Source organism: Helcococcus ovis (assembly GCF_004524775.2).
GTDB lineage: Bacteria > Bacillota > Clostridia > Tissierellales > Peptoniphilaceae > Helcococcus > Helcococcus ovis.
Map to the genome: position 1 here is coordinate 57,672 of NZ_CP119081.1, position 230,686 is coordinate 288,357.

Consider the following 230,686-nt stretch of genomic DNA (forward strand, 5'->3'; position numbering starts at 1 on the left):
AAAAGGTATTAGAAATTAATCCAAATCATATTTTATATAAAAAATTGATGGAATCTTTATCTGTGAATGATACTGAAAAAATTTCATTAATTACAAATGTTCTTTACAATCAGGCTAGATTAATATCTGGTTTAAAAGTTGATGATATAGTTAAATTTACTCAAGATGTAAATAGTTTAATTAAATAAAAAAATTGACGTTAACAATTAACCAAAAAGGTTATTTTGTTAACGTTTTTTTATTTGTAATTTACTTGTGATTATAATTATGCTATAATTCAACGAAGACAAAAATTATTAAAGCGCCAGATCCATTTATGGATGACGAGGGACGGAGTTATCGAATTTCGGCGGATGCTCCGAAGGTATCACAGCCTAAGTACTCTACAAATATTTAGAGTAATCTGAATGACAAATAGAGTAAAGTGAGTCTTAATATAATTTAATATTAGGAGGTGCACTATGTGCGGGATTGTAGGATACTGTGGAAATAAAAATGCTACAGAAGTTGTTTTAAGAGGATTGGAGAAACTGGAGTATAGAGGATATGATTCGGCGGGTATTTCAGTTATAGAAAATGCTACTCTTAAAACATTTAAAAAAGTTGGGAAGTTAAGCAATTTAGTAAATTATTTAAAAAATAATCCATTAGAGGGAAATGTAGGGATAGGTCATACAAGATGGGCTACTCATGGTATACCATCAGAAATCAATGCTCATCCTCATTTGAATAAAAATGGTACTATATCAGTTGTTCATAACGGTATAATTGAGAATTACGAAAAATTAAAGGAAAAATTAGTTTTAGAAGGTTATGAATTTAAATCTGAAACTGATACAGAAGTAATAGCTCATCTTGTGGATAAATATTATGAGGGGGATTTGGTTGAGGCAGTAGCTCAAACTGTAAAAATTTTAGAAGGAGCTTATGCTATTTGTGTAGTTTGTGAGGATAATAGTGATGAATTAGTTGCAGTGAGAAATAAATCGCCACTTCTTCTAGGCGTATCTGACAAGAATAATATGGTTGCTTCTGATGCTGCATCTATTGTTGAGTATACTCAAGATGTGATATATTTGGATGATAAAGAAATTGTTTATTTAAAAAATGAAGAAAAACCTGTCATTTATGATTTTGATTTAAATGAATTAAATAAAGAAATATCCAAAATAGATTGGAATTTGGAAGATGCCTCAAAAGAAGGATTTGATCATTATATGATGAAAGAAATTTCCGAACAGGAAAGTATTGTATCAAATACATTAAACAGGTTGGTTAAAGAATATAATATTAAACTTGGAGAACACACATTCACAAAAGAAGAATTTGAACAATTTGACAATATTTATATAACATCATGTGGTACTGCTTTACATGCAGGACAAGTCGGAAAATATTTGATAGAGAAATTTGTTGAAATACCTGTTAGAGATGAAATTGCATCAGAATTTGCCTATAGTAAACCATTTATAAATGATAAATCATTAGTTATAGTAGTTAGTCAATCTGGAGAAACAGCAGATACATTAAATGCTATAAGATTATCTAAAAAACTGGGTGCTAAAATTTATGCTATAACAAATGTTGTGGGCTCAACAATTGCTAGAGAAGCGGATAAAGTTTTATATTGCCATGCAGGACCGGAAATTTCAGTTGCATCAACAAAAGCATATATTTCTCAAGTTACAAATTTCTATTTATTTACTCTAGATTGGGCTTATAAAATTGGTAAAATATCAGAAAAACAAAAAAATGAAGTTTTAGATGAATTACTTAAAGCTTCAAAAGTAATAGAAAAATTATTAAGTAATAATGAATCATATAAAAATATCGCAAATAAGATTATAAATGATGAGTCGGTATATTTTATCGGAAGAGGTGTAGATTATATAACTTCAAAAGAAGCATCATTAAAACTTAAGGAAATATCATATATCCATTCAGAATCATTTCCTGCCGGAGAGTTAAAACATGGTACAATCGCATTAATTGAAAATGGAACTAAAGTTTTTGTTTTATCGACACAGGATAACTTAATTGATAAAATGATTTCTAATATACAGGAAATTTCTGCAAGAGGTGCTGAGGTATATACTATTGGGTTTGATAATAGTGAGTTAAAGAAAAATAGCAAGATATTTATTGAAATACCAAAAATATCAGATTTAGTAGCACCACTTGTAAGTGTTGTACCATTACAAATTATTGCATACTATACAGCTTTGTTAAAAGGAAACGATGTTGATAAGCCTCGTAATTTAGCTAAATCAGTTACAGTTGAATAAAAGTAAAATTGGCTGTTGCAAAATAAAATATAGCTTTTAAATTACAAAAATTTAATAAAAATATAAAATCAGCCATAGATCTCAATATCTAGGGCTGATTTTATAATTATTAAAATTTAATTTCTATAGTAAAAAAACTACTACCTATAATCTGGACACATAAAATGATATTTTGCAACAGTACCTTTTTATATTAATCTAATTTTTTTAATATCATCATAGTTCGACTTGGGGAATAAATTTTTAGTTGATAATCAAAATCAGAACCAAAAATTTCAAAACTCTCATATATATATTCTTTAGAAATTCTGTTCATTCCACCAAATTTTATATCATCACTACTAAATATAACTTTAAATCTACTTTTTTCTTCTATAGGAATTGTCAATCCTTCATAAGATCTGGTTGGATGAAAATTGTAAATAAAGTAGAGATTATTTCTCTTAAATATAACCAGCTTAAATTCATTTTCAATCATTATTAATCTTGGTCGATATGAAAGTAGATTATGAGTTTTAGAAAAGTTAATACTTTCTTTATTAAATTCGTTTAACCATTGATATTTTAAGTTTTTATCATCTACTAAATGCCATTGTCTTTTAGCGTATTTATATGACCAATTATTTCTTTCTGAAGGGAAATCTAACCATTCTGGATGACCGAATTCATTACCAATAAAGTTTAAATATCCGTCAGACGCAGTATTTAATGTTATACTTGTAATTAATTTATGAAGAGAAATAGCTCTGTGTATTAAAAAACTTTGATTATGCAAATTCATATTTTTATAAATTTCAGCATCTGCTAATTTAAACATTATAGTTTTATTTCCAACAATGGATTCGTCGTGACTTTCGGCATAAGATATTGATTTTTCTTCTGGTCTGGAAAATGTTAATTCATGCCACATTTTAAACATATTCCAGTTGTGATCATCTTGATATAGTGATTGTTTCCAAAAATTAGATACACCCATATTAAATCTATAATCAAAACCTAGTCCTCCATCTTTAATAGGAAGGCATAACCCAGGCATTCCACTTACATCTTCTGCTATAGTTATATAGGATGAATTCATTTCTTTAATAAGTTCATTAGCAAGAGTTAGATAAGTAGTTGCATCTAAATCTGTGTTTAATGAGAAATAATCATCGTAAGAATTGAAGTTTCTTCCTATACCATGATCAAGGTACATCATGGATGTAACACCATCAAATCTAAATCCGTCGAAATTATATTCTTCAAGATAATATTTCAAATTGGATAGTAAAAATTTTAATACATTAATTTTGCTGTAATCGAAAATTCTTGAGTCCCAAAGACTGTGTTCACCCCTTTTTCCTGAATAGAATAATTGATACTCAGTTGTATCATAATAATTTATACCTTCATTAATATTTTTAGAAGCATGACTATGAACTATATCCATTAAAACAGCAATTTCTAATTTGTGTGCTTCATCAATTAATAATTTCAAGTCCTCAATATCTCCAAACCAATGTGAAGCAGCAAAGAAATTAGTTACATGATATCCAAATGAACCATAATATGAATGGGAAGCAACAGCCATTATTTGAATTGTATTATACCCTAGATTTTTAATTCTAGGTAAAATATCAATAAATTCTTTATAGCTTCCTATACCATTTTTTTCTTGTGCTATGCCAATATGTACTTCATATATAAATGGTTTAAATTTTCTAGGAATAATAAATTCGTTTTTAAATTTATATTTTCTAGAAGGATTGTTCATAATGCCATAAAAATCTATATGATTATCTTCATATTTTTCTTGATTTACCTTAGTTATAAACATAGGCACTTTGTAGTTTAGTTTACCATTTTTAACAATAATAATTTTAATTCTGGAATTATGAGGAATGCTTCTAATACCCTTAACAAAAATTTCCCAAGTATCTTCATTTATTCTTTTTAGTGGATGAGAAGTAGGATTCCAATTATTAAAATCGCCGGTTAAATAAACTTCATCTGCTGCGGGTGCCCATTCTCTATAAAACCAACCTGTTTTAGACTTTTGGAAACCGAAATATTTATGAAAATTAGCTATTTTGGATAATTTTCTCTTTCCGTTTAATAATTTCTTCTTTTTATTTTTATATTTTTCTATCCTTAATATAATGTCATTTTTATATTTTCTTAAATTTGGATCAATATTAAATATTAATAAATTATCATCTTTTTTTGGCATTTTTTCCTCCTTTTATTCTATTATACAATAGATTAGCTTAGTAGCAAGGAATATTTATTTAAAAATTTGTTTTTCAAAAAATATTTGTTTCTAAATTATAGAAATTTATTTCAATAAGTTATATAATTAAAATAGTAAGGGGGCGAGATGAAAGGAAAATTTATTGTTTTTGAAGGTTCTGATGGTTCTGGGAAATCAACCATTTTAGAAAAAGTTAAAAAGTATCTTGATGATAATAAAGTTGATTATATTTTTACAAGAGAGCCGGGAGGGACTAAAATAGGAGAACAAATTAGAAATATTTTGTTAAATAATAATAATGAAGATATGGATGATAAAACAGAAGCTTTATTATTTGCAGCTCAAAGAGCTCAAAATGTTGAAGAAGTTATAAAAAAAGGAATATCTGAAGGTAAATTAGTTATTTCTGATAGATTTGTACTTTCATCTTTAGCTTATCAAGGATATGCACGTGATTTAGGAGTTGAAGGAGTAAAGTCTATAAATGATTTTGCAACTGGAGCATTAAAACCGGATTATACATTTTTCTTAGATGTAGATCCTATTACAGTTTTAAATCGAAAAAAGATTTCTGTAAAAGCGGATAGACTTGAGGAAGAAGGTAATTCATTTCACGAAAAAGTATATCAGGGATATAAAAAATTATTAGATAAAAATACTATAATAATTGATGCGTCTAAGAGTGTAGAAGAAGTAGAGAAAGAAACTTTAGAAAAATTAATAAAAATATTGGAGGCAAAATGAAACTTTTAATATCAATAGTTCAAGATAATGACGTAAATTTACTTATGGATGATTTAGTAGAAAAAGAATTTTCAGTTACGAAATTAGCGACTACAGGAGGATTCTTAAAAGAAGGAAATACTACATTATTGATGGGTGTGGAAGAAAATAGAGTACAAGATTGTTTAGATATTATAGAGGCAAATTGTAAAAAAAGAAAAACAACTACAAGTATAATAAATTCTAATTTACAAGGTCCAATGTTCCAATCATTTCCGGTTGAAATTGAAGTTGGTGGAGCAACAGTATTTATTTTAGATGTAGATAAATTTATTAAACTATAATGTTAAACGAAATTTTAGATAAGCAAATTAAAAATAATAGTATATTTAATGTTTATATAGTTGAAGGTTCTTTAGAGGATGCTAAAAAACAATGTTTGTTGTTTACACAAACTATTTTTAATAGAAAAGATGTTGAAAATTTAGTTAATATAGTAAAACCGGAAAACAATAATATTTCAATAGATAATATAAGAAATTTAAGCAAATTGGTTTATGAGAGTCCGATAAAATATGATTATAATATATTTATTATAGAAGATGCCGGATTGATGAAGGTTGAGGCACAAAATGCCTTGTTAAAAACATTGGAAGAATTGCCGGGATATTCTATAGTATTTATGACTATTGATAATAGGTATAAACTATTAAACACTATAATTTCAAGAAGTCAAATTATTAATATTTTTGATAAAAAAGATATAGATTTTGAATCTGAAACATTTAAAAATTTAATATATTTATTGAATAAGGCTTTTGAGGGAAATTATTATATAATAAATAAAGAAAAAAATTTAATTAAGGATTTATCTGAAAATAGGAATGAAGTTTTAAAAATTATGACTCAAATTTACAGTGATGCAATTTTTAAGGTAAATAACACTAAAAATTTAAGATATAATGCTATAATAAAAAAAATGTCAAAGATTTCAAATTTGTCATTGGAAGAGATGATTAGAAAAAATGAAGAGTTTAAATCTTTATTGAAGGTAAATATTAATTTTCAATTGATAGTAGAGAAAATTATTTTAGATTTAATAGAAAAATATAAAAAAGTTAGGTAATTATGAAATTTAGTAAAAGAATAATTTTTTTATCAGTGCTTTTTATGCTTTTTATAATTTTTCCAAAAAATATTGTAAATGCAAATGCCACATATAAAGTAAATGAAGAAATTTCATTTGGTAGAACTTATGAGTTTGAAGAACCGGTAAATGGTAGTATCATAATTTCAGGTGCGGCAGAAGATGTTATAAATATTGGAAATCAAGAAGATAAAGTATTTGAAAATAATATATCTATAGTATCTAAATTTACACCAGATAAAATAGGTATCTATAAATTAAATATAGAAGTTAATGTTGTATCAGCTAATGGAATAGATTTAAGTAAAAATGATACTGTATATTTTGTTGTTACAGATGATGGCAAAGAAATGACAAATGATGAGATGGATTCATTTATAAAAAACAATAATTTAACTGGTCAAGATTTAGCGAAAGAGTACATTAATACTCCATATTTAAAATCTATCAAATTAAAAAATGGTAAATTATTAGAACCTGTTACTAAAGATAGAACTGAATATAATATTGAAGTATTTGATAATGCACAAAGATTAGAGTTTGTATTAGAAACCGGAGATGATAATACAAAGGTTGATGGTAACTTAGTAGTTAATCCTAATAATCAAAGAATAAATATAATTGTTGTGTATAATAAAAATACTAATTTGTTATATACATTTAAATGGAAAAAACCTAAGGTTGATATATTTAAATTTAGAGATGAAAATGGTATAAATAGAGAATTGGTATATGACTTTGTAAATAGAAGGGAATATAAAAATCTTAAATCGAAAGAAATAGATTTAAAAGGTCAAAAATTTAAGGTTTTTGAAGATGAGATAGGAAATTTACTTATTCCATTAAGGGAAAAAAATTCATCCGGGCTTCCAGATTTATATAAATTTACTCAAGATGGTAAAATAGTACAAAAATTGAAAAATTTTTTTAGTATTAATTCTCAAACGTTTAGACAAGGAAATTTCAAGAGAATATTTAATGAAGATCAAGTATTATTTAATCTTGAAGAAGTAGAAATTAAAAATTTGAATTATGCAAAGGGATATAAAATAAATAGAACTGGATATGAAAACCAATATTTAGTAAATTTAACTGGACCAAATGGTAAATCAAGCTGGTACCAATATGATGATACACCAAGTATTAAACAATTAATAAAATTGGATTTTCCAGAAAATGTTTTTGAAGATACGTTAGCCAATTATTTTGGTATAAAATTAAATAATGACTATTCGAAATATAAGTACTCTTTATACGACGTTGGACTTATGATAGTAGCATTTGTTGCATTTATAATTTTAATAATTGGTAATATTGTTTTAAATAAGAAAAATAAAAAATAAAAGAGCGTAAAGCTCTTTTTTATTAGGAGATGAAATGATATATTTTATTCCTACGCCGATAGGAAATCTTGAAGATATAACACTTAGATCTCTTAGAATACTAAGAGAAGTAGAATATATAGCATGTGAAGATACAAGAACGACAAAAAAATTATTAGATTATTATGATATACATAAAAAACTAATATCTTATCACAAGTTTAATGAAAAAGAAAGGATAGACGAATTAATAAATTTAGCTATAGATAATGATATTGCCGTAGTTTCAGATGCTGGTATGCCGGGAATATCAGATCCGGGTAATATTTTAATAAATGCATTAATTGAAAAACAATTAAAATATACAGTTTTACCGGGAGCAAGTGCATTTACCACCGCTCTTGTAATGAGTGGGTTTAATAGCATAGATTTTGAATTTTTAGGATTTGTGCCTAGCAAAAAGTCTGAAAAAACAAAATTTATAAAAAATTTATTAGAAAAAAAACATACTTTGATTTTTTATGAAACACCACATAGGATAAATGATACAATAAAAGAATTATCTGAATTTATTCCTAATAGAAAGATTGCTATTGTAAGAGAAATTTCAAAAATATATGAGGAAGTTAAGATATTTTTAATTAAAGACTATGAAAATATTTCAATAACTGAAAAAGGTGAATTTGTGGTAATAATTGATACTGATGATACTATTGAAGAAATCAGTGATGAGTTTATACTTAAAAAGTTAAATGAGTTATATCAAAAAGGTAAAACAAAGAAATCGGCAGTAAATATAATCACTCAAAAATATAATTTAAATAAAAATAGAGTATATGAATTGTCTATTACTACATAATTCAAACATTTTGGTTTGTTATGTTATAATTAAAATAAATAAAGATTAGGAGAAGAGATATGAAATATTTTGGAACAGATGGATTTAGAGGAGAGGCTAATATAGACTTAAATGTGAATCACGCTTTTAAAATAGGTAGATTTTTAGGTGACTATTTTAAAAAACAAAATAAAGATTCTAAAATAGTTATCGGAAAGGATACAAGAAGATCAAGCTATATGTTTGAATCAGCACTTGCAGCAGGTATTACTTCAAGTGGAAGTGACGCATATTTACTTCATGTAACAACTACTCCAAGTGTTTCCTATATAACAAGAACAGAAGATTTTGATTGCGGGATTATGATATCGGCAAGTCATAATCCATATTATGATAATGGTATAAAGTTAATAGGAGGAGATGGATATAAATTAGAAGGAGATATTTTAGAAGAAATAGAAAAATATATAGATTCTGAAGAGGATACAATTCCCTTAGCTAAAGGTGAAAATATCGGAAGAACAGTAGACTATCTTGTTGGAAGAAATAGATATATTGCATATTTAGCAACAGTGGTTACTAAATCATTTAAGGGAATTAAGGTATTAGTTGACGCATCTAATGGAGCTGCATATCAAATATCAAAAAATGTTTTTGATATTTTAGGGGCTGATGTTGATATGATTAATGACAGACCTGATGGATACAATATTAATAAAGATGCAGGATCCACACATATCGAAAATTTAGCGGAAAAAGTTGTTGAAGGTAAATATGATTTAGGTATTGCATACGATGGTGATGCAGATAGATGTTTAGCTGTAGATGAAAATGGAAACATTATTTCCGGTGATCATATAATGTATATATTTGGTAAATATTTAAGAGATATTGGTGAATTAAATAAAAATATTGTTGTTACAACTGTTATGTCAAATTTAGGGTTATATAAAACTTTAGAATCACAAAATATAGAATATATTCAAACACCGGTAGGTGATAAATACGTTTCGGAAGAAATAAGACAAAACGGATATAGTGTCGGAGGAGAACAATCTGGACACATTATATTATCAAAATATGCTACAACGGGTGATGGTATATTAACATCATTGAAATTGATAGAAATTATGGTTAAATCAAAATCATCATTATCATTGTTGGCAAAAGAGTTAAAAATATATCCTCAACTTTTAGAAAATTTAAGAATCACAGATAAAAATATTGTTTTAAATGATGAAGATGTTCAAAAATCTATAAAAGAAGTAGAAGAAACATTAAAAGATTCTGGTAGAATTTTGGTTAGACCTTCAGGTACGGAACCACTTATAAGAGTTATGATTGAAGCTGAAACAGATGAAATTTGTAAAGAAAATGTAGAGAAAGTTGTTAAAGTTATAAAAGAAAAAGGTTACTTAAAATAAGATTATGGGAGGTTTGATGAAAAAATTAATAGTTTCTGATTATTGTGCAGAGATAAATGAAAAAATTGAAAAACAAGAAAACGTTAAAAGAGTTCCATTTTTTATAGATATAGAAGATAAAAGTATTGTTGCAGATGATAGTGCTGATATAGATGAACTTATTCAATTAATGAATAATTCTAAAGAAGTTGTTAAAACGGCAGCACCTACTCCAGAATATTTTTATGAAGCAGGAAAAGGATATGACGAAATATATTATGTAACTATTTCTTCAAAATTATCTGCAACATATAATAGTGCAATAATTGCAAAATCAATGTTGGAAGACGAAAATCCAAATGTTAAAATTCATGTATTTGATTCTAAATCTGCGGCATGTGGTGAAACTCAAGTTATTAGAGCTATACAAGAACAATTAGAGTTAAATAAAAAATTTGAAGAAGTTGTAGAAAATGTTACAGCGAAAATCGAAAAATTAAATACAATATTTGTATTAGAAAACTTAGATAATTTAATTAAAAATGGAAGAATGTCGAAAGTCGCCGGAATGATTGCTTCAGCTTTGAAGATTTATCCGGTATGTGTCGGGGTTGATGGGGCTATAGAAGTTAAATATAAGCCAAGAGGAATAAAATCAGCCTTAAATAAAATGATAAGTGCTATTGGTGAATTAACGAATATTTATAGTGATAAAATTTTGTATATTACACATATAAGGAATGAAGAAAGAGCTAAAAAAATTAAAGAAATGGCTGAAGAATTTTATGATTTTAAGTCAATAGAAATATTAGAAGGGACAGCATTATCTACTGTTTATGCAAATGAAAACGGAATAATTTTGGCGTTTTAACTATGAAAGATAAAAAGAAAATAGAAATAATATTACTTTTTATTATAGCTATTTTTTTCTTTATATTAATTATTCTTCCTAAGAAAAAAACTGAAGTTAAAATTGACAGTTACAAAAATTATATTGTAAATCCAAGAAAAAAATTAGATAAGGATGTCTTAAAAGTTGGAGTTCCGTTAAGAGAGAAACCGTTAAATGTTTTTGATGATGGTGATGGAACGGTGTCACTATTATCTAGATTAATTCATCCTTCGCTTTTATACAAGGACAAAAATGATAAAGCAAAACTTGAAATAGCTGAAGAATATTGGTATGAAGATTTAGGAAAAACTATTTCTGTTAAATTAAAAAAGGATTATAAGTTTTCAAATGGAGAATTATTAACTGCTAAAAATGTATACAATACATATTTAGTTTTAGCTGATCCTTCATATTCTGGAAAATATGTTAATTATGTTAATAATTTAAAGGGATATTTCGACTATAAATTAAAAGTAACAGACAAATTACATGGTATAGAGGTATTAGGCGATTATTTTATTAAATTTCATTTTAATGATGCAAGTTTTTCAAATATTTATTCTTTAATGTTTCCTATAGTTAATATAAAGAAAACAGATTTTAGATACAATGATTTATCTAAGGTTAAGTATGTTGATTTGTTAAACGGGGCGGGAAGATATAAGGTAGAAAATATTGTAGATGAAAATATAAAATTGATATTGAAAGATAATAAAAAAAACAAAGATATTAAAATAAAAAAAATAGAAATTTCTTTTTGGGATTATCGTGATGCAATGCATAAATTTCAATCTGGAGAATTAGATATTTTGTATAAATACCCAAAAGGAAAAAATTTCTATAGAGATTATAATGAAAGAACTAGACAATATTCCAATCATATAGATTTTCAGTCGGTCATTTTTAATTTTATTGGGTTTAATCAAAAAAGTAATATTTTTAAAAATGAAAATTATAGAAGGGCACTTAGAGATTCTATAGAAGTAAAAAAAATATTTGAAGAAAAATATGGAAAAGATGTTTATGATTTTCCGGAAATACCGGTATATAAAAATTCATGGTTTAATAGTGATAATTACAAATTAGATAGAAAAAATAATTTATCAGAGGAATTATCTAAAAAATATAAACGTCAAGGTAAATATTTTATTGATAAAAATGGTGAATATATAACAGTCAAATTAGCATATATGGAAGAAGATAGTTTCGCTAATGATATTAAAGAATATATTGTTAATGAAATTGAAAATGAGGGTATAAAGGTAAAGTTAAAATCATTGTCACCTCAAGAAATGTATAAACATTTAAATGATGAAGATGAAGATTACGATATTTATATTTCACAAGGAAGAATGACTGAGATACCTTCATATCAATATGATAATAAAAATAAAGAGAGTAAATACGAAAATATAAATACATTGTTAGATACTTCTTTTTATTATATTTTAGAAAAAATTAGAGAAGATGTTTATAGTGAAGAGTTAAATAAATTAACTTATCAATGGAAGAAAAATTTCGATAAAACAACACCATATATAGTTTTATCAACAGAAAATATTACGTCTATAATAAATAAAAGAGTAAAGGGTATCTACATAAATGAGTTTATTGGATTATCAGATATAGAAAATTTAAAAAATATAGAATTTACAGATTAATAATTTTTTATGCTATAATAATAAGGCTGAAAAATATTAATTTTTAGGAGGAATAAAATGAGTAAGTTAGTATCAAAAGAAAATAATAAGGCTGTTTTTGTAGAAACAGTAAAATTTGATGTTTTTAAAGAAAAATTACAAGAAGCATATCAAAAAAATAAATCTAGATTTAATATACCTGGGTTTAGAAAAGGAAAAGCACCAAGAAGAATTATTGAGATGAATTATGGTAAAGAAGTATTTTATAATGATGCATTGGATTTAATTTTACCTGATGCATATCAAAATGCAATTGAAGAATTAAAAATTACACCTGTTTCAAGACCACATGTAGACTTTGGCAAAATTGAAGAAGGTAAAGATATAGAATTAAAATTTGAAGTAGAAACATATCCTGAATTTGAATTAGCAGACTATACAAAATTAGAAGTTACAAAACAAGATACAGAAGTAAAAGAAGAATTAGTAGAAGCTAGAATTCAAGATGAAATTCAAAAAAATGGGGTTATAAAACCTGTTGAAAGAGAAATTCAAATAGGTGACGTGGTAAATATTGATTTTGAAGGCTTTAAGGATGGAGTAGCATTTGAAGGCGGTAAGGCTGAAGGATACGATTTAAAAATCGGCTCAAAATCATTCATCCCAGGATTTGAAGAAGGTTTAATTGGTAAAAAATTAGGCGAAGAAGTAGAATTGAATTTAACATTCCCGGAAGAATATCAAGCAGAAGATTTAAAAGGACAAGAAGTACTATTTAAGGTAAAAGTTAATGAAGTAAAAGAAGAAGTATTTCCGGAATTAGATGATGATTTTGTAATGGATGTTTCAGAATTTGATACAGTTGATGAATACAAAGAATCAATTAGAAAAGAATTAAAAGAAAATTTAGAAAAAAATAATGAAATTGAATTAGAAAATCAAGTAATCGAAGAAGTAATAAGACGTACAGAAATTAGCGTGCCTAATCAAATGATTGAAGATCAATTAGAACAAGAATATCATGAATATACTCATCAAATAAGCCATATGGGAATTGATATGAAGACATATTTCCAATTAACAGGATCAAGTGAAGAACAAATTAGAGAACAATTGAGAGAAAGAGCTGAAAATAAAGTGAAAATAGACTTGATTTTAGAAAAACTTGTAGAAGAAAAAGAATATGCTGTTTCTGACGATGAAGTAGAAAATGAATATAAAGATGTTGCAAAACAATATAAAAAAGAAGATGATGCTGAATTTATTGAAAAAATGAAACAACAAGTATCACCTGAAAGAATTAAAGTAATTTTACAAAGAAGAAAAGCTGTTGATGAATTCAAACAAAATGTAGTATTTGTTGACAAAAAAGAAGAAAAAGAAGAATCAGAAGAAAAATAATATTATATTCTGAAATAAAGGAGGAAATATATGCCATTAGTGCCAACAGTTATAGAAACGACCAATAGAGGTGAAAGAGCATACGATATATATTCTAGATTATTAAGAGAAAGAATAATTTTTGTATCAGGAGAAATAAATGATCAAATGGCAGATATTATAGTAGCACAATTATTGTTATTAGAATTTGAAGATCCTGATAAAGATATACAATTGTATATTAATTCTCCAGGGGGATCTGTAACAGCAGGATTAGCTATTTATGACACAATGAATTACATTAAACCTGATGTGTCGACTATTTGTATCGGACAAGCTGCAAGTATGGGAGCTGTATTGTTGACAAGTGGAGCAAAAGGTAAGAGATTTTCTTTACCAAACTCAAATATTTTAATACACCAACCGTTAGGTGGGGCACAAGGTCAAGCAACAGAAATTAGTATAGTTGCAGAACAAATATTAAAAATCAGAGAAAGATTAAATAAAATACTTTCAGATCAATCAGGTCAAAATATTGAACAAATTAAATTAGATACTGAAAGAGATAAATATATGACAGCTCAAGAAGCGTTAGAATATGGTCTAATAGACAAAGTGATTGAAAGTCATAAGGAGATTTAATGTCTGAATTTATGGAACATGAATCTTATTGCTCATTTTGCGGTAAATCATCAAGTGATGTTAGATTAATTTCCGGCCCAAATAATGTATTTATATGTAATGAATGTGTAGATTTGTGTAAGGAAATTTTAACTGAAGAAAAAGAAGTAGTTGATGATATGGATTTTTCAAATCTTCCCATACCACAAGAAATCAAGCAATATCTTGATGAATATGTTATAAAACAAGATAAAGCTAAAAAAACGTTGGCTGTTTCAGTTTATAATCACTATAAAAGAATTAAATATGCTAAGGAAACAGATACTGAGATTCAAAAATCAAATATTTGTCTTGTGGGACCAACGGGATCAGGTAAAACTTTATTAGCTCAAACATTGGCTAAAGTTTTGGATGTGCCATTTGCAATAGCTGATGCTACAAGTTTAACTGAAGCCGGATATGTTGGGGAAGATGTTGAAAATGTAATATTAAAATTAGTTCAAGCAGCAAATTACGATGTTGAAAAAGCACAAAAAGGTATAATTTATATAGATGAGATAGATAAAATTACTAGAAAATCTGAAAATGTTTCAATTACTAGAGATGTTAGTGGAGAAGGGGTACAACAAGCTTTATTGAAATTAATTGAAGGGACGATAGCAAATGTACCGCCAAAAGGGGGTAGAAAACACCCTAACCAAGAGTATATCCAAGTAGATACGAGTAATATTTTATTTATAGTTGGTGGAGCGTTTGAAGGTATTGAAAAGCTTATAGAAAATAGAACTGAAAAGAAATCAATAGGATTTGGAGCAGAATTAGGTGGTAAACATATAGAAAATTTAGGTGAAAAGCTAAAAAATATTTTACCTCAGGATTTAATGAAATACGGATTAATACCTGAATTTATAGGGCGTATTCCAATAATTGTTACACTTGAAGATTTAAACGAAGAAGCTCTAGTTAAAATACTTACGGAGCCTAAAAACGCTTTAATAAAACAATATCAAGAACTATTTAAGTTAGATGGAGTTGATTTAATTTTTGAAGATGGATCCATTGAAGAGATTGCAAAATTGGCTATAAAAAGAAATACAGGTGCAAGAGGACTAAGAGCCATACTAGAAGATAAATTGTTAGACATTATGTTTGATATACCAAGTAAAAAAGATATATCTAAGTGCATAGTTAGTGTTGAAACAATAAGGGATAATAAATCTCCACAACTAGTATAGGGGCTTCTTAGCCTTTTTTATTAAGGAGTATAAATGAATAGTATTTATAAAAAAACTAAATTAAAAATGCCTATGCTTCCACTTAGAGGTATATGGATATATCCATCAATGTCAATTAGTTTTGATGCCGGAAGAGATTTTTCTAAAAAAGCTATTGAAATTGCAGAACAAAAAGATGCTTACATATTTTTAACTGCACAGATTGATGCAGTGGCAGAAGAAGCTGATATAGATAATTTTTATACTTATGGGGTTATATCTAAAATCAGACAAAGTATAAAATTACCGGATGGTAATTATAGAGTTTTAGTGGATGGATTGTATAGAGCTAAAATTTTAAAATATATTGATAATCAAAGCGGATATTTTGAAGTTGAATTAGAAAAAGTAGAATATGAAGGAGAAAAAGATAGCATAAAATATGCTGCATCAAAAAAATTGTCTTTAGAATATTTGAAAAATTTTATGGAGTTTAAGAAAAATATTCCTCAAGAAGCTATATATAGTTTGGAAGAAATTGTAAATCCATCAAAATTTGTGGATACATTAATAACATATATAAATCCTAATATTGCTGAAGTTCAAAAATTTTTAGAAGAATATGATGTAACAACAAGACTTGAAAAAGTTATTCAGTATATGGCTAATGATATAGATGTACTAAGATATAAACAAATTATAGAAGATAAAGTAAAAGAACAAATCAATAAAGGCCAAAAAGAATACTTTTTAAGAGAACAGTTACAAATAATAAAGTCTGAATTAGAAGGTGATGGTAACTCATTAAATTTTGTTGAAGAATATGAAGAAAAAATAAATAGTTTACCTATTAGTGAAGAAAATAAAAATTATTTATTAAAAGAGTTATCTAGATTAGAATATATTCCAAATGCATCACCGGAAGTAAATGTTATTAGAGGATATTTGGATAATGTATTAGATATTCCATTTGGAAAATTTTCAGATGATGAGATTAACATTGAAAAATCAAGAAAAATATTAGATAAAGATCACCATAGCTTAAAAGATGTAAAAGAAAGAATACTTGAGTTTTTAGCAGTTAGAAAATTAAAAGAAGATGTTAAAGGTTCAATTTTATGTCTTGTAGGGCCTCCGGGAGTTGGTAAAACATCAATAGTTAAATCTGTAGCAGAAAGTATGAATAGAGAATATATCTCTATGAGACTTGGAGGTCTTACAGATGAAAGTGAAATTAGAGGTCACAGGAAAACTTATATTGGTGCAATGCCGGGGAGAATAATTACAAGTTTACAAAGAGCAAAAACATTAAATCCGGTATTTTTACTTGATGAAATAGATAAGGTTGCATCAAGCTATAAGGCAGATCCTGCATCGGCTTTACTTGAAGTTTTGGATCCAAATCAAAATAATGAATTTTTGGACAGATATATTGAAATACCGGTTGATTTATCAAGAGTTATGTTTGTAACAACAGCAAATACTACATCGACAATACCTAGAGCATTACTTGATCGTATGGAAATAATAGAATTATCGGGATATGCAGAATATGATAAGTTAATTATTGCAAAAAAATTCTTACTTCCAAAACAAACTAAAGAAAATGGCTTAAAATCATCTCAATTGCAAGTTTCAGACAGTGTTCTTGAATTAATTATAAAAAATTATACAAGAGAGTCAGGAGTTAGAAATTTAGAAAGACAAATTGCTAAATTAGCTAGAAAAGCAGCTATGAAAATTGTAGAAGGGGCTAAAGTAGTAAGAGTATCTGTTAAAAATTATAGAGAATTTTTAGGTAAAGAAAGAATTTTAGATGATGATATAGTAAGAACTCCGGAAGTTGGGATTGTTACAGGTCTTGCATGGACCCCGGTAGGTGGAGAATTACTTCAAATAGAAATAAACACCATGAAAGGAAAAGGTAAAATTCAACTGACTGGATCTTTGGGTGATGTTATGAAAGAATCAGCAATGGCTGCACTTTCATATATTCGTTCAAATCAAGAAAAACTTAATATTTCAGAAGAATCATTTGAAAAATTAGATATTCATTTACACGTTCCTGAAGGAGCAACACCAAAGGATGGACCATCAGCAGGTATTACAATTTCAACCGGGATAATTTCTGCACTTACAAATCGAAAAGTAAGACAAGATATTGCAATGACTGGAGAAGTAACCATTAGAGGTAGAGTTTTACCTATTGGTGGATTAAAAGAAAAATCTCTTGCAGCACGAAGATATGGAATAAACAATATAATAATTCCTAAACTAAATGAAAAAGATTTAGAGGATATCCCTGAAGAAATTAGAAAAGATATGAATTTCTATCCTGTAAGTTCAGTGGAAGAAGTAATAAAGTTAGCATTAGTAAATGAGGAAAAAAATGAAAATAATTAACCCTGAGCTTGAAAAAATAGCAGTTAAACCTGAACAATATCCATCAAATAATCTTCCGGAAATAGCATTAGCAGGTAGATCAAATGTTGGGAAATCATCTTTGATTAATTCTCTAGTAAATAGAAAAAACTTAGCAAGGACAAGCTCTAAACCTGGAAAAACAAGAACAGTAAATTTTTATAATATTGACGGAAAATTTAGATTAGTTGATTTGCCGGGTTATGGGTATGCTGCTGTATCAAAATCTGAAAAAGATAAATGGGCAGAAACAATTGAAACATATTTAAGTGTTAGGGAAAATCTTAGAGAAGTTATTTTACTTGTTGATATAAGACATGAACCTACAGAAAATGATGTGATGATGTATAATTGGATAATTGAAATGGGATTTTCAGGATATGTGATTGCCACAAAACTTGATAAAATAGGTAAATCTAGATTGCAACAACATATAAAAACTGTGGCTACTAAACTTGGTATAGATGATAGAAAGAAAATAATTTACTATTCTTCAGAAACTAAGGAAAATAGAGATTATATATATAAATTTATTGAAGAGATAATATAAAATTATTGATGATAAACATAAAATATGTTTAATATGATTATAAAATTATTTATATATGTTTTCTAATAAGGTAATAGATATACAAAATAATTTTTTTATGATATAATTACTTGTAATAGTGAAAGAAAATTTTATACTTTATAATAAAAACGGAGAAAGGAGTTAAAATGATTAAATTAGATAAGTTATTAATAAAAGAAAAAGAAATATTTGGTTTGAAAACGACTTTTGAAGTTTTAGATAAAGATTGGGGAACTATACTCACCTAATGTTAGGCTTATGAGATCAAGAGTTACTTAATTTATATAATCTTGAGGAAGCGAGCATATTTTATAATTTTAATTGATAATTATTTTAAATCAGAAAGATTTTTCTTTCTGATTTTTTTTATGTGAAGGAGAAAAAATGAATTTTTTATATTATTTAAGGAAAAAGTGGAAGTTAACCTCAGTTATAATATTATTAAATATATTAGAACAATTTTGTGTAGTATTTTGGGGATTTTCAACAGCTAAACTTATTACTAATATATCTGGGAAAAATATTAATGAGTTTAGGTTTTGGCTTATATTAATGATAGCAGACATAACAATTTGGATATTTGAGATATACTTAAAAAAAATATATTATCAAAAATGGGTCCAAGAAACTAATATAGAGATAAGGAAAGATATAACAAAAAAATTATTAAATACAGATTACAATGAATATGTAAAAAAAGACACAGGAGCATATATTTCATGGTTAACAAATGATATTTCAATGATAAATGATTATGGTTTTGATGTTTTGAATTATGTAATTGGACAAGTTATTTCAATTATTTTTAGCGTAATTGCAACAGTATACTTTAATTTTTCTATATTATTTACAATGATTATTTTAGCGATATTTGTTATAAATGCACCAAAGTTATTTAAGAAAAAAGTACAATCTGAAATGGAAAAAGTAAGTATTGAAAATGAGAATTTAACAAATGATTTAACCGATATTTTTAACGGATATGAAGATTTAAAATTTTTGAACTTAGAAGATTATATGATTAATAGAGTAGAAAGATCATCACGAAAATTAGCTAGACAAAGGTATATTTATGCAGATATATCAGGAAAAATGTCAAGTGTTGTAAATGGAACAAGTTTAGTAAGTCAAGTAATATTATTTTCTCAAACAGCATATTTGTTTTTTTTATGGATTATTACCAATAGGCGCAATAAGTGGTATTCAATATTTTTCAGCGCTTATATTTTCAGGTTTAACTGGATTATCTGCAAATTTACTGGAAATGAAAGCTGTAAATCCAATATTTAAGAAATTTGATAATATAATTGAAAGTAAAAGTATTGAATTATTAAAAATTAATTCATCATTAAATAATTCAATTGATTTTAAAAATATAAATTTTAGGTATGGTAATAATACAAAAATATTAAATAATTTCAGTTATAACTTTGAAAAAGGGAAAAAATATGTGATAATAGGAGATTCCGGTAAAGGTAAAACTACATTATTAAATATTTTAATAGGAAAATTGGAAAATTATGATGGAGATATAATGTGGGATAATAAAAATATTAAGGAAATAAACAAAGATTCAATAAGAAATAAAATTATATATTTGAATCAAAATCCTCACATATTTAATGCTAGTATAAAAGAAAATATTCTTTTATCAGAAAATATAAGTATAGATAGATTAAATAAAGTCATAAAAGATGTAGGTTTGGAACCTTGGATTAAAACTTTGCCAGATGGTATAAATACAATCATAAAAATGAATGGAAAAAACATTTCAGGAGGACAAAAGCAAAGAATAGTAATTGCAAGAGGATTATTGAGAAATAAAGATATTATTTTACTTGACGAATCTACATCATCACTCCATAATGAAGCAGCAGTTGAAATTGAAAAAATGATATTTTCAAATAATGATTTAACAGTAATTATGGTTACTCATTTATTAAGGGAAGAAATAAAAAATATGATAGATGATATTATAAAAATGTAGGAGAAAACAATGAGTATAAGCTATGGAGTAGAAGAATATATTAACAGAAATTTTTTATCCTTAAATCGGAATATCTATCGTATTATAAATAAAAGTAGGACTTATTTTAAGTTAGCTAAAAGTGATAAAGATATAATAGTTTTAATTTCTAAAAGTGATTTTGATGAAAATACTAAAAAAATTTTTGAAACGATTAAAGATGTTTATCCGAATATAGAAGTTATCTATTATTCAATATATAATAAAAATTCAATGATAAACGTAAAAATGTTTTTTAAGGAAAATAAAACAGCCATATTAGTAGGAGCATCAGGGGCTGGCAAATCAACCTTAACTAATTATTTGCTATCGATAGAAAATGCAGTAATACAAGATGTTAGAAGTGATGGAAAAGGAAAACACACAACCACATCAAGCTCTCTTTATTATTTGCCGGAAACTAATTCGTATTTGATAGATACACCAGGGTTTAAGACAATTTCCACAAGAAGAGAAGTAGATGAAGATATTTTATTTGAAGAGATAAGCAAATTGAGTAATTTTTGTAAATTTAATGATTGCAAACATGATACAGAACCTGGATGTGCTGTAAAAAAAGCAATTGAAAATGGAGATTTATCAAGAGAGTTATATGATAGATATCTTATAAATAAAGATAAGGAACTTCGATTTAAAAAGTTTGAAAAAAAGAAATTTGCAAAAAAAGAGAGAAAAAAGATATAATATTAAAAACTTATTAGATTTTATAAGTCTAGTATTATATGTGAAGCAATGGAATTCCTTTTAAGGTTTTTTAAAAAGAATTCCCAAAATATATGAAATTAGGGAATTCTTTTTTATTTTTATATTTTTATTTTCAACAAATTTAAAATATTAATCTATATAAAGCCTCATATCCATATTGCATAATATATAAAATAATTCCTATTGCCCAGAATTTTAAGAATGCTGTTATTATAAAAAATCTATGAAACTTAAAATCGGTCATACCACATATCATGCAAGAAATATCATCAGGCATAAATGGTACGATAAGCACTATTATAAACATTTTCTCTATTTTATTGCCTTTATTTAGCCAATCAATTTGTTTGTTTATAGCTTTTTCGGTAAATAGTAACCCGATGAATTTTTTACCATATTTTCTACCTAAATAAAAGTTTATAACTGAACCTATCATTATTGCAACATAATTCAGCATAAAGCCGATTAATGGACCATATGCTATAACAACTGATAAATTAGTTATACCCGATGGATTTACAGGAAAAACTGTGAAAAACGCTTGTAACACTATAAAAAATAATGGAGCAAAAATTCCAAATTTTGAAAGTAGATTTGCAAATTTTTCTCTATCAACAAAATAACCTTCTCTAAATGCTAATATAGTTAAAACGATAATAACTAGAGCAATTATTAATCCAAAAAATTTTAATATTTTTCTTTTTTTGTTAATTTTATTATCTAAATGTTCTTCTTTAATTTTTTCTAATTTTTGTTTGTAATTATCTTGAGTCATTCTTCCTCCAAAATAATAGTACATTTAAATCAATTTAAATTCAAATATATTACTATTTTTTAAATTAAAAAGAGGCAAGATTGCCTCTTATGTATAATCTATTTTATAATTCTTCAAATAAGCTTTTATCAACTCCACATATTGGACATGTCCAATCTTCAGGAATTTCATCAAAAGATGTACCCGGTTCTATACCACTATCTGGGTCACCCACCTCCGGATCATAGATATAACCACACGCTGTACATTCCCACTTTGTCATAAAACTTCCCCCTTAAATTGTATATTATATCTACAATTATATATTATATTATTAAAAATTTAAACTATTCATAAATATGATTAAAATTTACTTAGTTTGGGTAACATTATAGTGCAATGTATAAAGGAGGGCAGATGGAATATTTTTTTTATAAAGAATTTTGCGGTGGAATAAAGAATATAAATAAACTGGTTGATAAAATATTGAAAGATGTCACTCCTATTTTAAATGAAGATTTGCTTTTTGATATAAGGCTTATATTAAATGAGCTTTTAATAAATTGCCATGAACACGGAAATAAGTATGATGAAAAAAAATGTATAGAATTAGAATTTATGATTAATGATAAAACAATTTATTTTTCTGTTAGAGATGAAGGAAAGGGTATTACAGATAGAAAAACTTATGAAAATAGTGAATGCAAATGTCATGGTAGAGGATTGATATTAGTTGAATCTTTAGTTGATGATATTAAGTTTGAAAAAAATAAAGTAAAGTGTTTTATAAAATTATAGCTCCATTATCTTTTTGGATAAGATGGAGTTTTTTTATTTAATTATGTTCAATTTTGTGATAAAATCTATTTTGTGAAAAATACGAGTTAATTAAGAAGTGACCCAGGGAGGGTACAGATGAAAAAGATAAGAAATATAGCAATTATAGCACATGTTGATCATGGAAAGACGACTTTAGTTGATTCTATGTTAAAACAAAGTGGAATTTTTAGAGAAAATCAAGAAGTTTCAGAAAGGGTTATGGATAACAATGACCTGGAAAAAGAGAGAGGAATCACAATTCTTTCAAAAAATACAGCCATAAATTATAATGACTACAAAATTAATATTATTGATACGCCGGGACATGCTGATTTTGGTGGAGAAGTAGAACGTGTATTAAAGATGGCGGATGGAGTATTACTATTAGTAGATGCTTTTGAAGGAGTTATGCCTCAAACAAAATTTGTAATAAAGAAAGCAATCGAATTAAAGTTGCCAGCTTTAATTTGTTTGAATAAAATAGATAGAGATAAGGCAAGACCTGAAGAGGTAATTGATGAAATTTTAGATTTATTTATAAGCTTAGAAGCTCCAGAAGAATATTTAGAAGCACCAATTATTTATGCATCAGGTAAAAACGGGTGGGCTAGCTTAGAGGCAGGTGTCCAAAAAGATGATTTAACTGATTTATTAGATACTATTGTTGAACATATTCCTGAACCAAAAGGTGAATTGGATAGACCTTTTGAAGTTTTAATTTCTACTACAGACTACAGTGAATATTTAGGAAGAATTGGTATAGGTAAAGTTGAACAAGGTGAAATTAAAGTTGGAGATCCTGCATTTATATTGAATTATAATGATTCATCAAAAAAAATGAGAATTAAGATTACTACAATTTATGAATTTGAAGGATTAAATAGAGTTGAAGTACAAAGTGCCAAAGCTGGTTCAATCGTTGCTATTTCAGGGGTTGAAGGTATCCATATTGGGGATACATTATGTCAAAATGAAGATATGGATCCAATTGAATTTGTTAAAATTTCAGAGCCTACATTGGCTATGAGATTTTTAGTAAATAATTCTCCATTTGCCGGTTTAGAGGGAGATTTTGTAACATCAAGACATTTAAGGGCAAGACTTATGAAGGAAAAAGAAACAGATGTTAGCTTAAAAGTAGAGGATACAGAATCAACAGATGCTTTTAAGGTAAGTGGTAGAGGGGAATTACATTTATCCGTTTTAATTGAAAATATGAGAAGAGAAGGATATGAATTCCAGGTATCTAAACCGGAAGTTTTGTTCCATGAAGAAAATGGTAAAAAAATGGAGCCAATGGAAATTGTAACAATTGATGTTGAAGAACAATATGTTGGTACAATTATAAATAAACTAGGTGTTAGAAAAGCTGAAATGACAACCATGGAAAATACATCAGCAGGATATGTCAGACTTACATTTAAGATGCCTGCTAGAGGTATGATAGGATATAGACAGGAATTCATTTCTGATACAAAGGGTACAGGAATTATAAATACTGAATTTGATTCTTATGAACCATATAAAGGGGATATCCCTTCAAGACAATTTGGTTCATTGATTGCTTATGAAACTGGTAAAGCAACGGGTTATGCTCTTGATTCGGCTTGGAAGAGAGGAAATATATTTATCGAACCTGGAGATGAAGTATATGAAGGAATGGTTGTTGGAGAAAATCCAAAGGGATTAGATATTGAAGTTAACGTAGCTAAGAGGAAAGCAAAGACAAATATCAGATCGTCTGCATCAGATGATGCTCCAAACTTGCCACCATCAAAGAAATTAAGTTTAGAGGAAATGCTAGAATTTATTGAAAATGATGAATTGGTAGAAGTTACACCAAAGAGTTTGAGAATAAGAAAAAAAATATTAAATTCAGAAATGAGATATAAATCTAAGAAAAATAGTTAAATTTTTTATATTATGTTATAATTTTATTTAGGGTAACCTAATTTTAATGAGAAAGGCTTATAGTTAAAATGAATGTAGTAAAATCATATAAAAAAGTATTGGAAAAAAAATTATTTTTTATAATCTTTTTGATTTTATCTTTAGTTTTTTTATCTATAGTTTCTATAAATATTGGTTCTTCTGATATGACTATTATGGATAGTATTTTAACTTTGATGGGCAAAAGCTCAAATGAGTTTAATCATATTATCTTTAACATAAGACTTCCCAGAATTTTAGGCGGAATATTTATTGGTATGACAATTGCTTTATCAGGATTGATAATACAATCAGTATTAAACAATCCTTTGGCTTCACCATCAACATTAGGGATTTCAAATGCTTCAGTTTTGGGGGCAAATATATCTTTGATTTTGTTTGCAAAAATAGGGATTGAGAGCAGTATGTTTTTAACCGGATTATCATCTTTTATTGCTGCGGTTATCTGTACTTTTATAATTATAATGTTTTCATCCATGAAAAAATCAAGTAATGCTACTGTTTTATTAGCAGGTATTGCTTTGAACTTTTTATTTTCGGCATTGACTATTTTGATACAATTTTTTTCAACTGATGAAGAAATAGCTTCTGCTGTATCTTGGACTTTTGGAGATCTTGGTAGAATAAATATAAATGAAGTAAAGTTTGTAGCGATTGTATTAGTTGTATCTGCATTACTTATATATAAATTGAGATGGAAATATAATGCGATGGATATGGGAGAGAGTACAGCACATTCTTTAGGAATAAATATTAAAACTATGAGAAATTTATCTATAATTGTAGCTTCTCTTAACACCGGTATAGGAGTTGCTTATGTTGGAATGATTGGATTTGTGGGATTGTTGGCACCTCAAATTTCTAAAAGGATAATAGGAGAAGATAAAAGATTTTTAATTCCGGCAAGTATGCTTTTAGGTTCGATTATAGTTTTAGTGAGTGATTGTATAGGAAGAGTAGCCGTTAAACCACATATATTACCTATAGGAGCAATAACATCTTTGTTTGGTGCACCATTTTTTATTTATATATTATTCAAGGAGAATTAAATGGATTTATTAAAAATAGATAATTTATCTTTTAAATATTCTGATTATATTTTGAAAAATATATGCCTTGATATAAAAAAGGGAGATTTTATTTCACTATTAGGAATAAATGGTGCGGGAAAATCAACTATATTGAAAAATATAAATAAGCTATTGAAACCTCAAAAGGGCTGTATTTATCTAAATGGTAAAAACATTGATAAAATAAGGAATCAAGAATTGGCGAAGAATATTTCATATGTAAGTCAGTATAATAAACCAACTAAAAATACAGTTTTCGATACTATTTTAATTGGTAGAGTTCCTTACATAGACGGAAAAGCAAGGGATATTGATTATGAAAAAGTAGAAAATTTAATATCTAGGTTAAATTTGGAAAAGTATGCATTAAGGGATACAAATTCTCTCAGTGGTGGAGAATTTCAAAAAGTCGTCATTGCTAGGGCATTGGCTCAAGAACCTAAAATTATTTTATTGGATGAACCTACAAGCAATCTTGATATAAAAAATCAGGTTGAAGTTATGACTTTAATTAAAGAATATTGTCTTGAAAAGGGAATTTCTGTAATAATAAGTATTCATGATATAAATTTATCGCTTCAATTTTCTGATAAATACATAATGTTAAAAAATGGAGAAGTATTTATGTATGGAGGAAATAATATAATTTCAGCAGAAAATATTAAAAGTATATATGGACTAGATGTAGATATTATAGAATATAACAATAGAAAAGTAATAATAATTGATTAAGGAGGAAAAATGAAAAAATCACTATTGTTTTTATTATCATTTGTTTTTTTGTTAGTATCTTGTTCTCCTAATATTAAACACAAGGAACAAGGACAAAAAAAAGATAAATCTGTTTCTGAATCATATGTTATAAAGGATATTAAAGGTAGACAAGTAAAATTTGAAAAAGTACCAAAAAAGGTTATAACTCTTGGACATGGAACCTTAAAATATTACACTTATGTGGCTGGCCCTGATGAATTGGTAGGAATAGAAAAGGCTGATAAATCAGTACGTGCTGTTGAAGGACAATCTATTCATCATGCATATGAAAATATAAGAAATGTTGAAACGGTTGGAAATGGAGGACCTAAAATTTCTCCTAATTATGAAAAATTAGCTTATACTAAAGCCGACGTAATTTTTGCAGCATATGAAAGTTCTAAAGAAGATTTTGATAAATTGCAAGAAAAATCAAAAATACCTGTAGTTGCTATTAGTACAATAATGAGTGGAAATATTTTTACTGACGATGCTTATAAAACTTTTGAAATTATAGGTAAAACTATGAAAAAAGAGAAAAGGGCTGAAGAGATAATTAGTAAAATAAAAGAAGTTGAAAAAGATTTAAAATCAAGATCAAAAGATATAAATAAAGAGTTGAGTCCTGAAACTTATTTTGGTGCTACAAGCTTTAGGGGACCACAAGGGATTTTATCTACTAAAACAAATTTAGACTTATTAAATGTTATTAAGGTTAAAAATGTAATGGAAAAATATACTAAGAAAAGATCTATAATAATTGATAAAGAAAAATTATTAGAAATTAATCCGGATCAAATTATTTTAGATATGAGTGGTAAAAAGCCATTGTATGAAGATATAAAGAGAGATCCTAATTTTTATAATTCATTAAAAGCCTTTAAAAATAATAAGGTGTATGCTATAATGCCTTATTTTACATATGGTATGAACTTTGATACAGCTTTAGTTAATATGTATTACATAGGAAAGCTTATGTATCCTGAAAATTACAAAGATGTAAATTTGAAGGAAAAAGCCAATAGTATTTATAAGACATTTGTTGGAAAAGAAGTTTATGAAAGCATGATAAAGGTGCATCCGGAAAGTTTTAAGGAGTTTAAGATTAATGAATAGTTTGAGAGATTTATGTATAGAAAAATTAAGTACTCAAAGACAAGATATTGATACATCAAATATAATGTGGAATAAAAGAGCGGAAGAATTTTCAAAGAATGTTTTATCGGAAAAAGATGATTATATTGATTATTTTTTAAGTCATGCTGATATAAAAAATAAAACTGTAATAGATATTGGCTGTGGAAGTGGAAAGTACTTAAAGCTTTTACTTGATCAAGGAGCTATTGTAGAAGGATTAGAGCCATCCATAAATATGATAAAAAAATCAAAAGAATATCTAAATTCTTCAGGATATGATTCTGATAAAATAATAATTCATAATGTTGCTCTTCAGGATTTTGAAATAAAAAAACAGTATGATTATGTTTTTATATCAAACAGCCCTGTCATATCGTATTTTGAAAACTATGATAAGATTTTATCTTTAGCTAAAGAGGGAATATTCATAGGTTCTTGGCTTGAAAGTAGAGATTCATTGCTTGACTATGTTTCAAAAAAACTTAATATAAAGATAAAAGGTCATGGTGGAAACTCGAGTATTTATTTTTTCAATTTACTATTAGAGGATACAAGGAAAGTATGTTTTGAAACTCTTGATTCTGAACAAATTATTAAGATAAAAGAAAACTTATTTATTGAAAGATATGCTAATTGGATCTATGGTGTAAATTATACTGATAATGATATTTCTAAAATATTGGATATTATATCAAAATTAAAAGATGAAAACGGATTATATCAAATTAATAAATCTTCCAAAAGGTCTATGATTTTTGCCTATAAATAAAAAAGGTATATTAATGTTAGTCGGTATATTAAAAATAAAAGAGATAGTTATCAAATATGATTAAAATATGATTGACAAAAAAATGTTAAACAATATATAATAATAATATAAACAATAGGAGGATAAATAGATGAATAAAAACAAAATATCTCCTGCTGTTGTAAGACGTTTGCCAAAATATTTTAGATACTTAACAAATCTTGAAAAAGAAGGAGTCGAAAAAATTTCTTCAAGACAATTAAGTGAAATCACAGGATTTACAGCATCTCAAATAAGACAAGACTTAAATCATTTTGGTGGATTTGGACAGCAAGGTTACGGATACAGAGTTACAGATTTGAAAAATTCAATAATTAAGATTATTGGATTAAATCAAGAATATAATGTTGCGATAGTTGGATTTGGACATATAGGACAAGCTATATACAGATATAGAGGATTTGATACGAAGAAATTTAATGTATTGGGAGTCTTTGACTTAGAGGACTATGAAGCATTGGATGGAAAGGTTAAAGTTCAGTCCATAGATAAATTTGAAGATTTCCTTACAAAAAATCAAGTAGATATAGTTGTTTTAACAGTTCCTAAAGAAGAAGCTCAAAAGGTTTCAGATATGCTAGTTGGAAAAAATGTAAAAGGTGTTTGGAATTTTGCTCCAACAAATGTAAAAGTTGATGATAACATTCCGGTAGAAAATATCCACTTGAGTGAATCGCTATATACATTGATTTATTATATGGGTAATCCAGAACAATATATAGAAAAATAAGAAATAAAGTTCACTGACGGCAATGGTTCTCGCTTCTAAAGAAGCTGTGGATGTGCCTACGTGAACTTTATTTTTTATTGTTTATAATATTTAATATATTTTTTTTAGTATTTAGTTTATTTAATTTATCACATAATTCAAGAGAATTATTTAAATTTTCGTTTGCTTTTTCTTGTTCATTCAACTTTTCGTAAATTTGATATTTTAAAAAGTATAGATAAGGATAGTAGTTTGATAAATTAGATGTATCTATATTAAATAAATTATTTATCATTTTTAAGCATTCTTGATATTTAGCTTTTCTCATTTGTATTATTATATAATTTATTTTTATAGAAATATATGTACTGGATATTATTAAAATGTTTTTATTACAAAAATCAATTATTTCAGTATATTTAGCATACCCATCTGTATAATTTTTCAATATTGCTAATTCTTTTAGGCATCTAAATTCTAAAACATTGTATTTATATTTATCATAATTTTCTATATTATAATCCGGATTATTTATTTTTAATGATTTAATAAAAAATTTGTAAGCATTGTCAAAATCTCTAGGTATATTTCTTAAATAATATATACCTTTAATTAGATAAAAATATTGAGATATGTAGGGAGTTTTATCTAAATTTTTTTCTAAAATTTGTATTTCTTTATTTAAAGAGGTAAAGTTCATATCACTTAATTTATCTTCTATTGAATTTATAGCCTCTTCTACTTCTTCACTATAAAAAGTTAAATGTTTACTAAATATATTTATCAAGTTTAACTTATATACATTTGACAGTGCGACTAAATGATCTAAGAAAATTTTATTGTTACCATTTTCTATACGTCTCAGAGTCTTTATATTTATAAAAGCTCTTTCGGAAACCTCTTTTTGACTTAAAGAAAGATTTTTTCGTATATTTTTTAGTTTTTTTCCAAAATTATTGTACATATAATCTCCTTATATTATCTCACTATATACTCGTTTATTATAACATATTTTTAATAAAAACGAAATGGACAAATTTGTCCCTTATAAATATTTTTTTATTATTATATAATTATTAATAATAAAAAGAAAATGATTGCAAGAGGTATATATGATATTAAAAAGATTACATTTAAGGATTTATATGAAATATTTAAGGCAATAGGAGCATTATTTATAATTGATGGAAAAATGAGCATTGGAGATTTATTAGTATTTCAAAGTATAAGTCAATATTTTACAGAACCCATTCAAAATTTGGTAGGATTACAACTTACATTTCAAGAGTCTTCAATAGCTATTAATAGGTTAAATGAATTAATGGCTATACATAAAAATTATTTTAAAATGCTTAGAATTCAGAATTATAAAATCAATGAAACCCATAAAGAAATTATAGTTGAAAATGATTCTGAAATAATAACATACTTGTAAGAATGTCACAAATTTTATGATAAATATCATAAAGAACAATACTAACCAAGGAGGAGAATATGGAATTAGTATTACCACAAAATTATGTGGAGATTGAACAAGAAGAGATGATGTATTTGGATGGAGGACTTAGTGTTCCAACATGGTCAGTAACTGGTACTATAACAGCAGCTGTTTATGCATTTTTAGCCGCTAGTGGTGGGGCGGTTGCATCAGGAGGATTGAAAGTAGTTCTTGGATCTATGGGAATGAGAAATGCGCTGGCAGCAGGAATTGTTAAGGCGTTAGGAGTTGTGGGAATAAAAATTGGAAACTCACTAGCTGCTACTTGGTTAAAAACTATTGTGAGTGGTGGAGTTTCGGGACTGGCAAGTAATATAGCAACAGAATTAGATAAAAGGGATGGTAAACATGATGGATGGGTTAAGGTATTTTAACTTAATTATTGGCTTAATATCTTTAATAATTAGTTATATTATATTAAAACTATTTAAGAAGAATAAAATTATTATTAACGTGTCCGTTATTATTTTATTAATTGTTATTTCTCTACTAATAGATCTTAATGAAACAATGCAAGTGGTTTTTGGATCTATTTTTGGAGCTACACTTATAAGTACTTTCGATTTATTTAATAAATAATATTTTTATTAGTGAATTTAATAGTAATATAAAGTTACAGGTTAGATATTTCTAACTTGTAACTTTAATTTACAGATCCTTGTAACAGAGATTTCTAAATTTACTAATGAAATAAACTTATTAAAAATACAAATCTTATATATTTTTCTTTGTTTACATCGATATTATCTGTTTTTGCATCAAGTAAGATAAAGAAAAATTATATTGTCAAAGCCAATGGACAAATAGCAGATAAGAAAATATCATATATTTCTTTAAATGTTAATGGAACTATAAAAGAAATTATGGTTAATGAAAGAATACATGTAAAAAAAGGAGATGTAATTTTGCTTGTATCTAATGGAGAAGAAAATATCCAAAGAAAAGAATTCGGGAAAATCCTACAAGATAACAAGCCTAAGAAGGAATTACTTGAAAAATTTAGACTATCCTTAGATAAAAAAACGTAATTAGAATACAAGAGACAAATTTGTCCCTTGTAAATATATATTATTTTTATATAATTTACATTAAGAATAGCAATATGGATAGAGGAATATATGATATTAAAAAGATACCATTCAACTTTGCAACACGATCAATCTGATTGTGCTGCAGCCGTGGTTTCAACGATAATAAAAACTTACGGTCTTGAATTAAGCATAATGAAAATTAGAGAAATAATCGGTACTGATATGTATGGAACTACAGTAAAAGGTGTAGTTTATGGATTAGAAAAACTTAATTTTAGTGTTAAAGCAGTAAGATTTAAATTATCAGATTTAAATAAAAAAGTAACACTACCCGCTATTTTGCAAGTTAAAACATTAAGTGGAGAAAATCATTTTATTGTATTACATAAAATTTTAAGAAATAACAAATTTTTAATTGATGATCCAGCAATTGGACTAAAAAAAATAAACAACGAAGAATTAGAGAAAATATTTTTAGGAATTGCAATATTTATGATTCCAAAATCAGACTTTGAGGTAAAAAAAGACAAATCAGGCTCTATGTTTAATATATTTAAGCAACTTATATTACCTCAGAAAAAGCTTTTTATTACTATAATACTTACTTCACTACTTTTAAGTATATTTGGTATATTTTCCAGTATATTTTCAAAAATACTTATGGATGAAATAATACCATATAAATTAAAAAATACATTATTTATATTTTTATTTGTATTTGGATTAATTTCTATTTTGCAAACAATGTTATCAGCATTTAGAAAACATATATTACTATTTTTATCAAGAAAAGTAGATATACCAGTACTTATGGGATATTACAATCATATTATACATTTGCCATATACATTTTTTTCATCAAGAAAAACAGGAGATATAATTACCAGATTTCAAGATGCTATGACTATTAAGAATATTTTTACTTCTGTATCAATATCTTTAATTTTAGACATTGGTTTATCTTTGATAAGTACAATCGTACTTATTAATATAAATTTGAAGTTATTTTTAATTTTATTTGTGATGGTTTTAATTAATATAATATTAATTTATATTTTTAAAAAGCCATATAAAGAAATAAATAAAAAACAAATGGAAGCAGGAGCAGTATTAAATTCTCAATTAATAGAATCTTTACAAAATGTAAATACAGTAAAGGCATTAAATGATGAAGAAAATCAACTTGAAAAATTAGAATATAAATTTGTAAATACATTAAAGATAGCTTATGAAGAAGGAGTTTTATCAAATATACAAGGATCTATCTCATCACTTATAAATACATTAGGTGGGATAATATTTATGGCAGTAGGAGCATTATTTATAATTGATGGAAAAATGAGCATTGGAGATTTATTAGTATTTCAAAGTATAAGTCAATATTTTACAGAACCCATTCAAAATTTGGTAGGATTACAACTTACATTTCAAGAGTCTTCAATAGCTATTAATAGGTTAAATGAATTAATGGATTTAAAAAGAGAAGATGAAAATATAGAACATAAAATAAAAAATATAGATTTAAAGAAAGATATAAATTTTGACGATTTATCATTTGCATATGGTTCAAGACCAAATTTATTAAACAATTTTAATCTAAATATAAAACAAGGAGAAAAATTTGCATTTGTAGGAGATAGTGGAGCCGGTAAATCAACAATAGTTAAACTGTTATTAAAATTTATAGAGCCAAATGCAGGAAAAATATCAATTGGAGAATACGATTTATCAGATATAGATAGTTATTTTTTAAGAAATAAAATAGCATATATACCACAAGAAATAGAACTATTTTCAGGAACTATTATGGAAAATCTAAAAATAGGTAATCAAAATGCATCATATGAGGAAATTATTTCAGTTTGTAAGATGGTAGGGATACACAATACTATAGACAGATTGCAAAATAAATATATGTCATATATTGAAGAAAAAGGTGGAAATCTATCAGGAGGAGAAAAGCAAAGATTAGCAATAGCGAGAGCTCTTTTATCTGATTCAGATATTTATATATTTGATGAGGCAACATCTAATTTAGACTCATTTAGTGAAAAGATTATACAAGATTTAATTTTTAATAAGATAAAAAATAAGACAGTAATTATAATAGCACATAGAATATCAACAATAGTGAATTGTGATAGGATATGTTTAATAAAAAGTGGACAGATAAAAGAACTTGGTACACATGAAGAACTTTATTCTCAAGGAAGAGAATATCATGATATGGTTAAAATTCAAAATAATTTTATAGGAAAATTTGAAAATATGGGAAATTCAATAATAACTGAAGAAGATGAAATAACATATGAATAATAAATAAGGTGAGGTTCGACATATTATTTTATTAAATTTTAGGCAGATGTTACAAATTTTATGATAAATCATAAAAAATTGTAAGTTTCATAAAAAATAATAAAAATAGGAGGAAAATATGGAATTAGTATTACCACAAAATTATGTAGAGATAGAACAAGAAGAGATGGAATATTTGGATGGGGGGGGTATATGTTTCTCAAAAAACTGCTAGGGATGTATTAGCAGCAGTTGCTATTAGCCCAGGATCATACATTTTAGCGGCTACATCTTATACGGCTGCTATTGCAGCAGTTAAATGGGTATCCAAGAGATTCGGAGGTGTTTTTGGATGGATTGCGGGAACTGTATTGGGCATTTTAGGTTCACAAGTAATCGAATTTGGTAGAGCTCTAGCTTATACTGCTTTATATGGAGGTAGAGATATTTCATGGAGCTGGAATCCTTTAAATTTTGGCGTTCAGTTTTAGTTTATGAATGATTTTTTAAAGAAAATATTCTACAGTAATTTAGTTCAGAATTTTACAATATTAATAATAAGTGTAATATATTTTAATTTTTATTATATCAATGGTATTGAACAGGTTTCATATTTGTTAATAATATACTTAATATACTTTATCTTTTTATTATATGAATTTTATAATTATGAAAAAAATCAAATTCAGAATACAATTAAGGTATATAATTTATTATCTTTTATCGTAGTGTTACTGTATATGTTAGGTGGAATTGATTTTTTCAAAATAAATATTGCAATATTAGTAACATTAGCAGTTATTTTGCTAAATTTTTCAAGATATATAGTTTTGTTACTATACACAAAGAAAAAGGGTGTTAAATTTATTGATATAGATAAGGAATTTGATGGCGGATCAGTAAAGTTAAATGCATTTGAGATTACTATTTTGATTATAGGTTTTTTATTTTTGACTATCAATATATCTACAAGAATTCAAGTATTAATTAGCATAGCATTAATAACTCTTTATTTTATTATGTATCATAAAAGAATAAATAATTTTAAATTTATCTTCATCTTGATACAAACTTTGATTATATTAAAATATTATGGAATAAGTGGCATATTAAATTATTCTATTTATGGCTTAATTTTTATGCTTTTATTTAGAAAAACCAAGTAAGGATAATAATAAGTAATTAGGATAGATTATTTTAATATTTCTATCTTAATTACTTATTAAAATAATACAATTCAGGATGAAATATAGGTAAGAGAGATAGAACAAGAAGAGATGGAATATTTAGATGGGGGTGGGGTACCAAGATGGTTGGCAGCGGCAGGTTTTGATATTGCTTTACTTGCAATACCTGCATTAGCTCCACTTGCTGGGATAAAATTTTTAGGAAAACAAGCTGCACAAAGTTTAATAAAAAAATTTGCACCTAAAATTGCAGGAGCTGTAAAAACAGTAGCAACAAAAGTTTTGGGTTTTTCAATTTCATTTTCTGCAAATAGAATAGCAAATCTTATTGTTGATGGGGCTTCAAACTTTACAAGTATTGGAGGAGTAGCAGCATATGCACTTGATTATTTAGATGGAGATCTTAATGGTTGGATCTTTTAGGATGAAAATATGAAATTGTCTATAGAATATAAGGAAGATTTCCCAAATTTAGTAAGAATAAAATCGGATAAAAAAATTCTATTTTTTGAAAAGTTAAAATCAAAAAATAATTTTATAATCGAAAATCTAACTCACCTTTCTATTGAAATTTTGCCATATTATGAAGGGAGTATATTAAATAAAATTTTTTATTATTTTAATTTTTTACTAATTCTTTTAACAGGAATGAGTGATGAAAATTTATTTAATAATATAAAATCAACTTGCATAAATTTTGATAATTTGAAATTTGTAGATAAACTAAATATTGAAATTTTTAAAAATATAGAAGTAATACAAAATGTAGAATACAAATTTGAAGAATATGTAAATAAAAAACATTATATACCATTTTTTTTGATATTTTGTTTACCTATATTCATACTTTTAACATATTTATTTATTAATTTATTGTCAGTCCAAACAAATAGTATTTTAAAATATGTACTTTTGACATTTATTTTTATAATATTTAGTATATTATTTTATAAAAATTTCAAACTTATTAAGATGATTAGATAAAAAATAGGCAGATGTTACAAATTTTATGAGAAAGCATGAATAAAAGTAAGTTAATAAAAAATAATAAAAATAGGAGAAAATATGGAATTAGTATTATCACAAAATTATTTAGATATATAACAAGAAGAAAAGGAAGATCAGATGGATATATTTATTAATAATAAAATAACTTTACTCTTAATAGTAATTTTTATGATGTTAATATCAACATTATTATATTTATCAATAAAAGCAGTTAAAACTAAGAATTACAAAATTCTAGAAAAGTATTTAAGTCTTTACATTATGGGGGTATTTGTAACAGGAATTTTAGCTATAATTAATATTTTATTAAATAAATAACGTAGAATTATAAGATTATTTATAATATTTTTAATTATCATTCATATGAGGGGGCAAGATGGTAAAACTAAAAAAAATAAAAAAGGTATATATTATATACTTTGTACTTGTAGCAGTAGTATTTATCTTTTCATATATACTTTCAACAAAAATGGACAGTAAGAATATTATAGAAAATATGGATGAAAATAAAATAAAAGAATTTTTTCAATATGTTGAATATAAAAATCGAATAATTATGATGCTTTTAAGTATTTCGATAAGTAGTAGTGTTTTGCTGTTAAAAGAGTTATTAAAAAATAAATAAAAAGTTTCATTTGAAATAAATTAATTTTCAAATGCACTATATTTAACTTAAAGAAAAAATAATAAAAATAGGAGGAAAATATGGAATTAGTATTACCACAAAATTATGTAGAGATAGAACAAGAAGAGATGGAGTATTTGGATGGGGGAGGAGTTGGCTATAATTGGTGGAATAATGCAAAAAATGTAGGAACTGCTTTGGATGTAATCTTTTCAGCCGCAGGATTTGGTGTAGGGATTTATAATTCGTATGCATTAAAAAAATTTTTAAGACAAAATGCTAATAAAGCCGTTAAAATGGTTTATTCTAAAATAGTAGGTTATGCAGGTATGACTATAGGAGGATTTGTTGCAGGAATAGCAAATTTAGTAATGACAGCTATAGGAACATCTTTAGGACAAATAATGTCAAATGTATTAGACAGAATAGATGGAAGATATGATGGATATCTTTGGGCATAATAATTTGTTTCTATATGCAGCTATTTTAATTTCAATAATAGGATTATTAACTTATTTATATTTTTTATATACGGGATTTAAAAATAAAAATTTTAGTAAATTATTGAAAAATATTAATATTATTATCTTTATTATGATAATAGCTTTAATTTTAGGAATTATAGCTATTTTAATAAAATAATAATATTTTATTAAAATTAATATATTTATGAACAAAATATAATAATTATATTAAGGTTGAAAAATATAAAGGAGAATTATGTATGAAAAAATATAGTATTTTGATACGAACAATACTAGTATTTTTAGTTGTATTTATTCTTAATTTTTATTTATTTGATATGTATAAATTTTCTTACATTATAAAATCAATAATAACATTTATTAGTATTTTTATAGTTCTTTATTTTACAAAAGAAGATAATAAAAAATAAGAGGTATATTTATTTTTTCATTTTATAATAAAACAGTTTTTTAGTAAAAAATTTATAAAAATAATAAGTCTATCCTGAAACTTCAGGATAGATTTAAATTAAACATTAATATAGGAAGGTGAGGCTCGACATATTATTTTATTAAATTTTAGGCAGATATTACAAATTTTATGATAAATCATAAAGAACGGTAAGTTTCATAAAAAATAACAAAAATAGGAGGAAAATATGGAATTAGTATTACCACAAAATTATGTAGAGATAGAACAAGAAGAGATGGAATATTTGGATGGGGGATGGTCTCCTGAGCAAGTATTAAAAAATTTAACAGGTTTGGCTGCTGTTGCAGGTATGGCAACTGTTGCAAATCATATAAGAAATGTAATTAAAGATAATCCTGGGATTGGTTTTTGGGCTTTAGTAGCTAAAACAGGATCTACTGCTAAAGCGGCATTTGTTTTATTACCATTTTGGGCTAAAATTGGGACAATTGGTGTTGGAGCAGCAGTTATTTATGCTTTAGGAACATGGGATATTTTTTAAAATGTTAAAAAAAATATTAAGTGTATTATCAATATTAGCTATTATAATATTGATAATATATAGACTAGGAATATCAAAAATAAGTATTATAGAATACATTCTATTCTTTTTGATAATGTTACAGGATATAAAATCTCTAAAAGAAAAATGATAAATTAATATGAAAATTTAATTTATCTACTATTTTTTTGAGATTATTTCAGTAAAATTTAACAATTAATTTTAAAATAGAAATAAATAATAAGTCTATCCTGAAACTTCGGGATAGACTTAAATTAAACATTAATATAGGGAGGTATGATGCCGAAATTAGAAGTAAAAGAAAACAAAAAATTAAAATTACAAAAAGTTATTTGTAAAGAATTAAATAATATTGAAATAGAAAAATTTGATATTGAAATTAATAATTTTTTAAATTCTATAAAAGCATTAAAGGCTCAAGTTTTTGGACCTGTAGTAATTAGAAATAAAGGTACTGATATAAGCGAAAATGGGATTATAACATCAAGTTATGAAATATACATACAGGTACATGATTATTTACAATATAAAAATCAATTTATAGTAAAAGATGAGATTTCTGTAGAATATTGTATATATATTAGATATGAAGGAAAACCTGAATATTTACAATTAGCTTTTAACAAATTAGAAATTTATGAATACGAAGAAGAGATAATAACTAAGGGTGATATATACATGGTATCACTAGAAGAAAATGAGAAATGTATAAAAATGGATATATTTAAACCGGTAAAGATGATATGAAATTATATAATAAAGAAGATTTAAGAAATTCAAGAATATTTTTTGATAAAAAACCACCTAAATTTATGATTTTTTTGGTTTATTTTTTGATATTTTCAGTGATAATGTCTATATTAGGTGCTGGTAAAATTAATAAAAATTATATAGTAAAAGCACAAGGAAGTATTGCAGACAAAAATATAGTTTATCACTCATCTAATGTAAATGGAACTGTAATTAAATTAATTAAAAATGAGGGAGATTATGTCAAAGAAGATGAGAGTATATTAATAATTTCAAATGGAGAAGAAAATACACAAAGAAAAGAATATGAAAAAATTTTAAAAGAAAATAAAGAAAAGTTGGAATTATTAAATAAATATAGAAATTCACTAGATACAAAACAAAATTTATTGAAGGATATGGGAGCAGAGCAAGAGTATTATGGTAAGGTGGAATATTATCTTTCCGGATTAAAAGGAGATGGATTAAACAAATCCTTCTTAAATGAAGATATAGGAAAAAAGCAACATAAATTAGCATCAAAGATAAATGAAAAAAATGAGTTAGGAAATTCTATAAAAAATTTAGAAGAAAATAAAAAATATTATGATAAATTAGCTTCTGATTATGAAAAATTAAATTATGAAATATCTGATTTAGAAGCAGAAATTTTACAATTAAAAAGCAATGAAAAAGAAAATTCAAATTTAATTAAAATAAAAGAAAAAGAATTAAAAGTTAAGAAAGAAAAGTATAGAGAAAATTCAAAAATAGTTGAAAATAGAGCAAAATCAGAAAATGAATATCAAACAACAAAATCAAAAATAGAATCTTTAACATCAGAAATAGATGGGTTAAGTGAAGAAATAAAACAATTGAACAGACAGGAAGTTTCGCCGAAACAATCAAATCAAATATATTTTCAACTTATAAATGAAATCGGGGCAGAAATAAAAACAATAGAAAAAAATAATGCAGATATAAATCTAAATATATCAGTATTATCAAAAAGAGATAAAAATTATGAATTAAAAGCAAAAAAATCAGGGAAAATACATTTTCTAAATAATATAAAAGAGGGATTAAATGTACAAGCAAATCAGCCGTTATTAGAAATATCCACATTAGAAAAAGAAAATTATTATGTAGATGCATATGTAAATATTATTGACATATCTAAAATAAAAATAAATCAAGATGTTGATATTTCAATTATTGGAGTTAATACATATAAATATGGTACATTAAAAGGAAAAATTAAATATATAGAAAATGGGACAACTAGTATTCAAACACAAGAGGGAAATAAGAGCTTCTATAAAGTTAAAGTAGAATTGGAAATAAAAGAATTGGTAAGCAAAAAAGATAAAATAAAATTATTTTTATCAATGCCTGTAGAAGCAAGAATAATTTATGATAAAGAAACTTATTTAGATTATATTTTAGAAAAATTAAGTTTTAAGGAATAAAATAGGAGGAAAATATGGAATTAGTATTACCACAAAATTACGTAGAGATAGAACAAGAGGAAATGGAGTATTTGGATGGGGGAATATATGTTAATGATGAAACAGTTAAACAAATAGGATATGCATTAGGAGTAACAGGATCTACAAGTATAGCTGCAGTAGCTATATCTGTAAAATTGGGAGCGGCGGCAATAGTAGCAAAATTATCTGTCATTCCGGGAGGAAATATAATTGCCGCTGTAGGAGCTGCATATATAATAGCAAACGCAGGAAATATAGCTCCAGCATTTGTTAGTGCATTGGTAAGAGGTAAGGGAATGGATATAGGAACTAGCTGGTGGTACGCATTACCAGTTTTATCATTTTCAGCTAGATAAAATTATTTATGAAAAATTTATATAACTTTAAAAAAGATAATAATATATTTGTTCACTTTATTTACTATATTTTAGTACTTTTATTACTATATTATAAACTAAAAACAAAAAGTGTAATAATTTTTGTTTTATTTATTTTTATCTGTTTATCTTTAGTGTATAGTATGACCGTAAATAATTATAAAGTGATTCCTACTAAAACAATAGGAAAAGTATTATATTATTTTAGAATAATACTGAAAATTTCATTTTATTTAATTATGATAGGATTAAATGTAGAAAATTCTAATTATATTATCTATATATTTATTTTTTATTTACTGTTAGAAATTTTAATTACAAATATTTACATTAAATTCAAAAAAAATATTTTTTATTATTTTTCAGATGATAAAATAAGTAAAAAATATGAAAATATTATTAATAAGAAATAATAAAATAGGTAAAATAAAGTAGGGTTTTATTAAAAAATAATAAAAATAGGAGGAAAATATGGAATTAGTATTACCACAAAATTACGTAGAGATAGAACAAGAGGAAATGGAGTATTTGGATGGTGGGGAAATGCAGTATATGGAAGCACCGGGAAAATTATCAAAAGAGAAATGGATATATATGTATACTGCTCAGCCTTATGCTTTTTATAAAAATTCTAAAACAGGAGAAATAAAAATGGTACAGGTTACATCTATAAATCAACATCTTATTAATGTTGTTACAAAAAAATGGGCAGATTCTATAGCTAATGCTGGAAATTACTTTGGAGGTAGACCATAACAATGAACAAAAGGGAACAGAAAAAAGTTTTTTTAGATAAATTACATAATATTTATAACAATAAGCAGTTAAATTTATCTAAAAACACAAAAAGTGAAATATTGAAACAATATACAGAGTTAATGAATGGCAAAACTAATATAAATTATGCATCTTATCATCTTTATCCTTTTATTAAAAATGAATGTTATAATAATAAATCAGACGAATTAGATGAACTTTTAAAACTTGTTCTAAAATATAGATGGAGAAGTTATTTTGGAATGATTTTGTGTTCAGCTTTTGATGGATTTAGATAAAAAAGTTGATTATATTTAATTTACGGAACATAGTCAATCAATAAAAAAACACATAAATAATCAATACAAAAAATCCACGCAGGCACCTCCGCAGGACCTTCAGGTCCGAGGACCAGTGCCGTAAGTGGATTTTTTGTATTGATCTTTTATAAATGATATAATATTTTTTGAGGTGAATATGGCAGAAATTACAGTTAGTAAATTGGCTAAATCATTTGGAATTAAGAAAATTTTTTCAGATATAAGTTTTAATTTAAATATTGGTGATAAGGTAGGTATTGTTGGGCCTAATGGGGCTGGGAAGACTACTTTGTTTAACATTCTTACTGGAAAAGATAAAGAATTCGAGGGGAATGTTTATTTGAAAAATAATGTGAAAATAGGATACATGCATCAAAATATTAGTTTAAATAGTGAAAAAACTATTTATGAGGAGATGCTTGAAGTTTTTGATTACATTCATGATATTGAAAGAAGACTTAAAGAATTTGAAAAAAAATTAGAAAATCACGATGACTTAGATGAATTAGAGAAAAATACAATTAAATATACAGAGCTTATTGAACAATATTCTGAATTGGGTGGAGCATATTTTGAAAATAAAATTGAAGCTGTGCTTGTAGGGATGGGATTTGGAAGAGAAAGATTTAATGATGATATTGTTAATTTGAGTGGTGGAGAAAAATCAAGATTAGAACTTGCAAAATTATTAATTTCTGATGCTGATATACTATTTTTAGATGAACCTACAAACCATTTGGATATGCAAACTATTGAATTTGTAGAGAGCATAATTAAAGAAACTAAAAAATTAGTTGTGTTCATATCTCATGATAGATATTTTCTTGATAAAGTTGCAAATAGAATATTCTTACTTGAAAATGGAAAGTTAAATACATATAACACTAATTATACAAATTTTATTGAAAGAAGAAAAAAGGAAATTGAGGTTGCACAAAGGGCTTATGAAAATCAACAAAAAGAGGTTGAAAGACAAGAGGAGATAATTGAAAGATTTGCTAATCTTGGGGGTTCTATGAGAAAACGAGGTATTTCTCAGTCAAGATCTAGACAAAAATTGTTGGATAAAATGAAATTAATGGATAGGCCGGAAGTTTTTGATGAAAAGATGAGGTTAAAATTTACACCGGCAAGAGTAAGTGGGCAGGATGTGTTGAGTTTCTCAAATGTTTCAAAGTCGTTTGATGAAAAAATTCTTTATCAAGATATTTCATTTAATATTTATAGAGGTCAAAAAGTTGGGCTAATTGGAGGGAATGGCACCGGTAAGACAACTTTATTTAAGATGATACTTCATAAGTTGAAGCCGGATACAGGTGAGGTTAGATTGGGGGAAAGCGTATTTCCTGAGTACTTTGATCAAGAACAAAAAAATTTGGATTTAGATAAAACTATTATTGATGAAGTATGGGATAAATATCCTAGTTTAACGCATTATGATTTGAGATCATATTTAGCACGTTTTATGTTTATTGGAGATGATATTTTCAAGATTATTGGAGATTTAAGTGGTGGTGAAAGATCCAGAATTACTTTATTAGAACTTATGTTATCTGATTCTAATTTTTTGCTTATGGATGAGCCTACAAACCACCTTGATATTGATTCAAAAGAGGTTTTAGAAGATGCTTTAAATGATTATGAAGCGACAGCCTTTATGATTAGTCATGATAGATATTTTTTAAATAAGGTTTGTGATATTATTTTTGAAATTAAAGATGGAAAATTAAATATCTATGATGGAAATTATGATTATTACTTATCCAAGCAAGAACTTGATGTTGATTTTGAACCGAATGAAACTGTAAATAAAACACAGAGAAAAAAAGAGATGCGACGTGAAAAAGATTTTAATAAAAAGATTAAGCAAATCAAAATCGCTATAAAAAAATTAGAAAAAAGAATAGAAGAAATTGATAAAAATATAGAAGAAATTAACATTGAATTTACTAAAAAAGAGGTGTATGAAAACTTTGAAAAAATAAGTAAATTAAATGAAAAATTAAAAATGCTTAATGAAGAAAAATTAAAAATTGATGAAGATTGGTTTAAATTAAATCAACAACTAGAAGAAATGGAAAATTAATATGAGCAATAAAAAAGTAATTAAATTATTTATTATTTCAATATTTATAATTTTGATAACATCTTGTAAGAAAAATGGGGAAAATAATACAAACATTTCATTGGTATTATTAAATGAAAATATCGAAAATGAAGGAAGGGCAAAGCAAATTTACGATTCTATTAAAAATAATAAAAAAGACTCTAATTTTAATTATTATATTGAAAATAGTAATCAAGGTTTTAGTAATAGATTGAAAAATATTCTAAGTAATAAAAAGAATAATTTAATAGTGGTGGATAGTTTTTTAGTTAATAATGAATTAGAATTTGTTGCAGAGTCAAATCAAAATTCAAAATTTATAGCTCTAGATACTGTTATAGACCCTGTCAAAAAAAATATTAATTCAATAGCATTTAAAACAGAAGAATCTTCATATTTAGCGGGATATTTAGCAGGATTAGTTACAAAAACAAATAAAATAGGCTATGTTGGTCCAACAAAGGGACTGATAAACGATCCATATGAATATGGATTTAAGGCCGGAATATTACAAGCTTCAAAGGAGTTAAATAAGGCTATAGATTTTTATGTACAGAATATTGAAGATTTTAATAATGAAAAATTAGGTAGAGATATAGCTAATAAAATGTATGAAGACGGTGTTGATATAATCTATCAAACTGTTTGGAATACGGGATTAGGGATTATTGATAGTGCAAGTAAACATGGTAAGTACTATATCGGTTTTGACCAAGATCAATCAAGTATTGCACCTAATTATCATTTAATTTCAACATTAAAAAGATATGATAATGTAATCAAAACAGAATTAGAAACTTACTTAAAAACAAAGAAAATTGATGGTATAAAAAAAGTGTTAGGCCTTAAAGAAAATGCTGTAGGGGTTTCAGAATATAAGCAAAATGATTTTTATGATAAAAAAACTTATGATAAGATGTTTTCTTTGATTGAAAAAATTAAAAAAGGAGAAATAAAAGTTCCATTTGATTTTGGAAGCTATAATAAATATTAATTTATGAACGCATTTTCATATTTGGAATATAAAAAGTGAATATTTGTGAATACTTTTTCAAAAAGTACTAGCAAAATATTTTAAATGTGGTACAATAAATTTATACAATAAAGTATAAATATTATGGAGGAGAAAATGAAAAAATTATTATCAGTTTTGTTAGCATTCGTGCTTGTATTTTCATTAGTTGCTTGTGGACAAAAGAAGCAAAATGAAACAAAGAAGGAAACTAAAAAAGAAGAAAAGAAAGTGACTACTAAGATAGATCCTAAGAAATCTGATAAAGATTTTAAAGGTAAATTAGCAGGGATGGTTACAGACACAGGTGGAGTTGATGATGAATCATTTAACCAATCAGCATGGAAAGGTTTACAAAAGTTAAAAAAAGATACCGGAGCAGAAGTAACATATATTCAATCCGATCAAGATTCTGATTATTTACCAAATTTAAATCGATTAGTAGATAAAAATGTTGATGTAGCATGGGGAATTGGGTTTTTATTAGCTAATCAGGTAGAAATGGCTGCACAACAATCCCCTGATAAAAATTTTGCAATAATTGATTTTGCATATGAAAAAACTCAACCAAATTTAACAGGTGTAGTGTTTAAAGCACAAGAACCTTCATATTTAGTAGGTTATATCGCTGCTAATACAACCAAGACAAATAAAGTAGGATTTGTTGGAGGTAAAAAGGGTGTTATTATTGACCAATTCGATTATGGGTTCAGAGCAGGTGTAAAAGATGCTGCTAAAGAGTTAGGAAAAGAAATTGAAGTAGTTGTACAATATGCTGATAGTTTCAGTGATGAAGCAAAAGGTAAATCAATAGCAACAAAGATGTTTAATGGTGGAGCTGATGTTGTGTTCCACGCAGCAGGGGGTGCAGGTAAAGGTGTTATAGAAGCAGCTAAAGAAGTTAATAAGTTTGCAATTGGGGTAGACCAAGATCAATCAAGATTAGCTCCAAAAAATGTTTTGACTTCAGCATTAAAGAGAGTAGATGTTGCAATATATGACGTAACAAATAAAATTTTATCAGGTGAAAAGATTGGTGGGAAAACTCTAGTCTATTCTTCAAAAGAAGCAGCAGTAGGTATTCCGGATCACACAGATAAATCATTGTATCCAAAAGAATTACATGAAAAAGCTATGCAAAAGCAAAAAGAAATAATGGATGGAAAGATAGTACCTCCATTTAATGAAGAAACATGGAAAAAATATAAAGCGAACTAATTTGAAGGGGTATGACATACCCCTTTTTTTATAACAAAGGAGTAAAAATGTCTGAAAATAAATATGCAGTACAAATGAATGGTATTGTTAAAAGATTTGGTGCATTTACTGCTCTTGATAACGTAAATTTAAATGTGAAAAAGGGGACTATTCACGCAATTTTAGGTGAAAACGGAGCTGGTAAATCTACATTGATGAACGTTCTTTATGGCTTATATCAAGCTGAAGAAGGAGAAATTAAGATTAATGGTGAAGTAAAAAATATAAAAGATCCAGGGGTTGCTATAAAAAACGGTATAGGAATGGTTCATCAACATTTTATGTTGGTACATAATTTTACAGTTGTTCAAAATATTTTATTAGGAAAAGAAATAACTAAAGGGGGAATTTTCTTAGACTATAAAAAAAGCAGACAAAAAGTTCAAGAGTTAGTAGATAAATATAGCTTAAATGTTGATTTAGATGCAAAAATAGAAAATATTTCTGTAGGGATGCAACAAAGAGTTGAAATTTTAAAGGCTTTGTATAGACAAGCGGATATACTTATATTAGATGAACCGACAGCGGTTTTGACACCGCAAGAAATTATTGAACTAATACAAATTATGAATAATTTAACTAAAGATGGTAAAACCATAATAATCATTACTCATAAATTAGATGAAATAAAAAAATCTGCAAGTGAATGTACGATAATTAGACGTGGTAAATATATTGATATGGTTAATGTTTCGGAAGTAAGTACAAATGAGTTAGCCACAAAGATGGTTGGGCATGCTGTTAAATTAAAAGTTGATAAAGAAAAAGCAAATCCTAAGGATGTGATTTTTGAAATTAATAATTTAGTAGTTGAAGATGATAGGAAAATTTCTACTGTAAACGGCTTAAATCTTAAAATCAGAAAAGGTGAAATTTATGGAATTGCAGGTATTGACGGTAATGGTCAAAAAGAATTAGTCGAAGCGATAACTAATTTAACTAGAGTTAAATCAGGAAATATCTTAATTAATGGTGTACAAATTCAAAATACAAGCCCTAAAAATACTATTGAAAATAAGATTTCGACAATTCACGAGGATAGACTAAAAAGAGGATTGGTTCCGAATTTTACAGTCGCAGAAAATTCTGTAATAGAAAATTATGCACAAAGACCATTTTCAAATAATGGGATTTTGAACTTTACAGAAATAAATAAATTTGCAGATGAACTTATAACTGCTTATGATGTTAGACCTGCCGATGGTAAGGGATTAAAAGCAAGATCACTTTCAGGTGGGAATCAACAAAAATTAATTATTGCCAGAGAAATTTCATCAAATCCGGATTTGTTAATAGCTGTTCAGCCTACAAGGGGGCTTGATGTAGGAGCGATAGAATATGTTCATAAAGCTTTAATTTCCCAAAGAGATGAAGGAAAAGCTATTTTATTGATTTCTTTTGAATTAGATGAAGTTATGAATGTATCAGATAAAATAGGTGTAATATACAAAGGGAAAATTCAAGAAGAATTTTTACAAGGAGAAAAAACGGAAAAAGAAATAGGATTACTAATGGCTGGAGGTAAAAATGAAAGAAAATAAATTAAATAAACTTTTTACTAATCAGTTGTTTACAACACTTTTAGCTATATTTTTGGGATTGATATTAGGTGCTGTTTTATTGTTAATAACAAAAATAAATCCTATCGAAGCCTATAAACAAATGATAGTAGGTGTATTTGGTAGTCAAAGAAATATATTTGAAGTAATTATAAAAGCTACACCCATAATATTAACAGGAGCGTCTGTTGCGTTTGCATTTAAGACAGGATTATTTAATATAGGTGCAGAAGGACAATATATTTTTGGGTATGTATTAGCCGGAGTTGTAGGGATTTTGTTAAATTTACCTTGGTTTTTACAAATACCTTTACTTATAATAGTCGGTATGTTGGCAGGAATTATTTTTGGTGGTATATCGGGCTTTTTAAAAGCAAAATTTGGAGTTCATGAAGTTATTTCAGGGATAATGTTAAATTGGATAGCACTTCATTTTCATAATTATGTTGCATTGTCATCACCTTTGTTTATTCAAAACACATCAGGCACGGGACCTATAAATTTATCCGGACAGATAAAATTATTTGCTGCGGAAAAAGCAGCTGGAGATTATCAAAGTATATTAAATGTCCCTGTTATCGGAAAAATTTTAAGTAGAAGTGATATAAACTACGGAATTATAATTGCAGTTATAGCGGCTATTGTTTTGCATTATATTATTAAAAAATCTACATTGGGATATCAATTAAGGGCTGTAGGGTTTAACAAACACGCAGCAGAATTTGCAGGAATTAATGTAAATAAAAATATAATTATATCTATGGCAATATCCGGTGCTATTGCCGGTTTAGCAGGTGCTGTAAATATCATGGCTCTTTCACCACATAAAATTACAAGTTTAGCTGCTTTTGAAAATTATGGGTTTGATGGATTATCTGTTGCATTAATAGCAGGATCTAATATTTTGGGGACAATTTTAGCTGCGATTTTATACTCGGTATTAAAAATTGGTGGAAATATTATTCAATTGCAGTATAATGCACCAACAGAAATTATTTCAATTTTAATTGGTGGTATTATATTCTTTATTGCATTGGCAAATATTTTACCTTACTTAGCAGATAAAATAGCAAGTAGGAAATTAAAGAAAAAATATAATAAATCAGATAGCTAGGAGGAGAAAAAATGAATAGTATATTTACAATATTTATAATAACATTGATGTACTCAACTCCACTAGTTTTTGGAGCAATGGGCGGAGTAATATCTGAGAAATCAGGAGTAGTAAATATTGGTATAGAAGGAATGATGGCAATAGGAGGGTTTACAGGTGCGGCTGTTTCATATTATACAGCAAGTCCATGGATTGGATTTATAGCAGCGGGATTTGCAGGAGCTGTGTTTGGATTAATTCACGCAGTAGCATCAGTTTCATTTAGAGCAGATCAAACAGTTTCAGGTATAGCTATTAATATGATAGGTACGGGAATGGCATTTTTTATTTCTAAAGTATTATTTGATTCTGCAAATACTCCAACTATGATGCATAAATTGCCAAAGGTTTTTGGGATAGAAGCAACTTCAATTGTTGCATTTGCAATAGTAATCTTACTGTGGATATTCCTATATAGAACAAAATGGGGATTAAGATTGTTGTCAGTAGGAGAGCATCCGGCAGCGGCAGATACATTAGGAATAAATGTATATAGAGTAAGATATTTAGCGGTTATGATGTCTGGATTCTTTTCAGGATTAGGTGGAGGAACGGTGACCTTATCGTTACTTTCAAATTTCAATACAACATCTATAGCTGGACAAGGATTTATAGCACTGGCAGCTGTAATTTTTGGTAAATGGACACCACATGGAGCTTATGGTGCAGCTTTGATATTTGGACTTGCTCAAGCAATTTCAGTATATTTAGGTGGCTCAACATTTATACCATCAGAATTTGTAGCAATGATACCATTTGTAATGACATTGGTAATATTAGTATTTGTAGGTAAATCTGAAGCTCCAAAAGCTGATGGTGTGCCATATATAAAAGGAGTTAGATAATGGATATTAAAAATATTTTAAGTAAAGCAGATCACACACAATTAGGACAAGCAGCAACATGGGAAGATATTAAAAAATTAATAGATGAAGCTATAGAATATAAAACAGCTTCTGTATGTATTCCGGCATCATATATAAAAAAAGCTAAGGAATATTCAGAAGGAAAGATGGTGTTATGTACAGTCATAGGCTTTCCAAATGGATATTCAACAACAGCAACAAAAGTTTTTGAAACAAAAGATGCTATTGAAAATGGTGCAACAGAAATTGATATGGTAATAAATATTGCTGAATTAAAAAATAAAAATTATGAATTTGTATTAAATGAAATAAAAGAAATTAAATCAGTTTGTGAAGATTATATCTTAAAAGTTATTATAGAAACAGCTTTATTGACAGAAGAAGAAAAAATTAAAATGTGTGAAATAGTTTCTGAGTCTGGAGCTGATTTTATTAAAACATCAACAGGATTTTCAACGGGTGGAGCTACATTTGAGGATATTGCATTATTCAAAAAACATGTTGCACCTCATGTTAAGATTAAAGCAGCAGGTGGAATTTCATCATTAGATGATGCACAAAAATTCATAGAATTAGGTGCTGATAGACTTGGAACAAGTAGATTGGTAAAATTAGCTAGAAATGAAGAGGCACAAGGTTATTAATGATAAAAGAAGATATTAGACTTGCTCTGGACAATTTAAAGTTTTCCAGAGCTATTTATTCAAATTTTAAGGTTTCATCAGTTTTAACTGCTAAAAATGGAAAAAAGTATACGGGTGTAAATATTGAATCTGCCTCATATACACCGACGATATGTGCTGAAAGAACAGCCTTTTTTAAGGCAGTTTCAGAAGGCGTGTTAGAATTTGAGAGTATAGTTATAGTTGGTGGAAAAAATGGAAAAGTAACTAACTTAACTCCTCCATGTGGAGTATGTAGACAAGTAATGATGGATTATTGTGATCCTAAAACTTTTAAGATAATTATTGCAATTGATGAAGATAATTATCAAGAATATACTTTAGAACAACTACTGCCATTAGGATTTGGAGCTAAGAATTTGGAAGGATAAATTTATGAGAATGATAGATCTGATTGAAAAGAAAAAACATGGTCAAGAATTAACTAAAGAAGAAATTAAGTTTTTCTTAGATGGATTCGTAAAGGGAGAAATTCCTGATTATCAGGTATCAGCAATGCTGATGGCAATATATTTCAATGGAATGACAGATAATGAGATGTTAGAATTTACTCTTGGAGTTAGAGATAGTGGGGATGTTGTAGATCTTTCTTCAATTAAGGGAATCAAAGTAGATAAACATTCAACAGGTGGTGTAGGTGATAAGACAACATTAGTTATTGCTCCTATAGTTGCATCATTTGGAGCAAAAATGGCTAAAATGTCCGGTAGAGGATTAGGACATACAGGTGGTACTGTAGATAAAATGGAATCTATACCGGGTATGAATACATCCTTAGAAACACAAAAATTTATTGATATAGTTAATGAAATAGGAGTTTCTGTAATTGGGCAAACCGGTAATTTGGCTCCGGCAGATAAAAAACTTTATGCATTAAGAGACGTTACATCAACAGTTGATAGTATACCGCTTATTGCTGCATCAATAATGTCTAAGAAATTAGCAGCTGGAAATGATGCTATAGTATTAGATGTTAAAACAGGTTCAGGTGCATTTATGAAAACATTAGACTCTGCAATAGAGCTTGCAAGCAAAATGGTTTCAATAGGTGAAAATGCAGGAAAGAGAACTATTGGTTTAATTACAGAAATGGATATTCCTTTAGGCTATAATATTGGAAATTCATTAGAAGTTATTGAAGCTGCACGAACTTTACAAGGTCATGGCCCGGAAGATTTAACAAATGTGTGTATCGAGCTTGCCTCAAATTTATTATATATGGCGGAATTAGATACTCTAGAAAATTGTAGGGAAAAAGTTAGAAAAGTTATCCATGATGGAACAGCATTCAGCAAATTTGTAGATTTTGTAAAGGCTCAAGGTGGAGATGCTTCATATGTCGAAAATTTAGATAAATTTGAAAAGGCAAAAATTTCTTATGAAGTAAAATGTAAAACTTCAGGATATGTTTATGAAATGGATACAGAAAAAATAGGTATAGCATCTGTAATTTTAGGTGCTGGCAGAAAAACTAAGGAAGATGTAATAGACTTTGCTTCAGGAATTAAACTTGCTAAAAAAACAGGAGATGAAGTAAAGCAAGGGGATACATTAGCAATTCTTTATACAAATGATGAATCATCTGTAAAAGATGCTGAAACATTAGTTTTAGAAGGATATACTTTAAGTGACAATAAACCGGAATTAAAACCATTAATACTTGCAAGAGTAAGTAAAGATGGCATTGAAAGATATTAAAATTTACTCTAAATTTTATTTTGTTAAATTCATGTATTTTAACAAAAAATTATAGTTACAGGTAAAAAATTTTTATATTTTCATGTATTATAATTAGTTTAAAATATTACAGGTAAAAAAATCAATTAAAATTTATAATTTTATTATTTTTTACCTGTAATATTTATTTGTATAAAAAATGCATGAATTTTTCAAAAATGTTTTACCTGTAATATTTTTGTAGTAAAATAGAATTAATGTAAATAAGGAGAAATTTATGCCAAGTAATTTTTTTGAAGAGTTAAATAAAAAAATTCCTAAAAATGTAAAAAAAGCATTTGTATATACCATAATATTTGGAATATTATGTCATTTTTATGCTTTAACAAATAAGTTAATAAATCATGATGATATAGATCAATTAGTTCATAATATGGATTTTAGTACGTCTGGAAGATGGTTTTTACGTTATGCAGCCTCGATTAGTTCTAATTTTAGTATGCCTTGGGTTAATGGAGGACTTATAATATTATATACATCAATATCAAGTGCGTTGATATCACATTTATTTAAGATAAAAAAAGATTTACATTTAATTTTTTTGTCTGCGATTATGATTTGTTTTCCAACAAATGCAGCTCTTTTTCCATATATGAATAGTGCTGATGCTTACGCTCTAGGAGAGTTATTTATAATTATAGGGGCATATTTAATGATTAAATACGAATATGGATTTATTGGAACAATAATATTAACAGTATTATCATTAGCGACTTATCAAACATATTTAGGTTTAGCAGCTTCAATAGTCATAATTTATTATATATTTGAATTGATAAATAAAAATGTAGATTACAATTTAGTCCTAAAAAAGTTATTTATATCATTTGCATCGTATATAGCGTCATTATCGTTATATTTAATAAGCGTAAAATATATTTTTAATATTAAACTTTCGGATTATCAAGGGATAGATAAGATGGGAGCATTAAATATTAAAGATTTACCGATTTCGATATTAAGTACTTTCTATGAATTTTTTAAATTTTTCTTTAAAGATAGTTATGATCAATTTGGTTTTTATACAATTGTAAATGTAGTGATATTTTTAGGAATGTTGTTTTTATTATTTAATTTGATTAAGAAATTGGAAATTAGGAATAAATTATTAATATTTTTTTTAATTTTAGTGCTTCCAATTTCAGTAAATAGTATATTTATTTTAGCACCAAATTCAGCAATAGGCTTAAGGATGTTACAAGGATATATATCCATATATATATTATTTGTAATGATATTTGAAAGTTATTCTAAATTAAAGGTAAAAGAAAAATTAAACTTAATTAAAATTACATTATTTGCTTCGGCATTAGCATTTATACTGACAATTGGAAATTTTATGATAGTAAGCAATAAGGTATATATGACTTTGGACGTTGACGGCAAGAATCTTGCATCATATACAACGAGAGTGTTATCAAGAATTGAAGAACAGCCTTTTTATGGAAAAAATAAGCCGGTTTACTTTATAGGAAATCCAAATATTACTAATGAATTTACAAGTAAATATACTACTAAGGATGTATTGAAATCAACACTTTTAGATGAAAAAATAACTATGCACTATTTCTGGTATTTATATCCTGAAAGATATGCTGGATTTACAAATCCTGTAAAAGAAATTTGGAATAAAGACTTAGTGAAAATAGAAGATGAAAAATTAAAAGATATAATTTATAATATGCCAATCTACCCTAAAAAAGGATCTATTACAGAGTATAATGGAAGTATTTATATAAAGTTTAAGGAGTATACAAGACAATAAAAATATATTGTAAATCAATAAGTGCTTTGATATAATTCAGTAAAGGAGAGTTGTTATGGATATACAAGGTAAAACATTTATAGATTATAAGATGAAAAAAAGTTTGCTTAATATTAAGTATTTGGCATATTTGTTTATAATTTTAGTATTATTTTCGGGAGTTGGTATATCAACTTATTTTGGTTATAACAGTATTTTAAGAGATAAGAGTAATCAAAGTATGATAATTATATGGTTGGCAATTATATATTTTGTTTCATTTATGGTTATTATAGGCATAAAAGACGTGCTTAAAATGTTGGATAACTTACAAAAAGGTAATGTATTTACTCATGAAAATGCTAAAATTATAAGAATTATTGATAAAAAAATATTATTTACATTGTTATTTTCAGTAATTGTAAATATTGTAATGACATTAGCTGAGATGCATAATTTTCAATTTTTAATTATTTGGATACTATTTATATTTTTCCTATTAGCAGGGCATATTTTAGTTAATCCTTTGGCTTTGTTAGTAGAAAAAAGTGCGGATTTACAGCTGGAAATGGACTTAACAATATGATAATGATAAATATTGATGTAATGTTGGCAAAAAGAAAAATGTCCGTAACAGAGCTTTCAGAAAAAGTAGGTATTACAATTTCAAATATTTCAATTCTAAAGAATAATAAAGCTAAAGCTATAAGATTTGAAACATTAAATGCTATTTGTGAAGCATTAAAATGTCAACCGGGAGATATCATGGAGTACATACCTGATGAGGATTAGCAAAGAAATTTTAATTAAAATATATCAAAAGTATAAAGAAATTATTCTTTATATTTTTTTTGGAGGAATTACTACTTTTATAAATATTGTTTCTTATTATTTATTTTATAATATATTAAATGTATCAAATGTAATAAGCAATATAATAGCTTGGTTTTTATCAGTTATATTTGCATTTGTAACTAATAAAATATGGGTGTTTAATAGTAAATCTTGGGAAATAAAAATAACTATCAAAGAGCTAGTATCTTTTATTTCAGTAAGATTACTTACAGGAGTTTTTGATACTGTAGTTATGTATTTAGGTGTAGATGTATTTAAATTTAATAGTTTGATAATGAAAATAGTTTCTAATTTAATTGTTTTGATTTCAAATTATATAGGATCTAAGTTGTTTATTTTCAAGAAAAAATAAGATGCTTTTGCAATAAAATATATAAAAAGAGCAGTTACAGATAATGTTTATAGTTATTTGCAACTGCTTTTATAGTATTAAATCAAAGATAATTATTTTGTTAAAGCACACTTTCCAGACTAATTTACTTAATATTTACAAATCTACTCTTTTTTAGTGCTAATTTTTATCGCATTTTTGATAATTTCAAATTTGTGGGTATTTTTTATTTTTATTTTTTTACAATATTTTTAATAATATAATGAGGTCTTTTTTTCACCTCCATATATGTTTTAGCAAGATATTCTCCAAGTATCCCTATACATATAAGTTGTATTCCTGATAATAGTAATATTAAACTAACTATTGTTGCATAACCTTCTACTTTTATACCTATAAATAATTTTTGAATAATTGTCCAAAACATATAAATTAGAGAGATAAAAGACGTTATCATTCCTAAGAAAGTGGCAAATTTTAGAGGTGCTGTACTATATCCTACAAATCCTTCAATTGCATATTTTATTAAACTTCTAAAAGACCATGTAGTCTCTCCGAATTTTCTTTTCTCAACGTCATATGGAATAAAATGAGTGTTAAATCCAACCCATGAAAATAGACCTTTTGAAAATCTATGATATTCATCTAATTCCATAATTGACTTGGCTACATTTTTTCTAAATGTTCTAAAATCTGAAGCATTTTTTTCAAATTTTGTGTCACTTATTTTATTAATTAATGAATAAAATAAACTTTTAAATCCTGTTAGGACTTTACTTTCTTTTCTCTTTTTTTGATAAGCTGCAACTAAATCCAAATCTTCATTATTTTCCAATAATTCTATCATTTCATTAACGTATTTGGGATGTTGTTGTAAATCAGCGTCAATTAGAGAAATATAATCACCAGTTGAATTTTTTAATCCGGCTAAAATAGCTGATTCTTTTCCAAAATTTCTAGAAAAATTTATAGCTATAATTTCATCGTTAGAATAATCAATTAATGATTTTATTTTCTCAAAAGTTTTATCTCTGCTTCCGTCATTTATATATATAAATTCATATTTAAAAGAAGGATTAAGAGTATTTTTGCATAATTCATAAAAGGGAAAAATATTTTTTTCTTCATTAAAACAAGGAATTATTAAAGAAATTTTTTTCATGCGACCTCCTAATCTAGGTTTTTAAATTTAATATAAATTGTACCATTAATCATTTGAATAGAATTTTTGTCAGGATAATTGGGTAAAGCATTTATCATATCTTTAAGATGTTTATTTTCTTCATTTATTTCATCATAATCCTTTATTGGATTTTGGAAACCTAAAAATCTTACAGGATAATAAATAAATGAATAAAGTCTAGTTAAGTGATTTGCGATTATAAATGGTTCAATATCTTTAGTATCAATTTTTTCTGTGAACCATGTTCTTGAGTCCGGATTACCCCAAAACACTATTTGAGTTTTTTCTGTATAACCCTCAACAGATTCTATTCTTGAAATTATCCTATTTCCATAAGCATTTGAATTTTCGTTTGTAAGTCCTACCTTAAAATAAGCTTTATTTGTCACATATATATTGTTATAAACTGATAAGAATGATGTTAATGTCAATATTGCAATAGTATAATAAAGTAATTTTGGTATTTTATTAGAAATTTCAAATTTGTCACCAATCTTTAATACATAATCAATTAATACCAAAGGAAATATAAATACGACTGTGTATCCGTAGAGCATTCTTAACATTACGCCTGCTTGCCAAGACATGATGTAAATTATATTTATTGCAATAGGAAATACTAAAATTAAAAATACTAGTAAAAAAAGTTTTTCTTTGCACATTTTTGATTTTTTTACAATATAAATTAATAAATAAATTGTTAGTATAAATGCAAATATAAATAAATATGGCATAAATATAAAATGATAATTAAATTCTTTACCTATAAAGAAATTGAACATACCTTTGTAGGCACTAAATATAATTGTATGAATTTTATTAAGTGGGAGTGAGCCCATTGTATCAAGCCCTTTGTAGTCCACAAGTAAATGTCCAAAGATTCCTCTTGAAATAATTAAATATATAGCCAATGCAACGGTAAAACTAATAGCTGTTTTACAAAGCAAAATTATCATTTTTTTGAAATTATTATTTTCTTTAAATAATTCTACGATTACATATAAAACTATAAGACCTCCTGCATATCCAAGGTAAGTTTGGTAAATTCCAAGTGATAATGTCAATAAAATACTTGAAAATATAAATCCATTTTTATATTTTATAATAAAAAACGCTGCTAATCCCGCAAGCATTGCACCAAATTGATAAGCATCTTGACTATTCATAAAAGGCATTAATGAGCCAAGAGTAGGAAATGTTACTAATATGCCTGAAATCAATATTGTATTAATTTTGGATTTAATTTCAAACATTGATATTACAAGACATGACATAACAGCAGTATATACAATAGTTAAAAATCCATTTAACCAGGGTATACTAAATTCGCTGCTTATTGCTGCCGGAAATTGTAAAAACCATCGACCGGATGTTGTTCTGTCCATATTATCTACTAATTGAACTATATCATCTAAATTTACCCATTTATTTGTCATCATATATATATGACATATTAGTCCAATTATTATAGTAGAAATAAATGCTATTTTTATATTTTTTGACAATCCTTCATACCAATTTTTTAATTTTTGATGTATAAACATGATAACTCCTTATTTATTTATAAATATAATTATATAGAATTTTACTTTAATTTGCTATTGTTTATTATTTTTTATTGTAATTATTAGTAGATTTGGGTATAATATAATTAAAGTCAAAGATAGTCAAACAATTCTAAGATTTATAATAAAAGAAAAGTTAAAGAGATGAAGGAGAAAATATGAAGTACAGAGATTACTATGAAATTTTGGGAGTGTCAAAAAGTGCTACACCTCAAGAGATAAAAAAAGCATATAGAAAATTAGCAAAAAAGTACCATCCAGATTTAAATGGAGGGAGTGAAGAAGCTGCAGAAAAATTAAAAGAAGTAAATGAAGCATATGATGTGCTTTCAGATGAAAGTAAAAAACAAAAATATGATCAATTTGGATCAGCATATCATGATGGAATGAATTTTGATCCATCACAATATGGATACACATATACAAGCGGAACAGGTGGATTCTCAGATTTTTTTGAAACGTTATTTGGAAATGGAGGTTTTTCAGGAGCGAAAAATTTCAGAGGAGGATTTTCATCATCTGATATATTTGGTGGTTTTGGAGGAAGTAGTAGGAAACAAAGGAACCGATATGATTTAGAACAGTTCATTAGCCTTGAAGATGCATATAAAGGTGGAAATAGAGAAGTTTATGTATCATTACAAGGAAAAAATAGAAAAATAGAGATAAAATGGCCGGCAGGTATAACCGGTGGTAAAAAAATTAAAGTTAAAGGAGACAGATTTGGAATAGATGGAGATATTTATGTAAAAATAAATATTGAATCGAAAGATGAATTAGAAGGTATAGATATTATAAAAGATGTTGAAGTTTACCCTTGGGAAGCGTACTTTGGCACAAAGAAGACAATTGAAACATTGGAAGGTAAAATTAAAGTTAATATTCCAAAAAATATTCAAACTGACAAAAAAATAAAAATAGCAAAAAAAGGATTTAAGGACATGAAATCAAATATAGGAGATTTATATTTGAGAATAAAAATAGTAAATCCAATAAATTTAGATAAAGAAAAGGAAGAAATATATAGACAATTAATGGAGGGATAATATGGATATGAACAAATTTTCAAAAAAGACATTAGAATACATTGAAAAATCACAAAATATAGCAATTAAAAATTCAAATCCGGAAGTTAATGAAAAACATTTAGTTTTATCAATGTTTCTTGATTCGGATAGCTTAATCTATAGATTAGTAAATTTAATTACGGAAAAAAGCGATAAGATACGAAATGAATTAAAAGATTTAGTAGATAAAATGCCACAACAATCAGGTGGAAATTTAAGTGCTAATACTGTGTATCAAAGGGTATTATTAAAAGCTGAAGATGAAGCGGATGAAATACAAGATAGTTATATAGGAGTAGAGCATATATTTTTAGCATTGTTAAAAGAAAAAAATAATGAGGTAGTAGATTTATTAAATAAATATGGTATTACTTATAAAGTATTTAAGACTAAATTAGTAGAATTCAAAAAAGATAAACAAAATTCAGCGGGACAAGCGGAAAAAAGTAGCCTTTCAAAATATACAATTGATTTAACTCAAAGTGCCAGAGAAGGTAAAATTGACCCGATAATCGGACGTGATGAAGAGATAAGATCTGCAATAAGAATATTATCTAGAAGAACTAAAAATAATCCGGTATTAATAGGTGAACCCGGCGTGGGTAAAACTGCGGTTGTAGAAGGAATCGCTCAAAGAATTACAAATAATGATGTGCCTGAAAATTTAAAAAATGTAAAACTTTTAACTCTTGATTTAGCTGCTTTAATTGCCGGAGCTAAATATAGAGGAGAATTTGAAGAAAGATTGAAAGAAGTTATAAATGATGTTGAAAACTCAGATGGAGAAATCATTTTATTTATAGATGAAATTCATATGATAGTTGGTGCAGGTAAAACTGATGGTGCAATGGATGCCGGGAACATAATGAAACCGGCATTATCAAGGGGATTGATAAAAGTAATAGGAGCTACAACATTAAATGAATATAGACAATATATTGAGAAAGACGGTGCTTTAGAAAGAAGATTCCAGAAAGTTTTGGTTGACCAACCTTCAGTTGAGGATACTATTTCAATTTTAAGAGGTATCAAAGAAAAATATGAGATTCACCATGGATTAAGAATTTCTGACTCGGCGGTAATTTCAGCAGCAGTTTTATCAGATAGATATATTACAGATAGATTTTTACCAGATAAGGCAATTGATTTAATGGATGAAGCTGCAGCTATGGTAAAGACTGAAATAGATTCTATGCCTCAAGATATTGATGATTTGAGAAGAGACATTTTACAATTACAAATTGAGATAACCGCTCTAAAGAGAGAAACAGATGAGTTATCAAAGGAAAGATTAGAATTATTAGAAAAAGAATTGGCAGAAAAAGACTCTGTATATAATGAAAAATTTGCTAAATGGCAAGATTCTAAAAAAGTATTGGAAAAAGTTAATACTGTGAAAACCGAAATTGATAAGATTAAAATTGAAATTGATGAAGCGGAAAGAAATTATGATTTTGATAAATTATCAAGATTAAAATATGGAAAATTACCGGAATTACAAAAACAATTAGAAGAAGCTCAAGAAAAATCTAAAAATGAATCAGAGTTAAAAGAAGAAGTAACTGATGAAGAAATCGCAGAGGTAGTATCAAAATGGACTGGAGTACCGGTTACAAAACTTGTAGAATCCGAAAGAGATAAATTACTTCATTTAGATGATGAACTTCACTTAAGAGTAATAGGACAAGATGAAGCAGTTACATCAGTTTCAGAATCAATCATCCGTGCCAGATCAGGGCTTAAAGATGAAAACAAGCCTATAGGTTCCTTTATATTTTTAGGACCAACGGGGGTAGGTAAAACAGAACTTGCGAAAGCTCTTACTCAATTAATGTTTGATGATGAAAGAAATATTGTAAGAATAGATATGTCAGAATATATGGAAAAATATTCTGTATCAAGATTAATAGGTGCTGCTCCAGGATATGTTGGATATGAAGAAGGGGGACAACTTACAGAAGCTGTAAGAAGAAAACCTTATGCTGTTGTATTATTTGATGAAATTGAAAAAGCTCATCCGGATGTATTTAATATTTTACTTCAAGTACTTGATGACGGTAGACTTACAGATAATCAAGGACGTACAGTAAATTTCAAAAATACAATTATAATAATGACTTCAAATATCGGTTCACAATACTTACTTGAAGGAATTGATAAAAATGGAGAAATTAAACAGGAAGCAAAAGATAAAGTAACAAACGAACTAAGACATAATTTTAGACCGGAATTTTTAAATAGAGTTGATGAAATAGTTATGTTTAAGCCTTTATCAAAAGAAGAAATTTCAAAGATTATAGATTTGGAATTGACAAAAATCACAAATAGACTTTCACATAGAAAAATTACTATTAAGATGCATGATTCTGCGAAAGAATATATTATAGAAAATGCATATTCACCAATTTATGGAGCAAGACCGATTAAGAGATTTTTACAAAAAAATATTGAAACAGAAATCGGTAAAAAGTTAATCTCCGGAGAAATAACAGATAAGCAAGAGATAAGTATCCTTGCAGGAGAAGATGGATTGATGATAAAGTAAAATAAAATTCCCATTAACGCCACTAGTCCTCACTCCGTGAATTGCCCCCAAAAAGTTGTAATGTAAAAATACAACTCTATGGGCAGTTCACCTAAAGGAGTTGCGGAGGTGGCTACATGGGAATCTTATTTTATCTAATAGTATAATAACAAATTTTATCAAGTTTCATATTTATTTAAAATTTCAATAAATTCTCTAATGATTTACAAGTTAAATATTTTGAAAATTTTGTAACAGGTTGAAGATGTAAGTATTGTTGTATAATGGAAGTAAGAAAATGTAAATAGGATAAAAATATGAATCAAGTTAAAGTCGAACTATGCGTTGAAAACTATGAAGCGGCAAAATTTGCAGAAAAACTTGGATACGATAGTGTTGAAATAAATTCTGCTTTGTGTCTTGGCGGATTAACTCCAAGTGCTGGTGTAGTTAGAAAGATTGCTGAAAATATTAATATAAAGAAAAATTGTATGATTAGAAATAGAGCTGCAGGATTTTGTTACACTGATAATCAGTTTAGAGCAATGCTAGAAGAATTGGATATTTTATTAAATGAAAAAATAGATGGAATAGTATTTGGATTTTTAACATTTGACTTTGAAATAGATAAGGAAAAAACAAAAGCATTTGTTGAAAAAATTCATGATGCAGGGAAAATAGCAATCTTTCATAGAGCTTTTGATAATACAAATAATCCATTCCGATCAATTGAAAATTTGATAGAATTAAATGTAGATAGGGTATTAACAAGTGGACAGACTCCGAGTGCATTGGACAATATGAGCTTAATTAAAGAGCTTATCCAAAAATATGATGATAAAATTGAGATAATTTTAGGTTCTGGAATTAATCCGGATAATGCAATTGAATTGATTAAAACTACCAATGCAAGATACATTCATAGCTCATGCAAAAAGAATTATGAAGATATTACTACTAAAAATAATATAGATTATACAATTTTTGGTAATTTTGGAAATACATATATAGATATTGACGTGGAAATTGCTGAAAAATTAATTAAAATTGTAAAATCACATAACATTTAAAAAATATTTTTAAATAAAAAATGTTATAAAAAGGAATTACCAATAATTTCTTATAAAATTTATTACATTTGATTGTATAAATTTTGGTATCGCCATTTAATATATACTGTCAAAATGTAATTTTATGTGTCCAGCTTATAGGTAGTAGTTTAAGTATAATCATAAAAATTGAAAATAAAAAAATAAAAAAGTTGTTTCAAAATGAAAAATTAAGAGGACGCCAAAAAGTTGGAATTAAAATTCAACTTAGAGGGTGTCGGTTCAAAATATCATTTGAAACAACTTCTTTAATTTTAAAATCCTTTAATTAATCTAGCTCTAATTCTTACTGAGAAGAATTCAATTATTAAAACTAAAGCAACAAGGCAAATTAGAATTGACCCTGCTTGATTCCATTTATATGCGTTTATTGCAAATATTAATGGTGCACCGATACCACCTGCCCCTACAAGGCCTAAAACGGTTGCATCTCTAAGGTTTATATCAAATCTGTAAATGATTGTTGACATAAACATTGCATAAAGTTGAGGAAATATTCCATATCTTATTTTTTGGAATGTTGTTAATCCCATTGCTGATAGAGATTCTAATATATTTTCGTTTATATCCATTATTGATTCAGCAAATAATTTACTTATCATACCTATAGATGTTACAGCCATAGTCAATACTCCAGCGAAAGGTCCAGGCCCAACCATTCTTATAAATAAGAGACCATAAACTAGTGCAGGGATTGTTCTTATTAATATTAAGAATAATCTTATAGCGTAAGCAACATATTTTGGTACAATATTTACTGAAGTTAAAAATGAGAATGGTATTGCTAAAATTGCCCCTAAAACTGTACCTAAAAAAGCTATAGCCATTGTCTCAACAAGTAAATAAGGAATTCCTTGTTTTGTTAAGTTTATTAAGTTTAAATCAGGAGTTAATATTCCCTTAAATATGTTGCCTACAATTCCCATGCTTTCTTTTGTTGCACCGGCAGATTGTAATCCTAAAAATGACCAAACTAAAAGTCCTGTAATTATTAAAATATTAATAATTGTTTTAATTCTCGTGTTTGGTTCTTGTTCTAATTTTTTTAATATTTCTTCATTCATAATCTACCTCACACAAATTTTTTACGTAAAAATAAGCTTATACCTTCTATTATTACTATTGTTATTAAAACAAGAAGAAGTATAGCTCCCAGGTTGCTATATTCTCTAAGACCGATATTGTGTTTAATTAATATACCTACACCTCCGGCACCAACATATCCTAAAATTGCAGCATATCTTACATTGCCTTCAAAGTTATATAATGCGGTTGCGAAAAATGTAGGTAATACTTGAGGTAATACAGCTTTTATAAATGCCATATATCTTCTATAGCCCATAGATATTAATGCCTCAAAAGCTCCCATATCTACATTTTCTATTTGTTCGTAAATTATTTTTCCTACATATGAAAATGAATAAATAAATATAGCTACCGTCCCCGCTTTTGATCCTATTCCAAATATAAATGTTGCAATTAGAGCATTTACAATAGTAGGGATTGTTCTCATTATGGAAAAAATTGTTCTCATAATCCAATTTGCAAATTTATTATTCATCATATTTGATGAAGCAATATATGCAAAAGGTATTGAAGTTACAGCTCCTAAAAATGAACCTAAAAGAGACATTTTAATTGTTTCAATTAGGGGATCTACTACTTTTGGTAAATATCTAAAATCCGGATTAAATAAATCTTTAAGTATTAAACTCATTTGATGAAATTGTTTTATAATTCTTTCAAATGAAAATTGTGTAAAATGAGCAGATAGTATTAACAGAATTAAAATTAATGGAGCTATAATTATAGCTCTGCTTCTTTTTTCTTTTACAATTGTACCATTTGGCAAGGTATAAATTTTGGGTTTTAAAATTTTATCGTATAAGTTCATTATAAAGCTCCAGACATTTCTATTTCATCAGCTTTTTCACCATAAATAGTTTTTAAAACATCATCATTAACGTTTTTAGCCGGTCCATCATAAACAATTTCTCCATCTTTTATACCGATTACTCTTGAAGCATATTCTAATGCTAAATCAACATGATGAATATTAATTAAAATTGCTATGTTATTTCTTTGATTGATTTTTAGAAGATAGTCCATAACCTGTTTAGCTGTTACAGGATCTAGGCTGGCAACCGGCTCATCAGCTAATATTATCTCAGGTTTTTGAGCTAGAGTCCTAGCTAAAGCAACTCTTTGTTGTTGTCCACCTGAAAGATGATCAGCTCTTACATATGCTTTATCTAAAATATCCACTTGTCTTAATGCATCTAAAGCTTGAATTTTCATTGATTTTGGGAAAAATCCAAACATGGATCTAATAGGATCTAAATCAGGAACAAATCCGGCTAAAACATTATTGATAACTGTTGTTCTGTCAACTAAGTTAAATTGTTGAAATATCATACCTATGTTTCTTCTAAATGTTCTTAAATCTTTACCTTTCAATTCTGAAACATTTTGATCATTTACTGTAAGTCTACCTTCTTCAATAGGAATCATTTTATTAATAGTTCTTATTAAAGTGGATTTACCGGCACCTGAACGTCCTATTATCGCAATCATCTCTCCCGCTTCAATAGTAAGATTTATATTTTTTAATGCCTTGAATCCATTTGGATATATTTTACTAACATTTTCAAATTTAATCATTTTTTCCTCTCATAAAAAATGGGCTAAGCGAACTTAGCCCTTATAAAACATAATTTTAGTGTTTAGTCAATTTTTTCATTAATTTTTGAGCATCTCTTTCTTTATTGTAATCTTCAGATTTTGCTTTTTTGTATCCGAAGTGGTTATAGATGCTTATAACTTTCTTACCTTCTTCAGTTTTAGCTAAGTTAATAAATGCATTTGCTAATGCTTCTTTGAATTCAGGAGTCATATTACCTGATTGAGCATTTTTTGATACAGAAACTGTATCGTTATAAATTTTATCTGAAACACCTATAATATTTGTATCTTCCCAAATATCTTTTGGACCATTGTATTGTTTTACCCATTTATTAGCGTTATCAATTCTTGCATCTGTAAATGCAACGATGACATCAAGTTGACCGGTTGCTAATTGAGCTAAAGCTGTATTGTATGAATCTTGTTCAACAACAGTGCTTAAATCAGTAATTCCTTTTCCATAATTATCTTTTAACCATAAATATGGATAAATGTAACCTGCAGAAGATGAAACACCTCTAACGCCCCATTTTGCAGAGTTTAAATCTTCCCATGTTAGTTTTTCGCCTGCATTAACTTTTTTAGCTAATTCTTTTCCTTTTTCAGAAGGACCTGCTAAAATCATCGATCTATAATATGTTACTTCCTCGTTTACAAGTTTTGTAGGTTTATTTGCATTCCAATCTTTAGCTTTTTCAGAATCGTTATTGTAACCTTTTCTTGTAGCTGTTAATAGAACTTCAGCACCATCATCATATAATACATATGTTCCACCAGGAATTAGACCAACATCAATAGAACCTGCAGATAATGCTTCACCAGTTGCTTCATATGATGTACCAACAGAAATTTCAACTTTTTTTACATTATAACCTTGTTTTTTTAAGTGTTTTTGTAATAATCCTTCAAGTGGCTTTGTTTGACTTATAATGTCTTTAGGATCTCTTGAAGGTACAAATTGTACTGTCAATTTTTCAATAGTCTTACTGTTAGTTCCCTTATCTTTTGCTTTTTTTGTTGTTGATGGTTGACATGCTGATAGCACCATTACCATAACAAGCAATAAAGAAATGATTTTTTTCATTTTTCCTCCTAAAATTTTACTATAATTAAATTATATCAAAAATAATAAAATAATTCAGAATAAAATTATAATTTTTATGTTTAATGTGATTAAATCAGTATTTTAATTGTTACAAAAAAGTTATCTTTTTTAATATATTCTTGACATAAAAATATTTTATAAATATACTAAACATAATTGATAGATAGAGGGAAAATATTATGAAAAAAAAATCATTAAAGAATAAGACAATAGATTTTGATTTGAATGTAGGGGAGAAGTATCTTAAAAATGCTGTTTATTTTGATAATTCACTTAAATTCACTGATTTAATAAATAAAAATATTATAGGAGATACATTTAACGTTTTAGATCATATAGAAAATAATTCAATAGACCTTTTAATTGTAGACCCTCCATATAATCTAAGAAAAAATTACCACGGTAATATTTTTAACGAAAAAAACACAAAAGAGTATGCTGATTATACAGAAAAATGGATATCTAAAATAAAACCTAAATTAAAAGATAAAGGTAGCATATATGTATGTTGTGATTGGAAATCTTCAATGATTATAGGATCAATTTTATTAAAATATTTTAATATTAAAAGTAGGATAACTTGGGAAAGAGAAAAAGGAAGGGGAGCAAAGTCAAATTGGAAAAATTCTTTGGAGGATATTTGGTTTGCAACGAATTCTGAAGAATATACATTTAATATTGATGCTGTAAAGAAAAGAAAAAAGGTTATAGCTCCTTATAAAGAAGAAGGGAAACCAAAAGATTGGAAGGATGATAAAAATGTAAAATACAGGGACACTCATCCATCAAATTTTTGGGATGATATAACTATTCCATTTTGGTCAATGCCGGAAAATACAGCACATCCAACTCAAAAACCGGAAAAACTAATTGCTAAATTGGTCTTAGCTAGTTCAAATGAGGGGGATTTAATATTAGATCCATTTATGGGATCAGGTACTACTTCGGTTGTATGTAAAAAATTAAATCGCAAATTTATAGGAATAGAGCAAAATGAGTTATATGTTTCTTGGGCTGAAAAAAGATTATTAGATGCTGAAGATAATATAGAAATACAAGGGATTAAAGATGGAATTTTTTATGAAAGAAATTTTAATTTAAAATAATAATTTATGATAAATAGAGGTTGTTGCAAAAATAAATTTTTTATTTATTTTTTAATAGTTCTTCTAATAATAAAATTAATACTCAAATTAATTAGTTTTTTAGTGAATATTTAATTGTATTACTAAATAAAAAAAATATTAATATTGGATTATTTTTAACAACATTATCAAAATCATCTCAAAAATGACATAATGTCCTTGATATGGGTAGTAGTTTAAAATTTACAACTTAATTAAAATACCTCTCAAAAATCAAAAAATGCAAAAATGAGATGTAAAATTGATTAAAATCATCAAGATTTATTCATTAAAAAAATCCCCACAAAATTTAAGATTTAAAACTTGAGATAATACTGTCTATATGAATTAAATTTTTACAAATTACAATCTATTATTTATTTTGCAACATTGAGTAATTTTTATTTACGTGCTTTTTAAACGGGCTTTCTAATTTAAAAATAAAAAAGATAGTACATAAAAAGGGAGACTGTACTATCTTTTTTTTATATGTATGCACACCCAGTATCGGCTTAAAACCCGCTGCTGCTTTCAGACTAGTTAGCTCGAGAAAGGCTACCTCACGGCACACAAGAGGGACTACTTAATGCTGCTTCCTTCCGGACCTGACATGGTTCATAGATTCTTGTTGCATGAGACCATCCTGTCAACACCACTTTTTAAGCGCATATCAACAAATTATCAAGTCTCAATCTGGGAATTCAACCCCGCTATAGCGGATTGCGGGTGACAGGGTACCGCTACCACCCCGTTTAGTGCTGGCGGAGAGTGAGGGATTTGAACCCTCGGTACGACTAATTATCGTACACATGATTTCCAATCATGCACCTTAAGCCACTCGGACAACTCTCCAAATATTCAAATTTACTTATTAATTATATAAGAATAAAATAAATAAGTCAATATTTTGTGAAGAATTATTGATTTAAATGAGAGTATAATTATTAAATTTGATATATGTTATATATAAATCGATTATAAAATTAAGCTGCACTTTACTTTTAATTTAGTTTAACCTAAAATAAAAGTTTACAAAGGCGAACACTTATTTTATAATGTTTTATATGAAAACGAGGAGGTATAATGAATAAAACGAAGAAAATTTATATAAGGCTAATTAGTTTTTTACTTGCGTTGTTTATTATTTTTACAGGGTTGGGGCAAATTTATGCAAAAAAATTATTTAAGACCCCGGAAAATAATAAAGTTAGCGGTAAATTTTTTAATAATATTATAGAAAAAGAGTTTGAGGACGCTTTTAATAAAACTGATTATGTAGAATATATTATAACTATGAAGAAAAAACCTGAAATAAAAAATGATTCTAAATCTCATGAAGTTGTACAAAAACTTTTAGATACTGCATTAGAAGATCAGGAAGATATTATAGAGGCAATAAAAAAGGAAGTCAAAAATGGTAATATAAAAAATTATGAATCTTTTTTTATAGTAAATAGTATTTTTATAGTTGGTAATAAAAATTCGTTTCAACTGTTATCTAAAAGAAATGATGTAGAAAAAGTTGTTTTAAATAAAAAAATAAATATAGAACAAAATTATACTAAAAACAATTTTGAGGGAAAATATTTCAAAAGAGATTATGTTGAAAATAATGATATTTCAAAAAAACATATTCCATGGAACTTAAAGAGTATATCTGTTCACAAAACTTTTTCAGAAGGTTATAAAGGAAAAGGTATAGTTGTCGGCATAATTGATTCAGGTGTTGATGTAAATCATCCTGCATTAAAGTCATCATATAGAGGAAATGATGAAGATAAGAAATATTACAGTTTTTTTGATGCTACAACTGGAATAAAAGGTGGAGAACCAACTGATGCTACAGGGCATGGAACTCATGTTGCCGGTACGATATTGGGAAATGATCCTGATGGGAATTCACTTCTTGGAATAGCACCGGAAGCAAAATGGATTGCTGCCAAAGTTTTTGATAAAGATGGGGAGACAACTCCAAAGCAATTGCTTGATGCAGGACAATGGATGCTTGCACCGACTGACCAATTTGGGAATGCACATCCAGAAATGGCACCAAAGATTATAAATGCTTCATGGGGTGGTAATTCAGAGGATGAATTTTTTAGAGCAATTTTACAAGCGTGGCGTAAAGCTGGGATACTTCCTGTATTTTCAGCAGGCAATGCAAATGCTTTTAATGAAGGAGGAGAAGGTTCTATAGGAACACCTGCAAGTTATCCTGAGGCTTTTTCTGTTGGTGCTATAAGAATGGATGATAAAGTTGCAAAATTTTCTTTAAGAGGGCCAAGTAAATATGCTGATGGATTTAAACCTGATATAGTTGCTCCTGGAGTAAATATTAAATCTTCAATAAAAGGAAATAAATATGAAATAAGAACGGGGACATCTATGGCTAGTCCTCATGTAACAGGAGTTGCAACACTTATATATAGTATAAAAAATGATTTTAAGCCGGAAGAAGTTGAAAAGATATTAAGAGAAAGTGCAACTGCACTGACTGATGATGATTATGTTTCGAGTCCTAATCATGGATATGGATATGGTAAAGTAAATGCATATAAAGCTGTTAAGATGGCTGAAAAAATTAAAAAAGATGAAAAATATAGATTTTCTAAAATAAAAGGGAAAATAAACGTTAGAGGAAAAGACACAGATGATGTAAAAATAAATCATACACCTATGAAGACAATGTATAGGGGAAGGCCTTTTGATATTATTGCTAAAGTAAGCGATGATACATATGTAAAAGGAGTTAAACTTTATATAAATAAAAAAGGAAAATGGGAAATAAAAGATTTTAGTTTATATAATGGAAATAAAAAAGAAGGCAAATATTCAGTGAAAATATTACCTGAATTTTTAGATACTGAGAAAATAAAATATTATATAGAAGCTATTGACGGAGATGGAAAATTAACAAAAACTCCTGAATATACAGTAGAAGTAAAAGATGGGATAAGTATAGGATATAAGCAAAATTTTGAAGAAAATCTTGACGGAATTGAATATGGAGGAAAAACTCCTTTTTGGGATTGGGGTAATGTTAAAGACGAGGTTAATAAAAATGTAAAAGCAAAAAGTAAGGTTTTATCTACAGGTTTAGATGGAAACTATAAAAGACTAAATAATCCTGTATTTGTATTACCTACTGTTGATTTAACAAAAGAATTGGAAAAACAAGCAGCACTCAAATTCAAGCATTTTTATGATTTAGATAATGGAGAATATGCATTTTATGATACTGTAGAAGTTTGGATAGGAGAAGTTCCTAAAAATTTGACAGATAATGAAAAAATAGACTACAAAAGAATTAAATCCTATACTAATTCTTCAAAAAATTGGGTAGAAGAAAATATTGATTTATCTTCATATAAAGGAAAGAAAATTTCTATAATGTTCGGTTTGAGAATTGGAGAATATAGCAAAAAAAATAAATTGGGATGGTTTATTGATGATATAGAAATAGTTGAATCTTTGATTGAAACTCCAAGTTATCCAACACAAGATATAAGCTTAGATTATAGAAATCAACAGATAATATTTAATTTTAAAGCTGTATCTAATAATAAAATTACAAGATATAATCTTTACAGATCCGGTTTAAAAGACGGTAAATTTGAAAAAGTATCTTATTTTGATATAAGTGAAAGTAAAAATTATATAACATTAACAGATAATCCTAAAATAAAAAAAGGGACATACTATTATTATGTTACTTCTTCAATTGGAGAAAAAGAAAGTTTGCCATCTAAGGTATTTTCACATACATTTACTGAAGGAAAAGAAATTTTTAGTTACGATTTTGAAAAAGATGATCAAGGATGGATTTCTAAATCGGATAAAGGAATTAAATGGACTAGAGGTAAAATTGATGAAAAAGAATTAAGCGAAAATGAAGTAGGCAAAAGACCCACACCTTCTCAAACTAAAGGTAAAAATGAAGGAAGTCCCAATGTTTGGGGAACTGAATTAAATGACTTTAGAAAGGAAAATTCAGAGTATATCTTAGAGTCTCCTATTATGGATTTGTCTAAGTTGAAAAAAGCAAGACTATATTTGCAAATGTGGTTTAATACTTCCGGAAAATCAGGCTCTGATGATTATGGAAAATATAATAATGACATAGGATATATAAAAATATCAAAAGACAATGGAAATAAGTGGCATAATTTGTTTGAATTAAAGGAAGAAAATATAGATAAAAAAAATATTCATGGGGTAAATCGAAATAAATCAAATTGGTTTACTGATGGTTTTGATATACCTAAAGAATATTTAACTGATAATGTTAAAATTCAGTTTGTATTAAAAACAAATTCTGACATGAATGATAATAATAGTGGGGGTTGGTATATAGATGATGTATCAATAAATGATATATCTCCTGATAATATAGAACAAAATAAAGACATAATATACAATCTAAATAATTTATCAGTAGAAAATGTAAAAGAAAGTAATAAAGATACTAACCAAATATCATTTGGAGAATCTGCAACTATAATGATAGAAGAAACAGGTGTTTATGTAAATAGTGAAAAGGGAAGCGGAGAATATGAAATAATTCACCCTGAAGGAGAATATACACTTGTTGTTAAAGCTAAAGGATATAAAACACATAGAGAAAAAGTATTATTTAAGGAAGGCCTGGATCAAGAAAAAGACATTTTACTTAATAAAGCAGAAAAATTTTTATTAAATCTTTCCGTTAAAGATGATAAAGGTAAAAAAATAGAAAATCCTGTTATACAAATATATGATGAATATAGATTTGAACCTATACAAAAATATATATCCAATTCTATAAATAATGTGGCTATTGAAGAAGGATTATATAAAATACTAGTTACAGCTAAAGGCTATAAGAGTGAGTTGGATCGAGAAGTATTTATAAGAGGAAATTTAAATAGAGATTTTGTATTGAAAAAAATAAAATTAAATGGATCTTATGAAAAATACTATGATGATGGAACAGCTGAAAAAGGATTGCTAAATATAAAACCGGATCAAAAGGTAGCTGCAAGATTTGTTGTAAATAAGCTTAGTCAAATTAATTCTGTAAAGTTGATGTTTAAATCTAATAACAATAAATCTATTGGTAAGATTTTTAATATAAGTGTTTATGGTAAAAACAATATAGATCTTCTTCCTGGTAGAGTTTTGTTAAAAAATTTCGATGTTAAAGTCGATAAAGTAGAAGAATGGCAAGAAGTTATTTTACCTGAAAGTATTCAAGTTGATGATGAATTTTTTGTAGCATATAGTCAGAAAGATGATACTTCAAATGGTCCTGTACTTGGTATTGATGAAGATACTAAAGGATTGGGGAATTATTATAAAATGATTAATAATGCATGGAATGAACCGAGTGAAGTAGGAAGCTATATGATTAGAGTAAATTTATCAGAGATAGATTCTGATAAAGATTTAAATAATAACACTATTAAAAAAATGATAAAAGAAGATTTCAATAAAGGTAAGGATGATAATATAATTCAAATACTGAAAAATGATAATTTCAGCCAAAAAATAAATAATTATAATGTAGGTGAAAATCCAAAAACTTCAGATGATTTTATATTATATTTTCCTGTTTTAATAATGGTGTTAGGATTATTCGGCATTAAAAGTATAAAAAACATTAAGGAAAATTTATGATTTTAAATTTACTAGTAATTAATATTTTGTGTTATTATATTTAAAAAGGGTATATATTTTATATAAAATATTTAAGATTAAATTCTAAGGGAGGGATTTATGAAATTTGAATTACCAAAATTACCATATGCATATGATGCATTGGAACCATATATAGACGCAAAAACAATGGAAATACATCATGGTAAGCATCATGCTGCTTATGTAAATAATCTTAATAAATCTATTGAAAATTATAAAGATTTACAAGAAATGACATTAGAAGAATTAATTAGTGGTATTGATAAACTTCCATCTGATATACAAACGGCAGTTAGAAATAATGGTGGAGGACATATAAATCATTCATTTTTCTGGGAAATATTAAGTAATGATGGTTGTAAGGCACATGGTAATCTAAAAAAAGCTATTGAGAAGAAATTTGGTTCAGTTGACAATTTTAAGGATGAGTTTTCAAAGGTTGCAGTAGGAAGATTTGGTTCAGGATGGGCGTGGTTAGTAATAGATAACGGTGAATTAGAAGTTATGTCAACCGCAAATCAAGATTCTCCATTAATGGAAGGGAAAACTCCAATAATAGGGTTGGATCTTTGGGAACATGCGTATTACTTAAAGTATCAAAATAGAAGACCGGAATATATTGATGCATTTTTTTATGTAGTTAACTGGAAAAAAGCTGAAGATATATATAATCAGTCTATGTAACAAGTTTTATGATAAAACGTAAAAATAAAAAAACATTTATTTATAAACAAATTGAGGCTGTTGCAAAATAACCAAAAATGTTATTTTGCAACAGCCTCAATAATATATTATTGTTTTATTTTTTATTTGAATATTTTTTTGAATTTTGATTAAATTTGGGTGTTACACCGTTAATTTTCATACAAGTAAAGTTAATTAGAATATTTATAATAATAACAAAAGGTACAGATAGTATCATTCCCCAGACACCAAATATACCACCTCCAATTATTATTGATATTAAAATTACGACTTCATGTATACCTGAAGATACACTCATCAATTTTGCACCCACTATATTTTGTTCTATCCATTGAAGTACAAATGATAAAAATCCGATCCATAAGAATAGTATGGGAGATTTTATAAGTGCAAATGCAAGAGCTGGAACTGTTGCAAGTATTGGTCCAACATATGGAATAATATCAACAAACATAGTAATTAATCCGATTATCAAGGCGAAGGGTATGCCGAATATTTCTAACATTATCCAGGTGGCCACACCTATAAATACAGACATCAACGCTCTACTTTTTATAAACTCAAACATCGCAAAATTGATTTCTTTATATAAATATTTTGCATCCGGTCTAATTTTTGGTGGGATTAACGAATACACTGATTTTATAATTTTATCTTTATCTACTATAAAATAATAGGTAATAATAGGAATAAGAACACCTATGATTATTGCTTCGATACTTCCCTGTAAAGTTGTAATTAATGTAGAAATCCATGTAGGAATAGAATTACTTGTACGTAAAAGATAGTCATTTACATTTGTTCTAAGTGATTCTAAAACTTTAGGATTAATGTTCCAATTTTGAAGTGTGTCATTTATTGATATCAATGCCTTATTTATCGAACTTGGAAGAGATACGATAAAGTTGGTAGATTGTTTAATCAAATCAGGAATTATTGCTATTCCTAGAAATACAAAAATTAACAGGATGGAAATATAGGTAATTATTGTGCCCAGACCTCTTTTAATTCCTTTTTGTTCTAGATAATTAACTATAGGATTTAGTAAGTAAGCTAATAATACAGATATGAATACGGCGAAAGTGGTGCTTCCTAATATAGGGTATTCTTTATACATAGCTTTTACAAAAACTATAAGCATACCTATTAAAATAATTTTAAGTATATTTTTCCAGTTTATATTAATTTTTCTTTGTTCTTCAACATTTTTATTTCCTATATAAATTAAATAATATGAACTAAGTCCAACAAAAACTATTATCAATAGAAATAATACATATTGTAAAAATGGTGCTATTGTACTGTTTTTTAAAAACATAATACCTCCATTATGCTAAAACGATTCTATGAAATACTTTTTTACCTTTTTGAATGATTAAATTGTTTTTAAAATCCTTTTCTGATAATTCATAAGCTATATCTTCAACTTTAGATTCATTTAGTTTGATTCCACCTTGTTGAATTAATCTTCTGGCTTCACCATTTGATTTTGTTAACCCAACAAATGTTAACATGCTTAGTAATCCTTTATTATTTTCAAAATCTTCTTTTGAAATTTCTGTAGTTGGCATATTTTCATCGATAGCACCTTTTGTAAATAATGCTTTAGATGTTTCAAGAGCTTCTTTAGCCTTTTCTTCACCGTGAATCAATTTTACAATTTCGTATGCCAAAACTTCTTTAGCCTTATTTATTCTTTCATCATTGTGTTTTGTTAATTCTTCAATTTCTTCTGTTGGTACAAATGTTAATAACATCAAGAATTTCTTAACGTCTCTGTCATCTGAATTTCTCATGTATTGGAATAATTCATATGGAGAAGTTTTTTCTTCGTCTAACCAAATAGCACCCTTCATGGATTTACCCATTTTTACACCATCAGCTCTAGTTAATAGCTTAAATGTCATAGCATAAACTTGTTTATCTTCATGTTTCTTTACAAGTTCAGCACCACCAAGAATGTTTGACCATTGGTCAGAACCACCCATTTGAATCATACAACCATATTTTCTATTTAATACTAAAAAGTCATATGATTGCATTAGCATATATGAAAATTCAAAAAATGTTAAGCCTTTTTCCATACGATTTTTGTATGCATCTTTTTTCAACATTTCATTAACGTTGAAATGCACACCGATTTCTCTCATAAAGTTTAAAAAATTTAAATCTAATAGCCAATTTGCGTTATTATCAATGATTGCTTTTCCATCTGAAAAATTAATGTATTTTTGGAATTGATTATAGAATCTTTGAGCATTGTAATCAATTTTTTCTTTTGTCATAACCATTCTCATATCAGATCTTCCTGATGGATCCCCAATCATAGTAGTACCACCGCCAAGTAGAGCAACAGGAATGTGTCCGTGAGCTTGCATTCTCATCATTACCATTACCTGAATCCAGTGACCAAGAGTCAATGAGTCAGCAGTAGCATCAAATCCGATATAAAAAGGAACTTTTTCTTCAATTAATAATTTCTTCAAGTCTTCTTCATGTGTACAATGATCTAAGTAACCTCTTTCAACTAGTTCATCATATACACTTTTATGTTTAATCTCGTATTTCATCTTTTCCTCCGCAAAATTGTATATATTTTATATTGTATAGCAATATTGAAATATAGTCAATTAAAGGATTATTTACTATATTATTAATAAGTTAGATAATATAAAAAATTAAAAGAATTTCAAAAATAAAATTTAGGAGATATAGTATGATAAATATTAATCAAATAATTAGAGATGTTACTGGTGCTACTAAAGGTGAGAAAGATAAATACTATGTTTACGCACTTTTTGAAAAAGGTAAAAGAAAACCTTTTTATATAGGTAAAGGTCAAGATAGTAGAATTTTTCAACATTCACAAGACGCAAAAAATATTAAAAAATTGATAGAAAATGGTCTATTTGATGAAGAGAAAATGTCATTAAAAATAAAAAAAATAATTGATAATAATGGAGAAATCGAACCTGTAATTGTAAAATTTGGTTTAACAAACGAAGAAGCCTTTGCAACAGAGGCAGCATTAATAAGTTTGTTAGATTATATCTCTGAATTAGATTTAAGTGAGAAGCTTACAAATATTGTAAGAGGCCATGGTTCTGATAGAGAAAAAAGAGTATATTCAAAAGATAATTTAATAAAATGCCGTACAGTAGAAAATTTCATCTATAATTATGAAATAAGCGATTTTGATTTTTCTAAGATAAAGCATAAGTGTGTTTTTATAAAGATTAATAGTTCATATAAAAGTGAAGATACTAAAGAAAAGACATATGAAAATGTAAGAGGGGTCTGGAATTTATCAAAATCAAAAATGGAAAATGTTGAATATGCTGTCGCATTGTATAGGGGAATATGTGTAGGCGTATATCCAATAAGTGGTTGGAAAAAAGCTTATGATCAATCTGAAGAGTACCCATTCCCTAGGGAAAAAGATAATGTGGAATCTGTGTTAGTAAGATATAGTGATATAGAAGAACTTAAAAGAGATAAACCTGATATATTTGAAGAAATTTTCTCGATGAAACAAGATCCTCAAAAAACACTAACAATTTGGAGAAACAAATACTATTTTTACAGTGATCCTAATAAAAGTATTCCTAAAGATTTAAAAAAAGCTATAAATAAAAGGATTATTAACATTCCTAAAAAAGAAGGAGGATATAAAGATATAAATTCCAGAAGTAGGATATTGTACAATTTTTAAAAATGTAAATTAAAAGAAACTATTTTGATATATTATAACTATTAAAATAGTTTCTTTTATTCTTATATTTTAATTTTCGGAATTATATATATTTCAGTTAAAAATTTCCGCTGCTTTCAGGTAGTTCTAGTTTTATACTGTCTTGAATATAAAAAAACTTTAATTTTTGCATCCGGACAATTTATTTTTGCTTTGAAACTATTTCTTTTTTGATTAAAAAAAAGACGGTATTTCTACCATCTCTTAATGAAGTTTATTTTGATTATTTGAAGAATTATTCTCTAATTTTTGATATTTATATGCAATAGCTGAACCTATTGCTGACCATGATGAGCCTATAGTTATTAGAAGTATACCAAGAGTATTACTATTTCTTAAATCTTTATTATAAAGAACTATAATTCCAGCGATAATAAAGAATATTGAACCTAACAAAAATCTAAATGCTATCTTTTTATTTTTATTCACACTTATCCTCCAAATCATATTTATTTAGTTTGTAAAATTCTTTTTTTAATTTCATAACATACCTCTTTTTACAATCAGATTTCAAAACGATAAAATCCTTTTGTAAATTATATCATAATTTACAATCAAATTTAATAAAAATCGTTTTTGATTGTAAATTTAAATACACGAAAAACAAATTCTTCACAACTTTTTTTTGTTATGTATATTTGATATAATTAATTGATAATATAGTTAAAGAATATATTTAAATAATGATTAAAATTCGGAGGCAGGAATGGATAAAAATAAAAAGCCATATTATATTACAACGCCAATTTATTATCCAAGTGGAAATTTACACATTGGACATACATATACAACAATAGCTGCAGATGCGTTGAAAAGATATAAAAAAATACAAGGATATGATGCTTATTTAGTAACCGGTACAGATGAACATGGACAAAAAATTCAAGAAGAAGCAGATAAAAGAGGAGTTACCCCTCTAGAATTTACAACAGGAATAGTAAAGACTGTAAAAGAGTTGTGGGAAAAATTAGAAATAGATTACGATCAATTTGTTAGATCAACAGACTCGGAACACGAAAAAAATGCACAAGATATATTCCAAAAATTATATGAAAAAGGTGAGATATATAAAGGGGTTTATGAAGGATACTACTGTACTCCCGATGAATCTTTTTGGACAGAATCTCAATTAGATGAAAATGGACACTGCCCAGAATGTCATCGTCCAGTAATTAAAAAGACAGAAGAATCATACTTCTTTAGACTTTCAAAATATACAGATAAATTAATCAAGTTATATGAAGATGTTCCGGAGTTCATTCTTCCTGAAAGAAGTAAAAAAGAAATGATTAATAACTTCTTAAATAAAGGGCTTGATGATTTGTCGGTTACAAGAACTAAAGAATCATTGAAATGGGGAGTAGAAGTTCCGTTTGATGATAAACACGTAATTTACGTTTGGATTGATGCTCTAACATGCTATTTAACAGGAATAGGTTATGGTCAAGACGAAGAAAAATTCAATCATTATTGGCCAGCAGGAATACATCTGATGAGCAAGGAAATTGTAAGATTCCATACTATAATTTGGCCAGCTCTATTGATGGCTTTAGGTTATGATTTACCAAAGAGAGTATTTGCTCATGGATGGATACTATTTGATGATACCAAAATGAGTAAATCACTAGGAAATGTGGTTTATCCAGAGCCATTCATCGACCTATATGGAATCGATGCATTGAAATATTTTGTATTAAGAGAGTTTACATTTGGACAAGACGGGTCATTTACAAATGAAAAATTTTTAAATAGGGTAAATTCTGATTTGGTAAATGATTTGGGAAATTTAGTTTCCAGAACAATTGCTATGGTTGAAAAATACAATGAAGCAATCGTTGTTGAGTCAAAAACAAAAGGAGAATTTGACGAAGACCTACAAAACATTGCAAAAAATGCAATAGTAAATGTTGAAAAACATATGGAAGAATTAGCATTTTCATATGCTTTAGAAGATATTTGGACACTTATAAGACGTACAAACAAATATATTGACGAAACAAGCCCATGGATGTTAATAAAAGAAGATAAAGATAGATTAGATACAGTTTTATACAATCTAATTGAAAGTGTAAGAATAATAGCTCAATTAATAGAACCATTCCTACCTCATACATCAAAATTAATTTTTGAACAATTAGGCATTGAAAGTATGGGATGGGATTCTGCAAGAGAATTTGGATTATATCCTGTTGGAAATAAAGTTACAAAAGGGGAAAATTTATTCCCGAGATTAGATATAAAAAAAGAATTAGAAAAAATTCAAAAGGCAAATGATGAATTATTCCAACAAAGAGTTGGATCTGTAAAAAAAGAAGAATCGAAAGAGGGGATAAAGCCAGCAATTGAATTTGAAGATTTTGAAAAAATCGACATGAAAGTTGGAAAGATTTTAGAGTGTGAAAAACATCCAGATGCTGATAAATTACTTGTTTTTAAGGTGAAAATTGGAGATGAAACCAGACAAATAGTTTCAGGTATCAAAAAATGGTATGAACCGGAACAACTTATAGGTAAAAAAGTTGTAGTTTTGATGAATTTAAAACCTAGAAAAATCAGAGGTATTGAATCACAAGGTATGCTTTTATCAGCTGAAAAAGACGGCGAACTTTCATTACTTTCAGTGCTAAACGATGTTGAAGATGGATCAGGAGTTGCTTAATGAGTGAATATATTATTGATTCTCATGCACATTTGACAGATGAAAAATTTGAAGATAGAGATTTAATTATTGAAAACTTTGAAAAAGAAAAAGTTTTGGCTATGATAAATCCCGGTGTAGATGAAGAATCGAGTATTCAAGCTGTTGAACTGGCGAATAAACATAAAAGAGTATTTGCTTTAGTGGGTACTCATCCTCACGAGGCGAAATTTTATGATGATAATTTAAGAGAAAAATATAGAAAATTAGCTGTAAATAATGATAAAGTTGTAGGGATTGGAGAGATTGGTTTGGACTATCATTATGAATTTAGTCCTATCGAAAAACAAAAGGAAGTTTTTATAGATCAGATAAAATTGGCGAAAGAACTGGATTTGCCTATTATTATTCATTCAAGAGAAGCTTTTGATGATACTTACAACATTCTCAAAAAGTATGCTGTAGGTATGAAGGTTTTATTACATTCATTCAATGAAACTTGGGATGATTGTGAAAAATATCTTGATTTAGGATTTTATATTTCTTTAGGCGGAATGCTTACATTTAAGAATTCTAAAAATTTAATAAAAGTTGTTGAAAACATGCCGATAGATAGATTACTTTTAGAAACTGATTCTCCTTATTTAACACCGGTTCCACATAGAGGAAAAAGAAATGAACCACTTTATACTCATGTTGTTGCTAATAGAATTGCAGAGATGAGGGTTGAAGATGTTTCATATATAAAAGAAAAAACAAATCAAAATAGTATAGAATTTTTTGATTTAATTAATCATGGGTTAAATACAGATGGAAAAAATTAAAGAAATTATTGTAGTTGAAGGAAAAGACGATATTATTGCGGTTAAAAGGGCATTTAAAGGAAATATTGATGTTGTGGCAACTCATGGCCTTGGAATAAAGAAAAACCTTTTAGAAGAATTAGCAAAATTAAATGAAACTAAAGGTATAATAGTTTTAACAGACCCCGATTATGCAGGAAAAAGAATATCTAACATGATTAGAGAATATGTTCCAAATGCAAAATTCGCAAGCATATCTAGAAATGATGCTACAAAGGGGGATAATATAGGAGTTGAAAATGCTTCTGATGAAGCAATTATCAAAGCTATAGATAAGGCTAGACCAATTTACGAAGAATCAAAAGAAATATTTTCTATGGAAGATATTATAGATAATGGATTTTCAGGATTACAAAATTCAAAAGAACGAAGAATTAAGTTCTGTAAAATAGTAGGAATAACTTACTGTAACGCAAAACAATTATTAACAAGATTAAATGCTTTTGGAATTACTAGAGAAGAATTTGAAAAAGCAGTTAAACAATTAGGAGATTAAATGGGAAGAGATAGACTATACTCACCAAAAGTTATAAAAGAAATTAAAAATTTTTTTGGATTTAATTTTTCAAAAGGATTGGGACAAAATTTTCTTACGGATGGAAATGTTGTTAGAGCAATATCCGAGGGGGCAAAAATCACAAAAGATGATAATGTTTTAGAAGTAGGACCAGGATTTGGAACTTTAACAGAAGAACTTTTGATTAATGCTAAGAAGGTAGTATCTGTGGAATTGGATGAGAGATTAAATCCTGTTTTAATACAGACATTAGGAGAGTTTGATAATTTTGTCCTTGTGAATGCTGATATTCTTAAAGCTGATTTGAATAAATTAGTTTCAGATCAATTTGGAGATGAGCCATTTAAAGTGGTTGCAAATTTGCCTTATTACATTACTACCCCAATAATCGAATTATTTTTAGAAAGTAATCTAAATGTAAAATCACTTACATTTATGGTTCAAAAAGAAGTGGGAGATAGGATTTTAGCTAAACCGGGAAATAAGGTGTATGGTTCATTGACTGTATTTACAAGTTTTTATGCAGAAGCATCAATGGTTGTAAAAGTTCCGAAAACAGTATTTATGCCGCAACCAAAAGTTGATAGTGTAGTTATAAATTTGAGATTGAAAGATAAATTACCGAATGTAAATAAAAAAATATTTTTTAAGCTTATGAGAGGTGGATTTACAAAAAGAAGAAAAAACATATTAAATTCATTGACTACAGATTTATCTTTAGGTGTTGATAGAGCTAAGATGAAGGAAATATTAGCAAAATTAAATATTCCTGAAAACTATAGAGCAGAAGATTTATCACTTGAAGATTATTTAAATATTACAAAGTGTTTAGAAAAAATGTAACAGGGTATAAACAAGTTGCGACTAATATAGTTGAAATTATATGACTTTGTTATATAATTAAAATAACAATAAAAATTAAGGAGAAATAATATGCAAAAAGTTGTAGTATACACATCAGAAACATGCCCTTACTGTGTAGCAGCAAAGGAATTCTTAAAAGAAAATAATGTAGAATATACAGAAAAAAATGTAACATCGGACGAAACAGCAAGAAATGAATTAATCGAAAAGGGTTATAGAGGGGTTCCTGTTATAGTAGTAGGTGAAGAAGAAATTGTAGGATTTGATAAAAACAGATTATCAAGTTTATTAGGATTATAATTCGAGTAGAGCCAGTGCATTTAATGTGTACTGGTTTTTATTTTTTAAATTAATACCTAAACTATTTCTTTTAGATTCAATATTTATTTTAATAATTTTACCTTTATATAGATATGTAGCTTTAAAAAAGTGGGATATATGGTTACAAATAAAAGAGTTTACTTGATTTTAGGAATTATAGGAACTGATGTTCAAATCATTGAATATAGAGAAATTGAAAAGCTTAATGTAAATATTGGAATTTTAGAAAAAATGAAAAATTTTATTTAATTTATGTTATATTAAAAGTGATTGGAGGTAATTATGAAAAATTATTTTATAAAAGTACTGAATGGTATGGCTTTAGGCTTATTCTCTTCACTTTTAATAGGTTTGATACTTAAGCAAGTAGGCATGCTTGTTAAATTTGACTTGCTAATTCAATTTGGAGATATGGCTCAAAAATTAATGGCACCTGCTATAGGGGCGGGTGTTGCGTATGCAATTAATGCTCCCGGATTGGTTATATTTTCTGCTATGATTGCAGGTGCAATTGGTGGAGGTTCTGTTAATACTGTTGACGGTAAAACATTAATAAGTATAGGAGAACCTGTAGGTGCATTTATTTCTTCGTTGGTAGCATCCGAATTTGGAAAAAGAATTTATGGTAAAACTAAGGTTGATATTATATTAGTGCCAGCTAGTGTAATAATAATTGGAGGTTTAGTAGGATTTTATTTAAGTCCATATATTTCAAAGGGAATGAATTACATAGGAGAAATTATCAATTTCGCAACCCATCAACAACCATTTTTAATGGGTTTATTAATTTCTTTAATTATGGGAATAATTTTAACTTTACCAATAAGTTCTGCTGCTATAGGAATAAGTTTAGGATTAAACGGATTGGCAGCTGGAGCTGCGATTGTTGGTGGAGCATCTCATATGGTTGGATTTGCAATTGCTTCATATAGAGAGAATGGATTTGGTGGATTAATATCGCAAGGGTTAGGTACTTCAATGTTACAAATAGGAAATATAGTAAAAAAACCAATTATTATGTTACCTGCAATAATCAGCTCAATAATTTTAGGACCAATTTCAACTGTAATTTTTAAGATGCAAGCAACTCCAGCAGGTTCAGGAATGGGAACAAGTGGATTAGTTGGACAATTTTCCACATATTCAGCTATGGGTAAAAATGCTTTTTTAGGAGTGTTGCTATTACATTTCATACTACCCGGAATAATTTCGTACCTTGTTTCTTCGTTTATGTATAAAAAAGGATATATAAAAATGGGTGATATGAAATTGAGTAATGGTAAATAGAAAATTAAAAGGTGTTTTATTGAAAAATAAAATTTTTAATGATATTAGTAAATTTAGATAAAACATTAATTTTAAATTATTTCAATCAAAGGTATTATATCATCGCAAAAATTAGATTTGGCAAAATGAGATAATGAAAATTGGTATCAAAAGTATCGCAAAAATTAGATTTGGCAAAATGAGATAATGAAAATTGGTATCAAAAGTATCGCAAAAATTAGATTATAAAAATTGCGATAATAAAATGAGTCGAAAAAATCAAAATTCATTAATGAAAAATACCCACAAATTAAAAAATATTGAAAATGCGATAAAAATCAGTGCTGAAAAAGTACCTACAAAATTCAAATCATAAAAATTGCGATATTTTTTTAGTGAAAAACAATACCCGCAAAATATATATGTTAAAAATTGAGATAATATAGTATATATGGATTAAGAGTTAAATAAGATATACATTTTGTTGGATATTAATGTTATTCTATAAATAAGCCCTGGATATTGAAATTTAGGGCTTATCTATTTTTAAAATTTTATAATATAAAATTTGTTTATTATTTTATCTAATTTAATATATTTTAGGCGTGTTGTTTTCGACGTTTTCTATTTCTTTAGTAATTATTTTTCTTAAATTTAATTTATACTTTTCATATTTAGGCTCAAAAACGATGTTATTTAATTCTCCTATTTTATCTAAGTTATCTATAATTCTTCCTAGATTATTATCTATACTTATATAAAATCCTAAATATATATAGGATCCTAAATAATCAGATTCTTCTTCTGCATTTTCACCTCTATATTCTTGAGGAATAGCTGTGATTTTATTATTAATAGAATGGTTTTCTGATAAATCACCAGAATTAGTTAAATTCGATTTTTCAACATATGCATTTTCGTAACCAGATTCTTCTACCTATAAAAAAAGTAATCAAATGATGACTTTACTATTTATTTAATTCCTCTATCAATAAATCTGGTTCAATACCATGAACCATGGCAGCTTCTTCTACTGTTTCTAATTGGCTTATAGGACATCCGATACAACCTAAACCATACATCATAAGAATGCTTAAAGTTTTAGGTTTCAGTTTAATAACATCACCCAATATCATATCACCGGTTATAACTATTTCATTTTTATCTGTCATAATTTCCTCCTATTTGAAAATATTATATTATAAATATCAATACATTTAAAATATTTACCAAAATTTATAATATAATTATATTAAATAATATATTTGGAGGAATAATGAATAGAATAAAAAAAATTATAGCTATAACTTTTGTATTTGTTTTAATATTTACAAATATTTCTTTTGCCGAATCTAAAATTAAATGGGATGAAGAAATAATTTATTTCATACTTACAGATAGATTTTTTGACGGAGATAAGTCTAATAATGAACTATATGGAAAAGATTCATATGATTTAAATCATTTAGAAGCATATCATGGTGGAGATTTTCAGGGAATAATTGACAAGGTTTCTTATTTAAGAGAATTAGGAATTACAACACTTTGGATTACTCCTGTAGTTAAAAATATTGAAACTAATATGAGAAAAGATATAAATGACAAGCAATACGGATATCACGGATATTGGGCTGAAGATTTTACTAAAATTGATCCTCATCTTGGAAACGAAGAAAAATTAATGGAATTGGTAGATGTTTTAGCTGATAATGGAATAAAACTAATGGTAGATGTTGTTTTAAATCATGCTGGATATGGTATGAATAATGAGAAACAATTTAATGATATGTTTAGAAAAAATCCGGATAAAAGTGAAGTTAAAGGAGAATTAGCGGGATTACCGGATTTTAAGACTGAAGAAAGGGAAGTTAGAGATAAACTTATTAAATGGCAATCTTATTGGGCTAACAAAATCTCCCCGAAAGGAAATAAAATTGCGTATTTCAGAGTAGATACCGTAAAACATGTAGATAAAGATACATGGAAAGATTTTAAATCAAAAATAATAGAATTAAATCCGAACTTCAAGATGATAGGAGAAGTTTTTGATGCAAATATAACAAAGACTGGGGGATATTTAGACGATTCCATGATGGATTCTCTTTTAGATTTTGATTTTAAAAATGTTGCATATTCTTTTTCTAAAGGTAATTTTGAGGATGTAAATAGGAAATTAAAATTTAGAAACTCTAAAATAAATGAGAATATTACTATGGGGCAATTTTTATCATCCCATGATGAAAACGGATTTTTAAAAATGAAATTAAATAATGATGTCAACCTGTTTAAGCCTGTTGTTTCTTTACAATTAACAACTAAAGGACAACCTGTTATTTATTATGGGGAAGAAATAGGAATGTCCGGAAAAAAAGATGACTTTACAAATGGTGTTTACAGTGAAAATAGGGAATCTTTTAAATGGGATAAGGTTAAGGATAATAAACTTACTGATCACTATAAGAAAATGATTGAAATTAGAAAAATGCAAAAAGATGTATTTTCTAAGGGTGGTAGAGAAATGGTTTATTCTGATAAAAATGTATATGTATTTGAAAGGAAATTTGGAGATAAATCTATAATTACATTTTTAAATAAAAGTAATGAAAACCAAAATATTGAAATAGATAATAAATTTAATTCTATGAATTTGGTGAATTTATATTCACGTGAAGAAATAAAAGCTGGCAAAACAATCAAAGTGAACGTCCCTAAGAATGAAGCTGGAGGAACTGTAGTTTTAATTGACAAGAATTATGTTCCTAAAGATTTTAAAGTAAAAAAACATTATAGTTCTATTATATATATATTTTTTGTTTTTAATATTTTATTAATTTCTTTCATAATATTTTTAATTATTAAAAAAAAGAATAAAAATTGATTGTAAAATTTTATTGACAATCAAATATTTTTTAGATATAATATTTAATTAATTTGACAATTGTTATTGGTTGTGTTAATATATTACTATCCAAAAACAGAAAAGGATGTGATATCGAATGAAAAGATCAGAAGCATTAGCAGCTATTAGAAGTGAAGTAGAAGAGAACATCGGCAAAAAGGTACAACTTAAGGCTGATAGAGGTAGAAAGAAAATTGTCACCAGAGTTGGATATATTGAGAATGCATTTCCTAATTTATTCACGGTAAAAGTAAATAATGATTTTGATGAAAGTGTTACGCTTTCATACACTTATTCAGACGTATTAACATCAACGGTTAAAATTAAAGTTGTGAGTTAATTTTACAAGCATCGTTTAATCGGTGCTTTTTTTATTGAAAAAATGAAATTAAAGAGGAAATTATGAATATTAGTAATAGACCGATAGGAGTTTTTGATTCAGGACTTGGGGGATTAACTGTTTTAAAAGAATTAAAGAAAATTTTACCAAATGAAAATTATATTTATTTAGGAGATTTGAAAAATAGTCCATATGGAGACAAAAGTGGTGATGAGATAACATCTTTTACTAAAAAAAATATAGAATTTTTTCTGAAAAATGGTGTAAAACTTGTAGTTGTAGCATGTAATACTGCCTCATCATACAATATTGAAAAAATTAGAGAAATTTATAATGTTCCTATAATAACAGTTTTAGAGTCTGCCATAAGCGGTATAAATAAAGAGGATAAGAATATTTTATTGGCTGCAACCAAAGCTACTTGTAATTCTGGTTATTTTGATAAACTTTTAAAAATGAATTTTGAAATTGTAAACTTATATAAAGAGGCTTGTATAGACATAGTACCATCAATTGAAAATAAAAATTTGGTTGATGATGAAATTCAAGTAATAGTTGATAAGTATATAAAAAAATATTCTAAAGAAAAAATTGATAAATTGATTTTGGGATGCACACACTATCCTATTTGGAAAAAATATTTTGAAAATTCAGTAAATAAGGATGTAGAAATATTTGATCCTGCACATAAATTAGCACTAGATGTATATAATTATTTGAATATAAATAGAATGTTAAATAATGATGAAAATTCAAAAATTAAGTTTTGTGTAACTAAAAACAAAGATATATTTTTTGAAAAATCAAAAAAATTTATTGGGGAAAAATTTATTGAAAAAGTTGAAAAAATTGAATTATAATTTTAAAAAAATCTCAAAATTAATCTTTAATTAAATGACTATATATTGTATAATTAAAAAGACAGATAAAGAGTTTTATATAAGGTTTAGGGATGAAAAATGAGATTAGATGATAGATTGAAAAATAGACAAGAAAATAGAAGAATTAAAAAAGATAAAAAAAGAAAGCAAATGAGAAATTTATTGATAGGAACAGTTTTGGTAGTATCTATAAGTGTATCAATTGCTTATTTTTCATTATCTAAAAATCATAATGTAAATGCTAATACAGCCAAAATATCAAGTGATATTAATGAAAGTAAGGAAAATGCATTTTCGGATATACCTATAGGTTATAAAAAAGTTAATAAAACTGCATTTGTATTTAGTTCTACAGAGGATAATCCTAAAAATTTATTAACCTTAAATGAAGGTGAATATGTTGAATTTTTAGGTTCTGAAAAAGGTTGGAGTAAAATAAAACATAAAGGTCAAGTTGGATATGTTGAAAATTCGAATCTAAATTCAACTAAAGATAATGAACTTAAAATTATTAAAGGTCAGCTTATAGTAACAAAGGATTATGTAATTCCAAATGATTTTGAAACTACATTTGATGTTGAAACTGAAAATGCAATGCTTGTAATGTTTGAAGCTATGAAAAGAGAAGGTTTAGAATTAGGAGTTTCTAAAAAATATATAAGTTCAGATGAAGAAACACCAAAAGTTGAAAAACAAAAATACGTTCTTCCATTAATTGAACAAAATGAATTACGAACGGGAAAAGCTATAGAAGTTAATATTCCAAATGGTGCAACTAGAGTTGATTTTTCTGAAACTAAAGAAGGTAAATGGTTAGCTGAAAATGCTTATAAATTTGGATTTATATTAAGATATCCTGCTAATAAACAAGACATAACGGGATTTATTTCTAATCAATATATTTATAGATATGTAGGGTCGGAAGTTGCTAAAGAAATGCATGATTCCGATTTAACTATCGAAGAGTATTTTAAATAGATTAGGAGGGATAAATGTTAGAAAATATAAAAAATGAACTGCTATCAGGAAAATTTGGCGACTCTAAAGAAAATGAAATATTAAGAGAGTATACAACATTTAAAATAGGTGGACCTGCTGATATACTTGTTAAACCTAATTCAGAGTATCAACTTTCAGAATTGGTAAAATTTTGTAAGTTAAATGATATACCTTTAACTATAATAGGTAAAGGATCTAATCTGCTTATAAGAGATAAAGGCGTAAGAGGGGTAGTTATAGTTTTAAGAGATAACTTTAATGAAATAAAAATTGATGGGTTACAAGTTACTGCTCAAGCAGGAGCTTTATTGAGAGATGTAGCGATAGTATCATTTTCTAAGGATTTAACAGGATTGGAACCTGTAAGCGGTATTCCCGGAAGTGTCGGCGGAGCTATTATTATGAATGCCGGAGCTTATGGAACTGAAATGTCAAATATTGTTAAATCAGTAAGATGTATGGAACAAAATGGAGAAATAAGAGAATATACAAATGAAGAAATGGATTTTTCTTATAGACATTCTTTAGCATCTGAAAAAGGCTTGTTAGTTATATCCGCCACATTTAAATTAGAAAAAGGCGAACATGATGAAATTCAACAAAAATTTAAGGAATATGATTATAAAAGAAGTTCTAAACAACCTTTGGAAAAAAATTCAGCCGGTTCAACATTTAAGAGACCTCAAGGACATTTCGCTTCTAAATTGATAGATGATACAGGGTTAAGAGGATTTACTGTAGGCGAAGCTCAGGTTTCAGAAAAACATTGTGGGTTTTTAATTAATATTGAAAATTCATCTTGTGAAAATATGTTGGAACTTATTCGTCAAGTACAAGAAAAAGTTTATGAAAAATATAATGTAAGACTTGAAAGAGAAGTAAAGCTTATAGGTGAAGAATAAAATTAGGAGAATTCTATGGAAGTAGTAATAATAACAGGAATGAGCGGAGCCGGTAAAACTTCAGTATTAAATATATGTCAAGATAATGATTACTATGGAATAGATAATATTCCTCCTAAGTTAATTTCTGAATACTTCCAATTAATTGATAGTGAAAATATGGAGTATAATAAATTTGTTTTTGTTATAGATATAAGATCTGGACATTTCTTAAATGATTTTGAAAATGAAATAATAAAATTAAGAAAACAAGGACATGATGTAAAAATCATTTATTTGGATGCTGATGATGACGAATTAATTAGAAGATATCAAGAGAAGAGAAGACCGCATCCATATAAGAATTTAAGTCTTGGAAATGCGATAAAAAAAGAAAGAGAAGAAATGTTGAAAATCAGAGAGTTATCTGATTATTATTTAAACACTACAGGATTTAATAGTTCTTCATTAAAAAATAAATTATTAGAAATTTTAGAAGTTAAAGAAAAAGCTACAATTCATATAATAAGTTTTGGTTTTAAATATGGAATATTAAAAGAAGCTGATTTATTGTTTGACGTAAGGTTTATAACAAATCCTTTTTATATTCAAACTTTAAAGGAAAAAAGTGGTAAAGAAGAAGAGGTTAGAAATTTTGTTTTAGGCTTTGAAGCGTCAAAAGAATTTATAAATAAGATAGAAGATCTTGTAGATTTTTTAGTACCTAATTTTCTTAAGCAATCAAAAAGCAATTTAGTTATAGGTATTGGATGTACAGGAGGTAAACATAGGTCAGTAGTTATTTCTGAAAAATTAAATGATATTTTAAGAGAAAAATATGACGTTAATGTATATCATAGAGAACAAAATAAATGGTGAAAGGGAGGTGGTTTTGTGAAGGAACATAGCGCCGGCGGCGTAGTCATTAATAATGGTAAAGTTTTAATATTGAAGAAATATTATGGGGATTGGGTACTACCTAAAGGTAAAATGGAAAATAATGAAACCACGGACATTACAGCTGTTAGGGAAGTTGAAGAAGAAACTGGTATAAAAGCTGAAATAATAAAAAAAATAGGATATGCAAGATATCATTATTTAAATCAAGAAGATAAAGATGTTTCTAAAAGAGTTGATTACTATATAATGAAACAAATTGGCGGTGATCTAATTCCTCAAAAAGAAGAAGGTTTTTCTTTTGCTGACTTTGTTGATTATAAAATGGCTGTGGAATTACTAAAACATGATTCTGAAAAAAGAATGGTAAAAAATGCGATAAAAATATATGAAAGTTTTAGGGGAAAATAATGTCTTTCTCAAATAAAATAAAAAAAGAATTATCCATAGTAAAAATTAATAGCAAACTGGAAGCCTTAATAGAATTGTCTTCTATATTAAAATCAAATGCAAGCATTTCAATAAGAAATGCTTTTATTAATATAAACTTTTCTACGGAAAGTGAGTACGTTGTAAAAAGAATATATAAACTTATTGATTATATATATGATTATGAATCTGTAATAAGTAGATTTGAAAATAATTCAATTATGAAGAAAGGTATATATAATATATCTGTTGAAGATGAAAACATAGTAAATAAAATTTTATCAGATTCAGGATTTGATTTTTATGGAAACTATACTACTAAAATAGAAGTAATATTTTCAAGAATAAAAAGTTTAGAAGCAAAGGGAATATCATCATATTTGAGAGGATTATTTATAGGCTCAGGCAGTATGGTTGATCCAAATAAGAATTATCATTTAGAAGTTATCTTTACTACTAAAGATGATTTGGACCTAGCTTGTAAAGTGCTAGAGTATGCTAAAATAGATGTATTAAAAGGTGAAAGAAAAGAAAAATATTTAATTTATATAAAAAATTCAGAAATTATTTCTAATTTTTTAAATATTATAAAAGCCAATAGAGCTTTATTGGAGCTTGAAAATATTAAAATAGAAAAAGAAATAAGAAATGATACTAATAGAAGGATAAATTTTGATATGGCTAATATAAATAAAACAGTTAATACAGCGCAAAAACAATTAAAATATATAGAAATTTTGGAAATGAAAAATAAAGTACCGGAAAATCTAAAAGAGTTAGTAAAATTAAGAAAAAAATATCCTGCGGATTCCTTAAAACAACTTGCTGAAAAATTTGATCCACCAATATCAAAATCGAGCGTATCATATAAAATGAATATGTTGAAATCATTAGCTGAAAAAGAAGAAAAAAAATAAAAAAAAGCTTGACAACATAAAATAAAATTGTTAATATATAAAAGTTGACTGAAACGGAAACTAAGAAAGCGAAAGAAAAATAAAAAAAGCTTGACAAGAGAAATTTCAGATGATAATATATAAAAGTTCACTTAACTTAAGGAAATCTTGAAAAGAAAAAAAACAAAAAAAAGCTTGACAAGATAAAGTAAAAGTGATAATATATAAAAGTCGTCACAAGAGAGATCTTGAGACAATAAAGAACCTAAACAATTAAATAACGTCAATAACTTTTGAGTATGATAATTTCAAAAAATAAGCTAGATCAAACTTTATTTTGAGAGTTTGATCCTGGCTCAGGACGAACGCTGGCGGCGTGCTTAACACATGCAAGTTGAACGAGAATTTTTTAATTAATTTCTTCGGAAAGAGATTAAAGAAGGAAAGTAGCGAACGGGTGAGTAACACGTGAGAAACCTGCCTTTCACAAAGGGATAGCCTCGGGAAACCGGGATTAATACCTTATGACACTTAGATATCGCATGATAATTAAGTTAAAGAATTTCGGTGAAAGATGGTCTCGCGTCTGATTAGCTAGTTGGTAAGGTAACGGCTTACCAAGGCGACGATCAGTAGCCGGATTGAGAGGTTGAACGGCCACACTGGAACTGAGACACGGTCCAGACTCCTACGGGAGGCAGCAGTGGGGAATTTTGCACAATGGGGGGAACCCTGATGCAGCGACGCCGCGTGAACGATGAAGGTCTTCGGATTGTAAAGTTCTGTCCTTAGTGAAGATAATGACTGTAACTAAGAAGCAAGCCCTGGCTAAATACGTGCCAGCAGCCGCGGTAATACGTATGGGGCAAGCGTTGTCCGGAATTATTGGGCGTAAAGGGTACGTAGGCGGTAATTTAAGTCTGAATTTAAAGGCTGTGGCTCAACCATAGTAAGGTTCAGATACTGGATTACTTGAGTAGATGAGGGGAAAGTGGAATTCCATGTGTAGCGGTGAAATGCGTAGATATATGGAGGAACACCTGTGGCGAAGGCGACTTTCTGGAATCTAACTGACGCTGAGGTACGAAGGCGTGGGGAGCAAACAGGATTAGATACCCTGGTAGTCCACGCAGTAAACGATGAGTGCTAGTTGTCGGGAGTCAAATCTCGGTGACGCAGCTAACGCATTAAGCACTCCGCCTGGGGAGTACGTACGCAAGTATGAAACTCAAAGGAATTGACGGGGACCCGCACAAGCAGCGGAGCATGTGGTTTAATTCGAAGCAACGCGAAGAACCTTACCAAGGCTTGACATATACAGGGATATACTAGAGATAGTATAGTTTCTTCGGAAACTTGTATACAGGTGGTGCATGGTTGTCGTCAGCTCGTGTCGTGAGATGTTGGGTTAAGTCCCGTAACGAGCGCAACCCTTATCTTTAGTTACCAGCATTTCGGATGGGGACTCTAGAGAGACTGCCGGTGATAAACCGGAGGAAGGTGGGGATGACGTCAAATCATCATGCCCTATATGTCTTGGGCTACACACGTGCTACAATGGTCTGAACAAAGCGCAGCTACCTCGTGAGAGCAAGCGAATCGCATAAAACAGATCTCAGTTCGGATTGTAGGCTGCAACTCGCCTACATGAAGTCGGAGTTGCTAGTAATCGTGGATCAGAACGCCACGGTGAATGCGTTCCCGGGTCTTGTACACACCGCCCGTCACACCATGGGAGTTGGCAATACCCGAAGCCGTCGAGCTAACCGTTAGGAGGCAGACGTCGAAGGTAGGGTCAATAACTGGGGTGAAGTCGTAACAAGGTAGCCGTATCGGAAGGTGCGGCTGGATCACCTCCTTTCTAAGGAAAAGTTGGTAGAGAAAAAAAGTATTTATCAACTATTAAAAAGAAATTACGATTCAATAGGCATTGACGTTTAGTTTAGGAAAATTAAATATTTTATCTGGCGACAGATTTCTTTATGGGGGTATAGCTCAGTTGGGAGAGCGTCTGCCTTGCACGCAGAAGGCCAGGAGTTCGAATCTCCTTACCTCCACCATTTGAACCTAAAACAATTAAATATTATGAAATATTTCTGGTCAAACAGAAAAGGGCGCAAGGTGAATGCCTTGGCATATGGAGCCGAAGAAGGACGTTAGCAAACGAAAGCCACGGTTAGCTGCAACAAGCTATGATCCGTGGGTATCCGAATGGGGAAACCCACATGATGAAGAGTCATGTACCATATACTGAATACATAGGTATATAGGAGGAAAACCCGGAGAACTGAAACATCTAAGTACCCGGAGGAAGAGAAAGAAAACTCGATTTTCTTAGTAGCGGCGAGCGAAAAGGAAAGAGCCCAAATTTGCATAGGCTTTAGGATATCTAGTAGAATTATCTGGAAAGATAAACCATAGAAGGTAAAGGTCCTGTATACGAAAGATAGAATAAAGTAGCATAAAAGAGTACCATCGAACACGTGGAATTCGGTGGGAATATAGGGGGACCACCCCCTAAGGCTAAATACTACCATATGACCGATAGTGAAGAGTACCGTGAGGGAAAGGTGAAAAGAACCCCGAGAGGGGAGTGAAATAGAATCTGAAACCTTGTGCTTACAATCAGTGGAAGCAGGCAGGATCTGTGACCACGTACTTTTTGTAGAACGGGCCAGCGAGTTATGGTATAAGGCGAGGTTAAGTAATTAAGTTACGAAGCCGTAGGGAAACCGAGTGTGAATAGCGCGAGAGTCTTATGCTATAGACCCGAAACTGGGTGATCTATCCATGGTCAGGGTGAAGTTGAAGTAAAATTCAATGGAGGCCCGAACCGGGTATCGTTTAAAAGATATCGGATGAACTGTGGATAGGGGTGAAAAGCCAATCGAACTCAGAGATAGCTGGTTCTCCTCGAAATAGCTTTAGGGCTAGCGTTGATTTGAGATTACTGGAGGTAGAGCACTGAATGGTCGCGGGGCGTTTGACGTTACCAAGATCTATCAAACTCCGAATACCAGATAATTATAATCAGCAGTCAGAACGTGAGGGATAAGCTTCACGCTCAAAAGGGAAACAGCCCAGACCGTCAGCTAAGGTCCCCAAATCATGTTAAGTGGGAAAGGATGTGATTCTACTCAGACAACTAGGATGTTGGCTTAGAAGCAGCCATACATTTAAAGAGTGCGTAATAGCTCACTAGTCAAGTGGAGTTGCGCCGAAGATAAACGGGGCTAAACATGATACCGAAGCTACGGAATTTAGAGACAAGAAGTAAAAGATTTAAGGAAAGTAAGTTTAATCAGAAATATAAAAAGAAAAGACGAAATTAAAATTTCATACGTCAGACATCAGAAAGATTATTCCCGTATGTAAATACGAAAATCAAAGATGAAAAAAGTATAAGAAACAATTTCAAAAGAAGGATTAAATAAACAGAACTTAGAAAATTTACTTCTCGTCTCTAGATTGGTAGAGGAGCATTGTGTACACGTTGAAGCTGAATCGAAAGATAGGTGGAGAGTACACAAGAGAGAATGCTGGCATGAGTAGCGAGAAGGTGAGTGAGAATCTCACCCGTCAAAAACCTAAGGTTTCCTGAGCAAGGCTCGTCCTCTCAGGGTTAGTCGGGACCTAAGCTAAGGCTGAAAAGCGTAGGCGATGGACAACAGGTTGAAATTCCTGTACTGCTAATGATCGTTATAAGAGATGTGTTGACGCAGAAGGTTAACTTAAGCACACGAATGGAAAGGTGTGTCTAAGCACAAAGTTAGGCTCCGGAGGCAAATCCCCGGAGTAACGATGAAGTGTGATGGGGATCGAAATATAAGTAGAGAAGTAAGTGACACCAAGCTGCCGAGAAAAGACACTATCGAGATCAAAAGCACCCGTACCGCAAACCGACACAGGTAGGTAGGAAGAGAATTCTAAGACGCGCGGAAGAACCATTGTTAAGGAACTCGGCAAAATGACCCCGTAACTTCGGGAGAAGGGGTGCCCTCATAAGAGGGCCGCAGTGAATTGGCCCAAGCGACTGTTTACCAAAAACACAAGTATCTGCTAAATCGTAAGACGAAGTATAGGTGCTGACACCTGCCCGGTGCTGGAAGGTCAAGGGGAAGGCTCAGCGCAAGCGAAGGCTAGAACTTAAGCCCCAGTAAACGGCGGCCGTAACTATAACGGTCCTAAGGTAGCGAAATTCCTTGTCGGGTAAGTTCCGACCCGCACGAAAGGTGTAACGATTTGGGCACTGTCTCAACAATGGATCCGGTGAAATTGTATTAGTTGTGAAGATGCAACTTACCCACGCTAGGACGGAAAGACCCCGTGGAGCTTTACTGTAGATTGATATTGGATTTTGAGGTTTAATGTAGAGGATATGTGGGAGACAGAGAATCAGTGGCGCCAGTTGCTGAGGAGTCGCCGTTGGAATACCACACTTTAAGCTTTAAGGTTCTAACCATGCACCCTGAATCGGGTGTTGGGACACTGTCAGTTGGGCAGTTTGACTGGGGCGGTCGCCTCCTAAAAAGTAACGGAGGCGTTCAAAGGTTCGCTCAGAATGGACGGAAACCATTTATAGAGTGCAAAGGCAAAAGCGAGCTTGACTGTGACACCTACAAGTGGAGCAGATACGAAAGTAGGACTTAGTGATCCGGTGGTACCGAGTGGAAGGGCCATCGCTCAACGGATAAAAGCTACCCCGGGGATAACAGGCTTATCTCCCCCAAGAGTTCACATCGACGGGGAGGTTTGGCACCTCGATGTCGGCTCGTCTCATCCTGGGGCTGGAGTAGGTCCCAAGGGTTGGGCTGTTCGCCCATTAAAGAGGCACGCGAGCTGGGTTCAGAACGTCGCGAGACAGTTCGGTCCCTATCCAGCGTGGGCGTAAGAAATTTGAGAGGAGCTGTCCTTAGTACGAGAGGACCGGGATGGACAGACCGCTGGTGTATCAGTTGTCATGCCAATGGCACGGCTGAGTAGCTAAGTCTGGAAGGGATAAGTGCTGAAGGCATCTAAGTACGAAGCCCCCCTCAAGATAAGATTTCTAAAAGAGTCCTTGTAGAAAATGAGGTTGATAGGTCGAAGGTGGAAGTGCAGTAATGTATGTAGCTAATCGATACTAATAACTCGAAAGTTTGACCAGAAATATTTCATAATATAGATTGCAAAAGGTTTGAAAAAATGATATAATAGATTAGAAAAAAATGTGGTGACAATAGCGAAGGGGATACACCTGTACCCATCTCGAACACAGAAGTTAAGCCCTTCAACGCTGATGGTACTTGGCTGGTAACGGCCTGGGAGAGTAGGAAGTTGCCAAATTGAGAAAACACTGAATCCATGAGGTTCAGTGTTGACTCTTATAAATCTGATCAAATGATCATATAATTGAATTAAATGATTTTCCTAGGTAGCTCAATGGCGGAGCACTCGGCTGTTAACCGATAGGTTGTGGGTTCGAGTCCCACCCTGGGAGCCAATATGCCGGGGTGGCGGAACAGGCAGACGCACAGGACTTAAAATCCTGCGGAGGTTAAACTCCGTATCGGTTCGATTCCGATCCTCGGCACCATTTAATTTTTAATTTAATATCGCGGGATGGAGCAGTTCGGTAGCTCGTCGGGCTCATAACCCGAAGGTCACAGGTTCAAATCCTGTTCCCGCAACCACACTCACTTTAGATGGCTAAATTTAGCCATCTTTATTTTTTGTTGCAGCAAAAGTATATCAAAATCTTAATCTCAGCTTATTTTATATAAATATTTAAGGTATTTTTATTCGAATATTTGTGAATTCATATCGTAGATAATATTTTTTTTAATAATTTTTTTATTAATTAAATTTTGTGTAGTGTTTGATCATTATTAAAAAAAATTAAATTAATAATGAAAAAATGAAAATAAAGTGGTATAATAAAACCGATAAAAATAGTTAAATATATAACTATTTTTGTTTAAGCTAGCTAAATGGAATATATAATAGAGAAAGCATGATTTGAGGAGGTGAGATTATGAATATAATATTATGTTTATCAAAAAATAAAGGTTTTACTTTTTTTAATCAAAGGCAGTCATTTGATAGAAATATGATTTTTGATATGATTATGCACGTCAATAATAGGAAGTTATACATTTCAAATTATACAAAAAAATTATTTGACAATTTGGAAATAAATTTAGAAAACATTTTTGTTTTGGATAAGCATAATAAAGAACAAATAGGAGAAGATGATTTTATCTTTATTGAAAAAAAAGAAGAATTAATTTTTTTTGAAAATGCTCCAAAGGAAATTGTTGTTTATAATTGGAATAGGGAGTATCCGACAGATTATTATTTTGAATTTGATTTTTCAGATTATTTAAAGATAAAAGAAGAATGTATAGTAGGCAATTCTCATGAAGAAATAACTAAAATAGTGTATAAAAAATAAGAGGAGAAGAAAATGAGAAAATTTAATAAAATTTTGATGATAATGTTGTTAGTATTAGGTGTTTTTGCATATAATTATTCAGATTATGCTGTAAATGCAAAAGTACAAGTTAAAAATTCTTCTAAATGTAAATTATCATCTGAAAAATCTAAGAGGAAAAATATTAGAAAGGTAAAATCATACAAAAAAACTCCAAAGGTAAAAAGAGTAACTCGAAAACCTTCAAAATCAAGTGAAAAATTTAAGGAAGAGTTAAAAAAATCAAAATTATTTTATGATATAAAAAGTATTCCGGAGTTTGATGGAAATACTCCTTTTGTAGTATTAAATAATAATATTCCTGATTTTTCTAAAGAAGGAAAGTTACCAAATAGATATGAAGTATATTCAGAATTAGATTCTAAAAATAGAGTGGGAGAAGCAGTTGCTTTATTAGGATTAGATACTATGCCTACAGAAAAAAGAGGCAAAATTGGTATGGTAAAACCATCGGGATGGCAAACAATAAAATTTGATATTGTTGATGGAAGATATTTATATAATAGATCTCACTTAATAGGATTCCAATTAGCTGGAGAAAATGCTAACAAAAAAAATTTAATGACAGGTACAAGATATTTTAATGTGACTGGAATGTTACCATTTGAAAATATGGTTGCTGATTATATTAAAGAAACAAAGAATCATGTAATGTATAAAATAACACCAATTTTTAAGGATAATGAGCTTGTGGCAAGAGGAATTATAATGCAGGCAAAATCTGTAGAAGATAATGGTGAGGGAATAAGCTTTAATGTATATGTATATAATAATCAACCTGGAATAACTATTGATTATAAAACAGGAAAAGCTGTTTTATCGAAATAAATAATGAAATTAGCTAGTTTTTTAATATTTTAATTCTATTGTATAATAATAAAAAAAGTAGATATTGTGAATAATATTATCTGAAAATTAGATTTAAAATTTAATTTTTTAGATGTAGGTTCATTGTAAATATCTACTTTTTTTAATATTTTGGTTTGTAATATATTAATATGTAAGTTGTAATTACAATTAAAAGTATGAAATAAGTTAATTATTAGGTATAATAAATATGTAAATAATTAAAAAGTTGGTGATTATTATTAAAAATTTGAGTATAGCGATTGTTGATGATGAAAAAAGTGTAAGACAATTATATTTAGAATATGTAAATGAATGGGTTAAAAATAATGATATGAATGCTGAAGTAATGTTATTTGAATCTGCTGAAGCATTTTTGTTTAATTATGAAGATAAGAGAGATTATGATATTATTTTGCTTGATTATGAAATGAAAAAGATGAATGGTGCAGAACTAGCGAAAAAAATTCGTTATTATGATAAAAATGTTCAGATTTTATTTATAAGTGGATATAGCGAATATATTGGAATTGGATATGAAGTTGAGGCAATTAATTATTTGATTAAGCCTATTGATAAGAATAGATTGTTTGAATTATTTGAAAAAGCATTTGAGAGATTGCAAAAGTCTGATAAATATGTTGTTTTTAAGACGGATGATGGAAATAGAAGATTAATGTTTAATAATATTTATTATATTTTAAGTGATAAGAATTATTTGAATATTTACTATAATAGTGAAATTTATAAAGTAAGAATGACGATGAAGGAAGTTGAAGAAATTTTGGATAAAAGATTTCATAAATTGGATAGATCTACAATTATCAATATTGAAAAGATTGATTTTTTAAGTAGAACTGAGCTTTCACTGGATAATGGGATTAATTTGACTATTGGTAGGGGAAAATTTGAAGATATTAATCGAAAATTTATTGAATATTTTTAGGAGATTTTATGAATTTTCTTGATAAAATTAGGTTGAAATTTGGTAGAAAAGATATATTAGAATATCAACAAACTTTGATTAATACTCATTTTGAAGAAGTTGAAAATATGTATCAAGATATGAGAAAATGGCGTCATAATTATAGAAATCATTTGCAAATTTTGAAAGCTTATTCTGAAAATAATGATTTAGAATCTATTAAAAATTATTTAAATGAGTTAGAAAATGATTTACATTCAATTGCTCCTGTTATTAGGACAGGAAATAAAATGACTGATGCAATTGTAAATTCTAAAGTATCTATTGCAAAGGGAAAGAATATTAATGTTATAGTAGATGTTAATATTTCAAAGATTGTAGATATAAAAGAGGTTGATTTGACAACTATTATTGGAAATTTATTTGATAATGCAATAGAAGCATCTATGGATTTGCCAAGGGAAGATAGATATATTAGATTATATATGGACATGAAAGGTAAGAAGCTTTATATTTCTTTTACTAATTTGACTAAGCTGAAGAAACAAGATAAGTTTGGAAATTTGTTTAAATCTACAAAAGGAATTAATCGTGGTTTAGGACTTATATCAATTGATGAAATTATTGAAAAATATAATGGGTATATTTCTAGAAATTCGGAAGATAATGCATTTACAACTGAAATATTAATTTGAAGACTAGGTCGACCTAGTTTTTTTTGTCCCAAAAATTGATTAATTCATCCCATAAATGTTTAAAAGTTAAATCTTGTGATAAAGTATGAATATATAAATTATTTATAGGAGGAATGATGAAAAAATACGGAATTTTACAAAATGTATTTTATATGATAAAAGAAGCGTGGGAAGTTCGTAAAAACTTATTGCTGTTATTTGTTGTTATTAGTATTTTTGCTAAAGTTGGATTGGCGATTGTTGAACTTTTTATTACACCTGAAATTGTAAAAATGATACAGCTTAAACAGGATTTTGGCTTAATAGTTATCTATATAATTTGTATAGTAGGAATTTATTTTATTTTTGAAGCAATTAGGGATGTTGTTTTACAGTTTATTATTACACCGAAAATTGATGTAAGAACTAATTTAATTTTTAAGATTCTTAAAAGAAATTTAACAATGCCATATCAATTAACATTAAATTCTAAATTAAAACAAAATTTTAAGAGATGTCAAGAATTAACATCTAGTAATCATACTTTTTCTGAGTTAATTTTTGATTCTATAATAAACTTTGTTTCAAATTTTATTATGCTTGTAATATATATAAAACTATTATCAGTGCTTCCAATATTTTTAATAATTTTTACCGTTATTAGTAGTATGCTCTCATTTTATATAGGTAAAAAAATTAAAGATTGGAGATTTAATCATGCTGAGCAGGAAAATGAATTTTTTGGAAAAACATATTATCTATATGAAAAATCATCTAATATTACTTCTGAAAAAGATATTAAAATGTTCGGTTTAAAATCGTGGTTTGATGATATATTCAATTTGGTTATTTTTTCATATGATTCCTTTTTGAGGAAAGCATCTAATAAAGAGTTTTTATCCGGTTTATTGGCTGCTATAATTGATTTATTTAGAAATGGTATAACCTATTATTATTTAATAAATTTGGTATTTAATAAGCAAATAGACGTTGCGGGTTTTATTTTATTATTCTCTGCACAAGGTAATTTTTCGAAAAATATTTTAGATGTTTTTAATGAAATGTATAATTTTGTTAAATATTCAAATGATGCAAATATTATTAGAAGTTTTTTAGAATATGAGGATCCTTATAATTTAGATGATGGAATTGAAATTAACAATTTTGATGTAAATAATATTAACATTGAATTAAAAAATGTGTATTTTAAGTATCCGGAATCTGATGAATATATTTTAGAAGATATAAACATGAAGATTAAACCTAGAGATAAAGTTGCGATAGTAGGTATGAATGGCTCTGGGAAAACTACTTTAATTAAGATAATTATTGGTTTTTTGGATCCGACAAAAGGTGAAGTTTTATTGAATGGAAAAAATATTAAGCAATATAGAAGAAGAGATTATTATAAAATTTTTTCTGCAGTATTTCAGGATTATTCAATCATTCCTGATAAATTAAAATATAATATAACACAAGATTTTAAAGATAATAATATCGAGAAAATCAACAAAATAATAGAGCTTTCCGGATTAAAGGAAAAGGTTGATTCTCTAGAAAAAGGTATAGATACAGTCCTAATGAAGCATGTTTATGAAGAAGGACAGGAGCTTTCCGGTGGAGAAATCCAAAAATTATTATTAGCTAGAGCTTTATATAGAAATTCTCCATTTTTAATTTTAGACGAGCCGACTGCTGCACTTGACCCGATTGCTGAGAGAGATTTATATAATAAGTATAATCAATTGACAAGTAGTGCTACTTCTATATTTATTTCTCATAGAATGGCATCGACTAGATTTTGTGATTATATTTTATTAGTAAAGGATAAGAAAATTTTAGAAAAAGGAACACATGATGAACTTATTAATTTAGGTGGAGAGTATAAGTATTTATTTGATGTTCAAAGTAAGTATTATAGGGAGGGAGAAAATGTTTGAAAAAATTAAAGTTTATTTTAGAAGTTTAAGTTATTTATTTAATAATTTTAAAAAATATATGATTTTTGTAATTGTTTCATCAATTATGAAATCTCTTCTTCCACTTATTTTAATTTATACTACAGCGAGAATGGTGGAGCATATAACCATTGGTGGAAATGAAAAAAATGTAATTATATGGGCATCAATTACTATTATATCAATATTTCTGGTTAAAGTCGTATTTGAAAAATTTGAGTCATTGTTTAAAAAAGAATATAGTAAGGTAATGATGATTTATAATAATCTTTTAAGAAAAGTACTTAATAATATGGATTATAAGGATTGTGAAAATCCTGAAATGATTTCAAAATTAAGAAATATAAGACAAATTCAAAATTTTACAGGAAAAGGAATTTTATCTCCAATTTATAATATTGATGAAATTGTTTCATCAATTACATTGATTATTGGGGGAATGGCATTAACTATTTCGTTTTTTAATAGTTATATTCCTGAAACTAGTAAATATGCTATATTAAATAGCACATGGGTTAATTTAGTATTTATTGCAGTTTTAATTATTACATCTGTTTTAGTAACAAAATTTGAAGTTATGTATGATTCTGTTTGGAAAGTAATTATGAATGCTGGGACACTTGGAAATAACCTATTTAGTTTTTATGGATTTATAATAAATGATTCTAAAAGGGCTGTAGATGTAAGAATGTACAACCAAGATAAGATTTCTTTGAATTTGATGAAACTAAACACGACATTTTCTACGGGTGGTGTTTTGGATAAAGCATTAAAAAGTGACGGTAAAAATTTTAAGATTTTAAAATCATTTGTTGCAAAAATTCAACTTTTAATTATATATGTTTTTGTAATTATTAAAGCATTTGAGGGTGCTATAACCATAGGTATGCTAACTCAATATATTGGAAGTATAACTCAAATTACGATAGGAATTACACTTTTAGTTTCAAGCTTGGGATATATCTTAAATAATTATGAGTATATAAAAGAAGCATTAGACTATTTAGAATATGATAAAACCATGTATAATGGTTCATTGACCACTGAAAAGAGAGCCGATAGAAAATATGAGGTTGAATTTAGAAATGTTTCATTTAAATATCCGGGATGTGATAATTTTGTACTTAAAAATATAAATTTGAAGTTTGAATTGGGTAAGAGATTAGCTATAGTTGGACAAAATGGTAGTGGAAAGTCTACATTTATAAAACTTTTAATTAGGTTGTATGATCCAAATGAAGGACAAGTTTTGCTTAATGGAATAGATATCAGAAAATATAATTATAAGGATTATTTGAAAATATTTTCAGTAGTATTTCAAGATTTTGATTTATTTGCATTTCCTATTGCACAGAATATCTCAGGTTCCATAAATTATGATAAAGAAAAAGTAATTAAAGCACTTGAAGATGTTGGAATGATGGATAGAGTTTCAAATATGAAAAATGGTATTGACACTTATTTATATAAAGATATTGACAAAGAAGGAGTTGACGTTTCAGGTGGAGAAGCTCAAAAAATAGCTATTGCAAGAGCGTTATACCAGGATGCAGCATTTATAATATTAGATGAGCCGACTGCAGCACTTGATCCACTTGCAGAACAAGAAATTTATGAAAAATTAGGAAGCATTGTTCAAGATAGAACTGCAATATTTATTTCTCATAGATTATCATCATGTAAATTCTCGGATAATATACTTGTTTTTGATAAAGGAAGTATAGTTGAAGAAGGAAATCATAATGAATTAGTGATAAAATCAGGAAAATATAAAGATTTGTGGGATGCACAAGCCGGATATTATGTGTAAAAAATATTTTGAATTTTTTATAAAAAAATATTATAATTAAATAAATTAAATTTAGCCCTAAGTTAACTTTTAGGGCTAAATTTTTAGATAAGAGGGATTGAATATGTTAAATTTTGAAATAAAAAAAATAATAAAGTCAAATGTCATATTATCAGTATTAGTATTTGCCTTAATTATGGCTTTATATGTAAATTTCATATCCAATATCACATATAATTTAGATTCTAAATATCCTTCTTATGGTAAAGCCGGTTCATCCCATATTTTTAATGGAAGTGTTATAGATAATAAATATAAAATAAAAAATTCTGCTAAATTTTTTGATGCTTTTAATAAAAATCATTATAAATATGGTAGGCAAAATTATCCATGGCTTGTAGACTTCTTAAAAAATTTAGAGAAAAAATCTTTTAAGGAAATGTATGAGGTTGGTAAATTTGTACAGAAATTAGATTATGGTCAATTAGAATCAATAAAAAAACTTCAAAAAGAGCATGAAATAAAGATTGAAGATGAAAATGACAGGAAAACATTCGAATATGGCATTTTTGAGGCAGAATATTATCATGAAAATAATATCCCGTTTACAAAATATTTTGAACAGATATTGACAACTAATTTTGCGAGAAGAGTTGTATATAATAGTTATACAATTTTTGGATTGCCATTTATTTGCTTTTTAATCCTAGCTTTTTATGGAATAATCTCAAAGGAAAAAGATGAAGGGACTGTTAATTTATTAAAAGGACAGCCGATTAGCAGAGGAAAATTAGTTTTTTCAAAGTTATTATCTATGATATTGATTTCTGCTACATATGTTTTAAGCTTTTTATTGTTTTTGATGATAATTTGTGCAGTTCAAGGAATACATCTTGGTGGATTTTATGATATTTTCAGAGTATATCATGAAGGTGTAGATATTAGATATATTAAGGGATATGAGTTAATTTTTTTAATTGTATTATCATTTATGATAATAACAACTCTATTTTCTTCACTTATAATTATGATAAATACATTGTCGAAAAATAAGGAAGTTGCATTATCAATACTAATTGTAGTATTTGGATTGGGATATACTTTAACAGAAAATATAGGTTACTTACAAACTAGATTTAATCCTATTTACGCATTAGATCATGTGCGAACAATTATAGGAAAATTTAGAGAGATAACGGAGATTAATGTACATTCTTACATTGATAATATTAATCAAAGTAGTTTATTTTATCTTTTAGTTTTCTTGATTTTTGCGATTATGATATATGGCATTTCGGTTTTAATTTTTAATAAAAATATTGTATTTGGGGATAGTACTAGAAATGCTAATATAAAAAATTATAATATTTTTAAGTTTGAGATAAGAAAGTTGATTAAAACTAGTAGTTTTCAAATTTATATGATATTTGCTTTAGTTTTTGCATTTTCTCTATATGGTTTTAATGTAAAAGAAGTTAATGATAAATCAAATTATATTTTAGGTGAAAAGGGAAGCATAGCAGATTTAAAAAAAGAATTAAAAAATGCAGAAGAAAATTTATTAAATTCTAAAAATGAAATGGAAAAAATTGTTTTTCAAAAAGAAATAGATCAAATTAAGAATAAAATAAAAAATCAAGAGAAGTTAATTTCATCGTATAAATCGGGGAAAATCAAAGAATTTTATAATGCTCAATTAGAAAAGTCAACTTATTATTTTGATAAACAAGGCAAATCTCATTATGAATATAAGTTTGAAAAGCCAATGAGATTAGGGATAATTGAGACAAAATTATTAGATAAAAACTCAATAAGAGATGGAGTTTCACCTATACTTAGATATTCGTTTAATCATAGTGAGTATGAACAATTTGTAAATGGTGAATTTGAAAGAGAAATATTAAAAAGAGAGCAATACCTTACAAATGCCGGACTATACAGCTTTTTTAGAATGGTAAAATATCAAAATTTAGATATATTATTTTTAATTTTAATTGTATTTATGGTACTTGGTGGATATGTTTATGAAAAAGAAAATGGAAATCAGCTTAATTTGATATATACTCAACCTATTAATAAATTTAAGTATCATATACAAAAAGTTTTATCGCAGTTTATTGTGATAATGGGAGTTTTTGGGGTTGTAATGTTTTTTGTGATTTTGTTGGGAATATTATTTGAAGGTATAGGTGATTTTAATCAACCTGTGATAGAGTATTTAAGATTTTTTGAAAAAGCAAAATATGCAACGGAATACAACTCAAAAGACACATTTACAACTATGCCTATTTACATATATTTGATTAGGTTATTTGTTGTTATAGGATTACAAGGATTATTTTTATCTTCAATAGCTACATTAATTTCAATATTTACAAAAAGTAAAACATTTATAATTTCATCAGTTATAGGGATTTGTGCTTTAGGAGCATTATTAGTAAAAATAATTAACGTAAACATTTTAAAATTATTAAATCCATTTAATTATTTATTTGCAAATAATATAGCTGATAATTCAATAGTTGCAAAGTTGAATATGTCAGGGGGCAGCTATCTTTTCAGTTTATTAATTTTAATTTTATGGTCTATTTTAATTATGATTGTTGGTGCTAAATTAAGTCAAAATAAACAGCAAATATAATAAAATGTATATTTTATGTGTTTTTTTTTGATATTATTATAACTTTTTTGTAATTGTAATTTATTTTACAAGTAAATATAATTTGAGTTATCAATATATTGATAATTAAAATATAAATTATAAAGATTATTTAAAAAGAGGTTATATGAAAAAAATTAAGAACGGACTATTATGTGTAATAGCTACAGGAATGATATTTAGTGCTTTGGGAAGTTTTAATATTGCCAGAGCAGAAGAAAAAAAAGAAAATGTAATTACCAGTAAAGATCAAGAGGATATTTATACAGGGAAAATTAGATTAAAAAATGGAATGGTAGATTCTATATTATTTAAAAATAATGTATTAGTAGATAATATATCCGACAATGATAATGATGGTATAAAAGATAAAGACGAATTGATTATAAAAGAAGAAAACGGTAAAAAATATTTAGAATATAAATCTCATCCACTGATTCCAGATAGTGATGGAGATGGAATAATTGATAAAGATGATAAAGAGCCGTTGAAGTGGAATATAAGTAGAAGAGATATGGCTATGTTTCAAAAAATGGCATATTACGATGAAGATTATATAGATAAACTTTTTAATGAAAATACTAATGAAAATGAAATAAAAAATAATTATGATAAAACTATACATACAGAATTGTCAAAATTTTGGGAAATAAAGAAAAAGCCGCAAACAAATAAAGGAAAATATAATTTTGGTGAAAAAGGTAGAGAAATATATCATTTAAGTAGTGGGTTAGATGGATATTTATTTACTACTAAAAAAGTGTATCCTTTTTTGGATGGAGAAGAGGTAAATGTTTTAGTTTTAAGGGGGACAGAAGGATATAAAGATTACTTTACGGATGCTTTACTATATTTAGGGGCTTGGAATCCTCAAGCATCTGATGCTACATTGTTAATTCAGTATTTAAAGGATAATGATGTGAAGAATTTATATATAGTAGGTCACTCTTTAGGAGGTTACCTTGCACAAATAGCTGCTTCGGAAGCACGTAAAATAGGATATACAGGATTTCAACAATCTTATACATTTAATGCACCTATGATTTCCAGACCTGAAGAATACAGAAAATTATCAGATCAATTAACAATAGAAGGAAAATCTACACATTTTGTTGTAAATAATGATATTGTATCAGTATTGGCAGGAAGTTTTGATAGACATATTTTAGTAGCCAATACAATTAATAAGCATTCAAGTATATCATATTTTGAACCTCACTTATCAAATTATTTTGATTTATATTATAGATGTGGGTTTAATGGAGGATTCTTACATCATAGAATGAAGGAATTGAAATTTTTTAATCCCTCATGATTAGTAAATTAAAGAATAATATTACACAATTGTAAGAGAAAAAATTAGTTAAATTGTATATAATTTAATATAGGTTAAGTTTCTGGAGGTATAATGGAAGAAAAAAAGTTTAAGGGCTTGGATAGTGTTGAGGTTGAACAAAGATTAGCTGAAGGATTAGGGAATAATAATGGAAAAGTTAAGAGTAAATCAAATAAAGAGATAGTATTTAGTCATATTTTTACATTATTTAATATATTAAATTTTATACTACTTTTAGTAATAATTGGAGTTTCTATAGGAGATTGGCAATATATTAAAAATGGATTATTTTTTAATCTTATAATAATAAATACTTTTATAGGGCTTTATCAAGAGATAAGGGCTAGAAATGCGGTTGAAAAACTTACTTTAATTACTCAAGAAGATGTTGTAGTTATAAGGGATGGACAAAAGAAAAATATCTCTCCTGAAGAGATTGTATTAGGAGATTATTTGATTATAAGTGCAGGAGAACAGTTAAATGTTGATGCAAAGGTTATAGATACAGAATATTTACAAATGGATGAGTCTCTTTTAACAGGTGAATCTAATGCTATAAATAAATTAAAAAATGATGAGTTATTAGCTGGAAGTTTTGTATTATCCGGAAAGGCTGTTGTTGAAGTAACAAAAGTGGGAAATGATACATTTGCATCTAAAATTTTGAGTGAAGCAAAGCAAGTAAAAAAATCTCGTTCACAAATTATGAAATCATTAAATTTTATAGTAAAGATTTTAATTTGGGTAATATTGATAGTAGGGATTGCATTAATATCTAGTAAATTAATAAGATTGGGAATGAATGATTTTAAACCTATAGTAGTTTCAACTGTTGCAGCTTTAGTAGGAATGATCCCTGAAGGTTTAGTTTTACTTACTTCCATTGCATTTGCAGTTGGAGTTATTAGATTATCAAAATCAAAAATATTATTGAATGACATGAGCTCCATAGAAACATTAGCAAGAATAGACACATTGTGCCTAGATAAAACAGGAACCATAACAAGTGGAAATATGAAAGTTTCAAATTTATACTTAATAAATGCAGGAAAGTTTGATTCCTCAAAAGATGATAGAAAGCTTAAAGATATAATTTCACAGGCATTTTTCAAATTAGATGATAATAATGCAACTGCTAATGCTATAAAGAGTTATTTACCTTTAGAAGAAATATCTAAAAAATTTGAATTTGATAAAGTTTATGCTTTTTCTTCTGATAAAAAGTGGTCAGGAGTAAATTCTAAAACAGAAGGAACCTGGATATTTGGAGCACCGGAATTTGTACTTAATGAAGACGAACAAAAAATATATTCTTCTCAAATTGATGAATTAACAAATAAAGGTCTTAGAGTTTTAGTTGTTGCACATAGTGATACAATTCCAGGAGAGGATATGAAATTATCAGAAGATGTAAAAGCTATTGCATTTTTTGAGATTGAAGATGAACTTAGAGAAAATGCTCAAAGGACATTGGAATATTTCTATAAGCAGGGGGTTGATATTAAGATAATTTCAGGGGATAGCCCAAAAACTGTTAATGCTATTGCGAAGAGAGCGGGTGTTGATAATTTAATTAATCAAGTTGATATGAGTAAAATTGATGATAAAGAAGATCTATCAAAGCTTGTTGAAGAAAATCAGTTATTTGGTAGAGTTACACCATTCAAGAAACAAGCTATTTTAGAAGCCTTGCAAAAAAATGGTCATATTGTTGCAATGACAGGTGATGGGGTAAATGATGTGCCGGCACTTAAAAAAGCTGATTGTAGTGTTGCCATGGCACAAGGGAGTGAGGCTGCAAAGGTAAGTTCGGATATTGTTTTAGTAGAAAATAATTTAGCGGCAATGATTGATGCGGTTTATGAAGGTAGAAGAATTATAAATAATGTTGAAAGAGTTGCAAGATTATTTTTAACTAAGACGGTATATTCTGCACTTTTAGCAATATTATTTGTATTCTTAAAGGATAGATTCCCTCTATTTCCAATACAATTTACACTATTAAGTACATTTACAATTGGAACTCCGGCATTTTTTCTTGCACTTAGAGCTAATAAGGAAAGAGTTACTGGTAATTTCTTGAAAAAAGTAATGGGAGAAGCTATCCCTGCCGGATTAACTGCAACAATAATCGTATTATTACACTACTATTTGGGACCAATAGTTGGATTAGATTATGGGAAACAAAATACCGTTTCTGTAATGATATTATCAGGATTGGGATTAATTGTCCTAGCGAGAGCTATGAAACCCGTAGATATGTTTAGTTTAATAATATTTATAGCTTGTGCTATTGGATTAATAGGATCTTTTGTATTTTTCCCTAAATTTTTCTTCTTGAAATTATTAGGAATTTATGAAGTTATTTATGGATTATTTTTATTATTATTAATAGTTCCAATAATATTTTTAATTAAATTTATATTTAATAAGTTTATAAAATAAATAGAAAAATTGCAAAATATTCAGTGACAAAATAAAAGTTTGCACAGCCACCTCTACAGACCGAAGGTTGAGAAATAGTGGCAGCAAACTTTTATTTATATTTAATTTTAAAATTTATATATTTTATTTAATATCAAAACTAAGCTTATACCTAAAATTACAATTAAATTGTGTTATTTGTAGAAAAGACACAAAAAAGTTGCTAGACGTTTTCATTTGGTATATAATAAAAGACATAAGAAATAAATTAAATGGAGGTATTATGAAGAACTATAATACAGGTAGAATTAGAAATTTAGCCTTAGTTGGACACAGTGGAAGTGGTAAAACATCATTAACAGAAGCAATGCTTTTTAAATCCGGCACAATAGGAAAATTAGGAAATATCAATTCTGGGAATACAGTTTCAGATTTTGATAAAGAAGAGATTGAAAGAAAAGCTTCTATAAGTTTATCAGTTTCAAGTTTAGAATGGAATGATACAAAAATTAATCTAATCGACGCTCCAGGATATTTTGATTTTGAAGGACAAGTAAAATCCGCACTAAAAGCTAGTGAAGCAGCATTATTTGTTTTAGATGCTCAAGCAGGTATTGAAGTTGGTACTGAAAAATATTGGAAATATTGTGAAAAAATTGGATTACCAAGAATTATTTTTGTAAATAAAATTGACAAAGAAGATGTAAATTTCAATGAAGTAGTTGCAAATTTGCATACACAGTTTGGGAAAAAGGTTACTCCTTTAGTTTTGACATTAGGAGATGGGGCTCATCCGGGAGCGGGTAAAGATTTTAAAGGGCTTATTGATGTAATGAAAAAAGAAGCTTATACATACAATGGATTTGATAGGGAAAAAGCAATGATTCCGGAAATTCGTATGTTAGAAGTTGAAGAAGTATATAATCAATTAGCCGAAATAGTAGCACTTACAGATGATAGCCTAATGGAAAAATTCTTTGAAGGAATCAATTTTACTACAGAGGAATTTGCGAAAGGTATTACTAATGCAATGATTGCTGGTAGCGTAGTTCCGTTAATAGTAGGTTCTGCAACAGAGGGATATGGTATTGACGAATTATTAAATATTATTTCATATTATATGCCAGCACCAAATAATAAAAAAGCACATATAGGATTTAGAGCTCTTGAAGGGGAAAATAGACCTGTTGATGAAGATCAACCATTTTCAGCTTATGTATTTAAGACATACATGGATCCATTTGTAGGCAGAATTTCCCTATTTAAGGTCTTATCCGGTAAAATCACAAAAAATGATTCTATCTATAATGCAACAAGAAAAATAGATGAAAAATCAGCCGGTTTATTCAGAATGGAAGGTAAGAAACAAATAGAAGTAGATCAAGTAGTTGCAGGGGATATAGGGGCATTTACAAAATTAGAAGAAACTGAAACAGGAGACACACTAGCGGATAAAAATAATGTTATAGTTTATAAAACATTGAAACAACCTCAAGCTTCATTGACATATGCTATTGTTCCAAAGACAAAGAAAGATGAAGATAAGATTGGTCATGCGTTGCTTAAATTACAAGAAGAAGATACAAGCTTTGTATTTGAAAGAAACAATGAAACAAAACAATTGACAATTTCAGGTGTTGGCAATGTTCAATTACAAATTGTATTAGATAAATTAAAAAATAAATATGGTGTAGAAACAGAAAGAATACCTTTGAGAATTCCATATAGAGAAACAATTACCGGAAAGAGTGATGTTCAGGGTAAACACAAAAAACAATCTGGTGGTGCCGGACAATATGGTGATGTATTTATTAAGTTTGAACCAATTGAAGATGGTTTTGAATTCACAGAAGAAGTATTTGGTGGAGCTGTTCCTAAAAATTACTTCCCTGCTGTTGAAAAAGGGCTAGAAGAATCTTTAGAAAAAGGTATTTTAGCAGGATATCCGGTAGTAGGTATAAAAGCTACATTATATGACGGTTCATATCATCCGGTTGATTCAAATGAAATGGCATTTAAATTGGCAGCAGCTATTGCGTTTAAGGAAGGTATGAAAAAGGCAAATCCGGTATTATTAGAACCTATTATGAAATTAGAAACAACAATTCCTGAGGAATATTTAGGTGATGTAATGGGGGATATTAATAAGAAGAGAGGTAGAATACTTGGAATGGAACCACAAGAAGATGGTACCCAAGTAATCATAGCAGAAGCACCTTACGCAGAATTATTTGAATACGCAATAGACCTACGTTCAATGACACAAGGTAGAGGTTCATTTGAAATGGAATTTGTAAGATATGAACAAGTTCCTAAAGAACAGGCAAATAAAATTATAGAAGAAGCAAATAAATAAAAATATTAGAAAACATTTGCTAATTTTATATAGATATGATATGATGGTTTTAACAAACAAGAGCGTTATCGAAAGAGCGTAATCACTAAAAGATAGTGATTACGTTTTTTGTTTTATAGGAGGTAATAAATGGAGCTTATTAAGTCTTTCAATAATAATATAGTTTTAGCAAAACTTAATGAAAGACAGGTAATTGCCATAGGCAAAGGAATCGGATTTGCTAAAAAAGAAGGTGATTTTATACAACAGGATAAAATTGATACAGTTTTTAATTTTAGTAATGAAGAAATGAAAAAAATGAATTTGGAACTTTTAAATTCTATAAATATAGAAGATTTAATATTGGTAAAAAAACTAGTATCTTCTATTGAAGATAAGACTGGAAAAAATTTTAATTCAAGTATGATTATATCTTTGGCGGATCATATAGAAAATAGTTTAGATACAAATTTAATGGAATTTGAACATCCTATGAGATGGATAGTTAAGAGAACAAACCCTGATGAATATAGTTTATCTAAGTGGTTTATAGATGAATTTAATAAGTTTAGAAAATCTAAAAAGATTTCTAAAAATGAAGTTACAAGTATTACTCTTCATTTTATAAATAATCAATCTATCAAATCCATGTCGGAAACGATGAATGATTTGGAGGAAATAAATACAATTATTAATATTATTGAGTATAAGTCAAAAAAGAAATTGAATAAAAAAGGCTTGGATTATTCCAGATTTATTGTTCACTTAAGATTTTTACTTAATCGCTTAAAGGGAAAGGAGGATTATCAAGAAAAGCAAAACTTGGATTTGTATGGGCATCTTTTAGAAAAATCACCTAAGAAAGTGGTGGAAATATGTTATTTAATAACTAATTACTTGTCTAAAAAATATGATAAAGATATTGATAATGCTGAAAAAACATATTTATTAATTTATTTAAATAGAATTATTTAGGGAGTTACATTAAGTTGGCTAGACCATACTAAGGATATAGGTTTCTTTGTATGGTTTTTTTAATAGGGAGGAAAAATGAAATATGAAAAATTATCCAAAGATATATTGAAGTATATCGGAGGAGAAGAAAATATTATTGATTATTATAAATGTATTACTAGATTGAGGATAAATGTAAAAGATAAGTCTAAAGTTGATATGAAAAATATTGAAAAAAATGACTTAGTTCAAAAAGTACAATATAAGGGAAATGAGTTGCAGGTCGTTATAGGAGCAAAAGTAAATGAAATTTTTCAAGACTTTGAAAGGGTTTTAGATAATTCAAAGATTGATAAATCAAATTCAACTTTAGAAAATAAAGATATATCTACGAGAGTTGTGGACTTTTTAGGAGGAATCTTTGTTCCGGTTTTACCTGCACTTATAGCAGGAGGGATGTTAAAGAGTATAATTACATTATTAATGATGGCAAATTGGATTAGTCCTCAAACAGATATAGCAATTTTCTTAAATATAATAGCTGATTCTGTATTTTATTTTTTGCCATTTTTCTTAGCGGTAACATCGGCTAGAGTTATAAAAACTAATGAAATGTTAGCGATAATGGTAGCAGGAGGCTTGATGTATCCTACTTTAATTAATGGTTTACAAAGTCAGGCGAAGTTTCTTTATGTTTTTAGTTTAAGTATACCGGTTATGTCTTATGCTACTACAGTATTTCCTATAATATTTGGAGTATTACTATTAAAATATGTGCATAAATTTTTTGAAAAAATTATACCGGAAAATTTAAGGACAATATTTTCTCCGTTATTAACAATAATTATTACGTTATTATTGACATTAGCATTTCTTGCACCGTTGGGAAGTTATCTAGGTTCATATTTAGCTAAAATAATCAATGCTATATTTAATTTTAATGGAGTTATTGCCAGTATTGTAATTGGTGGATTATTACCATTAATAGTTATGGCAGGAATGCATCAATCACTATTTCCTATAATGTTAAATAATTTATCTGAAACAGGAAGTGACGTTATTTTACCTTTATTCTATTTGCAAACTTTAGCAATAGCTGGAGCGGTGATGGCAGTGTTTTTTGTAACTAATAATAAAAAGATAAAGTCAGCATGTGCATCAACAGGTATAACAGCATTTTTAGGAATTACTGAACCTGCGTTATATGGGATAGTGATACCGAAGAAAAAACCTTTAGTTGCAGCTCTAATAGCTTCAGGGATAGCTGGAGGATTGGGAAATTTTTTAGGTATAAGAGCTTTTTCCTTTGCAATGCCAAGTATTTTAAGTATACCAACATATTATAATCCTCAAAATAGAGTTAGTTTATTAGGTGTTTTTATAGCATCAGTAGTTTCGTTTGTTTTATCATTTATTCTTTCATATATTTTTATGAAATCTGATAATAAAAATGATGAAATAGTGGAAAGTAAAATAGTTGAAAAAGATGAGTTAATTTATTCTCCGTTAGAAAATGGAAAATCGATAGATGTATTAAAAGTAAATGACGATATTTTTTCAAAACAAATATTGGGACCTTCAGTTGCGATTAAACCATTAGATGGTAAGTTATTTGCACCGGTTGATGGGGTAATAACTATGATTGCGGATACCAAGCATGCTATAGGAATAAGTACTAAAAATGGGTTGGAACTTTTAATTCATATTGGTGTAGATACTGTTAAATTAGGAGGAGAGCCATTTGACCTAAATGTTAAAGAGGGGGACGAAGTTAAAAGGGGGGATTTATTAGCTTATATAAATCTAGATTTTTTAAGAAAAAATTGTAAGGAAGATACAATAATAATGGCGGTGACAAATGTTGAAGATATTGATATTTGTATACCGGAAGATAAATTTGTAAATAAAGATAGTTTAGTTTTAAGAAAAATATTTTAAATAGAAAAGGAGATAAAAATGTTAAATAATTTTCCAAAAGAATTTTTAATAGGTGGTTCAACTGCTGCAAATCAAATTGAGGGAGCATATAATGAAGGGGGAAAGGGTCTTTCCACTTCAGATTTTGCAGCTTATAAAGATCCGTATATTAATGGTAAAGTAGATAATTTTACTTTTAATGTAACATCGGAAGAATATAAGCAGTATTATGAAAATCCAAATCAATACAATTTTCCAAAAAGAAGAGGAATAGATTTTTATCATAGATATAAGGAAGATATAAAATTATTTGCTGAAATGGGATTTAAAATTTTTAGATTATCGATTTCATGGGCAAGAATATTTCCAACAGGAATTGAAGATAATCCAAATGAAGAAGGGTTAAAGTTTTATGATAATGTAATTGATGAATTGAAAAAATATGGAATTGAACCATTAGTAACTATGTCACACTATGAAATGCCTATTTATTTAACAGAACATTATAATGGCTGGCTAAGTAGAGATTTAATCGGATTTTTTGAAAAATATGCGAGAGTAATTTTTGAAAGATATAAAAACAAAGTAAAATATTGGATTACTTTTAATGAAATTAACATGAGTCTTAATAGCTTGTATACAGGAGCCGGCATATTTTCTGATAGGGTAGAAAATAAGGTTGAAGCTGCTTATAAAGCTGTTCACAATCAATTTTTAGCCAGTGCAAAAGCAGTTAAATTAGCTCATGAGATTATGCCGAATGCAATTATAGGATGTATGATTAATCAAATTGAGTCATATGCAAGGACAACAAAACCATTAGATCAATTACAGGCACATAAAGCAAATCAATTAAATATGTTTTATCCTGATGTTCAAGTAAGAGGTTATTATCCAAGATATATTTTAAATTACTTTAAAAAACATAATATAAATGTTGAAATTACAGAAGAAGATAAAGAAGTTTTATATCAAGGAAAAGTTGATTACGTTGCAATAAGTTATTATATGTCTCATGTAGCCGAATTTAGGGAAGATGCTGATGAAATAGCCGGAACATTTGATAGTCCTATAAAAAATGAATACCTAGAACTATCTCAATGGGATTGGCCAATTGATCCTATAGGGTTAAGAATATCTGTTGAAAAATTGTATGATAGGTATCAGTTACCAATTTTTGTTTGTGAAAATGGATTAGGAGCTAATGATGAACTTACAGATGATAAAAAAGTTCACGATTATTATAGAATAGATTATATTAAAAAGCACTTAGTTGAACTTTTAAATGCAATAGATTCAGGTGTAGAAGTATTAGGATATACAGTTTGGGGATGTATAGATTTAGTTAGTTGTGGAACATCGCAAATGAGTAAAAGATATGGATTTATTTATGTTGATGCAGATGATAAGGGGAGAGGAAGTTATGATAGATATAAAAAGGATTCTTTTTATTGGTTTAAAAAAGTGATTGAAACAAATGGAGAAATTTTGAGGATGGAAAGTTTATAATAGATAGAGTTAATGATTTAAGATATATAGAAAACAAATCTTAAACTATAGAAAATGGAGACTGTAATAAATTTTGTGTATGAAAATCTTTCTGATTAAGGTAATATAAACTTAATCAGGAGGATTTTTTATTGAAGGTAGAAGCAATTTTTAAAATTATCAATATATCATATTCAGTAATATATTGATAAACAAAAATTATCCACTCATATCAATATTATATCCAAAACAAGCCCCAGATATTAAGATCTGAGGCCTTTCTATGTGTTTTATTAAAATTTATTATATATTCTGTAATATCTTTTATTTTGTTACTTAATATAGTTTTAGATTAATATATTCTCAATTTTTTCGTAGTCTTTTATTAAAATTTTTCCTCTTGAAATTAATTTTAATATGCCTTCTTCTTCAAATTGATTTAATTTTCTACTCATAGTTTCTCTTGAAACCCCCGCTAGGGAACCAAGCTCTTCTTGAGTAACATTATATTTTATTAAGATACCTTTATCAGTGCCGTGACCATATAAGTTTACTAATGTTCTTAAAAGTTTTGCTACTCTAACATCAGTACTAATAACAGAAAGTCTATCAATTAAATCTTCAGCTTTTCTTATTCTTTCATATGATTGTTCTAATACTTTAGTTATAAATTTTATATTATGCTTTAATACATTGTTCACATCATAAGAAGAAATAGTTAAAACTGTAGTTTTATTTAAGGCATAAGCAGTATATTCGTATCTGTCACCTGATAAAATATTATGTCCACCTACAAAATCTCCTGGTTCATAGATGTATAAAATTTGTTCTTTTCCATCTGACATAATTTTAGATATTTTCATTTCGCCATCTAAAATTATGTACATTTTATCTGCCGGATCAAAAGATCTAAATATAGTTTCGCCTTTGTTATATTCTATAACATAGAAATCTGATCTTATACGTAAAAATTCCTCTTCTGACAATGAGTCAAGAAGAGGAATTTTTTTATAATTTAATTTTCCTTGTTTAAATAATTCTTTTAAATATTTCATAAATCCCTCTTAAGAATATATTACCATATTATTTGGAAATTTTACCAAGTTTTTTTCTTGTATCTCTTCTTCCCATAAGAATTATTTTTTTTGCAATTTCAGCATCTTGATTACTTAAAGAAGGAACTCCATCTAATGGATATTTAAAACCTAATTCTTTATACTTATCTACCCCCATTGTGTGATAGGGAAGCACGTCAATTGCTGTTATGTTGTCATAATTACCAAGTAATTCACCTGTTTGATATAGGAAATTTTTATTAAATGTAATTCTAGGAACAATAACGTGTCTAATCCAAATATTCATATTATGATCATCCATAAATTTTAAGAATTTAATAATATTTTCATTTGAATGTCCTGTTAATACTTTGTGTTGTCTAGGATTTACATGTTTAATATCTAACATTACTATATCGGTAACTTCCATTAATTTTTCAAATTTCTTCAAAAGTTCAGGATTATTATCTCTAAATGTAATTCCGCATGTATCTAGACAGGTATGAATATTTCTAGCTTGACAAGCTTCAAAAAGATCCAACACAAAATCCATTTGTACCAGAGATTCTCCTCCTGATAATGTTATACCACCATCTTTTAAGAATGGGCGATAACTTTCGTAATCATCTAAAACTTCTTTTACAGTCATTTCTTTACCACCAAACGAAGCCCATGTATCCGGATTGTGGCAGTAAAGACATCTCATCGGACATCCTTGTAAAAATAATACATATCTGACACCTGGACCATCCACTGTACCGAAAGTTTCTTTAGAGTGTATATATCCAACGGTATCTAGATTCATATTATAGTCCTCTGTGGAATGTTCTTGCGATTACGTCGTCTTGTTGTTCTTTTGTTAATTTTGTAAAGTTTACAGCATATCCTGAAACTCTAACTGTTAATTGAGGATATTTTTCTGGGTGAGCTTGAGCATCTAATAATGTTTCTTTATTAAATACGTTAACGTTTAAGTGGTGACCACCTTTTTCTACATATCCGTCTAACATTGATACTAGGTTATCTATTTGTGTTTTGTTTGCCATGATTTTTCTCCTTTTTTATATAAATATAATCTACTTATTATTTTCCTTCATCAGGATTAATATTTTTTAATGTAGGAATGCTACATGCGTTGCCTACACAAGTATCAGTTACTCTTTCTAAATCTAAACTTTCTAAATCAATATCTATATCTAATTCGTCTAAGTCTATTTCACCGGCAAATACTTTGTTATCTTTACCTAAAGCACCCGGAATGATTGAGAATGTATTACTAATACCGTCTTGGGCATCCTTATAAGGAATTTTTGCTACTGATGATAATGAAGCTAAAGCTCCTGATGTATCTCTTCCGTGCATTGGGTTAGCACCTGGTGCAAATGGTTGACCTAATCTTCTACCATCTGGTGTATTACCGGTTTTCTTACCATATACAACATTTGATGTAATTGTTAAGATTGATGTTGTAGGTACACCATCTCTGTAAGTTGGATGTTTTCTTACTTTTGCCATAAATGATTGTACAGCGTATACTGCTAATTCATCAGCTCTATCATCGTTGTTACCATATTTAGGGAAATCACCTTCTATTTCATAGTCAACTACGATTCCTTCTTCATTTCTAATTGTTTTAACTTTTGCATATTTAATAGCTGACAATGAGTCTGCAACTACTGATAATCCGGCGATACCTGTTGCAAAGTATCTCTTAACATCTCTATCATGTAAAGCCATTTGTACACTTTCATAAGCGTATTTATCATGCATGTAATGGATTACATTTAATGTATTTACATAGATACCAGCTAACCATTCCATCATATCTTCAAATTTTTCTTTTACTTCATCGAAGTCTAAATATTCTGATGTTATTGGTCTATATTTTGGCCCAATTTGTTTTAATAATTTTTCGTCAACACCACCATTTATAGCGTATAATAGACATTTTGCTAAGTTTGCTCTAGCACCAAAGAATTGCATTTCTTTACCAACTCTCATTGATGATACACAACATGCAATAGCATAGTCATCACCGTGAGTTTGTCTCATGATATCATCATTTTCGTATTGGATTGATGATGTATCAATTGACATCTTAGCACAGAATCTCTTGAAGTTTTCTGGTAGATGTACTGACCATAATACTGTCAAGTTTGGTTCTGGTGATGTACCTAGGTTTGTTAATGTGTGTAAATATCTGAAAGAGTTTTTTGTTACTAATGATCTTCCATCTAAACCAACACCTGCTAATGATTCTGTTACCCATGTTGGATCACCTGAGAATAAATCATTATATTCAGGAGTTCTTGCAAATTTAACCATTCTTAATTTCATGATGAAGTGGTCAATCATTTCTTGAGCTTCTTCTTCTGTGATTATACCTTCTTTCAAATCGTGTTCAATATAGATATCTAAGAATGTTGATGTTCTACCTAAACTCATTGCAGCTCCGTTTTGTTGTTTGATTGCTGCTAAGTAGCCAAAGTATAACCATTGGATAGCTTCTTTAGCATTTTGAGCTGGTTTAGAAATGTCATATCCGTAAATTTGACCTAATTCTTTTAATTCTTTTAATGATGTAACCTGATCTCTTAATTCTTCTCTTAGTCTAATGTTGTATTCTGACATGATAGGAGATACTGAATCGATTTGGTTTAATTTGTCTTCAATTAATTTGTCAATACCATATAAAGCTACTCTTCTATAGTCACCTATAATTCTACCTCTACCATAAGCATCTGGTAAACCTGTAACAACACCGGATTTTCTGATAGCTCTCATTTCAGGAGTATAAACATCAAATACCCCTTGGTTATGTGTTTTTCTGTATTCTGTGAAAATTTTATGTACTTCTGGATCTGGAGTATAACCATATGATTCACATGATGATTCACTTACTCTAATACCACCAAATGGTTGGAATGATCTTTTTAACGGTTTATCTGTTTGGAAACCTACGATTGTTTCTAGTTCTTTATTTAAGTATCCTGGCCCGTGTGATGTAATTGTTGATATGATACTTGTATCCATATCTAACACGCCACCATTTTCTCTTTCTTGTTTGAATAAGTCCATTACTTGAGCCCATAATTTTGTTGTAGCTTCTGTAGGACCTGCTAAGAATGTATCATCACCCTTATATTCTGTATAGTTGTTTTGAATGAAATCTCTAACATTTATTTCTTTTTTCCATTTTTCACCCAAAAATTTGTCCCAAATTGTCATGCAATTCCTCCTTGTTATTTATTTATCTATATTATAACATTTAATTATTTATTAAAATGTGATCCTAATCACAATAGCTGTAAATTGAATAAAAAAATAGCTATTTATTAAATAATTTTAATGTTTGTCTTAATTATATATCAAAAAAAAATAAAATGTAGTATTTTAATGATATTTTCAAATATTTTTAAGATATTAAAAAACTTTACAACAAAGGTAAAAGATGGTAAAATTATTTTGAATAAATTATTATATTTTTTTGAATTAAAGTCAAAGAAGGACAAAATGGGATTAACAACACAGATAGAAAAATTTTTACTTGATATGATGAATGATACTGAGAAAGAGTTTATTGAAATAGGACGAAATGAATTAGCTGAAAGGTTTAATTGTGCACCTTCTCAAATAAATTATGTACTTACGACTCGATTTACACCATATAAAGGATATTATGTGGAAAGTAGAAGAGGTGGAAGAGGGTATATAAAAATTATAAAGCTAGAAATGACAGAAGAGCAGTTAATAAATAAGATATTAAATGGAACTATAGATAAGACTATAACACTGGACAAAGTTTTACATATACTTAGAGGGCTTGTTCAAGAAGATATTTTAACTATTAAAGAAGCACGTATTATTCAGCATAGTTTGGATGATAATGCACTTAGACATATAGAAGTAAATGACAGAAGTTTAGTTAGAGCAAGTATATTTAAAAATATATTATTAGCTCTAGTGAGAGATTAGGAGGTAATTATGCAATGTTTTAATTGTGGTAATGATGCTGATATGGAAGTTTTCATGATGATTAATGGAAAAATGAAAAAAATAAGCATATGCAATGATTGTTACCAAGAACAATTAAAAAATATGGTGGATTCATTGAGTGATGAAAATGGAGAAATTGATCCAGAAGAAATTCAAAAGAAAATGTTTAAGTTTTTCAAGGATAATAAAGATGAATTTGAAAAATTTATAAGTGAAGCTATAAATGATGAAAACTTTGATATGAACAATTTGAATCCGGAAAACTTTGATGTGACTGAAATGAATTTTGAAAATTCAGGAATAGATTTTTCAAGGTTTAATGGAGATTTGAATGATATATTTAAGGGATTATCGGATAATTCTCAAACATATTTTAGAAATACTAAAAAAAGAGAAAAAGACAATCTTTATGATGAAACAAATAAAAAATCCAAAGAAAATATTAATGTAAAGGATGAATTAAAGCAAGCTAGAGAAATAAGAATGTTGAAACACGCAGCTGAAAAGAAAAAAGAAGAGTTAAAGTTACATTTACAAAAAGAAGATTATTTAGCAGCTGCAACATCTAGAGATGAAATGAGAGAAATCAATAAGAAAATAATGATAATTAGACAATTACAAAAAGAGGTTAATAAATAATGAATTTTAGAGAACTAATGCAAAAACTTGTTGACGAAGCTACGGTCTTAAAATCTAAATATATCGGTACAGAACATGCATTACTTGCGCTTATGAAGACTGGTGGATTGGAATCCAAGGCTTTAAGCACGGCAGGAGCGGATTATATTTTATTAAATGAATATTTGAAAAATAGATTAAATAGGGAAGAATCGAGTAAAATCATAGGTACAACACAAGAACTTAAAGATATAATGGATGATGTATTATTACAAAAAAAGAGAGGAAATAAAGATAATACTCTTGAAGAATTATTATTAATCAATCTTTTAGTTTCCGATACTTTAGCAAAAGAAATGTTGGTAGATACAAATGTAAATCCTCAACAGGTTTACATGATTTTGGATTATTATATGACAAATAAGCTTAAATCTTCTCAATTAACAAAAACTCCAAATTTATCTAAATATGGGCAAGATTTAGTTGAAAAGGCTCTAGCTAAAATAGATGGAGTTATAGGTAGAGATAAAGAAATAAATAGAATTATTCAAGTGCTTACAAGACGTACTAAGAATAATCCGATACTTATTGGAGAACCTGGTGTAGGTAAAACAGCTATTGTTGAAGGATTAGCAAAAAAGATAGCTCAAAATGATGTTCCTGATATTATGAAAGGTATGAGAATTATAGCTTTAGATATGGCACAAATGGTAGCTGGTACTAAGTATCGTGGAGATTTTGAAAAAAGAATTTCTGATACTTTGAAAGAAGTTACGTCTTTAGAAAATGTAATAATATTTATAGATGAAATTCATACTATTGTTGGAGCTGGTTCATCAGAGGGATCACTTGATGCTTCAAATATTATGAAGCCATATTTGACAAAAGGAGAGTTAAAGATAATTGGTGCAACTACAGTAGATGAATACAGAATGTTTATTGAAAAAGAAGCTGCACTTGAAAGGAGATTACAACCAATTCAAATAGAGGAGCCTTCTGTTGAAGAAACAATTGAAATTATTAAGGGAATTAAAAAATATTATGAAAAATTTCATAGAATTAAAATAACTGATGAAATTATTGAAGAAGCTGTAAAATTATCAGATAGATATTTAGTTGATAGATTCTTACCTGACAAGGCTATAGATGTTATTGATGAAGCATCTTCTAATCTAAAAGTTGATTCATTTAAGATTCCTGAAGAACTAAAAAAATTACAAGATGAATACGCTGAATTAAATAAACAAAAAGAAGAAGCTGTAAATATACAAAATTATGAAAAAGCAGCCTTTATTAGAGATAAGATAAATGAAGTTGAATTGAAAATTATGGAATTTAATCAAAAAGAAGAAGAGTCTGATGAAATACAATACACATCAGAAATCACTGTAGAGAAAATTCGTTCAATAATTTCAGAATGGGCTAAAGTACCTGTAACAAAACTTACAAAAGAAGAAAATGAAAGATATAGAGATCTTGATAAAAATCTAAAAGGTACGGTGATTGGACAAGATGATGCTGTTGAAAAAGTTTCAAAAGCTATTAAAAGAGCTAGGGTTGGACTTAAGGATAAGGATAGTCCAATAGGTACGTTTATATTTGTTGGACCAACAGGTGTGGGAAAAACTTATTTAGCAAAACAATTAGCTGAAGAAATATTTGAAAATGAAAATAGTTTAATAAGAATAGATATGAGTGAATACATGGAAAAACATGCAGTTTCTAAACTTATTGGTTCTCCTCCGGGATATGTTGGATACGATGAAGGGGGACAACTTACAGAAAAAGTTAGAACTAATCCATATTCGGTTATATTATTTGATGAAATTGAAAAGGCTCATCCTGATATTTTCAATATTTTATTACAGATTCTTGATGAGGGTAGATTATCTGATTCTCAAGGAAGAGAAGTAGATTTTACAAATACAATAATCATAATGACTTCAAATGCCGGGGCTTCTCAACTTTCTAAGAGAAATACAATTGGTTTTGAATCAGAAGAAATGAAATCTAAGAGAGATTATGAACACACTAAAGAAATAGTTAATAATGCACTTAAGAATTTGTTTAAACCTGAATTTCTAAATAGAATTGATGATATTATCGTATTTAATAGATTAAATAAGGAAAATATTAAAGAGATAGTGAAATTAAAATTAGATGGATTAATTGATAGAATTTCAGAAATGGGATATGAAGCTAAATATACTGATAAAGTAGTTGAAAAAATTGCTGAAGTTGGATTTGATGATGCTTATGGTGCTAGACCGTTAGATAGAGCGATTAAAACAGAAATTGAAGATTTAATTGCTCAAAAAATATTGGAATCAGGCATTTCAAAGAACAAAAAAATCTCAATTATTTTAAGAAATTCAAAAATTTCAATAAATGAATTAGGAAAGTAATATGAAATTAAAAACAGTTTTTAAATGTATAAACTGTGGTGAAGAGCAAATAGCTTGGACTGGGAAATGTCCAAGCTGTGGTGCTTGGGACAGTTTAGTAGAAGAAGTAGTTGAAAAAAAGTCAAAGTCACAAAGTTTAAGTTCAAAAAAAATCTATAAAAAATCAAATAGGTTAAATTCGATAAAAGTCGATTCGTCAGAAAGATTTCTTACAAATATCAATGAATTTGATAGAACCATTGGAGGCGGGATAGTTAAGGATAGCATATCTATTTTAACTGCTAAACCAGGTGCCGGTAAATCAACATTATTACTTGAAATAGCGAAAAATTTAGCTTTACATGGTCATAAAATTTTATATATATCCGGTGAAGAATCGGAATCTCAAATTAAAAATAGAGCATTAAGGATAATGGATGTGATTCCTGAGGATATATTTATAATTTCAACAAACTCAATGGATATAGCTCTTCATGAAATAGAAGTGCTTAACCCTGATGTTATATTTTTGGACTCTATTCAAACTTTAGGATTAGAACAATATTCACAACGACCAGGAACTCCAACACAGACAATAGAATGTGCTAATGAACTTGTAAATATTTGTAAAAGTACTGAGAAACCTAAAGCTGCGATAATGATTGGGCACATGACAAAATCAGGAGAAATGGCAGGCTTAATGACTTTGGAACATTTGGTTGATACTGTACTAATTTTAGAGTCGGAGTCAGACTCTCAATTGAGAGTTTTAAGAACAACTAAAAATCGTTTTGGATATACTGGAGAAATTGGCTTATTTAATATGGAAGAAGGAGGACTTAAAGAAGTTCAAAATCCTTCAGAATATTTTATAACGCCGAGAAAACACCCTGTAGAGGGTTCAGCTATTTCAGTTATAAAAGAAGGTTCAAGAATTATAACTGTAGAGGTTGAATCATTGGTGTCACATTCATTTACACCATATCCAATAAGAATAGGTGATAGTTTAAGAAAAGACCAACTTAATACCTTAATTTCAATTCTCGAACAAAGATCAGGTATTAACTTATACGATAAAAATGTAATATTAAAAACTACTGGTGGATTAAAATTGTCAGAGCAATCGGTAAATTTAGCAATAATAATGAGTATAGTTTCATCATTAAAAAATAAAGGTATAGATAATTCTACCGTATTTATTGCTGAAGTTGGATTAACAGGTGAATTGAAGCGTGTTCCGGAAATTGAAAAAAGACTTTTAGAACTTGATAGATTAGGATTTAAAAAAGCTTATATTTCTAAGAGTAAGGTAGATAAGAGAAAATTCAAGACTTTAGATGTTGTTGAGTGTGATACTATAAATGAGGTTATTAGGGAAGTTTTTTAGAAGTTAAATTTTAATTTTAATATTATTATTTTGGCATATGCTTATTAATGGCCACGGCAATGGTCTTGGAAATGAGTTTATCAATGGCTTCGAAAAAGGCTTTGGTAATGTTCTTAGTAATTTCCATAGAAATAGCCCCATCAAAAGAAAGAATTGAAAAAAGGCTAGGGCAGAATTTTTGGGGAAAATTAAAAAATGGCACTAGCGAAATGAAGAAAATTAGATATGCTGGGGCTAGAACGTAAAAAAGTAAAGAAAAATGGCCCTATCGAAATAAGGAAATGGGAAAAAGAAGGGGCAGAATTTTGTTTGAAAATTAAGAAATAGCCCCATCAAAAGAAAGAATTGGAAAAAGGCAAGGGCAGAATTTTTGGAAAAAATTAAAAAATGGCCCTAGCGAAATGAAGAAAATAAGATATGCTAGGGCTAGAACATAAAAAATTAAAGAAAAATAGCCCCATCAAAAGAAAGAATTGGAAAAAGGCTAGGGCAGAATTTTTGGGGAAAATTAAAAAATGGCACTAGCGAAATGAAGAAAATAAGATATGCTGGGGCTATAACATAAAAAATTAAAGAAAAATGGCCCTAGCAAAATAAGGAAATGGAAAAAGGCTGGGTCTATTATGAAAAAATGTAGATGAAAATGGCTCTAGCGAAAGAGCTAAATGAAAAAAAGCAGGGGTGCGTCACCCCTGCAATATTCAAAACATTATTTCCTTTTATATAAAGCTGTAGCAATAAAACATGAAAAAGGTATAACTAATACAAGTCCTATGCTTCCGGCAAATATTCTTACAAATTCAGTTATAAATATATCCATATTATAGAAAAATGGCATATGTGAATTGTATGAAAATATTAAAATTGATAGTGGTAATGCTGAGGCGAAATATGCTAAAACAAGTGTGTTTGACATTGTTCCGATTATATCTTTACCTACATTCATTCCTGATTTGAATAAATTCCAGAATGTTATTCCAGGATCTGCTTTGCTTATTTCTTCGATTGATGATGCTGTACTCATTGCTACGTCCATAATTGCTCCCAATGCTCCAATAATCATACTTGAATATAAAACTTTTTCTGCGGATATTGGAACCGGTAAAAATTGCATCATTACTGCGTTTTCATTGGACAAACCTGTGATATGTGCATTTGGTCCAAATATACTTGCAATCAAGTATGAAATAAATATACCAAATATTGTTGCTAAGATAGCTGCAAAAGTTTTTTTTGCAAATTTTCCAATAATTAATAGTGTGATGATTGTGTTTATAATTGATGTAATTATAGTTGCTTTAATAGGAGAATATCCTAATGTTATTAAATATATTAAAGTTAATATCATAGCTATAGAAATAAACATTGTTATTAATGATTTAAGACCAGCTTTTTGAGCGATTAATATTACTATAAATACAAATAAAATTAAAAGATAATAGACCCATGTCATTCTGTAATGATCATATAATACAAATTCCGAATTTACTTCATTTTGAAATATTATTACTGTTTGATCGGCCTTATATTCTATTTGAAATTGTGCGTTTTGTAGAATTAATTTGTTTATTTCGATATTTTTCCCTGATAAATTTCCATCTAAAATAACTAAATTATATTTTTCAAATTTATCTTTACCTTTATTGTATTTTTCGATTTTCTCAATTTTCGCTTTATAAAATTTTGAAATATTTTTTTGTATCCCATTTACTTGTTTTTGCTGATTATTTGGTATTTTATTATTCGTAGCAAATGTAGTGTTGCTAAATAAAATTAAAATAAGTAACAAAAAAATATATACTTGTTTTTTCATATATACCTCATTTTTTTATTTTTATTATATAAAAAAAATATTTATATTGACAAGTGCAACTTAGTTTGATATTATACTAAAAATATTAAATGTTTTGAAGAGAAGAGTAGTTATATTGTAAGCCAAAGCGAGTCTTGTATGGTGTGAGGAGATGGTCTAATTTATAATGAAAAGAGCCTCTGAACTAATATGTTGATATGTAGGCATATTCGGGTAGCCCGTTATAGCGAAGAGTAATGATAGTTACTTGATGAGATTTATTTTGTGAAAAATAAGTGAAAATGGGTGGTACCACGAATGTTAATGAGCTTCGTCCTATTAAGGATAATGCTCATTTTTTATTTTAAATTTTGGGAGGATAAGATGAAAAAAACACTAATAAATATTTTAGTAGCATTTATAATTTTTATAAATGGTTCTAATGTGTTTGCACAGGAAACAAATAAGGATACACTTACAGTTGCAACAAATGCAACATTTCCACCGTATGAATTCATTAAGGATGGAAAAATTGTAGGAATTGACATGGAAATAGCAAATAAAATTGCTGAAAAACTTAACTTAAAATTAAATATAGTTGATATGGAATTTAATACAATTATTTCATCTATTGAAAGTGGTAAAGCTCATATTGGAATGGCAGGTATGACAATAACGGAAGAAAGATTAAAGTCAATAAATTTTTCCGTACCTTATGCGAAAAGTACTCAAATAGTTTTATTAAATTCAAATTCTAGATTAGAAAAAATTGAAGATTTGAAAGATAAAAAAATAGGGACTCAATTAGGGACAACGGGAGATATTTACGCAAAAGATGATTTTGGAGAAAAAAATGTACAATCTTTTGATAAAATTTCGGATGCAATTTTGGCGATGAAAAATGGCAAAATTGATGCTATTATGATAGATCAACAAACAGGAAGAAATTACTTGTCAAATGATAGTGCTTTGAAAAAAATTGAAGCACCATATGTTGAAGAAGAATATGCAATTGCTATTAATAAAAATAACAAATATTTGTTAGATAAGGTAAATAAAGCAATCAAAGAACTACAAGATAATGGAATTATTGATAAAATAACAAAAAAATATATTAATAGTGAAAGCAATAAAGCGGAGATTTTGCCTTTTGTGGAAAAAGTTAAAAATGTTTTATTTGAGGATGGCATGTGGAAATATCTTGCTGAAGGATTGAAAATTACATTAATAGTTACATTTTTTTCATTGATACTAGGAATAACACTAGGTTTGTTAATTTCTGTTATTAAACTATATTATACTGAATTAAATCCTAAATTTGATTCAGTAAAAGGAATTATATTGATAGTGTTAAATAGAGTAGTGTCAATATTTGTATCTATAATAAGAGGAACTCCTACAATGATTCAACTTTTGATAATGTTTAATATAATTCTTTCATCGGTTAAAAACTTAGAAGTTGTTGCAGTTCTTACATTTGGAATAAATTCTTCAGCATATGTTGCTGAGATTTTTAGAGGTGCATTTAAGTCGGTTAAAAAGGGAGAAATCGAGGCTGCAAGAGCTTTGGGTATGAATTTTTCTCAAACATTTAGAAAAATTATATTACCACAGTCTTTAATAATAAGTTTGCCGGTATTAGGTAATGAATGTATAACTTTATTAAAAGAAACATCTATTGCAGGGGCAATAGGGTTACTTGAACTTACAAGAGGAGCAAACATTATAATTAGTAATAAATTTACAGCATATATTCCATATTTTACAACTGCATTAATTTATTATATATTGGTAAAAGTTTTTGAAATTGGATTTAAGAAATTAGAAGGGAAATTTAACTATGTTAGAGATTAAAAATATAAGCAAAACTTTTAATTCAAAAGTTTTAGATAATGTTAGTTTTGAAATTAATAAGGGAGAAATAGTTGTAATAATCGGACCTTCCGGATCTGGGAAGTCTACATTACTTAGAACTATGAATCTTTTAGAGATTCCGGATGAAGGACAAATTTACTTAGATGGAAATAAAATAAGTAAAGATACAGATATTAATCAATTTAGAGAAAAAGTAGGAATGGTTTTTCAAAATTTTAATCTTTTTTCACATTTAACAATATTAAAAAATTTAACCTTAGCACCAGTTACATTAAAGCATATTTCAGAAAAAGAAGCTAATAAAAAAGCCTTGGAACTACTTGATATGATAGGATTAAAGGATAAAAAAGAATCTTTTCCTAATGAATTATCAGGAGGCCAAAAACAAAGAATAGCTATAATACGTGCATTAATGATGAATCCGGATCTTATATTATTTGATGAGCCTACGTCTGCATTAGATCCTGAAAAAGTAGGAGAAGTTTTAGACTTAATGGAACATTTAGCTAAAGATGGTATGACCATGGCGGTAGTAACTCATGAAATGGGATTTGCAAAAAAAGTTGCTAATAGAATTATTTTTGTAGAGAATGGAAAAATCATTGAAGACACTAAGGAAGTAAAGAAATTTTTTGAAAATTCTGAAAATGAAAGAGTTAAGGAATTTTTAGAAAAAATTTTATGATTATTTGTATAATGTATTAATCATGGGGCTGTTTCAAAATAACTAAAAATGTTATTTTGCAATAGCTTTTTCTTTTTAATTGAAGTTTTAATCAAAACATTTATATACTTTAGAAATTGAATTTGTCCCGTGATTTAAATTAAAATTTAAGCATGGTATATTATTTTTGTTTTTCATATTAATATTATACCAAAAACAAGCACTAGATGTTGAAATCTAGTGTAAAGAGCTAAAACTACTACCTATAATCTGGATACATAAAATGATATTTTGCAACAGTACCATGATTACAAAAAGAATTACCAGAAAATCACGTTTAATAATATATATTAAAAATTATAATTGCTGAGAAGTTTTATTAATAGGAAAATTAACATTTTAATCTGAAAAGTTGTAAAGACGATAATATCAAAAATAAGAGTAAAAAATTCTAATTATTTTTTATTTTAGATTCTAAATTTAGACTTGAAATATAAATTTATTCTAATGTTTTTACAAAAGTATTGACATTTTCACTGCATTTCTGTATTATATAATTAATACAGAGGTAAAGGGGGTAATATGAAATTTGAAAAAGATAGACCTATATATACTCAATTAATTGAAGATATAGAACAGAGTATTATTAGTGGGAAATTCAAATCAGGTGAAAAGCTTCCTTCAATTAGAGGATATGCTGAAAAGAAGGTTGTAAATCCAAATACTGTTCAAAAGGCATATTCTGAATTAGAAAGAAGTGGATATATTTTTAGTAAAAGAGGAGTGGGATATTTTGTAAATGAAGATATTGTCGAAATTAATAAATTTAAATGTAAATATTTAGAGTTACAAATTGATGAATTTATTAATAAAATGTCGAATATTTCATTTTCAAAAGAGGAGATAATTGAAAAAATAAAGGAGAAGTTATGATAAAATTTTCAAATGTTTCAAAAAAATATAAAGGTGGAACTTTAGGGTTAGATGGACTTGACTTAGAGATTCAAAATGGTAAAGTTATCGGTATTTTAGGGCCAAATGGTTCTGGAAAAACTACATTCTTAAAATTGTTGAATGGATATTTGAAACCTACAAGTGGAGAAATTACAATTTTTAATGAAAAAATTGGACCAAAGACTAAATCAATGGTTTCTTATTTACCAGATATGCCTTTTATACCTGATGATTATACAATTTTGGAAGCTAAAAGTTTATGGAAGAATTTCTTTGATGATTTTAATGAAAATAAATTTGATGAACTTATAGAGTTTATGAAATTGGATCAAAATGCCAGAATTTCTGAATTATCTAAAGGAATGAATGAAAAATTTCATTTGACCTTGATATTATCTAGAGATGCTAAGATTTATGTTATAGACGAACCAATATCTGGAGTAGATTTAGTATCTAGAGATGTGATTTTAAATGCAATATTAAAGAATGTAGAAAAAGATAGAATATTAGTAATTACAACTCATTTAGTTGATGAAATGGAATCATTGTTTGATGATGTTGTATTTTTATCAAAAGGAAAAAAGATTTTAGAAGGAAATGCGGAACAATTAAGAGAAGAAAAAGGTAAGACTATAGCGGAGATTTTTAAGGATATTTATGGAGTTTTGGTTTATTAGGAGGATTCTATGGGAAAATTATTAAAATATGAATTTAGAAATAGTAGAAAAAAAGTTTTTCAACAAATAGGAATAATTTTATTAGTATCTCTTATTTTGCAAGTAATTCTTAGTGGAGTTGCTAGATATTCATTATCTAATATAGCTCATACAGGTCCAATGGGGCTTATCGCAACTGTTTCAGGATTATTTGTATTTGTAGGGACAGTATTAATTATTGTTACAGGTTTTATGTATTATATAACTTTGGCAAATATATTAAAAAAAGATGTATACTACGGGCAAGGATATATAACATTTTCAATACCAAAATCAGGATATCAAATAATAGGGTCTAAGATACTAATAGCTTTATTTTGGCTGATTGTATTGCCTATTGTTACAATAACAGTTAATGTTTTATTAGGTTATATTATATGGGTTATGATTCCGGGGGTAATAAAGGTTGATGAATTTTGGATGCGAATTAGTGAATTTTTGAATTCAAATGCATTTTATAAAGGCTTACAAGGGATATCTTTAAATGTTATTTTGTATTTTTCAATTTCATGGTTAGTTAATAGTATATTTACTATATTATTAATGTATGTATCTGTGATTGTTGATTATAGAATAGGAAGAAGAAAAAGAGATTCTTCAATGTGGATTCTATATTATATAATATTTGTTATTATATATACTTTTATAATGGTTATAGTATTTAGTCCTTTATCAATTACAAATCAAACAACATCCATAAATATGTATACTGGGTTAGCAACAGGTAATGAATTCTATTTGACTAAATATTTATCTTTAGCAATTAATTTCGTTGTTTCTATTTTATTATATATTTTTGTTTCTCACAATTTTGAAAATAAAATTGAGAAATAAATTTTTTAAGAGAAAGTTAAATTTATTAACTTTCTTTTTTATTTTAAAAAAAAGAAAAATTAGAGAAAAAAAAGAAAAAAATAAGTCATGAAAACGTAGTATTATATTTATATAATTTTAATTACGGAGGACTTATATGATTCTTTTTATTATTGGATTAATCATTTTAGGTTTAGGAGGCTATTTATATGGAAAATATTGTGAAAAAGTTTTCGGACCTGATGATAGAAAAACTCCAGCTGTTACTGAAGCTGATGGAGTTGATTATGTTGGAATGAAAAAATGGAAAAATGAACTTGTTGAATTATTGAACATTGCAGGTACAGGACCTGTATTAGGACCGATTCAAGGGATATTATTTGGACCGATTGCTTTTATTACAATTCCATTGGGATGCGTATTAGCTGGAGCCATGCATGATTATTTTATCGGTATGATTTCAATGAGAAATAAAGGAGCTCAGGTGCCTAAGCTTATTCAAAAATACATAGGTAAAGGAACAAATAAAGTATATAATTTTGTTAATTGGGTTTTACTTTTATTAGTAGGAGTTGTATTTATATATACACCAGGCGATTTAATCGTAAAAGATTTGCTACATATGGATGTAAATTCTAGTACTATTTATGTAGTATATGCTGTTATTTTAGGCTATTATATTTTAGCAACTTTATTTCCAATTGATAAAATTATAGGAAAGATATATCCTTTATTTGGAGCAATGTTATTATTATCAGCTATAGGAATATTTTTTGGTATTATATTTACAGGGGCGGGCTCATTAAATCAAATAAATGGTGGAACATTTTTATCAAAACACCCATTAGGTCAATCAATAATTCCTGTATTTTTCATAACTGTATCTTGTGGTATATTATCAGGATTCCATGGGTCTCAAGCAACTTTGATTTCTAGGACAGTAACAAATGAAAGAGAAGGTAGAGAAACATTTTATAATATGATGATAGGTGAAGGATTTATTGCTATGTGTTGGGCTGCCGGAGCTATGGTTGTTTATAATGAATTAAACAACGTAGGTATTCCTGCTACATTAATGGTTGGTAATATTTCTACAAGATTTATGGGAACTATAGGCGGTATATTTGCAGTAGCTGCAATTATAATTTTACCTATAACAAGTGGAGATACAGCATTTAGATCATTGAGACTTATGATTGCTGAACAATTTTCAATTGACCAAAAATCACCAATTAAGAGAATAATGTTATCTATAGCAATTTTTATACCTGCTATAGCGATTTTAATTTTTGCTAAAACTGATAAAAATGGCTTTAATTTATTGTGGAGATACTTTGGATTTATGAATCAATTTACGGCAGTGTTTGCATTGTTATTAATATCAGTTTATCTAAAAATAAAAGGCAAAAAATATTTAATAGCATTGATACCTGGAGCATTTTATACATTTATTGTATCATCATATATATTACATGCGGATTTAGGATTTTCTTTAGATTCTAGATTTGGATTTACAGGATATCAAATATCTTATCCAGTAGCATTTGTATTTGTATTATTTTTTATTTGGTTTGTAACACATGTTGTTAAAAGTAAAAAAGATGAAATATCAAAATTAGATAAATAATTTAACTTATAGTTGAAGATAATTATGTATTATTTTCAACTATTTTTATGTTATAATTTACATATTGAAGAATGGAGGGAAAATTGAAAAAAATATTAATTTTATTATTATGTCTAATATTTATGGTGGGCTGTACGAAAAAAGTAGAAAATAAAAATTTTGAAACAAAATCTGAAAAAACTAAATCTGAATTAAAAAAAGGAGATACTAAAGTGTTAAATCAAGTAGAAGGATATCAAGAAGGTAATATAAAAGCTAAAATTAAAACAAATATGGGAGAAATGGAATTGATATTATTTCCTAAAGTTGCCCCAAAAGCTGTAGAAAATTTTGTAAAACATGCTAAAGATGGATATTATGAAGGAATAATTTTCCATAGAGTTATCGAAGGATTTATGATACAAGGTGGAGATCCTACAGGAACAGGTAGAGGTGGAGAAAGCATTTGGAAAAAATCTTTTGAAGATGAATTTGATGTAAATTACAGAAACTTCTATGGTGCCTTATCAATGGCGAATGCTGGCCCAAATACAAACGGTTCTCAATTTTTTATAGTAACGGCTAAAAATAATATAAATGATAATTTAGTCGGACAAATGAAAAAATTGGGAGAAAAAGGAGGGTTCCCAGATTCTGTAATTGATGCTTATAAAAATTTGGGAGGGACACCTCATTTAGATGCAAAGCATACTGTTTTTGGTCATGTAGTTAAAGGAATGGATGTAGCTGAAAAGATCTCAAAAGTAGAGAGAAATTCATCTGATAAACCTATTAAAGATGTCGTTATAGAAAAAATAACAATAGAAGAATAGAAATAAACTAAGCTATAGGGTTTGCAAAATAACCATATAGCTTATATTTTAGCAACTAAACGAACAAATGTTTGATTTTTGGTTTAAAATATTGTAAAATGAAGGTGGAGATAAAAATGAAACAAAAAGTTTATATAGCGATAGATTTAAAATCTTTTTATGCCTCGGTGGAGTGTGTAGAAAGAGGATTGGATCCATTAACTACAAATTTAGTAGTGGCTGATTCAACAAAAACTGAAAAGACAATATGTTTGGCTGTGACACCTTCTTTAAAAAAATTAGGATTATCTGGTAGAGCAAGAATGTTTGAAGTAGTTCAAAAAGTAAGGGAAGCTAATAGATTACGAAAAAAAAATATAAATTGGAGAAATTTTGTTGATAAATCTGTAGATGATCGAGAATTAAGGATTAATCCATATCTAAGCATAGATTATATAGCAGCGCCACCAAGAATGGCTTATTATATAGAATATAGCACTAAAATATTTGAAATATATTTGAAATATATTGCTGAAGAGGATATTCATGTTTACTCAATAGACGAAGTTTTTTTAGATGTAACAAATTATTTAAAATATTCAAAAAAAACACCAAGAGAATTTGCTAAAACAATAATATTAGATATATTAAAATCTACCGGAATAACTGCAACTGCGGGAATAGGTAGTAATTTATATCTTGCAAAGGTTGCTATGGATATAAGAGCAAAGCATATAGATGCAGATAATGATGGAGTAAGGATTGCTGAACTTGATGAATATTCATATAGAAAATATTTGTGGCACCATAAACCTATAACCGATTTTTGGAGAATAGGTGTAGGATATGCAAATAGATTGAAAAATATTGGATTGTTTACTATGGGAGATATAGCAAAATGTTCATTAGGGGCAGAAAATGAATTCCATAATATAAAATTATTATTTGATACGTTTGGGATAAATGCTGAATTACTAGTAGATCATGCTTGGGGATATGAACCTGTAACAATAAAGGATATAAAATCATATAAACCAGAACATAGAAGTATATCTATGGGACAAGTTATGACCAGACCGTACACTTATCAAGAAAGTATAATAATTATTAAAGAAATGTTGGATTTAATTTCTATAAATTTAATAGAACAAAATTTTACAACTAATCATCTTACTATAAATATCGAATACGATATAGAAAATATAGAAAAAGGATATAAAGGGGTCATTTCAATAGATCGATATGGAAGAAAAAAACCATTTAATTGTAGATTTTCAGTTAAATTAGGTAAATACACCAGATCTACAAGATTAATGATAAAAAAAGTTTTAGAAGTATATAAAGAAAAAGTTAATAAAAGCTTAACGATCAGAAAATTTAATATTTCAGCAGATGATTTAAAATCTTTTGATGATATTAAAAATAATGAAGATGTTCAGATTAATTTTTTGTCTGAAGATAGCTTTGAATTGCAGGTAAATAGTATAGACATTGAAAAAAAATTAATATCAAAAGAAGAAAATTTACAAAAAACGGCAATTGATATAAAAAATAAATTTGGTAAAAATGCAATTTTAAAGGCAATAAATTTAGAAGAGAGTTCTACATTAATCGAAAGAAATAAATCTATTGGTGGACATAAAGCATAGGAATATATTATGAAAAAAAATATACATGATTATTCGGATATTATTAATATAGAAAGACCGGTATTTAAGATGAATAAAATGAGTGCTTATGAAAGAGCTGCTCAATTTTCACCTTTTGCAGCATTATCTGGTCACGATAAAGCAATTCAAGAAACGGTACGAAATACTCAAGAAAAAAAATTTTTTTATGAAAACTATAAAAATTTATTAGATTATAATTTACAAAAAATACTTAAAAAAATAAATTTAAATCCTAAAATTAGAGTAGTTTATTTTGAAAAAGATAAGTTGAAATCTGGGGGAAAATATATTAAAAAAATATTAAATATAAAAAGAATAGATAAAACTCATAAGATTTTATATTTTGAAAATGATATAAAAATTAAATTGGATGACATATATGAAATAGAATTGATTAAATAATATTAAGGTAAAATATTTTATTTTGTTGTATAATGGAGATGTATCAAATTAAGGGAGGAAATTAAATGGAATATTTAAAAGATACAGTTCAAGTTGGAGATTGGAAAGGTGAAAAACACGTTCCATCAATTATGGTTTTATCATCAGATAAAAATGAAGTAATGGTGAAAGTAAGAGTTGGTGAAGAAATTGCTCATCCAAATACTTTTGAACACCACATCGGTTGGATTAAATTATATTATTTACCAGAGGGAGCTAAATTACCTGTTCAAGTTGCTGATGTAAACTTTACAGCTCATGGAGAGGGAAATTCATTAACAGATCCTCAAGCTGTAGTAGCATTTAAGGCGGAAAAAAATGGTAAATTATTAGCACAAAGTTATTGTAATATTCACGGATTGTGGGAAAATGAAGCTGAATTAGTTTTAGGATAATAAAACGTATCGAATTTACACCCTTTTAAGTCTTTTAGGATTTAAAAGGGATTATTTTTTATTTATTTAGAGGTTAAATTTAATAATTCAACTTGATACATAAGATAAATAATATATTAAAAAACTTTGATATTATTTTAAAATGCTAGTAGAATAATAAAAGTATTGTTTTTTATTAGGAGAAATTATGAAAAATTTAAAAGGAATATTTATTATTTTTACTTGTATGTTTTTGGGAGGAATTATTAGGGGAATTGTCCCGGTGCCTATTCCTGATGTTGTATATGGTATGTTAGTTTTAACTGTATTATTAATTTTGAAAATTGTGAAGGTTAAAGATGTTGAAGATACATCTGATATGTTATTAGCTCATTTAGGATTATTATTTGTTCCTCTTTCTGTATCTTTAATGACTAAATTTGATTTATTAGGTCCAAATTTATTAAAAATATTATTAATTTTATTTGTTACAACATTTATAACTATGGGGGTAACTGCAAAAGTAGTTGAAATGGTACAAAAAATTGGAGGTATAAAATGATGGATTTAGTACAATCTTTTTCTAAATTACCTGCTTTTGGGATATTTATAACGGTAGGAATTTATATTATAGCATTAAAAATTAGTGAAAAAACTAAAATAGCAATATTAAATCCTTTGTTAGTTACTTCAACAGTTGTTGTTTTATTTTTATTGATTTTAGGTATAAAATATGATGATTATAACAAAGGTGGTATTTACATTACATTTTTAATTGGTCCATCTACAATTGCCTTAGTAGTTAATTTATATAAAAATTTAGATTTGCTAAAAAGAAATTTTTTAGCAATATTTATAGGAGTAATAGCCGGGGTTATAACAGCTATTGTTTCTGTGTTTTTAATGACTAAGCTTGTTGGTTTGGAAGGAGATTTAAGGATTTCTTTAGTGCCTAAATCCTTAACCACAGCTATAGGTGTTTCAATTTCTGAAGAATTTGGAGGTATTGCTTCTATAACGGTTTTTGCAATAATTCTTACTGGTATAATAGGAGCGGTTATTTCACCATTTGTATTTAAGGTATTTAGAATAAGAGATAGGGTTGCAAAAGGAATAGGGTTAGGTACTGCCTCTCATGCTGTAGGCACATCAAAAGCTATACAAATGGGAGAAGTAGAAGGAGCTATGAGTGGTCTTTCTATTGCTTTAGCAGGATTTATATCAGTAATATTAATTCCGATTTTTATAAGTATATTTAAATAGAGAAACTAAAAGGGGCTTTTGCGAATAATTAAAAAATTATTTTGCAAAAGCCCCTTTTTTGATCTATATAAAATTAATTACATTTGTTTTTTTAGTATAGTTGTTAAATATTTCCAGAATAATCCCATAAAAACAAGGAATATTAGTAATTCCGGGCCTAAGTAGGTTATATTATATATAAACGAATAATATACAGGCGACATCCCTTTAGGGGTATATTGTGCAAAATATATTATTCCGGAAAGAAAATGTACAACTAATCTCAGTAAATATGACAAAATTATAAATGGTATATATCCCTTAAATTCAGATTTATTATTTAGATATGTTAAACCTGCAATACCCATTAATGAACTTGGTAATGGATAATCTAAAATTACTTGAATAGGATGAACTATTTCAGGTTTTATAATGAGTGTTATTACACCAAATATTGCACCAACAATCATTCCTGCTGGGGCTCCCCATCTGATAGCAAAAATCATTAGGGGTAATAATTTTAATGAAATGCTGCCTCCTTGAGGCATTTTATATAGCTTAAATTGTGCTAAAATAACTGATAAAGCTAACATTATGCCAGCTTCAACAATCATTTGAGTATTAAAAAATTTGTTTTTATTCATTTTTTCTCCTATTAAATTTGAATGGAAGATTTACAAATAAAAAAACTAACAAAAAAAACTACCAATGGGTTAGGTAGTTTTAAATAAATGCTTATAATATTTGCTTTTACTTCACTTTCCTACGCTATCATTATATAGATCAGGTCAAGGGTACTTCTCAGCTTAATGCGCCCCTAGTGACGATTTTATTATAGCTTATAATTTTTATATAATCAAATTTGATATATAGATATCAAATTTTACAAAAAGGTAATATAAAACTCATATTTTAAACATATTTATAAACTAAAATTTAAATTGATACACGATATTATCTAAATTTACATTATTTGATTAAAGTAGTATAATTTATATAAGGAGGGTATCATGTATAATATTGGTGACAAAATAGTTTATTCTATACACGGAGCAGGTACAATTGAAGATATTCAAGAAATTGAAATTTTAGGTAATACAGAAATGTTTTATATTTTAAGGTTTCCTATTAATGATATTACTATTTCAGTTCCGGTTACAGAAAGTGAAAAAATTCGCCCTGTAATTACAAAAGAAGAAGGAAAAGCTGTAATGGAAATATTAAGATCTGATGTTACTGAAATGTCTCAAAATTGGGGAAAGAGATTTAGAGATAATCTAGAACATATAAAGACAGGAAATATATTTGAAATAGCTGATATTGTTAGAAATTTAAGTATTTTGAGTCAAAAAAAGGGATTATCTGCATCTGAAAATAAAATGTTAATAAATGCTAAGAGAGTTATGGTATCTGAGCTGGTGATAGTTGGATCTATGACTAAAGAAGAAGCTATGGCAATGATAGATGATGCAATTACTTTAGAACAGGAGAATATATGATAAAAAAAATTATTAGAATAGTCATATCACTTCTAGGTATTCCTCTAGGATATGGTATTTCTAAATTATTATTAGAAAATATGTTTGTTTTTAATAATAATTTTGTGAAGTATTCTTTTAATGGGATACTCATAGTTTTGATGACTATTTTATTTTATTTAATAACACCTTATTTTATAACTAAAATAGAAAAAATGTTTGATAGATTAGAAGGGCTACTTATTAAAGAACCTAAGGAAGCATTGATAATTGGTTTTGTTGGAATTATTTTTGGAATTATTATTGCGTTTTTATTAAGTTTACCGATTTCAATGTTAGCATTAACAGGGATATTTGAAATTATAAAAATAATTGTAGCAATAATAATTTATTTAACATTTGCAAGTTTAGGGTATAGATTTTCATTAAAATATAAAGATGATATTTTGAAATTATTTAAGAGAAAAAATTCAAGTGAAGATTTTGAAAAAAGATATTTATCAAAAAAGTCAAAAAGTTTACAAACAATTGTTTCCGATAAAGTTGTAGATACATCTGTTTTAATTGATGGTAGAATTAAACAAATTGTTGAAACGGGATTTATAGAAGGAGATTTAATAGTACCTAATTTTGTGCTTCAAGAATTACAATTAATAGCTGATTCGGCAGATGACTTAAAAAGAGAACGTGGAAGAAGAGGACTGGATATTGTAAATGATCTTAGAAATTCTAAAAAAATAAACTTTAGAACAACAGCGAAAAATTATGAGGACACAAAAGAAGTAGATATTAAATTATTGAAATATGCTAATGAAACAGGGGCATCAGTACTAACTAATGACTTTAATTTAAATAAATTGGCAGTAATACAAAATATTAAAGTGTTAAATATTAATGATTTAGCTAATTCTGTAAAGACTGTTGTATTGCCTGGTGAAAAAATGATAGTAAATATTATTAAAGAAGGTAAAGAAAAAAATCAAGGATTGGCATATTTGGATGATGGAACCATGATAGTTGTAGAAGAAGGGAAAGGCTTAATTGGACAACAAGTTGAAGTTGTAGTTTCAACAGTTTTACAAACAGCTGCCGGAAAAATGATATTTACTAAAATTATAAATAGTTAATTTAGGGAGGATAATTTGAAAAAAGGAGTAATTAGATTTATAGCATTAGTGCTAGCTATATTAATGTTAGTAGGGATTGTAAGTACTATATTTACAGCACATGCGGCTTCTATGCCTGATGAAGTATATGGATATGGTGCAGGATTAAATAAAAAAGAAGTAGAAGATACTGCAAAATTATTAGGAATTAGGGATTTAAATATTACTCAAGTACCTATAAAAGGAATAGATACTTCGAAATATTTGGGAATACAATCAACTGATGATGAAATGATTTCATCAGTTTATGTAAAAAAAAATAATAATAAAAATATAACTGTAGAAGTTACAACACCACTTTCAATACAAAAAGTTACATCTATTCAATATTCAAATGCTGCAATTACGGCCGGATTAGAAAATGTAGATATAAAGGTTGCTGCTATAACTGCTGTTACAGGAGAATCAGCTTTAGCTGGAGTATATAAAGTTTTTGAACAATCAGGGATTGCAATAGATAGGCAAAAAACAAAAGTTGCAAATAAAGAAATTGAAGTTGTAAATAAAGTTTCAGATGAACATAAAGGGAAAAAGGGTTTTTCTAAAGATAAACTAAATAAAGTTGTTATTGACGTAAAACAAAAGTTATTAGAAGAAAAAAAATCCGGAAAAGATTTATCTAATGAAAAAATAAAAAATATTGTTGAAAATTCTGTGAAAAATGGTGATTTAAATCAAATTATAAATAATGTAAATATTGAAAATTTAACATTGTATTTTAAGGATTTTATTAATATTGATAATTTAAATATAAATGTGGTTCAAGAGCAATTAAATAATTTAGTGAAGAATATACCAAATATAGCAAATAAAGAATTGGACAACGCTAAAAAATTCTTAAATACTGAAGAAGGAAAGAATTTTTTAAATAATGTCAAAGATAATCTTACAAAAGAAAATTTAAAAAAAATAGCAGACGGCGTTAAAAATGCTTTAGATTCAGAACAATTTGAAAATGCGTTAAACTCTGTTAAAGATAATTTGAATACAAAGAAGTTAACAGAAATGATAGATGGAGTTAAGAAAAATATTTCTAATGATGGGGTCGGATTTTTATCAAGAGTATTAAATGGTATTGGAAATTTTTTCAAATCATTGGTTAATTCATTAAAAAGTTTATTTTAAATTAGGATAATTAGCAAAAATATGGTATAATATCAAAGCGATTGATATTAATTATTAAATAGGAGGCATAATGAGCGAATTAAAATTAAATGCTGAGCTAAGAGAAGGAAAAGGAACCGGAGTTTCTAGAAAACTAAGAAGAGAAGAATTAGTGCCAGCACAATTATATCAAAGAGAAAAAGAAAACATTAATTTACAAGTTGTAGCAAAAGAGTTGGATAAAGTTATAATAGAAGCAGGTACTTCAACAATTATAACTTTAGTTGTAAATGGAGAAGAAAAAAATGTTTTAATCAAAGATTTCCAAAGACACCCATTTAAAAATCAATATTTACACGTTGACTTTTTAGGTGTTAATATGAATGAAACATTAAGAGTTTCAGTTCCGGTTGTATTATTAAATAGGGATGAAATCAGACTTCAACCATCAGTGTTGATGCAACAATTAGAAGAAATAGAGATTGAAACATTACCAAAAAACATGCCATCAGAAGTAATATTAGATGTTGAAAATATGGAATACAATGATGTATTTTATGTTAAAGACTTATCTATTGTAAATGATGAAAATATTACAATTTTAACAGATTTAGAAGAAGTTGTATGTACATTATTAGAACCTCAAGAAGAAGTTATTGAAGATGATGTAGAAGTTTCAGCAGCTGATGTTGAAGTAATTGGTAAACAAAAAGAAGAATAAAATTAACTGTTATTTATTTAATATCAGTATTAAATAAATATTGTTGGTGAAAAATTAAAGTAACATATTGAGAGAATTAGAGAGTAAAATTTCTAGTTCTTTTTTATTTTTATCTCTTGCAAGTGCAAGGTAAAATTATGATTGAATAATGTAATTCAAAAATATCTCATAAATTTATTTGTTAAATTGATTTAAATGTATTGAAAAACTAAAAAAGTGAGATAAAACTAAAATCGTCTTATCTCACCGGGGCTTATTTTATACTAATTAATATAAAATATCATATTATAATTATGTTAATATATTTTTACCATATTTGGATATAACATTATTACTAAAACTTTTACCTTATATATAAATATTAAAGTGGTAAAAACATGTATCTCAATATAAATATAAATGTCAATACATATAATAGTGGACTAACTTTTTTATGTTGTCCTGTAGCAATATTTACTATAGTATATGAAATAATACCGAAAACGATTCCCTCTGCAATTGAATATGTGAATGGCATTGATGCTATTGTTATAAATGCAGGAATTGCAACTGTAAAATCATCCCAATTTATTTTTTTTACTGCAGTTGACATAAATATTCCTACTATGATAAGAGCTGGAGCAGTTGCTGATGAAGGCACCAATAGGAATAGTGGGCTTAAAAATAGAGATATAAGGAAAAAGCACCCTGTAATGACTGATGTTAGTCCTGTACGTCCACCTGCTGCGACACCGGCAGAAGATTCAACGAATGTTGTAACTGTTGATGTACCAAGTAATGCTCCTAAAGTTGTGCCGATGGCATCTGACAAAAGAGCTTTGCCGGCTCTTGGTAAATTTCCGTTTTTATCTAAAGAATTTGTTTTTGATGCTACACCTGCAAGTGTTCCAACTGTGTCAAACATATCGACAAATAGGAATGTAAATATTGAAATCATTAGTGATGCGTTTAATATATTTGAAGGGAGTTGCACCTTAAATGCCACATTTTCCAGTCCTGATGGGATTTTGAAAAATGTGAAATCTGAAGGGATTTTAGTAACACCCATTGGAATTCCAATTATTGTAGTTATGATAATGCCTAATAGAATAGAACCTTTTACATTTTTAGCAACTAATACTGCTGTGATAATTATTCCTAGCATTGCAAGTAATGTTGATGATTGGGTAATTTTCCCCAGTGAAAGTATTGTTGCACCGTCACCTGTTATAATGCCGGCATTGTTAAAACCTATAAGAGCGATGAAAAATCCAATTCCTACTGAAATAGATTCTTTTAAATCTCTAGGGATAGAATTAAAAATTGTTTCTCTTATTTTGAAGAATGAAAGTAAAATAAAGATAATACCTTCAAGTAAAATTATAAATAATGCCTCTTGCCATTTAAATCCATATTTTAAGCAAACAGTATATGTGAAATATGCTGAAAGACCAATTCCCGGTGCTAGAGCAAAAGGGTATTTTGCGAATAATCCCATGATTATTGTTGCTACACCTGCCGAAATAGCAGTTGCGATGAATACACCATTAAAATCCATACCTGTTTTAGATAACATATCCGGATTTAAGAATAAGATGTATGCCATCGTCATAAAAGTTGTAAGTCCGGCGATAAACTCTGTTTTAAAATTTGTTTTATTTTCTTTTAGTTTAAAAAATTTTTCCATAAATTTCTCCTTAATAAAATATATATAAAAATAAGGATGATAAAATCACCCTTAATTTATTAAGCATTTAAGAATAAATATCTTAATAAAAATAGTCCTGATAATACTAGTACAAGAGGACTAATTTCTTTATATTTTCCTGAAAATACTTTTATAATTGTGTATGAAAGCACACCAAATACAATACCTTCAGAAATTGATTCTGTGAAAGGGATTGCTGCAATTGTTATAAATGCAGGGATGCCTTCTGTGAAATCTTCCCAATTAATTTTTAGTAATGGGCTTGTCATTAAAAATCCTACAATAATTAGTGCAGGAGCTGTTGCAACCGCAGGAACAAGTAAGAATAATGGACTAAAAATAATTGATAAAAGGAAAAATATTCCTGTTACTATAGCTGTTAAACCTGTTCTACCACCTTCGGCAACACCTGCTGATGATTCAACAAATGTTGTAACTGTAGAAGTACCAAGTAAAGCACCTAATGTTGTACCGATTGCATCTGCAAAAAGAGCTTTTTCAACTCTTGGTAAATTACCATCTTCATCAAGCATATTTGTTTTAGAAGCAACACCTGCTAGTGAGCCAACTGTATCAAACATATCTAAAAATAGCAATGTAAATAATGAAATCCAAAATGATTGCTCTAAAATATTTTTAGGTATTGCAATTTTAAAAGCAACTTCTTGGAATCCATGAGGGATGCTTATAAGACTGAAATTTGCAGGTGTTTTTGTTATTCCAAAAGGAATTCCTATTAATGTTGTAGCGATAATACCGATTAAAATAGCACCTTTTACTTTTCTTGCGACTAAAATAGCTGTGATTAAAATACCTAAAACTGCAACAATAGTAATTGGACTAGAAATATCGCCTACAGAAATCAATGTCCCATTTCCTGCTTTTACAAGACCGGCACTTTGGAAGCCTAGAAATGCAATAAAAAACCCAATCCCAACGGAAATTGAATTTTTTAATGTTACAGGAATTGATTTAAAGATTACTTCCCTGAATTTTACAGCTGAAAGTAAAATAAAAATAATACCTTCCATTAAAATAATAAATAGGGCTTCATTCCAAGTATATCCATATTTTAATACAATTGTGTATGTAAAATAAGCATTAAGACCCATACCAGGTGCTAATGCGAATGGATATTTTGCTAAAAGCCCCATTATAATACTTGCAACTGCTGCTGATAATGCTGTTGCAACAAATATTCCTTGTTGATTCATCCCGGTTTCTTTTAACATGCCAGGGTTTACAAATAGTATGTAAGCCATTGTCATGAATGTAGTGATACCAGCGATTATTTCAGTACGGATATTCGTACCATTTTCTTTAAGTTTAAAAAACTTTTCCACATAATCCTCCGAATTATTTCAGTAACATCTAACACAATTATTTTATCAAGAATAAAAAAAATGTCAATAATATTATTAACTATATATAGTGTGTTTTTTATTTATTGAGTATAGAATATATAATATGTAGATAGGATTTTTGTGAGATAATATTTATATTTTTATTAACAATTTTATGATTTCTTGGTATAATCAAAAAGGAGGTTTTCATGATAGATAATTATAATATTTACATCTCTACTGTATTTGGATTGGAATCAGTAGTTAAAAAAGAGTGTGAAGCTTTAGGATTCAAGGATTTAAAAGTTTCAAATAGTAAAATTGAATTTGTTGGAAGTCAAAGAGATATTGTAAAAGCTAATTTATGGCTTAGATCAGCAGAGAGAGTTTATATTAAACTTTTAGAATTTAAAGCATTAACATTTGAGGATATATATGAAAATGTAAATAACTTTGATTGGGAAAATTATCTTTCAGAAAATGGTAAAATACTTGTTTCAGGAAAATCTTTAAAATCAAAATTGTATTCTATTTCTGATAATCAGGCAATCACTAAAAAGGCGATTATTAATAGATTGTCAAAAAAATATGATAAATCATGGTTTGATGAAACAGATGAAGAGTATAAAATAAGTATTTCAATTTTGAATGATATTGCTACAGTTAGATTAGATACTTCAGGAGTAGGATTGCATAAAAGAGGATATAGAACTAAGCAAAATGAAGCTCCTATGAAAGAAACATTAGCTGCAGCTTTGATACAAATTTCAAATTGGAATAAAAAAAGTGATTTTATTGATTTGTTTTGTGGTTCAGGCACTATTCCTATAGAAGCAGCATTGATTGCAAAAAATATAGCTCCGGGAATATCAAGAAGTTTTGATTTTATTAATTGGAAGTTTTTTGATAAAAATATTTATAAAGAAGAAAAAATTAATGCGTATAATTCAATAAATGATAAAGATGTTAAAATTATAGGTTTTGATATAGATAAAAAGGCTATAGAAATAGCAAAAGAAAACGCAGTAAATGCAGGTGTGGAAGAATATATAAAATTTGTAGTAAAAGATGTTAAAGATGTGGGATTACAAAATAATTTTGCCACAGTAATTTCTAATCCTCCATATGGGGAGAGAATTGGAGAAAAAGAGGATTTAGAAAAGATATATAATGCAATATCTAAAATCACAAAAAAATACACTACACTATCATTTTATTTTATTACATCTGATGGAGATTTTGAACGCAAAATAAATATGAAATCAGATAAAAAAAGAAAGTTATATAATGGTCGGATAGAGGTTAATTATTATCAATTCTATGGACCTAGTATTTTAGATTTATTGGGAGGCTAAAATGAAATTTGAGCCCAAAATAGAAAATTTTACAAGATATGTTCAAGGAGCAAACTTCAGGTTCTTGGATGCTATGGAAGATCTTGTAAGAATTAGAGACCATAATGGAGAAATTCTTTTTGAAAATAAATCAATGAGAGATTTAATAGAAAATCTTATTATTAAAAATAAAAGAAGATTAATATCGCCTCAACTTTTTTTAGAATTATATGAAAAAAGAAAACAAGGAAAAGATTTATTAAAAAGAGAAGTAAATATTGATGGTAAATTATATTCAATAAATGCATCCCCTATATATAATGATATTGGAGATTTAGAAGGATATATCGAAGTTTTTAGAGATATAACTTCTGAAAGAAATACAACAAAACAATTATATATTGCCAATAGAAAAATTAATGAAGATATCCAAATGGCGAAGAAGATTCAAAAAAGTATTCTTCCGAAGAAAAAAAAGTATAAAAATATTTCTTTTCAATTTGCACACGTTCCTTCTGATAATTTGTCAGGAGATGTATTTGATGTTATAGAGATAACTAAAAATAAGTTTGGTATATACATTGCTGACGTTGTTGGGCATGGTATTTCTGCATCAATAATGACTATGTTTATAAGACAGTCAATGAGAAGCATAGTTCAAGAAGATGAAAATTTAAGTCCTTCAGAAACTATACAAGAATTGAAAAGTATGTTTAGTCAGCTCAATTTGGATATTAGTCAGTATTTTACAATTGTATATATGGTTATGGATACTGATAAAAAATTATTAAAATATGTTAATGCAGGACACAATTGTGCACCTATTTTATTTAATTCTTCAAGATTAGGATTTTTACAAAATTGTGGATATTTTATATCTAATTTATTTGAAAATGTTAAATTTAATGAAAAAGAATTATATTTAAACAAAGGTGATAAAATATTAATATATACAGATGGTTTGACGGAAACTACAAATTATTTTGGAGAATTTTTTGGGGAAGATAGATTAGTAAAATGGATAAGAAAAAATCGCAATGAAAAACAATTTGTAAAAAAACTTATAAATGAAGTTGAAATTTTCAGATACAATAAACAAGTTGATGATATTGCGATATTATATTTAGAGTTAATTTAAGGAGTATAAAATGAAAATTGATTTAAGTAAAGCTGTTTTAGAAAATAAAATTGAAGATATAAAAGAAGAAGTATTAAGAGCTCAACAAATTTTGGTTGAAGGTGAAGGTGAGGGAAGTGATTTCTTAGGATGGTTAGATTTACCAATTAACTATGATAAAGAAGAATTTGAGAGAATAAAAAATGCTGCTAAAAGAATTAGAAAAAATTCTGATGTATTAGTAGCAATAGGGATTGGGGGATCATATCTAGGTGCACAAGCTGTACTTTCAGCATTAACAAATAGTTATGCAAAAAATAAACCAGAAGTAATATTTGTTGGTAATCATTTATCTTCTACAGAAATCGTAGAATTAAAGGAATATTTAAGGGACAAGGATTTTTCAATTAATGTAATCTCAAAATCCGGAACAACAACAGAACCGGCAATAGCATTTAGAATTTTTAAGGAATTATTGGAAGAAAAATATTCTGAAGAAGAAGCAAAAAGTAGAATTTTTGCTACAACAGATAAGGAAAAGGGGGCATTAAAAACATTAGCAACACAAAAGGGATACGAAACTTTTGTTGTGCCGGATAATGTTGGAGGAAGATTCTCAGTTTTAACAGCTGTAGGATTATTGCCAATTGCGGTTGCAGGAATTGACATTGATGCTCTAATGCAAGGGGCAGCTGATTATAGAAAAGAAGTTTTAGATAAAGAATTTGAAGAAAATGATGCGTTGAAATATGTTGCCATGAGAAATGTGTTATATAGAGAAGGAAAAGATATTGAAATTTTAGTAGCATATGAACCAAAATTAAAATTCTTCAATGAATGGTGGAAACAATTAGAAGGTGAATCAGAAGGAAAAGATGGAAAAGCATTATTCCCTGCAAGTGTAATATTTACAACTGATTTACATTCATTAGGACAAATTATTCAAGAAGGTAAAAGAAATATTTTTGAAACAGTAATTTCTGTAGATACGCCAAAATATGATATTAGCATTAAATCAGATGAAGATAATTTGGATGGACTAAATTATTTAGTAGGGAAGACGGTTGATGAAGTAAATAAAGTTGCAACAAAAGCTACAGTTGATGCTCATGTTGATGGTAATGTACCAAATATTGTATTACACTTAGAAAAGATTGATGAATACAATTTAGGAAAAATGATTTACTTCTTTGAATATGCAATAGGTGTATCTGGATACGTTTTAGAAATCAACCCATTTAACCAACCGGGAGTAGAAAAATATAAAGCAAATATGTTTAAGATGTTAGAAAAACCAGGATATTAATATAGAAAGAGAATATTTATGGGAAAAAAAAGTAATTTAGAATCACAATATAAGCATTCAATTGAACAATTAACTCAAAAAACTAAGGAAGAACTTTTAGAAAGAGGAGTAACTATTGATGACATAGCAGAAATAGTTATGAAACTTCAAAGTCCATATATAAAGGATTTGTCTATTGAATTTTGTAAATATTCAATTAATAAAGTATTAGAAAAAAGAGAAGTAGTAAATGCGGTTTTAACAGGAATACAATTAGATAAATTAGCAGAAAAAGATTTAATTGAAGAGCCTATTTTGAGTGTTATTAAGTCAGATGAAGGTTTATATGGAATAGATGAAATCCTTCCTTTATCAATTGTAAATTTATATGGGTCAATTGGATTAACGAATTTTGGATATTTGGATAAAGAAAAAATCGGAATAATCAAAAAAGTTGACGAAGCAAAAGCTGGAGCTGTAAATACGTTTTTAGATGATATAATTGCTGCTATAGCAGCAGCTGCAGCTTCAAGGATTGCCCATAGTTTAAGAGAACCAAATAAAAAGCATTATGAGTAAGAAATATTACGCAGTTAGAGTTGGTAGAAAAACGGGTATTTTTTCTACTTGGGACGAATGTTCAAAACAAGTTATAGGATTTAAGGGTGCAATTTATAAAAGTTTTTTAACAAAAGAGGCAGCTCAAAATTTTGTTGGAAATATTGAAAAAGTAGAAATCTCAAAAGATTCAATTAAAGATAATGAGATAATAGCTTATGTAGACGGGTCTTATAATATAAGTACCGGAGAATTTGGATATGGAGTAATTTTGCTTGATAACCATCAAGAAATTACTTTTAATAAAGTAATTTATGATGATGAATTAAAAAATCAACGTAATGTAGCAGGCGAAGTATTTGGTTCAATGGCTGCTATAGGCAAAGCTATAGAACTAAAAAAATCTAAGATATATATTCATTTCGATTATATGGGTATAAAAGCATGGGCTATAGGAGAATGGAAAACAAATATTCAACTTACAAAGGATTATAAAAAATTTATAGATGAAAAATCTTCTTTAATAGATATTGAATTTATAAAAGTAAAAGCTCATTCAAATAACAAATATAATGACATAGCTGATAGACTAGCGAAAAATGCGGTTGGTATAAAATAAAATTCCCATTGATGCCACGAGTCCTCGCTCCGTAAGGAGCTGCGGAGGTGGCTATATGGGAATTTTATTTTATTATGATAAAACTATTTTAATTATTTATTTTTTAATAAATCTCTAATTTCAGTTAATAAAACTTCTTCTTTTGAAGGAGCTGCTGGAGCTTCTTCTTTTGGTTTTTGAGTTTTGTTATAAGCTTTAACTATTACAAACATCACAAATGATACTATAAAGAATGTAATAACTGCATTAATAAAATTACCAATCATAAATGTAACGCCTGCTATAGTAATTTGTAATTTTGAAAAATCAATACCTGCTGTTAAAGCACCTACTAAAGGCATGATTAAGTTATCTACTAAAGCTTTAACTACTGCTCCAAAAGCACCAGCCATGACTACAGCAACTCCTAATCCTAAAACATTACCTTTATTTATAAATTCCTTAAATTCTTTTAACATATTCTCCTCCTTTCTGTATATTTTATACCCATTATATTTATATATACACATAATGTCAACATAAAAGTTGATTATGACATATTATTATTATAAAATATGATAAAGGAGTATGCTTTGATGAAAGAAAATAATATATCAGTAATTTCAAAAAAATTACATGAAATTGAAGAAATAAGAAGTTTAGTTAATATATCTTCTAAAAGTGAAGTAGTATATAAATATGTTTTCGGTGTGACTGATTTTGAAAAAATAGATTTATATATTAAGGTTTTTACAAATGAAAATGATATTGTGATTAGTAAGCTTAATAACTATTTTGTGAATGAATATGAAGTTATATCTTATAAGTTTATTAATAATACAAAAAATATCATAGAATTAACTTTTGTGAACAATAATAATATATTTGAATATTTATCAGGTAATGAAAAAAATATGATAGTTTTTGATAAAGATAGAGTTTTTAAAGATTTATCTGAGCAAAAATCAAATAGTAATTGGATAATGCCTAAAGAGGATGAATTTATTGAGGAAATTATACAATTTTTATTTAATCTTTCTGAAATAGCGTTATGTTATAAGAAAAAAAATTATATAAAAGTAAGTTTATTAAAGAATGATTTATTGGATAATTTAATTTATATGTTAAATTGTTATATATCTTTAAAATATAATAATCATGTGATAGTTAATCAATATGGAAATGGACTTAGAGATTATTTAGAAGAACAAAAATTTAATGAATTTGAGTATATTGTTTTGGAAAGTTCAAGAGATGATATATGGACAATAATTTTTAAATCTGCTCAGTTGTATAGAACTATTGGTCTATATATATCTGAAAAATTAAAATATACATATCCTAAAAGAGAAGATGTTAAAATAATGAATATTTTAAGAGAAATTTATAAGGAAGAACAATGAAAAAAAGGTTTTTAAGTTTAATATTAACGTTTGTATTAATTATTACATTTGTTCCATTTTCATATGCAGCGAATTTTACATACGAAAAACAAATAAAATCTATGCTTATAGTTGATGTAAATAGTGATAAAATATTATACAAAAAAAACATAGACAAAGCATTACCTATTGCATCAATGTCTAAAATAATGTCTTTACTTGTATTAAAAGATGCAATTAAAGATGGAAAAATAAAAATGACAGATATTGTTACAATTACAGAAAATTCTGCAAAATATAATATGCCGGGGTATTCTTCTTTTGATTTAGTAAAAGGTGAAAAGGTATCAGTTGAAAATTTATTAAAAGCTTCCATGATTGTTTCGGGGAATGATGCTACAGCAGCTTTAGCTATTCATCTTGCCGGGAGTGAAGAGAAATTTGCAAAATTAATGAATGATAAAGCAAAAGAATTAAAATTAAAAAATTCAAGTTTTATTAATCCTACAGGATTGACGATTGAAAAAGATAAAAAGAAAATTTTTAATAAAATGTCAGCAGATGATTTATTCAAATTATCAAAACATTTATATAAAAAATATCCTGAAATTGAAGAATATGGAAAAATAGCTGTATTAGATGTTGCTGAAAGAAAATATTCTAGAAAATCTACATTGCCGCTAAGAGATAAACAGCCTGGATTAATAGGTTTGAAGACGGGATATACAGAGGAAGCAGGATATTGTTTTGCAGGAATATTTGACTTATCAAAGAACGAGAAAAAAATAAATACTAAAATTTTTACTTTAGTTATAGGTGCTGATTCGGAAGAGATGAGGACAATCACTACAAATGAATTAATTGATTTTACATTGAATAATTTCTATTTAAATGATGAAATTAATAAAGATAAATTCATAACGGAAATTTATGTTCCGAATTCAGTAGATAAGTATATTAATCTTTATCCCTCGGAAAATTTTAAAGAAATAATTAAAAAGGGAACAATTATTGATTCGGAATATAAAATAAAAGAAGGTATTTATGCACCATTAGAAAATGGACAAGTTATAGGTGAAATAAAACTTTTTGAAAATGGTAAACAAATTAAAAAGATTAATTTAATTAATAAAGGATATAAATCTAAAGAGAGTTTTATTTCAAATATAATTAGTAAAATAAAAACATTTTTTGATGATTTAATGCAATTTATATAAGGAGTTAATGATGAAATATTTATTTTTTGACATAGATGGTACATTATTAAGTCATACAGAAGGAATATCTAAATCTACGATTGAAGCGTTAAAATTAGCTAAAGATAATGGCCATAAGATATTTATATGTACAGGTAGATCATATAGCGAAATACCACAATTAATTTATACATTTAATTTTGACGGAGTAATTGCAGCAGCTGGAGGATATGTAAAAGTTGGAAATGAAGTAATTTTCAATAAAATTATGCCGGAGCATTTAATAGATAATATTATTTATCAATTGGACAAAATGGATATACCATTTATGCTTGAAGGAGTTGAAAAAACATATTCACATAAAGATGCTAGATATATTTATGATGAGAGAAATTTGAAGAGAAAAGCAATAAAAGATAAAACTAAATATGAACATTCAGCTTATGATTACAGGATACCGGAACTATTTACAATAGATGAATATTTTAGTAATAGAACACCTATCAGCAAAATGACATTATATGGAAATGGTCCGGAAAGCTATTTTGAATTAGAACAATTTATTGATAAAGATTTTTATTTATTGAAGTATGATATATATGCTGAGTTAATTAGTAAAGGAATAAGTAAGTTAACAGGTATAGAAAAAGTAATGAATTATTTAAATGCAAGTATTAATGAAACCTTTGCATTTGGAGATAGTTTAAATGATTATGAAATGATAAGAGGAGCAAATATAGGGATTGCTGTAGGAAATGCTTCTGAACCTGTAAAGAAAATAGCTGATTTCATTACAGATGATATTCATGATAATGGAATATACAATGCTATGAAGCATTATAATTTAATTTAAGGAGGAATATATGTTAAAAATTGGAGATAAGGCACCGGAATTTAGTCTTGAGAATCAAGAGGGAAAAATTGTAAATTTATCTGATTTTAGAGGTCAAATAGTTGTTCTATATTTTTATCCGAAAGATAATACACCGGGATGTACAAGTCAAGCTTGTGGTTTTAGAGATATAAATGAGGAGTTAGAAAAGATGAATGTTAAACTTATCGGAATAAGTAAAGACAAGATTTCATCTCATACTAAATTTATTGAAAAATATGGACTAAATTTTGATTTGTTGTCTGATCCTGAAAAAGAAGTACACGAATTATATGGAACATTAGATGAGAAATCTATGTTTGGGAAGTTGGTGTTTGGAACATCTAGAGATACATTTATTATAGATGAAGAAGGCAAAATAAAAGAAATTTTCAGAAAAGTAAAAGCAAAAGATAATCCTTTTGAAATTTTGGATTATCTGAGAAAATAAGAAAGTTATTTTTATATTGTTTTGTAAAATTCGGAAATAGTTTATAGAATTAGGAAATAGTTTATAGAATGCTGGGAAATTTTTTAAAATAAGAAAGTCAAATCAAGCATACAATTTTGTCCGTAAGGAGCATAAGTTTTCGTCAAAAATCCCTAGATATTGAAATCTAGGGATTTTTGACGTGTTTTATTAAATTATTTAAATATTTTTAAGCTTGTTTGATATAAACACTTTACTGAATTTTACCCTTTTTTGATAATTTGTATGCTTCAATTTGATATGTTAAATTTGCACATATACTAATTATTCCGCATATAATTATTGGCAATATACCGGTATTAAATATTATATGTGTTATTAATAAAGTTATTAATAAAAATTCAATCAATTTTTGTATAAAAGTATATGATTTAAATGCAGCTCTATATATTATTGCTTTTTCTGCTTCATCACAAGATTCAACCCATTGCTCTGTAAATTTTAATGATGAAGGATCTCCGTATCTGTCGGGATAAACTTTTATTACAAGATTAACAAATCTCATCAAATAAATAGCTTCGTAAAATGATGAAATAACAAATATTATAGATAATAAAAACCATACACTTAAATTAATAGTTTTTATATTAATATTTGTATAAGACACTGCATAAATTAATATTATAAGTACTGAAACAATAGAAATGATACTTATTGAGATAGCACCATATCTACTAAGTTTTAGTTCTTTTATATCTGCTTCATTATCGTCTTCAATTCCTTTTATTATTTCATTACCTAAAATTTTTATTTTGTATATAAATAGTTCACCTAAAAATAACTCTATTGATAATAGTATGCTAATAATATAAAATCCATAAGATTTAATTGTTTCAGGTATTTTATTCATTAAATTTGAAAATTTTATAAATATTTCTGATTTAATTTTTAAGCCGTAGATTATATAACCGATTGAAAAACCTATTAAAAATCCAATTAAAAGTGATATTAAGAAAATTAATATAAATTTTAGTATTTTATTTTTGATTTTCATTATTTTCCTCCTCATAAATAAAAATTTTTTCTACGGTGGTATTACATATTTTAGCGATTTTTAATGCTAAAGATACTGAAGGAGAATAATCTCCACGCTCTATTAAACTTATTGTTTGCCTGGATACTCCACATAATTTGCCCATTTCTGTTTGATTAACACCGATTTTTGAACGGTATTCTTTTAAATTATTAAACAATGGCATATTTATTCCTTTCTAAAAATCATTTATTATTTCGGCCGAAAATAATGACAAATATTGTTGTCAAAACCATTATACTATTTGACAACAATATTTGTCAAATAGTTTTTTATAAATTATATAAATTACGGATGAAGCTATTATATATCCCATTGAAATGTCAGTAAGGAAATGAGCACCATCAAATATTCTTGATACACCTACAAGTATTGACCAAGCAATAGGAAAAATAATAAAGAATTTTTTATATTTTCTGTTGACATCAAAAACTTTAGGTATATAAATTAAAATAAGGCTCGAAGCAGCCGCACTTGTATGACCTGATGGAAATGATTTGAATAAATCAGAAGATGGTTTACCATTTAAAATCCACCAATTTGTAAATGTAGAAAAGTCACCTTTTTGATACATATCAAAGAACCTATGTCTCCCCCAAATATTTTTCATAAAATCAAATATAATGAAAATTGTAAAAATTGAAATTGCAGTAAAAATAGCAAATTTAACCAATTTTTCTTTATCTTCAATTTTTATTAATTTAAATAAAACAATAGATGATGAAACATAAAATATGTAAATAAAGATACTTAATAAAATTTGTTTATTGTTGAAGTATCTAGGAATTCCATAGGCTGAAACAATTGGAAAACAAATAAAAAATAATAACATTAAAATATAAGCTAATTTGTTTACCTTAAATCTGGAATAGTTTAGATAAATAAGAGAAGATGTTGTCATTATAATAATCATTGGAAATTCTCCTAAAAATTTGAGTGTTTCAGGATAAAGATTTCCTCTAGCATAAAGTAATTTATTAATTTGTAAGTCATAAAATGATCCTATTAAAATCCCAAAAAGTCCTAATAATAAAAATGATAATAAAATTTTAGTTGTTTTTTTCAAAATTCCTCCTGTAATAATGTTGTATAATTAGTTATAGATTATTTTATCAAAAATTCTTTAATAAAAAAATGCTTTTTTGATATAATATACTAATAGAGGTAACTATGGAAATTAAAAGCTTTAATTTAAAAAAAACCGCAGAAGAATATTATTATAAAGGAGATTTAGAAAAATCTATTGCTTTATTTGAAAGAGCTTCAAATTATGCTCAGGGAGATAATTTGCTTGATATTTTGTATTCTCAAGCTATAATTTATGACGAACTTGAGGATTATGATAACTCCTTAAAAAAATTTAATGATGCTTATCAGTTAAACGATTCAAATGCACAAATTTTGTATGGGATTGCGATGAGTTATGAAAAATTGGGAGATTATAACAAAGCGGAATACTTTTATAAGCAATGTATTATTCAAGATCCGGAATATGATAGAGCTTTATTTTTTCTAGCTAATTTATATGATGTTGAAAAAAAATATGAACTAGCAATTTATTACTATCAAAAAACTATAGAATTAGTGCCGGATGATTATATAGCATATAATAATATGGGTGCAATTTATGAAAACATTGATAAATTCGATTTAGCACTGGATGCACTTAATAAATCATTAGAGATAAATCCACAATATTTTAGAGCATATTTTAATAAGGGAGTTGTTTTTGGAAGATTAAAAAATTTTCTAAAATCAGTTGAGAATTATAGGATTTCAATAAGTAAAAATAGTGATTATGGAAATAATTATTTAAATTTATCTGCAATATATATTGAAAAAAAATTGTACAAAGAGTCAGTACATATTTTAACTAAGGGGATAAATAATTCAGCTGATAATTTAGCTAATTTATATTATAATCGAGCTTGTTCATATATAAAGCTAGATGAATTTGAAAAGTCAATGAGTGACTTAAAAAAATCAGTAGAGATTAATAATAATATTGCAGAATATGCAAAAAATGATGAAGACTTTAAAAATATTAGAAAAAATGATATATTTATAAAAATAATTGGAGATTAATATGATTACACTTAAAACAAAAGAAGAAATAGAGGGAATGAGAAAATCGGGAGAAATACTTTGTAAAACTCATTTAGCAATAAGAGAAATTTTAAGACCGGGACTTACTACATTGCAAGTTAATGATTTTGCTGAAGCATTTATGAAATTTAAAAATGCTATTCCAAAACAGAAAGGATATGAGGGATTTCCTTACGCATTATGTACTTCATTAAATGATGTTATTTGTCATGGATTTCCTAAAAAAGAAGATGTTTTAAAAGAAGGGGATATTTTATCAATTGATAATGTTGTTGATTATAATGGGTATTTATCTGATTCTTGTTGGTCATATGCAATTGGAAAGATTTCGGAAGAAGATAAAAAACTTATGGAAGTTACTAAAAATAGTATGTATTTAGGCATAGAACAAGCTGTAGCTGGAAATAGAATTGGTGATATTGGAAATGCGATTCAAACATATGTTGAATCTGAAGGATTTTCAGTAGTTAGAGATTTTGTTGGGCATGGTATTGGAAAAGAAATGCATGAAGATCCACAGGTTCCTCACTATGGTAAATCCGGACGAGGAAGAAGGCTTATGGAAAATATGGTAATTACTGTTGAGCCTATGATAAATGTAGGTACTTGGATGATGAAAATTGATAGTGATGGATGGACTGCAAGAACGAGAGATGGTAAAAAATCATGCCAATTTGAACATACATTTGTAGTTAGAGATGGTAAGGCTGATATTCTAACAAATCAGGATGATTATGAATTAAATGATGAAGAAAAACAATGGATAAAGAATTATAAATTTTAGGAGATTTTAATGAGATCAATACTTAAATTAATTTCAAAATATGGAAGTTCAAATAGTATAATTCCTATTTTAGTTATTGTATCAATAATTGCAACAATATTAGTATATTCATTTATAAAAAATAAGAAAATGAAATACTATATAAATTTAGCAATATTTATAGTAGGAGTGATTTTATTTATTAATGGATATATATTTTTATTAAATACAACAGGATTAGCAATGCTAAAAATTGGAAGTGAAGTTATTACTTTTGGTATAGTGGGTATTATGTTTGCTTTTATTTTAGATATCTTAGATTCATTAGGAGGAATTTTTAAGAAAAAAACAGTTAAGAGAAAATAGGAGGTCATATGATAGGTGCTTTTTTTGATATAGATGGTACCTTAATGAGAGAATCCATTATGGTAAAACATTTCAAAAAATTAGTAAAATATGGAATAATTGATGAAGAATCATATATAAAAAATATAAAAGCTAAGTATGAAGCTTTTGAAAAAAGATATGGTGACTATGATGATTATATTTCAGAAATAGGATTGTTATATAAAGAAAAATTAATGGGAATAAATAAAGCTTTAATTGTTGAAACAGCTAAACAAGTTATCAAAGAAGAAGGTGAGCTGGTTTATACATTTACAAGAGATAGAATTAAATGGCATAAGGAGCAAGGGCATAAAGTATTTTTTGTGTCAGGGTCTCCTACTTATTTAGTAAAGATGCTTGGACAAGTATATAATATAGATGATTGCTCAGGTACAGATTATATTTTTGATTGCGATGGTAATTTTACCGGACAAATTTCCCAAATGTGGGATAGTGATTCAAAGTTAAAAGAGATAAAATTTTTAGTTGAAAAATACGATATTGACATTGATAATTCATATGCATATGGAGATACAAATGGGGATTTTTCAATGTTAAAAACTATGAAGAATGCAACAGCGATAAATCCATCCAAAAAATTTTTGGATATAATTAGAGATGATAAAGAACTTAGGGGAAGAGTCGATATTATTGTTGAAAGAAAAGATGTAATTTATCATGTAGATATAAATGTCGACCATTATACATTAAAAACTGAATAAAATTTAATAAAAAAAGTTAAAGTACTGTATAATCAGAAAATTTATGATTATATAGTACTTTTTTTGTATCTTGATAAATACTTATCTTTTTATGTATATTTATAAAGTATTCAGGAGGATAAGTCAGGATACAATATAATGAAATATGTTGATAAATTAATAATTGAGGAGATATTTGAAGACTTTTATAAATATAATAAAGAGTACAAAAATATTATTAAAGAGGAGCAATATAAATATTTTATTAATAAAAGGAGAGTAAAGAAAAGTAAGAAAAAATTTAATATAAAAAATACTGAACAATTAATGTTTCTTTTATTTTCAATGCTTGATAAAAAAGAAAAAGATTTAATAGAAATGAAATTTAAGTACAGGATGTCAATCACTGATATCTGTACTATACTGTATATATCAGAATCAACGTATCATAGGAGGATGAGAAAAATATATAGTAAAATGAGTAAGTATATAAAAGAGTTTGAAGGATTATTTAATATAAAATAAAAAGGAGGAAATCCTGAAATAATTGTAATTTAAATTTACAATTAAGTTTTTCCTCCTGTTATACAATTATTCTATCCCGTAAGAAATAATGACACCATTATTATTAAAAGTATAATCTATTATTTTGAATCTTCTTATTTCTGATAATGATGATACGGTAATACAATTTTTTTCAATAGAAAAAATACCGGGTATAGTAGTTCTATTATTTGATTTTATAATTTTAACATCGTTTTTAATATATTCGTTAATATTTTTTTCTAGTATTGAAATTATTTGTTCAACATCTTTTTCGAAAAATAAATTATTAATAGAGAATGTTGATTTTTCAATTCTTGTATAAAATTTTTCACAATCTAATGAAAAATATTTTTTTAAAACGGATTTAATAAGTAATCTTGCTGTTAAAGATTTTAAAATTTTGTATCTATTTTCATAATTTACTGATATACTTATCTTATCAGATATAGGTTTAAGGTTTGATACTAAAACTGTACCAACACTTGAATCGTATATATAATCTACTTTTTGATCATTTATCATAATTTCTTCTTTTTCAATATTAAGTTTTTTATAATCTAATAAGATGTTATCGGCAGGGACAATATGATATTTTGCTTCAAAAAATTTTCTTTTTACAATACGTGTATTTATTTTATTTATATAATTATTTAACATTTTTACCTCTAGGAGTTTTCATGAAAAGACCAATAATTTTTATTTTAATCTATTATATTTTAGGTATAATTTTTTATGAATTTTTTGATCTTAACTTAAATTTTTATATTTTTTTATTATTCATTTTTCTTTTATTTTATAGTAAAAATAAAAAAAATGCTATACTAATGATTATAATCATTTTTATTTCCATAATTTCAGTATATCTTAGATATCCATCAAATCAAGTAAGTAAGACAAAAATTCGTGCTGAAATATTTAGAAAAGAAGTTAAAGAATTTAATATTCATTATTATTTAAGATATAAAAATTTTAATATTTTATTAAAAACCAGCAAAGATTTTGCTTTAGGGGATATTGTTTCTTTTACTGAAAAATTAAATAAACCAAAGACATCAAATAATTTTAACACATTTAATAAGGAAAGCTATTTAAAGAGTAAAAATGTTTTTTATGAAGTTAATTCAAAAATTGTATCTAAAATTGGTCATAAAAATAGATTGAAATATAGCATTTACAATCATCTTAAAGAATTTTTTGATGAAAATTTAAATAAGATTTCTTCATCATTTATGAATTCTATGATTTTGTCAGAAAAATCCGATAATGAAATGTTTGATGATTTTAAGGATTTGGGATTATCTCATGTTTTAGCTATTTCGGGACTTCATTTAAATATTTTGATATTATTCTTAGATAGTATTGGCAGAAGAATGAAAATAAGCAAAAAATATTTTGGGATATTTGTAATTATGTTTTTAATATTTTACGGATATCTTGTTGATTTTCCAATTTCTTTAATTAGGGCTTTAAGTATGTATGTTATAACAATGTTTGCTATTTACACAAATAATATAAAAGATAGATATAATACACTTTTTGTATCTATGTTAGTGTCACTTATTGTGAATCCATTTTTCATATATTCGACAGGATTTTACCTTAGTTATATAACTATGTTTTCAATATATTATTTACCTAATAAAGTGTCTAATTTATACAAAAAAATTCCAAAAATTTTTATTACACCAATAGCTATTCAAATAGGTTTACTCCCATTTTCAATTTACTTTTTCAATAAAATAAATTTACTCTCCATTTTTACAAATATACTTATATTACCATTTGTAAGTGTAGCTTTATTATCGGGTTTTACCTATATTTTTATTAGATTAAAATTAGTAAGCTTATTTATTGAGGGTATTTTTTGCATCGTTTCGCTTATAATTTCTCCATTTAATGTAATAAAAGAATCATTTGAAATAACATTTCCTTATTCAAATGTAAAAATGATTGTAATTTATTATTTAATTATAATTTGCATCTTAAATTACAGAATGATTTTATATAAATTTAGAAAGAATAAGAAATTATACTTAATTTTTGCGATTTTTCCAGTAATTTTACTGAAAACATTCTTATTGCCTTATGCTGTGATAAATGTTGTTGATGTAGGTCAGGGAGGTGCAATAATGCTTAGAAATAAAGGTATTACAACACTTATAGACACCGGGGGAAATATGTTTAATCCGGAATTATCAGGCAGAAATCTTTATGATTATTTATATAAGAATGGCGTCACAAAAATTGACAATGTCTTTATTTCTCACAATGATTTTGACCACATGGGAAATTTGCAATATTTAGTATCAGTTATGAATATTGGAAAAATTTATTCCAACACACTAAAAAATTACAATGCAAAATCTCTAAAAAATGGAGAAAAGATAAATATTGGGAATGCATGTTTTAAGGTGATTTTAGATGGTAAAAATGCAAAGTCTTCTAATGATAGTTCACTCGTACTTTTGTTAAAAGTTTTTAATAGTAATATTTTACTCACAGGAGATGCTGAGGATAAGGAGAAATTTATAAAAAATGAGGATAGGATAGATTTTTTAAAAATTTCACATCATCAACTATTGGAAAGACTTAATAACAGAAATATAAAAACATTTATAATCGAAAAGCAAGGAAACATTGAAATCTACATTAATAGATACGGATATTCGATATATCCGTATAAACATAAGTATGATGTGGTGGAGTTTATTAAGAAAATTATTTTGTATTAGGAAAAATATAAAATAATTCGTAAGATGCCAAAGGAAAATCAATAACAGAATTTATATATTTGTACTACTGTTACTAGGACTTAACATAGTTACAGGGGGGATATTTGACTTCAGTAAGAACTCCAAGAAAAGATTTTATTATAAGCATCTTAAGAGGATATGTCTTAGTTGCTTTGAGTGTAAACATCATTCCATCAATATTTGGAGTTAATTCAATTTGGTATGCAATGATAGTTTTGGAGTTTATCACATTAGTTGTATCAATAGTTCTTTTTATTAAATATAAAAAGGGGGGATTGGAAGAGTAGTTCCAATTCTATATGAAATTGCATAAAATTGGAAATTAACTTCCGATTATTATGAAGATAAATTATGTAAATTTTTTCGAGTATTCGTTTCAAAAAATGTTCCGATTAAACTACTACTCATATCAAGGACATTATGTCATTTTTGACAGTTAATTTAATTCTCCAGGATTTATTCCGGTTGTTGAATAATAATAGAATTCTTTTGGGGTTAGCTTTTCTAGCCCCATTTGAAATCTATCGTTATTGTAATAATCTATCCAATCATCAATTCTTGATTTAATTTCTTCAAAACATGTCCACTGTTGTGCATAAGGAGCCAATTCTTGTTTCAAATGTCCAAAAAAGCTTTCTTGAGGAGCATTATCCCAACAATTTCCTCTTCTAGACATTGATTGTCTAAGTTCATAACTGTTTAATAATTCTCTAAAAGATGTGCTAGTGTAGTGACTTCCTTGATTACTGTGTATCATTGCTTTTGAATTTATCTCAATCTCATGATTTTTGATTAAGTTTTCTACTGTTTCAAGAACAAAGTCAACTTCTAGGTTTTCACTTAATACATTATCCAGCCTTAGCAAATATTTTAGGATAATTTAATTTCCCTAACTCTATTTCCTTAATAAGAAATTTTTTAAAATCCAAAGTGAACTTTACAGTTATGTTTATAACTCTAAAAGTATATGGATTACTCAGTAATTCAGCTTTTTCTTTATCGTTATAATATCTTTTATTTGACATGATAATTTTCCTTTCCTATAAATTTAATATATCACTAGAGAATTAATTAGTCTATAAAAAGGTATTACCAATAATTTCTTATAAAATTTATTACATATGACTGTATAATTTTTGGTATGGCCATTTAATATATACTGTCAAAATGTAATTTTATGTGACCAGCTTATAGGTAGTAGTTTACATGTGTATTACATGTAAATTAAGAGTATTGATTATTTACAGGTAAAAAAGTTTTTGAAAGGTCATGTAAATTAATAATATTTGCTATTTACAGGTAAAAACTTTTTGGGAGTCAAGTATATTACATGTAAATTAAGAGTATTCGATATTTACAGGTAAATTTTTTAGGACAACTACCTGTAAATTTTAATAATGTAAGAATTACATGTATTCAAAACAGTGATTTGTAAAATTTTTCATGTAAATTATTAAAATATTTGTAATACATGATTATTTATAACCTTTTTTACCTGTAATATAAAAAAATTATTATAATACATGATTTTCAAAAGGATTTACCTGTAATATTAAGAAATCATTGTAATACATGACTATTTTTAACCTTTTTTACCTGTAATATAAAAAAATTATTATAATACATGATTTTCAAAAGAATTTACCTGTAATATTAAGAAACAATTTGTAATACATGATTATTTTTAACCTTTTCTCAAGGAGCTACTAAATTAAATGAGATTGGAAATAAGTTAAAATTAGCAACCAGTAGCTTAAATTATTACTTAAATTCATTAATTGAGTTAGGAATAATTGAAAAAATACTCCTGTATTAAATAGAAAATCTAAAGGACCAATCTATTTAATAAGGGATACAATGTTTTATTTTTGTTATAAATTTGTTCAAAAGAATTTAAATCTTATTAATTTAGATATGGGTGAGTTAGTTTATAACAAGTCTATAAAAGACAATTTAAATGATTACATGGGAAAAGTTTTTGAAAAAATTTTTATAGAATATTTTGAAGAAAGATTTAAAAGAGGATTATCACCAATTTTTCCAGATGATTATGGTAATTGGTGGGGAAATGATAGTAGATTGAAGAAAGAATTAGAAATTGAAATGATTGCTTATGGAGATGATGGAAAATATTTATTTTTAGAAGCAAAGTGGAAAAATGAGTTGATTGATAAATCGGTAATTGATAATTTAGTTGAAAAATACTTAAATTTTTCTTATAAAGAATCCTTTTATTTGATAACGAGTTTATCAGTTTTTAGTAAAATGGAAGTAGGAAATAATGTAGAATTGATAAAGTTAGAAGATATGTATAATATATAATAAGGAGTTAATTATGAAAAAAATATATATGCTTTCAGGATTGGGGGCTAAAGAGGAGTCTATATTAGAATTTAACAAATTCTTAAATAGTCAAAATTATGAAATTATTTATATAGACTTGCCAGGACAATATTCTAATTTAAATATTAAAATAGAAAATAGAGAAGATTTTGTAAATTGGATAAAGTCAGTTATTCCTTGTAATTCTCTTGTTATGGGATATTCATTAGGATCGGATTTAATATTAAAATTCATAGATGATATTAACCCTAAATCTACTATAATACTTGATGGTGGAGTATTTGAAAATGATTTTATGCAAACAACTTTAGAAGAAGAAAAAGAGTGGAGTAGAAATTATATTAAGCAAAACAATTTAGATATGAATCCTGATACTGTATGCTCACTTTTTGACTTGAGATTTGATCAATATAAAGATATATTTTCGATAAATACGGAAAAAGACATTTTATTACTTTTATCAGATACACCAAAAGAAGCATATGACTATAAGTTAAACAAGGTTAAAAATTACAATAAACTTGATAGAAAAAATATTGAAATTGTATTTATTGAAAATACAAATCATGATTTTTATAGTGAAAAACCTGAAGAAATTGGTAAAGAAATAGTTAGATATTTGGATAAATTTTGATTGTGAAAAATTATATTTTTGTATAAGGATGGATGATTAGATGAAAGAATTAAATATATCATTGCAAGATACTCAATGGGATTTTACCTATACAGATCATGATAGAGATATTGTAAGAGCTATAGTTATAGATAATGAAGAAAATTATTATTTTGTTAGAGTTGAGAGAGAAGATGATTTCGGTAAAGCAACACTTATTGAAACAGCAGGTGGTGGAGTTGAATCAGGAGAAAATCTTGAAGAAGCAATAGTTAGAGAACTTAAAGAAGAATTAGGCGTTGAAGTAGAGATTATAACTAAATTAGGAGTAGTAAAAGATTTTTATAATTTGATTCATAGACGAAATATTAATAATTATTATTTGTGTAAAATTAAGTCATTTGGAGAAAAAGAAATGACAGACTCGGAGATAAATGATTTTCATTTATCTACCTTGAAATTAACATATGAAGAAGCTAGAAGAGAGTATGTTAAATGTTCAAATACAAGATTGGGAAAGCTTATTGCTGATAGAGAAATACCTGTTTTGGAGCATGCTACAAAAATTTTGGAAAATGAGATTTATTAAAACTTTCTAGGAGTAATATTTTGAAAATAATAAAATATTCTAATAAGTATAAAGAAGATTTACATCAAATGATTAAAGAAGCAAGGATTAGTATTGGACTTAACTCAAATCTAAGAGAAGATTTATATGATATTAATAAATATTATATTGATAAAGGTGACTGTTTTGGTTAGTGGTTAATCAAAAAGAAGAAGTTTTGGGTTGCTTAGGATATTCGAAAATAGAAAATAAAGAAGAAGCTTTTTTACATAGATTTTATATAAAACCATCTATGAAAAGAAGGGGGATAGGTACTAAACTTCTGGCGTTTGTAGAGGATTACTTAAAAAATAAAGGGATTAAGACTTTAAGAGTTCATTTGGGTGAAAGTAAAAAGAATTGGTATGAGTCATATTCTTTTTATCCTAAAAATGGATATAAAGAATATGAAGATAGGTATATGATGAAGGAGATAATAGGATAAAAATGACATTAATAAAAAATGAAATTCCAATTTTGGAATATGATGATAATCAAAGTGCAGTTATTATGCCAAATCATGAAAATTTGAAATTAGAATTACCCGAAAAATGTGTGTTTGCATTTTTAGAAGATGAAATAGATAAATTCGCCGAAAAAAATAGAGCATGTAAAGTTTCTGAATTTATATCTTGTACTAAAATATATCCAATTTATGTTGTAAAATATGAAGGTGAAGAAATTTGTTTAGTTCAGGCACCAATGGGTTCAGCTTCATCAGGGCAGATTTTAGATTGGTTGATTTCTTATGGGGTAAAAAAAATAATTTCGTCAGGAACTTGTGGTGTTTTGATTGATTTAGATGAAAATAAGTTTATAGTTCCTATAAAAGCTTTAAGAGATGAAGGTACAAGCTACCATTATATAAATCCTTCTAGGTATATTGAAATAAATAAAGTTGCATTGAAAGCTATTGAAAAGACACTAATAGAACATGGATTAGAATATGTCGAGGTTTTAACTTGGACTACTGATGGTTTTTATAGAGAAACTCCTGAAAAAGTTGCTTATAGAAAAGAAGAAGGATGTGCTGTTGTTGAAATGGAGTGTTCGGCTTTAGCGGCTGTAGCACAATTCAGAAATGTAATTTGGGGGCAAATTCTTTTTACTGCAGATTCATTAGCAGATATCGAAAAATATGATGCTAGAAATTTTGGAGAAGACTCTTATGAATATGCCTTAAAATTATGCTTTGATGTATTAAAAAAATTATGATTGCAGTTGAAAGATTCATTCCTAAATCTTTTAATAATTCTTGAGCATTTTTTTCAAAACTGGATCTAAACTAATATTTGTACTTACTTTTGTCATGGAAATAGAACTCCTTTTAATATATAATATTATAAAGTATTTAAAAACATAAATGATTTATGCGTATAATGTGCATGTTATACATGCTTGATATGCGTATGACATTCATGCACATAATTTTTAGGAGCTAAACTATGAACATAAAATTAATAAAACCGACAATAAATGACAAAGAAAAAATTATTGAAATGTTAAAAATATGGAAAGAAGATATTGAAAAAAATAAGACTAATGGTTCGCCATCGGCTATTTTTAGAAATATGGATGAAGATTTTCAATATTATTTGGATAATTTGGATAGAAAAGAAAATATAGATGAAGGTAAAGTTGCCTCTACCACACTTTTTTGTTATGACATGGATAGAAAAGTATTTGTAGGTGCGGTTAATATTAGACATTCATTAAATGAACATTTACTTCAATTTGGAGGACATATTGGAGATGGGATAAGACCTGATGAGAGACGAAAAGGTTATGCGACAGCTATGATAGGATTGGCACTTGAAGAATGTAAGAAATTAGGAATTGGTAAAGTGCTTATGACTTGTGATAAAACTAATATTGGATCAGCAAAATCAATTATTAATAATGGTGGAATTTTAGAAAATGAAGTATTAGAAGATGGAAAAATAGTTCAAAGATATTGGATTGATAACAAAGGTATAGATAATGTTAAGAGAAGCTAATTTAGAAGACGTAAATAATTATTTGGAATTTGCCTATAGGCTTTCTCAAGATTTTGAGAATTCTTTTTTTCCTACATATTTAGATGGTATAAAGACTAAGGAAGATTTTTACAATTCTGCATTTAAGTCTTTTGAAGATGAAAATTCAAAAATTTTATTATTTGAAATAGATGGAGAAGTTTTAGGATGGATTGATTTTTACTGGCTTCCAAGTGATCTATATTTGGGAATTAGAGTTTTTAACGTTAAAGAATTTAAAGGTAAATCTATTGAAGAATTTATTGAATACGCTAAACAATATTTTTCAAAATATACAATATTCTTTGGATTGCCATCAAAAAATATTGAAAGTGTAAATTATCTGAAAAAAATTGGTACTACAAAAGTTGAAGAAAACTATGTATATACTCTTAATTTTGAGGAGTATCAGCCTAAAGAATATGATGGAGAAATTATAAAAGTTAACGAAGAAAATTGGAATGATTTTTCTAATCTTCATGATAAAATTGAAGGAATTTATTGGAATTCTGAAAGATTATATAAACAAATATTTACTTTAACAAATAATAAATGGAATATATACCTATATTATGAAGAAGGACAAGTTATGGGGACTATTTATTTCGTATATACTCCATTACTTATGGAAATTTTTGGTGTGGATTTTCAAGATAATAAATTTGATAAAAAAATTATGAATAATTTATTAATAAAAGCTCTAAATGTATCAAAAAGTGATGGGCAAAAATATATGACTTATTTTGTAGGAGAAGAGGAAATAGATATTGTTGAAAAATTAGGATTTAAGTTTTTAGATAAGTATGAATTATATAAACTAGAGCTTAATTAACGTATTTCTATTGTAATCGAAATTATAATATTTAATTGAATTATATAAAGATTAAAAAATAAGAATTTTTCAATTAAAAAGTACATTTTAATAAATAAGATAAAATGATATAATTATAAAAAAATCTAAAGAGGTGAAATATGACAAGGATACTTTTAGTTGAAGATGATAGATCATTAAGCGTTGGGTTAGTTTATTCCTTAAATAAAGAAGGATATGATATAATTCATACTGAAAATATTTTACAAACAAAAAAAGTTTTAGAAGACGAAATATTTGATTTAGTAATTTTGGATGTTACACTTCCTGATGGGGAAAGCTTTGAATTGGTTCCAAATATTAGAAAAAATAAATCTACACCGATAATATTTTTAACTGCGAAAGATGAAGAAGAGGATATAATTAAAGGATTTGATAATGGTGGAGATGATTATATTACTAAGCCATTTAGTCTAAAAGTTTTACATGTAAGAATTAAAAGATTATTGGAAAGAACTGTTTCTGTAAGTGATATGACTAGAGTTTCAGGTGAAATTAAAATAGATGTGCCTTCACTTAAAGTTTATAAAAACGATAAAATGATAGATTTAACGCATTCAGAATATAGACTACTAAATTATTTTATGGATAATTATAATTTAGCATTGAGTAGGGAAAACATACTGGAATTTTTATGGGATTCAGATGCTGAGTTTCAAGCATATTCTACTATTTCCGTATATGTAAATAGAATTAGAGAGAAGATTGAGGATAATCCAAGTGAACCAAAATATTTAAAAACTAAAAGAGGAATAGGTTATATTTGGTCGGTGGAGGTTAAATAATGGTTCTACTAAAGGGAAAAAAATATTTTACAATTGTTATTGTAAATATATTTATAATATTTTGTGTTGCAGTACTTGTAACTCAATATTTGGATTATAGAACAAGTAAAAAAAGATTAATTATAGAAAAAACTCTAATAAAGCAAATGCGTAGATATGAAGATATGACCGGAGTAAATATTTATGAAAAATTAAAAAATGAACCTGATGAAAATTTAATAAATGAAAAGTTGACAAAATTAAATGATGCAAGATATGGATTTATAAATTTTAGAGGGCAATTATTTTCGTTAAGATTGGTTTATATTTTATGTATAGTAACAATTGTATTTTTAATTTTACAATTAATTAACTTTATTTTTATAAAAAGAAATCAAAAAAAATATATAAAAAAGATTGATAAATTTATAGATTCATTGCAAAATAAAAGATTTGATTATCAGCTGAAAGAAAATGATGATAGTGTTATTTCCAGCTTAAATAGCAGATTCAATAAGTTGGGATTATCTATAAAGAGTAATTATGATTCCTTAGAAAAAGAGAAGGAAAAATTGAAGGATACATTAGTTGATATATCCCATCAAATAAAAACTCCATTAGCCTCTTTAATGATGAATAATGAAATTATAATGGATTCAAACAATCTAGAGAAAAGTCAAATAGAATTTTTAAATTTAAGTCAGTCTCAAATTATTAGATTATCTTGGCTAGTTTCATCTTTATTAAAAATAGCAAGATTTGATGCCAATTCAATTCAAATTAAAGAAGAAGATTTTAAGATATCTAATTTATCTTTAGGTTTTGAAGATGTTTTGTATGAACAATTAAAGAAAAAAAACTTGAAATTGATTCATAGTGGAGATTTGGATTCAGAAGTTAGACTGGATTTAAATTGGACTAGAGAAGCTTTACTTAATATTGTAAAAAATGCTACAGAACATGCATATGAGGGTACAAGCATTATCATTGATTATTTAGTAAATGTATCTATGATTAGAATAGATGTAAGTAATTTAGGTGAAAATATATCTAATGATGATATCACAAATATATTTAAAAGATTTTATAAATTAAGCAGTAATACTAATAAAGAATCTGTAGGAGTTGGTTTAAACTTATCTAAAAAGATAATTGAAGCTCAATTAGGAACGATTTCTGTTCAAAATGACAGTAATGGTGTTACATTTACAATATTATTTTTAAAATAAAAAATTAAAAATAAAATGATCTAAAAGTTAACATTTAGATCATTTTTGTATTTATAACAAAATTGTTATATAAATTTAATAATTATTTAAAAAATAAATGATATAGTATAAATATAAACTTGTTTTACGTTCTAAGGAGGAGAAGATGAAAGTAATACAAACTGTTAATTTAAATAAAACATATGGAAAGGGGGATACATTTGTACACCCGGTAAACAATGTGAATTTAGAGGTTGAAGAAGGGGAATTTGTTGCCGTAGTTGGAGCTAGTGGAGGAGGTAAATCTACATTATTACATCTTTTAGGTGGGTTAGATATACCGACAAGTGGAACTGTATATTTAAATGGTAAAGATATATATGCAATGAGAAATGATGAGAGAGCGATATTTAGGAGAAGAAATATCGGATTTGTATTTCAGTTTTTCAACTTAATACCGGTTCTTACTGCTGAAGAAAATATAAAACTTCCTACATCATTGGATAATATTGAAATTGATAAGGAAATGTTTGATGAAATTATAAAACAATTGGGGCTTACAGACAGGTTAAATCATTTTCCTTCTCAATTATCGGGCGGAGAGCAGCAAAGAGTTTCTATTGGAAGGGCATTGATAAATAAGCCATCCATAATACTTGCTGATGAACCGACCGGGAATTTAGATAAAAAAAATTCACAAGAAATTTTAAATTTATTGAAACTTTTTGGAAAAAAATATGGAATTACTGTGGTAATGATAACCCATGATTTAAGTCTTGCGGCAGCAGCTGATAGGATAATAAAAATTGAAGATGGAAAAATAATGGGGGCATAAGATGAAAATTATAAGTAAACTTAGTTGGAGGTATATTAAGAAAAATAAACTGAGAACTATTTTGACTTTATTAGGCATTATTATTTCTATTTCAATGATTACATCAATTGGAAATATAGCGTATTCACTAATAAAAGAAAATAGATCTTCGTACGAGAATGTGGATGGACCATATGATTTCAGGATTAAGGAATCAAATAGTAGTGAAGAAATGAAGGCTAATAATTTAAAAAATTTAGGAGGTATATATAAAATATCCAGAAAATATATTTCAAGGATACACACAAAAACTTCAGATTTAGGTATTGATAACTATATTGAATTTGAACACAGAAACGCTAATGAAGAATTTTATAATAAATATTTTCCTAAAGATAAGTTAATAGAAGGTAAGCTGCCTAAAAATGAAAATGAAATTTTAGTTCCATTTAATTTAAAATATATCGCACCGGGATTTGATAAAATAGGAAATACTGTAAAATTAGGTGTTCAAGAAAGTTTGAAATTTGATAATTTTTTTGATTATAATCCTACTTTTAATAAAAATTACATAAATAGGATGGAAAATAAACCACTTTTAAAGGGGAAAATAGAAGAAAAAAATTATAATAAAATTGATAAATCAAAATTAGTTAATATTGATGATATAAAAAAAATGACGGATGTATTTAATGGTGAGTATAAAGATTATAAAATTGTTGGCTTTATTAAAGAAGAGGTAAGAGATGGGAATTTTTTAGCTCATTTTGATGATGAAAATATTAATAGAGATAAACAAATATGTCTATTTTACGGAGATATACTCGGATTTGATAATAAGATACATGATAGATTTGATCTTTTTGGATTTTTTTCAAATTATGATAATTTAGATGAAAACTTAGATAAATTAAAAGAAATATCAAAATATGATGAAAACACAAGTGATTTAAATAATAGATTAGTTATAAGAAATGATTACATAAAATTAAAGGATATAACTCAATCTAGAGTTTTAGACACCCTGTTTAATGTAGCAATAACATTAATAGTGGTTGTATCGGTAGCAATTGTATTGTTTATATATAATATTTTTACTACAAATTATTTTGAAAGATTAAGAGATTTGGGATTACTAAAAGTTGTCGGATTTACAAACTTGCAACTATTTAAAATGGTTATGTTAGATTCACTATTTTATTTTGTAGTATCGGTTCCTTTAGGTTATTTTGTAGGAAACATAAGCATGAAAATTGTTTTTGAAATAGTAAACAGAATTATTAGGACAACATCTATAATTTTTACAAATAATATAAATGTTCATTTTAGTAAAGAAGTATTATTAGTATCGGTAATTGTAGGGTTTTTAGTTATATTTATTTCGAATATACTTTCAGCATTATTTGTATTTAATAAATCGCCAATTGATGCCTTAAATCAAGTTACTAAACAAAAGAAAAAGGTATATAAACCTAAAAAAAGAAGAATTATTAATAAATTATTTGGATATGATGGATTTTTAGCGTCAAGAAATATTGATAGGAATAGAAAAAGATTTATTATGACGACTATTTCAATTTCTGTAAGTATAGTTCTTTTTGTTGTAATGTCAAGTATTATTAGTTTGTTTGATAATGATGTTGTAAAATCTATGGAAAACAATCAAAAAAATAATATTGTTCTTAGAACGAACAAAAAGTTTTCAAGAAATCTAGTTAGTGATATTTCTAAAATTAATGGAATTAACATAACAGAGGAAAAAGATTTGATAGAATTAAGAGGAAATATAAAAGGTAAAAATGTAAAAACTCAAAGTGATGTAGATTATATAAGGATTGAAGTGTTAGATGATAAAATTTTTGACTATCAATTTGGTAAAGATGAACAAAATGTCATCACAAATATAAAAAATTCAGCAGAAAATAGTGAAGCATTTAGCATTGAGATTATTCCTATAAAAGTTATTTATGATAAAGAGGGATTAAAACATGAACAAGAGCTTGTAAAAAATAGTGCTACGAACCTAAATGTTAAAAACATAAAAAATTCAGATGATACAAGGCAATATGTACTTTATATTAGGAGATCCAACATTGAACAAATTTCAAAATTAGAGAAAAATGCCTTAAGTGCACAAACAGAAATTGGCATATATAGAACAAAATTTGACAATGAAACCAGTTATGAATTTTCATCAATAATGACAAAATATCCTAAGACATCAAGTGTATCATTAATTTTTCCTGTGATAAAAATTGCAAGATTATTTGTTTATGGATTTATAGGGTTGATATGTGCTATAGGAGCATTAAATATTATAAATTCAACTTATTCAAATACATTAACTAGAAGAAGAGAATTTGCGTTAATTAAAGCGGTAGGAATTAAAGAAAAAAGACTTCGAAAGATAGTTTTATTAGAAAATTTACTTTCAGTAATTATAGCTTCGGTTATATCTGTAGTATTTTCGCTAATTATATTTTATATAATGTATGGACAACTATTAAGCGGATTACCAATTTTGTATTCAAAAGAATTATTAAAAACATTTTCAATTTCATTTGGAACTTGGGGATTAGGAGTATTAATTGCATCTATATTAATTTACATTTCGGTTATAATACCTTATAATAGGATAAGTAAAGAAAATATTACTGAAATTTTAAAGTAGATTAGCTACAACAAGAGGAAAATATGAATGATTTAGAAGAAAGAAAAATTTTAGATTTAGAAAATATAGAAGAAGAAAAACCTGCTAAATTTGAATTTTCAAAATTAGTTTTGTCTTTTTTCTTTATAATATCTATAGTTTTCGTTGGTTTTATATTTTTATATAATGTATTTGATACTAAGATGAAAGCCATTATAATATTTTCAATTTTGGTGTTTAATATTTTAAGTTTTATAATTATATTAAAAAATAAAAAATATAAAAAGACAGTAAGATTTATAGTGTCTATAATTATGATATTATTAATAGCAGCTATGTCAGTTTTTGCTATGTATTATCTAAAACTTGATAATTCTATAAAAAAAATGAACCAAAATGTAGAAAACAGTAATCCTAATATAGGATTTGAATCAAAAGATGTGCATACTTCAGAGTCATTTAATGTTTATGTTTCCGGTATTGATATAGGTGGGGATTTGAAGAAAAATTCAAGATCTGATGTGAATATAATTGCAAGTGTCAACCCAAGTAAAGGTAAAGTATTATTAACATCTGTACCTAGAGATACCTATTTACCTATTGCAGATGGGGGAAATGACCAATATGATAAATTGACACATGCAGGTAACTATGGCGTTATGAGTTCTTTACACACCTTAGAAAGATTTTTAGAAATTAAAATTCCATATTTTGTTAGAGTAAATTTTGATTCAGTTGTTAGAATAGTTGATGAATTGGGAGGAGTAGATGTTTATATAGACGAATCTTTTACATCAAATGTAAATCATAAATATTATGAAAAAGGATATACGCATCTAACAGGAAGCGATGCCATTGCATTTGTTAGAGAAAGATATGGACTTGAAGAAGGTGATATTGGAAGAGGCAAAAATCAAGAAAAACTTTTAACTGCTATAATAAAAAAAGTTACACAGCCATCAATTTTAAAAAATATAGACGGTCTTTTGAAAATATTAGAAAAAAATGTAGTAACAAATCTTTCTACTAAATCATTAGTTGATTTAGCTACAAATCAATTAATATCAAGAACAAATTATGATGTGAAATCACAAACATTAATGGGAGAGTATACTTTAGACTTACCTTCTTATGCAATGCCTAATTATAGATTGTCAATGATGATTCCAAATGAAGAAAGTTTAATAAAAGTGAGGGAAAAAATAAATAAAATTGTAAAAAACACATATGTAAAAACACAAATTGAAACAATTCAAGAAAAAGATGAGGATTCTAATTAATAAAGACATTAACTTGGAAGCATTGCGAAATGATTAAAATTTTATTTTGCAATATTTCCAAGTTTTTTATTAATCTTCACATTTTAAACAAATTTTACATATTTTGAATACAAATTTTATGTATTATATAGACAAATAATAAATGGGAGGATAATATGAAAGATAATTATAATGATGAATTTAAAAATTGGCTAAATAAAAATAATGATGATGAAAATATTACTCCTGATATTTCAGAAGAAAAAAAGTTTTCAGAGTATAGTGGAAAAGAAAATAATGAAAATCATTCCAAAAATGATTTTGAATTTTCAAATACTATAGATAATAGAAAATATAAAGATAATATATTTTTTAATAGAGAAAGGAATAGAGAAAAGTTTGAATATGTTGACAAAAATTATGTTGATGAACAAATAAAAAATAGTAAACCTAAATTTGGTTTTGTAAAAGCTACAGCATTGGTTTTAGTGGGGTCTATTATAGGATCTTTTATGGGACCATATACTATGGGTTATTTTAATAAAAAAAATAAAACAATATCTGAAAATGTTCAAACAGTTAATATATCTAAAAAGTCAGGGATCAATGTAGAAAATGCAGTAGCTAAAAAAGCTATACCTTCAGTTGTTGGAATAAATACAAAATTTGAGGGAAAGAGAAGTATATTTGGCGAAGCATTAAAAGGTGAAGGTATAGGTTCAGGGGTAATTGTAAGTCAAAATGGATACATACTTACAAATGCTCATGTGGTTCAAAATAATCCAAAAGAAATAAATGTTATTTTTTCTAATGACGATCATGCAAAGGCTAAAGTTGTTTGGAAGGATGAAACATTAGATTTATGTATTATTAAAGTAGACAAAAAAGGATTGCCTGCTGTAGAATTTGGAAATTCTGATGAATTAAATATTGGAGATAAAGCTATAGCTATTGGAAACCCTGTAGGGCTAAATTTGCAATCAACGTTAACATCCGGTTATATTTCAGGATTAAACAGATCAATAACTATGGAAAATGGCTTAATTATGAATGGATTAATTCAGACTGATGCCTCGATTAATTCTGGAAATAGTGGGGGTGCGTTATTAAATGACAGAGGGCAGCTGATTGGTATAAATACTGCTAAAGTTGGAAGTACAGATGGAATCGGGTTTGCGATACCTGTAAATATAGCTAAATCAGTTGTTGAAAGCGTGATAAAAAATGGGAATTTCAGTCCGATACTTTTAGGTATAAGAGGTATAGATTTAAAAAACTATATTCAATATACTTCCGATTATGATTTAGATGTTAAAGAAGGTGTTTATGTAGCTGAAGTTATGCCGGATAGTACTGCATCATATGCAGGGATTAAAGCAGGAGATGTAATTTTATCTATTAATGGTAAAAAAATAGGATCAATGAATGCGTTAAAACAGGCATTATTAAAATATAAAATTGGAGATAAGGTTAAAGTTACCGTATTAAGAGATTCTCGTAAAATAGATTTAAATATAATTTTTAAGGGGGAAAAACCTAATGCTTAAAATTTTCCGGAGATAATATTATAAATATTATCTTAATAAAGTTATCAACAATTTAGACACAACTTCTCCTCAAAATATATTTTCTAGATTTAAGTTATCAACCTGATTTTAATAAAACAAGTGGATAATGTTGATAACTTTATATAATATTTATAATAAAAAATAAATATTGATATTGAATTAAATTTCAGTAACAAAAAAATCACTATTGTGGATAACTTTAGTGATTTTTTTGTTGGAGATTTTCGGTTTTAATTGTTATTTTTTTATTTAAAAGGGTATAAAAAAAATAACAAAATAGTAGGAGGTAACATATGAAAGTTCAATATGTTGGGAAAAATATAACTGTTCGAGAAAACTTCAAAGAAGAAGTTGATAAAAAGTTAGGAAGAATAGATAAATTCTTCGATAGTGATATTGAGGCAAAAGCTTCATTTTCAAATCATGGTAATTTCAAAACAGCAGAAATTACAATATGGTTGAAAAAAGGCACTATTTTAAGAGCAGAAGAAACTTCAGATGATATGTTGTCTTCAGTTGATAGAGTTATCGAGTCATTAGAAAGACAAATAAGAAAATATAAAACTAAATTACAAGTAAGAAACTCAGGAGAATCTATTAGATATGATGAGATACCTGTTGATGACTCAACTATTTCGGAAGATGATGAACCAAAGGTTGTTAAAATAAAGAAAATAGGATTAAAACCAATGTTTATAGAAGATGCTGTGATGCAAATGAATCTTTTAGGTCATGATTTCTTTGTATATCAAGATGCGGAAACTGAAAAGGTATCGGTAGTATATAAAAGAAATGATGGTAATTATGGTTTAATAGAACAAAATTAAATTATATATTTAAAAGTTGGTAATGGATTTTCGTCCATTATCAACTTTTTTTGAGTATTTAACCTCATTATGATATAATAAAACGGATTGTAGAAAAGTATGAAAGGAAATATAATTAATGGGCTTTTTAAGAAAAATTTTTAGATCTTTTAGTGAAAAAGAAATAAGTAAATTACAGCCAAAAGTTGATCAAATTTTATCACTGGAAGAAGAATATTCAAAATTAACAGATGAACAATTAAAAAATAAAACAGAAGAATTCAAAGTAAGATTAAAAAATGGAGAAACTTTAGATGACATTTTAGTAGAAGCATTTGCGACTGTTAGAGAAGCATCATGGAGAGTTTTAGGCATGAAGCACTATCCGGTTCAATTAATAGGAGGGATGATATTGCATCAAGGAAGCATCTCTGAAATGAAAACTGGTGAAGGTAAAACCTTAGTAGCTACATTACCTGCATATTTAAATGCATTGGAAGGCAAGGGGGTGCACGTTGTTACTGTTAACGACTACTTGGCGGAACGTGACAAGGACTGGATGGGTAAGGTTTATAGATATTTAGGCTTATCAGTAGGTTGTGTACTTTATGGACTAACTCAAAGAGAGAGACAAGAAGCATATAACGCAGATATTACATATGCAACAAATAATCAACTAGGGTTTGATTATTTAAGAGATAATATGGAAATCTATAAAGAAGATACGGTGCAAAGAGGTCTACATTATGCGATAGTCGATGAAGTGGACTCAATTTTAATTGATGAAGCAAGGACTCCTCTTATTATTTCTGGACAAGGTGAGGAATCTACAGATATGTATTTAAAAGCAGATACATTTGTAAAGACTTTAGAAGGTAGAATTTTAGATCCTGAAGAAACTGAAAAAAATAAATTAGATATGCTTTTAGAAGATGTAAAGTTAGAAACTGTAGATTTTGTGGTAGATGAAAAGAGAAAATCAGCAACACTTACAGAACAAGGTACAGAAAAAGCTGAAAAATTCTTTGGAATTGAAAATTTATCAGATGCTGAAAATATGGAATTAGCACATCACATTAATCAAGCGTTGAAAGCTAGAAATACAATGCATAATGATATTGACTATGTTGTAAAAGATGATGAGATTTTAATCGTTGATGAATTTACAGGTCGTATCATGCAAGGTAGAAGATATTCTGACGGTTTACACCAAGCATTAGAAGCTAAAGAAGGAGTAAATATAAAGAGTGAACAAAAAACTTTAGCGACAATTACATTCCAAAACTTCTTTAGAATGTATGATAAATTAGCTGGTATGACAGGTACAGCTATGACTGAAAAAGATGAATTTGCTGAAATATATAATTCAGATGTTATAGAAGCTCCTACAAATAGACCTGTTATAAGAATTGATGAAAATGATAGAGTTTATGTAAATGAAAAAGCAAAGTTCAATGCTGTAGTTGAAGAAATAAAAGAAGCTCATGCTACCGGACAACCGATCTTAGTTGGTACGGTTTCTATTGAAAAGTCAGAATATTTATCAAGTTTATTAAAGAAACAAAGAATACCTCATGAAGTACTTAATGCTAAGCAACATGCCAGAGAGGCTGAAATTGTTGCTCAAGCCGGCGAATTTGGAAAGATTACAATAGCAACCAACATGGCAGGTAGAGGTACAGATATTGTGTTAGGTGGTAATCCTGAATACATGGCAAAAGCTGAGATGAGAAAGAGGGGTATTGAAGAATATCTAATAGATGAAGCTGATGGTTATGCTGAAACATCGGATGAAGAGATTATTGAAGCAAGAAAAATATTTGCTGAACTAAAGAAACATTTTAAAGAAAAAACAGATGAAAATGCTAAAAAAGTACTAGAAGCAGGTGGATTATTAATAATAGGTACTGAAAGACATGAGTCAAGACGTATTGATAACCAATTAAGAGGACGTGCTGGACGTCAGGGAGATCCCGGTAGATCAAGATTTTTCGTATCATTAGAAGATGATCTGATGAGATTATTTGGTGGACAAGCATTGAAGAGATTTACATCATTCCCAGAGGATGAACCAATAGAAGCCGGTATATTATCAAAAGCAATTCAAAGAGCTCAAGCTAGAGTTGAAGCAAATAACTTCTCAACAAGAAAAAGAGTTTTAGAATATGATAATGTTATGAATAAGCAAAGAGAAGTAATCTATGGAGAAAGAAACGCAGTATTAAATGGAGATAATATCAAAGAAAGCATTATGACGATGTTAGAAACTGTTATTGATGAAGCTGTTGATTTGTTCTGTAATTCTTCAACAAAGAAATCTGATTGGGAATTAGTCGGACTTAAAAATTATTTAGCTGATATATGTGTACCTGCTAATAAATGGACTACATTAGAAGTTACTTCTATTGAAAAATTAAAAGTAGATTTATTAAATATTGCAAAATCAATTTATGAAGTTAAAGAAGAACATATTGGTTCTGAACAAATGAGAGAAATTGAAAGGATAATTCTTCTAAAAGTTGTTGATCAAAAATGGATGGATCATATCGATGCAATGGATCAATTAAAACAAAACATCGGGGCCAGAGCTATTGGTAATGAAGATCCAGTTAGAGCATATGCTAATGAAGGTTATGAAATGTTTAATGAATTAAATCATTCAATTAGAGAAGATACCATAAGATTTTTATTTAGAGTTGAAGCTGAATCAAAACTTGAAAGAGAAAAAGTTGCAAAAGCTGAAAGAGAATCTTTGGAAGGGGCTGCGGACGAAACACCAAGACAAAGAACAGTTTCAAGAAAAGTTGGTAGAAATGACTTGTGTCCATGTGGGTCAGGTAAGAAATATAAAAACTGTCACGGGAAAAATGAATAAAAATATTTATAGCTATAGTAAAATAATTAAAAAGTTATTTTACTATAGCTTTTTATGTTTTAGGGAAAATAAACAGATTAATTTTTAAGCAATTAAAATTTTTTAAGTGTCATAAATTTTTAATTACAATGTAATAATATAATAAATTATTATATAAAATATAGTATTTTACTCTAAAAATATACTTTATTTTATGTTATAATATAGTGATATAAAAATTGAGAGGTGATCGTCATAGAACAATTTGAAATGAACAATGAAATTGAAGGTTTACTTAAGATTATGAATAGCCTAGGGAAATCTTTAGACATTGAAGGTAAAAAAATTGAATTAAAAAAATTACAAGATAAATCATTTGAACCGAATTTTTGGGATGATTCTGAAAAAGCTCAAAAAATAATGATAGAGTTAAATTCTATAAAGGATACAGTTGAAAAATATACCGATATAAGTGATAGTTTAGACTCTGTAAAAGATTTACTTGAAATAATGAGTGTTGAAGAGTTTATTGAAATGCAGGAAGAATTGACATCTGATTTAATTAAAGTTAAGAAAGATGTTTCCAAGTTGAAAATAGAAACATTATTATCTGGAGAATATGATGCAAATAATGCTATAATTTCTATTCACGCCGGATCTGGTGGACTTGAAGCAACTGATTGGGCTGAAATGTTGTATAGAATGTACACCAGATGGATTGATTCTAAAGGATATAAGTATGAAATTGTTGAATATAACAATGAAGAAGGTGGAGGCATCAAATCTGTTACTTTGATTGTTAAAGGTAAGAATGCTTATGGATACTTAAAGGCTGAAAAGGGAGTTCACAGATTAGTTAGAATATCACCATTCGATTCTAACGCAAGAAGACATACATCATTTGCAAGTTTAGATGTTTATCCTGAATTAGATGATGAAATGAATATTGAAATTGAAGAAAAAGATTTGAGGATTGATACATATAGAGCTAGTGGTGCCGGAGGGCAACATGTTAATACAACGGACTCAGCAGTGAGGATAACACATATTCCTACCGGAGTTACAGTAAGCTCACAAAATGAAAGATCTCAAATTCAAAATAGGGCAACTGCTATGAAAATGTTGATGGCGAAGTTGATTCAAATAAAAGAAGAAGAGCATAAGGAAAAAATTGAAGATATTCAAGGAAAATATTCACAAATATCGTGGGGATCACAGATAAGATCATATGTATTTCAACCATATACTATGGTAAAAGATCACAGAACAAATTATGAAGTAGGAAATATTGAAAAAGTTATGAATGGAGATTTAGATGATTTCATAAATTCATATCTTAACATGAAAGAAGTAGAGAAAAGATGAATATAAATAAAAAATTATCAGAAATATTAAATATTAAAGAAAGTCAAATTGAAAAAACTATTGAATTAATGGATGAAGGAAATACAATTCCTTTTATTGCCAGATATAGAAAAGAAGTTACTGGAAATTTAACTGATGAAGTTTTAAGAGAACTGGAAACAAATCTTAATTATTTGAGAAATTTAGAAACTAGAAAAGAAGAAGTAATTTCATCTATTGAAAAACAAGAAAAAATGACTGATGAATTAATGAAGCAAATTCAAGCAGCTGAAACACTAAAAGAAGTAGAAGATATTTATAGACCATATAAGCAAAAGAAACAAACTAGAGCTACAAAAGCTAAAGAAAAAGGATTGGAACCACTTTCAAACTTCATTCTTACTTGGAAGGAAGGCAATGAATTAATTGAAGAAAAAGCAAAAGAATTTTTAACTGAAGAGGTTGAAACTGTTGAGGATGCGATAAATGGTGCTAAAGATATAATTGCGGAATTGATTTCAGATACAACTGTATTTAGAAATATTTTAAGAAGGGATGCAGAAAGAGCGGGAATATTAGTTTCTGAAAAAGCTAAGATAGATGAATCTCAGGAAGAAGAAGCAAAAGTTTTTGAAAATTATTTTGAGTTTGAAGAAAAAATTACAAAGCTTCCTTCGTATAGAATTTTAGCTATAAATAGAGGTGAAAAATTAGGATTTCTAAAAGTAGGAATTAAATTACTAGATGAAGATAATATTTTTCAAATTGCTATAAGTATTCAAAAACACAAATTCTATGACTCATATAAGTATATTTTCGAAGCAGCAGAAGATGGATATAAAAGATTATTATTTCCGTCAGTTGAAAATGAAATCAGATCAGAATTAACAGAGAAAGCAGAGTCCCAAGCTATTAATGTTTTTGCTGAAAATTTAAAACCATATTTAATGCAAGCTCCGATAAAAGGAACAGTTGTAATGGGACTTGATCCGGGGTATAGGACAGGTTGTAAATTGGTTGTTGTTTCTGAAACGGGAGAATTATTATATGATACAGTAATTTATCCGGCAAAACCAAAAGAAGATATTGACGGCTCAATAAAAGTTATGAAGACATTAATTGAAAAATATGGAGTTGGGCTTATAACAATTGGAAATGGGACAGCTTCAAGAGAAACAGAAGCGGTTGTATCAAAAATGATTAATGAAAATGAGTTTTCTAAAAAGGTATTTTATACAATAGTAAATGAATCGGGAGCCTCTATATATTCGGCTTCTAAAGTTGGTATTGCAGAATTTCCGAATAAGGATGTTACTGTGAGAGGTGCGGTTTCAATTGCCAGACGTATACAAGATCCATTGGCAGAACTTGTTAAAATTGAACCGAAGCATATTGGTGTTGGTCAATATCAACATGATGTAAATCAAGCAAAATTATCAGAAACTCTTGAAAATGTAGTTGAAGACTGCGTTAATACAGTTGGAGTAAATCTAAATACAGCTTCACCATCTTTACTATTATATGTTTCAGGTATAAATGCTAAAGTTTCACAAAACATTATTGATTATAAATTGGAAAACGGTAAATTTACTTCAAGAGAACAATTGAAAAAAGTTAAGGGATTAGGGCCTAAAACATTTGTGCAAGCAGCCGGATTTTTGAGAATTCCTGAGAGTGATAATCCTTTGGATAATACTGCTGTTCACCCCGAATCATATAAGATTGCAAAGCAAATTATGGATAGAGATTTAGAAAATATAAATATTAAAGAAGTATCGGAAGAATTAAATGTTGGGGAATTGACATTAAAAGATATTATAGAGGAATTGAAAAAGCCGGGTCGTGATCCAAGAGAAGATATGCCGAAACCTATTTTAAGGGCTGATGTTTTAAGTATTGACGATTTAGAAGTTGGAATGGAGCTAAAAGGAACTGTAAGAAATGTGGTAGATTTTGGTGCTTTTGTAGATATTGGAGTTAAAAATGACGGTCTTGTTCACATTTCTGAGATAAGTGATAAATTTATTAAGCATCCAAGTGAAGTTTTAAAAGTTTCAGATATAGTAAAAGTTAAAATAATAAATGTAGATAAAGCTAGACACAAAGTTGGTCTAAGCATGAAAGGATTAAAATAATGAAAATGGACAAATATTATATGCCTACTTTAAAAGAAGATCCTCAGGATGCAGAAATTGCAAGCCATAAACTTCTTTTAAGAGCTGGAATGATTAGAAAATCAGCATCGGGTATTTATTCATACTTACCATTAGGATATAGAGTTATTAAAAATATTGAAAAAATTGTAAGAGAAGGAATGGATAAATTTGGAGCTCAAGAAGTTTTAATGTCTGCATTGCAACCTCAAGAAATTTGGGAAGAGTCGGGTAGATGGAAAAAATTTGGTGAAGAGATGTTTAGGTTAAAAGATAGAAATAATAGAGATTTTTGTTTGGGACCTACAGCAGAAGAATATTTCACGACATTAGTTAGAGATGAATTAAAATCTTATAAACAATTACCATTAAATATATATCAAATTCAAACAAAATATAGAGATGAGAAAAGACCAAGATTTGGTATAAATAGAGCAAGAGAATTTACAATGAAAGATGCCTACTCATTTGATAAAGACCAAGAAGGTTTGGAAAAATCATATCAAAATATGTGGGATGCGTATGAATATATTTTTGATAAAATCGGCTTGGATTACAGAGTTGTTCAAGGCGATAGCGGGCTTATGGGAAGTGGTATTTCTCATGAGTTTATAGCTATGGCTGAAACCGGAGAAGGGGTTATTGTTTATTCAAATGATAGTGATTATGCAGCAACAGATGAAAAATGTGTTGTAACACTTCCTGAACTTGAAAAAGAAGAAGCTCTAGAATTAGAAAAAATTTATACACCTAATGTAAAAACAATTGAAGAGCTTTCATCATTTTTAAAAGAAGATTCAAGTAAATTTGTAAAAGCTATTGCATTAAAATCAGATGATGAATTTTTTGTGGTATTTGTACCGGGCAATAGAGAATTAAATTTATTAAAATTTTTATCATATGTTAAAGTTTCAGAAAATGAAATTCAAATGATGAATGATGAAGATATCCGAAAATTAACAGGGGCAGATGCTGGATTTACGGGACCTATAGGTTTGTCTAAAGAAGTAAGAATAATTGTAGACTCAAGAGTAACAAAAATGTCCAATTTCGTTGTTGGAGCAAATGAAACAGATTACCACATTAAAAATGTAAATTACGGAAGAGACTTTGTAGGTGAAGTTGTTGAAGATTTACTAATGGTTCAAGAAGGTGATAAAGGACCAAATGGTGAAGAACTTTTATTTGCAAGAGGTATTGAAGTTGGTAATATATTCCAATTAGGCACAAAATATTCCGCAGAAATGAATGCTAAATTTTTAGATGAAAATGGAAAAGAAAATTATTTCATCATGGGTTCATATGGTATAGGGATAACAAGAACTGTAACAGCTATCATTGAACAAAACTACGATGAAGATGGGATTATTTGGCCTGAATCTGTTGCTCCATATAAAGTAATTATTACGGTTGTAAAAGTTGGAGATGAAGAACAAGATAAACTTGCGGAAGAAATCTACAATACATTAACAGAAAATGGTGTAGAAGTAATGCTAGATAATAGAAAAGAAAGACCGGGAGTAAAATTTAAGGATAGAGATTTAATTGGTATCCCATACAGGATAACTGTTGGTAGAGATTCTAAAGATGGTATTGTAGAATTTTCAACAAGAAAAGAAAAGGAAAATGTATCGAAAGATTATAAAGAAGTAATAAAAATATTGACAAAATAAAAATTATTTTATGCATTAAATTAATTTTTATGCAGTGTATATAATTTATAAATTTATTAAATAAACTTAAAAACAAGTCTCTAGTGTGTATTTTACATATTTGAGACTTTTTTGTATTGTTTTTTGTTGAATAATATTCAATATACATTTTGTGTGATTCATATATAATTTATAAAAAATTTTTAATATTTAACACAAAAAAACTTGACAATTGTAAATGATTTGATATAATAAGTAACAATATATAGAAATTGGGATGGATAAAAAATCTGGAAAGATATCTATAAAATATACTTTAAGGAGGAATTATGAAAAACAGTAAGAGAATATTATCATTCTTTATGGCTTTTGTTATGGTATTCCTTGTTGCGTGTGGAACAAAGGGAACAGATAAAACAAATTCGGGGAAAGGTAACAAAGTAAAACAAGTAGAAGGTTCTGAAGTAAAAGAGCTAACAATTCCTGGTGGAAATTCACTTGCATCTATGGACTATGTTGTATCAGATAAGGCTGCTGATAATGAATGGAATGCAAACTTTGTAGACGGTTTATTAGAGTTTGATAGATTAGGACAATTAAAAGGTGCATTAGCTGAATCATGGAAAACAAATAAGGATATGTCAGTTTGGACATTTAAGCTAAGACCTGGAGTTAAATGGGTAACACATGAACAAGTTGAATATGCTGATGTTACAGCTGAGGATTTTGTTACAGGGCTAAGACACGCTGCAGAATTCAAATCAAGAACTGCTTCATTACTACAAGGTGTGGTTAAAGGATTATCAGAATTTATGTCTAGTGATTTTTCTGATGCAGCTTGGGAAAAAGTAGGGGTTAAGGCAGTTGATAAATTAACTGTTGAGTATACATTAGAGGCACCAACACCATATTTTGGCGATTTAACAACATATGCTATCCTATTACCAATTAATAGACAATTTTTGGAAACAAAAGCTGGTGCAAAATTAGGAAAACCAGATCCAAAGAATTCAGCATTTGGGTCAACATCACCTGATTCAATTTTATATAATGGTGGTTATGTATTAGAAACATTAGATGATAAATCACAAATTGTTATTGTAAAGAATAAAAAATATTGGGATGCTAAGAATGTATTTATAGAAAAAATTACAGAAGTATTTGATGATGGTAAAGATCCATATTCAAGCAAAAAAGGTTTTGAATCAGGTATTTACCCTTCAATGTCACTGAAACCAACTTGGCCAGATTATACAAAAGTAAGAAAACAATATGAAGAATATGTAAGAGAAACAGTACCAAATCCAACTGTATTTGGTATGGTATTTAACTTCAATAGACAGGTATTTAATAATACAAATTATGCAACAACAAAAGAGGCACAAGATAACACGAGAAGTGCTATTCAAAACCTTAACTTTAGAAAAGCTGTAAGAGCTGCATTTGATAGACAATCATATATTGAAATTGACGCTCCAAAGCAATTAGCTACTCAGGTAAAGAGAAATATTAATAACTTCCCTGAAGCTGCATTAACAAAAGATGGTAAAACATATTATGATTTAGTAAATGAAGTATACAATAATACTACAGGAGAAAAAGTTGATTTACACGATGGACAAGATCCATTCTATGGAAAAGAAAATGCATTGAAATTTATCGAAGCAGCTAAAAAAGAGGGAATTAAATTCCCAGTTCATTTGGATATGTTAGTAATATCAACAAGTGATAGATTAATTAAACAAGCAAATTCATTAAAACAAAGTATTGCTGAAAATACAGATAATCAAATTATAGTTGAATTAGTTCAAAGATCAAAAGATGAAGTTAATACTTTAGCTTATAGAAATGAAGATCCTTCTACTGTAGATTATGATATTTCAACATTTACAGGATGGTCACCGGATTATAACGATCCAAAATCATTTGTAGATATATATTCACCAACAACAGGTGCATATATGATCAATGTTGGGTTGGGTAATATGGATGAAAAAGGAAATCCAATAAATAATGATTTAAAAGAAAAATTAGGCTTTAATGAATATGAAAAATTATATAGAGAAGCAGATAAAGAATATAAAGATTTAGATAAGAGATATGCTGAGTTTGCAAAAGCTGATTCTAAATTGATAGAAAATGTATTATTTATACCTGTTCAAATGGGTGCTAGATTTGAAATGGTTTCAAAATTACAACCTTATGAAGGTATATATGCTTTGGTTGGTAATTCAAAATCAAAGTATAAATTTAAAAAATTAAATAAGGACCTTGTAAAAACTCAAGATTATAATAATATTAAATCTGAATGGGAAAAAGAAAGAGCTAAATCAGCTAAAAAATCTCAATAATTTAAAATTTAGAGGTTGAATTAAATATTCAGCCTCTTTTTTTATTATTTAATCTAAACATGTTGATTACAAGGTTTTAGGTTGAAAAATATCCCGGATTATTATATAATGTTTGGTATATAATTATCTCTAAAAATAGAAAAAATTTATAGAGAAAGGAGAGTTAATTATGAAAAAATATTTATTTATGAGAATCATAAAGTCTATTATTTCAATATTTGTAGTGCTTGCTATTGTAATAGCTATGCTATATAAAGGTATACCTATTAGTAATATTTTTGATCAAGATAAAACTTATAATAAGTTACAAGGAAATGCAAAGACTATTCATAGATATAGTACATTAGATCAGTTAGGATATTTAGATTATAAGACAATTGGAGCAATGTGTAGTCTAGAATCTAAAGATATTAATGAATGTTTGAAACAAGATAGTTCCGAACAAAAAAGAATTATAAATTTGTTTAAGGATAAAGGTTTTAAAGTTGAGAAACTAACAAAGGGAGGTGTAAATCAAGGACAATATATTGCAACAAGAGAATTTGGTTTACATGAAATTATTTTTAGATATTTTAAACAATTATTTAATTTTGATCATCCAAATAAAGTTGTTGATGAAACAAATCCACAATTAAATGAAAATAGAGGATATTATTTTGGAACAGATCATAACGGAGTACCTGCATTAATGTGTAACGGTTGTGAATATAAATATCAATTATATTTCAATACATCATTTCCGTTTATACATTCAAACTTTTTATCATTAAATTTTGGTAATTCGTTCCCTACAAAACCAGGAACTTCAACATTGGAAGTTATTACTACTCCACAAGGACCATCAGTAAGAAGAGAAGTTACATATCCAACAGGATTAAAAGCTAAAACTGCTGATGATTTATATTCATTAAGATATAAGAAAACTACTGATCACTTAGATAAACAAAAATTTAAGGATAAATATGCTGACGTAAGTATTATAAGCAGGGATCCATCAATGGTTGGGACATCATATCTATTTGGTATTATTACATTAATTTTAGCATATGCATTTGCCTTACCAGCTGGGATTGCAATGGCGAGAAATAAAGGTAAACTAGTTGATAAGATTGGTATTTTATATATTAATATATTAATTGCTTTACCATCATTGGCATTTATATTCTTTATGAAATATTTAGGTTCATTAATTAACTTGCCTGATAAATTTCCACAATTAGGACCAAATAATATTAAATCATATATTATGCCGGTTCTTATTTTAACTATCTTATCTACATCAGGAATTATGACATGGATAAGAAGATACATGATAGATCAGTCTACATCTGACTATGTAAAATTTGCAAGAGCAAAAGGTTTATCACAAAAAGAAATATTTAAAAATCATATTTTGAAAAATGCTATCATACCAATTGTAAATGGTATTCCAGGTTCAATCGTTTTAGCGATAGGTGGAGCTGTTATAACAGAATCTGTTTTTGCCATTCCTGGTATGGGTAAGATGTTACCTGATGCTATTAATTCTGTAAATAATAATATGGTTATTACATTAACGTTTATATTTACAACTTTATCGATATTTTCATTATTAGCGGGAGATATATTATTGACAATAGTCGATCCAAGAATTTCATTAAATGCTAAGAAAGGAGACATATAATGACTGAAGAAAAAATATTATCTAAAGAAAATTTAACAGATGATATGTTTGAGTTTGTTCATGTAAGCTCAAGAGAATCAGAAAAAATTGCTACTCCTGAATATTCCTATTGGGGTTCGGTATTTAAGAAATTTTTCTCGTCAAAAGTTGCGGTATTTATGTTGGTTGTTTTAGTTATTGTTTTATCTGTTTCATTTATACAGCCAATATTTTCCGGATATGATAATTTAGATTTAAGATATGTTAATGACAGATCTAAACATTTTTTACCACCAAGTTCTGAACATTTATTTGGTACTGATGATGTAGGTAGAGATGTATTTAATATGGTTTGGGCTGGAGCTAGAACAAGTTTAACAATTTCATTTATAACTACATTTATAACAATGACATTAGGTATTGTTGTAGGAACTATTTGGGGATTTAATAAAAAATTAGATTTCTATTTAATGGATTTTTACAATGTTATATCCAATATCCCATATTTACTGATAGTTATGATACTTTCGTATGTATTGGGAGGTGGTACGTGGCAATTGATTTTTGCTTTGTCTGCAACGTCATGGGTTGGACTTGCATATTTCATGAGAGTTCAAGTTTTAATTATTCGTGATAGAGAATATAATATGGCATCTAAAGTTTTGGGTTCAAGTACATGGAAGATTATTAAACATAACATTTTGCCACATTTAATTTCAGTAATTGTAACTTCAGCTGCTGCAAGATTGCCGGGATACGTTTCGACAGAAGTATTTTTAGGTTTTGTTGGGGTAGGTTTAGATGAAAAAATACCATCCTTAGGGAGAACGATACAAGCTCACTCACAATATATGCAATCTAAGTCATATTTGTTTATATTACCGGTTGTTGTTATTGCTATAATAACAGTTTCTTTATATATTGTAGGACAAACATTGGCTGATGCTAGTGATCCACGTAACCATGAAGTTTAGGGGGAGTTTATGGAAAATAATAAAAATGTAATACTTTCTGTAAAAGATCTTGAAGTAAAGTTTGCGGTTCGTGACAGAGAGTTAACAGCTATAAGAAAAATTTCTTTAGATTTTGAAGAGGGAAAAGTAGTAGCTTTAGTAGGCGAATCAGGATCTGGAAAATCTGTTTTTACTAAGACATTTACAGGAATGTTGGATGAAAATGGGAAAATATCAAATGGTGAAATTTGGTTTGAAGGACAAGATTTATCAAAATTTAAGACAGATAAGGAATGGTTAAATATTCGAGGGAAAAAAATAGCTACTGTATTTCAAGATCCGATGACATCATTGAATCCTGTGCGTACAATAGGATATCAAATTTCAGAGGTGATTATAAAGCATCAAAAGAAATCAAAGTCCGAGGCAAAGAAAATTGCAATCGAATTGATGGAAAAAGTTGGAATTCCTGAAGCTGAAAAACGATTTAATGAATATCCTTTTATGTATTCAGGGGGGATGAGACAAAGAATTGTTATTGCGATTGCATTGGCATGCAGACCCAAGATTTTAGTATGTGATGAACCAACTACTGCGTTGGACGTTACAATTCAAGCACAAATTATTAAATTGATTAGAGATTTATCAATAGAATATGGATTTACTACTATCTATATTACTCATGATTTAGGTGTTGTTGCTAAAGTGGCAGATACAGTTGCTGTTATGTATGCCGGACAAGTTATAGAATACGGAACAGCTGAAGAAGTATTTTATGATCCTAGACATCCTTATACATGGGGGTTATTATCTTCACTTCCTCAACTTGAAGAAGATGGAAAAGAGTTGTTTGCTATTAAAGGAACTCCACCAAGTTTATTCAATGAAATAAAGGGAGATGCATTTGCTCCTAGAAGTGAATATGCAATGAAGATTGATTTCGAATTAGAACCTCCGATGTTTAGGATTAGTGATACACATTATGCCAAAACGTGGTTATTACATGAAAAAGCACCGAAGGTTGAAAGACCTTCAGCATTAAATAATTTACATGAAAAAATGTTAAAAGCTACATCAAAAGGAGGTACTTATGGAACAAAATAATAAAGAAGTACTAGTTGATGTTAAAGATTTAGAAGTTACTTTTACAAATGGGAAGAGAAAGTTTGTGGCGGTGAAAGGCGTAAATTTTCAAATTTATAAAGGTGAAACATTTTCATTAGTAGGCGAATCCGGTTCAGGAAAAACTACAATTGCAAGGGCTATTATTAGACTTAACAAGACATCAAATGGAGATGTAATGTTTAAGGGTGAAAAAATTAATGGAGATATTTCAAAAGAGAAATCAAAAACATTAAAAAAACAAATTCAAATGATTTTTCAGGATCCGGCAGCTTCGTTGAATGAAAGAGCAACTATTGATTATATAGTTGGTGAAGGTTTAGATAACTTCAAATTATATAAAGATAAAGAAGAAAGACAATTAAAGATAAATAGTGCTTTAGATTCTGTAGGGTTGTTACCAGAGCATAAGTCAAGATATCCTCATGAATTTTCAGGGGGGCAAAGACAAAGAGTTGGTATTGCAAGAGCTATAGTAATGAGTCCGGAATTAATCATTGCGGATGAGCCAACATCTGCACTTGATGTTTCGATTCGTGCACAGGTTTTAAATTTGTTAAATAAGTTTAAAAAAGAAGAGGGATTAACATACTTATTTATAGCTCACGATTTATCGGTTGTAAGATATTTTTCTGATAGAATTGCTGTAATAACAAAGGGAAGGATAGTAGAAGTTGCACCAACTGAAGAGTTATTTAGAGCACCAATTCATCCTTATACAAAATCATTGTTACAATCAGTTCCGATACCTGATCCGAAAATTGAAAAATTTAAGGAAGTTCACGTGTATGATGAAAGTTTGGCTAGTTCAATTACAGAAAATCATATGTTAAGAGAAATTGCTCCGGAACATTATGTATTTTGTACAGAAGAAGAAGTTGCTAAATTTAAGGAAGAATATTCAAAATTTAACTAATGAAGATTTAAGACTGACATATTTTTTGTCAGTCTTTTTTTATTTAATAACACTTTTATTTTTGATATTTAAAATTAATGAAAAACTTAAATATTTAAGATTATTTAATGTGTTTTGATAAAAATTATTTATGTAATTCGAACAGATATTATTACAAAAAATTAATATATAACAAAAAAGTTACTATTATTATTGCAAAAAAGTTACAAAAAATATATAATTTAATACATAAGTTACAAAAAAATTACAGGAACGGTGATTTAAATGGATAAAAAAAATATAAAAAAAGCGGGGATTCTAGCTTTATCAACTGCACTAATAAGTGGGGCTTTACTATTTCCTTCATTATCATCTGCTAATGATGAAATGTATAAATTAAATAATAAAGTTAGTGTTTATATGAATGCATATGACGCTAAAAATAGAAAGAATGCAGCGGGGAAATTTGGTGCAGGAGAGTATTATGTATTTAGAAAATTTGGGAACTATATAAATATTTCTGACACGCCAGGAGAGCCAGGAGGATGGATTAATCCATCTGATAATAAAGAAGAAATAAAGAAGGTATCTTCTGTAAAAATGACTGAAGTAAAGACATCTGAAAACAAATCAATTAGATTAAATAATGATGTGATTACATTAAATGTAAATACACCTATTTATATATCTGCTTCAGATGCAAAATCTTCAACTGATCAGAGAGGTACTTTTTTCCCTGGTACATATTATATATACAGAGAATATGATGGAGCATTTAATATAACAAGAGAAAAGGGCATTCCGGGAGGATGGATATATTTTGATAGTGAAACAAAAAATGAAATAAAAGTTTCAAATAATTTACCTAAAATAAGTGAAACTATTGAAACTGCTAAGCAAACCTTGGAAGTTATTTCGGGTAAAAGAAACGATGATGTAATTAATATTGTAGATCAAAATAAGTTTATATTAAAAACTAAAGTTAGTGGATTTATGACGGCATATAATGCTGAAAACTCTTTAGAAGATGTAAATACAGTTTATCCGGGCGAATATTATGTGTATACAAGATATAATGGAATGATAAATGTTACAACACAGAAAGATGTACCGGGTTCTTGGATCAATCCAAACCACACAAAGGTTGTTGAAGTTAAAATTGAAAAAACTGAAACTGAAAAAGAAGAAATTAAAAAAGAAGAAACTAAAAAAGAAGAAACTAAAAAAGAATCAGTAGAAGAAGTTAAAGAAGAAAAAAAACAAGAAGAAAAATCTTCAGATGTTATGGAAGAAGTAAAAGAAACATCTAGTGAGGTTTTGAAAGAAGAAAAACAAGAAACCACTTCGGAAGTAGAAAAGAAAGTAGTAGAAAAAAAATCGGCGGAAAAAGAAGTTGTTAAAGAATCCGCACAACAATTATATGATATTGTTGACTTTGCAAGGCAATATGTAGGTTATAATTATGTATATGGTAGCATGAGTCCAAGTATAGGATTTGACTGTTCAGGATTAACAAGTTATGTGTTAAAAAATACAAAGGGAATTTCAATCGCTAGAGGAGCTCAAGGGCAGTTTTATGGTGGGCAACCGGTAAGTAAGGATAATCTGCAAGCGGGAGATTTAGTATTTTTTGGTGATTCTATATATGATATTAATCATGTTGGAATATATGACGGAAATGGTAATGTAATTCATGCTTCTACAGAAGATACAGGAGTTATAGTAAGCAATTTCTACTCATCATGGTATCAAAATTATTATGTTGGAGCAAGAAGATATTAATTTGATTTATTAAGGAAAATAGGCAAGATACATCAGTATCAAGCCTATTATTTTTTTTGTTTATATTATATAATTAATATAAGAAATTATATTAAGGAGATGTTATGACAGAAAATATCATTTATACAAAATTAAAAACAGCATATAATGATTTAGTTAAAAAGATTGATTTCAAGCCGGAGCTTGCAATAACATTAGGTTCGGGATTAGGAAAACTTGCTGATGTTGTAGATGTTGAACAAGAAATTTCATATTCAGATATTGAGGGATTTCCTGTTTCTACTGCTCCCGGACATAAAGGAAGATTTGTATTTACACATATTCACGGCATTCCTACTGTAATTATGCAGGGGAGAGTTCATAGATACGAGGGATATAGTGCTTCAGATACGGTAATTCCTACTAGATTAATGGGAATGATGGGAGCTAAGACACTTATAGTTACAAATGCAGCAGGTGGAGTTAACAAAAACTTTAGTATTGGAGATTTGATGATTATCAGAGATCATTTAACACAATTTGTTGAATCTCCATTAATGGGGCCAAATGTTAAAGAATTAGGAACAAGATTTCCTGATATGACTGAAGTTTATAATAAAGAATATAGTGATACAATTGAAAAATTAGCTAAACAAAAAGGAATTTCAGTTCAAAATGGTGTGTATTGCCAATTTTCAGGTCCGGCATATGAGACTCCGGCTGAAGTAAGAATGGCAAGTATTTTAGGAGCTGATGCAGTAGGGATGTCAACTGCTATCGAAGCTATGGCTGCAAAACATATGGGAATGAAAGTTTGTGGTATTTCACTTATTACAAATTTAGCAACAGGAATCTCAGAGGTTGAATTGTCAGAGCAAGAAGTAATTGAGGCTGGTGAAAATGCTTCAAAATATTTTATTGATTTGGTATTAGACTTTATAAAAACATTGAAATGAAATCATCCTCACATTTTGTGAGGCTTTTTAATAGGAAGAAATATGAATATAAATTATAATCAAAATGAAGCTATAAATACTATAGATGGACCGGTATTAATCATTGCAGGACCGGGTACGGGCAAAACTTTTACATTAGTTGAGCGAGTTATAAATATGGTTGCAAATTTAGGTATTGATCCCTCTAAAATATTAATTTCAACATTTACAAATAAGGCCTCTTTTGAATTAATTGACAGATTGTCAATTAAATTTAAGGAATTAAATATACATAAAGATGTAAATGATATGATGATTGGCAATTTTCACTCTATTGCAAGACGAATATTAGATGAATATATAGATTTTACACCTCTTAAGAGAGGGTATATACAGATTGATTCAGTTGAACAAAATTATCTTATAAATAGGTTTTTACCATATTTTAGAAATATTGATGGATATGCTTATGTGATAAATAAAAATAGAGAAGTAAAAGATATAGCAAAGATAATAAATAAAATTTGTGAGGATGGTATACTTGATAGAAAATCAGATAATCAAAGATATAATTTATATTTCAAGATAGTTGAAATGTATGAAAATATTTTAATGAAATATAATATGATTGATTTTTCTCATGTACTTTTTTATACATATAAGTTACTAGTTGAATATCCCGAAATTAAACAATCATTAAGAAAAAAGATTAATTATATGATGATTGATGAATATCAGGATACAAATATTATTCAAGAAAAAATAATCTTTGAATTATTAAATGAAAATCAAAATATTTGTGTTGTAGGCGATGATGATCAAAGCCTTTATAGGTTTAGAGGTGCTACTGTAAAAAATATTTTAGAATTTGGGAAAAAATTTGAAAGTGTTAAGAAAATAAACCTACAACAAAATTATCGTTCAGAAGGAAGTATAATAGGATTTTATTCTAAATATATGAATGATTTAATTGAAAGTAATCCGGATTTGAGCCAATACAGATATAAAAAAGTACTTTTTTCTGATAGAATTGCTGGTTGTGAAAGAGTAAGAAGACTTACAGCAAATTCTGATGAACAATGGTATGAAAAAATTTATGAACTTATTTATAATTTAAAAAATAAAGGAGCAATAAATAATTATAATGAGATTGCTTTATTATTTGGTTCTTTAAATCATGAAAAATCTAGAAAGTTAATTTCATTTTTAAAAAGTAGAGATATAGACGTATATATGCCTGCTACATCTACTTTAATTTCACAAAATGAAATACGAAAAATATTAGGTGCACTTTATGCAATTTTTAAAAATGTGATAATAAATAAAGTTAAAAACTTTGATCGTGAAACACAAGTATTTTTAGACAACTGTTATGATAATTTTTATAAATCTAAATTAAAAGAAGATGAGCTTGATCAGTTTATAATAAGAATGTCTAACTATATTTCCTCAGAAGATATTAAAATTACATTACATGATATATGTTATAGGTTATTTGCGTATAAACCTTTTTTTAACTATATGAATGATATTGATAGGGCTAAGAAATATTCAAGATTTTTAGAGTTGATTGATGCATTTAATTTAATTGAAGGTATTTATACTATAAATTCTTCTAATATAGAAAAATTTGTTAATGTATTCTTTTATGAATTTATAAAATTTATAAAGGATGAAAAAATTTCTGATTTTGAAGAAGAAACAAAAATTCCTGATAAAAATTCTGTAAGTGCATTAACCATTCATGCTTCAAAAGGAATGGAATATCCTGTAGTTATCATGGCTTCAATGTGGGATAAAGTATTTAACAGTTATAAAAACAAGCTTGATGATGACTTAAATAAAATTAGTTTTATGTATGAAAAAGATACTTCATTTGAACCAAGTGAAATGATAAATTTATTAGATTTTTATAGAAAAAATTATACGGGATTTTCAAGAGCAAAGGATTTGTTAGTTTTAGCAGGTCTTGAAACAAATTATATTTCCGTATCAGACGATTTGAGGCAAATCTTTTTAAGTTTAGATGAAATTGACTTAAATGATTTGGATATAGAAAAGGGAAAAGCTAAGGATAATAAAGTGAAATCTTTATATTCTTTTACAGCAGATATAGTACCATACAATAACTGTCCATTTGAATATTTTTATACAAGGAAATTAAAATTTTCAATGCCAAAAACTCCAAGTCTTTTCTATGGTTTAGTTGTCCATGAATCTATTGAATACATTAATAAAAAGATTATAAAAGGAAGAGATGTTTCTAAAGAAGAAATTTCAAATATTGTGTTAGAAATTTCAAGACAAAAATATATTCAAGGTGCAGAAAATTTAAATAGAGAAATTGTAGATAAAGCGATAAAAGAAGTTTTGTTATATTATAATTTCTTAAAAACTTTAGGTAAACCTGTAGAAAGTGAGTTAAATATTACTATGTCTACAGATAAATATGTGATCACAGGTAATGTCGATATGATTTATGAAAAAAATGGAGAATATCATATTGTTGACTTTAAAACAGGTACACCACCGGATGAAAATGATGGGCATCATTCACTTGAAACTTATTTTAATCAAATAAACCTATATGCACATTTATTTGAACTTACTAAAAATAAAAAAATTGCAACAATGTCACTATATTTTACAGATTTAAATGCAAAAAAACGTTTATTCACTTTTGAATATGATGAAGCTAAAAATATAGAAATTCAAAAAATGATAGATGATACAGTTTCAAAGATTGAAAATGAAGAATTTAATATATCAGAGAAATGTAAAGAAAGTAGGAGTTTATTAAAGTTTTTTATGGCTAAAAAATAACAAAAACTAACTTACGACACTAGTCCTTGCTTAACGAACTGACCTCCTTAAAGTCGACTTTTATAGCCGACTTTAAGGAGGTCAGTTCGTTTGTTGTGGCTGCGGAGGTGTATAAGTGGGTTTTATTTATTTTATATAATGTATTATAAAACCAAAGGAATGAAAAATAAAAATTTGGTTCTATAATATAATTATAATTAGTATTTAAAAGAACCAAATTTTATCTTTTAATCTTCTTAAAATGTTACTTTAATTCTTAATTAAATCTATGGATATTTGATAAAAAAACAAATATCTAATTCTCTAAATGTCCTATTTTATTTACTGACGATATTTGACTAATAAATTTTTAATTAATATCAAACATTGTGTATTAACTTTTAATAATGAAACACATTCATTAATAATTACATCTATCTTGATATAGAAATATGATATGGAGTTAGGTATCCCGCTCGTTGTGCAGCATACATCGCATTTACAGCTATATTTTGAATACTAGAATACTTGTTAGGCTCAAAATCATAATAATCTCTTATTATCAAATATCCACTTGAAGCTCTTTCCCAGCTAAACTTATGTATGGCATAATATAAATCCTTTTGAGATGTTGTTCCAGAATTTGGAAAAGCATCATCACCCGTGTTTTTATATGGTTTATTCTTTAATTTTGAAAAAACCGGAGAATTCTCAACTTTATACCCATTAACTGGTGAATAAACCGAGTTTTTATTTTTATTTTTAACTGCATGAGTTAATAATTCTGATGATAAAACATACCCCTTAGCATAAAACCAGGCATTAACCGCTGCAACCTGTATTCTAAATTCTCGGTATGGATCTATTGTAATAATAGGACTTACATGTGATATATTTTTTAATAAAGATTTCCGGGAATAGTCATTTTTTCTATTTATCATGTTATTATATTTATAGTCATTGTAATCCTTCAATTGTTGTTCAAGTGTATCAATAAGTTCTTTAGTTTTTATAGTTTTATCATGATTTAAATTTCCGGATAGTATCAATTTTTTATAAAATTTGATACTATCTTCTAAACTTTTTTCAACGGAATAATTAATTTCAGATAATTGATTTTCAATAGCATTAATTTGATTATCTAAATCTGATATATTAACCACTTTCGTAATTTGATTATATGATTTTTCATTTGGATCTATAGCATAAACATTAGATGTATAAAAAGTTAAAACAGTAAATAAAATCGCTAAAAAAATTTTTTTATATTTTCGTATAAAAATCCTCCATATATTATATAATATTTTCAAATATATAATATATTTTCTTATTTTCATCAAATATAATTATTAAGGTCTTGAAAAAAAATGAATCATGCTTGTTTTTTTTTACAGAATCTATAATCTTTATATCTTTCAATTTTATCAATCTTGTTAATCCTGCATTTTTTATCATTTCAGATAATAATTTCATATCACTATCTAATTCTACATTTCTATAGCATTCAGCACAATCAATACTATAATCAAAGTTCTTAGAATTTAATTTTAATATTCTTTGACCATCATTTACAAATCCTCTTTCAGATTCATATAAAACATCAATATTATAAGGTTTTTTGATACTAATTCCCCATGAATTTAATAATGTTTTTTTATAAAAATTATTATTATATTGTATAAAAAATAAAATTAGAGCAAGTAAAATTAATACAAATAAAATGATCCCTATTCCTATTTTACATTTTCTTTTCAAAAATACCTCCTTATTTCTACAAAAATTAAATAATTACAAAAATTATATTGAACATAAATATCATTTAAAAAAATAAATATTAAAAATAGTAATTTTGAGATTTATTTATTTTTTTTAGGAAATCGTTTTTTTTTAAAAATATAACAAAATACAATTTAAATGTCAAGATAAAATTAATAATATTAAAATAAACTATTTTTAGTATATTCATATTATTTAACATTATAATTATTTTAAAATAATTTAATATTATATACCTTTTCGTTAATACTAAAATAAAAACGTGGTATTAAGTAATACTTAAATTCTTTGATGTATAAATATTATAAAAAAACGTTTTAGAAACTAATCTCCCTTTATTTGCTATATTAGTTTGATTTTTCTTGTATTTTTTATTTAATCATTTTTTGTACATTCTTATATTAGCATTAATATTGTTACATTTATTTTATAATTAAAAGCAGACGGATTTCTAAATTTTCTAAGTTTTGTCCGTAAAATTTTGAATCTTTTGAAGAAAATAGCAGACAAAAAGCCTTTATTCGCCATTTTTGTTCGTAAATTTTAAGTAGGAATGTGAATTACTTCGATAAAAGCAGATGAAATCAATTAAATCGGATATTTTATCCGTAAATTTATCCGAGAAAAGCAGATGAAAGTGTTAAAAATAGAGATTTCATCCGTAAAATATTCAAAATAGGGGTGAAATTTTTTAGTAATGTATTTTTAAGTGCAATATTTATATATATTTTCTTTCAGATATTTTTGCAACTTTAAAATTGTGTACGAAGTCAAATAAAACGTCAGAACTATAGGCATTATTTAAAAACTTAAATTGTAAAAGTTTTGTAAGTAAAACATCAAGATAACAAATTAGAAAATGTCCAATGATAGTATCTTTTTTTTTGTAAATAAACGGATCTAGCATCAAGTTGAGACTTCATTATATGAAAAGATACTTCTATTCTCCAAAGTATATGGTAAGCCTCATATACATCTTTTTCAATCATAGACAGTTCAGAAGTAATAATAAGATTGTAACCAGCTAGTTCCAAAGATTTTTTGATTAGTTTTTCATTCATAGTTACTTTAATTTTGCCATCTGTTTCATTTCATTTTTTATCAGTTTCTTAAGTTTTTTAAAATTTAAAAAATCTAGTAAATATACTAGCTTAAAGTATGTGATATATTAATTTAATTAAAAAAATCATGGTGCTAAATCATAAATACGGGAACTGTCAAATTCCTTTATATAATATTACAAATTATTCTAGTTATAGATGTGAAAATATATGAATTAGGTTAAGTTATACACTATAATTGTTTTTTTAGCCTTAAAAATGATATAATAATAGTTATAGAATGGAGAAAATATGATAAAAAATAAAAGATTTGAGAGTGCTTTGGATATTTTAATGACAAGTGTTATTTCACTAATGATTATCTATTTTTTAGGTGTATCTGGGATATCTAATTTATTTTTGTTTGTTCCATTTATAATACTATTGATTAGATATGATATTAAGAAATTTTTAATTTCATTTTTAATTACTATAGTAGGAATGTATTTCATGACGGGTATTTTAAGCACTATGATTTTTGGAACTCTTATATTAATTATGAGTTTTGTTATTTCAAATTTAATAAAAAAACAATGCAAAATAGAAAAAATAGTTAAGATTTCTACATTTGTATATATCGGATGTATTATTTTAACATTTTCAACACTTTATTTTGTTTTTAAGGTTAACATGATTACGGATATTAAAAATTCTATGGAAAACATTGTAAAATATATGGAAGAATCTTTGAAGAGTGATATAAATTTTTCGAGTAATTCAATTGATTTGTATATTCAAACCTTGAAAAGTGCAACAAATTATTTTATAAGTATTATTCCTGGATTTTTGGTAGTTTTTGCAATATTAATCGCATTTTTTAATAAAGTTTTTAGTCTTAAATTATTGAAAAAAATAGGATATGAAATAAAGCAAAATACTAAATTGAATAATTTTAGATTAGGAAATGAATTTAGAGCATTTGCAACAGCTGTAGCAATAGGCTATTTAATTTCGCTTGTATTTAAAATAAAAAATATAGATTTAGTAATGAAAAATATATCATTTGTATTGATATTTTTATTATTTGGAAATGGTATATTAACGTCAAACTTTTTATTGGAAAGAAAATTTAATCTTATAGTTGCTTATATAATCGTTATATTTGTATTTGTATTTTTACAAGGATATATGATATTTGCCTTTATAGGATTGATGGATTTAATAGTAAATTTAAGGATGATATTTAATTTAAGAGAGAGTATAAAATGAGTAATAATTTTTTTGATAAAAAATATTTAAATATATGGATTAATCCAATAATTGTATTTATTATTACAGTAATTTTATTGGTTCTAAATATATACTTTGGAATAATTGGTATACTTGCAACTTTCATTGTATCTGCTGTAGCTTACGACACTTACAAGAAGAAAGATAAAGAAATTAAAGATTATATTGATAAATTGGAAATTTCGTTTGAAGGATTTACAAAAAGTGCAATATTTACAATGCCTTTTCCAATTGCGATATTAAATTATAATCATGAATTGGTATGGTATAATTCTAGATTTAAGGAACTTATAGGTGAAAAATCTTCATTAATTCAAATGAAAATGTATAATCTTATACCTGAAATTAATATTGAAAAATTAGATAGTAGAAATTTTTATAGTATGGATATAGTATATGGATTTAGAAACTATAATGTACAGTTCAACTATACAAATCATGATGGAAATAGTCCGATGACTTTATTATATTTTATTGATATTACTGAAAAAGAGGAAACATTAAAAAAATATGAAGATCAAAAAATCGTTTTGATGAATATAAGACTTGATAACTACGAAGAACTTTCACAAAATACATCGAGTGAAAAACGACCAATTATTTTTGCTGAAATAGATAGTAAGATAACTTCATATTTCCATAAATATGGTAGTTATATTAAAAAGAACGACAATGGCAAATATACAGCGGTTGTTCAAAATAAAGAATATAATCAAATGACACGAGAAAAGTTTACTTTTGTTGAAGATGTTAGAAATGTAAATACCGGTGCATCTATGGCACCGACCCTTTCAATTGGTGTTGGTAAAAATGAAGATTCTCCAAGAGCTATTGAAAAATCTGCAAACTCTGCATTAGATATTGCTTTAGGTAGAGGCGGAGATCAGATTGTTATAAAATCTAAAGATAAATTAGATTACTTTGGTGGGAAAAATCAAGCTACTGAAAAACGTACAAAAGTTAAAGCTAGAGTAGTCGCACATGCGTTGATGCAATTAATTGATAAATCTACAGATATTTATATATCAGGGCATAAAAATCCTGATATGGATTCATTTGGTTCAGCATTAGGTTTGTGGCATGTTGCAACTAAAAGAAATAAGATAGCATATATTGTTTTATCAGAGATAACTCCTGCAATAAGAAATTTATATGATTATGCAGTAGAAGAAATAGAAGGTTTGAAAGAACATATTATTGTTCCTGATGAAGCATTTGAAAAAATAAAAGAATCATCACTAGTGATAGTGACAGATAATCATAGAAAAGCATCAATCGAGGAACCTCGTATGCTTGAAAAGACAAAATCAGTAGTAATAATCGATCATCACAGAAGAGGTAGTGATTATATAGATAATGCTATATTGAATTATATTGAACCTTATGCATCATCAGCATCAGAACTAGTTACAGAAATGCTGATATATATGGATGAAAAAATAGAAATCGATAAAATAATTGCAAATGCTCTGTTTGCAGGTATAGTAGTTGATACAAAGAGTTTTAATCAACAAACAGGAGTAAGGACATTTGAAGCAGCTGTTGTATTAAAAGATAATGGGGCAGATTTAGGTATTGTAAATAAACTTATGAGTGAAGATTTACAAATTTTGAAATATAGATCGGAAATAATATTAAATTCTGAAATATACAAAGATAAATATATTTTTGGTGAATTTAATTATGATTTTGAGGAATCAACACTTATAGCATCTCAAGCTGCAGATGAAATGATGAATATTGGGAATATACAGGCATCATTTGTGTTTACTCTCTCAAAAGGGAGAGTTCATATTTCTGCAAGATCTTATGGAGATGTATCTGTACAACTTATTATGGAAAAATTGAATGGGGGTGGACATAGAACAATGGCTGCTACTCAAATAGATTCAACAATAGAAGAAGCAAAAGAATTGCTTAAAAAAGCAATTTCTGAATATGAACAGGAGGAAGATTAATGAAAGTTATATTAAAAGCGGATGTTAAAGGTTTAGGGAAAGAAGGCGAATTAGTAAATGCAAAGACAGGTTATGCAAGAAACTTTTTATTTCCAAATAAATTAGCAGTAGAAGCAACAAAAGAAAATAAAAAAGCATGGGAAGAAGAACTAAGAATTAGAAAAGAAGAGTTTGAAGCCAATAAAGCTGAAGCTGAAAAATTAAAAGAAAAGTTGGAATCATTATCAGTGGTTGTAAAGAAAAAATCAGGAAATGATGGAAGATTATTTGGTTCTGTTACATCAGGAGATATTGCTAAAGCTTTAGAAGAAAAAGGCATAGAAATAGACAAAAAGAAAGTAGAATTAAGTGATAATCTAAAAATAGCTGGAAACTACGTAGTTAAAGTTAGAGTTTTCCCGGAAATGTTAGCAGATCTAAAAGTAGAAGTTAAACCGGAATAATTGGAGTAATATATGGAATCAAATTACGCACCAAGTGATATAAAGACAGAAAAAGCCATTTTAGGGCTTGTAATAGTTCATAATGATTTGGTGAATTTATTATTAGAAAAAATTAAGAGAGACGATTTTTATGACCTAAGAAATTCTGTAATTTACGATGCCATATCTGAATTAAGTTTTGAAAATTCTCCAATAGACTTTAATATGATAAATGATAAGTTAAGTTCTAAAGGGACACTTGCAGATGTTGGAGATGAAACATATGTTATGACCTTACTTGATAGCACATATTATAGGGCTAATTATGATTCATATTTAAATATTGTAAAAGAAAAGTCTATGCTTAGAAAATTGTTAACATTTGGAGATGATGTAATTAATAAAGTTCATACAACTAAAAATTCATCAGAAGAACTAATAGGGGAATTTTCAGAAAAACTGTTTAAGTTAAGTAGTTTTGATAATAATGAAGGACTTGTAAAACTTGAACATACAATGGAAGAAGCATTTAATCATATATTAGAAATGTCTCAAAATGATGGTGATATCACAGGAGTTACTACAGGATTTAGAGATTTAAATAGACAATTATCAGGCTTACAAAATTCCGATATGATATTATTAGCTGCAAGACCATCTGTAGGAAAGACGGCCTTAGGAATTCATATGGCACTTAATGCAGCTTTAGCAGGAAAAAAAGTGGCGGTATTTTCACTTGAAATGAGTAGAAGACAAATATTTCAAAGAATTTTATCAATTATAACAAATGTTGAATTGCAACACATAATTTCAGGTAAAATTCCGGAAGAGGATTGGCAATTATTATATGAAAAATCAAATATAATACCAAGTATTGATATGTACGTTGATGACACTGCAAGCATATCATTAACAGAACTTAGGGCAAAATCAAAACGTATGAAACAAGAACATGGTATTGACTTGATACTTATAGACTACCTTCAACTAATGACTACAGATATAGGTAGAAATGAAAATAGACAACAGGAAATTTCAAATATTTCAAGAGGATTAAAGGCGTTAGCTAAAGAATTAAATATCCCGGTATTAGCTCTTTCACAATTATCAAGAAAATCTGAAGAAAGAACTAATAAACGACCTATGTTATCAGATTTAAGAGAGTCTGGGGCTATCGAGCAAGATGCTGACGTTGTAATGATGCTATATCGTGATGATTATTATAATGAAGATTCTGAAGAGCAAAATACAATTGAAGTAATAATAGGAAAACATAGAAATGGTCCTACTGGTACCGTTAAATTATACTTTAAGAAAGAAAATACTAAGTTTTATGACTTTGAGCATATGCAAGAAAATGAATAAGGAATATTATTTAAGACCATTAAAAAAAGAAGATGGCATATTATTAAGACAATGGACAGATCATGATGATCCGCTTTTTGTTGGATATAATTATAGTGATTTATCTGATAAAGAATTGGATATTTGGTTTAAGATGAAACAAGGCAGAAACAATGCATTATATTTTTCAATATTTAATATTGAAGGCAAATTAATAGGCTATATTGGGATAAAGGAAATAAATAAAGTATTAAAAATAGCTAAATTAGGTATCGTTTTAGATTCTAAGTTTATGTCTAAAGGTATAGGTTCTAAAGTGCTTCAGCAATTTTTAAATTTTTATTTTGAAAAATTAAAAATGAGAAGATTAGATTTAGAAGTAAATGCATGGAATACAAGGGCTATAAATTTATATAAAAAGTTTAATTTCAAGATGCATTCCTCAGAATATATAAAATTTGAAAATCAAGTTATTGATATTGAAGAAGAAAAATATGAAGGTTATTTTGAAAGAAAAAATGGAATTATATTTACTAAAATATATGAAATGAGATTGAAAAGGCAGGAGTATTTAGATGAGATTAGAGATTGAGCAAAATATTATCGACTTAGGTACTACACCAATTGAAAATATGTTTATAAATACTTATTTGTCTTTTGCAAATGATGTACAAATAAAAGTGTATTTATACGCATTATCTGTTGCGTATTGTGAAAAACAGGAAATTTCAAATGCTAATATTGCAGTAGAAATGAAACTTACAGAGGGACAAGTAGTAGATGCTTGGCAATATTGGATTGACCAAGGATTGGTAGAACAAAGTGGAGACAAGTATATATTTAAGTCTGTTCGAACCCAATATTTACAGTCAATGTATGGAACAAATGACCATAAGGGGAATTCATTTTCCAAGAGCCCATTTGAAAAAGAACAAATGCAAAAAGAAGAGATTTACAATAATTCCCCTGAATCTATTGAAAGTAGAGAACTTATTGAAAATATAGAAGAATTTATATCTCAAGGACAAGATATACCTAGAAAATTGAATCCTAGAGAAATTAAGAAAGTACTAGGAACAATGAATGATTTTGGAGTAAGCTGCGATTTCATATCATATGCGTATATGATGGCATCTAATATTCGGGGTGTAAAAGCAGTAGATCAAATAATGGCAACAATCAGAAATTGGATGATTGATGGTGCTACAAATATAGAAAAGCTTGAAAAATATCTTGAACAAAAAGAAAATAAAGAAAAAGAAAATAAAGCTGAAATCAAAAATAATAAATCTCAAGCTAAAAAGGTTTCACTTGCAGATAAAGATGACAGGATGAGCAAAGAAGAGAGACTAAAATTTGTTCAAGAAAAAATGAAAAAGAAACTTCCAACTAGAAGAAGGAAATAACTATGAAAACAGTTCAAGAAATATTAGAAGATAGAAGAAGGCAAAATGAAATTAATTTGGAAAATAGAATTAATGAAATTAAACAAAAAGTGCCTAGAATTATTGAAATTTCAAATGAAATAAAAATAAAAAATATCGAAAGAATAAATAATTTAATTTCAAAAAAATCATGTGAAGATATTTCTATAGAAATTTCAAAATTAATTTCTGAGAAAAAGCATTTAATGAAAGAAAATAATATTCCTGAAGATTATTTAGATATGAAATACCATTGTGAAATTTGTCATGATACAGGAATTGACGGGACTCATACTTGTGAGTGTAGAAAAAAACTAGAAATTCAGAAGTTATATAAAGATAGTGAAATTGAAGAGATTATAAAAGAAGAAAATTTTCAAAATTTTAATTTGGAACTGTTTAGAAAAGATCGACAAATTAATGAAAATCTAAGTCCATATGAAAATATGAAAGATTTAAGAGAACAGTTTTATGATTATGCAATTAATTTTAGCAGAGATTCTGTAAATTTGTTTTTATTTGGACCTGTTGGCACAGGTAAAACCTTTATGATTAATAGTATTGCAAAAGAAGTGTTAGATAGAAACTTTTCAGTAGTGTATCTTTCGGAATCAGATCTTGTTAATTTAATTTTAGAATATAAATTTGCATTTTCAAATCAAAAATCAGATCTTTTGCCAAGAATAAATTCAATATATAATTGTGATTTACTCATAATTGATGATTTAGGTTCAAATAATATTAATGATAATACAAAATCAGCGGTTTTTGAGGTTTTAAATAAAAGAATTGTAAAAAAACTTCCGGTAATAATATCATCTAATTTGGACACGGAAGATGTTAGGTCTGAATATGACACGAGAATTTATTCACGTATTGTGGGAGAATTTTATCAAAAATATTTTTACGGAAATGATGTAAGGATAAAACAATGAATTATATCTTAAGGGATGAATTTAATAGATTAAAAAAATACAATATTGAAGAACTTGGTATAAAACCTGAAATTATCATTGAAAATCAAGCTTTAAAAGTAATAAAAAATATTGATTTAGATAGAAGAAAAACTTTTGGTATACTTTGTGGGCTTACAAACAATGGTGCAATCGGATTAGCTATTGCTAGAAATTTGTTTGCACTTGGAAAACAAGTTGAAATTTATATTATCGATAATAAAGAAGGTGTAGATGAGGATTTTGAATATCAATTTAGTTTGATAAAGAAATTAAATATAAAAATAAATGATCTTGAAACTTTAGAAGAATTACAGAGTTTATCGAGTGATTTAAATAGAGTTAATACTATAATAGATGCAGTTACAGGATTAGAATATAAATTTATGTTTAATGGTACAACAGAATACATTATCGACACTATAAACAAAGCAAGGATTTACACTATTTCAGTAGATATTCCATCAGGATTGGATTCTGATGATGAAAATTCAAATCTGAAATGTATAGATTCAGATATCGTTGTTACATTTCATAAATTAAAAAAAGGATTAAATAAAAAACATAGAATTAATAATATAGAAATTTTTGTAGAAAATATCGGATTATTTGAGAGAGGTAAAAATGTTAGATATTAAGCTTATTAGAAAAGAAAAAGATAAAGTTATCGAAGGATTAAAAAAGAGAAATGGAGAATTTCCAATTCAAGAAATTATTGATCTTGATGAAGAAAGAAGAGCTTTGATTACCGAAGTAGAAGCTAAAAAAGCAGAACAAAATCAAGTTTCTAAATCAATTCCTCAATTGAAAAAAGAAGGAAAAGATGTTTCTTCAATTTTTGCTAAAATGAAAAAATTATCAGCAGAAGTGAAAGAAATGGATGAAAAAGTGAGAAATTTAGATTTTGAAATTAGAAATAAATTACTTTACATACCAAATATTCCAAGTGAAGATGTTCCTTTAGGAAAAGATGATAGTGATAATGTTGAAATTAGAAAATTTGGAGAACCTAGAAAATTTGATTTTGAACCAAAGGCTCATTGGGATTTGGGTGTAAATTTAGATATTTTGGATTTTGAAAGAGCTGCAAAAATAACGGGAGCTAGATTTTCAATATTTAAGGGCTTAGGAGCAAGATTAGAAAGATCTATAGCTGCATTTATGCTTGCAACACATACTGAAGAATCAGGCTATACAGAATTATCTGTGCCATATATGGTTAATAGAGATTCAATGATAGGTACAGGACAGTTGCCAAAATTTGAAGAAGATGCATTTTATTTACCAAGTAAAGATTTCTTTTTAGTACCGACAGCAGAAGTGCCTGTTACAAATTATAGAAGAGAAGAAATATTGTCATATGAAGAATTGCCAATTAAATATACAGCATATACTCCTTGCTTTAGACAAGAGGCCGGATCAGCAGGAAGAGATACAAGAGGATTAATAAGAAATCACCAATTTGACAAGGTTGAATTAGTGAAATTAGCAAAACCTGAAGATTCTTATGAAGAATTAGAAAAATTAACATCAGATGCTGAAAAAATTCTACAATTATTGAATATTCCATATAGAGTAGTTATGTTATCATCAGGAGATTTAGGATTTTCATCAGCTAAGACATATGATATTGAGGTTTGGATGCCATCATATGGCAGATATGTTGAAATTTCATCGTGTTCAAATTTTGAAGATTTTCAAGCCAGAAGAGCAAACTTGAGATATAGAGATGAAGAAGGAAAAGTTCAATTTGTTCACACATTAAATGGTTCTGGATTAGCAGTAGGAAGAACATTTGCAGCAATTTTAGAAAACTATCAAAATGAGGATGGTTCAATTACTATTCCGGAAATTTTGAGACCATATTTAAATAATAAAGAAAAAATATCAAAATAGGAAATAATATGTATAATGATAAAATAGTGCTTACTGGAGGGGGGACAACAGGACACGTTTCAGTAAATTTAGCACTTATACCGTTATTAAAAAAAGAAGGGTGGGATATTTACTATATCGGATCTAGAAATGGGATCGAAAGAGATTTAATAAAAGATATTGAAGGGGTAAAGTATATTCCAATTTCCACGGGAAAATTAAGAAGATTTTTATCGTTTAAAAATTTTTTAGATGTTTTTAAGGTTATGTGGGGAATATTACAATCTATAGTTATAATATTTAAGATTAAACCATCTGTAATTTTTTCAAAGGGAGGATTTGTTTCTGTGCCTGTTATTGTTGGAGGATGGGTTAATAGAGTACCTTCAATTGCTCATGAATCAGATTTAACACCTGGATTAGCAAATAAATTAGTTCAACCATTTGTAAAAACTATATTTACTACATTTCCGGAAACTGAAAAATATATAAAGTCTGGAAAAGGAAAATTTTTAGGACCTGTAATTAGAGATGGACTAAAAAATGGAAATAAAGTTTTAGCTAAAAAGAGGTTAAATATTAATAATGATAAGCCAACATTATTAGCCATGGGGGGATCTTTAGGTGCTGAATTTATAAATAAAACAATTGTAGATAACCTAGATTATCTAACATCAAAATATAATGTTATCCATGCAACAGGAAAAGATGGATATAATCCATCAATTCAACATGAAGGGTATTATCAATTTGAATATATTAAAGAAAATTTAAAAGATATATTTGATTTATCGGATATTGTTATTTCAAGATCTGGTTCAAATGCAATTTTTGAATTTTTATACTATCAAATTCCTATGATTTTGATTCCTCTACCAATGACTCAATCAAGAGGAGACCAGATTGATAACGCCAAATCATTTGAAAAAAATGGATTTGCTAAAATGATTTTGGAAGAAGATTCAACTAGTGAGAAATTATTAAATTTAATTGACGAAACATATACAAATAGAATAGAATATATTTTTAATATGAAAAATTTTAAATTTGATGATAATGTATTGAAAATATATGATAAATTAAAAGAATTAAAAAAATAAAATTATGGAAGGAAAAATTATGATTAACTTTACAGTTGGTCCAGTCCAATCTTCGAAGGCTGTTAGAAAGATTGGTGCTGAACAAGTGCCTTATTTCAGAACTCAAGAATTTTCAGATGTAATGTTAGAAAATGAAAGATTAATAAAGGAATTTGCAAATGCAAGTGATGACTCCAAGGTGGTATTTTTAACAGGATCAGGAACTGCATCAATGGAAGCTACAGTAATGAATACTTTATCGAAAGAAGATAAAGTTTTAATAGTAAATGGTGGTAGTTTTGGACAGAGATTTGTAGATATATGTCAAATACATGAAATACCTCATGATATTATTAAATTAGAAGCGGGAAAAGCCTTAAAACAAAAACATTTGGAAAAATATGAAAATGCCGGTATTACAGCATTTTTAGTTAATGTACATGAAACTTCAACAGGTGTTCATTATGATATGGAATTAATTAGTGAATTTTGTAAGAGAAATAATATATTTTTAATTGTTGATGCAATAAGTTCATTTTTAGCTGATAATTTTGAAATGTCAAAATGGAATGTTGATGTTATGATTACGGGTTCCCAAAAAGCATTGGCGTGCCCTCCGGGAATTTCAATTATTCTTCTATCACAAAGAGCTGTAGATAGAGTAAATGATTCAAAAGTTAAAACATTATATTTTAATCTGAAATCAGCTTTAGAAAATGCAAAAAGGGGTCAAACTCCATTTACGCCAGCAGTAGGTATACTTTTACAAATTAATCAAAGGTTGAAAGAAATTGAACAATCTGGTGGACAAGTTTCTGAACAAGAAAAAATTGAAAAGCAAGCAAGAGATTTTAGGGATAGAATTAAAGATTTCCCATTTGAAATAGTATCAGAGTCTTTATCTAATGCAGTTACTCCTTTAAGAGCATTGACAGCTTCAGCATATGACATTTTTTTAATTTTAAAGGATGAATACGGCATATGGGTAACTCCAAATGGAGGAGAATTAAGAGAAAAAGTATTTAGAGTTGGACATATTGGAGAATTAACAGTAGATGATAATACTAAGCTTATAGAAGCTTTTGAAGATTTAAAAGCTAGAAACATTATTTAGGGGAATATGATGAAAAAGGTTATAACTTATGGAACATACGATTTGCTTCATTATGGACATATAAGATTATTAGAAAGAGCAAAGGCTTTAGGAGATTATTTGATTGTAGGTGTTACAGCTGATAATTTTGATATGACTAGAGGTAAAATCAATGTTCAACAATCTCTAATTGAAAGAATAGAATCTGTTAGAGAAACTGGTATAGCTGATGAAATTATTGTTGAAGAATATGAAGGACAAAAAATAGATGATATCATAAAATATGACGTCGATATATTTACTGTTGGTTCAGATTGGAAGGGATATTTTGATTATTTAAATGAATATTGTGAAGTTGTTTATTTAGATAGAACACAAGGTATTTCAAGTTCTGAATTAAGAACTGAAACAAGAAAAATTAGATTGGGAATTGTTGGAGATTCTTTATTCTTAAATAAGATAGAAACGGAGAGTAAATTTGTAAATGGGATAGAAGTAAATTCCATATTTACAAAAAATATTGATAATCTATCAGATGATATAAAAAGGTTACCTTATATAATTAGTGAAAATTATGATGAATTTTTAAATAATGTTGATGCAGTATATATAAGATCTAAACCTGAATTTCATTATAAACATATAAAAGATGCTATATTGGCTAAAAAATCTGTTTTATGCGAGTCGCCAATGACATTGAAAATTGATGAGTGGGAAGAATTAAACAGTTTAGCAAATGAAAATAAAGTTGTATTGATGAACTCCATTAAGACAGCATACTCCACAGCATATTCGAGATTACTACTTTTATTAAAAGGTGGTAAAATTGGAAAAATAATGTCAGTTGATTCAAATTGTACAAGACTTGAGGATGTTTTTGATTTTGATTATTATAATAAAAACTGGAATAATATTTATGAATGGGGGCCAACAGCTTTATTGCCAATATTTCAGATATTAGGTACAAACTATAAATCAAAAAATATGATAGCTCATTACATAGATAAAGAAAATAAATTTGATGATTTTGTAAAAATTGATTTTATTTATGACAATGCAGTAGCATCTATGAAAATAGGCTCCGGAGTTAAGACAGAAGGATATTTAGTTATATCAGGGACAAAAGGATATGCTTATGTACCGGCACCATGGTGGAAAACAGATTATTTTGAATTAAGATATGAAAAAATTGAAGAAAATAAGAGATATTTTTATCAGTTAGATGGAGAAGGAATCAGATATGCATTAGTTGCATTTGTTAAATCCATAGAGTCTGGGCGTGTATTATCTAAAATTACACCAGATGTTTCTAAAGGAATTATTAAGTGTATGGAAGAATTCTCAGATTCTAGAAATGTAATTAAAATTTGAGAAATTTAAGGAATAATTAATGAGTAGAACAAAAAATGTATTAAGAAATAGTGCTTGGGGAATAATATATAGATTAGTTACAATGGTTGGACCATTTTTAATAAAAACTATAATAATTCATCAACTGGGTATCCAATATAATGGACTAAATGGATTATTTACATCTATTTTAACTGTTTTGAATTTAACTAATTTAGGATTTTCTTCTTCATTAGTTTATATGATGTATAAAGCAGTAGCAGATGATGATAAAGAAGCATTATCTGCAATGCTAAATTATTTTAAAAAAGTTCATAGGATAGTGGGAAGTATTATTTTAATTATGGGATTGGCATTATTGCCTTTCTTAAATTTATTTGTTAAAGGTGAGGTTCCAAGTGATTTAAATCTTCACATATTATTTGTAATATTTTTATTAGAAGTTGTGTTTGATTATATACTATTTTCATATAATACTTCTTTATTTACAGCATATCAGAGAGAAGATATTACATTAAAGATTCAAACTGTAAGATATATTTTTCAATATATAATACAAGCTTTAATTTTAGTGGTGTTTAAAAATTATTATTTATATGCTATATTTTTACCTATAATGGTAATTTTAAATAGCATAGGTTATCAAATAAAAGCTAGAAAAGAATATCCTGATATTATATGTAGAGGCTTATTGTCTGCAAGAGATAAACAACAAGTTTATCAAAAGGTATTTACCTTATTTGGGCATAACTTGGGAAATACATTTTTAGTAAGCGTAGATAGTATTATTATTTCGGCTTATTTAGGATTAACATCATTGTCAATTTATAGTAATTATAATTATGTGCAGACTGCTGTAAATGGATTAATTCAAGTTTTTTCGGGTGGTAGTTTATCAGCAATAGGAAATAAACTTATAACCGATACAAGAGAATCAAATTATAAATTCTTTTTAATAATGCACTATATATGGTTGGGGCTGGTAGGAATTTCAACAGCGTTTATGTTATGTTTATTTCAACCATTTATAGTAGTTTGGGCAGGACAAAAGTATTTGTTGACAAATTTTGAAATGTATTTTGTAGTTTTATATTTTTATGCGTGGGTGTTTAGAGTTATGACTTTAACATATAGAAATGCAGCCGGACTATGGACTAAAGATTGGTTAAAGCCATATATTGGAATGATAATTAATGTTGTAGGCAGTATCTGGATGATACAAGCAACTCAAAGTATAATAGGTGTACTTGTACCGACTATATTTGTTTTTTTCTTCATATATTTTCCATGGGAAGCGTATGTTGTTATAAAATACAAATTTAATACGAAAGGAATTGAGTTTTTTAGTAAGATTGTTTATTTGATTTTTGTTACATTAATTGGATGTTTATTATCTTATTATATTTCAATTAATTTATTTTACGTAAATAATTTTAGATCTTTTGTATTGAGATTTTTTATTGTTTTATTGGTTTTTCCTATTATTTGGATTTTAACAACATTTAGGATGAGTGAATTTAAGTATATTATACAGAGGATAATGATTTTTGTAAAAAGTAAATTATTAAAATAAGGAGTTAGTTTTTGTTTATGAAATTTATATCAGATTTTTATTTTATGATAGATAGTTTATATTATAAAATTTCGAGTGTGTTTTCAAAGAATAATTTAAGAAGAATGTCATATTTGGGAGCATTTTTATTATCATTGCAGTTTATATTGAATAATATGAGCTTTTTGTGGTTGTTTACAGAGGGCATAGGTATTTTAAATAAATCCGTAGGATTTATTTGGGAATTTACGTTTTCAATATTTTTTATATTAATGTTTTTAATTTTATTTAAGGAAAAAAATGAAAAAGTTGAAATAAAATTAAAAAATTTTAATTTTTGGATAGTGTTACCTTTGACAATTTTTTCTATTTTTTGGACATTGTCTTCATTTACAGCAGGTTTTGGTAGACTTAAATTGACACTTATTATTATATTTTTAATTAATCCTGTAATTTTTAGATTAAGTAATCTTAACGAATTTAAAAATATAGTAAATAGATTTATTTATTCAAATATGATTTTGGCATTTGTTTATTACTTGTTATCAATTATATGGATGCCATATGCAGGAATAAGATACCATGCATTATCTTTTAATCCAGCAGCTGTTGCTGTATTGTCATTAAATTTTATAATTTGTGCATTATACTTAAGTTATATTTCAGATAAGTTTTTAGTTAAATTATATTCGAATTTTATTGTAGGTATTTCTATAGCCATGATTCTATTGACAGAAACTAGGACGATAATAGTTGTTTTAGCGGTGTTATTATTCTTTTACTATACATATATAATTATGGTTAAAGGTAAAAAACAAATTTTAAAACAAATAATAAATATTTTATATGTATTATTTATTACGTTAATGTTTGTATTATTTATGAATAAAGTAAATTCAATTGATACATATAGAAGTAAATCAGATTTTAAAAATAATTTTTATTATAAAGCTATAACTATTCTTAATAAGAAGAAAGTTCCTTTATTTTATAAGGCAGATAAAGAGGAAGAAAAGAAGACGAATGTTTTTAAATTGTTTGATAGATTTAGCATAGAAGATGAAAAAAAAGAAAAAGAAGATGTTAATGGTATTTTGAGTGGAAGATTAAAAATTTGGAAAGATTATATAAAAAGACTTGGAGTATTGGGTCAAAGAGAGTTGGATAGAGATTATAAGAGACAAAATAATATTCCGGTTCATGCACATAATATATACTTACAGCTATCATATGACGCAGGTATTATTGCAGGATTATCAATACTTATTTTGAGTATATATTTATCGATTAAAACTGTGATAATTTACTTTTCTAGAAATGATGATAAATTAGGACTTTTATTGGGATTAACAACAATTTCTTATGTATTGAGAGGATTAGTTGAAGCAAGTTATTCTCCACTTTATTATAATATAGGATTTATATTATTAATTGCCATAATGCCTTTTATGGTTAAATTAAATAAGGATAAATAAAAGCGAAACATAATTAAATGAACTGGCCAGAAATTTATGTTTAAATACAAATTTTTAGCAGGTCAGTTCATTTAAGAGTGTTTCGCTTTTTAATAATTTTTTTCAAAGTTTATTAATTTTACACTATGAGTCTCTCTTTTTTCAACAGGAGGAATCTCCATATATTCTCCATAATAGGTTTTTAAGTGTTCATCATAATTATTGGGAACTGGAAATTCATAGTCTTCAAATTTTAATGTTTTTGTTGGGAAAATATTATTTTCATAAAAATAGTATGGATCATTAAAACTTAAACAAGCTAATTTTTTATTATTATATGATTCATTAGCATACTTTGTAAATTCATTATTAATTTTTTCATCAAAAATTTTTGCAGGTATAAACATAAATAAGATTCTTGCTAATTTCTTTTTTAGCCACCCTATTATAAAAGATGAAGAAAAAGTAGGTTTTTTATTTACTGTTGGAACATATTTTCTAATACCTTGTCTATTAAGTTTTATGCATTTTTCAACGTATTTTTCAGTATTTTCTAATGGTAATGTGTCAAATATGAAAACATCTACATATATTCCATGATGCATATTTAATCCTCTAAATGCCCATTCAACGAATGATGTATTATTTTTTCTTACTTTTGCATAAAAAAGAGGATATTTTTTATCTGTGTTTTTAGTTTGTAGAAAATATTCATTTCCAAAATCTTTTTGAGCAACTTTTAAAAATTTTTCATAATCTTCCCTTAACATTGCAATATCAATGTCATCATCCCATGGGATAAATCCTTTATGTCTTACGGCTCCTAAAAGAGTACCGGAATCAATCCAATATTTTATATTGTGTTTTTTACACACTTCATCTATCTTTTTTAATATTTCTAGTTCAATTTTTTGAAGTTTTGTCATTTTATGCATAATTAAGCCCTCTTTATAATATGTTATATAGATTATTATAGTTTACATATAATTCAATATCAATAATAAATATATACTAATCATTAATTTTACAACATTTTTTCAATTTGATATAATTGTAAGTATATTAATAATAGAAAGTGTAAGGATATGGATATAAATAACGAATATGGAATAAAAGATATTCAAGAGAAATTATTAGAAATTTTAAGATATTTTGATAAATTTTGTAAGGAAAATAATTTAAAATATGTATTAGCAGGAGGGACCCTTTTAGGAGCAGTTAGAAATAAGGGGATTATTCCTTGGGATGATGATTTAGATGTATTTATGTTAAGAGAAGATTATGAAAGGTTAATTAAAATTTGGGATGAAAAAGCTGACACGAAAAATTATTCATGCTTAAGATCAAATGATAAGTATAATATACATCATGCAGCTACGGAAATTAAAGACAACAATACTACATTTATCAATAATCATAGCAAAGATTTAGATATAAATCACGGATTAATGATAGATGTTATTCCTTTGGATAATATACCTTCAAGCAAATTTAAGAGGATATATCAAAAAATCAATGCGTTCATATTTTCATGTTATAATTTTCAACGATTACCTAATCATAAAAGTAAATTGATTTATTATATGACATATATTGCATTGAAGCTTGTTCCATCATTTAAGTTGAAATATAAAATATGGAAAAAAGCTGAGGACAATATGATAAGAGCTGGAAAAATAAATGATGGTATGATAGCGTCGATTATTGAAGGACCTACTATTATGAATCAAATTTTTCCAAGGGATTGGGTTGAGAATCCTGAATATTTAGAATTTGAAGACATGGTGGTGCCTGTTCCTAGGGATTATCATTCTTGGTTAGAGATGTCTTACGGTGAATATATGATTCCACCTAAAAAAGAAGATAGGGTTTTGAGACATGATATATTTTTTTATGATATGAACACGCCATATAAAAAATATAGGGGGATTAAATACTTTACTAAGGGGGAAAAATGTTAAAAAAAATAAAAAACGCTTTTTCAACAAGAAAAGCACTTCAAGTGAGTCCTCCAACAGATATTGTTAGAGAACTTTCTGATGATGAACTAAAACAGTTACAAAATTGTTTTTTAGAAATCTTAAAGGATATAGATAAGGTATGTGAGGAAAATAATATAACTTATATGGCTGCAGGCGGGACAGCATTGGGAGCTATAAGACATGATGGTTTTATTCCTTGGGATGATGATGTGGACATATTGATGCCTACTTCTGATTTGAAAAGATTTTTAAGGATATTTGATGAAAAATTAGGAGATAAATATGAAATAACCTCTCCAAATTCTAAATATCAAATTGAAAGTATGATTACAGCTGTTTATAAAAAAAATACATTAAAGGCATCATTTGGGGCGTATAATACACCATTTCCAAAGGGTGTACATATAGATATTTTTCCAATAGTTACAGTTCCGGAAAATGGATTTATAAGAAGAATTAAAGGAATTACTTCTTTATTTTTACAGTATATTGCTGTTTCATCAATATTTTATAAATATAGAAGTGAAGAAAAAAAGAAATTTTTTTATCAAACATCAGCTGGAAAATTTAATTACAGACTAAGAATTCTAATAGGATTTTTATTTTCATTTAGAAAATATGAAAAATGGGCTAATTTATATGATAATTTTGTAAAAGGTCCAAGAAAATCAAATTTATGGGCTGTTCCAACAGATATAGGACATTATTTTGGACATATTATGCCAAAAGATGTATATTATCCTCCGGTAAAAATGAAATTTGAGGATATGATGATAAATGTACCTCATAATATTGATGAATATTTAAAAAATCAATATGGAGATTATATGATAATTCCTCCTGTTGAAGATAGAGAAAAACATTATTCGGTTGGTTTTAGTTTAAATGTTGAAGAAGATTTGAAAAAGGGAAAAGATATTTATAGTTAGGAGAAAATATGGAATATCCAATAGATATTGTAATACCATGGGTTAATGGATCTGATGAGGAATGGCTAAAAGAAAAGAGAAAATATACACCTCTAAAATCTTCAGATAATAATATTGCGAGATATAGAGAATGGGAAACTTTTAGATATGTTTTTAGAGGCATAGAAAAGAATATGCCATGGGTTAGAAAGATACATTTTTTAACTTGGGGGCACACTCCAAAATGGCTTAACGTAAATCATCCAAAATTAAACATTGTAAATCATAAAAAATTTATACCAAATGAATATTTACCTATGTATAGTGCAAATGTAATAGAGGTTAATTTACATAGAATTCCAGGTTTGAGTGAGCACTTTATATATTTTAATGATGATGTTTATCCGATAAAAAGTTTAGAAAGAGAAGACTTTTTTATAAATGGATTGCCATGTGATACAGCAGTTTTGGGAGCTGTAAAAAATGATAGTCAGGAAAATTTTATGCCTTATATAATGTTAAATTGTTTAGGGGTTATAAATGATTATTTTAATCAAAGAGATGTAATTAAAGGTAAATTAAGTAATTGGTTTAATGCTAAGTATGGAAAATATAATCTTAATAATTTATATTTGTTGCCATGGAGTAATTTTTTAGGATTTAGAAATTTTCATACAGCCCATAGTTTCTTAAAGTCTACTTTTGAAGAATTGTGGGAAGAGATACCGGATGCATTGGAAAATACATGTAAAAACAGATTTAGAGATAAGATGGATTTTAATCAATATATATTTAGATATTGGCAATTAGCTAAAAATCAGTTTGTTCCCAAAAAACCGGATTCATCTTATGTAAATGTCGGAAAAGTGTCAAGAAATGATTTAGAAGATATAATATTAGGTAAAAAATACAAAATAGCATGTATAAATGACGATCCAGGAGATTTTGATTTAGATAAAAAAAATAAAGAGTTAGAAGAATTGTTAATTAAATTATTTCCAAAAAAATCTAAATTTGAAATATAAAAAATTTAATAATTGAAAGAGGAGAAGAAAATGAAAAATAAAATGAAAAATATGTTGTTTATTATAAGTTTGATAGTTACAATCGTATTATTAAGTAATGTATCACAAGCTCATCCCGGGAAATTAGATAGTAATAATGGACATTATTGTCGGACAAACTGTGAACGTTGGGGGTTAAAATATGGAGAATATCATAAGCATACAAAAGATGGAGGTTATTATAATTCTAAAGGTCAACGTTTTACTAAAGATGGGAAATTAGTTAATTCTGAATTAATTAAAAATTCATGGAGTAAAGTAGGAGAAAGCTGGTATTATCTTAATGAAAATGGAGAAAAAGTTACAGGTTGGGAAAAAGTATCAGGAAAATGGTATTACTTAAAATCAACAGGAGAAATGGCAACAGGTTGGGAAGAAGTATCAGGAAAATGGTATTACCTAAAATCAACAGGAGAAATGGCAACAGGTTGGGAAGAAGTATCAGGAAAATGGTATTACCTAAAATCAACAGGAGAAATGGCAACAGGTTGGGAAGAAGTATCAGGAAAATGGTATTACCTAAAATCAACAGGAGAAATGGCAACAGGTTGGGAAGAAGTATCAGGAAAATGGTATTACCTAAAATCAACAGGAGAAATGGCAACAGGCTGGGAAAAAGTATCAGGAAAATGGTATTACCTAAAATCAACAGGAGAAATGGCAACAGGCTGGGAAAAAGTATCAGGAAAATGGTATTACCTAAAATCAACAGGAGAAATGGCAACAGGTTGGGAAGAGGTATCAGGTTATTGGTATTTTTTAGATAGAACAAATGGAGATATGAAAACTGGTATATTTTATGCTGATGGTAAAAAATACCAAGCAGATTCATCAGGTAGATATTTGAGAGTTGAAGAATCAAAAACTCCAGCACCAGGAAATCAAACACCAACAATTACTTTTGGAGATATTACTTGGGACTTAGTAAGAACACGTACTCAAGCTGAATTAGACAACCTAGAAGTAGGACTTGGTGTCAGCACAAACATTGAAGGTAAGGTACACGGAGATGGCAGAGTAATTATGGGAGGCAATCACGTAGGCACTTGGGTAGGAACATTCCATGATGGTATTAATAGCATTAAAATTAAAGATACTAGAGGCGAAACCAGAACTTATGTATTAATAGACCAAAAAATTAACAGACCAGTTGATGAAATTTATGACATAGGCTGGGACATAGTAAAAAAAGGTGGAGACTTAGTGATTATAATAACTTGTATGCCAGATTCTTATGATGGTCAAAGAGAAGCTCTTTGGGTTTACAAAATGCAGTAAGAAAAATATTAAACAGTATGTTGGAAGACATACTGTTTTTTTGGTATGACGGGCATGCCGTCAGTCTGTGGTGAAAGTCCACAAGAGGTGTAGTTGCCGACGAACTCCATAGTGATTCCCAAGGTTTGCATCGTGAGGTGTAGGCGAGAAGAAGGGATAGCAAAATCGTAGCCTGACGAACAGAAACCTAATAATAAGGCTTGCATAGCGGGTAAGCGAGCCATGAGTCGTGAAGCCCTAAAGGCAAACGTAACCTATGCAAGTAGATTAGGCAGGTAGACGAGGAAAGACTGAAGACTTATCCCGTGAGGTCTCACAGACGGTCATTAGCAGTAGTAACAACTAACTGTGAGAAGTCAGCCGAAGCCATAGTAGTGATGAAGTTTCTGTAATGGAAACGTAGCGAAAGGCTGAACAATTCAAAGAGTCAACTTGACTTGCCAAAGTAACCGCTCATACCCGACTAGAATGGAAGTAGCAAAGACGTAATGGAGCGAACATTCATAAGAGATAGGGAAAGAGAGTGGAAAGCATAACGAAGAAAGGAGAAAATCCATGTCGCAATTGATGGATAAAATACTCAGTAGGGACAATATGCTAAAAGCCCTTGTAAAGGTTAAAGCAAATAAGGGGGCAGGAGGAATTGATGGAATCTCAACAGAGGAAATTGACCTATACCTAAAAGAAAGCTGGGTAAAAATCCTAGACAAAATCCGAACAAGAAGGTACAAGCCTAAACCGGTGAAAAGGGTAGAAATACCAAAGCCAGATGGAGGAGTGCAAAATTTGGGAATACCAACAGTGGTAGACCGTGTCATAGAACAGGCTATTGCACAAGTAATTACACCAATAGCAGAAGCACAATTCAGTGAATATAGCTATGGATTTAGACCTAATCGTAGAGCACAACAGGCAATCGTAAAACTGCTTGAATATTTCAATGATGGATACACATACATTGTGGATATTGACCTAGAGAAGTTTTTCGATAATGTACCACAGGACAAGCTTATGACGCTTATTCACAAGCTCATAAACGATTCTGATACATAATCTATCATAAGGAAATACCTTAATGCAGGAGTGATGATTGAGGGAAGATATGAGGATACTAACAAGGGAACGCCACAGGGCGGAAACCTATCGCCATTGCTAAGCAACATTATCCTAAACGAACTTGACAATTAGATTGAAGCAAGGAGACTTCATTTCGTTAGATATGCAGATGACTGTGTCATAGCAGTAGGAAGCAGTGCTGCTGCCAATAGAGTAATGAGCATTATGACGAAATGGATAGAGAAAAAGCTAGGACTTAAAGTGAATATGACTAAGTCAAAAGTAACGAAACCTAGCAAGCTTAAATATCTTGGGTTTTGGTTTTGGAAGAGTAAAGATGGCTGGAAAGCCAGACCGCACCAAGACTCTGTGAGAAGGTTTGAAAGGGAGCTTAAACAACTTACAAGTAGAAGTTGGTCAGTAAGTATGGATTACAGGATAGAAAAGTTTAATCAGGTAACTAGGGGATGGATAAACTATTTTAGGATAGGTAGTATGAAAACAGCCATGACAAGAATAGATGAACACCTAATGACACGAATGAGGATAGTCATATGGAAACAATGGAAGAAGTCTGCCAAAAGATATTGGGGACTTCGTAAGCTAGGAGTACCAGAGTGGATGGCAAAGAAATCCTAGTAAAGCGAGGACTTCTAAGTTGCTTGGATTATTATTTGAATTGAACCGCCGTATGCCGAACGGCACATACGGTGGTGTGAGAGGGGCTACGAGTTAGTCCCTACTTGATTTTTTATTAAATTTTTGTAATTTAAAGGCTATTTTTTATTTTGCAACAGCCCCTTTTTTTATTTTTATTTTTACTAAAATGTAATTTATTTGTAACTTTTTCAAAAAAATGGTATAATATTTAAGAATAAAGTTTATAGGAGTATATAATGTGTTTAATAAATAGGGTAAAGAATATTATATTTTTATTATTAATATTTACTGTTTCATCTCTAATGCTTTTAGTAACTGATAATATTGTTAGTGCTTCAACTGATAATTTTGTTAAGGATGATACTGGAAATATAAAATATATATTAGAAGGACAAATTCAGTATAATTGGAAATACATAGATGGAAGTTGGTATTATTTTGACTCCGATACCGGAAACATGAAATATGGTTGGCAAAAAATATCAGATAAATGGTATTATTTAGATGAAGAAAGTGGTCAAATGCATACTTCTTGGTCGAAAATAAATGATGATTGGTATTTTTTAGATAGAGAAAATGGAGATATGAAGACCGGCTGGAAAAAAATAAATAATAAATGGTACTTTTTAGATAGAAAAAATGGAGATATGAAGACCGGTTGGGAAAAAATAAATAATAAATGGTACTTTTTAGATAGAGAAAATGGAGATATGAAGACCGGTTGGGAAAAAGTCGATGGTAAATGGTATTTTTTAGACAGAAAAGACGGGGATATGAAGACCGGTTGGAAAGAAATAGATGATAAATGGTACTTTTTAGACAGAGAAAATGGAGACATGAAAACCGGATGGCTTAATTTAGGAAGCAAACAATATTATTTGGATCCAATAAATGGGGATATGAAATCCGGAACTTTCTTAGTAGAAGGTGTTAAATATAGTACTACATCTAATGGAAATATAATTTTTGAGGATATTAAAGAAATTGGAAATCAAAAATTATCTATTAATGAAATGATAGCAATATTCAAAAATAATAAAACTAAAATAGAAGCTGTAGACATTTCTGAATGGAATGGGGATTCCATTTATTGGGATGAATTAAAATCTAAGGGTATAAAAGCTGTTATTGTAAGAGGTGGATATAGCACAGATGAAGATAGAAATGCAAGAAGAAATATAAGAGAAGCATTGCAAAAGGGATTTAATGTTGGAGCATACTGGGCAATGTATCCTTTAAATAAGGAAGAAGCGAGAAAAGAAGCGGAAGCATTTAATAATTTAATGAAAGAATTTAAGGGACGCATAGAACTTCCATTATTTGCTGATTTTGAGTATTTTAGTGATAATTATGCAAATGGAAAAGGTGTAACATTTACTAGAGAAACACGTACAGATGTTGTTGTTGAATTTTTGGAAACTTTAAAAAATTATGGTTGGTATGTTGGAAACTATACAAATGTTGATTATGCAGAAAATTATTTTGATTATACAAGATTAGAAAAATATGATATTTGGTTAGCAGACTGGAGAACAGAACCCTCTAGAAAGTGGTTGGAAAAATCAGGAATGCATCAATATTCTTCAAGTGGGGAAGCTGTTGGTAACGGTTCAAAAACAACAGATATGAATCATATATTTTATGACTACCCATCTATTATTAAAAATTTAGGATTTAATGGATTTATAGCAACATATAAATTGCCAAAATTACCTGAAAAAATTGAAAAACCTATAGATGATGTTAAAAGAAAAATTGTTAAAAAGTCAATAGATACTATTGCAAGAGAAGTTTTGGATGGTAAATGGGGATATGGAGATGATAGAAAAAACAGACTTGAAGAAGCCGGTTACAACTATTATGATGTTCAAAAGAGAGTTAATGAAATTTTAGGATATTAGTAAATAAAAAACGATTCTGAATAAATTTTGTTTATGAAAATCCTCCTGATTAGGGTAATATAAAAATAATCAGGAGGATTTTTTTGTGAATAAAATTATCATAAATAAAAAGGCTTTAATTTTTATTTTATGGGGGTTAGAGTCTATTTTATAAATTAATATGGCTTAAAACTTCTATAATTTCTTCCATCCTCATAGATCTTGAGGCCTTTACTAAAACAAGTGAATTTTTTGTTATTAAAAATTTAGCTTTATCAATCAATTTATCTTTTGTATCAAAGTAAAATACACGATTACCATAAAAGTTTTTAATAGCCTCATTGTAAATATTTTTACTTAACTTTCCATAAAGCAGTAAATAGTCAACATTTTCAGGAGATATTTCTCTACCTATTTCTTTATGAAGTTCTACTTCATTATCTCCAAGTTCAAGCATATCACCTAAGATTGCTATTTTCCTTGAGTATCCTGTAAGTAAATTAGCAGTTTCCAAAGCACTTCTTAGTGATTGAGGATTTGATTTGTAACTATCATTTAATATATCAAAACCATTGCAAGCAATAAGCTCTGATCTCATCTTTGTAATTTCTTTTTTTCCTAATGCATCAATGATTACTTGTCTATCTATATTAAAAAGTTTTCCTATAATAATTGCAATTGTTGAATTCAATACTTGATGTGTACCAATTAGTGGAATATTAAATACATATCCATTTATGCTAAATACACTTCCATTTTTATTTGACTCAATAATTTTAATTACAAAATCTGAATCTTTTCTAGTTCCAAAGCTAATAGTTTTTTGTTTAATATTAAGAGATTTTACCTTTTCTCTTAAAATGCCATCATCATTATTGTATATGAAAATACCATCATCTTTTAATCCATCAATTATGTGAAGTTTTTCATCTGCGATGTTTTCTCTTGTTTTTAGTTGTTCTAAATGAGAATCTCCAATATTTGTAATGATTGCAATATTTGGTTTTGCCATGTTTGAAAGTACTTCAATTTGTCCAAAACCGTCCGTTCCCATCTCTACAACCCCAACATCGGTATGCTTATCAAATCTTAATAGTGTTCTTGGAACCCCAATGTGATTATTTAGGTTTCCAATAGTTTTTTTTACTATTAAATCTTTTTCAAGTACACTCGCTATTAAATCTTTAGTAGTTGTTTTACCATTTGATCCGGTAATAGCAATTATTTTTAATTTTTCTAATTTTTTTACATAATTTGCTGCTAAATTTATAAATGCTTGATTTGTGTTTTTGACCCAAATTACGGGTTTATTATTTGGATTATCATACTCTCCATATTTTGAAAAAGTTGCAGAAGCACCTTTATTAAAAGCCTCATCAATAAATACATGTCCATCGAATTTTTCCCCGATTATTGGCATATACATATCATCTTGTTCAATTGTTCTTGTATCTATAGAAATTAAATCAATATTTATATCATTAAATTTTTTGTCGTTTAATTTTCCGTTGCAAAGAGAAGCTATTTCATTTAATTTTAAATTAAGCATTTTTTGACTCCTCTATAGCAAGATTAATTAGAACATCTAAAAATTGAGAGTAAGTTGTACCATTAGTAACTTCCCATAATCCTGCAGATAATGAAGTTGGTGTCATGCCAGGAAATGAATTTATTTCATTGACGTAAAAATTATGATTTTCATCCATAAATATATCTACTCTGGCAAATCCTTTACATCCGGTAACAATATAAGCATCAATTGCCAATTCTCTAACTTTATCCTCATCAGATT

The 230,686-nt window shown here is 27.5% G+C and carries 212 protein-coding genes, 5 tRNA genes, 3 rRNA genes, 1 other RNA gene, 1 riboswitch and 1 other annotated feature (2 of these 223 only partly in view); of the genes, 185 read left to right on the top strand and 36 right to left on the bottom strand.

Annotation, left to right across the window (positions count from 1 at the left end):
* Both htpG and glmS read left to right on the top strand, forming a co-directional pair.
* Window positions 1–188 carry the end of a molecular chaperone HtpG gene (gene htpG, locus EQF90_RS00240; protein ID WP_209021421.1) on the top strand. 1,675 nt of this gene lie to the left of the window's left edge, so the window shows 188 of its 1,863 coding nt (coding positions 1,676–1,863); its start codon lies beyond the left edge, outside the window; the stop codon is at window positions 186–188.
* 273 nt (window positions 189–461) lie between these two features.
* Window positions 462–2,285, top strand: coding sequence for a glutamine--fructose-6-phosphate transaminase (isomerizing) (gene glmS / locus EQF90_RS00245; protein ID WP_134711320.1), 1,824 nt, complete (start codon window positions 462–464; stop codon window positions 2,283–2,285).
* A 193-nt stretch (window positions 2,286–2,478) separates the two neighbouring features.
* Here the strand turns inward: glmS and EQF90_RS00250 are convergent, their stop codons facing one another.
* A complete protein-coding gene (locus tag EQF90_RS00250; RefSeq protein WP_134711319.1) occupies window positions 2,479–4,494 on the bottom strand; it encodes an alpha-amylase family glycosyl hydrolase in 2,016 nt (671 codons plus the stop codon).
* Window positions 4,495–4,641: 147 nt separating this feature from the next.
* Here EQF90_RS00250 and tmk point away from each other — a divergent pair, with 147 nt between their 5' ends.
* The 16 genes from tmk (at window position 4,642) to rsgA (ending at window position 21,397) form a co-directional block, all read left to right on the top strand.
* Window positions 4,642–5,259: a dTMP kinase gene (gene tmk, locus EQF90_RS00255; RefSeq protein WP_134711318.1), complete on the top strand. Its 618-nt coding sequence runs from the start codon at window positions 4,642–4,644 to the stop codon at window positions 5,257–5,259.
* The gene (locus tag EQF90_RS00260; protein WP_134711317.1) at window positions 5,256–5,582 is read left to right on the top strand and encodes a cyclic-di-AMP receptor; all 327 of its coding nucleotides are present in this window, start codon (window positions 5,256–5,258) and stop codon (window positions 5,580–5,582) included. The genes tmk and EQF90_RS00260 overlap by 4 nt, the downstream gene beginning before the upstream one ends.
* The gene (locus tag EQF90_RS00265; RefSeq protein WP_134711316.1) at window positions 5,582–6,364 is read left to right on the top strand and encodes a hypothetical protein; all 783 of its coding nucleotides are present in this window, start codon (window positions 5,582–5,584) and stop codon (window positions 6,362–6,364) included. Before EQF90_RS00260 ends, EQF90_RS00265 begins: the two co-directional genes overlap by 1 nt.
* 2 nt (window positions 6,365–6,366) lie before the next feature.
* Window positions 6,367–7,728: a hypothetical protein gene (locus EQF90_RS00270; RefSeq protein ID WP_134711315.1), complete on the top strand. Its 1,362-nt coding sequence runs from the start codon at window positions 6,367–6,369 to the stop codon at window positions 7,726–7,728.
* Window positions 7,729–7,762: 34 nt separating this feature from the next.
* The gene (rsmI, locus tag EQF90_RS00275; protein ID WP_134711314.1) at window positions 7,763–8,566 is read left to right on the top strand and encodes a 16S rRNA (cytidine(1402)-2'-O)-methyltransferase; all 804 of its coding nucleotides are present in this window, start codon (window positions 7,763–7,765) and stop codon (window positions 8,564–8,566) included.
* Window positions 8,567–8,625: 59 nt separating this feature from the next.
* Complete coding sequence (gene glmM, locus EQF90_RS00280; RefSeq protein ID WP_134711313.1) at window positions 8,626–9,969, top strand: phosphoglucosamine mutase; 1,344 nt, start codon at window positions 8,626–8,628, stop codon at window positions 9,967–9,969.
* A gap of 16 nt (window positions 9,970–9,985) precedes the next feature.
* Window positions 9,986–10,819: a DegV family protein gene (locus EQF90_RS00285; protein WP_167554078.1), complete on the top strand. Its 834-nt coding sequence runs from the start codon at window positions 9,986–9,988 to the stop codon at window positions 10,817–10,819.
* A gap of 2 nt (window positions 10,820–10,821) precedes the next feature.
* On the top strand, window positions 10,822–12,501 hold the full coding sequence (locus EQF90_RS00290) for an ABC transporter substrate-binding protein (protein ID WP_134711311.1): 1,680 nt from the start codon (window positions 10,822–10,824) through the stop codon (window positions 12,499–12,501).
* Window positions 12,502–12,558: 57 nt separating this feature from the next.
* Window positions 12,559–13,881 carry a trigger factor gene (gene tig / locus EQF90_RS00295; RefSeq protein WP_134711310.1) on the top strand — a complete coding sequence of 441 codons (1,323 nt, stop codon included), beginning with the start codon at window positions 12,559–12,561 and terminating at the stop codon, window positions 13,879–13,881.
* A 30-nt stretch (window positions 13,882–13,911) separates the two neighbouring features.
* Entirely contained in the window at window positions 13,912–14,502 is a 591-nt protein-coding gene (gene clpP / locus EQF90_RS00300; RefSeq protein ID WP_134711309.1) for an ATP-dependent Clp endopeptidase proteolytic subunit ClpP, read from the top strand.
* A complete protein-coding gene (clpX, locus tag EQF90_RS00305; protein WP_134711308.1) occupies window positions 14,502–15,716 on the top strand; it encodes an ATP-dependent Clp protease ATP-binding subunit ClpX in 1,215 nt (404 codons plus the stop codon). The genes clpP and clpX overlap by 1 nt, the downstream gene beginning before the upstream one ends.
* A 33-nt stretch (window positions 15,717–15,749) precedes the next feature.
* A complete protein-coding gene (gene lon, locus EQF90_RS00310; RefSeq protein WP_134711307.1) occupies window positions 15,750–18,098 on the top strand; it encodes an endopeptidase La in 2,349 nt (782 codons plus the stop codon).
* The gene (gene yihA / locus EQF90_RS00315) at window positions 18,085–18,666 is read left to right on the top strand and encodes a ribosome biogenesis GTP-binding protein YihA/YsxC (protein ID WP_134711306.1); all 582 of its coding nucleotides are present in this window, start codon (window positions 18,085–18,087) and stop codon (window positions 18,664–18,666) included. Before lon ends, yihA begins: the two co-directional genes overlap by 14 nt.
* Window positions 18,667–19,071: 405 nt before the next feature.
* Window positions 19,072–19,977, top strand: a complete 906-nt coding sequence (locus EQF90_RS00320) for an ABC transporter transmembrane domain-containing protein (RefSeq protein ID WP_134711305.1) — start codon at window positions 19,072–19,074, stop codon at window positions 19,975–19,977.
* Window positions 19,952–20,674 carry an ATP-binding cassette domain-containing protein gene (locus tag EQF90_RS00325; RefSeq protein WP_134711304.1) on the top strand — a complete coding sequence of 241 codons (723 nt, stop codon included), beginning with the start codon at window positions 19,952–19,954 and terminating at the stop codon, window positions 20,672–20,674. The genes EQF90_RS00320 and EQF90_RS00325 overlap by 26 nt, the downstream gene beginning before the upstream one ends.
* A 9-nt stretch (window positions 20,675–20,683) precedes the next feature.
* Window positions 20,684–21,397, top strand: a complete 714-nt coding sequence (gene rsgA, locus EQF90_RS00330) for a ribosome small subunit-dependent GTPase A (protein ID WP_134711303.1) — start codon at window positions 20,684–20,686, stop codon at window positions 21,395–21,397.
* Window positions 21,398–21,539: 142 nt separating this feature from the next.
* On the opposite strand, the gene EQF90_RS00335 is transcribed toward rsgA, so the two are convergent.
* Both EQF90_RS00335 and rd read right to left on the bottom strand, forming a co-directional pair.
* Window positions 21,540–22,193: a TVP38/TMEM64 family protein gene (locus EQF90_RS00335; RefSeq protein WP_167554079.1), complete on the bottom strand. Its 654-nt coding sequence runs from the start codon at window positions 22,191–22,193 to the stop codon at window positions 21,540–21,542.
* Between the two features lie 103 nt (window positions 22,194–22,296).
* Window positions 22,297–22,455 carry a rubredoxin gene (rd, locus tag EQF90_RS00340; RefSeq protein ID WP_134711301.1) on the bottom strand — a complete coding sequence of 53 codons (159 nt, stop codon included), beginning with the start codon at window positions 22,453–22,455 and terminating at the stop codon, window positions 22,297–22,299.
* A 134-nt stretch (window positions 22,456–22,589) separates the two neighbouring features.
* Here rd and EQF90_RS00345 point away from each other — a divergent pair, with 134 nt between their 5' ends.
* The 7 genes from EQF90_RS00345 to EQF90_RS00375 all read left to right on the top strand — a co-directional run bounded on the left by EQF90_RS00345 (window position 22,590) and on the right by EQF90_RS00375 (window position 29,439).
* Complete coding sequence (locus tag EQF90_RS00345) at window positions 22,590–22,970, top strand: ATP-binding protein (RefSeq protein ID WP_167554080.1); 381 nt, start codon at window positions 22,590–22,592, stop codon at window positions 22,968–22,970.
* Between the two features lie 117 nt (window positions 22,971–23,087).
* Window positions 23,088–24,902: a translational GTPase TypA gene (gene typA, locus EQF90_RS00350; protein WP_134711299.1), complete on the top strand. Its 1,815-nt coding sequence runs from the start codon at window positions 23,088–23,090 to the stop codon at window positions 24,900–24,902.
* Between the two features lie 68 nt (window positions 24,903–24,970).
* Window positions 24,971–25,990 carry a FecCD family ABC transporter permease gene (locus EQF90_RS00355; protein ID WP_134711298.1) on the top strand — a complete coding sequence of 340 codons (1,020 nt, stop codon included), beginning with the start codon at window positions 24,971–24,973 and terminating at the stop codon, window positions 25,988–25,990.
* Window positions 25,991–26,743, top strand: a complete 753-nt coding sequence (locus EQF90_RS00360) for an ABC transporter ATP-binding protein (protein WP_134711297.1) — start codon at window positions 25,991–25,993, stop codon at window positions 26,741–26,743.
* 9 nt (window positions 26,744–26,752) lie between these two features.
* The gene (locus EQF90_RS00365) at window positions 26,753–27,880 is read left to right on the top strand and encodes an ABC transporter substrate-binding protein (RefSeq protein WP_134711296.1); all 1,128 of its coding nucleotides are present in this window, start codon (window positions 26,753–26,755) and stop codon (window positions 27,878–27,880) included.
* On the top strand, window positions 27,873–28,670 hold the full coding sequence (locus tag EQF90_RS00370; RefSeq protein WP_134711295.1) for a class I SAM-dependent methyltransferase: 798 nt from the start codon (window positions 27,873–27,875) through the stop codon (window positions 28,668–28,670). Before EQF90_RS00365 ends, EQF90_RS00370 begins: the two co-directional genes overlap by 8 nt.
* Window positions 28,671–28,800: 130 nt before the next feature.
* Entirely contained in the window at window positions 28,801–29,439 is a 639-nt protein-coding gene (locus EQF90_RS00375) for a redox-sensing transcriptional repressor Rex (RefSeq protein WP_134711294.1), read from the top strand.
* 67 nt (window positions 29,440–29,506) lie between these two features.
* Here EQF90_RS00375 and EQF90_RS00380 read toward each other — a convergent pair whose 3' ends face one another.
* On the bottom strand, window positions 29,507–30,382 hold the full coding sequence (locus EQF90_RS00380) for a helix-turn-helix domain-containing protein (RefSeq protein WP_134711293.1): 876 nt from the start codon (window positions 30,380–30,382) through the stop codon (window positions 29,507–29,509).
* A gap of 129 nt (window positions 30,383–30,511) precedes the next feature.
* Here EQF90_RS00380 and EQF90_RS00385 point away from each other — a divergent pair, with 129 nt between their 5' ends.
* The 33 genes from EQF90_RS00385 to EQF90_RS00545 all read left to right on the top strand — a co-directional run bounded on the left by EQF90_RS00385 (window position 30,512) and on the right by EQF90_RS00545 (window position 55,518).
* Complete coding sequence (locus EQF90_RS00385) at window positions 30,512–30,853, top strand: hypothetical protein (protein WP_209021420.1); 342 nt, start codon at window positions 30,512–30,514, stop codon at window positions 30,851–30,853.
* 59 nt (window positions 30,854–30,912) lie between these two features.
* On the top strand, window positions 30,913–31,290 hold the full coding sequence (locus EQF90_RS00390; RefSeq protein ID WP_134711292.1) for a hypothetical protein: 378 nt from the start codon (window positions 30,913–30,915) through the stop codon (window positions 31,288–31,290).
* 354 nt (window positions 31,291–31,644) lie between these two features.
* Window positions 31,645–31,944, top strand: a complete 300-nt coding sequence (locus tag EQF90_RS00395; RefSeq protein WP_134711291.1) for an HlyD family secretion protein — start codon at window positions 31,645–31,647, stop codon at window positions 31,942–31,944.
* A 90-nt stretch (window positions 31,945–32,034) separates the two neighbouring features.
* Window positions 32,035–34,263 carry a peptidase domain-containing ABC transporter gene (locus tag EQF90_RS00400; RefSeq protein WP_209021419.1) on the top strand — a complete coding sequence of 743 codons (2,229 nt, stop codon included), beginning with the start codon at window positions 32,035–32,037 and terminating at the stop codon, window positions 34,261–34,263.
* 179 nt (window positions 34,264–34,442) lie between these two features.
* Complete coding sequence (locus tag EQF90_RS00405) at window positions 34,443–34,733, top strand: hypothetical protein (protein WP_134711290.1); 291 nt, start codon at window positions 34,443–34,445, stop codon at window positions 34,731–34,733.
* Window positions 34,734–34,982: 249 nt separating this feature from the next.
* A complete protein-coding gene (locus EQF90_RS00410; RefSeq protein WP_134711289.1) occupies window positions 34,983–35,408 on the top strand; it encodes a hypothetical protein in 426 nt (141 codons plus the stop codon).
* Between the two features lie 111 nt (window positions 35,409–35,519).
* Window positions 35,520–35,852, top strand: coding sequence for a hypothetical protein (locus EQF90_RS00415; RefSeq protein ID WP_134711288.1), 333 nt, complete (start codon window positions 35,520–35,522; stop codon window positions 35,850–35,852).
* A 9-nt stretch (window positions 35,853–35,861) separates the two neighbouring features.
* The gene (locus EQF90_RS00420) at window positions 35,862–36,413 is read left to right on the top strand and encodes a hypothetical protein (RefSeq protein ID WP_134711287.1); all 552 of its coding nucleotides are present in this window, start codon (window positions 35,862–35,864) and stop codon (window positions 36,411–36,413) included.
* Window positions 36,414–36,448: 35 nt separating this feature from the next.
* Window positions 36,449–36,571, top strand: coding sequence for a hypothetical protein (locus EQF90_RS00425; RefSeq protein ID WP_280633464.1), 123 nt, complete (start codon window positions 36,449–36,451; stop codon window positions 36,569–36,571).
* Window positions 36,555–36,755 carry a hypothetical protein gene (locus tag EQF90_RS00430; RefSeq protein ID WP_134711286.1) on the top strand — a complete coding sequence of 67 codons (201 nt, stop codon included), beginning with the start codon at window positions 36,555–36,557 and terminating at the stop codon, window positions 36,753–36,755. Before EQF90_RS00425 ends, EQF90_RS00430 begins: the two co-directional genes overlap by 17 nt.
* 58 nt (window positions 36,756–36,813) lie before the next feature.
* Entirely contained in the window at window positions 36,814–37,062 is a 249-nt protein-coding gene (locus EQF90_RS00435) for a hypothetical protein (protein ID WP_134711285.1), read from the top strand.
* An 80-nt stretch (window positions 37,063–37,142) separates the two neighbouring features.
* Entirely contained in the window at window positions 37,143–37,523 is a 381-nt protein-coding gene (locus tag EQF90_RS00440; protein WP_134711284.1) for an argininosuccinate lyase, read from the top strand.
* 263 nt (window positions 37,524–37,786) lie between these two features.
* Complete coding sequence (locus EQF90_RS00445; protein ID WP_167554082.1) at window positions 37,787–37,957, top strand: hypothetical protein; 171 nt, start codon at window positions 37,787–37,789, stop codon at window positions 37,955–37,957.
* A gap of 228 nt (window positions 37,958–38,185) precedes the next feature.
* Window positions 38,186–38,500: a hypothetical protein gene (locus EQF90_RS00450; RefSeq protein ID WP_134711283.1), complete on the top strand. Its 315-nt coding sequence runs from the start codon at window positions 38,186–38,188 to the stop codon at window positions 38,498–38,500.
* Between the two features lie 300 nt (window positions 38,501–38,800).
* Window positions 38,801–39,268 carry an AraC family transcriptional regulator gene (locus EQF90_RS00455; protein WP_134744902.1) on the top strand — a complete coding sequence of 156 codons (468 nt, stop codon included), beginning with the start codon at window positions 38,801–38,803 and terminating at the stop codon, window positions 39,266–39,268.
* Window positions 39,265–40,719: an HlyD family efflux transporter periplasmic adaptor subunit gene (locus EQF90_RS00460; RefSeq protein WP_134711281.1), complete on the top strand. Its 1,455-nt coding sequence runs from the start codon at window positions 39,265–39,267 to the stop codon at window positions 40,717–40,719. Before EQF90_RS00455 ends, EQF90_RS00460 begins: the two co-directional genes overlap by 4 nt.
* A 14-nt stretch (window positions 40,720–40,733) precedes the next feature.
* The gene (locus tag EQF90_RS00465) at window positions 40,734–41,096 is read left to right on the top strand and encodes a hypothetical protein (protein ID WP_134711280.1); all 363 of its coding nucleotides are present in this window, start codon (window positions 40,734–40,736) and stop codon (window positions 41,094–41,096) included.
* A gap of 164 nt (window positions 41,097–41,260) precedes the next feature.
* Window positions 41,261–41,530, top strand: coding sequence for a hypothetical protein (locus EQF90_RS00470; RefSeq protein WP_330167160.1), 270 nt, complete (start codon window positions 41,261–41,263; stop codon window positions 41,528–41,530).
* A gap of 58 nt (window positions 41,531–41,588) precedes the next feature.
* Window positions 41,589–41,873, top strand: a complete 285-nt coding sequence (locus EQF90_RS00475) for a hypothetical protein (protein ID WP_134711279.1) — start codon at window positions 41,589–41,591, stop codon at window positions 41,871–41,873.
* Between the two features lie 2 nt (window positions 41,874–41,875).
* Window positions 41,876–42,172 (top strand): hypothetical protein, encoded by a 297-nt coding sequence (locus tag EQF90_RS00480; RefSeq protein ID WP_134711278.1) that lies wholly within the window; start codon window positions 41,876–41,878, stop codon window positions 42,170–42,172.
* Between the two features lie 178 nt (window positions 42,173–42,350).
* Entirely contained in the window at window positions 42,351–44,279 is a 1,929-nt protein-coding gene (locus EQF90_RS00485) for an ABC-F family ATP-binding cassette domain-containing protein (protein WP_134711277.1), read from the top strand.
* Window position 44,280: 1 nt separating this feature from the next.
* Window positions 44,281–45,294, top strand: a complete 1,014-nt coding sequence (locus EQF90_RS00490) for a BMP family lipoprotein (protein ID WP_134711276.1) — start codon at window positions 44,281–44,283, stop codon at window positions 45,292–45,294.
* Between the two features lie 135 nt (window positions 45,295–45,429).
* On the top strand, window positions 45,430–46,530 hold the full coding sequence (locus EQF90_RS00495) for a BMP family ABC transporter substrate-binding protein (protein WP_134711275.1): 1,101 nt from the start codon (window positions 45,430–45,432) through the stop codon (window positions 46,528–46,530).
* Between the two features lie 47 nt (window positions 46,531–46,577).
* Window positions 46,578–48,110, top strand: a complete 1,533-nt coding sequence (locus EQF90_RS00500; protein ID WP_134711274.1) for an ABC transporter ATP-binding protein — start codon at window positions 46,578–46,580, stop codon at window positions 48,108–48,110.
* Window positions 48,097–49,242, top strand: coding sequence for an ABC transporter permease (locus EQF90_RS00505; RefSeq protein ID WP_134711273.1), 1,146 nt, complete (start codon window positions 48,097–48,099; stop codon window positions 49,240–49,242). Before EQF90_RS00500 ends, EQF90_RS00505 begins: the two co-directional genes overlap by 14 nt.
* 11 nt (window positions 49,243–49,253) lie before the next feature.
* The gene (locus tag EQF90_RS00510; protein ID WP_134711272.1) at window positions 49,254–50,126 is read left to right on the top strand and encodes an ABC transporter permease; all 873 of its coding nucleotides are present in this window, start codon (window positions 49,254–49,256) and stop codon (window positions 50,124–50,126) included.
* A complete protein-coding gene (gene deoC, locus EQF90_RS00515; protein ID WP_134711271.1) occupies window positions 50,126–50,791 on the top strand; it encodes a deoxyribose-phosphate aldolase in 666 nt (221 codons plus the stop codon). The genes EQF90_RS00510 and deoC overlap by 1 nt, the downstream gene beginning before the upstream one ends.
* The gene (locus EQF90_RS00520; protein WP_134711270.1) at window positions 50,791–51,201 is read left to right on the top strand and encodes a cytidine deaminase; all 411 of its coding nucleotides are present in this window, start codon (window positions 50,791–50,793) and stop codon (window positions 51,199–51,201) included. The genes deoC and EQF90_RS00520 overlap by 1 nt, the downstream gene beginning before the upstream one ends.
* Before the next feature lie 4 nt (window positions 51,202–51,205).
* A complete protein-coding gene (locus EQF90_RS00525; protein WP_134711269.1) occupies window positions 51,206–52,528 on the top strand; it encodes a pyrimidine-nucleoside phosphorylase in 1,323 nt (440 codons plus the stop codon).
* 256 nt (window positions 52,529–52,784) lie between these two features.
* Window positions 52,785–54,332, top strand: a complete 1,548-nt coding sequence (locus EQF90_RS00530; protein WP_134711268.1) for a glucosyltransferase domain-containing protein — start codon at window positions 52,785–52,787, stop codon at window positions 54,330–54,332.
* A gap of 55 nt (window positions 54,333–54,387) precedes the next feature.
* Window positions 54,388–54,897: a DUF2975 domain-containing protein gene (locus tag EQF90_RS00535; protein WP_134711267.1), complete on the top strand. Its 510-nt coding sequence runs from the start codon at window positions 54,388–54,390 to the stop codon at window positions 54,895–54,897.
* Window positions 54,894–55,103, top strand: a complete 210-nt coding sequence (locus EQF90_RS00540) for a helix-turn-helix domain-containing protein (RefSeq protein WP_134711266.1) — start codon at window positions 54,894–54,896, stop codon at window positions 55,101–55,103. Before EQF90_RS00535 ends, EQF90_RS00540 begins: the two co-directional genes overlap by 4 nt.
* On the top strand, window positions 55,093–55,518 hold the full coding sequence (locus tag EQF90_RS00545) for a GtrA family protein (protein ID WP_134711265.1): 426 nt from the start codon (window positions 55,093–55,095) through the stop codon (window positions 55,516–55,518). The genes EQF90_RS00540 and EQF90_RS00545 overlap by 11 nt, the downstream gene beginning before the upstream one ends.
* A 211-nt stretch (window positions 55,519–55,729) precedes the next feature.
* Here EQF90_RS00545 and EQF90_RS00550 read toward each other — a convergent pair whose 3' ends face one another.
* Together EQF90_RS00550 and EQF90_RS00555 are read right to left on the bottom strand one after the other, a co-directional pair.
* Window positions 55,730–56,659 carry a glycosyltransferase family 2 protein gene (locus EQF90_RS00550; protein WP_134711264.1) on the bottom strand — a complete coding sequence of 310 codons (930 nt, stop codon included), beginning with the start codon at window positions 56,657–56,659 and terminating at the stop codon, window positions 55,730–55,732.
* A gap of 8 nt (window positions 56,660–56,667) precedes the next feature.
* Window positions 56,668–58,224: a glucosyltransferase domain-containing protein gene (locus EQF90_RS00555; RefSeq protein WP_134711263.1), complete on the bottom strand. Its 1,557-nt coding sequence runs from the start codon at window positions 58,222–58,224 to the stop codon at window positions 56,668–56,670.
* A gap of 179 nt (window positions 58,225–58,403) precedes the next feature.
* Here EQF90_RS00555 and EQF90_RS00560 point away from each other — a divergent pair, with 179 nt between their 5' ends.
* From EQF90_RS00560 to EQF90_RS00570, 3 genes are all read left to right on the top strand, one after another.
* Complete coding sequence (locus EQF90_RS00560; RefSeq protein WP_134711262.1) at window positions 58,404–59,291, top strand: J domain-containing protein; 888 nt, start codon at window positions 58,404–58,406, stop codon at window positions 59,289–59,291.
* A 1-nt stretch (window position 59,292) separates the two neighbouring features.
* Window positions 59,293–61,857, top strand: a complete 2,565-nt coding sequence (gene clpB, locus EQF90_RS00565; protein ID WP_134711261.1) for an ATP-dependent chaperone ClpB — start codon at window positions 59,293–59,295, stop codon at window positions 61,855–61,857.
* 296 nt (window positions 61,858–62,153) lie between these two features.
* Window positions 62,154–62,906, top strand: coding sequence for a copper homeostasis protein CutC (locus tag EQF90_RS00570; RefSeq protein ID WP_134711260.1), 753 nt, complete (start codon window positions 62,154–62,156; stop codon window positions 62,904–62,906).
* 293 nt (window positions 62,907–63,199) lie between these two features.
* Here the strand turns inward: EQF90_RS00570 and phnE (EQF90_RS00575) are convergent, their stop codons facing one another.
* The 4 genes from phnE (EQF90_RS00575) to EQF90_RS00590 are packed head-to-tail and all read right to left on the bottom strand — an operon-like array spanning window position 63,200 to window position 66,711.
* Entirely contained in the window at window positions 63,200–64,009 is an 810-nt protein-coding gene (phnE, locus tag EQF90_RS00575) for a phosphonate ABC transporter, permease protein PhnE (RefSeq protein WP_134711259.1), read from the bottom strand.
* A gap of 8 nt (window positions 64,010–64,017) precedes the next feature.
* Entirely contained in the window at window positions 64,018–64,839 is an 822-nt protein-coding gene (phnE, locus tag EQF90_RS00580) for a phosphonate ABC transporter, permease protein PhnE (RefSeq protein WP_134711257.1), read from the bottom strand.
* Window positions 64,839–65,606, bottom strand: a complete 768-nt coding sequence (gene phnC / locus EQF90_RS00585) for a phosphonate ABC transporter ATP-binding protein (protein WP_134711255.1) — start codon at window positions 65,604–65,606, stop codon at window positions 64,839–64,841. Before phnC ends, phnE (EQF90_RS00580) begins: the two co-directional genes overlap by 1 nt.
* A 55-nt stretch (window positions 65,607–65,661) precedes the next feature.
* Window positions 65,662–66,711, bottom strand: coding sequence for a phosphate/phosphite/phosphonate ABC transporter substrate-binding protein (locus EQF90_RS00590; protein ID WP_134711253.1), 1,050 nt, complete (start codon window positions 66,709–66,711; stop codon window positions 65,662–65,664).
* 200 nt (window positions 66,712–66,911) lie between these two features.
* Here EQF90_RS00590 and EQF90_RS00595 point away from each other — a divergent pair, with 200 nt between their 5' ends.
* Window positions 66,912–67,838: a DNA-methyltransferase gene (locus tag EQF90_RS00595; protein WP_134711251.1), complete on the top strand. Its 927-nt coding sequence runs from the start codon at window positions 66,912–66,914 to the stop codon at window positions 67,836–67,838.
* Between the two features lie 511 nt (window positions 67,839–68,349).
* Here EQF90_RS00595 and ffs read toward each other — a convergent pair.
* Window positions 68,350–68,617, bottom strand: an RNA gene (gene ffs / locus EQF90_RS00600) — signal recognition particle sRNA large type.
* A tRNA-Ser gene (locus EQF90_RS00605) sits at window positions 68,616–68,708 on the bottom strand. Before EQF90_RS00605 ends, ffs begins: the two co-directional genes overlap by 2 nt.
* A 231-nt stretch (window positions 68,709–68,939) precedes the next feature.
* Here EQF90_RS00605 and EQF90_RS00610 point away from each other — a divergent pair.
* The gene (locus EQF90_RS00610; RefSeq protein WP_134711249.1) at window positions 68,940–73,511 is read left to right on the top strand and encodes a S8 family serine peptidase; all 4,572 of its coding nucleotides are present in this window, start codon (window positions 68,940–68,942) and stop codon (window positions 73,509–73,511) included.
* A 99-nt stretch (window positions 73,512–73,610) separates the two neighbouring features.
* Window positions 73,611–74,216 carry a superoxide dismutase gene (locus tag EQF90_RS00615; RefSeq protein ID WP_134711247.1) on the top strand — a complete coding sequence of 202 codons (606 nt, stop codon included), beginning with the start codon at window positions 73,611–73,613 and terminating at the stop codon, window positions 74,214–74,216.
* Window positions 74,217–74,331: 115 nt separating this feature from the next.
* Here EQF90_RS00615 and EQF90_RS00620 read toward each other — a convergent pair whose 3' ends face one another.
* Both EQF90_RS00620 and tyrS read right to left on the bottom strand, forming a co-directional pair.
* Window positions 74,332–75,555, bottom strand: a complete 1,224-nt coding sequence (locus EQF90_RS00620; RefSeq protein WP_134711245.1) for an AI-2E family transporter — start codon at window positions 75,553–75,555, stop codon at window positions 74,332–74,334.
* A 10-nt stretch (window positions 75,556–75,565) separates the two neighbouring features.
* Complete coding sequence (gene tyrS / locus EQF90_RS00625) at window positions 75,566–76,807, bottom strand: tyrosine--tRNA ligase (protein WP_134711243.1); 1,242 nt, start codon at window positions 76,805–76,807, stop codon at window positions 75,566–75,568.
* Between the two features lie 146 nt (window positions 76,808–76,953).
* Between tyrS and EQF90_RS00630 the strand changes: the two genes are divergently transcribed.
* Window positions 76,954–77,949, top strand: a complete 996-nt coding sequence (locus EQF90_RS00630; protein ID WP_209021417.1) for an LEM-3-like GIY-YIG domain-containing protein — start codon at window positions 76,954–76,956, stop codon at window positions 77,947–77,949.
* Between the two features lie 243 nt (window positions 77,950–78,192).
* Here the strand turns inward: EQF90_RS00630 and EQF90_RS00635 are convergent, their stop codons facing one another.
* Window positions 78,193–78,417, bottom strand: a complete 225-nt coding sequence (locus tag EQF90_RS00635; protein ID WP_134711241.1) for a hypothetical protein — start codon at window positions 78,415–78,417, stop codon at window positions 78,193–78,195.
* 277 nt (window positions 78,418–78,694) lie between these two features.
* On the opposite strand from EQF90_RS00635, the gene metG reads away from it, so the two are divergent.
* The 7 genes from metG to EQF90_RS00670 all read left to right on the top strand — a co-directional run bounded on the left by metG (window position 78,695) and on the right by EQF90_RS00670 (window position 84,478).
* On the top strand, window positions 78,695–80,647 hold the full coding sequence (gene metG / locus EQF90_RS00640) for a methionine--tRNA ligase (protein WP_134711239.1): 1,953 nt from the start codon (window positions 78,695–78,697) through the stop codon (window positions 80,645–80,647).
* Window positions 80,647–81,450, top strand: coding sequence for a TatD family hydrolase (locus EQF90_RS00645; RefSeq protein ID WP_134711237.1), 804 nt, complete (start codon window positions 80,647–80,649; stop codon window positions 81,448–81,450). Before metG ends, EQF90_RS00645 begins: the two co-directional genes overlap by 1 nt.
* The gene (rnmV, locus tag EQF90_RS00650) at window positions 81,437–81,985 is read left to right on the top strand and encodes a ribonuclease M5 (protein ID WP_134711235.1); all 549 of its coding nucleotides are present in this window, start codon (window positions 81,437–81,439) and stop codon (window positions 81,983–81,985) included. The genes EQF90_RS00645 and rnmV overlap by 14 nt, the downstream gene beginning before the upstream one ends.
* A complete protein-coding gene (rsmA, locus tag EQF90_RS00655; RefSeq protein WP_134711233.1) occupies window positions 81,986–82,849 on the top strand; it encodes a 16S rRNA (adenine(1518)-N(6)/adenine(1519)-N(6))-dimethyltransferase RsmA in 864 nt (287 codons plus the stop codon).
* A gap of 90 nt (window positions 82,850–82,939) precedes the next feature.
* The gene (locus EQF90_RS00660; RefSeq protein ID WP_134711231.1) at window positions 82,940–83,170 is read left to right on the top strand and encodes a glutaredoxin family protein; all 231 of its coding nucleotides are present in this window, start codon (window positions 82,940–82,942) and stop codon (window positions 83,168–83,170) included.
* Between the two features lie 138 nt (window positions 83,171–83,308).
* Complete coding sequence (locus EQF90_RS00665) at window positions 83,309–83,440, top strand: PH domain-containing protein (RefSeq protein WP_134711229.1); 132 nt, start codon at window positions 83,309–83,311, stop codon at window positions 83,438–83,440.
* Window positions 83,441–83,473: 33 nt separating this feature from the next.
* Window positions 83,474–84,478 carry a PTS transporter subunit IIC gene (locus EQF90_RS00670; protein WP_134711227.1) on the top strand — a complete coding sequence of 335 codons (1,005 nt, stop codon included), beginning with the start codon at window positions 83,474–83,476 and terminating at the stop codon, window positions 84,476–84,478.
* 947 nt (window positions 84,479–85,425) lie between these two features.
* Here the strand turns inward: EQF90_RS00670 and EQF90_RS00675 are convergent.
* Complete coding sequence (locus EQF90_RS00675) at window positions 85,426–85,629, bottom strand: DUF1858 domain-containing protein (protein WP_134711225.1); 204 nt, start codon at window positions 85,627–85,629, stop codon at window positions 85,426–85,428.
* A 104-nt stretch (window positions 85,630–85,733) separates the two neighbouring features.
* On the opposite strand from EQF90_RS00675, the gene EQF90_RS00680 reads away from it, so the two are divergent.
* From EQF90_RS00680 to EQF90_RS00815, 28 genes are all read left to right on the top strand, one after another.
* Window positions 85,734–87,335: an alpha-amylase family glycosyl hydrolase gene (locus EQF90_RS00680; RefSeq protein ID WP_134711223.1), complete on the top strand. Its 1,602-nt coding sequence runs from the start codon at window positions 85,734–85,736 to the stop codon at window positions 87,333–87,335.
* Between the two features lie 118 nt (window positions 87,336–87,453).
* Entirely contained in the window at window positions 87,454–87,696 is a 243-nt protein-coding gene (locus tag EQF90_RS00685; RefSeq protein ID WP_134711221.1) for a Veg family protein, read from the top strand.
* 62 nt (window positions 87,697–87,758) lie between these two features.
* On the top strand, window positions 87,759–88,556 hold the full coding sequence (gene murI / locus EQF90_RS00690; protein ID WP_134711219.1) for a glutamate racemase: 798 nt from the start codon (window positions 87,759–87,761) through the stop codon (window positions 88,554–88,556).
* Window positions 88,557–88,655: 99 nt separating this feature from the next.
* Window positions 88,656–89,555: a D-alanyl-D-alanine carboxypeptidase family protein gene (locus EQF90_RS00695; RefSeq protein WP_134711217.1), complete on the top strand. Its 900-nt coding sequence runs from the start codon at window positions 88,656–88,658 to the stop codon at window positions 89,553–89,555.
* Between the two features lie 14 nt (window positions 89,556–89,569).
* Window positions 89,570–90,478, top strand: a complete 909-nt coding sequence (gene murB, locus EQF90_RS00700) for a UDP-N-acetylmuramate dehydrogenase (protein ID WP_134711215.1) — start codon at window positions 89,570–89,572, stop codon at window positions 90,476–90,478.
* 15 nt (window positions 90,479–90,493) lie between these two features.
* A complete protein-coding gene (gene rapZ, locus EQF90_RS00705) occupies window positions 90,494–91,336 on the top strand; it encodes an RNase adapter RapZ (RefSeq protein WP_134711213.1) in 843 nt (280 codons plus the stop codon).
* Window positions 91,337–91,351: 15 nt separating this feature from the next.
* A complete protein-coding gene (locus EQF90_RS00710; RefSeq protein WP_134711211.1) occupies window positions 91,352–91,765 on the top strand; it encodes an NUDIX hydrolase in 414 nt (137 codons plus the stop codon).
* Window positions 91,765–92,700: a DNA-binding protein WhiA gene (gene whiA, locus EQF90_RS00715; protein WP_134711209.1), complete on the top strand. Its 936-nt coding sequence runs from the start codon at window positions 91,765–91,767 to the stop codon at window positions 92,698–92,700. Before EQF90_RS00710 ends, whiA begins: the two co-directional genes overlap by 1 nt.
* A gap of 312 nt (window positions 92,701–93,012) precedes the next feature.
* Window positions 93,013–94,540: ribosomal RNA gene (locus EQF90_RS00720) — 16S ribosomal RNA — on the top strand.
* Window positions 94,541–94,663: 123 nt separating this feature from the next.
* Window positions 94,664–94,739: transfer RNA gene (locus tag EQF90_RS00725), tRNA-Ala, on the top strand.
* Window positions 94,740–94,777: 38 nt separating this feature from the next.
* Window positions 94,778–97,825, top strand: a 23S ribosomal RNA gene (locus EQF90_RS00730).
* Between the two features lie 62 nt (window positions 97,826–97,887).
* A 5S ribosomal RNA gene (rrf, locus tag EQF90_RS00735) occupies window positions 97,888–98,004 on the top strand.
* The 16S, 23S and 5S rRNA genes sit together here with 4 tRNA genes alongside, the layout of an rRNA operon.
* A gap of 82 nt (window positions 98,005–98,086) precedes the next feature.
* A tRNA-Asn gene (locus EQF90_RS00740) sits at window positions 98,087–98,161 on the top strand.
* 4 nt (window positions 98,162–98,165) lie between these two features.
* Window positions 98,166–98,254: transfer RNA gene (locus tag EQF90_RS00745), tRNA-Leu, on the top strand.
* Between the two features lie 20 nt (window positions 98,255–98,274).
* A tRNA-Met gene (locus EQF90_RS00750) sits at window positions 98,275–98,351 on the top strand.
* Between the two features lie 341 nt (window positions 98,352–98,692).
* A complete protein-coding gene (locus tag EQF90_RS00755; protein ID WP_134711354.1) occupies window positions 98,693–99,112 on the top strand; it encodes a hypothetical protein in 420 nt (139 codons plus the stop codon).
* A 12-nt stretch (window positions 99,113–99,124) separates the two neighbouring features.
* The gene (locus tag EQF90_RS00760; protein WP_245152877.1) at window positions 99,125–99,979 is read left to right on the top strand and encodes a DNA/RNA non-specific endonuclease; all 855 of its coding nucleotides are present in this window, start codon (window positions 99,125–99,127) and stop codon (window positions 99,977–99,979) included.
* A 268-nt stretch (window positions 99,980–100,247) separates the two neighbouring features.
* Window positions 100,248–100,943, top strand: a complete 696-nt coding sequence (locus EQF90_RS00765) for a LytR/AlgR family response regulator transcription factor (RefSeq protein WP_134711355.1) — start codon at window positions 100,248–100,250, stop codon at window positions 100,941–100,943.
* 8 nt (window positions 100,944–100,951) lie between these two features.
* Window positions 100,952–101,617 (top strand): sensor histidine kinase, encoded by a 666-nt coding sequence (locus tag EQF90_RS00770; RefSeq protein WP_134711356.1) that lies wholly within the window; start codon window positions 100,952–100,954, stop codon window positions 101,615–101,617.
* Window positions 101,618–101,733: 116 nt separating this feature from the next.
* Window positions 101,734–103,536 carry an ABC transporter ATP-binding protein gene (locus tag EQF90_RS00775; protein ID WP_167604045.1) on the top strand — a complete coding sequence of 601 codons (1,803 nt, stop codon included), beginning with the start codon at window positions 101,734–101,736 and terminating at the stop codon, window positions 103,534–103,536.
* The gene (locus tag EQF90_RS00780) at window positions 103,529–105,364 is read left to right on the top strand and encodes an ABC transporter ATP-binding protein (RefSeq protein WP_167604047.1); all 1,836 of its coding nucleotides are present in this window, start codon (window positions 103,529–103,531) and stop codon (window positions 105,362–105,364) included. The genes EQF90_RS00775 and EQF90_RS00780 overlap by 8 nt, the downstream gene beginning before the upstream one ends.
* Window positions 105,365–105,467: 103 nt before the next feature.
* Window positions 105,468–107,984 carry an ABC transporter permease subunit gene (locus EQF90_RS00785; RefSeq protein ID WP_134711359.1) on the top strand — a complete coding sequence of 839 codons (2,517 nt, stop codon included), beginning with the start codon at window positions 105,468–105,470 and terminating at the stop codon, window positions 107,982–107,984.
* A 145-nt stretch (window positions 107,985–108,129) separates the two neighbouring features.
* Window positions 108,130–109,317 carry a lipase family protein gene (locus EQF90_RS00790; RefSeq protein WP_134711360.1) on the top strand — a complete coding sequence of 396 codons (1,188 nt, stop codon included), beginning with the start codon at window positions 108,130–108,132 and terminating at the stop codon, window positions 109,315–109,317.
* Between the two features lie 93 nt (window positions 109,318–109,410).
* Window positions 109,411–111,783, top strand: a complete 2,373-nt coding sequence (locus EQF90_RS00795; RefSeq protein WP_134711361.1) for an HAD-IC family P-type ATPase — start codon at window positions 109,411–109,413, stop codon at window positions 111,781–111,783.
* Window positions 111,784–112,045: 262 nt separating this feature from the next.
* A complete protein-coding gene (fusA, locus tag EQF90_RS00800) occupies window positions 112,046–114,118 on the top strand; it encodes an elongation factor G (protein WP_134711362.1) in 2,073 nt (690 codons plus the stop codon).
* A 129-nt stretch (window positions 114,119–114,247) separates the two neighbouring features.
* Window positions 114,248–115,072 carry a PRD domain-containing protein gene (locus EQF90_RS00805; protein ID WP_134711363.1) on the top strand — a complete coding sequence of 275 codons (825 nt, stop codon included), beginning with the start codon at window positions 114,248–114,250 and terminating at the stop codon, window positions 115,070–115,072.
* A 75-nt stretch (window positions 115,073–115,147) separates the two neighbouring features.
* Complete coding sequence (locus EQF90_RS00810; protein WP_134711364.1) at window positions 115,148–116,989, top strand: glucose PTS transporter subunit IIA; 1,842 nt, start codon at window positions 115,148–115,150, stop codon at window positions 116,987–116,989.
* 18 nt (window positions 116,990–117,007) lie between these two features.
* Entirely contained in the window at window positions 117,008–118,477 is a 1,470-nt protein-coding gene (locus EQF90_RS00815; protein ID WP_134711365.1) for a glycoside hydrolase family 1 protein, read from the top strand.
* Between the two features lie 326 nt (window positions 118,478–118,803).
* Here the strand turns inward: EQF90_RS00815 and EQF90_RS00820 are convergent, their stop codons facing one another.
* From EQF90_RS00820 to pflB, 4 genes are read right to left on the bottom strand one after another with little or no spacing between them, the layout of a single operon-like run.
* Window positions 118,804–119,511, bottom strand: coding sequence for a Crp/Fnr family transcriptional regulator (locus EQF90_RS00820; protein ID WP_134711366.1), 708 nt, complete (start codon window positions 119,509–119,511; stop codon window positions 118,804–118,806).
* 28 nt (window positions 119,512–119,539) lie between these two features.
* A complete protein-coding gene (gene pflA / locus EQF90_RS00825; protein ID WP_134711367.1) occupies window positions 119,540–120,316 on the bottom strand; it encodes a pyruvate formate-lyase-activating protein in 777 nt (258 codons plus the stop codon).
* Between the two features lies 1 nt (window position 120,317).
* Window positions 120,318–120,557, bottom strand: coding sequence for an autonomous glycyl radical cofactor GrcA3 (gene grcA3 / locus EQF90_RS00830; protein ID WP_134711368.1), 240 nt, complete (start codon window positions 120,555–120,557; stop codon window positions 120,318–120,320).
* A gap of 37 nt (window positions 120,558–120,594) precedes the next feature.
* Window positions 120,595–122,739, bottom strand: a complete 2,145-nt coding sequence (pflB, locus tag EQF90_RS00835) for a formate C-acetyltransferase (protein WP_134711369.1) — start codon at window positions 122,737–122,739, stop codon at window positions 120,595–120,597.
* Between the two features lie 168 nt (window positions 122,740–122,907).
* Between pflB and EQF90_RS00840 the strand changes: the two genes are divergently transcribed.
* The 5 genes from EQF90_RS00840 (at window position 122,908) to EQF90_RS00860 (ending at window position 128,141) form a co-directional block, all read left to right on the top strand.
* Window positions 122,908–123,486, top strand: a complete 579-nt coding sequence (locus EQF90_RS00840; protein WP_245151246.1) for a CtsR family transcriptional regulator — start codon at window positions 122,908–122,910, stop codon at window positions 123,484–123,486.
* Between the two features lie 9 nt (window positions 123,487–123,495).
* Window positions 123,496–124,146, top strand: a complete 651-nt coding sequence (locus tag EQF90_RS00845) for a hypothetical protein (protein WP_134711370.1) — start codon at window positions 123,496–123,498, stop codon at window positions 124,144–124,146.
* Window positions 124,146–126,530 carry an ATP-dependent Clp protease ATP-binding subunit gene (locus EQF90_RS00850; protein ID WP_134711371.1) on the top strand — a complete coding sequence of 795 codons (2,385 nt, stop codon included), beginning with the start codon at window positions 124,146–124,148 and terminating at the stop codon, window positions 126,528–126,530. Before EQF90_RS00845 ends, EQF90_RS00850 begins: the two co-directional genes overlap by 1 nt.
* A 1-nt stretch (window position 126,531) precedes the next feature.
* The gene (gene radA, locus EQF90_RS00855) at window positions 126,532–127,896 is read left to right on the top strand and encodes a DNA repair protein RadA (protein WP_134711372.1); all 1,365 of its coding nucleotides are present in this window, start codon (window positions 126,532–126,534) and stop codon (window positions 127,894–127,896) included.
* A gap of 83 nt (window positions 127,897–127,979) precedes the next feature.
* Window positions 127,980–128,141, top strand: a complete 162-nt coding sequence (locus tag EQF90_RS00860; RefSeq protein WP_167604049.1) for a hypothetical protein — start codon at window positions 127,980–127,982, stop codon at window positions 128,139–128,141.
* A 464-nt stretch (window positions 128,142–128,605) separates the two neighbouring features.
* Here EQF90_RS00860 and EQF90_RS00865 read toward each other — a convergent pair whose 3' ends face one another.
* Window positions 128,606–129,709 (bottom strand): YibE/F family protein, encoded by a 1,104-nt coding sequence (locus EQF90_RS00865; RefSeq protein WP_134711373.1) that lies wholly within the window; start codon window positions 129,707–129,709, stop codon window positions 128,606–128,608.
* Between the two features lie 85 nt (window positions 129,710–129,794).
* Window positions 129,795–130,030, top strand: a binding site (T-box leader).
* Window positions 130,031–130,072: 42 nt separating this feature from the next.
* Between EQF90_RS00865 and EQF90_RS00870 the strand changes: the two genes are divergently transcribed.
* From EQF90_RS00870 to EQF90_RS00925, 12 genes are all read left to right on the top strand, one after another.
* The gene (locus EQF90_RS00870) at window positions 130,073–131,542 is read left to right on the top strand and encodes an ABC transporter permease subunit (RefSeq protein WP_167604051.1); all 1,470 of its coding nucleotides are present in this window, start codon (window positions 130,073–130,075) and stop codon (window positions 131,540–131,542) included.
* On the top strand, window positions 131,529–132,248 hold the full coding sequence (locus EQF90_RS00875; protein WP_134711375.1) for an amino acid ABC transporter ATP-binding protein: 720 nt from the start codon (window positions 131,529–131,531) through the stop codon (window positions 132,246–132,248). The genes EQF90_RS00870 and EQF90_RS00875 overlap by 14 nt, the downstream gene beginning before the upstream one ends.
* 561 nt (window positions 132,249–132,809) lie before the next feature.
* On the top strand, window positions 132,810–133,160 hold the full coding sequence (locus tag EQF90_RS00880) for a GntR family transcriptional regulator (protein ID WP_134711376.1): 351 nt from the start codon (window positions 132,810–132,812) through the stop codon (window positions 133,158–133,160).
* On the top strand, window positions 133,157–133,858 hold the full coding sequence (locus tag EQF90_RS00885) for an ABC transporter ATP-binding protein (protein WP_134711377.1): 702 nt from the start codon (window positions 133,157–133,159) through the stop codon (window positions 133,856–133,858). Before EQF90_RS00880 ends, EQF90_RS00885 begins: the two co-directional genes overlap by 4 nt.
* Window positions 133,859–133,867: 9 nt before the next feature.
* A complete protein-coding gene (locus tag EQF90_RS00890) occupies window positions 133,868–134,731 on the top strand; it encodes a hypothetical protein (protein WP_134711378.1) in 864 nt (287 codons plus the stop codon).
* Between the two features lie 136 nt (window positions 134,732–134,867).
* The gene (locus EQF90_RS00895) at window positions 134,868–136,337 is read left to right on the top strand and encodes a carbon starvation CstA family protein (RefSeq protein WP_134711379.1); all 1,470 of its coding nucleotides are present in this window, start codon (window positions 134,868–134,870) and stop codon (window positions 136,335–136,337) included.
* Window positions 136,338–136,420: 83 nt separating this feature from the next.
* Complete coding sequence (locus tag EQF90_RS00900; protein ID WP_280633466.1) at window positions 136,421–137,149, top strand: peptidylprolyl isomerase; 729 nt, start codon at window positions 136,421–136,423, stop codon at window positions 137,147–137,149.
* A gap of 116 nt (window positions 137,150–137,265) precedes the next feature.
* Window positions 137,266–138,777 carry a Y-family DNA polymerase gene (locus EQF90_RS00905; RefSeq protein ID WP_134711381.1) on the top strand — a complete coding sequence of 504 codons (1,512 nt, stop codon included), beginning with the start codon at window positions 137,266–137,268 and terminating at the stop codon, window positions 138,775–138,777.
* A 9-nt stretch (window positions 138,778–138,786) separates the two neighbouring features.
* Window positions 138,787–139,200 carry a hypothetical protein gene (locus EQF90_RS00910; RefSeq protein WP_209021422.1) on the top strand — a complete coding sequence of 138 codons (414 nt, stop codon included), beginning with the start codon at window positions 138,787–138,789 and terminating at the stop codon, window positions 139,198–139,200.
* A 65-nt stretch (window positions 139,201–139,265) separates the two neighbouring features.
* The gene (locus EQF90_RS00915) at window positions 139,266–139,634 is read left to right on the top strand and encodes a class II SORL domain-containing protein (RefSeq protein WP_134711383.1); all 369 of its coding nucleotides are present in this window, start codon (window positions 139,266–139,268) and stop codon (window positions 139,632–139,634) included.
* 187 nt (window positions 139,635–139,821) lie between these two features.
* Window positions 139,822–140,175 carry a CidA/LrgA family protein gene (locus tag EQF90_RS00920; protein ID WP_134711384.1) on the top strand — a complete coding sequence of 118 codons (354 nt, stop codon included), beginning with the start codon at window positions 139,822–139,824 and terminating at the stop codon, window positions 140,173–140,175.
* Window positions 140,172–140,876, top strand: a complete 705-nt coding sequence (locus tag EQF90_RS00925) for an LrgB family protein (protein WP_134711385.1) — start codon at window positions 140,172–140,174, stop codon at window positions 140,874–140,876. Before EQF90_RS00920 ends, EQF90_RS00925 begins: the two co-directional genes overlap by 4 nt.
* Before the next feature lie 77 nt (window positions 140,877–140,953).
* Here the strand turns inward: EQF90_RS00925 and thiT are convergent, their stop codons facing one another.
* On the bottom strand, window positions 140,954–141,499 hold the full coding sequence (gene thiT, locus EQF90_RS00930; protein ID WP_134711386.1) for an energy-coupled thiamine transporter ThiT: 546 nt from the start codon (window positions 141,497–141,499) through the stop codon (window positions 140,954–140,956).
* Between the two features lie 99 nt (window positions 141,500–141,598).
* Window positions 141,599–141,684, bottom strand: a riboswitch (TPP riboswitch).
* A 181-nt stretch (window positions 141,685–141,865) separates the two neighbouring features.
* Between thiT and EQF90_RS00935 the strand changes: the two genes are divergently transcribed.
* The 4 genes from EQF90_RS00935 (at window position 141,866) to EQF90_RS00950 (ending at window position 145,324) form a co-directional block, all read left to right on the top strand.
* Window positions 141,866–142,354, top strand: a complete 489-nt coding sequence (locus EQF90_RS00935; protein WP_134711387.1) for a CarD family transcriptional regulator — start codon at window positions 141,866–141,868, stop codon at window positions 142,352–142,354.
* Window positions 142,351–143,460, top strand: a complete 1,110-nt coding sequence (locus EQF90_RS00940) for a PIN/TRAM domain-containing protein (protein ID WP_134711388.1) — start codon at window positions 142,351–142,353, stop codon at window positions 143,458–143,460. Before EQF90_RS00935 ends, EQF90_RS00940 begins: the two co-directional genes overlap by 4 nt.
* A 15-nt stretch (window positions 143,461–143,475) precedes the next feature.
* Entirely contained in the window at window positions 143,476–144,624 is a 1,149-nt protein-coding gene (locus tag EQF90_RS00945) for a DUF1002 domain-containing protein (protein ID WP_134711389.1), read from the top strand.
* A gap of 70 nt (window positions 144,625–144,694) precedes the next feature.
* Window positions 144,695–145,324, top strand: coding sequence for a 50S ribosomal protein L25 (locus EQF90_RS00950; RefSeq protein WP_134711390.1), 630 nt, complete (start codon window positions 144,695–144,697; stop codon window positions 145,322–145,324).
* 361 nt (window positions 145,325–145,685) lie between these two features.
* Here the strand turns inward: EQF90_RS00950 and EQF90_RS00955 are convergent, their stop codons facing one another.
* Together EQF90_RS00955 and EQF90_RS00960 are read right to left on the bottom strand one after the other, a co-directional pair.
* Window positions 145,686–146,990, bottom strand: a complete 1,305-nt coding sequence (locus EQF90_RS00955) for an NCS2 family permease (protein WP_134711391.1) — start codon at window positions 146,988–146,990, stop codon at window positions 145,686–145,688.
* Between the two features lie 59 nt (window positions 146,991–147,049).
* Complete coding sequence (locus tag EQF90_RS00960; protein ID WP_134711392.1) at window positions 147,050–148,354, bottom strand: NCS2 family permease; 1,305 nt, start codon at window positions 148,352–148,354, stop codon at window positions 147,050–147,052.
* Between the two features lie 209 nt (window positions 148,355–148,563).
* Here EQF90_RS00960 and EQF90_RS00965 point away from each other — a divergent pair, with 209 nt between their 5' ends.
* Genes EQF90_RS00965 through EQF90_RS00985 form a run of 5 tightly spaced genes read left to right on the top strand, consistent with a single transcriptional unit; the run spans window position 148,564 to window position 153,267 of the window.
* On the top strand, window positions 148,564–149,709 hold the full coding sequence (locus EQF90_RS00965; RefSeq protein WP_134711393.1) for a THUMP domain-containing class I SAM-dependent RNA methyltransferase: 1,146 nt from the start codon (window positions 148,564–148,566) through the stop codon (window positions 149,707–149,709).
* 1 nt (window position 149,710) lies between these two features.
* Window positions 149,711–150,826: a PP2C family protein-serine/threonine phosphatase gene (locus EQF90_RS00970; protein ID WP_134711394.1), complete on the top strand. Its 1,116-nt coding sequence runs from the start codon at window positions 149,711–149,713 to the stop codon at window positions 150,824–150,826.
* A 10-nt stretch (window positions 150,827–150,836) separates the two neighbouring features.
* Window positions 150,837–152,111, top strand: coding sequence for a glucose-6-phosphate isomerase (locus EQF90_RS00975; RefSeq protein WP_134711395.1), 1,275 nt, complete (start codon window positions 150,837–150,839; stop codon window positions 152,109–152,111).
* An 18-nt stretch (window positions 152,112–152,129) separates the two neighbouring features.
* A complete protein-coding gene (locus EQF90_RS00980) occupies window positions 152,130–152,669 on the top strand; it encodes a phosphatidylglycerophosphatase A family protein (protein ID WP_134711396.1) in 540 nt (179 codons plus the stop codon).
* On the top strand, window positions 152,662–153,267 hold the full coding sequence (locus EQF90_RS00985) for a ribonuclease H1 domain-containing protein (RefSeq protein ID WP_134711397.1): 606 nt from the start codon (window positions 152,662–152,664) through the stop codon (window positions 153,265–153,267). The genes EQF90_RS00980 and EQF90_RS00985 overlap by 8 nt, the downstream gene beginning before the upstream one ends.
* A gap of 92 nt (window positions 153,268–153,359) precedes the next feature.
* On the opposite strand, the gene mscL is transcribed toward EQF90_RS00985, so the two are convergent.
* Window positions 153,360–153,725 (bottom strand): large conductance mechanosensitive channel protein MscL, encoded by a 366-nt coding sequence (mscL, locus tag EQF90_RS00990; RefSeq protein ID WP_134711398.1) that lies wholly within the window; start codon window positions 153,723–153,725, stop codon window positions 153,360–153,362.
* A gap of 117 nt (window positions 153,726–153,842) precedes the next feature.
* Between mscL and EQF90_RS00995 the strand changes: the two genes are divergently transcribed.
* Genes EQF90_RS00995 through bcp form a run of 4 tightly spaced genes read left to right on the top strand, consistent with a single transcriptional unit; the run spans window position 153,843 to window position 157,146 of the window.
* The gene (locus tag EQF90_RS00995) at window positions 153,843–154,649 is read left to right on the top strand and encodes an aminoglycoside 6-adenylyltransferase (protein WP_167604053.1); all 807 of its coding nucleotides are present in this window, start codon (window positions 153,843–153,845) and stop codon (window positions 154,647–154,649) included.
* Window positions 154,646–155,845, top strand: coding sequence for a D-alanyl-D-alanine carboxypeptidase family protein (locus tag EQF90_RS01000; protein WP_134711400.1), 1,200 nt, complete (start codon window positions 154,646–154,648; stop codon window positions 155,843–155,845). Before EQF90_RS00995 ends, EQF90_RS01000 begins: the two co-directional genes overlap by 4 nt.
* A 10-nt stretch (window positions 155,846–155,855) precedes the next feature.
* Window positions 155,856–156,677 carry a Cof-type HAD-IIB family hydrolase gene (locus EQF90_RS01005; protein WP_167604055.1) on the top strand — a complete coding sequence of 274 codons (822 nt, stop codon included), beginning with the start codon at window positions 155,856–155,858 and terminating at the stop codon, window positions 156,675–156,677.
* A gap of 10 nt (window positions 156,678–156,687) precedes the next feature.
* A complete protein-coding gene (gene bcp / locus EQF90_RS01010; RefSeq protein ID WP_134711402.1) occupies window positions 156,688–157,146 on the top strand; it encodes a thioredoxin-dependent thiol peroxidase in 459 nt (152 codons plus the stop codon).
* A 232-nt stretch (window positions 157,147–157,378) separates the two neighbouring features.
* Here the strand turns inward: bcp and EQF90_RS01015 are convergent, their stop codons facing one another.
* The 3 genes from EQF90_RS01015 to EQF90_RS01025 all read right to left on the bottom strand — a co-directional run bounded on the left by EQF90_RS01015 (window position 157,379) and on the right by EQF90_RS01025 (window position 159,284).
* Window positions 157,379–158,179 (bottom strand): DUF3169 family protein, encoded by an 801-nt coding sequence (locus tag EQF90_RS01015; RefSeq protein WP_167554124.1) that lies wholly within the window; start codon window positions 158,177–158,179, stop codon window positions 157,379–157,381.
* Window positions 158,163–158,384, bottom strand: coding sequence for a helix-turn-helix transcriptional regulator (locus EQF90_RS01020; RefSeq protein WP_134711404.1), 222 nt, complete (start codon window positions 158,382–158,384; stop codon window positions 158,163–158,165). The genes EQF90_RS01015 and EQF90_RS01020 overlap by 17 nt, the downstream gene beginning before the upstream one ends.
* A 69-nt stretch (window positions 158,385–158,453) precedes the next feature.
* Window positions 158,454–159,284: a phosphatase PAP2 family protein gene (locus tag EQF90_RS01025; protein WP_134711405.1), complete on the bottom strand. Its 831-nt coding sequence runs from the start codon at window positions 159,282–159,284 to the stop codon at window positions 158,454–158,456.
* Window positions 159,285–159,388: 104 nt separating this feature from the next.
* Here EQF90_RS01025 and EQF90_RS01030 point away from each other — a divergent pair, with 104 nt between their 5' ends.
* The 5 genes from EQF90_RS01030 (at window position 159,389) to EQF90_RS01050 (ending at window position 162,700) form a co-directional block, all read left to right on the top strand.
* Window positions 159,389–160,303: a tetratricopeptide repeat protein gene (locus EQF90_RS01030; protein ID WP_134711406.1), complete on the top strand. Its 915-nt coding sequence runs from the start codon at window positions 159,389–159,391 to the stop codon at window positions 160,301–160,303.
* Between the two features lies 1 nt (window position 160,304).
* Entirely contained in the window at window positions 160,305–161,108 is an 804-nt protein-coding gene (gene map / locus EQF90_RS01035; protein WP_134711407.1) for a type I methionyl aminopeptidase, read from the top strand.
* 9 nt (window positions 161,109–161,117) lie between these two features.
* On the top strand, window positions 161,118–161,453 hold the full coding sequence (locus EQF90_RS01040) for a hypothetical protein (protein ID WP_134711408.1): 336 nt from the start codon (window positions 161,118–161,120) through the stop codon (window positions 161,451–161,453).
* Window positions 161,454–161,461: 8 nt separating this feature from the next.
* The gene (locus EQF90_RS01045; protein ID WP_134711409.1) at window positions 161,462–162,196 is read left to right on the top strand and encodes an HAD family hydrolase; all 735 of its coding nucleotides are present in this window, start codon (window positions 161,462–161,464) and stop codon (window positions 162,194–162,196) included.
* Between the two features lie 138 nt (window positions 162,197–162,334).
* Window positions 162,335–162,700: a sigma-70 family RNA polymerase sigma factor gene (locus EQF90_RS01050; RefSeq protein WP_134711410.1), complete on the top strand. Its 366-nt coding sequence runs from the start codon at window positions 162,335–162,337 to the stop codon at window positions 162,698–162,700.
* A 66-nt stretch (window positions 162,701–162,766) separates the two neighbouring features.
* Here the strand turns inward: EQF90_RS01050 and EQF90_RS01055 are convergent, their stop codons facing one another.
* The gene (locus EQF90_RS01055; RefSeq protein ID WP_134711411.1) at window positions 162,767–163,378 is read right to left on the bottom strand and encodes a hypothetical protein; all 612 of its coding nucleotides are present in this window, start codon (window positions 163,376–163,378) and stop codon (window positions 162,767–162,769) included.
* Between the two features lie 20 nt (window positions 163,379–163,398).
* Between EQF90_RS01055 and EQF90_RS01060 the strand changes: the two genes are divergently transcribed.
* Window positions 163,399–165,453 (top strand): ComEC/Rec2 family competence protein, encoded by a 2,055-nt coding sequence (locus EQF90_RS01060; RefSeq protein ID WP_134711412.1) that lies wholly within the window; start codon window positions 163,399–163,401, stop codon window positions 165,451–165,453.
* Window positions 165,454–165,557: 104 nt separating this feature from the next.
* Window positions 165,558–165,761 (top strand): hypothetical protein, encoded by a 204-nt coding sequence (locus EQF90_RS01065; protein ID WP_134710621.1) that lies wholly within the window; start codon window positions 165,558–165,560, stop codon window positions 165,759–165,761.
* A gap of 149 nt (window positions 165,762–165,910) precedes the next feature.
* Here the strand turns inward: EQF90_RS01065 and EQF90_RS01070 are convergent, their stop codons facing one another.
* The gene (locus EQF90_RS01070; protein WP_167604057.1) at window positions 165,911–166,339 is read right to left on the bottom strand and encodes an IS3 family transposase; all 429 of its coding nucleotides are present in this window, start codon (window positions 166,337–166,339) and stop codon (window positions 165,911–165,913) included.
* Window positions 166,323–166,499 (bottom strand): hypothetical protein, encoded by a 177-nt coding sequence (locus EQF90_RS01075; protein ID WP_167604059.1) that lies wholly within the window; start codon window positions 166,497–166,499, stop codon window positions 166,323–166,325. The genes EQF90_RS01070 and EQF90_RS01075 overlap by 17 nt, the downstream gene beginning before the upstream one ends.
* Window positions 166,500–167,331: 832 nt before the next feature.
* On the opposite strand from EQF90_RS01075, the gene EQF90_RS01080 reads away from it, so the two are divergent.
* From EQF90_RS01080 to EQF90_RS01210, 27 genes are all read left to right on the top strand, one after another.
* A complete protein-coding gene (locus EQF90_RS01080) occupies window positions 167,332–167,796 on the top strand; it encodes a DUF234 domain-containing protein (RefSeq protein ID WP_134711414.1) in 465 nt (154 codons plus the stop codon).
* A 13-nt stretch (window positions 167,797–167,809) separates the two neighbouring features.
* Entirely contained in the window at window positions 167,810–168,451 is a 642-nt protein-coding gene (locus tag EQF90_RS01085) for an alpha/beta hydrolase (protein ID WP_134711415.1), read from the top strand.
* Between the two features lie 40 nt (window positions 168,452–168,491).
* Window positions 168,492–169,019, top strand: coding sequence for an NUDIX domain-containing protein (locus tag EQF90_RS01090; RefSeq protein WP_134711416.1), 528 nt, complete (start codon window positions 168,492–168,494; stop codon window positions 169,017–169,019).
* Between the two features lie 20 nt (window positions 169,020–169,039).
* Window positions 169,040–169,192, top strand: a complete 153-nt coding sequence (locus EQF90_RS01095; RefSeq protein WP_167604061.1) for a hypothetical protein — start codon at window positions 169,040–169,042, stop codon at window positions 169,190–169,192.
* A complete protein-coding gene (locus EQF90_RS01100) occupies window positions 169,192–169,482 on the top strand; it encodes a GNAT family N-acetyltransferase (RefSeq protein ID WP_167604063.1) in 291 nt (96 codons plus the stop codon). The genes EQF90_RS01095 and EQF90_RS01100 overlap by 1 nt, the downstream gene beginning before the upstream one ends.
* Window positions 169,483–169,484: 2 nt before the next feature.
* A complete protein-coding gene (locus EQF90_RS01105; RefSeq protein ID WP_134711418.1) occupies window positions 169,485–170,252 on the top strand; it encodes a nucleoside phosphorylase in 768 nt (255 codons plus the stop codon).
* 230 nt (window positions 170,253–170,482) lie between these two features.
* Entirely contained in the window at window positions 170,483–171,034 is a 552-nt protein-coding gene (locus tag EQF90_RS01110; protein WP_134711419.1) for a GNAT family N-acetyltransferase, read from the top strand.
* Window positions 171,018–171,884 carry a hypothetical protein gene (locus EQF90_RS01115; protein ID WP_134711420.1) on the top strand — a complete coding sequence of 289 codons (867 nt, stop codon included), beginning with the start codon at window positions 171,018–171,020 and terminating at the stop codon, window positions 171,882–171,884. Before EQF90_RS01110 ends, EQF90_RS01115 begins: the two co-directional genes overlap by 17 nt.
* A 140-nt stretch (window positions 171,885–172,024) precedes the next feature.
* Window positions 172,025–172,708, top strand: a complete 684-nt coding sequence (locus tag EQF90_RS01120; protein WP_134711421.1) for a response regulator transcription factor — start codon at window positions 172,025–172,027, stop codon at window positions 172,706–172,708.
* The gene (locus tag EQF90_RS01125; protein WP_134711422.1) at window positions 172,708–173,916 is read left to right on the top strand and encodes a sensor histidine kinase; all 1,209 of its coding nucleotides are present in this window, start codon (window positions 172,708–172,710) and stop codon (window positions 173,914–173,916) included. Before EQF90_RS01120 ends, EQF90_RS01125 begins: the two co-directional genes overlap by 1 nt.
* Before the next feature lie 145 nt (window positions 173,917–174,061).
* A complete protein-coding gene (locus EQF90_RS01130; protein WP_134711423.1) occupies window positions 174,062–174,730 on the top strand; it encodes an ABC transporter ATP-binding protein in 669 nt (222 codons plus the stop codon).
* A gap of 1 nt (window position 174,731) precedes the next feature.
* The gene (locus tag EQF90_RS01135; protein ID WP_134711424.1) at window positions 174,732–177,380 is read left to right on the top strand and encodes an ABC transporter permease; all 2,649 of its coding nucleotides are present in this window, start codon (window positions 174,732–174,734) and stop codon (window positions 177,378–177,380) included.
* A gap of 23 nt (window positions 177,381–177,403) precedes the next feature.
* Window positions 177,404–178,639, top strand: a complete 1,236-nt coding sequence (locus EQF90_RS01140) for an LCP family protein (RefSeq protein WP_134711425.1) — start codon at window positions 177,404–177,406, stop codon at window positions 178,637–178,639.
* A gap of 155 nt (window positions 178,640–178,794) precedes the next feature.
* A complete protein-coding gene (locus tag EQF90_RS01145) occupies window positions 178,795–180,165 on the top strand; it encodes a S1C family serine protease (protein ID WP_134711426.1) in 1,371 nt (456 codons plus the stop codon).
* 314 nt (window positions 180,166–180,479) lie between these two features.
* Window positions 180,480–181,013, top strand: coding sequence for a ribosome hibernation-promoting factor, HPF/YfiA family (gene hpf / locus EQF90_RS01150; protein WP_134711427.1), 534 nt, complete (start codon window positions 180,480–180,482; stop codon window positions 181,011–181,013).
* A 118-nt stretch (window positions 181,014–181,131) separates the two neighbouring features.
* A complete protein-coding gene (gene secA / locus EQF90_RS01155; protein WP_134711428.1) occupies window positions 181,132–183,867 on the top strand; it encodes a preprotein translocase subunit SecA in 2,736 nt (911 codons plus the stop codon).
* A 249-nt stretch (window positions 183,868–184,116) separates the two neighbouring features.
* Entirely contained in the window at window positions 184,117–185,211 is a 1,095-nt protein-coding gene (gene prfB / locus EQF90_RS01160; RefSeq protein ID WP_134711429.1) for a peptide chain release factor 2, read from the top strand.
* Window positions 185,208–187,325, top strand: a complete 2,118-nt coding sequence (locus EQF90_RS01165; protein WP_134711430.1) for a Tex family protein — start codon at window positions 185,208–185,210, stop codon at window positions 187,323–187,325. Before prfB ends, EQF90_RS01165 begins: the two co-directional genes overlap by 4 nt.
* Window positions 187,325–189,016, top strand: a complete 1,692-nt coding sequence (locus EQF90_RS01170; RefSeq protein WP_134711431.1) for a proline--tRNA ligase — start codon at window positions 187,325–187,327, stop codon at window positions 189,014–189,016. Before EQF90_RS01165 ends, EQF90_RS01170 begins: the two co-directional genes overlap by 1 nt.
* Before the next feature lie 308 nt (window positions 189,017–189,324).
* Entirely contained in the window at window positions 189,325–191,346 is a 2,022-nt protein-coding gene (locus tag EQF90_RS01175; RefSeq protein WP_134711432.1) for an ABC transporter substrate-binding protein, read from the top strand.
* 169 nt (window positions 191,347–191,515) lie between these two features.
* Complete coding sequence (locus EQF90_RS01180) at window positions 191,516–193,009, top strand: ABC transporter permease (protein WP_134711433.1); 1,494 nt, start codon at window positions 191,516–191,518, stop codon at window positions 193,007–193,009.
* A complete protein-coding gene (gene oppC / locus EQF90_RS01185) occupies window positions 193,009–193,962 on the top strand; it encodes an oligopeptide ABC transporter permease OppC (RefSeq protein ID WP_134711434.1) in 954 nt (317 codons plus the stop codon). Before EQF90_RS01180 ends, oppC begins: the two co-directional genes overlap by 1 nt.
* A 9-nt stretch (window positions 193,963–193,971) precedes the next feature.
* Window positions 193,972–195,045 (top strand): ABC transporter ATP-binding protein, encoded by a 1,074-nt coding sequence (locus EQF90_RS01190; protein WP_134711435.1) that lies wholly within the window; start codon window positions 193,972–193,974, stop codon window positions 195,043–195,045.
* Window positions 195,032–195,979, top strand: a complete 948-nt coding sequence (locus tag EQF90_RS01195; RefSeq protein ID WP_134711436.1) for an ATP-binding cassette domain-containing protein — start codon at window positions 195,032–195,034, stop codon at window positions 195,977–195,979. Before EQF90_RS01190 ends, EQF90_RS01195 begins: the two co-directional genes overlap by 14 nt.
* A 264-nt stretch (window positions 195,980–196,243) precedes the next feature.
* Window positions 196,244–197,740, top strand: coding sequence for a C40 family peptidase (locus EQF90_RS01200; RefSeq protein ID WP_167604065.1), 1,497 nt, complete (start codon window positions 196,244–196,246; stop codon window positions 197,738–197,740).
* Between the two features lie 104 nt (window positions 197,741–197,844).
* Window positions 197,845–198,675, top strand: a complete 831-nt coding sequence (locus EQF90_RS01205) for a purine-nucleoside phosphorylase (RefSeq protein ID WP_134711437.1) — start codon at window positions 197,845–197,847, stop codon at window positions 198,673–198,675.
* 42 nt (window positions 198,676–198,717) lie between these two features.
* On the top strand, window positions 198,718–201,477 hold the full coding sequence (locus EQF90_RS01210) for a UvrD-helicase domain-containing protein (RefSeq protein WP_134711438.1): 2,760 nt from the start codon (window positions 198,718–198,720) through the stop codon (window positions 201,475–201,477).
* 413 nt (window positions 201,478–201,890) lie between these two features.
* On the opposite strand, the gene EQF90_RS01215 is transcribed toward EQF90_RS01210, so the two are convergent.
* Both EQF90_RS01215 and EQF90_RS01220 read right to left on the bottom strand, forming a co-directional pair.
* The gene (locus EQF90_RS01215; RefSeq protein ID WP_209021423.1) at window positions 201,891–202,766 is read right to left on the bottom strand and encodes a hypothetical protein; all 876 of its coding nucleotides are present in this window, start codon (window positions 202,764–202,766) and stop codon (window positions 201,891–201,893) included.
* Window positions 202,750–203,211 (bottom strand): hypothetical protein, encoded by a 462-nt coding sequence (locus tag EQF90_RS01220; RefSeq protein WP_134711439.1) that lies wholly within the window; start codon window positions 203,209–203,211, stop codon window positions 202,750–202,752. Before EQF90_RS01220 ends, EQF90_RS01215 begins: the two co-directional genes overlap by 17 nt.
* Window positions 203,212–204,584: 1,373 nt before the next feature.
* On the opposite strand from EQF90_RS01220, the gene EQF90_RS01225 reads away from it, so the two are divergent.
* The 14 genes from EQF90_RS01225 to EQF90_RS01290 are packed head-to-tail and all read left to right on the top strand — an operon-like array spanning window position 204,585 to window position 220,087.
* Window positions 204,585–205,541, top strand: a complete 957-nt coding sequence (locus EQF90_RS01225) for a DUF2232 domain-containing protein (RefSeq protein ID WP_134711440.1) — start codon at window positions 204,585–204,587, stop codon at window positions 205,539–205,541.
* Window positions 205,538–207,520, top strand: coding sequence for a DHH family phosphoesterase (locus EQF90_RS01230; protein WP_134711441.1), 1,983 nt, complete (start codon window positions 205,538–205,540; stop codon window positions 207,518–207,520). Before EQF90_RS01225 ends, EQF90_RS01230 begins: the two co-directional genes overlap by 4 nt.
* Window positions 207,520–207,963 carry a 50S ribosomal protein L9 gene (rplI, locus tag EQF90_RS01235; RefSeq protein WP_134711442.1) on the top strand — a complete coding sequence of 148 codons (444 nt, stop codon included), beginning with the start codon at window positions 207,520–207,522 and terminating at the stop codon, window positions 207,961–207,963. Before EQF90_RS01230 ends, rplI begins: the two co-directional genes overlap by 1 nt.
* 12 nt (window positions 207,964–207,975) lie before the next feature.
* Window positions 207,976–209,307 carry a replicative DNA helicase gene (dnaB, locus tag EQF90_RS01240; protein ID WP_134711443.1) on the top strand — a complete coding sequence of 444 codons (1,332 nt, stop codon included), beginning with the start codon at window positions 207,976–207,978 and terminating at the stop codon, window positions 209,305–209,307.
* Window positions 209,300–209,878 (top strand): GNAT family N-acetyltransferase, encoded by a 579-nt coding sequence (locus EQF90_RS01245; RefSeq protein ID WP_167554095.1) that lies wholly within the window; start codon window positions 209,300–209,302, stop codon window positions 209,876–209,878. The genes dnaB and EQF90_RS01245 overlap by 8 nt, the downstream gene beginning before the upstream one ends.
* Complete coding sequence (locus EQF90_RS01250) at window positions 209,862–210,692, top strand: DnaD domain protein (protein WP_134711445.1); 831 nt, start codon at window positions 209,862–209,864, stop codon at window positions 210,690–210,692. Before EQF90_RS01245 ends, EQF90_RS01250 begins: the two co-directional genes overlap by 17 nt.
* A gap of 2 nt (window positions 210,693–210,694) precedes the next feature.
* Window positions 210,695–211,645 (top strand): ATP-binding protein, encoded by a 951-nt coding sequence (locus EQF90_RS01255; protein ID WP_134711446.1) that lies wholly within the window; start codon window positions 210,695–210,697, stop codon window positions 211,643–211,645.
* Complete coding sequence (locus EQF90_RS01260; protein ID WP_134711447.1) at window positions 211,642–212,301, top strand: NAD(P)H-hydrate epimerase; 660 nt, start codon at window positions 211,642–211,644, stop codon at window positions 212,299–212,301. The genes EQF90_RS01255 and EQF90_RS01260 overlap by 4 nt, the downstream gene beginning before the upstream one ends.
* Complete coding sequence (gene serS / locus EQF90_RS01265; RefSeq protein ID WP_134711448.1) at window positions 212,288–213,559, top strand: serine--tRNA ligase; 1,272 nt, start codon at window positions 212,288–212,290, stop codon at window positions 213,557–213,559. The genes EQF90_RS01260 and serS overlap by 14 nt, the downstream gene beginning before the upstream one ends.
* An 8-nt stretch (window positions 213,560–213,567) precedes the next feature.
* Window positions 213,568–214,638, top strand: coding sequence for an undecaprenyldiphospho-muramoylpentapeptide beta-N-acetylglucosaminyltransferase (locus EQF90_RS01270; protein ID WP_134711449.1), 1,071 nt, complete (start codon window positions 213,568–213,570; stop codon window positions 214,636–214,638).
* 19 nt (window positions 214,639–214,657) lie between these two features.
* Window positions 214,658–215,731 carry a pyridoxal-phosphate-dependent aminotransferase family protein gene (locus EQF90_RS01275; RefSeq protein WP_134711450.1) on the top strand — a complete coding sequence of 358 codons (1,074 nt, stop codon included), beginning with the start codon at window positions 214,658–214,660 and terminating at the stop codon, window positions 215,729–215,731.
* Between the two features lie 9 nt (window positions 215,732–215,740).
* Window positions 215,741–217,081, top strand: a complete 1,341-nt coding sequence (locus EQF90_RS01280; RefSeq protein ID WP_134711451.1) for an adenylyltransferase/cytidyltransferase family protein — start codon at window positions 215,741–215,743, stop codon at window positions 217,079–217,081.
* A 19-nt stretch (window positions 217,082–217,100) separates the two neighbouring features.
* Complete coding sequence (locus EQF90_RS01285; RefSeq protein ID WP_134711452.1) at window positions 217,101–218,633, top strand: lipopolysaccharide biosynthesis protein; 1,533 nt, start codon at window positions 217,101–217,103, stop codon at window positions 218,631–218,633.
* A 17-nt stretch (window positions 218,634–218,650) separates the two neighbouring features.
* Complete coding sequence (locus EQF90_RS01290) at window positions 218,651–220,087, top strand: O-antigen ligase family protein (protein WP_134711453.1); 1,437 nt, start codon at window positions 218,651–218,653, stop codon at window positions 220,085–220,087.
* Between the two features lie 89 nt (window positions 220,088–220,176).
* On the opposite strand, the gene EQF90_RS01295 is transcribed toward EQF90_RS01290, so the two are convergent.
* The gene (locus EQF90_RS01295; protein ID WP_134711454.1) at window positions 220,177–221,001 is read right to left on the bottom strand and encodes a LicD family protein; all 825 of its coding nucleotides are present in this window, start codon (window positions 220,999–221,001) and stop codon (window positions 220,177–220,179) included.
* Window positions 221,002–221,151: 150 nt separating this feature from the next.
* Here EQF90_RS01295 and EQF90_RS01300 point away from each other — a divergent pair, with 150 nt between their 5' ends.
* From EQF90_RS01300 to EQF90_RS01335, 7 genes are all read left to right on the top strand, one after another.
* Window positions 221,152–222,027: a LicD family protein gene (locus EQF90_RS01300; protein WP_134711455.1), complete on the top strand. Its 876-nt coding sequence runs from the start codon at window positions 221,152–221,154 to the stop codon at window positions 222,025–222,027.
* Window positions 222,021–222,977 carry a LicD family protein gene (locus EQF90_RS01305; RefSeq protein ID WP_134711456.1) on the top strand — a complete coding sequence of 319 codons (957 nt, stop codon included), beginning with the start codon at window positions 222,021–222,023 and terminating at the stop codon, window positions 222,975–222,977. The genes EQF90_RS01300 and EQF90_RS01305 overlap by 7 nt, the downstream gene beginning before the upstream one ends.
* Window positions 222,978–222,985: 8 nt before the next feature.
* On the top strand, window positions 222,986–223,981 hold the full coding sequence (locus EQF90_RS01310) for a Stealth CR1 domain-containing protein (protein ID WP_134711457.1): 996 nt from the start codon (window positions 222,986–222,988) through the stop codon (window positions 223,979–223,981).
* 30 nt (window positions 223,982–224,011) lie between these two features.
* Window positions 224,012–225,298: a hypothetical protein gene (locus EQF90_RS08345; protein WP_407933645.1), complete on the top strand. Its 1,287-nt coding sequence runs from the start codon at window positions 224,012–224,014 to the stop codon at window positions 225,296–225,298.
* A 555-nt stretch (window positions 225,299–225,853) separates the two neighbouring features.
* The gene (locus EQF90_RS01325; protein WP_209021389.1) at window positions 225,854–226,351 is read left to right on the top strand and encodes a reverse transcriptase domain-containing protein; all 498 of its coding nucleotides are present in this window, start codon (window positions 225,854–225,856) and stop codon (window positions 226,349–226,351) included.
* 135 nt (window positions 226,352–226,486) lie between these two features.
* Window positions 226,487–226,993 (top strand): group II intron maturase-specific domain-containing protein, encoded by a 507-nt coding sequence (locus tag EQF90_RS01330; protein ID WP_369333466.1) that lies wholly within the window; start codon window positions 226,487–226,489, stop codon window positions 226,991–226,993.
* Window positions 226,994–227,250: 257 nt separating this feature from the next.
* Window positions 227,251–228,915: a GH25 family lysozyme gene (locus EQF90_RS01335; RefSeq protein WP_134710187.1), complete on the top strand. Its 1,665-nt coding sequence runs from the start codon at window positions 227,251–227,253 to the stop codon at window positions 228,913–228,915.
* 148 nt (window positions 228,916–229,063) lie between these two features.
* On the opposite strand, the gene EQF90_RS01340 is transcribed toward EQF90_RS01335, so the two are convergent.
* A complete protein-coding gene (locus EQF90_RS01340; protein WP_134710189.1) occupies window positions 229,064–230,443 on the bottom strand; it encodes a UDP-N-acetylmuramoyl-tripeptide--D-alanyl-D-alanine ligase in 1,380 nt (459 codons plus the stop codon).
* On the bottom strand, window positions 230,436–230,686 hold the 3' end of the coding sequence (locus EQF90_RS01345) for a D-alanine--D-alanine ligase family protein (RefSeq protein WP_134710191.1). 796 nt of this gene lie beyond the right edge of the window; the window shows 251 of its 1,047 coding nt (coding positions 797–1,047); its start codon lies off the right edge, out of view; it ends in the stop codon at window positions 230,436–230,438. The genes EQF90_RS01340 and EQF90_RS01345 overlap by 8 nt, the downstream gene beginning before the upstream one ends.

Bases quoted from the DNA above. Each gene is read 5' to 3' on its own strand.
- EQF90_RS00370 (WP_134711295.1), top strand. From the start codon at position 27,873: ATGAATAGTTTGAGAGATTTATGTATAGAAAAATTAAGTACTCAAAGA.
- EQF90_RS00920 (WP_134711384.1), top strand. From the start codon at position 139,822: ATGAAAAATTTAAAAGGAATATTTATTATTTTTACTTGTATGTTTTTG.
- EQF90_RS08345 (WP_407933645.1), top strand. From the start codon at position 224,012: ATGAAAAATAAAATGAAAAATATGTTGTTTATTATAAGTTTGATAGTT.
- EQF90_RS01115 (WP_134711420.1), top strand. From the start codon at position 171,018: ATGTTAAGAGAAGCTAATTTAGAAGACGTAAATAATTATTTGGAATTT.
- EQF90_RS00360 (WP_134711297.1), top strand. From the start codon at position 25,991: ATGGATTTATTAAAAATAGATAATTTATCTTTTAAATATTCTGATTAT.
- EQF90_RS00620 (WP_134711245.1), bottom strand. From the start codon at position 75,555: ATGTTTTTAAAAAACAGTACAATAGCACCATTTTTACAATATGTATTA.
- EQF90_RS00890 (WP_134711378.1), top strand. From the start codon at position 133,868: ATGGGAAAATTATTAAAATATGAATTTAGAAATAGTAGAAAAAAAGTT.
- whiA (WP_134711209.1), top strand. From the start codon at position 91,765: ATGTCTTTCTCAAATAAAATAAAAAAAGAATTATCCATAGTAAAAATT.
- EQF90_RS00345 (WP_167554080.1), top strand. From the start codon at position 22,590: ATGGAATATTTTTTTTATAAAGAATTTTGCGGTGGAATAAAGAATATA.
- EQF90_RS01120 (WP_134711421.1), top strand. From the start codon at position 172,025: ATGACAAGGATACTTTTAGTTGAAGATGATAGATCATTAAGCGTTGGG.
- EQF90_RS00815 (WP_134711365.1), top strand. From the start codon at position 117,008: ATGTTAAATAATTTTCCAAAAGAATTTTTAATAGGTGGTTCAACTGCT.
- EQF90_RS00405 (WP_134711290.1), top strand. From the start codon at position 34,443: ATGGGGGGGGTATATGTTTCTCAAAAAACTGCTAGGGATGTATTAGCA.
- EQF90_RS00265 (WP_134711316.1), top strand. From the start codon at position 5,582: ATGTTAAACGAAATTTTAGATAAGCAAATTAAAAATAATAGTATATTT.
- EQF90_RS00505 (WP_134711273.1), top strand. From the start codon at position 48,097: ATGAAAGAAAATAAATTAAATAAACTTTTTACTAATCAGTTGTTTACA.
- rapZ (WP_134711213.1), top strand. From the start codon at position 90,494: ATGGAAGTAGTAATAATAACAGGAATGAGCGGAGCCGGTAAAACTTCA.
- EQF90_RS00680 (WP_134711223.1), top strand. From the start codon at position 85,734: ATGAATAGAATAAAAAAAATTATAGCTATAACTTTTGTATTTGTTTTA.
- thiT (WP_134711386.1), bottom strand. From the start codon at position 141,499: ATGAATAAAAACAAATTTTTTAATACTCAAATGATTGTTGAAGCTGGC.
- EQF90_RS01190 (WP_134711435.1), top strand. From the start codon at position 193,972: ATGGAAAATAATAAAAATGTAATACTTTCTGTAAAAGATCTTGAAGTA.
- EQF90_RS01125 (WP_134711422.1), top strand. From the start codon at position 172,708: ATGGTTCTACTAAAGGGAAAAAAATATTTTACAATTGTTATTGTAAAT.
- EQF90_RS00495 (WP_134711275.1), top strand. From the start codon at position 45,430: ATGAAAAAATTATTATCAGTTTTGTTAGCATTCGTGCTTGTATTTTCA.
- EQF90_RS00430 (WP_134711286.1), top strand. From the start codon at position 36,555: ATGGATATATTTATTAATAATAAAATAACTTTACTCTTAATAGTAATT.
- EQF90_RS01170 (WP_134711431.1), top strand. From the start codon at position 187,325: ATGAAAATGGACAAATATTATATGCCTACTTTAAAAGAAGATCCTCAG.
- EQF90_RS00805 (WP_134711363.1), top strand. From the start codon at position 114,248: ATGGAGCTTATTAAGTCTTTCAATAATAATATAGTTTTAGCAAAACTT.
- EQF90_RS00810 (WP_134711364.1), top strand. From the start codon at position 115,148: ATGAAATATGAAAAATTATCCAAAGATATATTGAAGTATATCGGAGGA.
- EQF90_RS00450 (WP_134711283.1), top strand. From the start codon at position 38,186: ATGGAATTAGTATTACCACAAAATTATGTAGAGATAGAACAAGAAGAG.
- EQF90_RS00950 (WP_134711390.1), top strand. From the start codon at position 144,695: ATGAGCGAATTAAAATTAAATGCTGAGCTAAGAGAAGGAAAAGGAACC.
- radA (WP_134711372.1), top strand. From the start codon at position 126,532: ATGAAATTAAAAACAGTTTTTAAATGTATAAACTGTGGTGAAGAGCAA.
- EQF90_RS00630 (WP_209021417.1), top strand. From the start codon at position 76,954: ATGATAAATATTAATCAAATAATTAGAGATGTTACTGGTGCTACTAAA.
- EQF90_RS01050 (WP_134711410.1), top strand. From the start codon at position 162,335: ATGAAATATGTTGATAAATTAATAATTGAGGAGATATTTGAAGACTTT.
- EQF90_RS00905 (WP_134711381.1), top strand. From the start codon at position 137,266: ATGAAACAAAAAGTTTATATAGCGATAGATTTAAAATCTTTTTATGCC.
- EQF90_RS00325 (WP_134711304.1), top strand. From the start codon at position 19,952: ATGAAAGCTGTAAATCCAATATTTAAGAAATTTGATAATATAATTGAA.
- prfB (WP_134711429.1), top strand. From the start codon at position 184,117: ATGAACAATGAAATTGAAGGTTTACTTAAGATTATGAATAGCCTAGGG.
- EQF90_RS01040 (WP_134711408.1), top strand. From the start codon at position 161,118: ATGAGATCAATACTTAAATTAATTTCAAAATATGGAAGTTCAAATAGT.
- EQF90_RS00385 (WP_209021420.1), top strand. From the start codon at position 30,512: ATGATTGCAAGAGGTATATATGATATTAAAAAGATTACATTTAAGGAT.
- EQF90_RS00845 (WP_134711370.1), top strand. From the start codon at position 123,496: ATGCAATGTTTTAATTGTGGTAATGATGCTGATATGGAAGTTTTCATG.
- EQF90_RS00455 (WP_134744902.1), top strand. From the start codon at position 38,801: ATGCCGAAATTAGAAGTAAAAGAAAACAAAAAATTAAAATTACAAAAA.
- EQF90_RS00355 (WP_134711298.1), top strand. From the start codon at position 24,971: ATGAATGTAGTAAAATCATATAAAAAAGTATTGGAAAAAAAATTATTT.
- EQF90_RS00860 (WP_167604049.1), top strand. From the start codon at position 127,980: ATGGCTTCGAAAAAGGCTTTGGTAATGTTCTTAGTAATTTCCATAGAA.
- EQF90_RS00685 (WP_134711221.1), top strand. From the start codon at position 87,454: ATGAAAAGATCAGAAGCATTAGCAGCTATTAGAAGTGAAGTAGAAGAG.
- EQF90_RS00780 (WP_167604047.1), top strand. From the start codon at position 103,529: ATGTTTGAAAAAATTAAAGTTTATTTTAGAAGTTTAAGTTATTTATTT.
- lon (WP_134711307.1), top strand. From the start codon at position 15,750: ATGAATAGTATTTATAAAAAAACTAAATTAAAAATGCCTATGCTTCCA.
- EQF90_RS00260 (WP_134711317.1), top strand. From the start codon at position 5,256: ATGAAACTTTTAATATCAATAGTTCAAGATAATGACGTAAATTTACTT.
- EQF90_RS01285 (WP_134711452.1), top strand. From the start codon at position 217,101: ATGAGTAGAACAAAAAATGTATTAAGAAATAGTGCTTGGGGAATAATA.
- secA (WP_134711428.1), top strand. From the start codon at position 181,132: ATGGGCTTTTTAAGAAAAATTTTTAGATCTTTTAGTGAAAAAGAAATA.
- EQF90_RS00530 (WP_134711268.1), top strand. From the start codon at position 52,785: ATGCCAAGTAATTTTTTTGAAGAGTTAAATAAAAAAATTCCTAAAAAT.
- EQF90_RS00610 (WP_134711249.1), top strand. From the start codon at position 68,940: ATGAATAAAACGAAGAAAATTTATATAAGGCTAATTAGTTTTTTACTT.
- EQF90_RS00555 (WP_134711263.1), bottom strand. From the start codon at position 58,224: ATGTTTATACATCAAAAATTAAAAAATTGGTATGAAGGATTGTCAAAA.
- phnE (WP_134711259.1), bottom strand. From the start codon at position 64,009: ATGAATGAAGAAATATTAAAAAAATTAGAACAAGAACCAAACACGAGA.
- EQF90_RS00375 (WP_134711294.1), top strand. From the start codon at position 28,801: ATGAATAAAAACAAAATATCTCCTGCTGTTGTAAGACGTTTGCCAAAA.
- EQF90_RS01175 (WP_134711432.1), top strand. From the start codon at position 189,325: ATGAAAAACAGTAAGAGAATATTATCATTCTTTATGGCTTTTGTTATG.
- EQF90_RS00795 (WP_134711361.1), top strand. From the start codon at position 109,411: ATGGAAGAAAAAAAGTTTAAGGGCTTGGATAGTGTTGAGGTTGAACAA.
- EQF90_RS01230 (WP_134711441.1), top strand. From the start codon at position 205,538: ATGAGTAATAATTTTTTTGATAAAAAATATTTAAATATATGGATTAAT.
- rsmI (WP_134711314.1), top strand. From the start codon at position 7,763: ATGATATATTTTATTCCTACGCCGATAGGAAATCTTGAAGATATAACA.
- EQF90_RS00755 (WP_134711354.1), top strand. From the start codon at position 98,693: ATGAATATAATATTATGTTTATCAAAAAATAAAGGTTTTACTTTTTTT.
- EQF90_RS00415 (WP_134711288.1), top strand. From the start codon at position 35,520: ATGGAATATTTAGATGGGGGTGGGGTACCAAGATGGTTGGCAGCGGCA.
- EQF90_RS01020 (WP_134711404.1), bottom strand. From the start codon at position 158,384: ATGCCATTGTTTAATAATTTAAAAGAATACCGTTCAAAAATCGGTGTT.
- EQF90_RS01135 (WP_134711424.1), top strand. From the start codon at position 174,732: ATGAAAATTATAAGTAAACTTAGTTGGAGGTATATTAAGAAAAATAAA.
- EQF90_RS00420 (WP_134711287.1), top strand. From the start codon at position 35,862: ATGAAATTGTCTATAGAATATAAGGAAGATTTCCCAAATTTAGTAAGA.
- pflB (WP_134711369.1), bottom strand. From the start codon at position 122,739: ATGACAATTTGGGACAAATTTTTGGGTGAAAAATGGAAAAAAGAAATA.
- rplI (WP_134711442.1), top strand. From the start codon at position 207,520: ATGAAAGTTATATTAAAAGCGGATGTTAAAGGTTTAGGGAAAGAAGGC.
- grcA3 (WP_134711368.1), bottom strand. From the start codon at position 120,557: ATGGCAAACAAAACACAAATAGATAACCTAGTATCAATGTTAGACGGA.
- EQF90_RS01270 (WP_134711449.1), top strand. From the start codon at position 213,568: ATGTATAATGATAAAATAGTGCTTACTGGAGGGGGGACAACAGGACAC.
- rsgA (WP_134711303.1), top strand. From the start codon at position 20,684: ATGAGTATAAGCTATGGAGTAGAAGAATATATTAACAGAAATTTTTTA.
- metG (WP_134711239.1), top strand. From the start codon at position 78,695: ATGGATAAAAATAAAAAGCCATATTATATTACAACGCCAATTTATTAT.
- tyrS (WP_134711243.1), bottom strand. From the start codon at position 76,807: ATGAAATACGAGATTAAACATAAAAGTGTATATGATGAACTAGTTGAA.
- EQF90_RS00985 (WP_134711397.1), top strand. From the start codon at position 152,662: ATGAGTAAGAAATATTACGCAGTTAGAGTTGGTAGAAAAACGGGTATT.
- EQF90_RS00660 (WP_134711231.1), top strand. From the start codon at position 82,940: ATGCAAAAAGTTGTAGTATACACATCAGAAACATGCCCTTACTGTGTA.
- rsmA (WP_134711233.1), top strand. From the start codon at position 81,986: ATGGGAAGAGATAGACTATACTCACCAAAAGTTATAAAAGAAATTAAA.
- murB (WP_134711215.1), top strand. From the start codon at position 89,570: ATGTTAGAAAATATAAAAAATGAACTGCTATCAGGAAAATTTGGCGAC.
- EQF90_RS01110 (WP_134711419.1), top strand. From the start codon at position 170,483: ATGAACATAAAATTAATAAAACCGACAATAAATGACAAAGAAAAAATT.
- EQF90_RS01080 (WP_134711414.1), top strand. From the start codon at position 167,332: ATGTTTTATTTTTGTTATAAATTTGTTCAAAAGAATTTAAATCTTATT.
- phnE (WP_134711257.1), bottom strand. From the start codon at position 64,839: ATGAACTTATACGATAAAATTTTAAAACCCAAAATTTATACCTTGCCA.
- EQF90_RS01255 (WP_134711446.1), top strand. From the start codon at position 210,695: ATGAAAACAGTTCAAGAAATATTAGAAGATAGAAGAAGGCAAAATGAA.
- EQF90_RS00895 (WP_134711379.1), top strand. From the start codon at position 134,868: ATGATTCTTTTTATTATTGGATTAATCATTTTAGGTTTAGGAGGCTAT.
- EQF90_RS00465 (WP_134711280.1), top strand. From the start codon at position 40,734: ATGGAATTAGTATTACCACAAAATTACGTAGAGATAGAACAAGAGGAA.
- EQF90_RS00290 (WP_134711311.1), top strand. From the start codon at position 10,822: ATGAAAGATAAAAAGAAAATAGAAATAATATTACTTTTTATTATAGCT.
- EQF90_RS00595 (WP_134711251.1), top strand. From the start codon at position 66,912: ATGAAAAAAAAATCATTAAAGAATAAGACAATAGATTTTGATTTGAAT.
- EQF90_RS01310 (WP_134711457.1), top strand. From the start codon at position 222,986: ATGGAATATCCAATAGATATTGTAATACCATGGGTTAATGGATCTGAT.
- EQF90_RS00590 (WP_134711253.1), bottom strand. From the start codon at position 66,711: ATGAAAAAAATCATTTCTTTATTGCTTGTTATGGTAATGGTGCTATCA.
- EQF90_RS00365 (WP_134711296.1), top strand. From the start codon at position 26,753: ATGAAAAAATCACTATTGTTTTTATTATCATTTGTTTTTTTGTTAGTA.
- EQF90_RS00885 (WP_134711377.1), top strand. From the start codon at position 133,157: ATGATAAAATTTTCAAATGTTTCAAAAAAATATAAAGGTGGAACTTTA.
- EQF90_RS00540 (WP_134711266.1), top strand. From the start codon at position 54,894: ATGATAATGATAAATATTGATGTAATGTTGGCAAAAAGAAAAATGTCC.
- EQF90_RS00550 (WP_134711264.1), bottom strand. From the start codon at position 56,659: ATGAAAAAAATTTCTTTAATAATTCCTTGTTTTAATGAAGAAAAAAAT.
- fusA (WP_134711362.1), top strand. From the start codon at position 112,046: ATGAAGAACTATAATACAGGTAGAATTAGAAATTTAGCCTTAGTTGGA.
- EQF90_RS00695 (WP_134711217.1), top strand. From the start codon at position 88,656: ATGAGATTAGATGATAGATTGAAAAATAGACAAGAAAATAGAAGAATT.
- EQF90_RS00975 (WP_134711395.1), top strand. From the start codon at position 150,837: ATGAAAATTGATTTAAGTAAAGCTGTTTTAGAAAATAAAATTGAAGAT.
- EQF90_RS00940 (WP_134711388.1), top strand. From the start codon at position 142,351: ATGATAAAAAAAATTATTAGAATAGTCATATCACTTCTAGGTATTCCT.
- EQF90_RS01245 (WP_167554095.1), top strand. From the start codon at position 209,300: ATGAATAAGGAATATTATTTAAGACCATTAAAAAAAGAAGATGGCATA.
- EQF90_RS00770 (WP_134711356.1), top strand. From the start codon at position 100,952: ATGAATTTTCTTGATAAAATTAGGTTGAAATTTGGTAGAAAAGATATA.
- EQF90_RS00460 (WP_134711281.1), top strand. From the start codon at position 39,265: ATGAAATTATATAATAAAGAAGATTTAAGAAATTCAAGAATATTTTTT.
- EQF90_RS00440 (WP_134711284.1), top strand. From the start codon at position 37,143: ATGGAATTAGTATTACCACAAAATTATGTAGAGATAGAACAAGAAGAG.
- EQF90_RS00910 (WP_209021422.1), top strand. From the start codon at position 138,787: ATGAAAAAAAATATACATGATTATTCGGATATTATTAATATAGAAAGA.
- EQF90_RS00570 (WP_134711260.1), top strand. From the start codon at position 62,154: ATGAATCAAGTTAAAGTCGAACTATGCGTTGAAAACTATGAAGCGGCA.
- EQF90_RS01305 (WP_134711456.1), top strand. From the start codon at position 222,021: ATGTTAAAAAAAATAAAAAACGCTTTTTCAACAAGAAAAGCACTTCAA.
- EQF90_RS01325 (WP_209021389.1), top strand. From the start codon at position 225,854: ATGTCGCAATTGATGGATAAAATACTCAGTAGGGACAATATGCTAAAA.
- EQF90_RS01225 (WP_134711440.1), top strand. From the start codon at position 204,585: ATGATAAAAAATAAAAGATTTGAGAGTGCTTTGGATATTTTAATGACA.
- EQF90_RS01300 (WP_134711455.1), top strand. From the start codon at position 221,152: ATGGATATAAATAACGAATATGGAATAAAAGATATTCAAGAGAAATTA.
- EQF90_RS00400 (WP_209021419.1), top strand. From the start codon at position 32,035: ATGATATTAAAAAGATACCATTCAACTTTGCAACACGATCAATCTGAT.
- EQF90_RS01145 (WP_134711426.1), top strand. From the start codon at position 178,795: ATGAAAGATAATTATAATGATGAATTTAAAAATTGGCTAAATAAAAAT.
- pflA (WP_134711367.1), bottom strand. From the start codon at position 120,316: ATGAATCTAGATACCGTTGGATATATACACTCTAAAGAAACTTTCGGT.
- EQF90_RS00320 (WP_134711305.1), top strand. From the start codon at position 19,072: ATGAATTTTTTATATTATTTAAGGAAAAAGTGGAAGTTAACCTCAGTT.
- rd (WP_134711301.1), bottom strand. From the start codon at position 22,455: ATGACAAAGTGGGAATGTACAGCGTGTGGTTATATCTATGATCCGGAG.
- EQF90_RS00675 (WP_134711225.1), bottom strand. From the start codon at position 85,629: ATGACAGATAAAAATGAAATAGTTATAACCGGTGATATGATATTGGGT.
- EQF90_RS00270 (WP_134711315.1), top strand. From the start codon at position 6,367: ATGAAATTTAGTAAAAGAATAATTTTTTTATCAGTGCTTTTTATGCTT.
- EQF90_RS01250 (WP_134711445.1), top strand. From the start codon at position 209,862: ATGAGATTAGAGATTGAGCAAAATATTATCGACTTAGGTACTACACCA.
- EQF90_RS00435 (WP_134711285.1), top strand. From the start codon at position 36,814: ATGGTAAAACTAAAAAAAATAAAAAAGGTATATATTATATACTTTGTA.
- EQF90_RS00500 (WP_134711274.1), top strand. From the start codon at position 46,578: ATGTCTGAAAATAAATATGCAGTACAAATGAATGGTATTGTTAAAAGA.
- EQF90_RS01295 (WP_134711454.1), bottom strand. From the start codon at position 221,001: ATGCATAAAATGACAAAACTTCAAAAAATTGAACTAGAAATATTAAAA.
- EQF90_RS00840 (WP_245151246.1), top strand. From the start codon at position 122,908: ATGATATTTTCAAATATTTTTAAGATATTAAAAAACTTTACAACAAAG.
- EQF90_RS01205 (WP_134711437.1), top strand. From the start codon at position 197,845: ATGACAGAAAATATCATTTATACAAAATTAAAAACAGCATATAATGAT.
- EQF90_RS01005 (WP_167604055.1), top strand. From the start codon at position 155,856: ATGAAATATTTATTTTTTGACATAGATGGTACATTATTAAGTCATACA.
- EQF90_RS00760 (WP_245152877.1), top strand. From the start codon at position 99,125: ATGAGAAAATTTAATAAAATTTTGATGATAATGTTGTTAGTATTAGGT.
- glmM (WP_134711313.1), top strand. From the start codon at position 8,626: ATGAAATATTTTGGAACAGATGGATTTAGAGGAGAGGCTAATATAGAC.
- murI (WP_134711219.1), top strand. From the start codon at position 87,759: ATGAATATTAGTAATAGACCGATAGGAGTTTTTGATTCAGGACTTGGG.
- EQF90_RS01140 (WP_134711425.1), top strand. From the start codon at position 177,404: ATGAATGATTTAGAAGAAAGAAAAATTTTAGATTTAGAAAATATAGAA.
- EQF90_RS00535 (WP_134711267.1), top strand. From the start codon at position 54,388: ATGGATATACAAGGTAAAACATTTATAGATTATAAGATGAAAAAAAGT.
- hpf (WP_134711427.1), top strand. From the start codon at position 180,480: ATGAAAGTTCAATATGTTGGGAAAAATATAACTGTTCGAGAAAACTTC.
- EQF90_RS01260 (WP_134711447.1), top strand. From the start codon at position 211,642: ATGAATTATATCTTAAGGGATGAATTTAATAGATTAAAAAAATACAAT.
- EQF90_RS01195 (WP_134711436.1), top strand. From the start codon at position 195,032: ATGGAACAAAATAATAAAGAAGTACTAGTTGATGTTAAAGATTTAGAA.
- EQF90_RS00615 (WP_134711247.1), top strand. From the start codon at position 73,611: ATGAAATTTGAATTACCAAAATTACCATATGCATATGATGCATTGGAA.
- EQF90_RS01085 (WP_134711415.1), top strand. From the start codon at position 167,810: ATGAAAAAAATATATATGCTTTCAGGATTGGGGGCTAAAGAGGAGTCT.
- EQF90_RS01165 (WP_134711430.1), top strand. From the start codon at position 185,208: ATGAATATAAATAAAAAATTATCAGAAATATTAAATATTAAAGAAAGT.
- clpP (WP_134711309.1), top strand. From the start codon at position 13,912: ATGCCATTAGTGCCAACAGTTATAGAAACGACCAATAGAGGTGAAAGA.
- EQF90_RS00870 (WP_167604051.1), top strand. From the start codon at position 130,073: ATGAAAAAAACACTAATAAATATTTTAGTAGCATTTATAATTTTTATA.
- EQF90_RS00965 (WP_134711393.1), top strand. From the start codon at position 148,564: ATGATAGATAATTATAATATTTACATCTCTACTGTATTTGGATTGGAA.
- EQF90_RS01015 (WP_167554124.1), bottom strand. From the start codon at position 158,179: ATGAAAATCAAAAATAAAATACTAAAATTTATATTAATTTTCTTAATA.
- EQF90_RS00980 (WP_134711396.1), top strand. From the start codon at position 152,130: ATGGGAAAAAAAAGTAATTTAGAATCACAATATAAGCATTCAATTGAA.
- EQF90_RS01200 (WP_167604065.1), top strand. From the start codon at position 196,244: ATGGATAAAAAAAATATAAAAAAAGCGGGGATTCTAGCTTTATCAACT.
- EQF90_RS00820 (WP_134711366.1), bottom strand. From the start codon at position 119,511: ATGAAATATTTAAAAGAATTATTTAAACAAGGAAAATTAAATTATAAA.
- EQF90_RS00285 (WP_167554078.1), top strand. From the start codon at position 9,986: ATGAAAAAATTAATAGTTTCTGATTATTGTGCAGAGATAAATGAAAAA.
- EQF90_RS01210 (WP_134711438.1), top strand. From the start codon at position 198,718: ATGAATATAAATTATAATCAAAATGAAGCTATAAATACTATAGATGGA.
- EQF90_RS00850 (WP_134711371.1), top strand. From the start codon at position 124,146: ATGAATTTTAGAGAACTAATGCAAAAACTTGTTGACGAAGCTACGGTC.
- clpB (WP_134711261.1), top strand. From the start codon at position 59,293: ATGGATATGAACAAATTTTCAAAAAAGACATTAGAATACATTGAAAAA.
- EQF90_RS00410 (WP_134711289.1), top strand. From the start codon at position 34,983: ATGTTAGGTGGAATTGATTTTTTCAAAATAAATATTGCAATATTAGTA.
- EQF90_RS01105 (WP_134711418.1), top strand. From the start codon at position 169,485: ATGACATTAATAAAAAATGAAATTCCAATTTTGGAATATGATGATAAT.
- EQF90_RS01000 (WP_134711400.1), top strand. From the start codon at position 154,646: ATGAAAAAAAGGTTTTTAAGTTTAATATTAACGTTTGTATTAATTATT.
- EQF90_RS00390 (WP_134711292.1), top strand. From the start codon at position 30,913: ATGGAATTAGTATTACCACAAAATTATGTGGAGATTGAACAAGAAGAG.
- oppC (WP_134711434.1), top strand. From the start codon at position 193,009: ATGACTGAAGAAAAAATATTATCTAAAGAAAATTTAACAGATGATATG.
- EQF90_RS00445 (WP_167554082.1), top strand. From the start codon at position 37,787: ATGAAAAAATATAGTATTTTGATACGAACAATACTAGTATTTTTAGTT.
- EQF90_RS00925 (WP_134711385.1), top strand. From the start codon at position 140,172: ATGATGGATTTAGTACAATCTTTTTCTAAATTACCTGCTTTTGGGATA.
- glmS (WP_134711320.1), top strand. From the start codon at position 462: ATGTGCGGGATTGTAGGATACTGTGGAAATAAAAATGCTACAGAAGTT.
- EQF90_RS00250 (WP_134711319.1), bottom strand. From the start codon at position 4,494: ATGCCAAAAAAAGATGATAATTTATTAATATTTAATATTGATCCAAAT.
- EQF90_RS00995 (WP_167604053.1), top strand. From the start codon at position 153,843: ATGAAAGAAAATAATATATCAGTAATTTCAAAAAAATTACATGAAATT.
- EQF90_RS00915 (WP_134711383.1), top strand. From the start codon at position 139,266: ATGGAATATTTAAAAGATACAGTTCAAGTTGGAGATTGGAAAGGTGAA.
- EQF90_RS00470 (WP_330167160.1), top strand. From the start codon at position 41,261: ATGACCGTAAATAATTATAAAGTGATTCCTACTAAAACAATAGGAAAA.
- EQF90_RS00785 (WP_134711359.1), top strand. From the start codon at position 105,468: ATGTTAAATTTTGAAATAAAAAAAATAATAAAGTCAAATGTCATATTA.
- EQF90_RS00545 (WP_134711265.1), top strand. From the start codon at position 55,093: ATGAGGATTAGCAAAGAAATTTTAATTAAAATATATCAAAAGTATAAA.
- EQF90_RS01275 (WP_134711450.1), top strand. From the start codon at position 214,658: ATGATTAACTTTACAGTTGGTCCAGTCCAATCTTCGAAGGCTGTTAGA.
- EQF90_RS01335 (WP_134710187.1), top strand. From the start codon at position 227,251: ATGTGTTTAATAAATAGGGTAAAGAATATTATATTTTTATTATTAATA.
- EQF90_RS00670 (WP_134711227.1), top strand. From the start codon at position 83,474: ATGAAAAATTATTTTATAAAAGTACTGAATGGTATGGCTTTAGGCTTA.
- EQF90_RS01075 (WP_167604059.1), bottom strand. From the start codon at position 166,499: ATGTCAAATAAAAGATATTATAACGATAAAGAAAAAGCTGAATTACTG.
- EQF90_RS00880 (WP_134711376.1), top strand. From the start codon at position 132,810: ATGAAATTTGAAAAAGATAGACCTATATATACTCAATTAATTGAAGAT.
- EQF90_RS00970 (WP_134711394.1), top strand. From the start codon at position 149,711: ATGAAATTTGAGCCCAAAATAGAAAATTTTACAAGATATGTTCAAGGA.
- EQF90_RS01180 (WP_134711433.1), top strand. From the start codon at position 191,516: ATGAAAAAATATTTATTTATGAGAATCATAAAGTCTATTATTTCAATA.
- EQF90_RS00485 (WP_134711277.1), top strand. From the start codon at position 42,351: ATGGCAGAAATTACAGTTAGTAAATTGGCTAAATCATTTGGAATTAAG.
- EQF90_RS00510 (WP_134711272.1), top strand. From the start codon at position 49,254: ATGAATAGTATATTTACAATATTTATAATAACATTGATGTACTCAACT.
- EQF90_RS00665 (WP_134711229.1), top strand. From the start codon at position 83,309: ATGGTTACAAATAAAAGAGTTTACTTGATTTTAGGAATTATAGGAACT.
- EQF90_RS00775 (WP_167604045.1), top strand. From the start codon at position 101,734: ATGAAAAAATACGGAATTTTACAAAATGTATTTTATATGATAAAAGAA.
- EQF90_RS00955 (WP_134711391.1), bottom strand. From the start codon at position 146,990: ATGGAAAAATTTTTTAAACTAAAAGAAAATAAAACAAATTTTAAAACA.
- EQF90_RS01280 (WP_134711451.1), top strand. From the start codon at position 215,741: ATGAAAAAGGTTATAACTTATGGAACATACGATTTGCTTCATTATGGA.
- EQF90_RS00560 (WP_134711262.1), top strand. From the start codon at position 58,404: ATGAAGTACAGAGATTACTATGAAATTTTGGGAGTGTCAAAAAGTGCT.
- mscL (WP_134711398.1), bottom strand. From the start codon at position 153,725: ATGTTAAAAGAATTTAAGGAATTTATAAATAAAGGTAATGTTTTAGGA.
- EQF90_RS01130 (WP_134711423.1), top strand. From the start codon at position 174,062: ATGAAAGTAATACAAACTGTTAATTTAAATAAAACATATGGAAAGGGG.
- serS (WP_134711448.1), top strand. From the start codon at position 212,288: ATGTTAGATATTAAGCTTATTAGAAAAGAAAAAGATAAAGTTATCGAA.
- EQF90_RS01290 (WP_134711453.1), top strand. From the start codon at position 218,651: ATGAAATTTATATCAGATTTTTATTTTATGATAGATAGTTTATATTAT.
- tig (WP_134711310.1), top strand. From the start codon at position 12,559: ATGAGTAAGTTAGTATCAAAAGAAAATAATAAGGCTGTTTTTGTAGAA.
- EQF90_RS01045 (WP_134711409.1), top strand. From the start codon at position 161,462: ATGATAGGTGCTTTTTTTGATATAGATGGTACCTTAATGAGAGAATCC.
- EQF90_RS01340 (WP_134710189.1), bottom strand. From the start codon at position 230,443: ATGCTTAATTTAAAATTAAATGAAATAGCTTCTCTTTGCAACGGAAAA.
- EQF90_RS00875 (WP_134711375.1), top strand. From the start codon at position 131,529: ATGTTAGAGATTAAAAATATAAGCAAAACTTTTAATTCAAAAGTTTTA.
- phnC (WP_134711255.1), bottom strand. From the start codon at position 65,606: ATGATTAAATTTGAAAATGTTAGTAAAATATATCCAAATGGATTCAAG.
- dnaB (WP_134711443.1), top strand. From the start codon at position 207,976: ATGGAATCAAATTACGCACCAAGTGATATAAAGACAGAAAAAGCCATT.
- tmk (WP_134711318.1), top strand. From the start codon at position 4,642: ATGAAAGGAAAATTTATTGTTTTTGAAGGTTCTGATGGTTCTGGGAAA.
- EQF90_RS00520 (WP_134711270.1), top strand. From the start codon at position 50,791: ATGATAAAAGAAGATATTAGACTTGCTCTGGACAATTTAAAGTTTTCC.
- EQF90_RS01055 (WP_134711411.1), bottom strand. From the start codon at position 163,378: ATGTTAAATAATTATATAAATAAAATAAATACACGTATTGTAAAAAGA.
- EQF90_RS00865 (WP_134711373.1), bottom strand. From the start codon at position 129,709: ATGAAAAAACAAGTATATATTTTTTTGTTACTTATTTTAATTTTATTT.
- clpX (WP_134711308.1), top strand. From the start codon at position 14,502: ATGTCTGAATTTATGGAACATGAATCTTATTGCTCATTTTGCGGTAAA.
- EQF90_RS00935 (WP_134711387.1), top strand. From the start codon at position 141,866: ATGTATAATATTGGTGACAAAATAGTTTATTCTATACACGGAGCAGGT.
- EQF90_RS00380 (WP_134711293.1), bottom strand. From the start codon at position 30,382: ATGTACAATAATTTTGGAAAAAAACTAAAAAATATACGAAAAAATCTT.
- EQF90_RS00425 (WP_280633464.1), top strand. From the start codon at position 36,449: ATGAATAAAAGTAAGTTAATAAAAAATAATAAAAATAGGAGAAAATAT.
- EQF90_RS01030 (WP_134711406.1), top strand. From the start codon at position 159,389: ATGGAAATTAAAAGCTTTAATTTAAAAAAAACCGCAGAAGAATATTAT.
- EQF90_RS00525 (WP_134711269.1), top strand. From the start codon at position 51,206: ATGAGAATGATAGATCTGATTGAAAAGAAAAAACATGGTCAAGAATTA.
- EQF90_RS00490 (WP_134711276.1), top strand. From the start codon at position 44,281: ATGAGCAATAAAAAAGTAATTAAATTATTTATTATTTCAATATTTATA.
- EQF90_RS00790 (WP_134711360.1), top strand. From the start codon at position 108,130: ATGAAAAAAATTAAGAACGGACTATTATGTGTAATAGCTACAGGAATG.
- rnmV (WP_134711235.1), top strand. From the start codon at position 81,437: ATGGAAAAAATTAAAGAAATTATTGTAGTTGAAGGAAAAGACGATATT.
- EQF90_RS00645 (WP_134711237.1), top strand. From the start codon at position 80,647: ATGAGTGAATATATTATTGATTCTCATGCACATTTGACAGATGAAAAA.
- yihA (WP_134711306.1), top strand. From the start codon at position 18,085: ATGAAAATAATTAACCCTGAGCTTGAAAAAATAGCAGTTAAACCTGAA.
- typA (WP_134711299.1), top strand. From the start codon at position 23,088: ATGAAAAAGATAAGAAATATAGCAATTATAGCACATGTTGATCATGGA.
- EQF90_RS01090 (WP_134711416.1), top strand. From the start codon at position 168,492: ATGAAAGAATTAAATATATCATTGCAAGATACTCAATGGGATTTTACC.
- EQF90_RS00475 (WP_134711279.1), top strand. From the start codon at position 41,589: ATGGAATTAGTATTACCACAAAATTACGTAGAGATAGAACAAGAGGAA.
- EQF90_RS01060 (WP_134711412.1), top strand. From the start codon at position 163,399: ATGAAAAGACCAATAATTTTTATTTTAATCTATTATATTTTAGGTATA.
- map (WP_134711407.1), top strand. From the start codon at position 160,305: ATGATTACACTTAAAACAAAAGAAGAAATAGAGGGAATGAGAAAATCG.
- EQF90_RS00335 (WP_167554079.1), bottom strand. From the start codon at position 22,193: ATGACTCAAGATAATTACAAACAAAAATTAGAAAAAATTAAAGAAGAA.
- EQF90_RS00480 (WP_134711278.1), top strand. From the start codon at position 41,876: ATGAACAAAAGGGAACAGAAAAAAGTTTTTTTAGATAAATTACATAAT.
- bcp (WP_134711402.1), top strand. From the start codon at position 156,688: ATGTTAAAAATTGGAGATAAGGCACCGGAATTTAGTCTTGAGAATCAA.
- deoC (WP_134711271.1), top strand. From the start codon at position 50,126: ATGGATATTAAAAATATTTTAAGTAAAGCAGATCACACACAATTAGGA.